We start from the raw sequence: 230,686 nt of genomic DNA, 5'->3' as shown, positions 1-230,686 counted from the left end.
GGCCTCGATGGGAGTGCCCTGATCGACGAGTTCCCGGGCGCGGGCGGCGATGCGCAGCTGGTAGCGGGAGTAGCGGCGGTGGCCGCCCTCGGAGCGGAGCGGGGTGATGAGACGGGCTTCACCGATGGCACGGAGGAAGCCCTGGGTGGTGCCGAGCATTTCGGCGGCCCGGCCCATCGTGTAGGCGGGGTAGTCCTCATCCTCGAGACGGTCGAACGAGTCGTCTGCTGTCATTTGCACCTCTCTGTGGAACACGCTTGAGGGGCCCTGGTGCCATATGGCACCAGGGCCCCGAAGGAACATCTACACCATCTGCCGGCCCTGGACCTGCGCCGGCCTTCTGTGTCCGCCGACCCGACCTGGGAGTTGCCGGGGGTGCGGGGATCGCGATTGCTTGACCGGAGACCACCTCACTATCGATGTCCTGCGGTACCCGGGCTCAACACTCCGCCCGGGCGATCCTGATGGCGCTCGTTCCTCCGTTCTTCCCTCGGTAATCAGCTACTTACTAAACGGGGGACTTGATACTGCTGGTACTGCGAACTGCTCAGTGACCTGCGGCAGCGCCACTGTTCGGCAGCCAGCCCCGTCGCCCATCGTGCGTCCGCTCTGGCTTAGAACCCCGCTGCCGAACCTCCCGGCGCGCGCGCCCGCAGCTGACGCCTTCACCGAGGTACTGCTCACCGATTTCACTGCTGGGTACTGCGAACTGCACTGACGGGAACCGCCACTGCTGACCGCGGTCCCGCCGGTGGCGGCCCCTGATCACTGCGGGCCACCCGGTCCGATCGCCAGCCCCGTCGCCGTCCTGCAACAACCCTGGCTTCGGAACTCCACCACCGCACCGTCCTACGCACTGCAACTTCCGTAATGCTGCCCGGCAGTTCGTTTCTGCCGGGCCCTGCCGACTTCTGGCTACGAGAGAAACCATAACCACGCCGCCCTCCAATGTCTACTCCGGCCAACATAGATTTCCGCGTGTTCGACGGTGAGGTAATCGGCCTCGAACAGTGAGGGCAGACCCAAGGGCTGTCATCGCCGAGTGTCGAGTAGGGACCGCAGACTGGGGCGCAAACACCGGGGCGCAAACAACCGGGCAGCCAGGGTCCGGCATCGCGGATCCAGAAGGCCGCGGGGCCGACCTGAGGTGTCAGCCGGCCCGGTTCTTCGGATCTGGACACGCGTTCAGCCGCAAGATCGTGGGCTGGTCGATCGACTCCAGACAGGACTCCACCCTCGTGGTCAACGCGTTGGACATGGCCATCCGCAACCGCCGCCCCGAACCAGGCGGGATAGTGCACGCCGATCACGGCGCCCAGGGCGGATTCAACTGATCGTCGCAACACCTCGTAGTCAGAGGTGGAGTGATGGGTGTTGGTCCGCAGCAACGCAAGGCTCGTGAGTATCGGGGGCAGATGCCATCGCCGGGCCGGCCGACGGTCGCATGGCGGGAGGACCGCATGCGGTTCTGGGCTGCGATCGCCCGGGGGCTCCGATCGGAGGAAGCGGGAGTCGAGGCCGGGGTGTCGCCCGCGGTCGGGACGCGGTGGTTTCGCCACGCTGGCGGCGTGGGACCGAATCTCTCCCCGACGGTGTCGGGACGCTATCTGTCGTTCGCGGAGCGTGAGGACATCGCCGTGTGGCGGGCTCAGGACATCGGGGTCCGCGAGATCGCGCGTCGGCTGTGCCGCTCACCTTCGACCATCTCCCGGGAGCTGCGCCGGAATGCGTCCACGCGTACCTACCGTTTGGAGTATCGGGCGACCACCGCGCAGTGGCATGCCGAGCGCAGAGCACAGCGGCCGAGGACCGCGAAGCTGGCCGGCAACGAGCGGCTGTGTGAATACGTGCAGGACAGGCTCGCCGGGGTGATCCGGGCGGCAGACGGAATGCCAGTGACGGGGCCCAAGACGCCCCAGTGGAAGGGCCGCAACAAGCCCCGGCGGCAGGACCGACGGTGGGCGACGTCGTGGAGTCCGCAGCAGATCTCGAACCGACTCAAGGCCGACTTCCCCGATGATGAGTCCATGCGCATCTCGCACGAGGCGATCTACCAGGCCCTCTATGTCCAGGGCCGCGGCGCGCTCAAGCGCGAACTGGTCGCCTGTCTGCGTACCGGTCGTGCGTTGCGCGTCCCGCGCGCTCGAGCGCAGCGCAGGCCCGGTGGCCACGTCACGTCCGAGGTGATGATCAGTGAACGGCCGGCTGAGGCCGAGGACCGAGCGGTCCCGGGCCACTGGGAAGGCGACCTCATCATCGGCCTGAACCGCTCGGCGATCGGCACGCTCGTCGAGCGCACGAGCAGGTTCACGATGCTGCTGCACCTGCCCCGAATGGACGGCTACGGCCTCGAACCACGGGTGAAGAACGGCCCGGCACTGGCCGGCCGTGGCGCCGAGGCCGTGAAGGACGCGATCGCCGACACGATCACCGCGCTGCCCGAACACCTGCGTCGGTCACTGACCTGGGACCGCGGCACGGAGCTGGCCCAGCATGCTCAACTCCGCATCGACACCGGCCTGAAGGTCTACTTCGCCGACCCGCACAGTCCCTGGCAGCGGGGCACCAACGAGAACACGAACGGACTCCTTCGCCAGTACTTCCCGAAAGGCACGGACCTGTCGCGATGGGACGCCAACGAGCTCGAGGCTGTTGCCCTCGCACTCAATAACAGGCCCCGCAAAACCCTCGACTGGAAGACACCCGCCGAAGTCCTCAACCAGCACCTACTCTTGATCTAAAAGACCGGTGTTGCGACGACCGATTGAGTCAGGGCAGTTCACCTCCTGGGTCTTCGGTGAAAAGATCCGCTCCGCCGGGCTCCTGCCCTCGTTCGGCACCGTCGGAGACGGCCTGGACAACGCGATGATGGAGTCGTTCTGGTCCTCGATGCAGATCGAGCTGTTGAACCGCAAACGGTGGAAGACCCGGGTCGAATTGGCAAACGCGATCTTCGAGTACATCGAGGTCTTCCACAACCGACAGCGGCGCCACTCAGCACTGGGCTACCGCACCCCGATCGAATACGAACTACGCTTCGAGCAAGACACCATCCCCGCCGCCAGTTAGCCACCACAGCTGGAACCCAAACCGTGGGGCAGGTCAAGATGTCACCCGATCGTGCAGCAGACCCGGACTCCTGTCACTGAGCTCATTCTGACTTGGCTGACAGGCGGGCGGCAGGGGTGGCATGTGCGGGAAGAGGCGAGCCTGTCCGCCTGGAGTTTCGTGTGGTTGTCTGTCCAGGGGAGATGGCCGGTGACACCATCGGGCGGATGACTGATGATGGAAAGCGTCCCTCGATCTTGCGTCATCGCGAGTTCCTGCTGTTATGGGGTGGCCAGACGGTCAGCGAGATGGGGTCGCAGATCACCGTTCTCGCTCTGCCGTTGGTCGCCGTCGTGTTGTTGGATGCCTCCGCGTTCCAGGTCGGCCTGTTGGCTGCGGCGGAGACGAGTGCGTATCTCCTGGTGGCGCTGCCGGCCGGGGCCATAGTGGACCGGGTCGCCAAGCGCCGGCTGATGATCTGGTGCGACCTCGCGCTGTTCCTGGTGATCGGCTCGGTGCCGTTTGCCCACGCCGTCGGGGCACTGACGCTCGCCCAGCTCTACGTCGTCGCGTTGGTCTCCAGTGTGTTCTCCGTGTTCTTCTCGGTGGCCTACCAGGCATATCTGCCGGTGCTCCTCGATCGCGACCAGCTCATGGACGGCAACGGCAAGCTCGCCGCCTCTCGGTCGGTCGCGCAGATCGCCGGGCCCAGTACGGGCGCTGGGCTGGTGACGCTGGTCGGTGCCGCGGGGGCGATGGCCGCCGACGCGCTCTCCTTCGCGTTGTCGGCGTGCTCGCTGACGGCGATCCGTACCCGCGAGCCCCGTCGGCCCCGGGCCGAAACCGGCCGGAGACCCACGCTGCGGTCGCAGATCCGTGAGGGCCTCGACTATGTCGTCCGCGATCCCATCCTGCGCAACTCGGTGGCGTTCAACGGCACCGCGAACTTCTTCGTCATCATGGTGGAGACTCTCGGCCCGGTGTTCCTGATCCGCACGCTGCACCTGCGTCCCGGCCTGGTCGGGCTGCTGCTGGCGCTGGGGGCCGTCGGCGGGGTAGCCGGCGGCGTGGCGGCACGGTACCTCGCGCAGAAGTTCGGCTCGGCGCGCATCAGCTGGATCGCGATGACCGTGCTGTCGCTGCCCGGCCTGCTCATCCCGCTTGCCGGGTCCGGCTGGTGGGTCCTGCTGTTCGGCATCGGCTGGATCTCGTGGACCTTCTCTTCCACCGTCGCGAGCATCTCGCTGACCAGTTACCGCCAGGCCGCCTGCCCTGCGGACATGCTCGGCCGGGTCAGCGCCGCCGCTCGTTGGATCACCTGGGGCACGCTGCCGCTCGGCGGTCTGGCCGGCGGCGCGCTCGCCACCGCCCTCGGCGTCCAGACCACGTTGTGGATCGCCGTCGTCGGCGGCTGCTGCGCTGGACTGTGGCTGTTCTTCTCGCCGTTGCGCGGCCTGCGCGACATCCCTCTCGGAAACCTTGAGCCCGAACCTGTCGGTGGAACTGTTGAGCAGCGGTGAGGGCCCAGCCTCGCCGCGAGTGTGCAAGAAGAATGACCGTACTGCTGTTCGCCGGTGGCGGTTTGGCTGACTGGTCCACCGGGATCGTTGCCCGAGGCAAGGTCGCCAGCCCATCGCAGTCCTGTGTCAACGGCGGGACGTTCACGGATCAGTAAGCCGCGTCGGGGCCGTTTTCTTCCTTTCTGCGCTTCCTGCAAGAATCACGTGTGTGGAGCAAGGAAGTGTGCTGGTCTCCCCACCCGACGAGCTGGAGCCATTGGTTGTCGTAGCGGCCGCGATCGTTCAGGAAGAGCGTCTTCTGGTGGTGAGCAAGCAGGCGGCTCCAGAGGTGTTCTACCTCCCCGGCGGCAAGCCTGATGCTGATGAAGAGCCGATGGAAGCGCTGACGCGGGAGCTGGATGAAGAGCTCGGGGTCCAGCCCTTGGAGCCGCGTTTCCTGACTGACGTCGAAGCCCTGGCAGCCCTTGAGGGTGTGCCCATGAAGATGACGGTCTTTGAAGCGCGCATCAGCCGGACACCCCAGCCTGCCGCTGAGCTGGCGGACTTGAAGTGGGTTTCTGGCTATGAAAGTGATCTGCGGCTTGCTCCTGCCGTACGGGACCATGTTCTGCCGTTGCTCAGGCAGCGTGGCGTGCTGCCTTCAAAGGCGACATGAGACGGTCGGAGCCCGGATGTGTTGACCGAGCGGTGAACCCGTCAGGAACTCTCCGTCCTCCGGTCGTCCCATGACACGCCCCGGGCACATAGTCGGCGGCGCCACGAAGGATCACAGGGCTCGGTCGATCCATCGGCGGAGCGCGACGTGGGTGGTGTTGTCCAGCGCGCACAGGGCCTCGATGGCGTCGAGGTCGCCCGGCGCAGGCGCGATCCCCGCCGCAGTGAGAGTGGCATGCAGCTCCAGCCGGCGGCGGTCGGCCGGTACCAGAGGATCGGACAGGTGCCTCGCCGGCTCCGGCGCGGGCAGAAGGTAGTCACCGAACTCCATGACGCCACGCCTCATGGACGACTCCTCGGGTCGGCTGTCGAGGGGCGCGGCGGGGAAGCGGTACGGGTCGAGATCCGGCAGCGCAGTGGTGCCTGTGGTGAAACTCTGGAACCCATTCATAAGTGCCTCCTCAGTCGTCACGCAACTGAAGGAGACGACCGCAAAAGGACCGGGGGCAGTTGCGGCGCACGCGGTACTCCACCCGAATGTCCCCTACCCCATCTCGTCACAAGAGAGATGAACCGACGGACGCGGTCGCGCAACAGCCGGCCATCATCTGGAAGTTCCGGTGACATGCGCCGGCACCACTGAACGACTCCGGCGAGTGCGGGATCAGCCGTCGCAAGGGCCACCGTGCGGTCGCCATCCGATGCAGGAAACTCACGGTCCGCTACGAAGCGACCGTCCTCAGCGCAGCCATCGACGACTGGTTGTGCCCCCTTCATCTCGCCTGGGCGGGGTGTTGGATGCCACGAGCCGCGGCCGGCTGTCCCGCGGAAGATCACCGATGCGGATGTCGAGCGGGTGAGCGTCAAACTTGTCTCCCCGATCGCTGTCGGGGAGCTTGTTTCTACCTCCTGATCAACAGCTGAGAGCAGAGGGCGTCGTACGTCCATCGCTCCCACTTGTCTGCGGGCCATGCGCGGTCACGGGTCAGGACCAGGAAGAGCTCAGGACTGAGCATTGCGTAGATGATGTCCGCCGCATCTCCTGCGGAGAGGGCGGGGCTGGCGCCGGGCTTCACTGTCAGAGCCTTCGCGGCTGTCGAGATGACCGTGTATCGCGGGTCGGTCTCGTCCGGCCACAGATCCCGGATCTCCGGGTTGGTCGCTGCCGCGGCGCGGACCATCTCGTCGATGGCCGCGACGCGTTGGAGCGTCCTGAGGGTGCCGGCGACGAGTGCGGCGATGGCGGACTCGGCGGTAGGTGCAGCCGTGACTTCCGTGAACCAGGGCCGGTCCATCGTGGGCACGGGCTCGTCGTCGCCTGCGATGGCGACGTCCACCAGTTCCTTGAGCAGCGAGGGCTTGTTCCGGAAGACGAAGTAGATCGTCTGCACCGCCACGCCCGCCCGGTCGGCGATCTCCTGCAGCTTGGTCGCCCCATAGCCATGCTCGACGAAGAGTTCGGCGGCTGCGTCGATGATCCGCCGCCGTGTCTCCCGAGCCTTGTCGCCCCGTTTTCCCTTGACCTCAGTCACGACTGGAGTCTATATCTAGAGTTGGACTCTAGAGTTCGACTCTAGTCAATTGAGGGGTGAGCCATGCGCGTCATCGCCAACCGTCAGCAGGCACAGGCATGGAACGACTGGGAGGGCATCCACTGGGCCGAACACTCCGAGCGCTACGACGCGATGATGGGCTCGTTCAACGCGCCCCTGTTCGCCGCCGCGGGCATCGCGGCCGGTGACCGGGTCCTCGACGTCGGCTGCGGCACTGGCCAGACGACGCGCATCGCCGCGCGGCAGGCGTACGACGGAGACGTCGTCGGAATTGACCTGTCCGCGCCCATGCTGGACCGCGCCCGCCGTGACGCCGCCGCGGAAGGGCTCGGCAATGTCACCTTCGAACAGGGCGACGCCCAAGTGCATCCATTGCCCGGCCGAGGCTTCGACGTCGTCCTGAGCCGCGGCGGTGTCATGTTCTTCGCCGACCACATCGCGGCCTTCACTCATCTCAGGCACTCGCTCGTGCCCGCCGGGCGACTTGCGTTCCTCGGCCCACAGCCTGCGGGCCCGGACAGCGCCTACGCCCGTGCGACCGCTGCACTCGCCCCGTTCCTGCGCGAGGCATCCCCCGCCGCCAGGGGCATGGGGTCCCTCCTCGACCCCGCGCGCATCCGTCAGATGCTCACCGCCGCCGGGTTCACCGACATCGACGTAGCCCCTGCCGAGGCTCCCATGACCTTTGGCGCCGATGCGGGCGACGCGACCGACTTCATCCTCGCCATGGGCCCGGTGCGCTACAACCTGCGCGATGTCGACCCGGAGACCACCGCCCGTATCCGCTCCGAAGTGCGCGACGCCCTCGCGGAGTTCGAGACCATCGACGGTGTCTGCATTCCCGGGCACGTCTGGATCGTCACCGCATCGCCCGGGTCGACGCCGAGGGCGGCATCGGCTGAGACGCCTCGGTCGACTGAAGCGTGATGCGCACCCCCGCCGTTGGTGGGTTGTGGGCTATCGAGCGGACCATGTCCTGCCTGACTGGGTACCGCCGGCTCAACCACCGCTTCGAGCGCAATCCTTGCCACTACCTGGCCTAATCCGGAGTTAAGAGCGGTCCGGCAGGCCAAGTGGCTCGGTGGATTGTTCGAGTGGTGGTGGCTGCGTGGGAATGCAAGTGGGCGGCTTGGCCTACGAGGCCTTGGGGCAGACGGGGCACGTCCCGACGTTTCGGCTGCCACCACCACAGCGCGGGTGTTGGTACTCGTCGGTGCTGGGCGAACGCCTGTACCTGGCCGGGCCTTGATGCCTGGAGAAAGATCGGCGCCGTCCAGCGCCGTCGAGCGTCAACACTCGCGCCTTGTTCACTCGTTGGTGTTGGTGGGGCGAGCCCACCCCGCGGTGATCTCTCCTTAGGCCCGAGCTGACCGAGCTCCCGAAGAGACCGAGGCCCGCGGGGCGAGCTGGTGCCGCGAACAGCTACTGAGGTGGTGGACCGGCCGCAGGGCTGAGTCCTGGGATTAGGTCGCTGCGTGGCCCGCATGAGCTCGTGACCAGCAGGAACGGCACGGCGGAAGGGGAAGACCATGTTCTACTGCGGTATCGACTGGGCCGAACGCACGCACGACGTCGCCTTGGTCGACGACAGCGGCCAGTTACTGGCCAAACGGCACATCACCGACGACGCGGTCGGCTACAAGATCCTGCTGGACCTGCTCGCCGAGTACGGCGACACCGAGGAGAACCCGATCCCGGTCGCGATCGAGACCTCCCGTGGCCTGCTCGTCGCAGTGCTGCGCACGGGCAAGCGGCAGGTCTTCGCCATCAACCCGATGGCTGCCGCCCGCTACCGCGACCGGCACAGCGTCTCGCGCAAGAAGTCCGATCCCGGAGACGCCCTGGTCCTGGCCAATATCCTGCGCACCGACATGCACGCCCACCAGCCGCTGCCCCAGGACAGCGACCTGGCCCGCGCCCTCGCCGTGCTCGCCCGGGCCCAGCAGGACGCCACGTGGAACCGGCAGCAGATCTCCAACCAGCTCCGCTCCCTGTTGCGCGAGTACTACCCATCCGCACTGACCGCCTTCGAGCCCTGGAAGAACGGCCTTTGCCGTCGGGAAGCGCACGAGCTCCTCAAGGCGGCTCCCACACCAACTCGGGCATCGCGGCTGACGCGCACGCAACTGCAGGCCGCGCTCAAGCGCGCCGGCCGCCAACGCGGCATCGAAGCCGAGGCCGAACGACTCCGGGACGTCTTCCGCGCCGACTGGGCCCACCAGCCACCGCTGGTCGAGGACGCGCTCGGCAAGCAGATGATCGCGCTCCTGGTCCAGCTGGAGGCCGCCTGCACCGCGGCCGACAATCTGTCCGACGCGGTGGAGGAAGCCTTCCCTCAACACCCGGACGCTGCGATCATCCTCAGCTTCCCCGGACTCGGCATCCAGCTCGGCGCCCGGGTGCTCGCCGAGATCGGAGACGACCGCAACCGCTTCGCCGACGCTCGCGGCCTGAAGGCATACGCCGGGGCTTCCCCCATCACCAGAGCCTCCGGCAAGAAGTCGAGCATCACTCGCCGGTGGGTGAAGAACGACCGCCTCAACCACGCCGGCTACCTCTGGACCTTCTCCGCGATCACCGCCTCACCAGGCGCCAAGACCCACTACCGCAGGCGCCGCGACGAGCACGGAGACTGGCACGCAGCCGCCCAGAGGAACCTCTTCAACCGCATGCTCGGCCAGCTCTACCACTGCCTCCAGCACCGCAAACCGTTCGACGAACGCACCGCTTTCCCCGTCGACCTCGCCGCCGCAGCTTGACACGTTGAGCGCCTGAGGTGTCTTTCTCGGCTTCGCTCAGCCTTGTGCCGCTCCAAGCGGCTCACTCCGACTCACCGCGTAGGGCACGGTTTTATGCCGTGGCTTACTGGATTCGGGAGTGCAGGGTCTGTTCGAGGGTCTGTCTGCTCCGGAAGCGGAGAGCGGTCCAGCCTGCGGCGCGTGCTGCGTCGGTGTTGGCCGCGCTGTCATCGATGAAGAGGATGTTGTCAGGGCGAGCGCCCAATTGTTTCGCGGCGGCGTCGAAGGCTGCCGGGTCGGGCTTTCGATGTCCGAGGCGGTGGCTGAACAGCAGGTGGTCGAAGCCGTCGAACATCGTGGGGTACAGCCGTATCAGCGCCTCCTGTTCCAGCGGGCCGTTGTTGGTGAACAGCGCCAGGGGCAGGGGGCCGCGGTGGCGTTCCAGTGCTTCCCGGACGGCATGGTCGGGCCGGAAGGCACTGCACCACGCGGCGTCGAGGTCATCGTCACTGCCGGCGAAGCCGGTGGCAGCCCGGATACGGTCCCGGATCTCCGCCGCGTGCGGGTACTTGCCCGAATCGCAGTCGGCGCTGAAGCCGGACCGCCACAGCAACATGTCGATTCGGTCTGTGGGGAGCCCGAAGACATCGGCCAGGCGTTGCAGGCGATGGGCGTGGTCGAAATGGAACAACACGCCGCCGAGGTCGATGACCAGGTGCTGAGGGCTCATGAGGTGACCTCCCCTGCAGCGGCTCGGATTTCGTCGAGCAGGACGGTCAGGTCGTCCTTCGTGGTGCCCGGGTGGAGGACACAGGCCCGCAGGGCCGCGGCACCCGAGATCCGCGTGCCAGTGAGGAAGGCCTGCCCACGGCGCTGCACGGCGGCCGGGATCGCCTCGTTCAGTGCTTCCGTGCGGTCTGTGTCGAGGGCTGGAGGGCAGTGGCGGAATGTGGTGACGGAGGTGACCACCGGGGCGAGCAGCTCGAAGTCGTCAGAAGCTTCGATCAGTTCGGCGAGCGTGCGCGCGAGCCTGGTGGTGTGCTGCACCAGGTCAACGATGCCGTCCCGTCCGAGGTGGGCGATCGTGGCCCATACCCGCAGCGCGCGAAACGGGCGGGTCTGTTCGGTGCCGTACTCGGAGAACCAGCCCAGCTCCCCTGCGTTCTCGTCGCGCAGGTAGGGGGGAACGAGGCTGAAGGCGTCGCGCGGGCCGGCCGGGTCACGGAAGAGGATGCAGCCGGCATCAACGGGGACGCCAAGCCACTTGTGCGGGTCCAGAGCCAGCGAGTCCGCCCGTTCCAGTCCGGCATAGCCAGGTGCGGCGTCGTCGGCGAGGACGCCGAGCGCGCCATAGGCGCCGTCGATGTGGAACCACAGTCCGTACTCCAGGGCGATCGCGGCGATGTCCTCCAGGGGGTCGACTGCTCCGGTGTTGACCGTTCCCGCGCTGGCCGCGACGAAGAACGGCCGCACCCCGGCTCGTTGGTCGGCCGCGATCAGACGGCGCAGCTCGCCGGTGTCCATACGAAAAGCCGCGTCTACCGGGACGGCGCGGAGATACCGGGTGCCCAGGCCGAGAAGTTCTGCCGCCTTGCGCAGACAGCTGTGCGCCTCGGCGGACACGTAGAGTGCCAGCGGACGATGCCCGTACAGGCCGGTCTCGCGCACGTCGTGGCCCTGGTCGCGGAAGGCATGGTGGCGGGCGGTAGCCAGCGCCACGATGGTGGCCATGGAGGCTCCGCTGGTCAGCAGCCCGGCCCCCGGTGGGTGGGGGAATCCCACCAGCTCTGCCAGCCACCGCACGGCGGTGCGCTCCAGCAGAACGCCGGCGTGGTCTCCGCCCGCGCAGCTGGGGTTCATGGCCGCAGCCAGGGGGGCCATCAGGACGCCGGCGGGGGACGGCGGGGAGTTGACCCAGCCGAAGAACCGGGGATGCCCGTTGCCCATGGGATACGGCAGGATCCGGTCGCGCACCTCATCCAGTAGTTCCGCCAGCGGGCGGCTGCCGTCGGGCAGTTGCTGCCGGGTGAGCCATGTGCGGTCCGCCTCGGGCACCGGCCGCCACACCAGGTTCTCGGCCACTCCCGCCAGGTGATCGGCTGCCAGGTCTGCTGCCGACCGGGCTGCTTTCCGCAGGTCATGCATCGTGCCCTCCCGGGGTGAGGTGGAGGTGGGAGCCGGCTGCCGGGGCCAGCGTCATAGCCAGGTAGTACACACACGCGTTGGCGGAGTCATTGGCGAAGGCGTGCCGGCGGTTGCCAGGGAAATAGGCCGCGTCCCCGGCCTCGAGCCGGTAGGCCACGCCGTCGACGGTCAGCTGCAGACACCCGTGTTCCACCGCCACGTACTCGTGGGACCCCGGCGCGTGCGGGGAGAATTCTCCCGCGTCCACGCCAGGCTCCAGGGTGGTGCGCATGAACTCGAACTCGATGTCCGGCAGGACAGGGGAAATGATCCGACGTTCCCACCCGGCGGGGTCCCGCACCACGTGCTGCCGGTCAGCAGCCAGCAACACGACGTCGGGGCGCACCGGTTCGTCCAGGAGTCGAGCGATCGAGGTGCCCAGTGCGGTCGCCAGGCGATCGAGGACCAGCACGCTCGGTGTCTTCGCGCCGCGTTCCACCTCGGACACCATGCTCCGGCTCACGCCGCTGAGCTCGGCGAGCCGCTCCAGACTGATACCACGGGCCCGTCGCTCGCCCCGGATCCTGGCCCCCAGCTCGGACATGGACAAACCGCTGGACAAGGTGATGCCATCACTCATCCCTCCACGATAGCGAAGGTGATCCACTATTGAGAAGGGGTGGGATCCACGACGCTCTGCCTTGTGCCGCTCGGAAATACGAATTGGCGCTGTGAGCTGTGGTGATGGGGTTCGGCCAGGCGGCGCGGGGGTACTCACCACCCATCACCCGCGTTAACAACGCTTCAGGGCCATACACCTAGCGGCTGTCCTTGGGAGCGTTGTCCTGAGGGAGCCGGGGATTGAACGCTGCGAGATCCTTCTTGGGCAGGCCGAGTTTGTCCCACCGGAAGACCAAAGTCTCGGGGGTGTAGGTGCCTTCGATCTGGAAGAGGAGATAGAGGCCCGCTCCGCGCACGTACTCGTCCTCGTCGTCGGCTGCCGCAGCCACGACGCGGTGGTGCGGGTGGAGTGTGTCGGGTTCCAGTTGGGTGAGTGCGTTGAGGGCCTCAATGCGAACCGGCCCCGGGTGGCCGGGACCCGCCAGCCGGGCGAGTTCCTCGGTGGCATCGGTGTCGGCCGAGTAGCGGGCGAGTGCTTCGGCGCAGGGGATGGTGACGAAGGCGTCGGTCTCGGTTTCGAGTATCGCGCGCAGGAGGCCTTCGGTGCGGGCTGCCGCCGCCGTGCCGAGTGTGAGCACGCCGATGGCTCCCCAGCGTCGGACCGTCACGTCCGAGTCGTTCAGTGCGGCGACGAAGCGCGGCAGTTCAGCGAAGTCCTGGCGGGGCACGGCGTCTGCGACGTCAAGGATCCGGGTCAGCGGGTAGGTGCCGGGTGCTCGGCTGGCGTCGTAGCCCTGCGTGGGTGAGCCTTCCGGAAGGAACCCGTTGTCGTGCACGTCGAGCATGTGGGTGCGCAGCGCCTGCGCCAGCCGTTCTTCGACGTCTGAGTAGGCGGGATCGCCGGCAAGGTTGCGGACCTGGTCGGGGTCGTCGACGGTGTCGTAGAGCTCGACTCCCGGCTTGGTGTGCCAGAACGCCGACTGCACGTCGATGAGTTGGCCCGCTCGGTGTTCCGTCTCCCACGACCGGTATCCGGCGGCGAGCCAGGCGAAGCCTTGGTGCTGTCCATAGGGGCGGTGCGGGTGATAGTTCCTGATGTAGCGGTAGCGCGCGTCCCGGACCGTTCGTGTCATGTCGTAGCGCTCGTCCATCCGGTTGCGCATGGCGAAGGCGAGTTCGCCGGCCGGGTCGAACTCGGCTCGGGCAAGGCTGCGTCCCTGCATGTAGCGGGGTATCTCGCCGCCGGCGAGGTCGACCAGGGTCGCGGGGATGCGGATGGTGCTCACGGCGGCGTCGATCCGTGTGCCGGGCCGGGGGAACAGTTCGGCGTACCGTGCGGGCGCGGAGATGATCAACGGCACGTGCAGGCCTTCGTCGTAGCAGTACCGCTTGGAGCGGGGGTTGACCCCGCCGTGGTCGGAGGTATGGATGACGATCGTGCGGTCGAGCAGGCCATCCTCCTCCAGTTGCGCGAGCAGTGTCCCGACGAAGGCGTCCATTTCGGCGACGTTCTTGTAGTACTGGGCGTAGTCCTCGCGGATCGGGCGGGTGTCGGGCAGGTAGGCGGGCAGGCGGATGTCGTCGGGGTCGACGAGGAAGGGGTCCCGGGCGAACACGGCGCTTTCGTGGGTGCCGTCGTAGTTGAAGACGGCGAGGAACGGTGTGCCGTCCGGGCGGTTGCTCCAGTGCGCCTGCCGGGAGGACTCGTCCCAGATGTCGTCCGGGACGATGGCGGCGTTGTAGTCGGTCTTGGCGTTGTTGGTGCAGTAGTAACCCAGGTCGCGCAGGATCTCGGGGTACGTGCGCATCCATGCCGGCTTCGCGGCGACCGCCCTCATGTGGTTGGCCGGTGCGTTGCTTTCGGGGGCGACCCCGGTGATGAGCGCGAACCGGGACGGTGCGCACACGGGCGCGGCGCTGTAAGCGTGGTCGAAGACCACCCCGCGTTCAGCCAGTGCGTCGAGGTTCGGGGTTGTCGCGTGAGGATCTCCGTAGCATCCGAACCGGGGCGGGCAGTCCTCGCTCACGATCCACAAGATGTTGGGGCGCTCGTCGTGCGCGGTCACGGGCCATCATTCCTTCGCTGCTCTTGCGTGTACGGGCGGCCGGTCCGCCGGGGGACGGGCCGCGGTGTCGTCGGGCTGTCTCGTGGGTTCAGCGCACCGAGCGGACGCGCTGAATGCACAGCGCACCGGCGATACCCATGACCGCTCCGGCCAGGAAGAACGCCGGGTAGTTCTCGCCGTGGCCGCCGATCGCCAGGAACAGCGGGGCCACCGCCGGTACGAGGGTCTGCGGCAGCACGTTCGCCAGGTGGAACACGCCCATGTCCTTGCCGGTCTCGTCCCGTGAGGGCAGGACCTCGGTCACCAGGGCCATGTCCACCGACAGGTAGCAGCCCGTGGCGATGCCGCCGATGGCGGTGGCGACGAGGTAGGTCGGCATGCTGTGGGAGTAGGCGGCCAGGACGTGGGCCAGTGCCAGGATGCTCGCCGAGATCATCACGAACGGCTTACGCCGGCGGAGTCGGTCCGATATCGCGCCGAAGAGGACACTGGTCAGCACCACGGCCACCGTGTTGATGAGGAGGACTTTGAACACGGCTTCACCGACCGTGCTTTGGGTGTAGCCGAACCGGCTCATCAGGAAGTACGTCTGGTAGCCGGCCAGTGTGGCGCTGCCGCAGAAGATGAGGAACCGCGACAGCCAGGCCCAGGCGAAGTCGGGCGCCGTCCGTGGGTTGACCCAGTACGCGAGGACGAGAGTCTTCAGCCGCAGCGGCCGGCGGTCGGCAGGATCCAGACGCCGGTCACGCAGCACGAACATGAAGATCCCGACACCGGCGAGGCAGACCAGGCCCGGCAGGAGGATCGCCAGGGTCAGGTCGGGCAGGAACAGCTGGGCCAGGAACGCCCCGCCCACGACACCGAGCTGGCTGGTCAGTTGGGTGATCGCCGAGACCCTGCCCATCTGCGCCGAGGGAACGTGGTCCGGGATCACCGGGTTGAGGCCGGCGAGCAGGATGTTGAACGCCAGCTGGACCAGGGCCCAGGCCAGCACCATCATGGGCACGCTGGAGGCGGTGGCCAGCAGGCCGAGGCTGAGGACGCCCAGCAGGGCTCCGGCGGTGATCCATGGCCGCCGCATGCCGAACCGGCTCGTGGTGCGGTCGGACAGGGCACCGAAGATGTTCTGGGCGAGCAGTGCGACGACGGCGCCCGTCGTGAGGACCAGTGACAGTGCCGATGCCTTGTGGTGCGGAGCGATCTGCTGCACCCGCAGGGCCAACGTCACCGTGGTGGCCGGCAACAAGGCCAGCCAGGTGCCGAAATAGGCGCCCGTGATCGCCCTGATGAAACCCGGCCCGACATGCGCACCCTCGGGCGCCAAGGCCGTGCCCGCTCCCTGCGGGCGCGCCGCGCCATCGTCGGCGACGGCTGCGGCTCTGGTGGGTTCGATCGTGCCCATGCGGACACCTCCTGCGTTGTTGTGACGTCGTCCGGGGAGAGCGGAGACCGGCGACGACCTGAGCGACCCGATGGCGGATCCGTCTACGTGACACGTGTCAGATCCGCTGGTCGGGTATCCTGACACGAGTCAGTAAGCTTGGGAAGCCCGAGAGGGAACTTCCGTGGACCCAAGGAGCCGATCGGCCATGCCCCCTGTCCCCCCGACCGGACGCCCCACCAGCGCTGACGTCGCGCGCCGGGCAGGGGTGTCACGAACGACGGTGTCCTACGTCCTCAACGGCCGGACCGACCAGGGCATCAGCGAGGAGACACGACGTCGTGTCCTGTCGGCGGTGCGGGACCTCGGCTACGCGCCGAACGCCAGCGCGCGGATGCTGCGCGCCGGGCGCAGCAACATCGTGTTGATGCCCATGTGGCAACTCCCGGCCAGCCCGGCAACGGACACTTTCGTCGAGCACCTGAGCCAGGAGCTGGAAGCCCGCGATCTGTGTCTGTTGATCCACGGAGACCGCACCGCAGCCGGCGACGAAGGCGCGCGCGCCTGGGCCGAACTGCGCCCGGCCGCGGTGCTGGCGAACGCCCAGCGCTGTCCGGCCTCCGCCGTGCGCCTCCTGCGTCGCGCAGGCGTCGACGCGATCCTGCTGATCGGTGACGTACCCGACGGCAGGGCGCCCGCGGTGCCCGAAGACCGTACCGCGGTGGCACGTTGCGCGGCCGAGTACCTGCTCAGCCGCGGGCACGACCGACTGGCCTGTCTGGTGCCCAGCGGTCCGCTCGCCGAACTCGGGCAGCCGCGCTTCGCCGCCGTCCAGACGGTCGCCGCCGCTGCTGGCGTACCGGTAGAGCGTGTTGACTGCGAACTGTCCACCGACAGCCTCGCCGCGACGGCCGCCGCATGGAGTGACCCCGCCCGCCGCCCCAGCGGCGTGTACGCATACAACGACGAGTTCGCACTCACCCTCATTCAGGTGCTGCGTGACACCGGCCTGCGGGTACCGGAGGACATCGCCGTCGTCGGCTCGGGCAATTTCCCTCTCGGCAAGGTCTTGCGTCCGCGGCTGACCTCCACACACGTGCCCGCCCCCGCCATTGCCCGCGTGGTAGCAGCGTCAATCCGTTGCCTGATCGACGGCCAGGACATCGACCATGACGAGATCGCCGTCGCCGTGCGCCCTCATCTGGTCGCCGGAGAGTCGGCCTGAGGCCCGCCGCACTGGCTCGGCCCCCGACTCGGCCGAGTGGAGCCTGCGGGTGCCGTGCTCAAGGAACGCCTCTGCTCGCGCAGGATGTCCGCGTGACCAGCGTGCCGGGCGGTCTCCTCGATCATGTGGACCAGCACTCAGCGCATCGACGGCGGCGAGGTCTCGCGCAGTGAGCGGGCGCCGGGGCGGTCCAGGTCGGTGCAGGCGAGGGCGACCTCGTTGGCCCGGGCGATCGCCTCGCGATAGGCGTCTGCCAAGTCCGACGCGGTGTCGTCGGCGGACACCGCGCCCTCGTCATCCCAGCGCTCGCGGCCGGCGCCGGTGTAGGCCCAGACGAACCAGTTGAGCTCGACGGCCGTCAGGTGCTTGAGCAGCTGGAGCAGGCTGGTCCCGGAAGGGACGCCGGCCGTGCGGACCGCCGGCTCCGGGACGCCGGCCGCCTTCGCGAGGACGGACTCGCGCAGGTAGTCCAGGAAGGTCAGCAGGGTCGTCTTCTCGTCGGCGTTCAGGCCCGGGGGCCGAAGATCGGGGCGGGGCTCCATGGTCGTCATGGCGGAACCGTAGATGATCGCTTCAAGCCGTCAGTGGTCGCATGCAGTAAGCGATCGTATGACGGGTTGCCCGGTGTGCTCGTTGTGCCAGATAGCGGCGGTCAACGCGAGTACTCGCTGGAGCACACGGACGGTCGGGGGTTCGGCCACGATGCCGTTCGAGGTCGAGCTGGCCTTTGAAGGTCCCGTTGATCGACTCGATGACTTGCCACAACGGCTTGAACAGCCGTGATCCGGCCCTGGGCTCCTATCTCTGACTCACGGTCCAAAGTAGCGGTCAAGGCTTCGTGACCGCAGTCTTCTTCGGCTGGCGGGGGACGATTTTGGTCTTGTCGAGGTGGCCGTACACCGTCGACCTCGGCACGCCGAGCATGTCAGCGATCTGCTGGACGGTCTTGTCTCGCTCGTCGTAGAGCCGCTGGGCGAGCACGGCCTGATCCGGCGTGAGCCTGGGACGGCGTCCTCCGACACGGCCGCGGGCGCGCGCGGCGGCCAGGCCGTCGTTGGTATTGGCCACGATCAGCTCGCGCTGGAGCTCGGCGAGCACGGAGAGCATCCCGAACATGGCCCGGCCTTCCACGGTGGAGGTGTCGATGCCCTGCTCGATGACGTGCAGGCCGATCCCGCGCTCGCGCAGGTCGGCCCCGAGGGTCACGAGGTGCAGCACCGAGCGGGAGAGCCGGTCGAGCCGGGTGACTTTCAAGGTGTCGCCCTCGCGCAGCAGCTGCAGGACGAGGTCGAGCTTCGGACGGGACGCCTTCGCTCCGCTCGCCGTGTCGAGGTGGATGTTCTCGCGGTCGACGCCGGCCAGCAGCAGGGCGTCGATCTGATGGTCGGGGTTCTGGTCGGCGGTCGAGATCCGCGCGTAGCCGATGAGCATGTGTCGGAATCTACTGGCCGGACCGTTCGCCGACGTTGATTTCCGACGCGAGTTGCCGACACCGCCCACCTGCAGGTTCGTGATCACGCACGCGAGTGTCGGCAGACGGTTGTTTGCCGACACTCCGCCCCAGCTGGATCCATCGGGGTCGGAATTCAGGTCGGCGGAGTACCCGGCAGCATGCTCGGCTGAGTCGTGCGCAGTCCGTCGAGAATGATTTGGAGATTGCGCTCCCACTGCTGACTGCCCGCTCGCATGCCCAGGGTGCGCTCACCAGTCGCAGCGGCAGCGAGTAGGAAGGGGACATCCTGCCAGGCGACGTCCGTTCGCATGGCGCCGGCTGCTTGGGTGCGCTCCACGAGACGCCGAATCCGCCCTCGCAGGTCCTCCAGGCGCTGGGCGAGAGTGACCCCGCAGGCCCCGCCGAGTGCCTCGCTGACGCCGCAGCTCTCTGTCCGGAGGCGCACGTAAGTCGCGGCGAACATGTAGAGCCCGTTCCAGGCGTCCGGGTCCTCTAGAGCTTGATCGGCCACGTCTGAGATCTCGTCAAGGATCTCCACGAGCACTACCTCTAGGAGCGCCTCAAGGGAGGGGATGCGCCGATAGAAGGTGCCGACACCCACGCCTGCCCGGCGCGCGATCTCGTGTGCGGATACATCAACGCCAATTTCGGCAACCGCAACTCGGGCGGCCTCCACCAGGCGCTCGACGTTGCGCCGCGCGTCGGCGCGGGGGCGACGGCCCGACTCGTCGACGAGCAGGCGGTCCACTGTGCTGCGCGGTTGGTCCATGCGCTAATCCTAACGATAACTGGACCAACCTTGTCCGCTTGGCTAGAGTCTCCAACCGGACAAGATCTGTCCGCTTAGTTGGGGGTCTGCTATGGAAGCGAAGAAGATCCGAGTCGGCATCATCGGGGCAAGCCCCGACCGAGGCTGGGCCGCCCGGGCACACGTCCCGGCCTTGCTGGCGCTGCCGGAGTACAGCATCACTGCGGTCGGCACCAGCCGCCCTGAAAGTGCACAGGCCGCAGCGCGGGAGTTCGGGGCTGCGCACGCTTTCACCGACACCAGGCAACTTGCCGAGCACCCTGAGGTGGACCTGGTCGTCATCACCGTGAAGGTTCCCGCGCACGCCGAACTGGTCGAGGCGGCGCTGGCGGCCGGCAAGCACGTGTACTGCGAGTGGCCGCTGGCTCGAACCACTCAGGAGGCTGCAGCCCTCGCGAAGTCAGCCCACGGCACGGGTGTGCACCACGTGATCGGGCTGCAGGCCCGGTATGCCCCGGCCATCGCCTACGCCCGCGAGTTGGTCGCCGACGGCCGTGTAGGACGTGTGACGTCGGTGACCGTTTACGCCGCCCGCGGGAAGGGGCCCGGGGAGCAGATTCCTGCCTGGGCGGCTTACACGCTCGATCGCAACAACGGTGCCGGGACACTTGAGGTCGCTGGCGGGCACACACTCGACGCGGTGCAGTACATGCTCGGTGGCATCAGCGACCTCTCGGCGACGTTGTCTGTGCAGCGCCCGGTCTACACCATCGCCGGAACCCGTGACACGGTCGAGGCAACGAGCCCCGACCACCTCCTTCTCAACGCGACCCTCACCAGCGGTGCCGTCATGTCGGCCCACGTCCACGACGCCAAGGTCACCGGCGCCGGGACCCGACTGGAAATCTCCGGCACCAAGGGAGACCTGGCCATCGTCTCCACCGGGGCTGCTGGCCCGGCAGGCATCCAGATCGGTGAACTGCGCATGCAAGGGCCAGGTGATCCGGACGGCACCTATCAAGAGCTGCCCATTCCCAGCCGGTACCGCTGGACCTCCGGGCTCGATCCCGCCGCCGAGAGCTTCAACGTGGCCCAGATGTATGCCCGGCTGGCCCTCGACCTCCACACCGGCTCACACACCGTCCCAGACTTCGATGCTGGCCTGCGGCTGCACCGCCTACTTGACGCGATCAGGCTCTCCGCAGATACAGGCACCCGGCAACGCTTGGGCTGACAAGCCGGACTGATCAGGGACTGACTGCCGTCGCGAGGTCGAGCCGTTTCTCCATGTCGAGGCGGAAGGTTCCGTACGGGTTGATGTTCGACCAGAAGAGCGCGGTCAGGCCGCGCCGGTCCTCGTTCGAGAGCTTCTTCGCCCAGACCGGTTCGGCGAGCACCCGTTGGACGCCGCAGCAGGCCCTCGATCATCGCCGCGACCTCGGACGATGAACAGCTCTTGAGCTGGGAGTAGATGCAGACGTTCTTCCGCTCGACGTGCCAGTAGATCATCACGCCGTTGCCGCCGTAGCGGGCGTGGTACTCGGTCATGAAGTTCGAGGACCAGGACCCGAACTTCTTCGAGTCCGACGCGCACGCGGTGCCCTGGCCCCACCATGCGGTGTCCCGGGTCGCGAAGGTGGCGTTCACCAGCTTCCGCACGGCGGCCCGCAGGTTGTCGACGGTGATGAAGTGCCGGCGCACGTGCCGCAGCGCCGCCTCACTCTCGCCGGTCGCCACGATGGCACGGATGCCCATGTTCGTGCCCAGGGCGAACAGGGCCAACAGGAGGCGTCGTTGGAGGACAGCGCGGTCGATGCGCTCGTACGCGGCGATGGAGGCGAACTCGTCGGTGAAGCCGGCGCGCAGGCCAGCGCAGCGGCGTACTCGGACACTTCCTCAGCCTTGCCATAGGACATGAGAAGGTACACGATCGGGCCCGATGCCTCGTCGATGACCGGTGTCGACGCCCATACGACACTGCGGACGTCGTCGTCCGGGTATCGCGCGGTGAGCGCTTTCACGTAGGTCGCGATGCGCGGCACCGGAGGCACGACAACGTCGTTCGACTCCAGGTAGCGCTCGTAGAGCTCGTCGTAGGTCGAGCCCGCTTGGTCGTCGTCGAGTGGGCGGTCACCGTCCCACACCGCAAGTTCATAGCTCACAAGCGGATCGTCGCAGGCAACTGTTCTGTCGGAGCTAGCAGGCCCTGAGATCAAACCACCACCAAGTGATTCGAAAGAGAGCTCCTGGATCGTTCCAAACCGACGCCAATGCGCGTGGTGGTTGGGTAGGAGCCCGATGGCCCTCTTGCGCGAGCTCGTATCGACCCGCTATTCCGGGTCGGGGGTGGGTTCTGATGAGTCCGGGTCGGTGGCGCGAGAGTCGGCTGTTGCTGATCGTGGCTGGGTTGGCGCTGTTGGCGACCGCCCCGGCCGTGCTGGCGACGTTTAAGGTCACCAACCGGTGGGCGGTAGGCGCCGCCGTGGGGGGCGCGGCCGTGCTGGTGGCGGTGGCCGGGGTGTGGCAGGAGCGCTACAAACGCGCCGCGCAGCAGCGGGACGAGCAGGCCCTCAAGATCGAGAGCGGTTGCCTGGTGCTGTCGAGCGGCCGACTGCCAACGGTGGCGCAGACGACCGACCCGCTCCGGCTGGGCGTGCATCCTGCCCCGATCAGCGCCGTCGAGCCGGCACAGCAGCCCGCTGCCGCGGCGGCAGAGCGGGTGCCGGTTTACGTACCGCGCGACATCGATGCGGATCTGCGCGAGCGATTGGCGCGCGGCGGCTTCGTGCTGCTGGTGGGGGATTCCACCGCGGGTAAGTCCCGCGCGGCCTATGAGGCAATGCGCACCACCTTGCCTGATCATCTGCTGATCGCGCCGCAGAATCGTGCGGCCCTGCCGGCGGCGCTGGCCCAAGCGGTTAGCACTCGGCGGTGCGTGCTGTGGCTGAGCGACCTGGAACACTATCTGGGCGCCGACGGGTTGACCCGAACCGGCATCGCGCGGGTGCTGAGTGGAAACGGCCACCACCGCATCATCCTGGCGACTCTGCGCGCAGCCGAGCAGGCCCGCCTCACCGGCGGCCCGACCACCCAGGATGAAGCCGGTCGTACGGCCCACCACGAGGCCCGCGAGGCCCTGGAACAAGCCCACCTGCTGCGCATGCAGCGGGTGTTCAGCGCGGCCGAGCAGCAGCGGGCCCGAGCCCGCGAGTGGGATCCGAGGATCGCGGACGCACTCGCCCATGCCGACGTCTACGGCCTCGCTGAATACCTGGCCGCCGGGCCCGAGCTGCTGCGTGACTGGCACGATGCCTGGAGCCCGAACACCGATCCTGCCGCGCCAACGTATCCACGCGCCGCTGCCCTGATCGCGGCCGCCACCGACATCCGCCGGGCCGGCCACACTGCGCCCCTGTCGCGTCACCTGCTGGAGGCCACCCACGAGCACTACCTCGCCCAGCGCGGCGGCCGCCGACTGCAGCCAGAACCGTTGCCGACTGCGTGGGAATGGGTCACCAAGCCGCGGCGGGCCACCACCGCGCTGCTCCAGCCGGAAGACGACGAGCACGTCCAAGTCTTCGATTACCTGACCGACACCGTCCAACGGCACAGCGCCCCCGGCGAGCATGTCCCCGCGGGCGTCATCCAAACCGTGCTGGCTGACTGTGCCCCGCAAGATGCCACCAACGTCGCCGCGACCGCGTACGCCCAAGGCCGATACCAACTCGCGGAGATCGGTTGGCGCGCAGCCTTTGGGGCCAGAGATGCGACCCTGGGCCCGGAGCACCCAGACACCCTGACCAGCCGCCACAACCTCGCCGTCGCACTCCGGGATCTGGGGCGGCTGGAGGAGGCGGAGGCGGAGCACCGTGCGGTGCTGGACGCCCGCACTCGGGTGCTAGGCCCCGAACACCCGAAGACCCTGAGCAGCCGCAGCAACCTCTCCGTCATGCTCCGGGATCTGGGGCGTCTGGAGGAGGCGGAGGCGGAGCACCGTGCGGTGTTGGATGCCCGCATCCGGGTGCTGGGCCCTGAACACCCGCACGCCTTGATCAGCCGCAGCAGCCTTGCCAGCGTGTTCCGGGATCTGGGGCGTCTGGAGGAGGCGGAGGCGGAGCACCGTGCGGTGTTGGATGCCCGCACTCGGGTGCTGGGCCCTGAACACCCGCACACCCTGACCAGCCGCCACAACTTCTCCGTCGTGCTCGGGGATCTGGGGCGTCTGGAGGAGGCGGAGGCGGAGCACCGTGCGGTGTTGGATGCCCGCACTCGGGTGCTAGGCCCCGAACACCCGCACACCCTGATCAGCCGCAGCAGCCTTGCCAGCCTGCTGGCTGACCTGGAACGTTCAAACGATCTCTAGCCGGCGCCGAACACCGCAATGTCGGGTCATGCATCAAGTGAAGCCACTGCGTTAAGCATTAGCCGAGTCAGGACACCGATCAAAACCCGGTGGCGCGGACAGAGTTTCCCTACTCAATCAAGGCCCGCGCACAGCGCGGGCGCGGGCGGGTCGTTCTCCGCGGGCACAAGATGTTGCCTCCGGCGGGGGATCGGCCGGCACCGGGATGGTGGGGGCGCCGTTCCCGACTGCGGGCCGTGGGTGGCGAGGGTTGTGGGCTCCCATCCCGTCCACCGTCGACCCAGGCAGAGCCGAGCAGACGCGGCCCATGGCGTCCAGGAAGCTCCTATAGATCGTCAAGCGGCCTGTAGGAGGTGTAGCCGTGGGATATTCATGCTGGTCAGATACTTGTAGACCTCTCGCGCGATGAAGCGTTTGAGGCAGCGAAAGATGTCCTTCTTGGACATGCCTTCGGCAGTGCGTCGCGCGGCGTAGAGGCGGGTGCGGGGGTCGTAGCGCATCCGCACGAGGGCGATCGTGTGGAGGGCATGGTTGGCCTGGCGGTCGCCGCCGCGGTTGAGGCGGTGGCGGTTGGTCCGGCCGGAACTGGCGGAGATGGGGGCTGCCCCGCAAAGGTGGGCGAAGGAAGCTTCGGACTTCAGCCGGTCGGGATTGTCGCCTGCGGTGATCAGGAGTTGGGCGGCCGTTTCGGTGCCCACACCGATCAAATCCACAAGCCCGGGAGCTGCTTGCGCGACCAGGGGGTTGAGTTCGGCGTCGGCCTCGGCTATCTCCTGGGTGAGGTGCTGGTGGCGGCGGGCCAGACGCCGCAGCGCGGTTCGCACGGCGCACGTTGGGTCGGCGAGGTCCGCGCCGGGGCGAGAGCGGGCTAGCTGCGCAATCAGTTGGTAGGTGGGCAGGCTGCGCAGTCGTTCTCGGACCTCGGCGGGGGCGGAGACGATGAGCGTGCGGATCTGGTTGATCGTCTGGGTGCGGGACTTGATGGCGGAGCGGCGGACCACCCTCAGGGACCGGATGGCTTCCACGATGCCGTCGCGGGTCTTGGGCCGGCCGTGAGCGCGGCCGGACAGGACGGCGGTCGCGGCGGCATAGGCATCGACGGGGTCGGACTTGCCGTTGGCCCGGCGGGCCTTGCGGTCAGGACGGTCGACGTCGACCACGCTCACCTCGTTCACCCGAAGGAACCGGGCGAGTTCGGAACCGTAGGCGCCGGTCCCCTCAACCCCGACGGCGAGCACGTCACCGTGCAAGCGCATCCACTCCAGCAGGCGGCGGTAGCCGTCGGGGGTGGTGGGGAACGAAGCGGTGGCCAGGTGTCGGCCAATGGTGTCAATCACGGCTGCCTGGTGGAAGTCAGTGTGGGTGTCCACGCCGCCGACCACCGCGATCTGATCTGCCATGCTGGGTGCTGCTGTCCTTCCGTGCGATACGCGAGGGATTGCACGGGCCGGTCGGGCGTCAGGACAAGACTGTGATGGGACCTTTGGCCGGGCTCCTATGAGGTCACAGGCGCTCGACCGGCCGCGTGCATAGCGGCACCGCCCAGACCGCCGACGATTCCTGGAAAGGACAGCCCGAAGCGTCAATCGTTCGGTGGGTCAGGCCGCCGAGCGGTGCCATGACCAATCCTCACAGTCGTTCGTACAGTGGCGCGCTCCACCTGGACGCCATGAACCACGCCCGCTCCACGGTGTGTGGGTCGACGGCGTACGGGACGGGAGCTAGGGAGGGTGGTGGGTTGAGGAGATGATCAGCCGGTGCCCGAGTCTTCTACCGGTACAACCACGATCTGGTTCTCGTCCTCATAGATGACCCGGCCAGGATTCGAGGACTCCAGTCGGCGGCATTCGAGACCATGCGTGGCGAGGAGTTCCCGGTATCCGTCCACACGCTCGATGAGGTGTTGGGCAGAAGCCTTGAACCAGGCCACGGCGCCCGGGTGCACGGCAGGGTCGTAGATCTTTGGGTCGACGGTGGTGGGATTGGTGTAGTTGGCGTCGTACCAGTCATTGTTGCTCCGCCAGAACCGGTACTGATCGTCAGTCAACTTGCCCTGTGCAGCCAGTTCATTGGCCAGCACGAAGATCCCAGGGAAGTGTCCCCGTGAATGCCTCATTGTCCCCTCAAAGCGGATGTACTTCGCATGCTCCATGAGTGCCCCTCCATGCTGCCGACTACGGAGGCAGATCTTAGACATGGCGCGTGGTTGCCTTGGAGGCCCTTCGTTCAGGGCGGGGTGCCCTCAGCAAGCGATGGGCGACGCTCCGCCAGCTTGCCTCCGGCCAGACTCCGCTCACTGCGGCCAATTAAGCCTTGCGTCAGAGGTTTTCGCGCATTACGGCCTGGAGGTCCTTGCGGGCTTCGTGGAACTGATCAAGAGCTTCGATGTATTCCGCTGAGGTCAGGGAGAGGTCCGGCTTCGTGTCAAGCAGGTCTCGCCACTGACGCAGCAGTCGGTACGCGCGATCTGACTTCTGCTTGACTGCCTGTGGTGCTTGGAGATTGATCTCAAAGCGTCGTGTGAGCACCGAGGAGTCTCGAAAGGCATCCAAAGCGGCCTGGTACCGAACAGTTGGGTCGGTCTCCCTCAGGATGATCAGTCGCAAGGAGGACGAACTCTCGGTCAAGGCCGTGAGGTACCTGGTGTAGAGATCTCGTCGTACATCCTGAGCACGGCTCGCCTGTTCACGGCGGTACCGCACGCGATCGACGAGCAAGGTGGCGCCGATGCCCAGCATGGCGCCGATGACTGTGCTGATCTGTGTCCCCCAGTTCACGAGCGGCACCGTAGTGCTACTGGGATCGCTCAGGAAACCCCGCACGCTAAAGCGGGTATCAGGAGGTTTCCCAGGCGGTGGAGCCGCTTGCCGAAGATGCGGCACCGCAGCCATCGGCAAGCCCTTCCGCGAAGGCCACTGAACACGCGAGTCCGACCGCAAGTTTCGCGTTTGCGGCTCACCGTGCCCTAACGCGGCCGGGACGTTGTTACAAGATTTACTACCGTTTGACGCGACCACGAGCGGCCAGGACCGCGAGGGCGAGGTCACGTCCGCTGGAGTGGTGTATTGACGGCCACTCGGTGATCTCGTTTGAGGCTATGCGGTGAGTTCGGTCGGGATGGTGGTCTCGTCGGTTTCTGACTCGATCGGGTGGAGGCGGGCCTTGGCGAGGAGTTCGATGCCCATGTAGCGGCGGGCTTCGGTCCATTCGTCGTTCTGCTCGGCCAGGACCCCGCCGACCAGGCGGATGACCGCGGTGCGGTCGGGGAAGATGCCGACCACGTCGGTGCGGCGGCGGATCTCCTTGTTCAGTCGCTCCTGCGGATTGTTGGACCAGATCTGCCGCCAGATCTCGCGCGGGAACGCGGTGAACGCCAGCAGATCGTGCTGGGCGGCGTCCAAGTGGGCTGCGGCCTTGGGGAACTTCGCCTCCAGTGCGTCCAGGACGTGCCGCATCTGGTGTCCCGCTCGAAAATACGATTCGCGGCTATGGCCTGCACGTTTGCTGATCCTGGCGAAGCGGGCTCGACTGCTCTGGGACGATCTGCGGATGTCGCTGTCGGTTGTCACCGCGCTGGTCCGGAATCTGATCACGGTGCCTGCCGCGGTGCTGCGCAGCCGCATGGCCAAGGACGCGGAAGTGCTGGCACTGCGGCACGAGAACGCGGTGCTGCGCCGTCAGATCGCCCGGGTCCGCTACGAGCCCGCCGACCGGATCTGACTGGCGGTCCTGTCCGGGCTGGTCCCGCGGGAGCGCTGGCGCCAGGTCTTCGCGGTCACCCCGACCACGTTGCTGGGACACCGCCAACTCGTCGCCCGGAAGTGGACGTTCACCTCTCGTCGCCGTCCGGGCCGACCCCGCACCGCGCCCACCATCAGGCAATTGATCCTGCGGTTGGCCCGAGAGAACAGCAGCTGGGGCCACCGCCGGATCCAGGGCGAGCTCGCGCGCCTCGGCCACCCGATCGCCCCGTCCACGGTCTGGCAGATCCTGCAGGCCGCCGGCATTGACCCGGCCCCGCAGCGCTCCGGCCCGACCTGGCGCCAGTTCCTGAAGGCCCAGGCCCACGGCATCCTCGCCGCCGACTTCCTGCACCTCGACACCATCTCGCTCCAGCGCCTGTACGCCCTGGGCTTCATCGAGCACGGCGCCCGCCGCGTCCACCTCGCCGGCTCACTGCCCACCCCACCGCCGGACCGCCCGGCAGGCCAGGAACCTCACCATGACGCTGGGGTGCCGGACAGACGCGCTGCGCTTCCTGCTTCGGGATCGGGATACGAAGTACACCCGCACCTTCGACGCCGTCTTCCAGGCCGACGACGTGGAGATCCTGCTCAGTCCGCCCCGGGCACCGAGGGCCAACGCGATCTGCGAGAGAGTCGTGGATACCCTCCGCCGCGAGATACTCGACCGGATCCTGATCTACAACGAGGCCCACGCCGTGGCAGTAATGACCGAGTACATCCGGCACTACAACCGGCACCGCCCCCACCAATCCCGGCAGCAACTAGCCCCGGACAGCCCCGAGTCACCCGCCCCGGCCACCGTGACCGACCTCCAGACCCACGGGATCCGGCGACGCTTCGTCCTTGGGGGGCTTGATTAACGAGTACCACCACGCCGCCTGATCCAACGGCATCGCCGCAGCGTGCACCACTGAATCGCATTTTCGAGCGGCACAAGGCCGAGGGCAGCGAGGAAGAGCCGGGTACGGGCCGAGGCGAGCGCCGGATCCATCCACGGAGCCGACAGCTCCCTCGCTTCCATCGCCGCCCGGTCGTCCGGCCCGGCCAGCCACTCCTCTCCCGGGAACGCCGCCCCCCAATGTTCGCGCGCCCGCTCCAGCTCTTGCCGCTCCGCGTCGAGCCGCGTCAACCGTGCGCGAACCTGCTGCTCACCAACGGCCATGTCCGCCCCGGCCTGCTCCAGTTGCCCGGAGGCCTGACGGGCTGCCCGCAGAAGTCTGTCGGTGTCAGCGGCGAGCTGCTGGCTTTCCTCGAGCACGGCACGAGGCAGCGGCACATCACCGGAGTCCCCGCCCACCCCACCCGAGATTGGGCCGAGGAATGCCTGGTCTTCCGCAGTGAACTTCACCCGGTCCGCGCCGAGCTGCCGCTCCAAGACGGCGAGTTGGTGGCGTAAGGCGAGGATCTCCGCGTGCTTGTCGCGGTCGCTCATCGGCTGTAGCCGCAATGCAGCGAACAGGTTGGTGACGGTCAGGTAGGCGAGGCGCAGCAGCACGAGTGCTTATCCTGCCGCGCTGTCGAAGACGCTCCTGAGCTGCATGGATGACATTTTCGGCAGGGGTAGACGCACCGTTCGATCGGCTGGCCGATCGCCTGGTGGAGTGGTGCCGGGTGCATCTGGAGCCGCGCTCATCGGTTAGCCCGCTTGTCGCGGCAGTCGTGTGTGGAGCCACACCCGGCTGCCGCCGGAACCGCTACTCGTTGTCGTCGACCAACCGGTCGATCACGGCTTGCACGACATCCGCGCGACGTCGGTCGTCGTGCTGGTCGCGCACGGCACGCTGGAGTGCGAGCAGGTCGCGCCATGCGTCCGCGTCCTGCTCCATGACGGAGTCGACGACGGGCGCGGAGACAAGACGCAGGCACTCGGCGAGATGGCGGCGAGTAGCCGGGGAGGGCGGGGAATCGGTGTCCGGCGTGCTGAAGCCGCTGGTGAGACAGCGGGCAGGGTCGATGAGACGCCAGCCGGTCAATGCGCCGTCGTGGACCAGCAGTTCCACGTCGGGGGCGATGCCGATCCGGGCGTCCGGCTGCCTGGCGAGCAGGTCGGGGGCGCGCAGGCACACCAACTCGGCGCCGTCCGGGGCGCAGCTGAACACGGTCGCCTGCGGTAGTTCGAACTCCGACGGCTCGTTTGCCCGCAGCCCGGCCGGCTCGCTCGGCGGCAGTGCTGCCGCACCGTGTCCTGCCTCGTAAGGAGCGGACCGGAGCGGGAGGAAGAACGTAGCGCTGCAGAGCCCCCGACTGTCCCTGTCGAACCGGAGGAAGTCGTTCTCCGACCACAGCCACTGCATGCTGCCGAAGGTGGCGGCCAACTGCTTCTCACGCTCACGCGCGTCCGCGTATCCGGCGACGATCAGTTGTTGGCCGGGAAGGTCGAAACGCGGGGTGAACCGCAACGGACGCCCCGTCGTCTCGACACTGACCGGGCCGCCGACCGAGAAACTCACCATGGTTGTCGCCTATCGGATCTGCTGGGCGGGCGGCATGGTGCCGCCCCTGGAACTCGGGACGTTCCCGTTCACGATGTCGTCGTGGGTCACCGGACTTCCGGGGTCGTCGGCCGAGCCCCCCAATGCCTTGGCGCCGGATTCTCCCTTGACCCCGGAGGGACCGTAACCCGTGATGACATCTCCCGCTCCGGCGCCTGGCCCCTTGGTGACCACGATGTCCTCGCCCTGGCGGAAGATGAGGTTGCCACGGCCGCCTTCGGAGAGGTACACGGCGTCCGGCTTCTTCAAGATCTCCAGCACACGCTCGTCGCCGAAGTGCGGATGGTAGCCGCTGTCCTTTCTCATCTTGCCTTCCGCGGCCCGTTCGATGATCTTGTCGGTGGCCTTGTTCGCCTTCTCCACCGGGCACTTCGGGGCGAGACCGAGCGGGTCGCTCCAGGTGAGCGGGTTGTGGACATAGCCACCGGGATTGGGCGACGGCGCGAGGCCCAGGGGGTCCGCGGTGAGGTAGCGGGCGGTCTCCGGGTCGTAGTGGCGGAAGTAGTTGTAGTGGAGGCCGGTCTCCGGGTCGTAGTACTGACCCGGAAAGCGCAAGGGTGTGTAGGCGGGGCTGTCGGTCGGCCAGGCGGTCGTGCCCCAGAGCGTCGAGCGGGCCCGCCAGGCGATGGTGCCCTGTTCGTCGACGAGCTCCGTCGGCGTCCCGACGAGGTCGGTGACGATGGCGAAGAAGCGGGAGTCGATCTCTTCCTGCGGAGCGTCGGCGGCGGTGATGCGTTCGTTCTGGGCGACCGGACGCTGATCGCGGTGGTCCCAGGTCAGGGTTACCGGATGTGGCAACTTCCGTGACACGGAGGTTTGTTCGCACACCGTCGTGCCGTCCCACGTGAAGGTCACGCGCTCGACGACAGTGTCGCCGTCTGCGTCGAGACGCAGCTTCGCGGTGCGACGCCCGATGGGGTCGTAGGTGTAGCGCCAGCGTGTTCCGTCCGGAGTGAGCACCGAGGTCAACCGGTCCTCCGCGTCCCACTCGTAACGCCAGGTGTCCGGGCGGCGGGAGAGCCGTGTTTTCTGGCGCAGCACGATACGTCCGAGTGCGTCGTGCTCGTAGCGGACCTGACCCGCCCGGACCAGCCGGGTGCCTGCGTACGCGCGGGGGCCGGTGGCCTCGTGGCCCGGGTGGGTTGCCGGCCAGGCTGCCTGGGTCTGATTGCCGACGGCGTCGTAGGCGTAGCTTTCCGTCCAGTCCTCGGCGGTCACGGCGGTCACCCGGCCCACCGCGTCGAGCTCGAACCGGCGCCTTCCGGACAGGCGGTCGTTCACGGCAGTGAGATGACCGTCCGCGCGGTAGGTGTAGGCGCGCTCTTGAAGCGTGCGGTCACTGCTCATGGCGGTCTGGGAGGTGAGCCTGCCGACCGGGTCGTACGCCTGCGCCAGGGTGCAGGCATCGGCGATGGTGCGCCGTACTTCTCGCGCGTCAGCGTCGTAAGTGAACGTGATCGGGCGGCCGGCGGCGATCATCTGCGCCACGTTGCCCACCGGATCGTAGGTCCAGGTCGTGGTGGCGCCGCCTGGCGTGGTCCGGCTCGTGCGGCGGCCCAGGTCGTCGTGGGTGAAGCGGAGGGTGCGACCGTCGACGGTCTCCGTGCGCACGTTGCCGTGCCGGTCCCGCAGAAGGGTCAACGTGCTGCCGTCCGGTCCGGCGGCCTGGGCGAGCTGGTCGGTCAGGTCGTAGGCGTACGTCGTGACCTGTCCCGCGGCATCCTTGCTGACGATCCGGCCCAGGCAGTCGCGCTCGTAGCGGATGGTCTGGCCCAGCATATTCGTACGCGAGGTGAGCCGGCCCCCGGCGTCGTGGGTGTAGACGATCTCTCTTCCGTCGAAGTCCCGCTCACCGACCAGCCGGCCTGCCGGATCGTAGGAGTAGCTCCAGCTCATTCCTTGGGGGTTGGTGACTTCTGTGAGCCGGAGTTCCTCGTCGTACGTGAACTCGTGACGGCCGCCATCCGGTCCCGTGCGGGCGACGAGCACGTCGAAGTGGGTGTACTCGTAGCGGGTCATGCCGCCGAGACGGTCCGTGTGGCTGGTCCGGTTGCCCTCCCCGTCATAGGTCCACGACTCGACCGTGCCGTCGGCGGCCGTACGGCGGGTCAGCAGCCCCTCGACCGTCCATTCCAGGAGTGTGGTGGCGCCGCTCGGCTCGGTGACCTCCACCGGGTTGCCGAGGGGGTCGCGGCGGTAGCAGGTCACGGCGCCGCGGGGGTCGGTTATCCGGATGGGCAGCCCGGTGCGGTCGCACTCGACCGCGCTGGAGTGGCCGAAAGGGTCGACGACCGACGTGAGGTGGCCTGCTTTGTCGTAGGTGAAGGTGGTGGTCTTCCCTGCGGAGTTGGTGAAGCCCGTGCGGTTGCCCCGCTCGTCGTAGAAGTAGCGGTGGGCCGATCCATCGGGGCCAGTGACCTTCACCGGTAGGTTGAGCGCGTTGTACTCGGCGGAAATCTCGCGGCCGTCGGCGCGCATGGCCAGGACCAGGTTGCCCTGCTCGTCGTACGCGTAGCGGGACGTGTGCCCCAGCGGATCGGTCCGGGAGAGCAGCCGCCCGCGGAGGTCACGTTCAAAGCGGGTGACGGCACCGAGCGGATCGATCTCGGCGGTGACGTGACACGCGTCGTCGATCAGGTACCGCCGGGTGTGACCCGCGCCGTTCGTGACCGTGGTGACACGATGCCCCGTGACGGGGTCCGTGTCGTCGTAGGCGAGGCGCAGCACTAGGTGGCCCTCGGCGCCGCCCTCCGCGACACAGCGGTCCTGGTCGTCGTACTCGTAGGTGTAGGAACGGTCATTGGAGTCGGTCCAGGAGGTGACCCGGCCGCGCTCGTCGTATGTGAACCGCAGTGGCAGACCGGAGGAGTTGACGACCTCGGTGAGATGGCCGTCGTCGTAGCCGTAGCGCTTGAGCTCCAGGTCGCCACCGTCGGGGGCGCCGCCGGTCAGGTGCAGGGCCGTGATGCGCCCGTCCCGTGTGGTGATCCTCAGATGGTGGCCCGAGGAGGAGACGATCGCGAGCGGGGTGCCGTCCGGGGCGTGCTCGAAGGTGATCCAGTTGCCGTTGCGGTCGTCGATCTGCTCCAGGATCGCCGCCTGCTCACCGCGATCGGCGAAGTGCCGGACTCGCCCGGTGTCCGGCTCCGTGATCGTGTAGCCGTCGTCCGTACGGTCGAGGTACAGCGGTGTGCCGTGACTGGGCAGTGTGGGGACGCCGGGCGCCGGGTGCGGGTAGGCGAGGATCCGGCCGTCGGCGTCGACGTGCACCACACCCTCGGCGTCGATCTCCAGCTGTTCGTCCACGGTCGAGGACCACGAAGGGCCGAACCAGCGGCCGAGCGTGTATCCGGACTCTACGCGCCGCGTGAACTCCAGGGGCAGGGAGCCGGGCAGGCTGATGTCGGTCTGCGGCAGGTACATCCTGCCGGTGGTCAGGTCGACCGGGTCGGTCGGATCGTGCTCGACCTTGTCCCGAGGCTTTTCCCCGCGGCCCTCCGGGCCGTCCCGGACTGTGCGCCGCGCCGCGCTCTCGGCACCTTCCTCAAGGCCTTCCTTCGCCGCCGTCTTGAGCCCGAGCCGCAGTCCGCTGCGGGCGAGTCCGGCGCCCTTGGTGCCGACGAGTTCGGGGATCATCCGGCCGAAGAATTCGGAGGGATCCTTCTTGAATCCGTCGACGGCGGCGGTGACGATGCGCTCGGGATGCGCGGCGGTGGAGACGAGCCCGGAGAGCGTCATGGAGACGTTCTGCATGTACGCGGCCGGGTGCGTGAGGTTGTAGGGGTCAGTGGGGTTGAGGCCGCGGACGAAGTTGAGCAGGCCCGCGGTGCCCTTGAGGGCGCCGCCGACGACGTGGGTGAGCTCGGTGTTGTAGGCCTGGTAGCCATCGACGATGGAATTGCCGAGCCGGTCGAGCGGCGGGGGTTCGGCGGGGGCGTGCGCGAGGGCGGCCTTGACCTTGCCCTGGGCGTCGGAAGCGGCGGTATTGCGCTGCTTGCGGGCCTCGGTGAGCGTCTCGTGGGCCTTCTTGATGTCGGCTTTGCCGGGGTCCTGGAAGGGTTCGGGGCGGGGCCCGGGGTCCTCGTTCGCCTTCAGCTTGGCGTTGTAGGCGTCGGCCTTCTTGTTGTACGCGTCGACCGCGTCGGCGGAGGCCTTCGTGCCCTTCTTATAAAGGTCGATGGCCTCCTTTGCCTTGCCCTGCGCCCACTTGACGGTGTCGGCGTACGCGTCCAGGGCGCCGGCCGCCTTGTCGCACGCGTCGGACGCCTGGGCCCACTTGGTGGGGTGGACGCCGAACTTCTTGCGGAAGGCGTCGCCGCCCTCACCTGCCCAGCCGGAGGAGTCGACCTTCTTCATGCCCGTGCTGACGTGGTCGAACGCGGTGTGGAAGTCCTTGAGGTGCTTGGCGGACTCGCGGATCTTGTCGGGCTTGCCGTGGACGAGCTCGTTGGCCTCCTCGGTCTCGCCGAGCTGCTGCTCGCCCGGCGTGGCACCGAGATCCGAGGCGACATCGTCGCCCCAGTCCTCCACCGCGTCGGCGGCGTCGTGCAGGCCGACGTAGTCCAGGCCGTCGCCGACCTTGTTCGTGGCGTAGTCGACGCCCTCGCCGACCTTCTTCTTGCCCTCGTCGATGAGGTCCTCACCGACGCTCAGGCCTTTGTTGATGCCGCCCTTGACGCCATCGACGATGTCCCCGAGTCCCATCAGCCCTCACCCCCGCCCTGAGCGCCCTGTTGCTGTTCGGCGGCCTTGGCGCGGGCCTCGGGGGAGGGGCCGAAGGTGTCGTCGAGCCACTTGTTGTACTCAGCGTCGGAGACCCCGGCAGCGTTGTGCATGTTCTCGGGATTGAGGCCCAATGGGCCCGCAGTATGGGACGTCGCGATGTCGCGGCCGGCGTCCTTCCAGCCCTGCGTGCTGTTGGCCATGGCCTGGTCGAAGGACTCCTTGCTGTAGTCGGGGGCGGAGAGCACGCCCGACGTGGCGATGTCGCCCCAGCCCTGCTGGGTGACCTCCTCCTCGGTGGCGTAAGGGTTTCCGATCGCGGCGTTCGTGACGACCTTGAACGATCCTTCGACGTACTGCTCGGTCTCGTAGTACGTGCCGGCGGACAGGCCAGTCTTCACCGCGAAGGCGTTGCCCTCGTTCACCAGCGAGCGCACGCCCCATTCCCAGCGCTCGCAGAAGCTCTTGAACTCGCCCGTCAGCCCCTCGTGCCCCAACTCCAGGCCGGACAGGGCGATGTCGCCGAAACCGCGCCCGGCCCCGGCCATGCCGACCATGCCCAGTTCCTTCAGCTCGGCCAGGGCCTCGGTCAGCCCTTTGGCGATCAGGTCCAGGCCACCGGCCTTGAGGTCCTTGCCACCGCCACCACCGCCCGTCATGCACTGTCCCCCTCATCCGCCTGGTCCTCGTCACGGTCGACCGCCGCCTTGTCCGGCACGATGCCCCGCACCGGCGGGAACACCATCCCGTCCGGCCCGTCCGCACAGTCCAGGGCCACCCCGCAGGGCACTCCGGCCGCCGGCACCGCGACATCGAGCAGTTTCGCGCCCAGGACCGTCCGGTAGGTCCACTCGCGGCTGTACTCGTGGCGCGCCTGCGTATACCGGGCCAGCGCCTGTTCGTCGGAGAACGCCAGGATGAACCGGGTGCCGTTGAAGTCGGCGGTCAGCAGGCCGCGCTCCTCGGCAGGGCCGGGCCCGTCGCCCAGCGGCACCAGCACAGCCGTCCGCCGGAACTCGCCCAGCAGCTCGGCGAACGCCCTTCTGCGCCCAGCAGCTTCAGGATTCTGGGCGAGCGGCACCTGGCGATCCGGCTGCATTTTGGGCTGGACGCTCAGGGGCGGCTCCGAATGATCCTGCGAAGGTGTCGCTGGCGCGTCAGGAGTCGGCGACTCGTCCATCTCTGCGTAATCGGCGATACGCGATCTCGGTATACGTGGCGGCTCCCCCGCCGCACCCCCGTGCTCAGACATGCCGACCATCATCACAACTGCACGTTGCGCACCGCAACGTGCCTGCGTCACACCCATGTCACAGGCGTGCGTCGGCCTGCCGGGGCTTCCGAGGTGGTGTCAGGTTTCGGCTACCTCACGACTTAGAGGATGTCTTGCACCGCATTCGCATAGTTCAGACTGATATCTGCTTAAGGTTGGACGGGACTGTTGGGGCTGTTGCGTTCTGTGATGCAGAAGCGGTGATCGCATGGGCGTCTCGGTCTGGCTGCTCCTGTTTCATCTCAAGGCGTTGTGTTGTGCGCCCTGCGCTTCGAGCGCCGGTGACCGCGCCTGGGCCCGCCGGGTCGTGGGTGGGTAGCTCCAGATCGTGCCCGAACGTCGCCATTATCCCAGCGATCTGTCCGATGCCCGGTGGGAGTTGGTCAAGCCGGCCCTGACCGCCTGGCGGGCCGAACGCCGCGGCCGCGGACTGGAGATCGGCCGCCCACCGGACCACGACCTGCGCAGCGTCCTGGGCGCGGTCCTCTGCGTGAATCGGACCGGGATCCCCTGGCGCTATCTGCCGCACGACTACCCGCACTTCTGTGGAATTAGATTTGTCAAGAACCTCCCGTCTAGCCCTGCCGAACGTCGACGATCGGCAGCAACGTTGCAGTCGCGGGAACACCGATCTGGCGAGGTGTCGGCCCGGCGGGGGTGGGGACGTCGGTGAGTCGATCCAAGAGTTGGTCCAGGGTGGCTTGTCCGTCGTCGACCGCAGCGCGTTCGTTGTCCTTCAGCGGGATGCTGGCCAGCACTTGGCACCGGCCCGTCATGGACCACCGCCGCAGTGGATTCGCCACCTGGATGACGCGGTCGTGCAGGGGAACGTGCCGGCAGAGCGGGCCCCCGGTGGTAAGCCAGGCGCGGCACCTGTTCCTGCGTCATCGCGTGTTGCTCGCCGCGTCATGATGCTCCGTCACCACTGAAATCGAGACTGAGCCCGCGTGGCGGGGAAAGCCGCGTCCAGCCCCGTGTCCTGACCTGCGGGCCGCCGGATGGGGCGCAGGTGCGTCGTAGGGTTCGAAACATTCGCTGCTGGCGGCATACGTGTGGTGGCGACTTGCAAGGGACGGCGAGATGCTAATTCCCGTTCGACAGCCTTGGTCTGGGGCAGGAGAATTGGTGGCGAGCGGTGTGCGCTTACGGCCCGTAGCAAAGTTGATCCTCCGTTAATAGCATCCGAACTGCTCACTGAGGGCGCGTAGTTCTGCGTATTTTGCGACACGCCCTGTCAGTAGTCCGCCAACGGCGCGCTGCGGGGTTCGAGAGCTTGAGTGGGGAGTGACAGCGCCGCTGGGGGTCAAGGGGTCGCAGGTTCAAATCCTGTCGTCCCGACTGTTCGAACGTATCGAACGTCGCAGGTGAAGGGCCGTTTTCGAACGGCCCTTTTTCTGTTCCCGGGGCCCGCTCCCTGGGAGCAATGGGAGGGAGCACGCTCCCTCCCAGTCCCCTTAACGAATTGCTCCCACTCGGGCCGCTGGCCACATATTCGATTTCTTGCCCGCGCGTTCACATTCGTGCCCGTTTTATGACCGCTGGCTCGCCGTCGTTCGGGGGGCCTTATGGGTATGGGCTTGCGCTCTTCTTGCAGGTCACGCTCGCTCCCGCTGGGAGCGGGGCTGGGAGCGGCGTCCCCATAATCGGAACCAGCGGTATGGGGCCATGCGAAATCTTGGCCCCATGTCCGATTTCGGGGACCCCATATGCCGGATTCCTGTCCGGGCCGTTGTGCGCGGCATCGAGAAGTTGAACGCGGGTGGGGGTGGTTCGGAGATGTGAGAGTGGGCTGGGAGCGGTTGGCCGGAGGAAGAGGGGTGTTGGGGGAGGTTCCGCGCGATAGGCGGAAAGTTGTGGCCTGTCCGGCGGGCCGACGAGGGCGCGGTGTGCGGTGCTGGGCCCGGGGTGATGTGGTCGTGGCGGTGACCCACGGCACCCACGACACTTTCACGCAGGAGGTGGTGGGCGCCCTGATGTCCGGTGGCGATCCGATGGCGTGATGAAATGCGCCCTGCGTGAGAATCGCCGTGGCATCGAGTTCCAGTTCAACCAGAAGGCAGCCCTCGCCGAAGCAGGCATGTAGCTGACCCTGCTGTGGAAGCGCGGTGACACCCTCGCCGCAGCCCTGGACCGGCTGGCGGCCCTCGCCTCGGATGCCACGTGGAGTTCGAGGAGCCTGGCCCGGACCGGCGGAGGATCCAGCGGTCCAGGCCTTCGAACTGCTCGAGCATGTCGTCACGTTGGGCGCGTCCGGCCCTCCGCTACTGGTCCGCACCGTGCCCAGCTCCCCTGCCGGTGGGGCGACCGGGCGCGACCCTGCAGGCACACGGCAGCCGCCGCGTGCCCCTCGTGTTCGGTGTGGTGCCTCGCAGCCGGACGACACCGCCGACCGCATCGGCCCCAGGGTGTAAATCCGTGGGCCGATGCCCGCGCGAGTGATCAATCGATGGGCCGATGCTGCGCGGGAGGGGCGCGTGACAGCGTTCCCCTGTGCCCACGGACTGGCCGTCGCGGCACGGTTGACGATCCGTCACCACAGGAGGACCCATGACCACCACGCCGTTCATCAACCGGAAGAGCATGACGCGCCGCCGCATGCTGGGAGCCGCGCTGGCAGCCGGGGCTGCTGTTCCGCTTGCCGCCGTCACCGGCCCCGCGTGGGCGGACCCGGCCGCGGCCGCCCCCGCCTCGACGCGGCTCATGCTGCCCGTGCCGACCGGGCCGCACCCGGTGGGCACGGTCCAGCTGCACCTCGTCGACCGGTCGCGTCCGGACGGCATCGCGGGCCCCGGGCACTTCCGCGAGCTGATGGCCACCGTCTGGTACCCCGCCCGGGACGTCGAGCGGTACCAGGTGGCGCCCTGGATGCCGGCCGGCGCACTTCAGGCGTTCCTTGCCGACGCGGGGTTCAGCGATCTGGCCCCCCTGGGGCCGCTCACTGCCGGCCACGTGGGCGCTCCGGTCCGGCGGTCGGACCGGCGGCTGCCCGTCGTCGTGTTCTCGCACGGCGCGCACAGCCACCAGGGCGACCACACCGTCATGGTCCAGGAGCTCGCCAGCCACGGATACGCAGCTGTGACGGTGGCTCACCAGTACGACACGTACACCGAGTTCCCCGACGGTCGGGTCGCCGTCCCGCTCCACGACAGGCAGGCACCGACGCTGCCCGGGGACTTCGCCGCTGACCTGCGCTTCGTCCTCGACTGCGTCGAGCAGCTCGCCGCCGGGCGCAATCCGGACGTCGACCAGAGGAAGCTGCCGGCCGGGCTGCTCGGCTCCCTCGACCCGCGGCGCATGGGCGCGTTCGGCTGGTCGAAGGGCGGGACGGCCACCGCCTGCGCCACGCTCGCGGACGAGCGCATCCGGGCCGGGCTGAGCCTCGACGGCCCGATGCAGATGAACCCGCCACTGGCCGGCTACCTGGACCGGCCGTTCATGATGATGTCCGCCGTCTTCACCCGGGCCACGGATCCCGAGGCCGCCGCATTCTGGTCGCACCTGCGGGGCTGGCGGCTGAACATCCAGGCCCAGGGCGCCGTCCACGTCTCGTACGGTGACAACGAGGCGCTGTTCCCACAGGTGGCAAAGCTGTACGGATGGAGCGGGCAGCAGCTCCAGGACGTGATCGGCACCCTCGATCCCGATCAGGCGGTGAAGGTCCAGCAGGCGTACCCGCTCGCGTTCTTCGACGAGCACCTGCGCCACCGTCGGGGGCACCTGCTCGACGGTCCGTCCCCAGCCTTCCCGGCAGTGACGTTCCTCCCCTGAGTACCCGGGACCGCAGCACCGCGGCCCCTCGCAGGCGCTTGAGGGAGCAGGACGACTGGGCCGAGTTCTACCCGAACCGCCTCGGTTTGAGCGCGCCGTGGGACGGCTCGTACGACACGTAGGGATCCGCAGTCAAAGTCGTTTGGCAAACGGCCAAGATCACCTGTCACAGGACACCGGCCCCTCCCCACCAACGATTCCCGCGTTGCCATGAACGCCGCGCCGCCCCTCGTGCGGGGGAATCCCGCGCCCGCTCATCCCTGTAGCTACTTGTGCCGCTCGAAAATACGAATTGCTGCGGTGAGCTGTGGTGATGGGGTCCGGTCAGGCGGCGCGGTGGTACTCGTTGATCAGGCCGCCCAGGACGTGTCGTCGTCGGATCCGGTGCGCCTGGAGGTCGGTGACGGTGGCCGCCTTGGCGGTTCGTGTCTGGCTGGGGGTAGCTGCGCCTGGGATTGGTGGGGCGGTGCCCGTTGTAGTGCTGGATGTAGTCGGTGAGCACTGCTTGGGCGTGGGCTTCGTTATAGATCAGCATGTGGTCGAGGGCCTTGGGGCGCAGGGTACCTACGACTCTCTCGCAGATTGCGTTCGCTTTGGGCGCCTGGGGTGGGCTGAGCAGGATCTCCACGTTGTCGGCCTCGAAGACGGCGTCGAAGGTGCGGGTGTACTTGCTGTCCCGGTCCCGGGGGAGGAAGCGCAGCGAGTCCAATCGGCGCCCCTGCGTCATGGCAGGGTTCCTGGCCTGCTGGACGGTCCGCGCGGTGGTGGGGTGGGCGGTGACGCCGGCGAGGTGGACGCGGCGGGTGCTGTGTTCGATGAAGATCAGGGCGTATAGGCGCTTGAGCGAGATGGTGTCCAGGTGCAGGAAGTCGGCGGCGATGGTGCCGTGGGCCTGGGCGGTCAGGAACTGCCGCCAGGTCGGGCCGGAGCGCTGCGGGGCGGGGTTGATGCCGGCTGCGTGGAGGATCTCCCAGAGTGTGGACGGGGCGATCGGGTAGCCGAGACGGGCGAGTTCGCCCTGTATCCGGCGGTGTCCCCAGCTGCTGTTCTCTCGGGCCAGGCGCAGGTTGAGTTGCTTGACGGTGGGTGTGGTGGACGGTCTGCCGGGGCGGCTTCTCGGTGCGAACGCCCATTTCCTGGCGATGAGTTCACGGTGCCAGCGCAGCAGTGTGGTGGGGGTGACCTCGAAGACCTGGAGCCAGCGGTTGTGAGGGATCAGCCGCGAGAGTGCGGCGAGCCAGACTCGGTCGGTGGGCTCGTAGCGGACCCGGGCGATCTGGCGGCGCAGCACGGCGTTCTCGTGTCGCAACGCCAACACCTCCGCGTCCTTGGCCACGCGGCTGCGGAGCACGGCAGCGGGCACGGTGATCAGATTCCGGACCAGCGTGGTGACGATCGACAGCAGCATCGAAGGATCATCCCAGGCGCCGCGGAGGCCGTTGCCGCGCGCGGAGAAGCAGCAGGCCAGACCCGGAATCGTATTTCCGAGCGGGACACTGCGGGTGCCGACAAATCATCCGCCCAGGTGAAGGCATTGATCGCCGATCTTGGGCCGTATTCGCCGCCCGCCCCGCTGTCTTCACCTGTACACGGCAGGACGGCAGGATGACGTGTCATGCTGCTGCGCCTGGCCTACCTCACCGCGACGGCCACCGTCGCGCTCCTGCGCCTGGTGCCTATGAGTGACCGGGAGAAGGACATCGAAATACTGGCGCTGCGGCACCAGTTGCTGGTCCTGCAGCGCCAGGTCGGCAAGCCCGCGTTCGACGACGCCGACCGCGTCGTCCTCGCTGGCCTGCTCCACCGCCTCCCGGGGGAGAAGTTGCGGCATGTCCTGCTGCTGGTGCGCCCGGACACGCTTTTGCGCTGGCACCGTAATCTGCTCAAACGGCGCCACGCCGCGACCTGCGTGCCGAGGCGACGCGGTCGCCCGCCGACCATCCGTTCGATCCGCGCCCTCGTCCTGCGCATGGCCCGCGAAAACAGCTCGTGGGGGTACCGCCGGATCCATGGTGAACTCGCGGCGCTGGGTATCAAGGTCGCCGCCTCCACCGTTTGGGAGATCCTTCGTGAGCACGGCATCCCTCCCGACTCGGAGAGGGAAGGCACGTCCTGAGCCGACTTCCTGCGCAGCCAGGCCGACGCGCTGCTGGCCTGCGACTTCTTCGAGGCCCGCATCCTGGCCGGGGCGCGGTTGTACGTCTTTGCAGTGATCGAGCACTCCACCCGCCGTATCCGGGTTCTCGGCGCCACCGCGCACAGTGGGTGGTGCAGCTCGGGCGTAACCTCGTTATGGACCTGGAGGATGCGAGGAGCGGGGCCAGGTTCCTGATCCGTGACCGTGACTCGAAGTTCACGCAGGATTCGACGGGGTGCTGGCCGACGCCGGGCTGAAGGTCGTCACCAGCGGTATCCGGATGCCGCGGATGGACTCCGTCATGGAGCGCTGGATACAAACCTGCCGGCGCGAGCTGCTGGACCGCACGTTGATCTGGAACCACAGCCACCTGCTCCACGCGCTGCGCGAGTTCGAGTCCTTCTACAACGGGCACCGGCCACACCGGGCCTTGGATCAGGCCTCCCCGCTCCGCTCACTACCCGAACGGACTATCGAACCAGGGGGGATCGAGAACCTACAGGTCTATCGACGAGAGTGACTCGGCGGAACGCTGCATCAGTACCAACGTGCGGCTTGACCAGGCCGGATGATTAATCGGCACCCGCAGTGTCGGGGCCTGTTTCGCTGGTGTGGCCCGCTCTTCCTCATCACCCAAGGAGTGATCATGGGCGCTGCAGGTGAGTCCGGTCGTGCCCAGCAGATGCGTGCCAAGGCGCAGGACCTGGAACAGGCCGCGGAACGCGCCACTGACCCGCAGGAGCGTCAGCGTCTGAAGGACAAGGCCCGCCAGTTCAAGGAGCAGAGCGAGCATGCAGGCGGTACGGGCAAGCCGGACATCGACCCGACGATGTAGTTCCGGTAGTCCCGGTAGTTCCGGGTACAGACGCCGGCCGGTGGCCGGCCCTCCGTGGCTTTCTGGCATGCGGGAGGCCCCCGGCCGGTCGCTGCTGTCTCCGCTCAGTCGCCCGCGGCCCGGCAGCGGTCCTCATGCGGTTCGCCCCCGGCGGCTGGGCCCTGACCAGCCGCCGGATGACACCCGAAAGTCCTGTCGTTCGTGACTGACCTGACAGATGGCTGGCATGGGGCATGGTGGGCCTCCAGGCCCCCTGGCAGACAGACTCCAGCCCAGGACGCACCCCGACGGCCGGCACGCGCAAGAGCGCCCGCGATCGCCGACGGACGGGGAACGCTCCACCTCACCTGTGATGACATCGCGTGATCTGGTGGTTGAGGTGCGGTAGCCGCTGGGCTGCCAGGACACTGGGACATGCGCGGGCAGCGGAGATGACGAAGTCGCACGCGGCTACGCACTGGATGAGGACGCGCAAACTGCCTGAGCCGCTGCTTAGTTGAGGGGCAGACCAGACGAAACGGCCGGTCATCTCCGGCGCGGAGCGAGCAGAGCACGTACGCCGTGGCTGGCGAGGATCAAGCCGTCGTGGTGGCCGAGGTCGATGGCGAGTGCCAGTTCTTCGTCGGTGGGCCAGTTGGCTGCCAGAAGGCCCAGTTGCACCTGATGACTGACGTACACATCGGGAAGTGTATGGACCATCCGCTCCGCCGATGTGAAGACGGGAACGGTGCGGGGCTGTGGTGGATTATCGATCACGGGGAGGCTCAGCCGGCCTTCTTCCGGTGTGTTGTCGGCGGCGGTGAAGTCGGCCGGCTCGGGAACCAGAATGTCGCAGCCGGCGAGTGCGTCCAGGGCCGCCTGGTCGTCAGGCGCGGTGTTGAGGTCGCGCAGCGCGTCCTGGGCGGCCGCCACAAACAATTCCTTGGGGATGTCGTCGTCGCGCATCGCTCCGTCCCCTCGTGGCTCCGGTGGAACCGCCCGGTGCGGGATGGCCGGGCGGGGGCTTTCCCTCACGTTGACCGGTACCCGGGGGTGATCCGGCCATTCGATATCTCGGGGCACGGCATTATGCGGGCGGATGCGGATGCGGATGCGGATTACGGGGGGTGCGGGGCCTGTGGGCAGGCATCACTGCCGACTGTGGGGGAACGGGGAAAGCGTAAGCCGATCACCCGCGAAGCCGAGCGGGCACCTTGGGAACCCGAGAGCGTCGACCGCGCGGTCCAGGTGATACGCCACTGGCCGACGCCCAGAGAGGTCGCATCATGAGCGGCAAACACTCCTCACAGGCGGAGGAGCCCGTGCCTCGTTCGCCTTCCGGACTCATCGGCAAACCCGCACCCCGGACCGGCACCGAACCGAGCACCGCGCAGAGCGCTCTTCGCCTGCGCCTCGTGCTGGCAGCCGCCTTCTTGCCGCTGCTCATCGCGGCGGCCGTCGTCTCCGCCGTGTGGGCCGCGACCGCTGGCCCCGGCGATGCACTCAGCCGAGCTGTCGTGGCGACACTTGCCGCCGTCTGCGCCGCGCTCGCCGTGTCGGCGGCGCTGGACCTGCTGGCCGTTGCCCGCCGCCTGAAGCGGGAACGCGGCAGAACGCCGCGACAGAAGCCGCCGCCGACGGCAGGCAGCGGGTGAGGCGTCAGGCCGACCGGACAGGAGACTTGAAACCGCGTGTCGACGCGGGTGAGAACGCTGGTGGAGATCGAGGACGTGACCAGTGGTGTGTGGGGGCGGATCGTGCAGACGACTGTACGCAACGTAGTCGGCGGCTCGGTGCCCGATCAGGTGCTCACCGATACGGACGGGTGCTTACCGACCGTGCCCGCCTCGCGCCCTCTGGCCCGAGCGCGCGAGGCGGGGACACCGTGTGAGCGGCGGACCGCCAAGGCTCCTGCGGAAGCCTCTGTGTGAAGCGGCACGCAGAGTCCGACGGCATCAACACGGCCTGAGGTGGCAGCGATGAGTGAGCGGATTCCGGCGACGATGCGGGGCTGGGTGGCCGACGGCGGTGGGGAACTTGCCCTGACCGAATTGCCCGTTCCGGTTCCGGCCGCGGACGAACTGCTGGTCCGGGTGAAGATGTGCGGGGTGTGCCGGACGGATCTCCACGTGCGGGACGGCGACCTGACACCGCACCGGGAGAGGGTGGTGCCCGGCCACCAGGCGGTCGGAGAAGTCGTCGCGGCGGGCCCTCAAGTCGGTGCGCCCGTGATGGGGTCGCGCGTCGGTATTGCCTGGCTACGGCGAACCTGCGGAACCTGCCGCTTCTGCGTGCGGGATCAGGAAAACCTGTGCCCGTCATCCCGATACACCGGGTGGGACTCGCACGGTGGGTACGCCGAGTACGCCACCGTACCCGCGGCCTACGCCTACCAACTGCCCACCGGCTACAGCGACGAGGAGCTTGCGCCGCTGCTGTGCGCCGGCATCATCGGCTACCGGGCCCTGCGCCGCGCCGACCTGCCCCAAGGCGGCCGCCTCGGCATCTACGGCTTCGGCGCCTCCGCCCACCTCACGCTGCAGGTCGCCGTGGGCCTGGGCGCCGAAGTCCACGTCCTCACCCGCTCCCCGGACGCGCAGGCCCTCGCCCGCGAACTCGGCGCCGCCTCGGCCGGTGACGCCGCCACAGGGCCGCCCGCGCCGCTGGACGCCGCGATCCTCTTCGCACCGGTGGGCGACCTGGTGCCCACGGCCCTTGAGGCACTGGACTCGGGCGGCACACTCGCCGTCGCCGGGATCCACCTTTCCGACATCCCGCCCCTCCGCTATCAGCGCCACCTCTTCCGCGAACGCGGCGTGCGCTCCGTCACAGCCAACACCCGCCAGGACGGCCGGGAGTTCCTCGCCATTGCCGCCTCACAGCGGCTCCACGCCACGGTGGTGCACTACGACTTCGCACATGCGGACCAGGCGCTGGACGACCTCGCCGCGGACCGGATCAACGGAGTGGCCGTACTCCGTTGGCCGACGTGACGGCCCGCCTACGCGGGGTGCCCACCCACGAGTGTCCAAGGCATCGTTGAGCCGGTACAGCACGGTGGTGATGTGTGCCGACTTCTCTTGAGGTTGTTGAAAGCCTCGGTACAGGCGTGGATGCAGCGTGGGCGGTCGGCCTGTCCTCATTGCGTTTCCTCAGGTACTGGTAGCGGTTGGCGCCAAGGAGTAGATGTGTCGATCTTCGGCGCAGCCCCGCGCATCGATTCCGCTGTGGCCTCGGCTTCTGGTTCGGTCCGTACGGAGACGGCGAGGAGGCAGAAAGGCGCGGAGGGCCAGAGTTCGACGCACACCACGGGGCCGCGAGGCCTCACGGCCACGAAATCCTCCCCGCCCTGATGGCCCCGCGTGCCGAGGCAGACGGCTCCGGGGATGCAAGTGCCACGCCGGGGGGTGCCGCGTAGCGGCCGCCACCAAGCGGGTTCGAGCGTGACCCTGCGCACTGCCGACAGAGGCACACGCACGTTGCCCCGCCGCGCGGCGATCTTTTCCCATCACGTCAGGCGGACGACCAGTTGATCATCGGCGACGCGTATGCGCGCCATCGTCACACCTCTCGTCCGTCCCCGCCTGTGCTTCTCTCGTCCGTCCCCGCCTGTGCCCTTCGGCCGTGTCAGTTGTGCCGGCGCTTGAGGGAGTCCCGTGCGCCGCGCGCACGGTCGTGGATCTCGCGCATGGCCTTCTTGGCATCGCCCTTGACCTGGTTGCCCTTACCCTCGACCTCCTTGCGGCGATCGCCAGTGATCTTGCCCGTCATCTCCTTGGCCTTGCCTTTGATCTTGTCCATGCCGCCCCTGCCGGTCATGACGACACCTTCCTCCTGCGCAATTCCTGCGTCTCCAGCGCACGCCGACCCTCACCTGAGTGCTCGCGGCCGGCTGTGATCGTCTGGTCCTGCGCGGGGATGACTGGGCAGTTCGCTGTCCCTCTCGCCGATGTCGGGGCGTTCCGCCCCGTCGTGGTTCCGCTCGGGTCGAGGCCCGGTGACTTCCACGTAGGCGGCACGCAACAGGCGGTCACCGAGCCGGTATCCGGGGGAGAGGATCTGGGTACAGCTGAGCCGGTCGGCGTCCGGGGAGACGTGATGGGTCACGGCCTCGTGGCACGCGGGGTCGAACTCGTCTCCCTCCTCTCCGAACGACTGAAGGCCCAGCGAACCGAGTTGAGTGCGCAGGAGGTCGGTGACTGCCTTGAGGCCCGGTGTCGTCGACTCGTACTCGTACGCGCGATCCACAGAGTCCAGCACGGGCAGCAGGGCGCGCAGCACGTTGGCAACGGCGACCTCGCGCACGGCCATGCGGTCGCGCCGCACCTGCTTGCGGTAGTTGTCGTACTCGGCCTTCACCCGCTGCAGGTCGGCGGTGCGCTCCTCGAGCAGTCGCCTCAGCGAGGGGTCGGTGAGCTGCAGCTGTTCCTTCTCCATGGTCACCCCGCCTCCGGCTTGTCGTCGTCGACGATCTCGGCGTCGACCACATCATCGTCGGATGCGTCGGCGGCCTTGTGCCCGTCACCCGGGGCACCGGCCTCGGGGCCGCCCGCGGCCTGCGCGCGCTGGGCGTCGGCGTACATGGCCTGGCCCAGCTTCTGCGAGACGGCGGCGACCTTCTCGGTGGCGGTGCGGATCTCGGCCGTGTTGTCGCCCTCGGCGGACTCGCCCTTGAGCTTCTCCTTCAGCTCGGTGAGCGACTCCTCGACCTCGGTCTTCACGTCACCCGGAACCTTGTCCTCGTTGTCCTTGAGGAACTTCTCCGTCTGGTAGACGAGCTGCTCGCCCTGGTTGCGGGTCTCGGCGGCCTCGCGGCGTCGGCGGTCCTCCTCGGCGTGCTGTTCGGCCTCGTGGACCATGCGGTTGATGTCGTCCTTGGGCAGTGCGGAGCCGCCGGTGACGGTCATCTTCTGCTCCTTGCCCGTGCCGAGGTCCTTCGCGGTCACGTGCATGATGCCGTTGGCGTCGATGTCGAAGGCGACCTCGATCTGCGGGACACCACGCGGGGCCGGCGGCAGACCGGTGAGCTCGAACATCCCGAGCTTCTTGTTGTACGCCGCGATCTCGCGCTCGCCCTGGAAGACCTGGATCTGCACGGACGGCTGGTTGTCCTCGGCCGTCGTGAAGATCTCCGAGCGTCTGGTCGGGATCGTGGTGTTGCGCTCGATGAGCTTCGTCATGATCCCTCCCTTGGTCTCGATACCGAGGGACAGCGGGGTCACGTCGAGGAGCAGGACGTCCTTGACCTCACCCTTGAGGACACCGGCCTGCAGGGCGGCGCCGATGGCGACGACCTCGTCCGGGTTCACACCCTTGTTGGGGTCTTTGCCCGTGAGTTCGCGGACCAGTTCGGTCACGGCCGGCATCCGCGTGGAGCCGCCCACGAGGATCACGTGATGGATGTCAGACACCTTGATGCCCGCGTCTTTGATCGCGTTGTGGAACGGCGTCTTGCAGCGCTCCAGAAGGTCGGACGTGAGCTGCTGGAACTGGGCGCGCGTGAGCTTCTCGTCCAGGTGCAGCGGGCCCTCGGCGGACGCCGTGATGTAGGGCAGGTTGATCGTGGTCTCGGTCGAGGACGAGAGCTCGATCTTCGCCTTCTCCGCGGTCTCCCGCAGGCGCTGCACCGCCATCTTGTCCTTGGACAGGTCCACACCGTGGCCGTTCTTGAACTGCTTGACCAGGTGGTCGACGACGCGCTGGTCCCAGTCGTCGCCACCGAGGTTGGTGTCGCCGTTGGTGGCCTTCACCTCGATGACGCCCTCGCCCATCTCCAGCAGCGACACATCGAAGGTGCCACCACCCAGGTCGAAGACCAGCACGGTCTGTTCGTTCTCTTTGTCCAATCCGTACGCCAGCGCCGCGGCCGTGGGCTCGTTCACGATACGCAGGACGTTCAGACCGGCGATCTCGCCGGCCTCCTTCGTCGCCTGCCTCTGGGAGTCGTCGAAGTACGCCGGGACGGTGACCACGGCGTCGGTGACGTCCTCTCCGAGGTAAGCCTCCGCGTCCCGCTTCAGCTTCTGCAGCACGCGCGCGGAGATCTCCTGTGCGCTGTACTGCTTGCCGTCGATGTCCCCGGCTTCCGGGAACCGCCAGCCGTGGTCCCCCATGTGCCGTTTCACCGAGCGCGCGGTGCGCTCCACGTTCGTCACTGCCTGCCTTTTGGCGACCTCGCCGACGAGTACTTCGCCACTCTTGGCGAAGGCCACGACCGACGGGGTGGTCCTGGCCCCCTCCGTGTTGGTGATCACGGTGGGCTCACCGCCCTCGAGCACCGAGACCACCGAGTTCGTCGTGCCGAGGTCGATACCGACCGAGCGAGCCATCTCCATTCCCTCCTCGGTTGACGGAAACCGCGGGACGCGCCGCCTCCCGCAGCAGCACCGGCGGCCTCGAACACCGGCGACTACCCGGACAGCCACCATGTGGCGCATCGAGCGGACCGCACCCAGGGAAGGCACGGTGTCGCGCCAACGGCTGTGGGTAGGCGGCGAGCAGCCTTAGGTCACGAAGAGTGGTCGTATGCTCCCCGCAGCCACCCGAACCGCTCAGCGGTGACGGCATCGACGTTGATGTCGGGGCGCAGTCCCCGCAGCCGGGCACGGAAAGGTGCAGTGTTCAACCCAGCAGTCGCCGAGGGTTTCGCTCCCAGGACCGCATACAGATCCGGTTCCCCGTTCCGGCCACTTCAAGCCACCTCTTCACCTCCCCCCACGAGGTGCGCGTCCGGACCTGACTTGCCTCTCCGACCAGGGTCTCGGATCAGGAAGGCGGACGTCGACCTGCTGGTCGCCGAGAGCCACACGGTGTCGGCAAAGCGCAATTGCCCACAGCGCACACGTGGGCCGCGACCAGACCGAGCTGGTTGCTGGACATCCCCGTGGGGTAACGCCCACGGCGCGGGTTGACGCACCCCCGACTACGTGGGCCGGCTGCCAGACCCGACGAGATCCTGATGGGGACCACCACCTTCCTCGGTGTGTCGCGACATCCGGGAGGGGTGCACGCTATTCGGGGGACGGTGGGGTCACTGACCTGGAGGCCCAGGCGGAGCAGCGGCGGCAGAATACGCTTACTGCATTCTCGCTTCATGAGGCGCACTGTCAGAGCGTCATTGGCGAGTGCACAGCGTGTTCCGCTAGTGTTGCTTCCCTGATTGCTCTTGCGACGGCGCACGTATATCGGCGCGCCGGGGTGGGTGCCTGGGTTCATCCGGAAGTGAGGCGGGGCGCGAGCGCGGGGTGCGAAGGTGGCGGTTCGCCGTAATGGTGGCGTTCGGCGCGGGAGGCCGCGTCCCCGGGCGAGATGTCTCCTTGCCGCCCTCCGGTGAGCGGGGCCTGGTAGTCCGGCACTTGCTCGCGCGTCCGATGTGTCGCGCACAGGCATGCCACTCATTCTGAGGGGTGCCGCGGCGGCGTTCTGCGGGGGCTTCGGTTGAGCAGCGTGCTCCAGAGTGCACGCGACGGCATGGCGGATTAGGGGGGAGTCAGGCGGAGCCGCAGGCTACCAACATATTTGCTTTTGCGATGCGATCGCCTTCGAGTGGCTCGAATCTGTGTGCCCTGGAGGGGGTTCTGGGCTGGCCGGCGCATCTCGCTCCGAGGGGCAAATCTGGGACGATGCCCGGGTGATCGTCTCGCTCGTCTATCAGGTGACACGGAAACTGCTCTCGGTCCCAGCAGTGCTCCTGCGCCGACAGGCGACCAAGGACGCCGAGTTGCTGGTGCTCCGGCGCGAGAACGCGGTGCTGCGCAGGCAACTCACGGCCCCGGTGCGGTACGAGCCGGTGGACCGGCTGTGGTTTGCGGCGCTGTCCGCGCTGATACCCCGGCTGCGCTGGGCGCACGTGTTCCCAGTGACGCCGGGGACCTTGCTCGCCTGGCACCGAAGGCTTGTCGCGGACAGGTGGGACTACAGCACGCGCCGGAGCAAGCCGGGCAGGCCGCCGACCGCCAAGGCGATGAAGGAGCTCGTGGTACGGCTGGCTCAGGAGAATCCGCGGTGGGGGTGCCGCAGGATCCAGGGCGAGCTCGCACGGCTGGGGCATCAGATCGGCGCCTCCAAGGTCTGGGAGATCTTGACCGCTGCCGGCATCGGACCGGCGCCCCGCTGCAGCGGCCCCACGTGGCGCGAGTTCGTGACGGCGCAAGCCGACGGCATCATCGCCTGCGATTTCCTGCATATCGACCTGGTGGACCTGCGCCGGGTGTATGCGCTGGTCTTCCTCGAGCACGGCACGCGCCGCCTGCACGTTGCCGGCGTGACCGCGCATCCAACCGCGGAGTGGACGGTACAGCAGGCCCGTAACCTCGCCGTCGAGTTGGGCGTGCGCTTCGAGTCGCTGCGCTACTTAGTACGCGACCGGGACGGCAAATACACGGAGTCCTTCGACGCGGTCTTCGAGGCCGAGGGCATTGAGCCCGTGCAGACAGCGCCGCGTGCTCCGCGGATGAACGCGCACTGCGAGAGGGTCATCGGGACCCTGCGACGCGAGGTCCTCGATCACGTCCTGTTCTGGAACGAGACCCACGCCCTACGAGTACTCGATGCCTACGCCCGGCACTACAACCAGCATCGCCCGCACCAGGCTCGAGGGCAGCTACCTCCCCTTGTCTCGGAGCACCCGGTGCTCCTGAGCGCCCCGGCCGTTGACCGACTCCTACGCAGACGGGCGCTCGGCGGCATCGTCAACGAGTACAGATACGTGGCATGAACTGCAGCGATGCGTTTCTGAACGGCACAGGCCAGGGTCAGCAGGCGTTGCTCCACCCGGTTGTGCTGGAATACGAGTCCAGCAGGTCCACCACGAAGACCAGGGTCGAGCCCGCCGGGATCAACGGCGAGGGCGACTGATTGCCGTAGCCGAGACGCGGGGGAACGATGATCTCGCGCCGACCGCCGACCTTCATCCCCCTCACCCCCCGGTCCCAGCCCTTGATGACCTTGCCACTGCCCAGGGCGAACTTGAACGGCTGGCCCCAGTCCCAGGAGGCATCGAACTCCTTCCCGGACTCGAAGGTCACCCCGACATAGTGGACCCTGACCACCATGCCCGGCTTCACCTCAGCCCCGTCCCCGACGACCAGGTCCCGGATGGTCAGCTCGGTAGGAGCGTCACCCTCCGGGACGTCGACCTCGGGCTTCGTCAGTTCACTCATTGCAGCCTCATCACTCTCCGTCGGAAGCCGTCGCACGGATCAGCCGGACACATGGACACTCCATGCAGCAGATGGTCACGCTACCGAGAATGCCGGTCCCCGGAGCACACCAGATCCAGCGGCCACACGTGATGATCTTTTGCACTGCCGATGAACGCGACCGGCTCGCACAGGTCACGCAGTAATCGCCAGAACGAGACGAGGTGCAGTCGGCTGTCGGCACATTGCGATACATGTCGACCGAGCATGGGACTTCGCAGGCACAACTCTCTGCAACAAGCAGTCCGAGCGCCCCCGCACCGTCCGCTCCATCCGAGCCCTCGTCCTGCGCCTGGCCCGAGAGAACAGCAGCTGGGGCCACCGCCGGATACAGGGCGAACTCGCCCGCCTCGGCTACCCGATCGCCCGTTCCAAAGTCTGGGAGATCCTCCACGCAGCCGGCATCGACCCCGCCACGCAACGCTCCGGCCCGACCTGGCAGCAGCGCGAGGAGGAGTGAAGGCACCGGGAGCTGGAGGGCGGCCTATAGTCGATCTCATGAGTCGTTGGCAGGAACTGACCGGTGGCACATCCGGACACGAGTACGCCGCGCGCTTCGCCGCGCTGGCCCGCAACGGCAAGGATGTGCATGGTGAGGCGCGCTTCTGTGCGGCCCTGGTGCCCGCCGGGGCGCGGGTGCTTGACGCCGGGTGCGGTACCGGACGGGTGGCGATCCGGCTGGCGGAGCTGGGGTACAACTGCGTCGGGATTGACCTCGACGACTCGATGCTGGACGTGGCGCGGACTCACGCGCCGGAGCTGCCGTGGTTCCGGGCCGATCTCGCCGAGTTCGATCCGGCCCTGCTCGGCATCGCGGCGGACTTTGACCTGGTCCTCGCTGCCGGTAATGTCTTCCCGCTGCTGGCCGCCGGTACCGAGGCCGCGGTGGTCAAGCGCCTGGCCGGGGCTTTGCGTCCGGGCGGGCTGTTGGTCGCGGGCTTCGGTCTGGAAGCCGCTCACCTGCCCGTGCCGCCCGGTATCACGCTGCCGGAGTACGACGCGAGTTGCACTGCGGCGGGCCTCGCCCTCGTTGACCGCTTTGCCACCTGGGACGCCGACGCCTACGACGGCGGTGGCTACGCCGTCAGTATCCATCGCACCAGCCCCTGACCCGGCCGCTCAGGTCCATGACCACCGGGGTGAGCGCCAGGCCCGCTGCGGCGGAGTTCTGACAGCCGAGAAGAGGCCAGCGCCCGCTACGAGAGCGTGACTGCCACGAGCGACACGCGAGGGTGGCTGAGGTTGCGCTTGCCGAATACCTCATCCACGCTGGTCAGGCCGCATGTTGGTACTCGTGGAGGGTGCCCCCAAGCCGCGCTCGTCGTCGTATGTTCAGATGGGCGATCTGGTCCGGGTCCTCGATAGGGGCGGGCAGCGAGTGGAGGGGGCGGGCATTCGCAAGGCCCTGGTGCGGCCTGTGCTCGTTGTAGAACGTCTCGAACTCGCGCAGAGCGTGAAGGAGATGGCGCTGGTTCCAGATCAACGTGCGGTCCAGCATCTCTCGCCTGCAGGTTTGCACCCACCGCTCCGTGATCGAGTTCATGCGCGGCATCTGGATGCCGCTGAGCACCACTTCAATACCCGCGTCGTTGAGCACGTCGTCGAACAGCTGCGGGAACATTCCGTCCCGGTCCCGGATCAGGTAGCGAGCTCGGCAGCCGGCGTCTTCGAGGTCCATGACGAGATTCTTCGCGGCCTGGACTACCCAGGACGCGGTTGGATGCGCGGTTGCGCCCAGGATCCGGATCCGGCGGTTTGCGTGCTCGATCGCGGCGAACACGTACAAGCGAGTCCCGGCCAGGGTGACGGTTTCGAAGAAGTCGCACGCCAGGAGCGCGTCGGCCTGGGAGCGCAGGAAGTCCGCCCAGGTGGTCGAGGCCCGCTCGGGAGCCGGGTCGATGCCAGCCTCCTTCAAGATTTCCCAGACCGTGGATGCTGCCACCGTCACGCCGAGTACGAGCAGCTCTCCGTGCAGGCGCCGGTAGCCCCAGCTTGGATTTTCCCTGGCCGGACGCAGCACCAGCACCCGGATCGAGTGCACGGTGCGGGGTCGGCCTCCGCGTTTCGGCTGGGACTGAGCGGCGTGTCGGCGGGCGATGACGTTGCGGTGCCAGCGAAGTACCGTGTCTGGCCTCACCAGCAGGCGCATCTGACGCAGCACCTCTCGTGGCAGGTCATGGAGTAGCGACGCCAGGAACGCCCGGTCGCTCGCGTGGAACCGAAGTTGCTGCCCGTTCAGCTGCCGTTCGAGAACGCCGATCTGGTGGCGCAAGGCCAGGATCTCGGCATCTCTCTCACGGTCGCTCATCGGTAGCAGTCGCAGCATCGCGAACGCGTTCGTTACACCCAGGTACGCCAGTCTCAGCAGCACGACTGATCGTCATGCTGCGCCCACCGCCGCCAAGCGATAGCGGCGACTTGAGCGGCCTCGGCTAGCGCCGAAACCCGCTCCACCTGGATGGATGAGGTATTCGGCAAGGGCAGGTGCATCGCATGGCGGCCGAATAGCCTGGTGGTCCTGGTACCGGGCCGTATTCGGCTGATGGCCAACGAAGCGAGGTGCTGTGCCGGGCGTCGCGAGCATGGGAGGTCTTCGACCTGTGATGATGGAGCGTTCGTTGAAGGTGATCGACGAGGAGCTCCAGGTCGCGGGGCCGATGTGTCGCCGCCGTGTGACGCTCGTGGGAACGCTGTAGGTGATGTGGTGAACTGGTTGACCTCGCTGCCGGCGGTGGTGCTGGTTGTGGGCTGGCTCTTCCTTGCCCTACTGGTCGCGGCCGTGGCACGGGTCGGCGTCCGGGCGCTCGTACCGGTCGGGGAACAGGGCAGGGTGCCGCAGATCGCTACACCCCTGATGCCTACACTCGGCGCTGCCTTCGCGATCTTTGCGGCACTCACACTGGCCAGCGAGGCCAGTTACCTGCGCGCAGCAGAGGGGTTGGTGAGTGACGAGGCGGCCGCAGCTTCCCGCCTGGGGTGGGCGGCGACAAGTCCGCGAGTCCAGTCGGAGCCGATCCATGCGGCACTGCTAGACTACCTGCAGACCGCGCGTGTCAGAGAATGGGAGGGTGCGGCAGCGGCGTCCGGTGACGACCCGGCCACCGCTCACGCGATCGCACGACTGGAGCGGAGCGTGCGCGCCGAGGCGGCCCGGCCAGAGCTGGGAACCCCGGCGAGCACGGAGCTGCTGGTGTCCCTGGACAGCGTCACCAGTAGTCGTCGCGCCCGCATTGCGGCCGCCTCGCGCGACGTTCCCGCGCTCTACGTCGTCACGCTTGTGGTCAGCGGACTGGCCTTGATCGTGAACGCCGGCGCACTGATCTTCCGCAGCAGCCTGCGAACGTCACTGCTCGTCGTGGGCGTTGCGAGTGTGGTTGGGCTGAGCCTGGCACTGCTCTTCGCACTCAGCGCGCCCTGGAGTGGACCGTTCATCGTGAGTGGGCATCCACTCGACGCCGTCATCGGTGACCTGAAGTCCGGCTTCTTCGGCCGCGGGCCGTAGGAGATGGGCGCGATCAATACGCCGACGGCGGAGCTCGTTCGCGGCCGGCTAATGGTGCGCCTGCCGAAAACCCCATCCGTGCAGTTCAGGCGGCATGTTGGTATTCGTGGTGGACTCCGCCGAGGCGGTCTTTTCGGCGTACGTCGAGGTGGGAGATCTGTGCAGGGGCGCGGCATGGATCTCCCGCAGCCGGACTTGGTGCTCCTCGGTTGCCGAGAACAGCTTCACGGGCAGCACGACCAGCCCGAACTGGATCACGCCGGACCACAGGGCCCTCATGCTTCCAGCGTCCATCGCCACCGCTCCGGATGCCACCTCGGCCAAGGGGGACCGGCCCACTGAGCCTGCCCACCTGACGGGTGACACCGAGCTCTGTCGTTCGTTGATCCCACATGCCTGTACTGCCGTCACCGGAAGAGATCGCCGCCGCCCGTACCCCCAAGGGCGCATGGACACGTGCCCAACTCGCGGAATGGGGCGTCCCCTGGCCTCCGCAGAAGGGCTGGAAGGACGAGCTGATCGCCCGCTGGGAGGCCGCCGAGCAGGGCCACACACCCCCGGGCCCGCCGACTCCACCCCCAGGCACGCTCGACTTCGGCTGACCACACAGCCACGGACCCGGACGGGACCCACCCCGACTGATCCGGCCACCACGGCAGCCGCGCGCACGGAGACTGCCCCGCGCCAACACCAAGTGTGATCACCTGGACCACAGGCACAGGACCGAGCCGTTGTGACTGAGCGCTTCAGTTGGCCATGTAGCGCCCGAGTTGGCCCGCTGAGCGTGATGGTTGGCCCGTGGAGCGGGGCACGCAACGAGCAGCCTGGCGGCCATGATGTGGATCACAAGGGCTTGACCTCAACTTTGGTTGAGGGACCAGTGTTCTGAGCACCGAGGGGAGCCGCTTAAGGCTGTCCTTGCCGAAAATGTCATCCGTGCACGTCATGCGGCATGTTCGTACTCGTGGAGGATGCCGCCGAGACGCTTGCGTCGTCGTATGTCGAGGCGGGTGATCTGCCCCGGATCGTTGATCGTTTGGGGGAGTGGGCGCATCGGGCGGGCATTGGCGATGCCCTGATGCGGCCTGTGCCCGTTGTAGAACTGTTCGAACTCCCGTAGGGCATAGGAGAGATGGCGTTGGTTCCAGATCAGCGTGCGGTCCAGCAGTTCGCGCCGGCAGGTCTGCACCCACCTCTCCATGATGGAGTTCATTCTCGGCATCTGAATGCCGCTGAGTACGACCTCGATGCCGGCGTCGTGGAGGATGGCGTCGAACAGGGCGGGGAACTTCCCGTCACGGTCCCGGAGTAGGAACCGAGCCCGGCAGCCGGCGTCTTCGAGGTCCATGACGAGATTCTTCGCCGTCTGTGTCACCCAGGATGCCGTCGGGTGGGCGGTGGCTCCCAGGATCCGGATACGCCGGTTGGCGTGCTCGATCACCGCGAACACGTACATCCGCGTCCCCGACAACGTGACGGTTTCCAAGAAGTCGCAGGCCAGCAGCGCGTCGGCCTGGGAGCGCAGGAAGTTCGGCCACGTGCTGGAGCCGCGCTCGGGTGCAGGGTCGATCCTGGCGTCCTTCAAGATCTCCCACACCGTGGACGCAGCTACCTTCACGCCCAGGACGAGCAGCTCGCCGTGAATCCTGCGATACCCCCAGCAGGGGTTCTCCCTCGCCAAGCGCACCACCAGCGCCCGAACGGAGTGGACCGTCCGTGGGCGCCCCGGGCGTTTCGGCCGGGAGGCGACAGCATGGCGGCGAGCGACCAGATCGCGGTGCCAGCGCAGCACCGTGTCCGGTCGCACCAGCAGCCGCAGACTGCGCAGCACGTCGAAGGGCAGACGGTGCAGCAGTGAAGCCAGGAACGCCCTGTCGCTCGCAGTGAACCGCGCTCTGTTGTTGCCGAGTTGACGTTCCAGCACAGTGATCTGATGGCGCAGGGCGAGGATCTCCGCGTCTTTGTCCCGATCGCTCATCGGCAGCAGGCGCAGTACCGCGAACGCGTTCGTCACACCCAGGTAAGCCAGTCGAAGCAGCACGGTTGATCATCATGCCGCGGCGACCTCCAACTGCGCGAGAGTGCCGACTCGAGCAACCGAGGTCGACATCGGCGAAACCGGGCACACTCGCTCTCACCAGGGCGGATGAGATATTCGGCAAGCGCACGGCGCAGCCGGGGCCTTCGCATGCTTTGATCCGGCCGCGGTCGGGGCCTCCGAGTACGTGGATGGCGTCGGCGGCAAGCACGCCGAGCGCGTCCGGTACCGGTGCTTCCTCGCTGAGGTGCCAGACTGCGAGCCCGTTCTCGAGCGCGAGCCTTGACTGTCCTGCGGCCGCGGCCCCGTTCAGGATCGCCGCGTCACCCGGATCCGGTCGCTGGGTGACAGTGACGGCCAGCCCGGCACGGTAGATCGCTTCCCTCAGTTCGAGCGCATCCTGGAGCTCGGCGGGTGAGACGTCGGGCACGCCGAGCCCCGCGGCATGCGACCAGAGCTTGAATCGGCCGTGGTCGGACACAATGGAGCCGTCTTAGACGGTTCGTATTTGGAGGTTGCGCGATGGGCGAGGTTGCAGTCATCGGTCTGGGCGGGATGGGGCGGGCGATCGCGCGCAATCTGGTGCGGGCAGGCCATGAGACTGTGGTGTGGAACCGTTCAGCGGGGCCTGCGGAAGAGCTCGCGGAGGCCGGTGCTCTCCGCGCCGCATCCGTCGCGGAGGCCCTCCAGTGTTCGGTGGTGTTCTCGGTCCTGTCCGACGACACGGCCTTCGCGGAGGCATTCCTCGACTCCGGGGTCCTCGGCGAGGCCCGGCCTGGGGCGGTCCACGTCAACGTGGCCACGGTGAGCGTCGGGCTGGCCCGCCGTGCCGCAGAGGCGCACGCTGCGCACGGGATCGGCTACGTCGCGGCCCCGGTGTTCGGCCGGGTCAGCGTCGCGGAGGCCGGTGCGCTGAACATCCTCGCCGCAGGAGAGCCCGAACTCATCGACCGGGTCCATCCGTTCTTCGACGTGATCGGATCGCGCACCTGGCGCCTGGGCGAGCTGCCCGAGCAGGCCAACATAGCCAAGGTCCTGGGCAACTACCTGATCGCCTGCGCGATCCAGTCTCTTGGGGAGGCGGTCAGCGTCGCCGACGCTGCCGGCGCCGACCCGGGTCAGTTCGTCGAACTGCTGACCTCGACGCTCTTTCCCGGACCCGTCTACTCCGGATACGGGTCGATGATCGCGCAGCGGAGATACCAGCCGGCCGCGTTCACCACGGCACTGGGACGCAAGGACCTCCACCTCGCCCTCGAGGCAGCAGCCGGCCAAGCGGTCTCCCTGCCGTTCGGCGAACTGCTCAGAGGCGTGTTCGACCAGGCGATCGCCGACGGCCGCGCAGCGGACGACTGGGCCGTGATTGCCGAGCAGCAGCCGCGATGAACACCACTGCTCGTACGGTCGTTGACGCGCGGTGCCCAGCGCCGGGCAGGGCGGTCCGCATGCTGCCCGTGCCGCACCGCAACGCCCCGCTGACCGTCGAAGGACGCCGCCGCCTCATCGAACGCTGCAAGACCCGCCCTATCGCACACGTCGCCGCGGAGATGGGCATCTCGCGCGCGTGTGCCTCCAAATGGGTCAACCGGTACCGGCGGTACGGGGAACTGGGCCTGCTCGACCGCTCCAGCGCACCGCACCGCCAACCGACAGCGCCCCCTTGCGAGGTCGTGGCGAGGATCGGGGCGCTGCGGCGGGAGCACAAGTGGTCCCCGGCCCGGATCGCGTTCGAGCTCGCCGCTGACGGCATGCCAATCTCCCGCCGGACGGTCACCCGCCACCTCGCCGCGCTGGGGCTGAACCGGCGGAAGTTCATCGACCCCATCGGCGAGACGAACCGCGAACCGCGGAAGATCCACGCCCGCAGGCCCGGGCACATGGTCCACGTGGACGTGAAAAAGGTCGGCCGCATCCCCGACGGCGGCGGCTGGCGCGCCCACGGCCGCGGCAGCAATCAGGCGAAGGCCGCGGACCGGGCCAAGGCCAGGGGCGCCAAAGCCGGGTACGTGTACCTGCACTCGGCCGTGGACGGGCACACCCGCCTCGCCTACACCGAGGCCCTCCCCGACGAGAAGGCCAAGACAGCAATCGGGTTCGTCAACCGGGCCAAGGCGTTCTTCGCCGCCCACGGGATCACCAAGATCGAGCGGATCGTCACCGACAACGGCGCCTGCTACCGGGCCCACGACTTCGCCCACGTCCTCCAGGGCGCCCGCCACCAACGGATCACCCCCTACGCGCCCCGCCACAACGGCAAGGTCGAGAGGTACAACCGGATCCTCTCCGAAGAGTTCCTCTACGCCCGCCTGTGGACCTCAGAAGCCCAACGCGCTGAAGCCCTTTCGGTCTGGAACGTCCACTACAACTACCATCGGCCACACACCGCCGTCGGAAACCAGCCCCCAGCCGCGCGAGCCTGCAGCAGCGTCACCAACGTCATGGCTTCATACACCTAGGTCTTGGCACCTCCCGTGTCCCGCGATGTGAGCCGGGCACGGGGCGGAGTTGGTGCTCGGTGACCGTTCTTCAGGGGCCCTGGAGCAGATCCGCGGTGGGGGCCTCCCAGTCGATCTCAGCGAGCTCTCGACCGGCGGGAACGAGCTTGTAGGTGTACTCCAGCCACTCCTCCAGCGGGGTCACGGGCAGCTCGAACAGGGCCGCCATGTCCTGGGAGGCCAGCTGAAGCCACGCGGTGGCCCGGTCCTTGGAGTGCGTCGGCCACATCTGGACGTCGCCGAGGCCGCTCACCGAGTACAGCCCCTGCTGGAGGAGGTCGCGGCCGATCCGCCACAGGGCACGCGGGCCGCCTTCGATGAGAAGATCCACGGACACAACCAGGGGAGCCCCCGGGTCGAACCGGAACTCCGCCCTGATGGTCTGCCGGGTGGCGACATCCAGCACCCGCTCGATGTCCAGGATCAGTTCAGGGCGGACGTGCGGCGCCAAGCGGGCCCGTACTCCTGGTTGGTTGCTGCTCATGGCGGGTGGATCCTTCCCCGTGGTGAAAGCTGGCCCGACCTACCCTCGTCGCTGCGGGAGCGTCGTACATAAGTCACTTGACCGTCCAATGTCGCCGACTTCGACGGTGAGTCGTGCTGACGGACGCCCGCCAGACCGACAACGGTCCGTATCGGGGCGCCCCTTCCGGGGTGAACTTCCCGGGGCGCTCGGACCCTGGGGGAGCTCGGGATCGTGAACATTAAGTCATTCGACTGTCGCCCCTGACCTGCGCCTGAACGATCCTGAAAATGTCGCCCGCATGCCAGAGCCGGGTGATCGTCATGCTCGGAGGGGCCAGCCGTGAACCACACTCCCGTCGTCTTCATCCATGGCACCTGGCTGCACGCGCTGTCCTGGGAGTCATGGGCGGAGCGCTTCGCGAGCCGGGGGTTTCTCGCCTTCACGCCCGGATGGCCGGGAGAGGCGGCCGCCGTCCGGGAGATGCCCAAGTCTTCCGAGACGCTCGCCGGCACTGGCCTGGACATGCTGACGGACCACTACGCGGAGATCGTACGTTCATTCGAAACCGCGCCGGTGATCGTCGGCCACTCGGTCGGCGGCCTCATCGCGCAGCATCTCATCGGCGCCAACATCGGCCGGGCCGCGGTGGCCATCGCACCCGCCCCGATCAACGACGTTCTGCTGCCGGACGCCCCGGCCCGGTTGTGGACCCCCGCCCGTGCCGACGACGCCGAAACCGAACGGTTGGTGTCCCTGTCTCCGGAGCAGTTTCAGCATGCCTTCGCGAACACCGTCGCGGCGGAGGAGTCCGACCGGCTCTTCGAGCGCTACGTGATGCCGACGCCCCGCCGTCTGCTCGCCGACCTCGGGTACGTGGGCGCGGTACGCAGCCCGCGTACCGCGGCGGATATCGGCAACGCGGACCGCGGCCCGCTCCTGCTGATCTCCGGGCAGGAGGACCTGCTGGTGCCCGACTCCATCACGCGCGCGGTGTACAAGCAGTACGGCGACTCCACGGCCGTGACCGACCTCAAGCAGTTCGCGGATCGCGCGCACTCCCTGGTCATCGACAGTGGGTGGAGAGTCGTCGCCGACTACGTCCTCGGCTGGCTGGACGAACACGACCTCCGCGCCTACCCCGCGTGACGGCTCTGCGTGCCGCCGTCCTACGCGTTCCGGTCGCCGGGGATCTTGCTCAGTGCGTCGCGGAGGGCGGCGCGTGAGGTGATGCCGAGTTTGGGGAAGACGCGGTAGAGGTGTGAGCTGACGGTGCGGGGGGAGAGGTGCATGCGTTCGCCGATTTCCTTGTTGGTCAGGCCGCCGGCGGCGAGGTCGGCTATTCGGCGTTCTTGCCAGGTCAGCGCCTCCAGGTGTGCCGAGGAGGTGAGGGCGGACGCACCAGCGGCACGGAGCTCGGCCCGGGCGCGCTCTGCCCAGGTGGTTGCTCCGAGTCGTTCGAAGGTTTCTGCGGCCAGGGCCAGCGAGGGGCGTGCGGCTTTGCGTCCTTGGGTGTGGCGTTGGCGGATGCCGTGGGCGAGTTGGATGCGGGCGTGTTCGTAGGGGAAGTGGGGGGCGGCGGGGTGAGTTTTGGCTTGGTGGTAGAGGTGGTCGGCTTCGGTGGGGTCGGTGGTGGTCATGGCGAGGGCGCCGCAGGTGATGAGGGCGAGGCGGGGGGAGATGTCGGGGAGGCCGGCGTTGTGGGCGGCAAGGGCGTGGGTGCGGGCTTGTTGGGTGCGGCCGGTGTGGAGGGCTGCTTCGACGAGGTCGAGGAGGGTGCGGGGGGCTTGATAGGCGTAGGGGGTGAAGGTGCCGGGGGGCGTGATGCCGATGGCGTGGAGGTAGGCGGCTTCGTAGTCGCCTTCGGCGAGGGCGGCGGTGGTGCCGATGGCGTCGGCGGTCTGGGTGAGGAATCCGATGCCGCGGGGGCGGGCCCAGGCATCGACGGTGGCCTGCAACTCCCGGGCCCGCTCGACCTGACCGCGCATCGCGGCCAGCAGACCCAGCTGTGCCTGCGCGTGATGAACGAACAGAGTGTGCCGGTGTGTTGTCGTCAGCTCCAGGCAACGCTGTCCCGTGCGCCCGGCCTCGTCCCACTCGCCGACCGCCATCTGGTCCATCATGATCATGTGCAGCAAGGACATGACGTTGACCAGGGCCCCCGTCTCCGCCTCGCGGTCCACGGTGCGCTGCAGATGCGGCCGGTATCGGCTGAGGGTGTCCACGCGGTGGGCGGCGACCGCCAGCCGGGCAACATCCCACGGCTCCAGGTCGGAGAGACCGGCGAAGGCGCGTTCCACCCGGTCCTGTACACCGGCGCCGCGACGCACCACGTCGCCCCAGGCGTCCTGGTAGACGCGCGAATACGAGGACACCAGGTCGCCCAGCGAGTCCAGGAGCTCATGAGTCCGCTCCCACCCGTCCTCGTCACCCGTGTACAGGTTGATCCCCAGCAGCAGGTCGACCAAGTGCGTGAGCACCTCGTCCGGCTCCCGCACCCCGCCGTCGCGCATGCTCCCGATCGCCGCGAAGACCTGGCGCCGTGAGGACAGCAGGTCCCCGTCCTCGAGGGACGCGACATAGCCCGATGCGACCACCGAGGCCGGGGAATCGCTGTTGCCGGACCCGGTGTCCGAGCGGACCAACTGCCGGACCTGGTCCAGCTGGCCGGCGTGCGCGGCGACGTGCGCCGCGCTGCCCAGCCGCCTGGACCGTTCTTCGCGGCTCTCGCTGAGCTCCGCGGCACGGGTCAGCCAGGCCATGGCGGCAAGGGCACCGCCCCGCCGGGTGGCGGAGTCCGCGGCTGCCTCCAGCGCGGCCGCGACCTCCTCGTCGGGGTCGACCGTCGACGCTGCCAGATGCGTGGCCCGCCGCTCGACGTCGTCGCGGTGCACCTGGGCGAGGGCCGCGTGAGCCGCGCGTCGCTCGTTGGGTGTTGCCTTCTGCACGACGGTCGAGCGCACCAGGGGGTGCCGGAAGACGAAGTCGCCGCTGAGCGGGTCGACGTCCAACAGACCGCAGGCCGCGGCCTCGTCGGCGTCGAGCATGCGGAAGCGCGTGCTCCTGGTGCGGTCGGCCGCCGTACCTGCACCGACGCCGTCCAGTGCGCCGCGCAGCAGCTCCGCGCGCACGGCATCGCCGAGGGCCTCGATACGGGCGCCGTACACGTGCTGCAGACGCAGAGGGAGCGGGATGCCGGTGTACCCGAACAGTTCCTCGGGACTGCGTCCCGCCCGGCCGCCGCGCACATAGGGCGGCAGTTCCAGCAGGGCCAACGGATTGCCCTGGGCCTCGTCCAGCACCAGACGGCGGATCTGAGGATCGAGGCCAGGATGGTGCATGTCCAGGAGTTGTCCGGAGACCTTCTCCGGCAGCGTCGTCACCGCCAGTTCGGGGAGCGCGGCCGTGTCGAAGCCCGAGGGCACCTCGGAGCGCAACCCGACGACGAGCTTCACCGAGCTGCCGGTCAGCCGGCGGCCCACGAAACCGCACACCTCGGTGCTGGAGGTGTCGAGCCACTGGCCGTCGTCGAGCACCAGCAGGAGGGGTTGCTGCGACGCCGCGAGGGAAAGCAGGTCGAGAACGGCGATCCCGAGCATCATGACTGAGGGAGGTGTGCCCTCACCCTTGCCGAAGACGACGTCGAAGACCCCCCGGTGGGGGTCGTCCAGTCCGTCGATGTAGGTGAGCAGCGGATACAGGAACTGATGCAGACCGGCGTACGGCAGCTCCGACTCGGCCTCGACGCCGGCCGCCCTGATCACCCTGTGTTTCTCGGCCGTCGCGAGTTCGACGACGTGGTCCAGCAGGGCGCTCTTGCCCACACCTGCGTCACCGCGCAGAACGAGAGCCTGCCCTCCGGAGGCCGCCACGAACGCCGACAGCACCTTCTGCTCGTTTTCCCGGCCGACCATGGCCCCGACGATCGACTCCATCGCCCCCCACTCCCCTTCACCGCTGAACCGGCTGCCCCGAACGCTCTCGCGTCCGTGCGTACGGAACACGCCAGGCGCAATGGTGAGGGTACGTCGTCCCTCGCAGCCACATGCCGCTTGATCGAGGCCTGTTCACCGATACTTGAAGCAGGTGCGGTACGCGACGGAGCTTCTGCTGCCCCACGACAGGACCTCCCCGAGGAAGGCTGAACACGGTGACGACCGCCGCATAGCAGGGTGAACCCGGATCCAACTCGGCAACCACTGCGCGTGCCCTGTACCCCGAGGGCGACGAGCTGGCCTGCACGAGCTTCGAACAGGCCCTGGACGCCGTGACGCTCGGCGCCGCCGACGTCGCCGTGATCCCGGTGGACAACTCCGCCGCTGGACGCGTCGCTGACGTGCACCACCTGCTGCCGGAGTCGGGGCTGTTCATCGTCGCCGAGTACTTCCTCGCCATCCGCTTCGACCTGATGGGGGTGCCCGGCGCGACCCTGGACCAAGTGGAGTGCGTACGCAGCCACGTGCACGCACTGGGACAGTGCCGCAAGGCGCTGCGGGAGGGCGGCTGGCGCACCCTCGTCAGCGACGACACGGCCGGAGCGGCGCGCGAGGTGGCCGAACTGGGCGACCCGCGGCACGCGGCGCTCGCCCCGCCCGCCGCGGCTGCCCTGTACGGCCTTGACGTGCTGCGGCCCGAGGTCGAGGACGACCCGGACAACACCACTCGGTTCGTCGTCCTCTCGCGGGACGCCGGCCCGACCCCGCACACCGGGGAGCCGTCGATGACAAGCCTGTTCTTCAGCGTCCGCAACATCCCCAGCGCGCTCTACAAGGCTCTGGGCGGGTTCGCCAGCAGCGGTGTGAACCTCACCAAGATCGAGAGCTACCAGATCGGCGCCGGGCTCAACGCCAGCCGCTTCTACGTTGAGATCGAGGGACACCCCGACGACGAGCGCGTCGCCCTGGCCCTGCACGAGCTCCGCTTCTTCTCCTCCGAGGTGCGCATCCTGGGGGTGTACCCCGCGCATCCGCACCGGCTGAAGAACTGACCGAGAGGGGCCCCGGGCGCTCCGCCACCGTCGCCGGGGCGGTGGAGAGCCCGTCACTGGGACAACATAGGGCCCGCCCCGGGAGTCCACACGCGTGAGCCGCGCGCACATGTGACTGACCGGCGACAAACATATCGACCTGATGGAAGACCGGCCGCGGCAGCCTTTTCGGGTGTGCGTATGACTCAGCACCGCAATGGCCCCGCCCTTGACTTCGGTGGTGTGCTGACCACACCTCTGCTGCCCGTGCGCTCGCCTTCGGGCGCCGTGAGGGACTGGCCGAGGGGACTCTGATCACGCCGTCGGCCCCGCCCGGACGGTCGCCACTCTGGAAACCCGCTCGGATTATGGGCAGTGCCCCGGACCGGGGCACTGCCTGAGGAGACACGTATGCGTCCGGGCCCGGCCCTGCCTACCTGCGGCCCCGACGCCCTCGCCGAGCGCGTCGACCTGGTCGGCCGCTTCCTCGAAGGAGTCCGCCTCGGCTGACGGCGATCGCTTCGTCAGGCCGTCGGTGTGTCAGGACGTCCCGAGGCCGTTCAGCAGCGTGTCGACGACGACGTCCGCCGCCTGGCCGGGACTCAGATCGGGCAGCTGCCGGGACACGAGGTGCATGAGCTGGGGCAACAGCTCGCTCGCCCATCCCGACGGAAGACCAGGGCGCAGGAGGCCTTCGTCGGTGGCGCGCCGGAGGAAGGCGTCGACCTCGTGGACGGACGCGTCGCGGCGAGCGTGGACGCTGTCGTCGGCGAGCATGCGGGTGAGGTCGACGGGCCAGGTGCGGTTGACGGTGATGATGTTCTCGACGTAGCGGTGCAGGGCGACGGCGACGGGCGCCTCCCGCAGTCGTGCGTCCTCGATGGCGTCCTCGATGGCCGTCAAGCGGGCTTCGTAGATGGCCGCGAGGAGCTCCTCCCGGGAGGCGAAGCGGCGGTAGACGGTGCGCCGGTCCACACCTGCCTCGGCGGCGATGCTCGCGATGCTCGCGCCGGGGTCTGCGGCGAGCATGCGTGCTCCGGTGGTCAGAACGGCTTCCAGATTGCGCGCTGCATCGGCTCTCACCGCACCGAGTCTAGTGGCGGAATGTGAAGCCTGAGACATCTAGCGCTTCTCTGGCGTAGACCCTTAGCGCGTAAGTGCTACAGTAATGAGACAGATAGATCGAGTAATGCCATCTCAATGAGTCTTCTAGAAGGGCACCTTCCCATGTCGAAGGCAGACAAGTCCTCATCACCCAAGGCCGGTGGTGTACCCGCCGCGATGAGCGCGCTGATCCTTGCGGTCCTCCTGGCGGCCCTGGACCAGACGATCGTCTCGACCGCCTTGCCCCGCATAGCGGAGGACCTGAACGGGTTCGACGACATCGCGTGGGTCAGCGCCGCGTATCTCCTCGCGTCGACGGCGGTGACACCCCTGTGGGGCAAGCTCGGCGACATGTTCGGCCGCAAGCGGCTGTACCTGGGCTCGACCTCGATCTTCCTGATCGCTTCGGTGGCCTGTGGGCTGGCGCAGAACCTGCCCGAGCTGATCGGCGCGCGCGTGCTGCAGGGGGTGGGCGGCGGCGGCATGATCGTGCTGACCTTCGCCCTCGTCGGTGACATCGTCGCCCCGAGCGAACGCGGCCGCTACCAGGGCCTGTTCGGTTCGGTCTACGGCGTCGCCAGCATCGTCGGCCCCCTGTTGGGCGGCATCTTCACCGACCAGTTGTCCTGGCGGTGGGCCTTCCTGGTCAACCTGCCTGTCGGCATCGTCGCCCTGACCATCGCCGCGCGGGCGCTGCCCGCGGCCGCCCGGGGCGCCAAGGCCCGTATCGACTACCTCGGCTCCACCCTCCTGGCCGCCATTGCCACCGGCCTGGTTCTGATCGCCTCCTTCGGTGAGCGCTGGGGCTGGGGTTCGCCGGCCATCGTCGGCCTGATGGTCGTCACCGTCGCGCTGGCCGTGCTGCTGGTGCCGGTCGAACGCCGCGCCGCCGCCCCGGTCCTGCCGCCGGCCATGCTCGCCTCCCGGACCGTGGTCTTCTCCTCTCTGATCGGGTTCTTTGCCAACGCCGCGATGTTCGCCGTGCTGGTCTACCTGCCGACCTACCTCCAGATCGTCCACGGGGTCTCGGCCACCCTCTCCGGCATCCACATGCTGCCCCTGGTAGCCGGTCTGGTCGTCAGCCAGTCCCTGGCCGGACGCTGGTCCGCACGCGTCGACCGGCTGCGCGCGATCCTCTTGGCGGGCCTGCTCGCCAACCTCGCCGGACTGCTCCTGCTGGGCACCATCGGGGCGGCCACCGACACCCCCTTGCTGAGCGTCTACTTCCTGATCAGCGGTGTCGGCATCGGCATGGTGCCCATGGTCGTGCTGACCACCGTCCAGAACAGCGTGCCCGCCGCCGACCTCGGCGCCGCCAGCGCCGTGGTCACCTTCGCCCGCTCCATCGGCGCGGCCTTCGGTGTCGCCGTCTTCGGCACCCTCCTCAACACCGGCTTCGCCGGCCGCACCCACGGCCTGCCGACCGCCGGCGGCTTCGACGCCACCCGCCCCGACACCATCGGCCGGCTGCCCGCCGCCCTGCGCGACACCGCGCTGGACGCCTTCGCCCACGCCACGGCCACCGGCTACCTCTGGATCGCCCCCACCCTCGCCGTCGGCATCCTCCTCGCCCTCTTCCTCAAGCCGACGCGGAAGACCGCCGAGACGCCCGGTACCCCCGAGCCCGCCCCCGCCAAGGACGCCGTCCCGGCCGCCTGACCCCCGGACAACACTCCCTCGACCGGCCGACACCCTCACCGGGTGCCGGCCGGCGGCGTTGTGGGACACCCGCGGTGCATGCCTCGGTGTCCGCTACGCGCTGCCGTCTCCCGGGGCACTATCCGAGAGCCTCTTGAGCTGGGCGACCCCCAGGGGTTCAAGCGCCGTCGGTCGCCGGCTCCACCACCGCGGAACCGGTCAGCGGATGCCGGGAGGGCAGCCGGCGGTTGTCGGCCGAGACCGTCACCAGGCGGTTCCGCTCGGCGGGAAAGTCGTCGACGGAAGCTCGGCCGACCGCGGCCGCCTCGATGGAGCCAGGTCACCGGTTCGGCTTGAGCCGGTGCTCGGACAGGTCACTCGACTCGAAGAAGCTGTCGGAGCCCTCACGGGAGGCCGCGAGGAAGCTGATACGGCTGCCAACGAACCGTCGGGCCACGAAGCCGAGCACGGCGTTGGTCACCCGGTCCAGCCAGGGCAGGTAGTCGACGAACAGGAGCGGTGTCCGGGGGCGGAGATCAGTCGGAGCAGCAGGAGGGCCGCGGTGGTGGTCAGGAGACGGTCGGGAGCAGGGCCGCAGCGGATGCCGACCGCGGCCCGCGGGGCGTCGCGGTGGACGTAGACATGGTTTCCTCCAGGCGATACGGGCGATGTTCAGTGCGCTGCCCTGTTGACCGAGCAGTACCCGGGTGGGGGGCGTGCGGGTTCACCTGTCCGGGACGTGGCCGGGCCGCGGGTGCGCCGGCCGGACGCGCGAGGGTCGAGTGCGCTGGGTCCTTCCGGCGCTCAGGTGGTCACGGTGTCCTGTCCTTCGCCCGGCCGGGTTCCGCCCGCTCCGCGGTCCAGGAGGTGAGGATGCGCAGGGCGTCGTGGGAGGGGCTGTCGGGTTGGGCGGTCAGGACCATCAGGCGTTGTCCGGTGCCGTCGGGGCTGGCCCAGGTGTCGCAGTCGAGGGTGAGGTCGCCCACCGAAGGGTGGCGGTAGTGCTTGGTGCCGTAGGTCGCGCTGTTGACGCGGTGCTCGGCCCACCAGGTGCGGAAGTCCGCGTTTTGGATCGTCAGTTCACCCACGAGGCGGGCGAGGTCGGGGTCGGCCGCGGCCTCCATGCGCAAAGCGGCGACGGCGTCGCGGGCGTCATGTGCCCAATCCTGGTGCATGCCGCGGATCGCGGGGTCGGTGAACATCAGGTGCAGGTAGTTGCACCGGTCGGCCGGGACGGCGGTGAAGTCGGTGTACAGCGCGACGGCGGCGGGGTTCCAGGCGAGGATGTCCAGACGTTTGCCGAGGACGAGGGCGGGTGTGTAGGTGAGTTGGTCGAGGAGGCGGCGCATGGCGGGCCGTGTGCGTTGGGCGGGTCGGCGGTGGCGTGGGCGTGCGTCGGTTCGGCCGGCGAGTTCGTAGAGGTATCGCTGCTGGTCGTCGTTGAGGCGCAGGGCGCGGGCCAGGGTGGTGAGGACGGGGGCGGAGGCGCGGACGCGGCCCTGTTCGAGGCGGGTGTAGTAGTCCACGCTGATCGCGGCGAGTTGGGCGACCTCCTCGCGGCGCAGTCCCGCGACCCTGCGCGCGGATTCCGTCTCCGGCAGGCCGCACTCTCGCGGGTCCAGCTGCGCCCGACGGGCCCTGAGAAAGGCACCGAACGCCCGGGGATCGGCGTGTGAGGTCATAGCGTCCATTCTTCTGCGGGCCGCACACCTGTGTGGTGTGCCGTTGATGTCCCGAGGACGGCGGGACCTGGAGTCCCGCCGCCCTTCGAGGGAGTCAGCGGACGGTGGCGCGGGCGGCCCGCTCGATCACGTCGGCCACCAGGCGGGGGTGGGAGACGGCGACCGAGTGGGAGGCGGCGACCTCGGTGGTGTGCGCATGGGCGCGCTCGGCCATGAAGCGCTGGACGGCCGCGGGGATGTTGAGGTCGCGGGTGGTGACGATGTCCCAGCTGGGCTTGGTCTTCCAGGCCGCGGTGGTGGCCTTCTCCTCCAGGGCGGCCTGGGCAATGGGACGCTGCTCGGCGGCCATCAGGGCGGCCTGCTGGGCGGGCACGTCGGCGGCGAACTGGTGAGGGAACTTGTCCTGCTGGATGTACAGGTCGGTGGCGGTGGAGCCGTCGGCCTGCTGGTAGGTGACCGGGTCGAGAGCGTCGGGGAGCGTGGAGCCCGGGTACTTGTTGGTGAGCTCCAGGGCGCTCTCGCCGGAGGCGGGCAGGAAGGCGGCGACGTAGACCAGGGCCTTGACCTCGGGGTCGTCGGTGGCGGCCTGGCTGATGACGTTGCCGCCGTAGGAGTGGCCGACGAGGATCTTCGGGCCCTTGACATGGTCGAGGACCGTGCGCAGGGCCGCGGCGTCGGCGGCCGGGCCGCGCAGCGGGTTGGCGGCGGCGACGACCGGGTAGCCGTCGGCGCGCAGGTCCGCGATGACGCCGTTCCAGCTGGAGCCGTCGGCGAAGGCGCCGTGCTCCAGGACGATGGTCGGCTTGGCGTTTCGGTCGGCGTCGGCGTCGGCGGTCTCGGTCGCGCTGTTCGCGGTGCCGCCGAAGGCGAACGCGCCGAGCGCGAGACCTGCCGTGACCGTCGCGACCGCACCCGTTACCAGCTGCTTGCGTCCACCCTTGATACTCACCACGACAAACCCCTCTCAGACATGTTTCTCGGTACATGGAGCGGGTCGGCGTCGCCGACCTTCGTCACTTCCCTGACCGGTGATGAACATTGGGGCGTGCCGGTCGGTGGACCCGATGGGCAGCAGCACCACCGCGTCCCGCACCGCGAAGGCACGCAGCTCGGCTGCGGGTGCGGATCTTAGAGATGGTCCGCGTCGACCACGGCCTGGGCGAAGACGGTGGGCGCCTCCTGCGGCAGGTTGTGACCGATGTTCGCGATCGTGCGGTGCAGGTAGGGCCCGTTGAAGTGGCTGCGGTAGCTGGACCCGTCGCCCGGTGCGGTGAAGGGGTCGAGGGCGGGGTCGAGAGTGACGGTGGGGACGCCGATGGGAGGCTGGGCGGCCAGCTCCGTCTCGTAGCGGTCGTAGCGTCGGTCGCCCTCGATCAGGCCGATGCGCCAGCGGTAGTTGTAGAGGACGATGGCGGCGTAGTCGGGGTTCTTGAAGGCCTCGGCGGTACGCGCGAACGTGGCGTCGTCGAAGTTCCAGTTGGGGGAGACGAGGGTCCACACGTAGCGGCACAGCGCGATGCGCTTGTCGACGTTCTCCATGGTCTTCTTGCCGCGCTCGGTGGCGAAGTACCACTGGTACCACCAGTTGTGCTCGACGGCCGGAGCGGCGGGCTCCAGCTGCATCTTGCGGTCGGTGATGACGTAGCCGCTGGTGGACAGGAGAGCCTTGACGCGCTCGGGCCACAGGGCGGCAATGATGTCGGCCGTCCGCGAGCCCCAGTCGAAGCCGGCGAGGACGGCCTTCTCGATCTTCAGGGCGTCCATGAACGCGATGATGTCCAGGGCGATGGCGGACTGCTCGGCGGTGCGCGGGGTGTGGCTGGACAGGAAGCGGGTGCTGCCGTGGCCGCGCAGGTAGGGAACGAGGACGCGGTAGCCGAGGTCGGCGAGGAGCGGGGCGACGTCGACGAAGCTGTGGATGTCGTAGGGCCAGCCGTGCAGGAGAACGACGACCGGACCGTGGGCCGGGCCGGCTTCGGCGTAACCGATGTCCAGGACACCCGCCTTGACGTGCTTGAGCGTGCCGAACTCGGTGTGGGTGCCGGGGGTGAGGGTGGGCACCGTGGGAGCGGAAGCGTCGCCCGGCGTGTCCGAGGCGGCCGCGGCGGATGCGTTGGTCCGCAGGCCGGACAGTGAGACCGCGGCCGCTCCGGTGCCCAGGCCGACGGCCTTGCTGAAGGTACGCCTGTTGATCATGAGAAGCCCTCCGTTGTGCGTTTCCGGTGACCGGCCCGAGCCCTGGAAACCCTGGCATGCCATTCGTCACCTGTCAAACAGGTGATGAATGAAGGTTTCGGTGAGGGCGGGGTCGGCGTCACATACTCTCGTCCGCAGCGAAACCGGACACATCAGTCATGTGACGGTCAGATGAGGAGAGCGACATCGGGTGCGCAGCACGCCCCGTGCGTCAGTCATTCGACTGAGGGAACGCTTCTCGACTGTGCGCGCTCACGCCCTCTGTTCGCCCTCCAGCCCTTCCAGTGCGTCGCGGAGGGCGGCGCGTGAGGTGATGCCGAGTTTGGGGAAGACGCGGTAGAGGTGTGAGCTGACGGCGCGGGGAGAGGTGCATGCGTTCGCCGTCCCGGCCGATCATCGTCACGAGCGACTCCACGGCGCCCCACTCCTCTCACCACGGAACCAGCCACATGTGTGCACTCCCCCTGAGCCTAGGTGTGCGGAGCTCTGCTTTCGCGGCGAACCGAACTGTGGGCCGCAAGTTCCGCTCCTGCGGGCCTCCCGGCCGCCGCCGGATCGGGGGCACGGTGGCGCGGAATGCCGATGCCGTGCAGATATGTGTCGACCACCACGTCGGACGCCCGCCAGGGGCTCAGGTGTGCCGGCTGAAGCGACGCCAGACTCACGAGCCCGGGCCGCAGCGGCCCCGACCACCCGACCCAGTGGTCAGGAAGGCTTCCGGATTGCGCACTGCGTTGGCTTTCATCCCTTAAGGGTACCTCTGGCGTAGAGAATCATTGCTGTTCAGTCACTCTTACGTGGAGCTAACAAGCTCAAGTGCTACATTGAAGTGACAGTTAAGGGTCGCGTTCAAGCAAGCTGAACCGGAAGCACAGGAAGAGAGAAAGCACATGATCACCTACGACCGGCTTTTCATCGGAGGTACCTGGGCCGAGCCGAGCAACCCGGAGCTGCTCGACATCGCCTCGCCGCACGACCAGTCGGTGGTGGGCCGTGCTGCGCAGGCGCAGCCGGCGGACATTGACCGCGCACTTGCCGCGGCACGCGCGTCCTTCGAGGCGGGCGAGTGGCGTCTGACCCCGCCGGCGGAGCGCATCGCAGTCGTGCGGCGGTTCAACGCACTGCGCGAGGAGAACGCGGAGAAGATCGCGCACCTGATCTCGCTGGAGAACGGTTCGGCCGGATGGTTCACCCGCGCCGGACAGCCCGGCCTGACCCGGCAGGCGAACGCCTACCTCAAGGCTGCGGAGGAGTTCGGCTGGGAGGAGACGCTGCAGCCCTCCGACCCGGCGTCCCCGGTGCGCAGCGTGGTGCGCCGCGAGGCGATCGGTGTCGTGGCCGCGGTGATCCCGTGGAACTCGCCCTTCTCCTCGGCCACTTCGAAGATCATCCCGGCCCTCGCCGCCGGCAACTCCGTGGTCCTGAAGGTGTCCCCGGAGAACTCGCTGAGCATGGGCTTCCTGGCCGAGCTGCTCGAGCAGGTGGGCCTGCCCGAGGGTGTGATCAGCGTCCTGCCCGCGGACCGGGAGACCAGTGAGTACCTGGTGTCGCACGAGGAGGTCGACAAGATCGCCTTCACCGGGTCGACCCGGGCGGGCCGCCGTATCGCCTCGATCGCGGGCGAGCAGCTCAAGCGGGTCAGCCTGGAGCTGGGCGGCAAGTCCGCCGCGATCATCCTTCCCGACGCCGACATCGAGAAAGCCGTTGCGGGCGTGAAGTTCGGCTCTCTGCTCAACAACGGTGAGTCGTGCATCGCCCAGACCAGGATCCTGGCCCCGCGCAGCCGGTACGAGGAGGTCGTGGCCGGGTTGAAGGACCTGGTGGAGTCGCTGAAGGTCGGCGACCCGAGCGACCCCGACACGTTCATCGGCCCGATGATCCGCCCCGACCAGCAGGAGCGGGTACGCGCCTACATCCAGGTCGGCATCGAGGAGGGTGCCCGCCTGGTCGCCGGCGGCCCGCAGATCCCCGAGGGCCTGGAGAAGGGCAACTACGTCACGCCCACCGTCTTCGCCGACGTCGACAACTCCATGCGGATCGCGCAGGAGGAGATCTTCGGCCCGGTCCTGGTGGTCATCCCATACGACGACGAGGACGACGCCGTCCGCATCGCCAACGACTCCGAGTACGGCCTCTCGGGCGGCGTCTGGTCCTCCGACGAGGCCCACGCCCTGGCGGTCGCCCGCCGCATCCGGACCGGCACCATCACCATCAACGGCGCCTCCGTCGCTTTCGACGGCCCGTTCGGCGGTTTCAAGGCCAGCGGCATCGGCCGCGAGTACGGCGCGGTCGGCCTCGGGACCTACACCGAGTACAAGACCATCACCGTCTGACCGCCAGCCGGACGAGCACCCCGGCCCGCGTGCAGCACAGAGCGACCGCTGACGGCGCCAGGTGGCCCGGCCACCCGCCGCCGTCACGGCCGTTTCGGCTGCCGACCGAGGCCCGGACTCAGTAGCCCAGACCACCGCGTTGTCGGCGGCCCCGGGAAGTCCGTGCTGAACGCCGGCTCCCTGCCTGCCTCGCACTCGGCCCGCAGCTCGTTGAGCTCGATGCCGATGCGTCGCCGGGCGTCGCGGCCCAGCGCGACCCGATGGGCCAACTCCCCGGCGCTGACGGCCTGATGGATCGCCTCGGCGGCGCGCGCCTGGAGCGGGCCGTCGCCGTCGGCCCCGCCGGTCAGCAAGAAGGCCCCGCCGTGGATCGCGGGGCCTTCGAAGTCTGGGACCGTACGAAGTCGAGGTCTCTGTCCCGCCTGATCCGCCGTGCTGGGGCAGGACAAGCCGGGCGGGACAGGTTGTTTTTTCATTTGGGGGGTGCCCATGTGTGCCGCGTGTCTACAGTCCCAGGTCGAGGGCGAGGCACGAGTAGAACTTCCATGAACCCTCGGGGTCGTACGACGATGCGTTCACCCCGCCGGCCTGCGCGGCCTCGACCTCTGTGGTCATGTCCTCGAAGCGTATGCGCTCGGGGAGGCTACCGAATCGCGCGTGTCGTACCGCCGCCTCGGCGGCTTCCGTGGTGAGCCCCTTGTTCATGACCGTGCTCCACTTCGTCGATCGTGGATGGCGTCCTGGTTGCTGCCTTGGACGACTAGCAGCATGCCCGCGCATTCGTCACCTGTCAAGGCGGTGACGGGAGTCGCGTGCGGGCCGGTCACCCCATGGCGTCGACTTCGAAGATCGCCGCGGTGAAGGTGTCGGGGCGAGTTGCGGTGTCAGGCGACCCGCGCCAGGTCCTTCCGGTTGCGCTGGAGTCCCTTCCGTCCGCGCTCGGTGAGGAAGTAGAACAAGTGCCAGGTGCCCTCCTCGATCGCGGGTGTCAGCGGCTCCTGGGTGTCAGCGGCTCCTGGGTGACGGTGAGGTTCTGGACGGGGTTGCCGTTCACGGAAACCACGCCGGTGCAGCGCTCCGGCCGCAGTGCCGTGGTGACGTCACCGGCACGTCCGCCCCAGTCGTATCCGGCGAACGGGGCCTGGGGGAGGCGCGGGGCGTCCATGAAGGCGATCGGGTCCGCGCCTCTCCCGGCGCGCTGCGCGCCGTTCATCTGCGCGACAGGCTCCGACGGCCGTGAGGCAGGTGTCACTCGATAGCGGTTGCACGGCTGGGACATGTCGCAAGGGCGACAGGAGGCATGTGAACCCCGCTACGTCGCCCATCACCTGCTTGACGGGTGACGATGCGACTGCCATGATTGCGTCACCGCCTCAACCAGTGACACGGAAGTGTCCTGGTCATTCGGCACCCGAAGGCCTTTCGACCCAGATGGGGAGCACCAGTCATGGCTGTCAGCTACACCGCCGTTGTCGATGTCGACGGAGAGGGCCGCAACGGCGGTCACGTTCGCTCCTCCGACGGTCTTCTGGAGACCGGCCTCGCCCTCCCCAAGGAGTTCGGCGGCGCCGGCACCGCGACCAACCCCGAGCAACTCCTGGCCGCAGGCTGGGCCGCCTGCTTCCTCGGCGCCCTGCGCCGCGCAGCCACACTCCGCAAGATCCGCCTCACCGGCACCACCATCACCGCCGAGATAACCCTCGCGCACGGCGATGACGGCGAGTTCTCCCTCTCCGCGGTCCTCACCCCCGTGCTCGGAGGTGTCGACCAGTCCACCGCCGAGGAGCTCGCGCAGGCCGCCCACCAGATCTGCCCGTACTCCAAGGCCACGCGCGACAACATCCCGGTCACCATCAACGCCAGCGCCGCCGCCTGATCCGTCCCTCCCCTGGACCGCGGGTCCCGTGTACCCCCACACGGGGCCCGCCTCCCACTCAGCCGCACCCACACCTCCGATCGAAGAGCGAGGGCAGGAAATGGCCGCCATGACGCACACATACGTACGGATCGCCCCGCAACCTCGCTCGGATCGCGACTGCGGCTCTGGCGAGCGGCCGTCCCGAGACACGGCAAGCCTCGAGGACCGTGGCTGGCCGACGGACACGCAGGTGTGGAACTGGGCGGAGAGCTCGGCGCTGTCGGGGTACGGCCCGTCGGCCGCGAGCTTCCTCTGACGGCCTTGATGACGCGAATGGACCGTGCCGGCACCGGATCGTGCCGGAACGGTCGCCTCCTACGAAGGGGAACGTCAGTGGCACATGTCGATCGCGGCCGACACTGGTTGCGGTCCGCGCGGACCGTCCTGGCCGACTCGCAGGCCCGCCGCAGTGCGGAGGAACGCAGGGCGTCCCGCGAGCCCGTCCTCGCCGCTCCACGTGTTGCCGTAGGGATCTGGGAGAACCCGGCCGAGGCCCGCAAGGGCCTCACCGGGGCGCCGCGGTCACGATGTGCCGGCCGCCGTCGGCGACGCGGTGAGGTGACGCAGCTGGAGGCGGTACGACTGCGGCGGGACGTCGAGAACGCGGCGTTCGACAACGTGTTGCGGGGATAAGGCCGCTCAAGCGGGCGCGCCGACGGGCGTGGTCACACCCGTGAGTGGGGCCTTCACGCCTGCCTCATGGGAGAGGGCGGCGACAGCCTGACCGTCGACGAGTCATGGCTGGCGGATGTGGCTCCGTAGAGAGGAACCCTTGGTACACGCCCTGAAGTGCCGCACCCGTTCCGCGTGGGCGTCAGTCGGGGCGGTCCGCCTCGCCCGCTACACCAGGGTGTACATGACGGAACGCTGTTGCTTATGACGCCTGATACGTCCCTTGGCGACCAGGGATTCGAGGGTGTTCCGTACCACCTGCGGTGTGGGGTTGCGGTCCGGGTGTTTCTCGACAAGCTCGTCCCGCAGCTCCTTCGCCAGACGCGGCTCGTCGTACTGGCCGAGTAGGTCCGCAAGCAGGTCACCGAGCAGAGGCTGGTGCGACTTCGCCTTCGCGCCGGCCCCCACAGTCTTGGCGGCCGGAGTGGTCTTGGTCGACGTGGAGCGTCGTGAAGCGGTTTTGGCAGGGGCCTGCTTCGCCTTTTCGACGACGGGCTCTTCCTGCAACTGCTCGGGCAGACGGGACGCGTCCGCGAAACCCTCATACTGCTCGGCGAGTTTGATGATGTCCGTCAGGAGGGCCTCCTCCTGCTTCAACCTCTGGACCTTCTCCGTCAGCTCCTGCTGTCGCCGACGGTTCTCCGCCAGGTCCGACGCGGCTTGTGCAACGTACCGCGATCGGAGCGTGGCGGCTGATTGGCTGGTCACACCGTTCACTCCCTCGATTTGGATGACGTTGCGCATGGTACCCACACCGAGGTCCCGCGCAGACAAGTGTCGACGCCAGGTGGTTCGTCTGGCACACCCATCTTCACGATAGGCGCTGATGTGCCTGCGCAGAGAAGAAGTGTGGACCCTTCGACCTCTCGAGGGTTCGACGACGTCACTCACACCGCCGATCCGTAGTACACGGGTCCCGCGACGTGGGGTGTGCGCACTCAAGGACCTCGCCGCCGACTGAGCTCCGCGCTCGCCGGGGCCATGCGCCGCCCAGGTCGGGAGGTCAGTGCGCGGTCACGGCGGACGCGTCCTTCTTGCGTGCGCGGTATGCGGCGGCCTTGATCTTGTTGCCGCAGGACTCCATGCCGCACCACTGGCGCCGCATACCCCGGGAGCGGTCGATGTAGACCCGGGTGCACTCGGGGTTGCCGCACTCCTTGATCAAGGGGACGTCCGGGCCGCTCAGCAGTTCCACGGCCTGCCGGGCGACGGTCGCCAGCGCCTGCTCCGGCGTCGCCTCGGCGTGCCGTCCGGCCAGGGTGAGCTGCGGCGTCACGGGAGGCTTGCGGGCGGCGGAGTTGACCACGGCGAGCGCCTCCCGGTCGAAGTCCTCGCCGAGACGGCGGTTCGTGACGAGCCGGTAGATGGCCTCGCGCACGGTCGTCGCCGCCCGGACGTCGTCCTCCTCGCCGGGAGTGATCGTGTCCACAAGGCCGGACTCCAGGTACCAGGCATTCAGCCGCTCCGGCGTCACGAACATCTCGAACCGGGTCGAGCGCCGGGCCCGGAGGGTGGCCGCGAAGTCGAGAGCCGGGTGTCCGCATACGAATACATGGTCGAGATTCACATCACCATCTTGACAGGTGACTTATGTCGAACGCAAGGAGCGTCACCGTTCCAGACGGTTCTCCCTGGTCGCAGCGTGCCCGAGATCGTACGACACCTCCTCCGTTCGGCCACGTCCCGGTTCCAGGCGGAGTTCGCGGCCCTGCCAGCGTCGGCGCAGCCAGCGGTCGTGGCTCGCCACGACGATCGCTCCGGGGCCCGGGCCCAGAGCGGTCTCCAGCTCGTCGCACAGGCGGGGGGAAAGGTGGTTGGTGGGCTCGTCGAGCAGGAGCAGCTGCGGCGGGCGGGCCACCAGGAGGGCCAGCGCCAGGCGGCGGCGCTGCCCCACGGACAGCTGCGCGACAGGTTTGCCCAGGTCCGCCTCGTGCATCAGACCGAGCGAGCCCAGCGGCACCTTCTCGGCCCGCTCCATGCCGAGCGCCAGCTCGTAGGTGTCCCGGACCGTGCGGTCGGGCCTGTCGAAGGCGGTGTCCTGCGTGAGCAGCCCGACCGTCAGCCCGTGCCGCCGGTGCACCTCGCCGTCGGCCGGGAGACGTCCGGTGAGTACGGAGAGCAGTGTCGACTTGCCCGCGCCGTTGCTGCCCGTGATCAGCAGCCTGTCCGTCGCCGACACCTCCAGACCGTCCAGTGCGAGCCGGCCGGGCACCCGCACGTCGCGCAGGGACACCAGGGGCTGGGGGTCCTCCTCGGCACGCGAGGCCAGGTCCCCGGCCGCGAACCGCAGCGGCCGGGGCGGCTCGGCGACCTGGGTGCGCTCCAGTTCCTCCAGCCGCCGGGTGGCGTTGCGGACCCGGCGGGCGATCTGGCTCTGCACCCGGCCGGCCCGGTGGCCGTAGCCCATCTTCTCGTTGTCGGTGCGGCCCCGGTCCGGCGCGACCCGGTGCGCGGTCACGCCCGCCGACTCTCGTAGCTCCTCCAGTTCCTCCTGCTCCTCGGCGTACCGATGCTCCCAGCGTTCCCGCTCGGCGTGCTTCTCCGTCAGGTAGGTGCTGTAGTTGCCGCCGTAGCGGACCGCGCCGTCCACCGCCGGGTCGAGGTCGATCAGGTCGGTGCACACGGCGTCCAGGAACGCCCGGTCGTGGCTGGCGACGATCACGGTTCCGGGCAGGCCGCGCAGCTGCTCCTCCATGAACGCCGCGGCTTCGTCGTCGAGGTGGTTGGTCGGCTCGTCGAGCACCAGCGCCGACGGCCGCCGGACGAGCAGAGCGGCCAGCGCCAGCCGGCCGCGCTGCCCGCCGGAGAGCGAACCGAGCGTGCGGTCGTGCCCGAACGCGCCGAGGCCCAGACCGTCAAGGACCAGGGCCGCGCGGCGGTCGGCGTCCCAGGACTCGCGGTCCTGGGCCTGCTCAAGACGCCGTCCGTAGGTGTCGAGGAGCTCCTGGTGGCCGGGGTCGCGCTCGGGGACGCGGGCGAGTTCCTCGCCGAGCCGGTCCAGCTCGGCGAGGTCCTCGCGCGCCTCGCGCAGCGCCTCGTCCAGCACGTCGGCGATGGCCGAGTCGGCGTCGTACGGCATCTCCTGGTGGAGGAAGCCCAGGTCGGCGGGGCGGGTGACGCTTCCTGCGTCGGGTTCGTCCACGCCGGCGAGCACGCGCAGCAGGGTGGACTTGCCGACGCCGTTCTCCCCGATCAGGCCGATGCGATGGCCGGGGGAGGCGGTCAGGGAGATGCCGTCGAGGACGCGTCGGCCGCCCAGGTTGCGGACGAGGTCGTGGGCGAGCAGAGCGGGCTGGGGCATGGGGAACCGTCCGACGTGATCGGTGTTCGGCCCGCGGGGCGTACCGCCTCGGACGCGGGCCACTGCACACACCGACGTCTCACACCGTGGGGGCTCCCGTCTCCGTGAGCGCTCCGTCGGCCAGTCGCAACGAGCGGTTCACACCGATCTCGGTGAGGAACCGCTCGTCGTGGCTGACCACCATGAAGGCGCCCTGGTAGGAGTTGAGCGCGCTCTCCAGCTGGCCCGCGCTGACCAGGTCGAGGTTGTTGGTCGGCTCGTCAAGGAGCAACAGCTGGGGGGCCGGTTCGGCGCACAGCACGCAGGCCAGGGTGGCGCGCAGTCGTTCGCCACCGGAGAGCACCCCGACGGGCAGGTGTGCCCGCGCGCCCCGGAACAGGAAGCGGGCGAGCAGGTTCATCCGCTCCGCCTCGGGCCGCTCGGGAGCGAACGCGGCGAAGTTCTCCGCCACGGTTCGGTCCAGGTCCAGCAGGTCCAGGCGCTGCGAGAGATAGGCGATCCGGCCGTCGTTGCGCTTGATCTCCCCGCTGTCCAGGGCGAGTTCGCCGGTGATGAGTCGCATCAGGGTGGTCTTTCCGGCGCCGTTGGGGCCGGTCAGTGCGATGCGCTCGGGGCCTCGGACGGACAGGTCGACACCGCCCGCGGCGAACACCGCCTTGTCCCCGAGGCGGACCTGCATCCCCTTGCCGAGGAAGAGGTTGCGGCCGGCCGGCACCTGGGTGTCGGGCAGGTCCAGGGTGATGCGCTGCTCGTCGCGCAGCGCGCGTCCGGCCTCGTCGAGCCGGGTCTTGGCCTCGCTGACCCGGGAGGCGTGCATCTGACCGGCCCGGCCCGCGGACTCCTGCGCGCCACGCTTCATGTTGCCGGCGAAAATCTTGGGCAGACCGGCGTTCTTGAGGTTGCGGGAGGCGTTGCTCATGCGCCGCTCGGCGCGCTCACGGGCCTGCTGCAGCTCCCGCTTCTCCCGCTTCAGCTCCTGTTCGGCGTTGCGGACGTTCTTCTCGGCGACCTCCTGCTCGGCGCGCACGGCCTCCTCGTACTCGGTGAAGTTGCCGCCGTAGAAGCGCAGTTCGTCGCTGCCGAGTTCGGCGATGCGTTCCATGCGGTCGAGCAGTGCGCGGTCGTGGCTGACCAACAGCAGGCAGCCGGTGAAGTCCGTGAGTACGTCGTAGAGCTTGTGCCGGGCCTGGAGGTCGAGGTTGTTGGTGGGCTCGTCGAGCAGCAGTACGTCGGGGCGCCTGAGCAGCTGGGCGGCGAGGCCGAGCGAGACGACCTGGCCGCCGCTGAGCGTGCTCAGGCTGCGGTCCAGGGTGAGGTCGGCGAGACCCAGGCGGTCGAGCTGGGCGCGGGTGCGCTCCTCGATGTCCCAGTCGTCGCCGATGGTAGCGAAGTGCTCCTCAGCGACGTCACCGGACTCCACGGCGTCCAGGGCCCGGATCACCGCGGCGACGCCGAGCAGCTCGGCGACCGTGAGGTTGCCGGTCAGCGGCAGGCTCTGCGGGAGGTAACCCAGGGTCCCGCCGACGGACAACGAGCCGGTGGCGGGCTTCAGTTCACAGGCGATCAGCTTGAGCAGGGTGCTCTTGCCGGCGCCGTTGGGGGCGACCAGGCCCGTGCGGCCAGGGGCCACCGTGAAGGACAGGTCATGGAAGACCGGCGTGTCGTCGGGCCAGGCGAAGGAGAGGTTCGAGCAGACGATGGCGGCGTTGGACATGGAGGCGACCTCGAGCGGTTTGAGGGCGGAGAACAGAGCTCTGCCCCGGGCAGACGTGGAGAAAGGGGTACGACGAGACGGGCCACCTCGGCAGCGCTCCTCAGCGCCGGCCGGTGGCCGTCAGATCCGGGTCTCACCCGGAGATGTCGTCTTCACCCACCACGTCTGCGACTCCTCGATACACGGTCAACGTCGCTCGCAGCTTAACAGTCGTGACCTTCGGCCGTTGGTGGTCTGCCTCATACGTGTGGCGTCGCGCCGCAGACGTCTTCTTGTTGACAGCTCTGAGGCCCCATGCCAGCATCGTCACCAGTTGAATCGGTGACGATGCTCTGCGAGGCAGAGCTCACACGTGTCCGAAGGGGTACACGCCATGGCAGAAGATCCGAAACCGAGGGCCGGGGGCGCACCGGTGGGGCGGCGGGCGATGCTGAGCATGCTCGGCGCGGGCGCCGCGGGGCTCGCCGCCGCACCGTATCTCCAGCGGGGCTGGCAGGCGTTCCTCGCCACCGCCTCGCAGGTCGATGCCACGGGGCTGACGGGTCTGCTGCCCAACCCGGGCGGCTTCCGGTACTACAGCGTCGTCGGCTCGGTGCCGCACAAGGACGAGACGAACTACGAACTCACGGTCGGCGGACTGGTGGAGAAGCCGAAGACCTACACGCTCGACGCGTTGCGCGCGATGCCGCAGACCCGGGTCATCCACGATGTCGTGTGCACTGACGGATGGCGGGTGGAGAAGACACCCTTCGATGGCGTGAAGGTGGCGGACATCCTCGACGACGCCGGCGTGCGTTCCGCGGGCGCGGCGATCCGGTTCACCTGCTTCGACGGCGCCTACAGCGAGAGCCTGACGCTGGAACAGGCACGCCGCTCGGACGTCCTGGTGGCGCTGAACATGCAGGAGCAGCCCATCACTCACGCGCACGGCGGACCGGTCCGCCTCTACGTGGCCCCCATGTACTTCTACAAGTCGGCCAAGTGGCTGTCCGGCATCTCGGTCACCGACGAGGTCGTCCCCGGCTACTGGGAGGAGCGCGGTTATGCGGTCGACGGCTGGCTCGACGGAGCCGATCGGCACAGCGACGCGGCCTGAACGCGACGGCCGGGTCCGCCGCTTCAGCACCGCCGAGTGCATGGTCCACCGGGCCACGGGTTACCTGATGCTGCTGTGTCTGGTCTCCGCCGCCTGCCTCTACCTCGGGCCGCTGGCCCAACTCGTGGGACGGCGGCACCTGATGGTCACGGTCCACGAGTGGTCCGGCATCTCGCTTCCCCTTCCCTCCCTGCTCGGACTCTTGTCTCCGGCCTTCCGCGCGGACCTGCGCAGGCTGAACCGCTTCGCGGTGTACGACCGGCAGTGGCTGCGCGCCGTCCGCAGGCGCCGGACCTCGCCCGAGGCCCGCCCGGCCGGCAAGTTCAACGCGGGCCAGAAGCTGTACGCGGGCGGGATCGCCGGCGCCGTGCTGGTGATGATGTTCACCGGCCTGGTGATGTGGTTCGTGGGGCTGCTGCCCTTCATCTCCCGCACCAGCGCGATCTTCGTCCACGACATCCTGGCCTGGGCGATCACGTTTGTCGTGCTCGGGCACATGCGCAAGGCGTTCGAGGACCCCGAGGCGAGGCTGGGGATGCGCACCGGATACGTCAGCCGGTCGTGGGCGCAGCGGCACCACTCACGGTGGCTGAAGGAGGAGTAGGCGAGCGACGTGTCCGAGCGGCGGACCGTCGAATGACCTAACACGTCCGTTGCGGCGGACGGTCGGTCCTCCTGGGTATGGACCGTCAACTGACTGTGGTCAGGGTGTGTGGTGAGCGGTCAGAGTGGGTCTCGGTCGGGGTCCTCGTTCACCGACGTTCGACCCACCTCTCTCGTCACCTGTTTAACCGGTGATACTGTCCGAATCGGTCTTCGGCCCGCCTCATGTACGTGCATATGTGTCGCCGTGGCCAAAGACACCTTCTTCTTCGATGGGAAACCAATGAGACGACTTCTGACTGTCCTCGCGGCCGGTGTGCCGCTGGCTGCGGCGGTGTACCTGCCGACCGCCTCGGCGGAGCCCCAGGACGGTTCCGGCTCCACGACGTTCGCCTGCGTGGCGCCGTCCGTGAAGGCGCCGACCGGGGCCAAGGTGGAATCCGTGACGGCGGTCAGCCAGGCGGGCGGCACCATCGCCGGTACCGGTGCTCTGGGCGGCTCGGTCTCCGGCGTCCCGGCCTTCTGCGAGGTGACGGTCACTCTCACCCACCCGGGCGACGGAGACCATGCCAAGGTGCGGACCTGGCTGCCCGTCAGCGGCTGGAACGGCCGTTTCCAGGGGCTCGGCGGCGCCGCCTACCTGGCCGGCGACAACGGCGTCGGCCTGGGCACCGCGGTCAAGAACGGCTACGCCGCCGTCAGCACCGACGCCGGTGTCCGTGACGCCCTGGACACCACCTGGGCGCTGAACAGCGAGGGACAGGTCAACACCGCGCTGCTGAAGAACTTCGCCTCCCGCTCCCAGCACGAGGCGGCCGTCGTCGGCAAGGAGGTCGTCGACGGGGTCTACGGCAAGGGTCCCGCCTACTCCTACTTCACCGGCTGCTCCACCGGCGGACGCCAGGGCTACATGGAGGCCCAGCGTCACCCCGACGACTACGACGGCATTCTCGCCGACGCTCCCGCCGTCAACTGGGACGAGTTCGAGGTCGCCACCCTGTGGCCGCAGGTCGTCATGAACAACGAGAAGACCTACCCGTCGGACTGTGAGTTCGACGCCTTCACCAACGCCGCCGTCAAGGCCTGCGACTCGCTCGACGGCGTCGAGGACGGCCTGGTCAACGACCCGTCCCGCTGCGACTTCGATCCGCGCCGGCTGATCGGCACCAAGGTCGTGTGCGAGGGCGAGGAACTGACCATCACGGCGGCCGACGCGACCGTCGTGCGCAAGATCTGGGACGGTCCGCGCACCGCTTCCGGAGAGAAGCTGTGGTCCGGAGTTCCGGTCGGTGCCGAAATCTCGGCCCTGGCCGGCCTCACCGAGCCCGATGCTGACGGCAACGTCGCGGGCGCGCCGTTCAAGGTGCCCGCCGACTGGGTCAAGCTCTGGGTGGCGAAGGATCCCTCCCTCGACATCTCGCAGATCACCTACAGCCAGTTCACGCAGCTGTTCGAGCAGTCCCAGGCCGAGTACGACAAGGTCATCGGTACGGACGACCCTGACCTGTCCGGCTTCCGCGAGTCCGGCGGCAAGCTGCTGACCTGGCACGGCCTGGCCGACGAGTACATCCCCGCCCAGGGCACCGTGCAGTACCGCGAGCAGGTCGAGCGGGAGATGGGCGGAACCAAGCGGGTCGACGACTTCTACCGCCTCTTCCTCGCCCCGGGTACCAGCCACTGCGGTCTCAACGGCGGTGACGGCTCGGCCGACGGCCTCGCCGCGCTGACCGCCTGGGTCGAGCACGGCAAGGCGCCCGGCGCCCTGCCCGCCACCCTGATCAACGACTCCCAGCAGAGCGTCACCCGTGACCTGTGCAGCTACCCGCAGGTCTCCCGCTACGACGGCCACGGCGACCCGGCCGTTGCCTCCAGCTTCACGTGCGTCTCTCCCTCCCGGTACTGACTGAGGCGACGACTACCCCCTGACCTGAGAAAGGCCGAACCCACATGAGCACGCAGACATCGACGCCGGCGGATCCGGCGGCCGCCACGGACGGACGCTCCTCCCTGCTGAGGCTGTACCTGGGCCGCGGTGTCCTGGCCGTGGCGTGGGCCCTGGCGTTCGCCGGAGCCCACGAGGAGATAGACGCCGTGGCGATCACGCTGCTGGTCTTCTACCCGCTGATCGACGCGGTGTCCTCACTGATCGACCACCGGGCCCTCCCCGACGGATCCGAGCGCCAGGTCACGGCGTTCAACGGGGTGCTGAGCACCCTGGCAGCCGTCGCGGTCGGTGTCGCCGGGGCCGGTGGCGTGGCGCCGGTGTTGCATGTGTTCGGTGCCTGGGCCGTCATGTCCGGTGCCGCCCAGGTGGCCGTCGGGCTCAAGCGGCGCGGCCCCGAGCTGGGCAAGCAGTGGCCGATGCTGATCGCGGGCGGGCTGTCCTTCGTGGTCGGCATCTTCTACAACATCCAGGCCGCGGGCGACTCTCCGTCGCTCGACGTGCTGTCGGTCTACGCCACGGGCGGCGGGGTGTTCTTCATCGCCCAGGCGGGCCTGCTGGGCTGGAAGGCGCGCCAGCTGCGCACCCGGACCGTCTGACCTGCTGGCACACCGCATTTCGACCCGCGGCCCCTGGGGCCGCGGGTCGAAGCATTCTTGGGGCAGCATGATGTCCTGCTCGTGCATCCACGCGTCCGAGAATGTGTGGACGCTGCCACGGACCAGTCGAGTGTGCGTCCGAGCGCGCCCGGCGTCGATTCCTCGGGGTTCGCCTCCGCCTTGGCCCGCAGGAGACGCTCCTTCGATAGGGGAGTGGGGAGTTCGGCCCGCCATGGTGTGTGCCGCGATCCTGTCTTCTGCGGTACGGGTCGGGCGCTTCGTCAGACCATGGTGGGCGCGTGATGCTCTGCGGCATGGCGGTTCCACTGATCAGGATCGCCGAGCGGGACCCCGCGCTGTGGCGCCGGCACGGCGAACTGACGCTTTAGGCGTTGCGCCCCTGAGTGCCCGGCCCTTGACGCAGGAACACGTGTGCCAACCCGTCACAAACATGTGCCCTCGGATCCATGAGGTCCGACATTCCGCGGCGGCCGGTGGCCGCAGGACGGGAGTCCGCCGGGGTGGCGAGTTCGAGTTCGGGGACGCGGGCGAGGGTGAAGGCGGCCGAGGCCAGTCGACGCAGACGGGTGTGCTCGGGCGGGTCGGCCTCCGTCATCTGCGCGCCGAGCCCGACCGAGGTTTTGTGCAGGACGTAGCCGGCGGCGGCCAGGGCATCGGCGGCGGGCGTGGCGTCCTTGAGCAGGTCGGGGTGGGTCAGCGCCTCCCAGGCGAGGTCGTGGCCGACGATCACCCAGCCCTTCAGGCCGAGGTGGAACTCGGTCTGAAGGAGGGGCCCGGACTCCCGCAGCCGGGCGTACCGCGCGGGCGCGTCCGTCTTGAAGGCGGGATCGATGACCACCCGGCAGTCCTGGAAGGGGCACTGCTCGTGCGGGCTCATGGTGTGTCTCTTCCCTTCTGACGGCCCTGAATTGAATGTCCGGACATGCGTGAGGGGCATGCGCGGTGCGCATGCCCCTCAAACATCGGAGAACTCAGTTGTCACTGTTGAAGATTGTCAGCACCCGCAGCACCTCCAGGTAGATCCACACCAACGTCATGGTGAGACCGAAGGCGGCCAGCCATGCCTCCTCCCGCGGGGCGCCGTAGGCGACGGCGTCCTCGACCTGCTTGAAGTCCATGGCGAGGAAGGCCGCGCCGAGCAGAATGCCGATGACGCCGAAGAGGATGCCGAGGCCGCCGCTGTGGAAGCCGAGGCCGTTGCCCGCGCCGAAGGCGGAGAAGAGGAGGTCGGCGACCAGCAGCAGGAGGAAGCCGGTCGCAGCGGCGGCGACGAACCCGGTGAACCGTCGGGTCACACGGATCCAGCGCATTCGGTAGGCAAGGAGCACACCCGCGGACACCGCGAAGGTGCCGAGCACCGCCTGTACGACCACACCTGGTGCGACGTAGGTCGAGATCGTGCTGGAGAGCACGCCGAGGAAGACACCTTCGAGTGCCGCGTACCCGAGGATCAGCTTCGGGGATGGCGTCCGCCTGAAGGACTGCACCAGCGACAGGACGAAGGCGACGAGAGCCGCGCCCATGGCGATGCCGTAGGACCGCCCGAGGTTAGCCTCGTCGACGGGCAGCAGGAGCCAGGACAGTACGGCTGTCAGGACCACGGTGCCGAGCGTTGTCCCGGCGCGGACGATGACGTCGTCCATCGTCACCGCGGTCCCGTCGGTCCGGGGCGATGTGTCGGCACCGGGGGTGTAGGGGTTGGTCGCGTAGTCGTCCGTCGGCCGGCCACCGACCGCGGCGCCCACCGGCCGGTGCGCGTAGGCGTCGGCCGGGCCGGCGTCACGGGCGGCACCCCAGCGGGAAAAGATAGGGTTGCTGGTCCTCACGTCATTCCTCCTCGTCTGCCGCACGCTCGCGGCCTGCGGCAAAGCGTTGTCATCATCGGGTGCCCGAGGCGGCATACGTGTGCCGCTGACCACGCGCCGGGTCGATGACGGCAGCCCTATGCGTCACCACTCTGGCAGGTGATGCAAGGGGAAGCAAGTCATTCGTGCGTGCCCCCGGTGACGGTCACTCGGACGGTACGTCCGGGCCGTCGAGCAGCTCCGTGAGGAAGTCGTCCCAGTTCAGGCCCTCCATCTCCGCCTCGGCCGAGGTGATCCGGTAGGTCGCGTCGAGCCACTCCGCCAGTGGCGCGGCGGGCACTTCGAACAGGGCCTCCACCTCCTGCGATTCGAGAAGCAGCCAGGACGAGGGCAGCTCCCTCGGCAGCGTCGGACACATCCGTACGTCGCCGCAGCCGCTCATCGACGTCAGGCCCCGATGCAGGAGCTCGCGTCCGATGCGCCAGATGAGGCTCGGTCCGCGTTCCGGCATGAACTCGACCGTGATCACTGCGGGCATGTCCGGGTCGAAACGGAACTCCGCACGTATCGGCAGTGGGGTGAACTCGTCGAGCATCTGGTCGAGGTCCAGGAACAGCGAAGGCGCAAGCTCGGGCGCCGAACGCGCCTGCAGGGGTGACTGATCGCGGTGCATGACAAGAGTTCCCCTCCGTCGGACGAAGTCTGCGCCCACTACTCTTCGCCCGGAACAGAACCTGCACATCGGTCACTTGACGGTCAAACGACGTCGCCCGTGAGGGGCGCGGAAGCACCCCGGCGCCCAAGGAGCGGCTCCGTGAGGCGTCGAACGCGCCGCGCGGGAGGTGACGTAAGTCAATTGGCTGCGGAGGCCGAAAGCCGAGGGGCGGAAACACATTTCTCGAAGACGCGCCCCCAACCTGTGACCTGGGGCGGGTCGGCCGCAGGCGACGCGTCGTACTCCCGTGGATTCAGCTGCGCCCGACGGACACCAGATACCAACATCCTCTTCGGGTGGTGTATGTGGCGGACGACTCGCAGTGGCCGCTGAGGGTGTTGGCGGATTGGGCAGCTCGGCTTGAGTGAGGGGAGGCGCTGGCGCGCTGTGCGCGTGTACGGGCGGGAGCGGTCATGAAATTCTGTCAACAACTCCACAACTACCTGCTTCAGGGCCAGAGTTCCGGGTACTGCGTTGCGCCAGCGTTGACGGACCGTCAACGGCGTGCTGCGGCGTTCGAGAGCTTGAATACGGAGCGCGCACCCAACTGGGGGTCAAGGGGTCGCAGGTTCAAATCCTACCGTCCCGACAGTTCGAGCGTATCGAACGTCGCAGGTGAAGGGCCGTTTTCATAACGGCCCTTTTTCTGTTTCCGGGCTTGCTCCCTGGGAGCGGTGGGAGGGAGCGTGCTCCCTCCCAGTCCCCTTACTGATGGTTTCAGAATGAAGTTCATTGTGGGGCTTGGCGGTTGGGTGGTGTGTCGGCAGGATTTGGTAGGTGTCTGCTGACCTTGTGCCTGATGATCTGTGGGATCGCGTCGTGCCGCTGTTGCCGGCTCGTCCGGCTCGGCGGCACCGGTATCCCGGGCGGTTGCCGGTGGATGACCGGTCTGCGTTGCGGGGCATCGTTTACGTGCTGTGCAAGGGCGTGAGCTGGCGGGACGTTCCCGCGGAGCAGGTCGGCTGCAGCGGGGTGACGGCCTGGCGGCGTCTGCGGGACTGGACCGAGGCGGGTGTCTGGCCCCGGCTGCACGAGGTGCTGCTGGCCGAGTTACGGGCTGCCGGGTTGCTCGAGATGGACGACGCGGCGATCGACGGATCGCACGTGCGTGCCCTCAAAGGGGGGCTCACACCGGACCTTCGCCGGTCGACCGGGCCCGGCCCGGAAGCAAGCACCACCTGATCGTCGACCGGCAGGGCACCCCGCTCGCCGTCTCTTTGACCAGTGGAAACCGTCACGATGTCACCCAGCTCATGCCGCTGCTGGACGCCGTACCCCGCATCCGTGGCCTACGTGGCCGACCCCGCCACCGGCCCCGGCGGCTCTTCGCCGACCGCGGCTACGACTACGACAAGTACCGGCGTCTCGTCCGCGCCCGTGGGATCACACCCAAGATCGCCCGCCGCGGAGTCCCGCACGGTTCCGGCCTGGGCAAGACCCGCTGGGTCGTCGAGCGCACCTTTGCCTGGCTCCACCAGTTCAAGCGGCTTCGGATTCGCTACGAGATACGTGCCGACCTCCACCTGGGCCTGCTTCAGTTCGCCTGCAGCATCATCTGCTTGAGACGACTCCGAACCTCATTCTGAAACCATCAGTAAGGGCACTGTGAGTAATCTGTGCTGGTCAACGTGGAGGTAGGGGCTTCCTTCGATGGAGTCACAGCCGGCGCGGGAAGGTAGCTGGCCGGCGGTGTGAGTGCTGTGCGCAAGTGTGCCGGGCCGGAGATCCCTTGTATTTCCACCACCTCACGGCTGTTCAAACCTCAACCAGCCAGAGGCGTTGGGCCGACCTGGCCCCATTCGGTGGGGTCTACGGCCCTGCCGCTGGGAGGTATGGCCCCTCTTGTTGTGCGCACAGTGCGGGGGAGAATGGAAAAGGAAGGGAATAGCCCCTTCCTCTCAAGGACGGCGAGGGGCACGGCGCGGCGAGGGTCCCGTTGCGCCGCCGTGCGGGGCCCTTGTCGGGGACCACGAAGGAGTCGCCTTGCCGTTGAGGCTGCGGCCTGGGTTCGGTTGTCACTCCAGCCCCCGGACCGGAGCCGACCAGCAGCCACCAGGCTCAGCGAGGACGGACGTGAGATGACCACACCATCACGTGGACCCGAAGAAAGGAATTTCAGCGACCCGCTGAGGGCCACGCAGGCCGCCACCGTCATGCTGGACGAACAAGGACGAGTGACCGGATGGAGCCGGGAGGCCGAAGCACTGCTCGGCTACCGCGCGCAGGAGGTGCTCGGACAATCGATCGACACGCTCTCGGCACGGACGGATGGGGACCGGACTGGAGAGTGGCTCACGCAACTGTCCAATTCCGAGCATTTTCACCACGTCACTTTGCGTCATCGTTCGGGTCGCCGACTGCGAGTGGCGGCAGCTTTCTGTCGGCTCCCCGACACGGTGGAGGGACCGACCGTGTTGCTGTCCCTTGAGGATGCCGAGGAGTTCAAGGATCGGCAGATGCAGCAGGCCATGGTGCACGGCATTGCCACTCAAGCGACCGTGGCGCTAACGATCTACGGCACCGACCTGCGCGTGGCGTGGGCGAACACCGCCGCCCGGCAAGAACTCCCCGGGCCGTTCGCCCAGTACCTGGGGCGCAGTAAGGATGAGCTGTATCCGGGAAGCCAGATGCTCTCAGCGCAACACCCGTCCTCGGTCACGCAACTCATGAGTAGTGTGCTCGATACCGGACAGAGCGTGAGGGGCCTGCATTACCGGGGCCGCCCCCCTGCCGATCCCGGCCGAGAGCATGTGTGGTCGCTGTCCTACTACCGGCTACAGGACGCGGAGGGTCGGCCTCTGGGGGTGTGCGAGGAGTCGGTGGACGTCACCGACCTACACCAGGCGCAACGCCGCCTGGCCCTGCTGAACGAGGCCAGCGTGCTGATCGGCAGCACTCTCGGCCTCAGCCGCACGGTCGAGGAGCTCGCGGAGGTCCTTGTGCCCCAAGTCGCCGACTTCACCGCCGTAGACCTTCTCGGCGACGTGCTGGGCAGCGGGGAACTCGCCGCGCCGTCCTCCGACCGGACCGGCGACATGCGCCGGGTCGTCCACCGCTCAGTCAGGGAAGGACTGCCCGAGGCTGTAGTCGCGCCTGGCCAGACGGTCGGCTACCCGGCAGGCTCCCCGCAGTGGCAGTCCCTCGCGACCGGCCGTCCCATCCTGAACGCCGTCCTGGACCTGTCCAGCCCGTGGCTGCTCCAGGACCCAGTGCGCGAGTCACGCATGCGCAGGGTGGGTATTCATTCCCACCTGGTGGTTCCACTCCGCGCCCGGGGAATCACCCTGGGGGTGGCCACCCTCATGCGCTGGCGCACTCCAGATCCCTTCACCGGCGAAGACCTGCTCCTCGTCGAGGAACTCACCGCCCGCGCCGCAGTCTGCATCGACAACGCACGCCGCTACAACCGCGAGCACCGCTCTGCACTCACCCTGCAGCGAAGCCTACTGCCGCACGAGCTGCCCGCTGATACAGCCGTAGAGGCTGCCTACCGCTATCTTCCCGCCGACATCGAGGCGGGGGTGGGCGGTGACTGGTTCGACGTGCTGCCCCTGGCCTGTGCCCGGGTGGGACTGGTCGTCGGAGACGTCGTCGGCCACGGCATCCGTGCCGCAGCGACCATGGGGCGGCTTCGCACCGCCGTCCACACCCTGGCCGACCTCGACTTGTCGCCCGAAGAGCTACTCGTCCACCTCGACGACCTCGTCAGCCGCCTGGCCGACGAAGCCGAAGCGGCGCACCCCACCGGCGTTGAGGGCGTCGTCGGCGCCACCTGCCTGTACGGGATTTACGATCCCGTCACGCGCCGCGCCACCTTCGCCCGTGCCGGCCATCCGCCTCCCGCCCTCGCCCATCTTGAGAAGGCAATGGAGTTCCCCGACATCCCGGCGGGTCCTCCGCTGGGGATCGGTGGGCTGCCGTTCGAGTCGGCCGAGATAGAAATACCGGAAGGTGCCCTCTTCGCCCTCTACACCGATGGACTGATCACGGCCTCGGACGGCGACGTGGACACCGGCCTCGAACGCCTCACCTTCGCGCTCGCCCATCCGGACCGTCCCCTGGAGGAAATCTGCGGCACCATCGAGCGGGTCTTGCTGCCCGACCATCCTGCGGACGACGTCGCCTTCCTCGTCGCCCGACCCCGCCCGCTCACTGCCGAGAGCGTCGCCACCTGGAACCTTCCCTTCGAACTGAGCTCAGTGGGACTGGCCCGCAAAATGGCCAGCGATCGCCTGACACAGTGGCGACTTGAGGAACTGTCGTTCTCCGCAGAGCTGATTGTCAGCGAACTGGTCACCAACGCCATCCGGCACGCCCACGGCCCCATCGCGCTCCGCCTCATTCGCACCCGCAACAGACTCATCTGCACCGCCTCTGACACCAGCAGCACCTCTCCACACCTGCGACGGGCCAGGCTGAGCGACGAAGGAGGCCGAGGGCTATTCCTCGTAGCCCAGTTCGCACAGCGTTGGGGCACCCGGCACACCGCGGAAGGCAAGGTCATCTGGGCCGAACTGGCCATCCCCCAGGCCGAGTACGGGGGCGAAGCCAGCAGCGAATCCAACATGACACCGTAAGGCGGGGACGGGGTTGCCTCGAAGTGGGCGACCGCTGGTGATCTTTCCCCGACGAGGAAAGGCTTGCCGGGAAACAGGGCGCGCTTGAAGCGCTCCGGGTCTGATGGAGGCTCGAGCCTCTGAGCGGATCGAGTCATGCCGTGTCCCGATTTGCTGGTTTGAGTGTGGTTCATGCTCCGCGCCATGTGGGAGTGGATTCGGCGGTGAGTCTGCGGGTCATGACATTGATCATCGCGAGGCGGATCATGGCTTCGGAGTGGTGTGGGTGGGTCTTGTGGTCGCGGGCCAGGCGGCGGTGCAGCATGAGCCAGCCGTAGGTCCGCTCGACCGCCCAGCGTTTCGGGATGGGGGTGAATCCCTTCCGGTGTGCCCGTCCCCGTCGTGGGTGCCTGGTTGTCGGGGGACAGGGCGGTGCCGGGGGTGGTGCCGCAGCGGCGGATAATCGGGCGGTCTCCTGCGCCGGGGGCTTTTGGGTGGTGGTGTCGGCGACCACGAGGAACTGGTCGCTGCCGAGGTCCATGACGACCCGGGCTTCGGTGCCCTGGTCGCGCTGGGCGGCGTATTCATGGGTGGTTCGGTAGTGACCTCGGTGACACGGTTGGTGAGGCGGTTCATGAACGTGATCACCTGCGAGTCTTCCCCTGCGGGGCTGCCAACTCCGCTGCCGACGCCGAGTCCTGGACCTGGACCACCACCGACGAGGAGACCCGTGCGTGAGTGACCTTGGCACCCCGCATGGACGCGGCCACCGCTAGCGTCATCGCCGAGACCAGCCGCACCGACGCCACACGGTGCGAGACCGAGGCGGGCCGCAGTCTCGCCGTGCTTCTTCGTCAGGCGCTTGTTGGCGGCAGCGCGGCGCATCAGATCAGCGATCGGTGCGGCCTGGCCGGAGTCGATGTACCGCTCGGCCTCGCCAGCGCTTTCCAGGAGCTCGGTGAGGGGCCGGTGGGCCTCGGCATGACCACGATGGTCCTTCCAGCGGCACGTGGTGTGCCACCCGTCCAGGTCTTTCAGGCCGCTCGGCTCCGCCGCAAGACGCCGAGGTGGCCTCAGGTCACGACAACCCGTTCATGTCACACAACGCCGTGCAGGCCCTGAAGCCGTCGGAGCTCCCGCGGTTCGGGTCTCTAAAATGGGGCATCAGGGAGCCTGACGATCGAGACATCATGGATGTCAGCCCGTTGCCGCAGGCCGGGTTGAACGGCATCTGCGATGACGGCCCCTCCGTCAAGGCCCCCGAAGAGCAGACCACCAGCACGTACCACGGCAAGGGTGACGCGGTGGCCCGTTCTTGGATCGGGGCACTTCATGCCTGAGGCGCTCAGGATGCTCGAAGGGGTGGCTCCCGTCCGCGAATCCGGTCCCTCGACTGCTGCTTCGACGGCCCTTGGTGATCGTGGGATGGAGCCCCTCATCGGAGTCCCAGCTGCTTGGTCATGAACTGTGCCATCTGTTCGGCGGGCGGCCGGATCACCCCGAGTTGAGCTGCGATCTCTTGCAGGCACGCCGGTTCCAGGGCGGCCAGTGGGGCGATGACGTCCTCGGCGAAGCCGTGGGCCAGGGAGCGCTTGACCAGGTCGAGTGGCGGCGGGGAGGTGACGGCCGCGGCGAGGGCTAGGCAGAAGGCCTCGTCGTCCTGGAGGTCGTCGATGAGAGGGAGGGCCTCGGTCAGGAGGCCTGCGTCGAGCATTGCTTTGACCATGTCGGTGAGGACGACCTCGGCCAGCACTTCGCTCAGTCGGCGGGCTTCGGCGTGGTAGCGATCCCAGAGGCGTAGGCGGACGACTGCTTTCAGCGGCACGGTTTGGGTCCCGTAGCCGGCGCCCGTGACCAGGGCGGCGTGCTGCAGCGTATCCCGAAGGCGAGTGAATTCCTCGGTGAGGCCGGTGGCCCGGCAGGCCGCGGTGAGCCAGGGACGGGCCCAGAGGCCGCTGTCCAGCGTCACGCCCGGGTCTGCGGTTCTGGCGAGTTGAGCCGTGACGTCGCGGCACAGGGCCTGGTGGCCGGCGTCGCACATCTCGACAATCATCGCGGCGGCCTGCTCCTGCCTGCGGACGAGGTCCTGCGGGGAACTCGCGGGCGCGGCCAGGGCCGTTTCGCGGATCAGGGAGATCGCCGCGGGGATGTGGTCCGACAGCAGGTGCGCGCGCAACTCGAGTATGCGGCCCGGGAGGTCGGCCTTGGCGAGCCGGCGGCCCAGATTGAGGGCCACGTCGGCGTGCCCGGCCCGGAGGTGGAGGGAGATGAGCTCGTGGGTGACGCGGGTGAGCCGGAGGGTGGTCAGGCCGGTGCGGTTCGGGGGCGTCGGGGCGGTCCGTGGGTACCTCGACGGTGTGGCATGGCGCCCCGAACGGGAGACCAGGAAGCTGAAGTTGACGCACGATCATGGAGAGCGGGGGCCGGGTTCCGAACTGCCAAAAACGGTGGGTGAACCGGGCATGGAACCCGGCCGTCCCCCCGGCCCACGACTCGACTTGCTCCATCCGACACAGCAGATGCGGTCGCTGCATCAAGCGGCATGGACCACCCTTGGCCGCCGTGCCGAGTTCTTGTCATTTCCCACGACGGCCAGGGCTTGGGTCTCTGTGGTCTGCGCGCTGGAGAGGGCGTGAGCGGGTCAGGAGAGCCAGTCGGTGTAGCGGGTGGGAGTGAGGTGGGCGTCCTTGTCGGTGAGGACGTCGCCCTTGACGACGGCGAACATGCCCGCGGTGGGGTCGGTGACGACGGTGCGGTTGTCGCCCTTGTGGGACAGGGTGATCCGGCCCAGCTCGTCCAGGGTGAAGATGTCGGGGCCGGCGATGTTGCGGATGCCGTTCAGCGGGGCGCCCGCGGCGACCTCAGCCACCGCATTGGCCACCTCTTTGGAGGCGATCGGCTGGATGGGGGTGGCGGGGAGCCGGACGGTGTCGCCGTCGGTGGTCCAGGACAGAACGGCGTCCATGAACTCCATGAACTGCGTGGCCCGGACGATCGAGTAGGGGATCGGCCCGGCCGCGAGGATGGTCTCCTGGAGTTCCTTGGCCCGGTAGTAGTCCAGCTCCGGCACCTGGTCCGTGCCGACGATCGAGAGGATGACGAAGTGGCCGACGCCGCCTTTGCGGGCCGCGGCCAGAAGGTTGTCCATCGAGGTCTGGAAGAAGGCCGGGGAGGCTTCGTCGAAGGTGGGGGAGTTCGTCAGGTTGACGACGACGTCGGCTCCTGCCACTGCCTCGTCCAGTCCCTGGCCGGTGATGACGTCGATGCCGGTGGACTTCGAGTGCGGTACCGCCTCGTGCCCGGCGGCGGTCAGGTTCTTGACGACCTGCGACCCGATGAGTCCGGTACCACCGATGACTGCGATCTTCATGGCATGCCTTTCATGGAGGTTATGTGCGGAATATGGCATATGAACAGCTACGTGGATGGGGCAAGAGACGGCGCTTCGATCAGTCGCGGAGGGGCGCCGTCACAAGCCGTCGGCGAACGTGACGGTCTCATCGAGCGGCGCCCGGCCTATACGGGCGTCACGTGCGGTGACGTCCTCGAACCCGATCGACATGCCACAGAAGAGGACGAGCTCTTCCGGTGGTGACAGGACCTCCGCGACGGTCTTGTGAAACTTCGCCCATGCCATCTGCGGACAACTGTGCAGCCCTTCGGCACGGAGCAGCAGCATGACGGTCTGCAGATACATGCCGACATCGGACCATTGGGGCCGTCCCTGGGTGCGGTCTATGTAGCAGAACAGGGCGGCTGGCGCGCCGAAACAATCCCAGTTTGCGGAAGAGGCCCTTTGACGCGCCGCTATGTCCTCGCGCGGAATGCCGAGTGCGCCGTAGCGCTGCTCACCGAAGGCGGACCGGCGTTCGCGGTAGGGGGACTTCATTGAGGGCGGGTACATCTCATACTCCGGCTCGTCCCAGGTGTCACCTGCGGCCAAGCGCTCGCCGGCACGCTTCTTGAGCTCGGCCAGAGGTGCACCGGTCAGCACGTAGGCGCGCCACGGCTGGATGTTCGATCCGGACGGCGCCCAGGCTGCGGCGGACAGTACGCGCTCCAGTACCTCCCTCGGAACAGGTTGGTCGGTGAATCCGCGCACTGCTCGTCGGCTCGTGACCGCCTCGTAGACGTCCATGATCGCCTGACTCCGGTTCTGCTCGACGTGGCCATCTTCGTTTCACACACGATAGTATCAGTCGATACCATCTTGAGTGAAACGACTCCCTGGCATGAACCCGCCGCACGCGGCTCCCTGCCCCGCGCACCGCACATTGGAGAAAACCCATGGCCACACTGCTGCACATCGACTCGTCCGTGCTCCCCGGCGAGGCGTCCTCGTCCCGTTCGGTCACGGCCGCCTTCCGCAAGGCCTGGGAGGAGCAGCACCCGCAGGGCGCGGTGGTCTACCGCGACCTCGCCGCCGACCCGGTCCCGCACATCACCGCCGACGCCTGGTCCGCCGGTTACGCCGCCCCGTCCGAGCGCACCCCGGAGCAGTCCACCGCGTTCGCCGCGCGCGTGCAGCTCATCGAGGAGCTGGAGCAGGCGGACGCCGTCCTGATCGGTGCCCCCATGTACAACTTCTCGATCCCCTCGACCCTCAAGGCGTGGCTGGACAGCGTGCTCCTGCTCGGCCGCACCGCCGGCGAGACCCCCTCCGCCCAGGGCACCCCCGTCATCGTCGTCGCCAGCCGCGGCGGCTCCTACGCGCCGGGCACCCCGCGCGAGGGCTACGACTTCGTACAGAACTACCTGGAGGCCGTCCTCAAGGGAACCCTCGGCCTGGACCTCGACTTCATCGTCCCGGAACTCACCATGGCCCCCCGCAACCCGGCCATGTCCGAACTGATACCCCTCTACGAGGCGTCCCGCCGGAGCGCCTTCGAGGAGGCGACCACCAAGGCCAAGGAACTCGCGGAGCGCCTCGCGGCGTAACGCCCGGGCCATGGACGCCGCGTGACGCCTCGACCCAGGACGTCACACGGCGTCCATGTCGATAGCGCCCTTTCCACATTGGCGCTCTGTCCCTGATGGCCGGGCGGCTGAGGGCGGCCGGGGCGTTCGGCCTGCCGGCGGGCCGCACATCGAGACGACGGCGGGCGAGGGTGAAGAGCACGCCGTCGGCCAGGTATGCCGCGCGGACAGCTCGGTCCCCGTCGGCGACGAAGCCCAGACCGCCCCCCGTAGCCAGGGTCGGCACGCACCAGCGATGGCCGCAGTTCAGGGCTGGGTTCGCCGCGAAAGCCGCATGAGGCGAAGCGTGCCCACACGGCAGGCAACTGGTGCGCGGGTGCGCTTACGCGTCTCCATCTGCGGGATAGGCAAACCGGGTCAGCAGATCCGTCAGCTGCTCGGGCTCGCCGGATCGCAATTCGGCAACCAGACGCTCGGCCAGCGGCTCCGCCGCAACATGGGCTGCATCGAAAAGCTCGAGCCCCTGATGCGTGATCTCCACCGCCCGCACCCGCCGGTCCCCCGGAACGGTCTTGCGTACGGCCAGCCCCCGACGCTCCAGGTCGTCCACGACCCGCATGATTCCCGCCTTGTCCGACCCCGTCGCCGCCACCAAGTCCCGCTGCACCGTGGCCCCGCGGTCGACGAGCACGATCAGCACGGCAAAATGCCGCAACTCGATACCGAGCGGCCGAAGCGCCTCCTCCATCACCGCGGCCGCTCGCCAGTGCGCCCGGCGCAGCAACAGGCCGAGAGCGAAAGGCGAGGCATCCCCAGGGCGGTCGGTCACACGCAAGGGGGCGGTCCTGTGAGGAACGTCAGCGGCCATGAGGCCACATTACAGCCATCTATTCGTCCGATACGGTCTCATTTGAAACTAAGAGTGCTACGCCAGCTGTGGCCCTGTTACCTCACGCCTGTAGGACCTCGCCAAGACCACAGGGGCGCGGTGGAGGTGTGCTTCCAGATCGCCAAGGGCGAGTGAGGCCGACACCATTGCCAGGTGATGCGCTCAACCGAGCCTGGCACCGGCACATGACCCTCGCCATGGTGGCCTGACCTACCTGACCGCCGTCCGTGCCCAAGCAGCCGGAAAGAGGGCAGCGGGAGCGGGGAACACGACGGCATCCATCCCAGCGTTCCGGAGATCCGCCGGTTGAACGGGAACGTCATCGCCCCCTTCCCCAGCAACGAGCACCGCCTGCATTGATCACGCTTCCGACGTGACGGTGGCCGGCCTCATCGACCACCAGGACGCCGTGCCGCTGGTGTTCGGCTGGGTGTTGGTTTTTGCTTGGTGGGTGTTGGTTCTTGCGTGCGGTCAGGTTGTTGTCTTGTGGGTCGGTGAAGGCGTGTCTGCTGTGCGGAGGACTATGAGTGCGTTCTCCAGCGTGGCCACGATGGCGAAGGGGAACCGGTCGAGTTCAAGGCAGAGTGCGATGTCATCGGGGTGGACTCCTTGACGTACACCCTCTGCCAGCTCGGTGGCGGCGCGTGACTCGCGGGCGCGGCGGAGGAACTCGCCTGCATTCGTGCCGGCCTGGGCGGTTTTCCGGGCGATGTATTGGGCGCACGCGAGGTCTTCATCGGCCTGGCCGTTCTCGCCGGTGATCACGAACGTGACGTTGTCACTGTTGTTTGTCTGCAGGAGCCGGGCAGTTGCCTCCGCCACCACGAAGCTGGCACACAGCACCAGTGACGCCTCCTTGACCGCGAAGACGCCGACCGTCCCTGCCGTGGTTTTCTGCACAACGGTCCGTCCGGCAAGGTCGAGAGAGCGCATCAGGCCCGGTGAGTTGAGGGTGTCGAACCCGGGCGCGGGCGGACCGTCTTTGAGCGCCACCCAGTCCGGGTGGCGGGCTTTGAGGGCGAGGGCTTCGTCCAGCGACTCGGCAAGAACGATCTTTTCCGCTCCCTGGGCGAAGGCCCAGGCAGCCACTGTGAAGGCACGCATGACGTCGACTACGACTGCCACGGACGGGGTTTCGACCAGATCGGTGATGCCAAGGAAGCGGGCGTTCATTCGGTCATGATCGCGTATGCCGGACCCGAAGCCCCCGGGCAGTGATACGCATCACGTCACCGGCAGGCCGAAGCCAGAGCCTGTTTGTGGGAACTGCGCGAGTTGTGGCGGTTGGGGATTGGTGAGTGGGTGGTTCGGGCGGGGCTCGGTTCCCGTGCGGTGGTGAGCGGTTCGAGGATGGCGAGTCCGCGCTCACGTGTTCCGTGCCGGTGGTGGTGGCTGCTCATTTCCTATGGGTCGGGTCTCGATGAGCGTGACGCGGATATGGCACCGACCGGGCCGGGGGAGGGAGTTGTGGCTGGGGTTGGTGGGCCGGGTTTCGGATTATTCGGCTGTGTCGAGTTTTACGTCGAGGTTGTGTGCCGTGTTCCAGAATTCGGGGTCTGCTTTTTGGAGCCGGGTGGCGGCGTGTTCGAGGTGGCGGCGGGCGGCTGTGCGGGCTGCTTTGGCGTTGCCCTGCTCGATGGCGGTCAGGATGGCGTGGTGTTCCTCGCGGACGGCGTCGTAGAAGTCGTTTCGGCGGGCTTCGTTGGCGCGGGTGACGCGGATGCCGCTGCGGGAGACCTCGCCGAGGTAGCGGAGGGTGGAGACCATGACCGCGTTGCCGGTCGACTCCGCGATGGAGCGGTGGAAGGCCAGGTCCTGGTCGGCGCCGTCGCCGCCTGCCGCGACGGCCGTGTCGATCGCGGCCAGGGCTTGGCGCATCCGGGCGTGGTCGTCGGGGGTGGCGCGGGTGGCGGCGAGTTCGGCCGCCTCGCCCTCCATGGCGCGGCGGACCTCGACGATCTGCAGCACCTTGGCCTTGGTGTCGGTGGTGTGGGTGGTGTCGGCTTCGAGGTCGAGTGGTCGGGTGCGCGGGGGCAGGACGAAGACGCCCCGCCCCTGGCGCGCCTCGACCAGGCCGGCGTTGCTCAGCCGGGACACGGCCTCGCGGATCACGGTGCGGCTGACGCCGAGCTGCTTGACCAGTTCCACCTCGGTCGGCAGCTTGTCGCCCGTGGTCAGCCGTCCGGACTCGATCTCGTCCGCGAGCATCGCGGCGACGCGGTCCGCGAGCCGGACGGGCCCGTCCACCTTGGTAAACATGGTTGTCAGTCTATCGGTGTGGGCTTGGCCGCCCAGGCGGTGACCGCCTGCGCGTGGTCGGCGGTGTACTGGTGCAGCACGGCTGCGAAGTCCGCGTCGGGCTCAAGGCCGAGCCGGGCGGCGCGGGTGTTGTCGAAGACGGCCGGCCAGGAGCCGACGATGGCCTCGACGGCCGGGTCCGGGGCGATGTTCACCAGGTCGGCGACGCTGTCCCCGGCGACCTGACGCAGCGTGTCGAGGATGTCGGCGACTGTGACCGTGAGGGCCGGGAGGTTGACCGGGAGGCTGCCGGACAGCTGCCCGGGGCCCTCGCCGCGCTCGGCCTGGGCCACGCGCAGGATGCCCTCGACGGTGCGGCGCGGGGAGGCGAGGGCGACGTGCAGGTCCGGGCTGACCGGGCAGGTCGCCTCGAGGCCGGCGAGTGGCTCGCGGACGATGCCGGACAGGAATCCGGAGGCTGCCGCGTTCGGCTTGCCGGGGCGCACCGAGACTGTCATCAGGCGGGTGACGCGGCCGTCGAGGAAGCCGCGGCGGGTGTACTCGGCGATCAGCTGCTCGCAGATCCGCTTCTGGACGCCGTAGCTGGACTGTGGCGTGGGCAGCGTCGACTCGCTGACGACCTCCGGAAGCGGCAGCGCGGCGTCCGAGCCGTAGACGGCGACGCTACTGGCGAAGACCACCCGTACGGTCACACCGCCGGCGGCCGACTGGGCGCGCGCGGCCTCAAGGAGGGCGCGGGTCGTGTCCAGGTTGGCGCCCATGCCGAGGTCGAAGTCCGCCTCGCACTCGGCGGAGACCGCGGCCGCGAGGTGGATGACCACGTCCACGGGCTGCGCGAACAGGTCGCCGAGGCGCTCGGTCAGGTCGCCCTGGACCACGTCCACGAGCGGGTCGGCGGCCAGCGGCGATCCCTGCGGTACGAAGAGGTCGGCGAGCACGAGGCGGGTGATGGGGGCGCCGTCGAAGGTGCGCTGCTCCAGCAGGGCCTCGGCGACCTGACGGCCCAGGAAGCCGAAGCCACCCGTGATGACGATCCTCATGCTTTGTCTCCTTGGAACTTGTTCAGCCAGCCGAGACCTTCGCTCGTGCCGGCCTTGGGGAAGTACTCGCAGCCGATCCAGCCGTCGAAGCCCAGCTCGTCGACGACGGACATGAGATGACGCAGGTTCAGTTCCCCGGCATCGGGCTCGTGGCGGTCGGGCACGCCTGCGATCTGGAGGTGGCCGACGCGGCCGGTGGGCAGGTCGCGGCGGAGTGTGGCGGTGAGGTCGCCCTCGACGATCTGGCAGTGGTACAGGTCGAGTTGGACCTTCAGGTTGGGGGCGCCCACCTCCTTCACGACCGTGTGGGCGTCGGCCTGGCGGTGCAGGAAGTAGCCCGGCATGTCGCGGCCGTTGATCGGCTCGATCAGGATGTCGACGCCGACGGTCGCTGCCTGGTCGGCGGCGTACGCGAGGTTCGACAGGTATGTCGCGCGGTACGGCGCCGGGTCGGCGCCCGGCGGTACCAGGCCCGCCATCATGTGCACGCGCGGGCAGCCGAGCGCGGCGGCGTACTCCAGGGCTCGGTCGACGCCGTCGCGCACCTGCGCCTCGCGTCCGGGCAGCGCCGCGATCCCGCGCTCACCGGCGTCCCAGTTGCCGGGCGGTGCGTTGAACAGGACCTGCTGCAGGCCGTGCGCGTCGAGACGGCGCCGCAGTTCGGTCGCCTCGTATGCGTACGGGAAGAGGTACTCGACGGCCTCGAAGCCGTCGGCTGCGGCCGCGGCGAAGCGGTCGGGGAAGTCGTGTTCGGGATACAGGGTGGACAGGTTCGCGGCGAACCTCGGCATGGTGACTCCGTAAGGTGTGAGGCAGGCTCGGTCAGCGGTTGACGACGCTCTTCTTGGTGGCGAGGACGGCCGCGGCGCCGATGACCAGGCCCAGCGCCAGGACGTACATCGGGATCGCCGTCGAGTCGGTGGCGTCCTTGATCGAGCCGATCATGTACGGGCTGACGAAGCCGGCCAGGTTGCCCACCGAGTTGATGACGGCGAGTCCGGCGGCGGCCGCGGTGCCGCTGAGGAAGGCGGTCGGCAGCGACCAGAACAGCGGAGCGCAGGTCAGCACGCCCGCGGCGGCGATCGAGAGCGCGAGAAGGGACAGGGCGGTCGACCCGGTCCAGCTCGCGGCCAGCGAGAAGCCGACGGCGCCCATCAGGCTCGGGAAGACCAGGTGCCAGCGGCGTTCGCGCCGCTTGTCGGCGGAGCGGCCGAAGAGGTTCATCGCGACGAGCGCGGCCAGGTACGGCACGGCGCTCAGCGCGCCGATCGCGAAGCCGCCCGTGACGCCGGTGGACTCGACGAAGGTCGGCATCCAGAAGGTGAGCGCGTACTGGCCCATCACGAAGAAGAAGTAGATGAGGCACATCAGCCACACCTTGGGGTCGCGGAACGCGTCCCACGTCTTGCCGTGCTTGCTGTGGTGCTGGGTGTCCTGCGCGAGTGCGCGCTCGATCACGCTCTTGTCGTCGTCGCTCAGCCACTTCGCGTCGCGCACGCTGTTGTCCAGGTAGAACAGCGTCATCACCCCCACCGCGATGGCGGGCAGCGCCTCGATGAGGAACAGCCACTGCCAGCCGTTCCAGCCGCCGGTGCCCTCGAAGACGTCCATGATCCAGCCCGAGAGCGGGTTGCCGAAGATGCCCGCCACGGGGATGGCCGACATGAACAGCGCGATCACCCGGGCCCGCCGCGCGGAGGGGAACCAGTACGTGCAGTAGAGGATGACGCCCGGGTAGAACCCGGCCTCGGCGGCGCCGAGCAGGAACCGGAGCACGTAGAACGTCGCTTCGTTGTTGACGAAGACGAACAGTGCCGAGACCACGCCCCAGCTGATCATGATCCGGGCGATCCAGGTGCGGGCACCGACCTTTTGCAGCATCAGGTTCGAGGGGACTTCGAACAGGAAGTAGCCGATGAAGAACAGGCCGGCGCCGAGGCCGTACGCCGCCTCGCTGAAGCCGAGGTCCTGGGACATCTGCAGCTTGGCGAAGCCGACGTTGACCCGGTCCAGGTAGGAGACGACGTAACACAGGATCAGGAAGGGGACGATGCGCCGGATGACCTTGCGGAACACGGCGTTCTCGCGGGTCAGTTCGGGGCTTTCGGCCGTGGGGACGGTCGTAGGCATGAGGGGCACTTCCTTGTGCGTCTCAGGGGTTTTCGAGCGGATGGGGACGGGAGCGGGGTTTTACCAGGAGGCGCCGAAGACGGTCCTCAGTTCGGCGATGGCGTCGTCGGGGAGCGGCTCCGGCCTGCGGTCGGTCGTCAGCCAGAGGCGTGCGGTCTCCTCCAGCTCCTCCAGTACGGCCAGTGCGGACGCGGCGTCCGGGCCCCAGACGACGGGGCCGAGCCGGTCGAGGAGCACAGCCCGGATCGGAGTGCCGTTCACCGCACGGGAGTTGATGCGGTCCGTGACCAGGTCGGCGACGCGCGGGTCGCCGGGACGGTGGTACGGGACCAGCGGGACGTGGCCCACCTTCATCACGTAGTACGGGGTGAGGGGCGGGAGCACGTCGTCCTGCTGCCACACGCCGGCCAGCGTCAGCGCGACCAGGTGCGTGGAGTGGGTGTGGATGACGAACCTGGCGGTGGGGTCGGCCGCGTAGATGCGCCGGTGCAGCGTGAGCGTCTTGCTGGCGCGGTCGCCCGCGATCTGCTCGCCGGCAGCGTCGACCTGCGCGAGCCGGTCGGCGTCGAGGAAGCCGAGGGCCGCATCGGTCGGCGTGATCAGGTGGCCGTGGCCGTCGTCGAGCTTCGCGCTGATGTTGCCGGCGCTGGCGTGGACGTAGCCGCGGCCGAACAGGCTGGTGCCGACGCGGACGATCTCGGCGCGGGCGGCAGCCGCCTTGAGGTCCTGTGTCTTGAGGCCCTGAGTCACTTGGACTCCTCGTTCAGGAGGGTGAAGGCTGCGGTGAAGAAGTCCGGGCCGCCGAAGTTGCCCGACTTGAGCGTGATGTGGAGGGTGTCGCCGCCGGGCAGCGGCGCCGCGCACCACGGCACGCCCGGGTCGATCTGGCCACCGATGCGCAGGCCCGTGAGGCCGAGCGCCTGCACGACGGCGCCGGAGGTCTCGCCGCCCGCGACCACGAGCTGCCGTACGCCGCGCTGGATGAGTCCCTTGGCGACGCGGGCGAGCGTTTGCTCGACCAGCTCACCGGCCTCGGCGGCGCCGAGCTGCCCCTGCACCGAGCGGACCGCGTCCGGCGACTCGGTCGAGTAGACGAGCACGGGCCCGTCGGCGAGGTGCTTGTCGGCGAAGGCGAGCGCCTGGGCGGCGATGTCCTCGCCGGCGGCGATCCGCAGGGGGTCGACGCTGAACGCGGGGCGGCCGGTGCTGAGGAACTCCCGTACCTGGCCGTTCGTGGCGGCGGACACCGAACCGGCGACGACGGCCTGCCGGCCGCAGGCAGGCGGCAACTGGGCGGCGGCCGCGGACGGTTCGAAACCCCAGTTCGCGGGCAGCCCGATCGCCAGCCCCGAACCGGCGGTCACCAGCGCCAGCTCCTTGACCGCCGCACCGAGCCGTACGAGATCGTCATTGGACACGGCGTCGACGATCGCGGCGCCGACCCCCTCGGCCCGCAGCTGCGCGATCCGGGCCCGGACGGCACCTGCGTCTTGTGCCACCACCGTGTGGTCGATGAGGCCGACGGGCCGCGTCGTCTGCGCGTCGAGCACGGACACCAGGTTGGAGTCGGTCATCGGTGTGAGCGGGTGGTGGCGCATGCCGGACTCGCCGAGCAGGACGTCGCCGACGAACAGGTGCCCCTTGAAGACGGTGCGCCCGTTGTCGGGGAACGCGGGCGTCGCGACGGTGAAGTCGGTGCCGAGCGCGTCCATCAGGGCCTCGGTGACCGGGCCGATGTTGCCGGCCGGCGTCGAGTCGAAGGTGGAGCAGTACTTGAAGTAGATCTGCTCGGCGCCCGCGGCGCGCAGCCACTCAAGGGCGCGCAGGGACGCCTCGACGGCCTCGGCCGCAGGGACCGTACGCGACTTGAGGGCGATGACCACCGCGTCCGCGTCGGCCGCGGGATCAGTCGTGGGGTCCGTGCCCTCGGCCGGTACGTCGATCAGCTGGACCACGCGCATGCCCGCGCGCACCAGGTTGTTGGCCAGGTCGGTGGCGCCGGTGAAGTCGTCGGCGATGCACCCGAGGCGGACGCTCACGTCAGTCCTCCTTCTTGGGCTGGTGGGTCGGCTGGGGCTGGTTCACGGGCTGTGGCAGGTCGATGCCGGGGAAGATCTTGATGACCGCGCTGTCGTCCTCACCGCCGAGCCCGCAGGCCGACGCCTGCAGGAACATCTGGTGGGCGGTGGCGGACAGCGGCAGCGGGAACTTCTGCGGCCGGGCCGAATCCAGTACGAGCCCCAGGTCCTTGACGAAGATGTCGACGGCGGACAGCGGCGTGTAGTCGCCCGCCAGCACATGGGCCATACGGTTCTCGAACATCCATGAGTTGCCGGCGCTGTGCGTGATGACCTCGTAGAGGGCCTCGGCCGGAACGCCGGCCTTGATCCCCAGAGCCATCGCCTCGGCCGCAGCGGCGATGTGGACGCCCGCGAGCAGCTGATTCACGATCTTGACCTTCGAGCCAAGACCGGCGTGGTCGCCGAGACGGTACACGGTGGCGCTCATGGCCTCGAGTACCGGGTCGGCGACGGCGTACGCCGCGGCGCAGCCCGACGTCATCATCGTCAGCTCACCGGCGGCCGCGCGCACAGCGCCGCCGGAGATGGGCGCGTCCAGGTAGAGCACGCCCAGCTCGCCCAGACGGCCCTCCAGCCCGGCGGACCAGTCCGGGTCGACCGTCGAGCACATCACGTAGACGGAACCGGGGCGCAGCTGCTCGGCTGCCCCGCCGTCGCCGAAGAGGACCGACTCGACCTGCGCCGCGTTGACCACGACGCCGATCAGGACGTCCACCCCGGCCGCCAGCTCGGCGGGGGAGGCGAACGCCGTCCCGCCGCCGCGGGCGAAGTCGGCGGCCACTTCCGGCCGCAGGTCGTGGACTCCCACGTCGTATCCGGCGGTGCGCAGGCTGCGGGCCATGCCCAGGCCCATGGCCCCGAGCCCCACCACGCCCACACGCGGCCGCGCCGGCCGCTGCTGGTCGTTCATGTCCGCCCTCGTCATCGTTGACTCGTCGACTCGTACGTGTCGTTGTGCTGCTCCCGTTACAAGCAGCGATCGGGTCATATGATGACCTGCGGACGTCGCGGAGTACAGAGTGATGCCCGTCACGCTCCCAAGTGCCGCCCCTGCCGGTGCCGGCTCCGCCACCCAAGGCCGGCATCGCGGCGGCCGTCGCTTTCCTCGCTTCCCCCGACGGCGGCTGGGTCACGGCCCGTGCCCTCGACGCCGACGGCACCCACCCCGGGCCGAAGCAGCTCGGCTGACCGTGGCCCCGGGCACATCAGTGTCGGCGCGGTTGACGGTGAACATGGCCCGGGTGCGGGCGGCGGGGGAGTGGGTGCGGGAGTGGGCGAGTGCGAGGATGTCGACGGCCTCGCTGGGGAAGGCCCGCCATGTCGCCTGGTAGACGAGGTCGGCGAGGATGCCGGCGCCGGGGTCGCGGTGCCCGTGAGGTGGGCGGCGTGCACGGTGGTGTGCCGGCGTTCTGGGGCCCACCTGCAGGCCGCCGGTGGTGCGGTCGGGTGCAGGCGGAAGACCTCGGAGCAGTCCGGGGTCTTCCGTATCGTGCGCAAGGTGGTACGTGCTTCAGGCTGCCACCCGTACCGTCCCCTCCGACGCAACGTGGTCGGCCACCACCCGCCGCCGTCGTACCGGAATGCCCAGCGTCGGGTTGGCAACACCCCAGACCGCGCCCTTGCAGACCAACTCCTTGTAGCGGACCGCGAAGCGGCCGGCCAGGGTACGGTCCACGGAGCGGTCGTCGGCGGTGACGAACTGGATCAGCCCCTCCTTGCGGCCGAGCGAGATGCACTGGTTGAAGTAGCGCAGCGGGGCGCTCGCCGCCTTGCCGCCACTGAGTCGAGCCGCGATGGAGTCCGCGGCCCGCCATGCCATGGGGGCGCCCGAGGCGCAGGACATACGCAGTGGCTTGTCGCCGGCGCCCAGGGCGTGACCGGCGTCGCCGATCGCGTACACGTCCGGGTGCGAGAGCGAGCGCATCGTCGCGTCGACCACGATTCGGCCGGTGTCCGCGAGCTCGAGGCTGGTGGACTTCGCCGGCAGGTGGACCGCGAAGCCCGTGGTCCAGACGGTGACGGCGGCCGGAATGGTCCGGCCGTCCGCGGTCGTGACCCGGTCCGCCTCGACCGTGGTCACCGGCGCGTTCTCGTACACCGTGATGCCGAGCCCGTCGGTGACCTTGCGCAGGTGCGTGCGGCCCTTCGGGGAGAGCCAGTCGCCCAGTTCGCCGCGCGAGGCGAGCGCGACGTCGAGGTCTGGGCGGGCCTCGGCCACCTCCGTGGCGAACTCCAGTCCGGTCAGGCCGCCACCCACGACGACCACCGTCTCGCCCTCGGCGAGCTGGGCCAGGCGCTCGCGCAGCCGGAGCGCGCCGGGGCGGCCCGCGATCTGGTGGCCGTGCTCGGCGACGCCCGGGACGCCGCCTGCGTTCCATCCGCTGCCGAGGGCGTAGACGAGGGTGTCGTACGACAGTTGTTCCGAGCCGTCGGCGCTCTCCACGGCGACCGTCTTGCGGTCCACGTCGATCGACGTGACCTTCGCGAGCTTCAGCTCGACCCCCGTGCCCGCGAACATCTCGCGCAGCGGGCGCGACTTCAGCTCCTGGCCCACGGCCAGCTGGTGCATCCGGACCCGCTCGACGAAGTCGGGTTCGGCGTTGACGAGGGTGATGGCGACGTCCTCGCGGCGCAGCCGCTTGGCGAGCCGGCCGGCCGCGATCGCTCCGGAGTAGCCGGCGCCGAGGACGATGATGCGGTGCTGCATTTTCCTGCTCCTGTCTGCGCGGTTCCGGCGCCTTCTGGCCCGGTCACGCCCCTTGAACCGGGCAGCCCGCGGATTCCTGACAGGAGAGGAGTGTGACCTGAGTCACATAGCGGCTCAGAGGGCTTCGGCCAGGACCGGAGTACCGAAATCGCCCGCGGCCCAGCGCTCCGTCGCGCGCTCCAGCTTGTCCGGGTTGACCTGGCTGCGGACCGCGACGATGCCCTCCCGCGTCCGCTCCAGGCACATGATGCCGAAGACCCGCCCGTCGATCACCGCGACGATCGCGGGGCTGCCGTTGGCGGTGGTGGCGTAGAGGTCGGGCGAACCGCCGACCAGATCCCGCTTGGCCTGGGCCGGCTTGAACATCCCCCGCAGGAACTTCGCCACCGCGAGTGCGCCCTCGAAGGCGCTGGCCCGGGCCGGCACCTTCCCGCCACCGTCGCCGACCGCGATGGCGTCCGAGGTGAGCAGCCTGATCAGCGGCCCGGTCTCACCACTGGTCGCCGCAGCGAGGAACTCCTCGACGATACGGCGCGCGGCCGCCTCGTCGATCTCGATCAGCGCCCCGCCGGCAGCCCTGCCCAAAGCCGCCCCATCAGCAGCACCCCCGCCCGAAGCCGCCTGCGCCCTGCCCTGCGCCACATGCTTCTTCGCGCGATGGAAGATCTGCTGGCTGGCCGCCTCGCTGAGGTCGAGGATCGCGGCAATCTCCCGGTGGGAGTAGGCGAACGCCTCGCGCAGCACGTACACCGCACGCTCGTTGGGCGAGAGCCGCTCCAGAAGGACCAGCACGGCGTACGACACCGACTCGCGCTGCTCGGCCGTCTCCGCCGGGCCCAGCATCGGGTCCCCTTCGAGCAGCGGTTCGGGCAGCCACTGGCCGACGTATGTCTCGCGGCGCGCACGGGCCGAAGTGAGCTGGTTGAGGCAGAGGTTGGTGAGCACCTTGGTCAGCCAGGCCTCGGGCACCTCGATGCGCTCGGCATCGGCGGCCTGCCAGCGCAGATAGGTCTCCTGTACGGTGTCCTCCGCCTCGCTCGCCGAGCCGAGCATGCGGTAGGCGATGGCCTCGAGACGGGGCCTGGCCGCCTCGAACCGGTCCACGTCACTCAGGGTCAGGGCCATGCCAGGATCCTAACCGGCGGGATGCGCGGTTCCACGGCCGTCCTGGCCTTGACCGTCCTCGCCGTCCGAGGCCGCCGTCGAGGGCGCGACAAGACCAGCCAACTCCTTCGCCGCATCTCCATCCAGCTCGAACGGGTGCTGCAACGGATCCACTTCTGCCCAGGTCAGGGCATGCGCCCACAAGTCAGTCACCGCACCACTCTGCCGTGAGCAGCGGCTCGAACACCAACCTGATATCGAGCGGCAGCGCTACACACTGGGAAACGATCACCATCGCTTCTGGAATGCCTTTGCCAGGGGCTCGTCCCAGGCGGCGACGACGCGGGGATTTCGGCAAGGTGGTCGCCGTCCTCCGGGCTTGGGAGGCTAAGCCTTGACCTTGACCTTGACCTTGACCTTGACCTTGAGGTCAAGGTCAAGGGTGCAGCTGGACTCCCTGCGGGTGCTGGGCGGTCTGCGGGTGACCGGTGTGGAACGCCGGAGCAAGGGTTCGCGAGGATGCGTCGGCGTTCTTGCTCTCGTGCAGCCGGTGCGCGGCGTACGCGGCCAGAGCCAGGCCAGGCAGGCGAACGCCGCCGTGTGCAGGAGTGCGCGGACGGCAGCAGCGGCAGTCACCGGACGAGGGAATCCGCGAGGTCCGTGGCCGTTCGTTCGTCGAGCGGGGCGTGGCCCAGTAGGAAGCGGTACCAGAACACGCCGTAGACCTGATCGACCATGAGGTCGAGGTCACGGCCCTCCGGGAGCTCACCGCGTTCACGGCCCCGTTCGAGGACCTCCCGCAGCGCGGCGCGGCGCGCCCCTGTGAACTCCCGCATCAGGTCGGCCAGATGAGGGTCGCGGGCCGCCTCCCGCGCCAGCGTGCGCAGGGCGGGCGCGGTCGGCGGGGTGCTCGCCCCCTCGTGATCCGGTCGGCTTCCTCGGGGTGGACCTGGGGATCGTGAACATCGCGGTCACCTCTGACGGGGCCCGACACTGCGGTCGCCGCGTCTACCGCAAGCGGGAACAGGATCGCAAGCTGCGTTCCAAGCTGCAGAAGAAGAACACCAAGTCCGCCAAGCGGCGGGCGAAGAAGTACGCGGGCAAGGAAGCCCGGCGCGCCAAGGACATCAACCACAAGATTTCGAAGCGGATCGTGGCGGAGGCTGAACGCACCGGTCGCGGGATCGCCCTGGAAGACCTGAAGGGCATTCGCGAGCGGGCACGGCTGAGAAAGCCCCAACGCGTCAAGATCCACTCCTGGCCGTTCGCCCAGCTCGGATCGTTCATCGCCTACAAGGCGAAGCGGGCCGGGGTGCCGGTGGTCTACGTCGATCCGGCCTACACCAGCCAGGATGCTCGAAGTGTCATCACACCGCACGCGGCAACCGGCCCTCCCAGGCCTGTTTCTCGTGCCGGGTCTGCGGATTCGTTGATCACGCAGACCACAACGCGTCCCACAACATCGCCCACCGTGGGTGGTACGTGTGGGTCTGCGGGGGCCGGTCAACGGCCCCCGAACTCACCCTCATCGTGTGAGAACTGGACGCAGCCGAACCCATCACAGCCAGTGATGACTCGAGCAGCAAACCCGGTCGTTCACGACCGGGTAGTTGATTGCGAGCGGCACCAGGCCCGGCGCCCACGAGGCGCTCGCGCGCGGCGGCCGGCTCATGCACGTCTACGTCTTCGGCCATCTCCCGGTCCAGCTGGGACTCGCGGTCACGGGCGGCGCGGTGGGCGCGGCCGTCGCCGGGTCGGGGAGCCATATCGCCGCGCCCCTGGCAGGCTGCGTCCTGGGCGGCGTAGCCCTGTTCCTCATGGCGACGGCCATGGTCCGTGCCGCGTTCACCGGCCCTTGCGACCGCGTCGTACTCATCCGGCTGGTGACCGCGGGCGCGGCGCTGTGCCTGCTGCCCCTCGCCGGTCACGCCCCCGTGGCCGGTGTCCTCGCCGCGCTCGCGGCCCTGCTCGCCGCGTCGGTCGTGGCCGAGACCCCGGCCCACCGCCGCTGCCTCGGCCTCTAGGGCAGCGCCCCGGGTACGGCGGAGGCCCCCGGTGCGCACATGCGCACCGGGGGCCTCCTGGAAAAGCCACCGGGACGACCCGCTCAGACGGTCTCTGCGATCGTCCTGCCGGCACCATGTTCTCCGGCCGTGTACCGGGACCGTCACCGGTGCACGGCATGGAGGCCCGGCCTGCCCGCCGACACCCTGCCTGGGTTCGCAGCACATACATCACGTCGGCCAGCGCTGCCCGGTCGGGAACGCGCAACCGTCCCGGACGGCGTCGGCTTGCCGCTCGGGAGCAGGTGGCAACAGCGGAGCAACCCCGCGAGGGACGCGCTCCACGGCACTAGGCCGTGGGGCGCGCCGCCGCGGTCCTCAGGACGTCACGTCGGTGACCTTCCACCGTTGATTGGAACCGGAGTTGGGCTGCCAGGTCCCGACGGGCGCGCCCTCGTGCGTGGCCTGTCCGCCGACCTCGAGGAGGCGGCCCGTACCGGCGTTGACGAGCGTGTACGTGCCGTCGCCCGTCGTCGACATGATCCATTGCGCGGCCGCGTCCCGCTCGTCCGTGTCGGGTTCGACGATCGGCGCACCGTCGCGGATGGCGAGCCGCCTGCCGTCGGCGGCGCTGGTGAAGACGTGCCGCCTGCGGTTCGCCGGTCCTTCGCCGTTGATCTGCGCGAGCCGCCACCGTTGACCGGCCGTGCCCGTCCCCGACTCGATGACGAGTGTGCTGGCGCCGTCGGCGACGGTGAGGTCTTTGCCGCTCTGCACGCCGGTCAGCTCGTACGCGCGTCCCTTGCGAAGCGTCGCGGCGTCCTTCGTGACCCCGGACACGCCCTTGATCACGAACGTGGTCACCGACTGCGCGGGCACCGTGAAGGTGGCCGTACGGCCCGTCACCGCGATCGGCGTCTGCTCGGCCAGCTTGCCGTCCGTGCTGGTCACGACCGGGGTGACGGTCGCGCCCTGGCGTACGGTCGCGAACTTCGACAGGTCGAGCGTCACCGTGCGGGAGGACGTGGTGCTGTTGACGTGGACGACGGTGGCGCCGTTGCCGCCACGGGTGACGGCTGCGGTGCTGCTCGTGTCGTCGGTCTTGATGAGGTGGTCGCCGGGACGGATGTAGTGGGTGAAGTTCCGGGCGGTGTCGAACTTCGTGTTCGTGTGGACCGGGCAGGTCTCCAGGGTGTCGTCGGGGCCGGCGCTGAAGGAGACCTGGATCTCGCCCCAGTTGCCTCCCTTGGCGGATTCCCCGCCGGGCTTCATGTTGTCCCAGTCCTCGACGGGCTGCCAGAACACCCAGGCGCTGGGCTCCAGTTCGCGCAGGTCGTCGACGATGTGCTGGGCGAGCCCGAGTCCGGGCCGCATGTCGGTGAAGGACTGGCCGTCGCCCCAGTCGCCCTCGACCTCGCTCATCCACAGCGGCTTGCCGTCGGCCTTGGCGAGGTCGCGGACGGAGGTCCGGCCGCCGGTGCCGTACGTGTGGACGTTCATCTGGGCGACGTGGCTCTTCACGTCGGCCGGGTAGCTGGTCCAGTTCGTGGCGAAGGTCGTCGGGTTGGTCTCGTCCATCGCTGAGACGACCGCCGTCGTCCGCGCTTTCTTGAGCGCGGCGTCGAGCGCGGGCACGATCTTCTGCTGGAGGGCGGGGCCGATGTGACACCCCTCCTGACGGCCACTGGTCGGATTCCCGTCGGCGCCCAACTTCGTACCCCAGTAACTGGTGTTGGGCTCGTTGCACGGGTCGACGGTCTTCACCTTGATGCCGTGCGCCTTCTCCAGGCGCCGCGTCGCCCCGGCCAGATAGGTGGCGAAGTCGTCGACGGACGCCTCCTTCAACTGGTCTCTCGACGCGTCGAAGCCGCCGGAGACATAGCCGCTGACCGTCATGAAGTACGGCGGCGAGTTGGAGAACGTCTCCCAGTGGGTGATGTCCTTCTTGATCCGGTCCACCCACCAGCGCTGGGTGGCGTCGGCGTCCCCGTTCCAGTGCTCCCCGTTGTCGGGGTCCCACCAGTCGGTGTCGGTGCGGGTGGTGCCCTCGGGCGCCTTCCACCAGCCCTCGACGGCGCCGCCCGCCCTCAAGTAGTCCGGTACGTCGGGGGCGTTGCCGCCGCCTATGTTGTAGCGGGCGATGTTCAGGGCGAGGCCGTCACGGCCGAAGACGAGGTCGGCTATCCGCTCGCGGATCTCGTCCGGGTAGTGCCCGGTCGCGTTCGCGAACCAGACCAGGCTGGTGCCCCACCCCTCGAACCGCTCGTGCCGGTACGAGGGGTCGGGGGTGACCGTGACCGTCGCGCCGGCGGCCGCGGCGACGAGCGGTGCGGCTGAGAGCTGGGTTCCTGCGGCCGCGGCCGTGGCCGCGGCGATGCCGATGAACCGTCTGCGGGTCAAGCGCGCCAACGTGTGCTCCCAATGTCGTTGTGTGGGCGGGGTGTCGGTGGTGCGAGAGCGGGTGGATTCAGGAGGCGGACTGCCGCAGGACGGCGACCTGGCGGGGCGCCAGGACGAGGCCGTCGCCCTCGGTCCGCGGCGCGACGAGCACGTCACCGGTCAGACCCGGCAGCGCCACCTGCTCGTCGCTCCGGTTGACCAGGAACAGATAGCGGTACTCCGTGTCGCGCCGCACGACGTGCTCCACCAACCCCCGTGCGTCTTCCGGGAGTTCGCTGGCCACCTTGGCAGGCGCGAGCAGCTCGGGCAGCAGCACGGTCAGCCCGTCGACGCCGAGCCGGGTGGACACGTACGTGGCCGAGCCACGGCCCGTGCCGCGCCGGGTGACGGCAGGGCGCGACGCGTACGTGCCGGTGCGGTAGCCCGCCAGGACCTCGACGTCCGTGCCGGTGACGGAGATCCGGTCGGTCCACAGGCTGCCGGTGGTGCCGTTGTCCAGCTCGACGGTGTCGCCGTCGAGCAGTGGCCCGAACTCCTCGATGCGGATGCCGAGGACGTCGCGCAGCGCGCCCGGGTAGCCGCCGAGCCAGACGTGGTCGTTCTCGTCGACGATCGCGGAGAAGTACGTGGTGACGAGGTGGCCGCCGCCCTCGACGTACCGGGTGAGTTCCTTGGCGAGCGGTTGTGGCACCACGTGCAGGACGGGCGCGATGACGACGTCGTACGCGGACAGGTCGGTGCGGTGGGCGGGCACCACGTCGGCGCGGTGGCCGAGACGAAGCAGCGCCGAGTACCAGTCGAGGGCCTCGCGGTGGTAGTCGAGGCGGGAGGTGGGGTGGGAGTCCTGCTCGCCGGCCCACCAGGAGTCCCAGTCGAAGAGGATCGCCACACGGGCGGGTTCGCGCTCGCTGCCCGCGATGGGGGCGAGCGCGTCGAGGGTGCGGCCCAGCTCGACGACGGAGCGGAAGAGTTCACTGTCGGCTCCGGCGTGCGGGACCATCGCCGAGTGGTATTTCTCGGCTCCGGCTGCCGACTGGCGCCACTGGAAGAAGCAGACGGCGTCGGCGCCGTGTGCGACGTGCAGCAGCGAGTCGCGGGCCAGCTCTCCAGGCGTCTTGGGTGGGTTGACGGGCTGCCAGTTCACGGCGCTGGTGGAGTGCTCCATCAGGAACCAGGGGCGGTGTCCCGCGATGCCGCTGCTGAGGTTGGCGGAGAAGGAGAGTTCGTCGCGGTCCTGCGGTCCGGGGGTGACGTAGTGGTCGTTGGCTACGAAGTCCACCTCGTCCGCCCAGTCCGCGTAGTCCATGCCCTTGGTGCCCGGCATCACCATGAAGTTGGTGGTGACCGGCGTGTCCGGGGTGAGCTCGCGCAGGATCTCTCGCTCGGCGAGCAGGTGGTCCTTGAGCGAGTCCGACGAGAAGCGCTTGAAGTCGAGCTGCTGGGTCGGGTTCGGGTGCGAGGCGGCGAGCCGCGGCGGCAGTAGCTGCTCCCAGTCGCTGTAGCGCTGGGACCAGAAGGCCGTCCCCCAGGCGTTGTTGAGGGCGTCGAGCGTGGTGTAGCGGCGGCGCAGCCAGGTCCGGAAGGTGCGGGCGGCGTCGTCGGAGTAGTCGTAGACGTTGTGGCAGCCCAGCTCGTTGTTGACGTGCCAAGCGACCAGGGCCGGGTGGTCGGCGTAGCGGGACGCGAGGCGGCGGACGAGGTTCAGGGCGTGCTCGCGGAAGACGGGCGAGGTGGGCCGCCAGTGCTGCCGGGCGCCCGGCCACAGTGTCTCGCCGCTCGCGGTCACCGGCAGGATCTCCGGGTGCGCGGTGGTGAGCCACGGCGGCGGCGACGCGGTGGCGGTGGCCAGGTCGACGCCGATGCCGCCCGCGTGCAGCAGGTCCATGATCTCGTCGAGCCAGCCGAAGTCCCAGGTGTCGGCGGTGGGTTGGAGCCGCGCCCAGGAGAAGATGGCGAGGGAGACGACGTTCACCCCGGCCTCACGCATCAGCCGGATGTCGTCCGCCCACACCTCCCGTGACCACTGCTCGGGGTTGTAGTCGGCTCCGTAGCCGAGGCGCCGGGTGCCGTCCGAGCCCTTCGCGTACGGGAAACGGGAGGTGAGGGGGGCGGTCATGCGCGTCCTTTCGGGGAGCGGTCTTCCACAGGTACGGTCGCGGGAGGCGGCGGGCTACTTCTCGACGGTGAAGCCCTGCTCGGTGCCGTACTTGACGGACGCGTCCTGCCAGGACTTCAGCCCGGCGGTGAGCTTGGTCGAAGAGACGTACGCCTTGCCGACGGTGTCGTTGAAGATCGAGTTGGAGTACACCTGGTACGGCAGGTACTTCCAGTCGGTGGGCACACTCTTCGCGGACTCGGCGAAGACCTTGTTGGCCTTCTGGCCGCCGAAGTACGGGAACTCGGTGTTCTGGAACGACGAGGAGTTCAGGTCCTTCGTCGTCGCGGGGAACGCGCCGTTCTTGATACGGGTCTGCACGCCCGCACCGGAGTTGGTGTACTCGACGAACGCGTAGGCGAGTTCCTTGTTCTTGCCGAGCTCGGGCAGCGCGAGCGAGCTGCCGCCGTTCTCGGAGCTGGTGTTCGCGCCCTTCTCCCACTGCGGCATGGGGGCGACGCGCCAATCACCGGAGGCGCCCTTCACGCCGGAGGCGAAGTTGGCGGGCATCCAGGCGCCGGTGGGCAGCGTGGCGATGGTTCCGTCGCCGAGGCCCTTGTACCAGTCATCGGTCCAGCCGGTGACGGGCGCGATGAGCTTCTCGTCGATCAGCTTCTGCCAGGTGTCGGTGTACTTCTTCGCGCCCGCGTCGGTGAAGTCGATGCCGACCTTGGTGCCGTCGACCTTGTACGGGTGCGAACCGGCCTGCCACAGCAGGCTGGTGGTCAGGCCCGCGTCGCCGACGTCGCTGGTGATGTACGCCTTCGGGTCGGCCTTGTGCAGCTTGCGGGCGGCCTCGACGTACTCGTCCCAGGTCGTCGGGACGGCGATCTTGTACTTGTCGAAGACCTTCTTGTTGTAGAAGAGCGCCATCGGGCCGGAGTCCATGGGCAGGCCGTAGACGCCGGCGCCGGACTTCACCGAGTTCCACGGCCCGGGCGAGTACGAGTCCGCCAGGTTCTCGGCGCCGTACGCCTTGAGGTCGGTGATCTGCTTCGTCAGGGCGTACTGGCCGAGCGCGTAGTACTCGATCTGCGCGACGTCCGGGACGCCCTTCTTCGCCGAGATCGCGTTCGACAGAGCCTTGTACTGGTCGTTGTTGGTGCCCGCGTTGACCAGCTTGATGTCGACCTTCGGGTACTTCTTCTCGAAGTCGGCGGCGACCTGCTTCAGGGTGGGCTCCCACGCCCACACCGTGACGGTGCCGCCCTTCTTGAGGGCCGACTGGATGTCGGCCGAACTGACCTGCTTGTCACTCGAGGTGTCGTTGTCGGAGCCGCCGCAGGCGGTGGCCCCGAGGGCGAGGGCGCAGAGGAGACCTATGCCGCGCAGCAGGCGGCGGGAGTTCTTGGGCATGGGCATGCTTCCACTTCTTCGTGGTCCTACAGAGGGTGTACGGGGCGTGAACTGCGGTGCTGCGCCTACTCCTTGACACTTCCGGCGGAGAGACCGGACTGCCAGTACTTCTGGAGCAGCAGGAAGGCGGCGATCAGCGGCACGATGGTGAGCAGTGAGCCGGTGAGCACCAGGTGGGGTATGGCCTCGCCGCCGGCCGTCTGCGCCTGCTTGTTCCAGGAGTCCAGGCCGAGCGTGAGCGGATACCAGTCGGGGTCCTTCAGCATGATCAACGGCAGGAAGTAGTTGTTCCAGGTCGCGACCGTGGTGAAGAGCAGGACGGTGACGGTGCCGGGCGCGAGCAGCGGCAGGGCGACCTGGAAGAAGGTGCGCAGCTCGCTCGCGCCGTCGATGCGGGCGGCCTCCATCAGCTCGGTGGGGATCGCCTCGGTGGCGAACACCCACATCAGATACAGGCCGAACGGCGAGATCAGCGACGGGATGATGACGGCCCACGGGGTGTCGGTGAGCCCCATCTTGCTGAACATCAGGAACGTGGGGACGGCAAGGGCCGTGCCCGGCACCGCGACCGCCCCGATGACGACGGCGAACACGGCGCGCTTGCCGGGGAAGGCGAACTTGGCGAGCGCGTATCCGCCGAGGACCGCGAGGAAGGTGGCGCCGCCCGCGCCCACCACCACGTACAGGAGGGTGTTGAGGAGCCAGCGGCCGAAGACACCGTCCTGGTACGTGAAGGTCTCGCCGATGTTGTGCCAGAGGTCGAAGTTCCCGTCGAACCACAGGCCGAACGAACGGGCCAGGCCCTGCTGGGACTTGGTGGCACTGATCAGGAGCCACACGAGCGGCAGCAGACTGTAGACGAGGACGGCGCCGGTGAGCACGGTCAGCAGGACGCTGCGCCGGGGGCGCCTGGGTGTGCGGCGCCGCACGGTGCGCAGGCGCGGGGCGGCGGACTCGAGCGGTGCCGTCGGCCGCACGGAGCCGGTGGTGGTGGTCATCGCGCTCACGCTCCCTTGCGCATGCCGCGCAGCTGGACCACATAGGCGACGATCATCGTGATCATGCCCATGACGATGGCGACCGTCGCGGAGTAGTTCTGCTGCTGGCCCGCGAAGGACAGCGAGTACGTGTAGAAGTTCGGGGTGTAGTCGGTGGTGATCGCGTTCGGCGCGAGCTTCTGGAGGATGGCGGGCTCGTTGAAGAGCTGGAAGCTGCCGATGATCGAGAAGATCGTGGCGATGACGAGGGCGCCGCGGATCGCGGGGAGCTTGATGGCCGTGATGACGCGCCACTGTCCGGCGCCGTCGATCTCGGCCGCCTCGTACAGCGAGTGCGGTACGACGCGCAGCGCGGCGAAGAAGATCAGCATGTTGTAGCCGACGAACTCCCAGGTCACGATGTTGCCGATGGACGCGAGGACCAGGTCGGCGGACAGCGGGTCGGGCAGCTTCACGCCGAACGCGTCGTTGACGTCGCCGACCAAGCCGTAGCGGGTGCCGTACATGAAGCCCCACATGAGGGTCGCGACGACGGCGGGTACCGCGTAGGGCAGGAAGACGGTGATCCGGAAGAAGTCCTTGCCGTAGAGGCGGCCGCTGTCGATCGCGAGGGCGACGAGCAAGGCGATGCCGAGCATGATCGGCACCTGGATCAGCAGAAACAGTCCGACGCGGACGACCCCGTCCCAGAACTGGCCGTCCTGCAGGGCCTGTTGGTAGTTGTCCAGGCCCACGAAGGTGGTGCCGCCGATGAGCTGTGTGCGGAACAGGCTCAGATAGACCGAGTACGCAAGCGGCGCCAGGAAGACCAGGGCGAAGACGAGCACGAAGGGGCCGATGAACCCCCACCCCGTCCACGAGCGGCGCGCCCTGCGTACCGGTGGCCCGGCCGGTCGTGGCCTTGCGGCGGCCGGCGGTTGAAGCGTCGTCATCTCGCGTCCCTCGCTCGTACGTGCCTCGCGGATGGTGCTCGGATGTTTGCGTAAACATTCCGGCGCGCAAGCGACCGACTGGTGTTATGTTTGCGTAAACATTCGGTGGCGGCATGTCTACACTGCCCCGCAGAGGACGGTCAAGAGTCGCCCGTGAACGATCAACTCGACTGGTGAGGCCAACGGTGGGAGCAACGCACAGCGCCCCGGAGCGCGGCAGGACCGACGCCCGGCGCCGCACACAGAACGCGTCGATGGCCGACGTCGCCCGGGTTGCGGGTGTCTCGTCCCAGACCGTCTCCCGCGTCTCGAACGGCTTTCCCGGCGTCAACGAGGAGACGCGCGAGCGGGTCCTCGACGCGATGAAGGAGCTCGGCTACCGCCCCAACAGCGCGGCGCGGGCGCTGAAGCGGGGCGACTTCCGCACCATCGGCGTGATCACGTTCACGCTCTCCACGACGGGCAACATGCGCACGCTGGAGGCCATCGCGACCTCGGCCGCGCAGGAGGGCTACGCGGTCACGCTCCTCCCGGTCGCGGTGCCCACCCAGGACGAGGTGCGCGGCGCGTTCTCGCGCCTCGGCGAACTGGCGGTGGACGCGGTCATCGTCATCATGGAGGTCCATCTGCTCGACTCGGCGAGTCTCACGCTGCCGCCGCACGTGAAGGTCGTGGTCGCGGACTCGGACGCCGGTGACCGTTACGCGGTGGTGGACACGGATCAGGCGGGCGGCACCGGCGACGCGGTACGCCACCTCCTCGGCCTCGGCCACCGCACGGTCTGGCATCTGGCGGGCCCCTCCGAGTCATTCGCGGCGCAGCGCCGAACGGAAGCGTGGCGCAAGGCACTTGAGGCCGCGGGCCGCGCGGTCCCCCCGCTGGTGCGCGGCGACTGGTCGGCCGATTCGGGCTACCGCGCGGGCCTGCGCCTGGCTGAACAGGGCGACTGCACCGCGGTGTTCGCGGCGAACGACCAGATGGCGCTCGGCCTGCTGCGGGCTCTGGCAGATCGAGGCCGCAAGGTCCCCGAGGACGTCTCGGTCATCGGCTTCGACGACATCCCCGACGCTGGCTCGTTCCAGCCGCCGCTCACCACAGTCCACCAAGACTTCGCCGAGGTCGGCCGCCGCTGCGTGGAGAGCGCACTGCGTCAGGTCAGGCAGGGCGACGCGGAACGGGGCACCACGCTGGTGCCGACGCGGCTGATGGTGCGGGAGAGCACGGGGCGACCGCCGTCGCGAGAAGGCGGCCGGGGCTAGGCAGTTTCGTTTGGATCAGCTGGTCGTTGGTCCGGGTGTGCCGTTGACTGACGTGCAATGGACGCGGATTGAGCCGTTGCTCCCGGTCCGGTCCGGACGCCGAAGCGGGGTGGTCGCTGGCGGGATCACCGTGAGGTGATCGATGCGATCGCCTTCAGGTTCCAGACCCCGGAACGCAGTGAATTCATCTGCCCGAGAAATACGGCAACTGGCGGAGCGTCTACAACGAGATGGCGCCATCCGGGTGTGCTGCGGCTGTGTCGGGCCGCGATCGCCGGACTGATTGATCATGCTGAGCCCCGGACCAGCACCATGCCCAGCGAAGGGTGTTTAGCATGCCGAACGACTCAGTCTCACGCTTCCTGGCGGCACTGGCGCCTGAGGACAGAGAGACAGTCGTGGCCAGGCCCGGGGAGGAGCAGGAGCAGCTCGCCGCAGCCTGGGAACGGGAGTTGGAGGGGGACGACGAGCTTGATGTCCTCGACGAGCTGTCCCCGCCGGCAGCCGAGGCTGAGGCGGCTCGCCGCATCCTTCGACAGGAGTCAGACTGACCCTCTGATGGGCCGTCGAACGGTAGTAAGACCGTGTCCTACATTGTGAGGTTGAGGAGCCGTTTCTCGCAGCAGAGGCGGATGCGAGTCCGAGACCCAGGTAGTTGCCTGATTTCCGCGCAGTCGCGTTCTGGGCGGAGGCGTTGGACGTGGTCGCCACCGAGGAAGAGCGAGACGTGGCAGGCGCTCAATCACGCCGATAGCACCGGCAGGGCCCTCGGTCTGATGTACAGCACCTCGCAGGCGGAGCCACGTCCTCGTCTTCACCTGGACCTCTTCACCGCTACCACGGAGGAACAGGAGGCAGAGGTCCAGCGGCGCTTGTCTCACATGGTGCACGGGCCGTCGAATGGAATCTTTACCCGCCGGATCCTGACTTCGTTGTTCTCGCCGATCCGGACGGCAACCTCTTCTGTGTATTCGATCTATGAGGGCGTTTAACCCACATTTAGGCCGTTATTAGCGAGTTTGGGAGTCGACTTGTCTGTGGCTACTGAGGCTGGTCTGAACGGTGGTGTAGGAGTCGCGACTTCGGCGCCGTGTTGGCATGGCTGCTCCTGTTTCATCCCAAGGCGCCGGGCTATGTGCCGTGTGCTTCGGGCGTCGGTGTCTGCGCCCGGGCCTGCCGGGTGGTCAGTGGGTAGCTCGGATTCATGCCTGAACGTCGCCGCTATCCCAGTGACTTGTCCGATGCCCGGTGGGAGTTGGTCGAGCCGGTCTTGACAGCGTGGCGGTCCGAGCGCGGCGGCCGCGGCCTGGACATCGGCCGGCCGCCGGACCACGACCTGCGGAGCCTGCTGGACGCGGTCCTCTACGTGAACCGGACCGGGATTCCCTGGCGCTACCTGCCGCACGACTATCCGCACTGGAACACGGTCTATGCCTACTTCGCGCGCTGGCAGGAAGAGGGTGTCTTCGACCAGCTCAACAGTCTCCTCCGCCGGCAAGTCCGCAGGCAGGAAGGCCGGGAGGAGGAGCCGACCGCGTGTGTCATCGACTCCCAGAGCATCAAGACCTCCACTAACGTGCCTGCCTTTGAGCAGGGCATCGACGCCGGCAAGAAGATCGTCGGGCGCAAGCGCAGCATCGTCATCGACACCGTCGGGCTCCTCCTCGGAGTCCTCGTCACCGCGGCCAGCGTGCAGGACTCCATCGCCGGCCAGACGCTCATCGAACGGATCGCCACCGAGCATCCCGCCGTCCGCAAGACCTGGGTCGACGGCGGCTACCGCCAGCACCTCGTCGAACACGCCGCCACCCTGGGCATCGACATGCACATCGTCCGCCGCGACCACGCCACCAAGGGATTTGCCGTCCTGCCCCGCCGTTGGACCGTCGAGAGAACCTTGGGCTGGCTCATGAACCACCGACGCCTTGCCCGCGACTACGAAGCCCACCCACACCGCTCCGAAGCCATAATCCGCCTCGCGATGATCAACCTCATGACCCGCAGACTCACCGCCGAATCCACTCCCACATGGCGCGGAGCATGAACCACACTCAACCCAGCAAATCGGGATGAAACAATGGGACGAAACGCCCTCTCAGTGCGCGAGGAGCCCAGGTGCGGGCCCGGTGCGGCGTCATCGAGACAGCGGCCTCGTCCTCGAAGACGATCCATGCCCCGAGCGCCGCCGCGGTGGCTTTGCCGCGGGCCAGGTCTCCTTCACCCATCCGGCCACCGCCGCCCGGTCCTGCTCGGCCGCCCGCCGGGCCGGCTGCTGGCAGGAGCAGCCGTGCCGCCGCAGCAGTTCCCACACCCCACGCACCGACAACCACACGCCGAGTTCCTGCTCGATCAGGACCGCCACCCTGGCCAGGGTCCATCTCTCGTCCGGCCATCCGTGGGCCACGGTCCCCTTCAGTAACTCGGCTTCCAGAAGGGAGAATTGTTCCGCAGAGACCTTCAGCCGCTTGGCCGGACCGGAGGAACACAGGGCCACAGTGCCCTGTTCGCGCCAGGCCCGCTTCCAGCGTTCCACCGAACGGACGCTGACCCGGAGCTCTTTCGCGATCACCCTGTTCTTCTCACCCCTGTCGAACCCCTGAGCTGCGAGCATCCGGATCCGCTCTCGCGCAACCTGGTCCCTGGGACCGAGCCCACCACCTTGCGCGTATCGCATATCTACGGCATACCGCGGGGATCAACCCCCGTCACCACCCACGACAACCCAACGAAAAACTCAGTAAGTGCCTTCGCTGGCGAAGACGGCGTCGAAGGTGGCGGCGAACTTCGCGTCGCGACCCCGGATGAGATGGGTGAACTGCGCGGCACGGTCTCCGAGCTGCCACAGCAGATGACGGAACTGTTGAGTGGCCCAGTCCGCGGTCGGATGGGCGGTCACGCCGAGAATGTGGACGGTGCGGGTGCGGACCTCCATGACGAACAGGGCGTAGAGCCGCTGCGGGCCGATGATGTCGAGGTGGAAGAAGTCGGTGGCGAGCAGACCGCTGGCCTGTGTCTTGAGGAAGGCGGCCCATTCCCGGTGCGCCGTGCGCCGTGCGCCGTGCGCCGTGCGCCGTGCGCCGTGCGCCGTGCGCCGTGCGCCGTGCGCCGTCGTGGCGCGGCGCCGAGCCCGGCAGCGCGCAGGGTGCGGCGGACGGTGGCTGCGCTGACCTTGTGTCCGAGGCGCCGTAGCTCCCCGTGCACGCGGCGGGCGCCCCATCGGGGGTTCTCGGTGCCGAGCCGGATGGTCAGCTCACGGAGCTGATCGGATATGGGCGGACGGCCTGGGGAAGACGGCTGGGTCCACTTTCGTCTGATCAGACGCTGGTGCCAGGCGAGGAGCGTGCGTGGGGAGACGATCCGGTGGCCGCGGAGCGGCCGGGGCAGGAGCCGGGCGAGCGTGGCCAGCAGCGCCCGGTCTGGCCAGCTGGGCTTTGGAGTGGCGACCTGTCGGCGCAGCACCGTGACCTCGTGCCGCAGGACGAGCATCTCGGCGTTCTTGGTCGCGGTAGATCGGCAGAGCAGGGCCAGCCATGCGAAGACTCGGGTGGCGAGTAGGTAGATCATCCGTACGGGCACGAGTCTGATCATGCCCAGCCCGTGGCTTGGCGCATCGCTCAAGGTCAGCCGCGGTGACGTAGTTTTGGCGCCCTACGGGGAGTCGGCTTGTCGTCACCCCTGCTGATCACGAGAGGCCCGGGCGTGCCCCGAGGCTGTCAGCCGACGCGGGCCTGTCCGTACGGCACCAAGCGGACCGGGCCGGTCAGGCCGTACTGCTGGCGAGCGAGCCCGCCGTAGACATCGGGGTCGCTCACCCGCAGCCGGTTGGCGAGGGTGGATGCCACCTCCACCTCGATCGTGTTGTCACCTCGCTTCAGCCACGGGCCGACGTCCACCACTGGGTTGATCTGGTCGACGGGGTCGAGCTGTCTGCCGTTGACGGTCACGCGGCAGGTGCCGCTCGGCGTGCCCAGTTCCAGGTAGGCGCCGTATCCGCCGGTCCACGGCCGTTCCAGGGTGACGGTGGTGCGATAGCGGCCCACCCCAGAGACGTCCTCCAGGCCCTCCAGCTGCGACCAGGGCGCAAGAGTGTCGAGCTTCAGGTCGTGCCCCGTCACGGTGGTCGTGGTCGGAGCACCTCCCGGTCGCCAGTCCTCCACGTGCAACTGCCAGGCCGACAGCACCCTGGGATCCGGCACCTCACCGATCGTGGTGCTGACGGTCGTTGTGGAAGTGTCCTGGGACAGTACGGTGTCGAAGGTGCCGGCGGCTGAGTGGCGGACCGTCAGCTCACCGTGCACGAACTGCACGGATTCGGCCTGGCTGCTCACGGCGTGCGGCTGTTTGCCGCCGCGGTCGCCGAACAGGCCCGGCCGGCCGATGGCCACGAGTAGCGTCTCGGCTGGGTGGAGGGCCACGCGCAGCCGGATGGAGTCGCCGTCCTCCGCGTACCGGCCGATGCGCCGAGCCTCCCCGGTCCACAGGTCGAGCAGATAGGGGACGCCGTCGTGTCCGGTCCGGCGCAGAGTCACCTCGTGGTCGATGGGGGCGACCGGTGGCTTCACGTTCTCGGCGTGCTTGCCGTTGCACAGGTAGTAGTAGTCGATGCCGTCGGCGACCCGATGGGCATTGAGCAGAGTGGAAGCAGTCGCGTACCGGACGTCCGGCTGTACACCCAGGTCGGCCAAGGCCGCCGGGACGTCGGCCTTGGCCGACACCCTGTGCACCCGGGGCTGGGTGAGCAGCTCGCCGATGACCGTCCGCAGTCGCTCGTTCTCGCCGTCGGCGGGCAGGCCGGGCACCGTCGCGGTGTCCCAGGCGCCCAGCATGACGATGGGAAGGCCGGCTTTGGTGAAGTCCAGCAGCCGTTCAGCGTCCCGCACCCGGAGTGTGCAGGCGGAACCGGAGAAGAAGTCACCCTCGATGAACAGCGCCTTGTAGGCGGGGCCTTGGGGAGCGAGCCGGCCGCCCGAAACCTTCGCGCCCGGCAGTTCCAGCAGTGGGGCGCTGATGAACTGGTGGGTCCAGCCGAGCGGAACGCCGCTCGCGGTGAACCACGAGGCGCCGATCCCGGTCGCGGTGTACCCGGTCTGGCGAAACACCGCGACGTCGGCTCGGGCGGTGCCGGACTGCAGAACCTGGTGGATGCGGCTGAGGTAGCCGGAGATGTCCGGGACATGCTGCCAGGTCGGCTGCCGAGGTCCCCAGGATTCCCCGTAACCGACCTTGCCGTGGTAGGGGGTGAACGCCGCGTAGCCCGGCCACTTGACGCCGGGCGCCGTGGCGTACGAGAAACCGTGCACCACGGTCTGGTTGACCCCGGCCGCGTAGGCCCCGCCCATCGTGGTCAGGAACTTCTGCCATGTCGTGTTGTAGGCGCCTCCCGTGTAGGCGCCCGACTCGCAGGACAGGATGGTCCGGTCGGCCATGTCGCGTCCGCCCGCCAGACAACGGTAGTCGTCGAGGTTCTTGAATCCGAGTGATTCGCCTTCGGGTATGTCCAGGATCGAAGCGGTGGCGATCGCGTCGGTCTGCAGTCCGTACGGCTGCATCCGCAGCTTCAGGCCGAGGGAGTGCGCCCACTTCTTCAGCACCGCGACATGGTGGTCGTCGAAGAGCCTGGAGACGGTCTCCCAGAAGTCGTGCCGGACCTGGCGGGTGAGTGCGGCGTCGAAGGCGAAGACCTGGTTGCTCTTGCTGAGGATCACCGCGGGCAGATACGGCTCCAACGCGTAGCCGCAGTACTTCTCGAAGGCGGCGGGCAGGCCGGGGGTCCACTGGAGTGCGGCGGTCTCGATCTCGAGCGAGTCCTCGAAGAGGGCGCCTCCGGCCTTCTTGAGCAGCCTCCGTACCGGGGCGGTCAAGATGTGCGCTTCCCAGAAGTCGATCACTGCCTGGGCGCCGGCCTCGCTGAAGTGGTCCACGACGTACGCGGTGGGGGAGGTGTGGGGACCGGACTCCGGGGTCTGGCCGGAGCCGCGCAGCCAGTAGGCGATGAGGACCCATTCGCCGTCCGGCGGCGCGGTCCAGCTGATGGATCCGTCGGCGACCTGGCCGGTCAGATCGCGCACGGAGGAGAAGCTGAGTCCGGTCTCCTTGCGCGTGGAGTTGGCGGTGTCGACCCGCGCCGCCTGTACGAGGACCAGCTGCTGGCGTGTGACGCCCGACGCGGCGGCGACAAGGGGCGCCGGGACCGGTCCCGTGTAGGTCGCTCCGCCCGCCACCTGCACCGAACCATGGGCGAGTTCCTTGACGGCGGCCTCGCTGTCCGCAGTGATGGAGGGGACTGCCGTCGGCCAGCTCGGACCCGCTGTGAGGTCGATGGTGATCCCGCGTTTGGCGGCCTGGTCCAGGGCGGCCTCGACGCGGGCCGTCCACACCGGAGTGGCCCAGCCGTTCTCGGCCACGTTGAGCACCGTCTTGTCGTCCAGACTGTGGGTGACCGCGGCGATCTCCACGCCGCCGAACCCGGCGTCGGCGATCTGGTCCACCTCGCGTCTGATCTCGCGCGGGTCCACCAGACCGTCCGGCCACCACCAGCGGAACCTCGGCTGCACCGGCCGTCCGGGGTGCGCGAGCCAGCCTGGGCGGTCGACCTGGGACGCCGCGGACGCTGGGGAGGCCGCGGACCCGGGGGAGGCGGCCAGCGCGGTGCCGGCTGGGGTGCTCCAGGCCAGCGCGGTGCCCGCTCCCGCGACGGCCGCGGTCCGCAGCAGTCGTCGGCGGGTAAAGCCGTGGTCGTCCTGGGCGTCGGCGTCACTCATCGTGGTGTCTCTCCTTGCTGCACGTGCCACGCCGACGAACCAACCGGGCGCACGCATGAGCGAAGCCGCTACGGATGGACCGTCGACGCTTTCTGAGGAAGATTTGAATCGTTTTAACGCATCGGGACGTTAGGGCGCTACGGCTTGGGAAGCAAGGGGTCTGCACTCAGCCAGCGAAATTGAGCGGTTACTTGCAGGTAGTGAGCTCATGTCTCGGTAATCACGACAGCACTCCCCGTTGACGGTTTCGATGGAGGGTGCTGAGAATGACGCCGCGAGTGAAACATTTCATCTCCGTCCGTCAGGTCGCCGTCACGCGCGTCGCGTCGCGTGGGCGGTCACCTCCATGCCCGGACGGTGACCTGTACCTGTGTGCGGAAACGAGAGGCCAGATGACGCACGGTCATGTTCCCAGACGTCAATTTCTCAGGACGGTGGGCGCCACCGGACTCGGCGCATCGACGGCCGCCCTGGCCGCCGGCTCCGGCATTGCTCAGGCCGCCCCGCCGGGCTCGGCGTCCGGGGGGCGCCCCGCTCAAGGCCACGGGACGGCCCTGCCGTATCCAACGGTGCAACGACCGTTCGCGATGCCTGGCATCAAGGACCAGGACTGGACAGGCGCGCTCTTCGTCGGGGAGGGCGAGTCCAGATTCGCGCTCCGCATAGGCCTGCTCACCGAGACGGGCAAGGTCATCCGCGAGAAGATGACGAACAACCTCTGGCGGATGGGGCCGATGGCACCCGACGGCGCCTACAAAGAGGTCCAGGTCAGCACCGACGAACGCAAGGTCACACCGGCGCATCTTGAAGCCCTGCGCGAGGTGATCGCACACCCGGAGCAGTGGTCCGCCGCCGAAGTCTCCGACGCCACCGCGAAACTGCCGTCACTGCAGAAGCAGTACGACGACACGCAGAGCCAGAAGCACACCATCCGGGTCCGCTACGCCCGTGCCGACGACGGCAGTTCCGTGGTCGGATCCGTCACCGCACTCGACGACGACACGACGGTTTTCCTTGAGGTCGCGACGCCCTGGGGCGAGGACGCGGCCTTCGCGCTGGACGGCCAGAACGTGACCGGCAGCGCGCCGGGACTGCTGCAGACGTCCTGCACCGGCCACTTCCGGCTGGCGCCCGCCGAACCCGCCGACAGCAGCGGCTGCTACGCGTCGATCGCCGACATGATCGCCGACATGACCGGCGCCACCACCGGTGCCCCCGGCACCGCGGCAGCCGCCCTGCGGTACCGGCTGAGCAAGGGGCAGGCCCTCACCTTCGCCGCCACCGTCGGTGGACGGCCGCCGCGGCTCGACCCGCCGGAGCCACATGAGGTGGAGCGGGTACTCGCCACCGCCGAGGCATCGGTTCGCAGGGACAACCTCACCGGCTCGGGTCCGGCGGGCCGGGCGGCGGACGCCGTGCGCGACGCGCTGTCCCTCAACACCAACTACGACAAGAACCATCAACGCGCCTTCGTGATGTGGGGATGGGGCGGCGGGGGCGGCCTCTTCACGGGGTGGGACTCGGCCTTCGACGCCATCGACGCCGCACTCGTGAGCCGGCCACTGGCCACCCAGCACGAGACGGACATCTTCGACGCGGACGCACCGCCCAACCAGGTCCCGCTGAAGGGGCCGCGCTACGACCAGCAGAACTCCGGCCCGATGCACGCGTACGCCGCCTGGCGGCTGTACACCAAGTTCGGCGAGGTGGCGGTCCTGAAGAAGGCGTACCCCACGCTCGTCGCTTACTACGACCTTCTGCCGGAGTGGGACGCGGACGGCGACGGGCTGCTGGAAACTCCCTACTTCGGAGACCGGGTCGGCGGCCGGGGCAACCACCTCGGGCTGGACGACAGCCCCGTCTACGCCGACTACCAGCGCATCCCCAAAATGGGCGGCAGCGGGGACCGCCGCGACAACACCAACCTCACCGACGTGGCGCTCAACTCGTACTACGCACTGCTCGCCGAGACGCTGGCGAAGATGGCCGAAGTGCTGGGCAGAACAGCGGATGCGGCACGGTTCGCCGCGCAACACGAGACGATCCGGCGGCTGCTCAACGACAGGCTGTGGCACCCGCAGCGGCGCCTCTACCTGAGCCGCTACCTGGACGGAACCTGGAACGAGGTGGTCACGCCGACCGTCTTCTACCCGCTGTTCGCCGGCATCGCGACGCAGGACCGGGCGAAGATCCTGGTGCAGGAGCACCTGCTCGACCCGGAGGAGTTCTGGGGCGAGTACGCCGTCCCCAGCGTCGCGCGCAACGACCCGGCCTACTGCAGCGGCGGCCCGGTGCACCCACGCTCCGAACACTTCAAGTTCTTCGACCGATACGGCGAGGACACCGCCCCCGAGCAGTGGAAGGGCGCGGTGTGGCCCCCCATGAATGCCACCGTGTACGACGCTGTCAAGCGGTACGGCTTCGACGACGTCGCCGGCGAATTCGCCGCCCGGAGTACCGCGATGTACCTCGATGCCTGGGACAAGGACAACTGGTTCCCCGAGTCCTTCGACCCCGTTCCCGAACAGTCGATCATGGACTCCGCCGTCGACTCCGCCTGGCGGACCTACTCCTGGTCCAACGCCATGGCCGTGCAGAGCCTGCACGAACTGATCTCCGACAACCCCTGGGAAGGCGACCCGTCGGGCATCATGTTCGGCACCCTCTCGCTGCCCGGCACCAACAGCATCGCGAACGTGCGACTACGTGGGCACACGTATGCCGTCTCCGCCGGGCCGAACCGGACCACACTCGTCCGGGACGGCAGCGTCGTGTTCCGGGCCACCGGTGCGCGCATCGCGGTACGCAACTTCCTGCTCCGCGCGTCCGGGGCCTCCTTCGACGTCAACGCGGACGGCCGGGCTGACATCGAGGTGTCCCCGGAGCGCGGCCGGCCGAGCCGGACACAGGTGCGTGCGGGACGGACCCATGTCGAGCTGTGACACCCGTACCCCTCGGAACGAGAAGAGAGGTCCCATGTCCAGCACCAGAACACCGTCTTCCGGCCGATGGTGGCGGCCGGCCTGCCGTTCCCTATGGGCGGTGGGCGCCCTGCTCATCGCCTGCGTGGCGGCGCTCGTCACACCCACGGCCAGGGCCGGCACCGGCACGGTCCAGTCGATCAGCGTCGACAGCCGCGGCACAGGACGGGTCTTCGACGGAATCGGGGCTATCAGCGGGGGCGGCGGCACATCCCGGCTGCTCGTCGACTACCCGAAGCGGCAGCGCGACCAGATCCTCGACTACCTCTTCAAACCCGGATACGGTGCCTCGCTGCAGATTCTGAAGGTGGAGATCGGCTCCGACACCAACTCCAGCAACGGAGCCGAACCCAGCCACATGCGCACGCCGACCGACGTCAACTGCGGGCGCGGGTACGAGTGGTGGCTGATGGACCAGGCGAAGAAACGCAACCCGCAGATCCAGTTCTACGGACTCGAGTGGGGCGCGCCCGGGTGGTTCGACGGTGGATTCTGGTCGACGGACAACATCAACTACCTGATGCAGTGGCTGGGCTGCGCGAAGGAGCACCACCTGGACGTCAACTATCTCGGCGGCTGGAACGAGAAGGGCTGGGACGCAGCCTGGTACGGGAAGCTGAAGGCCGCGCTCGTGAAGAACGGCTACCCCGACGTCAAGGTGGTCGCCGCCGACAACGCGGGCTGGAAGGTGGCCACCGACATGAAGAACGACCCGGCCTTCGCCAAGGCCGTGGATGTCGTCGGCATCCACTACCCCTGCTCGGAGATCCACTGCTCGAGCTCATCGGACGCCCTCGGTCTGGACAAGCCGCTGTTCGCCAGCGAATCGGGCTGGAACAACTACCTCACCGGAGCGCCCCGGCTCGCCGCGGAGATGAACCACGAGTACGTCGATTCCCGCATCACGGGGTTCATCAACTGGCCCGCCGCGTACGCCTGGTACCCCACCGTCCAGATGCAGGGCAGCGGCCTGCTGCGCGCCAACGAACCATGGAGCGGCCACTACGAACTCGGCCCGACGCTGTGGACCATGGCCCAGACCGCGCAGTTCACGCGTCCCGGCTGGCGCTACGTCGACTCGGCCAGCGGCTACCTCGACGGCGGCGGCACCTACGTGACGCTGCAGTCGCCGGGCAAGCCGCCGGCCTACACGACGGTGTTCGAGACGACCGCTGCGACGGCCCCGCAGACCGTCGCGGTCACACCGGCCGGGCACCTTCCCCGCGGCGCGCTGCACCGATGGTCGACCACACTGCGATCCACCGACCCGGCGGACTGGTTCGTCCGCGGCGCCGACGTGTCCCCGGACGCCCGGGGCAGTAACACCGTCACCCTGCAGCCCGGCACTGTCACGACGCTCACCACGATGCCCGGCGGGAAGGGCCGGGCCGCGAAGACGGCGCCTGCGTCGAAGACGATGCCGCTGCCCTACCGCGACACCTTCGACGGATACCGCGACGGTGCCACACCCCGATACCTCTCCGACATGGAGGGCGCGTTCCAGGTGGCGCCCTGCTCCGCCGCACCGCAGGCCGCCCCCGGCAGCGGGGGCACCGGTGGTTGTCTGCAGCAGGCCATCACGACCCAGCCCATCAGGTGGTCGAAGGTCCCCAGCCCGCTCACCCTCGTCGGGGACAGCCAGTGGACCGACTACACCGTGTCCGCCAAGGTGATGATCCACCGGTCCGGCACGGCATCGCTGCTCGGCCGGGTGGTGAACCAGCTCAACTCGGTCGGGCCCGACCACTCCAACGTGTGGGAGGGCTACCACCTGAAGCTGTCGGACACCGGCTCCTGGGCTCTGGAGGCCGTCATGCCGGACAAGACCAAGCGGACCCTGGCCCAGGGCGGCCTGCCGACCGCCGGCGCGGACACCTGGCACCGGCTCGCACTCGACTTCTCCGGGGAGCGGATCACCGCGACTATCGACGGCACCCCGGTCGCCGAGGTCACCGACACCACGTACGACCACGGCCAGGCCGGTCTGGGGCTCGACTCCTACCAGTCCTCCCAGTTCGACGACGTGGCGGTCGCACCGGAGCCGAACCGATAGGCCGGAACCGCACGCCGGTCCGCATCCCGCGGTGAGACACCAAGGGGTAACGCCACACCTGGGCGGCACCCGCAGTCAGGTATGCGGAGGTGGGCGCTGCCTGGTGCCTGCCGACCGCTCATGGCGTCGGAGCGGCCCGCCTCGGGCCGCCGCGCCCGTTCCACCCACTCGTTCTCCGCGTTCATCCAGCTTTGCGAGGCATGTATGACCACTTGGAAGAGAAGACACCGGACCGCCCTCACCACCGCGACCTCGGCAGCGCTTGTGGCGATGGCCCTGCTCGCACCACAGGCGGCGGATGGGGCCACCGCCCCCGGCGCCGCTTTCTCCGGGGCCCTGCCTTCAGCCGCCGGGCATCCCTGGGATGCCTACAACTACTCACCGCAGTCCCGGACACTGAAGCCCGTGGCGATCCACAGCACCGTGGGTTCGGTGACGGACGCCTCCGGAGTGCTCTCGGGCAAGTCCACCCGACTGAGCGGCACCGGATCCGCCGTCACCTTCGACTTCGGCAAGGACGTCAGCGGTCTGGTCACGCTCCACTTCGCGGCTTCAGACGGCCCGCAACGCGTGGGTCTCGCGTTCAACGAGTCCTCGCAGTACGTGGGCACCACAAGCGACGCCTCCACCGGTGGTCCGCGAAGCCGGGACGGAGCGCTCTACGCCGACGTCGACGGGGCGACCACTTACACCATGCCGGCGAAGAACCTGCGCGGTGGGTTCCGGTACCTGACCGTCTTCATGGACTCCGCCGGCAGTGCCGATCTCGACGGCATCACCGCGCACTTCACGGCCGCACCGAAGATGCAGGTCCCGCGCGCCTACGCGAACTACTTCTACTCCAGCGACGACCTGCTCAACAGGATCTGGTACGCCGGGGCCTACACGATCCAGCTCAACACCATCGCCCCGAAGACCGGACGGGTCTGGGAGGCTCCCGCCCAGACATGGGACAACACCGGCGACGTGGGCGTGGGCGACACCATCCTGGTGGACGGCGCGAAGCGGGACCGCACGGTCTGGCCGGGTGACCTCGGGGTCGAGATCCCCTCCGCCTACGCGGCCTTCGACGACACCGAGTCGGCCCGCAACGCCCTCACGACGCTCTACCAGCACCAGAAGATCACGGGCGAACTGCCGTACTCCGGGCCCATGATGAACAAGTACGGGTCCGACACGTACCACATGTGGACCCTGGCGGCGTCCTGGGACTACTACCAGTACACCGGCGACCGGAAGTGGGTCGACGGCATCTGGGACCAGTACAAGCGGGGCGTCGACTACATCGGCGCGAAGACGGACGACCAGGGGTTGCTGTCGATCACCGAGACCGCCGACTCGGTGCGGAGCCTGCCGAAGGGCGAGAACCTGATCGCCAACGTCCTGATGTGGCGCGTGCTCACGACCGGCTCGCAGCTGGCGAAGGTCGAGGGCGACACCACGCTCGCCCAGTCCTTCGCGCACCGGGCGGCGGCGCTGCGCACCGCGATCGACAGCCGTCTGTGGGACGAGAAGAAGGGGGCGTACCGGTTCTACCCCGACTCGAACGTCTACGCCCAGGACGGCAACGCGCTCGCGGTGTGGTACGGCCTGGCCGACCGGAGCAAGGCACGCCGCATCAGCTCGTACCTCACGACCAACTGGAACGACCGCGGGTCGACCTCCCCGGAGAACAAGGGGAACCTGGGCGTCTTCGCCGGGTCCATGGAGGTCAACGCCCACTTTGCCGCGGGCGGAACGGCCGCCGACCAGGCGGGAGTCGATCTGATCCGGCGGCAGTGGGGCGCCATGCTCGGCGACCCGCTCGGCACCAGGAGCACGTTCTGGGAGTCGTCGCGTCCGGACGGCTGCATCTGCAGCACCTACGTCAGCCTCGCCCACGCCTGGGCGACCGGGCCGACCACCGCGCTCACGTTCTCCGTGCTGGGACTCCAGCCGACCAGCGCGGGCGGCCGCGCCTTCGACTTTGTCCCGCACACCGCCGACCTCACCTTCGCCCAGGGGCGGATCACCACCACGCTGGGCCCGGTCGACGCCTCGTGGCGCGTCAACCGGAAGGAGGGGAAGTACCACGCGGAGCTCACCGCCCCCAAGGACAGTGAGGGGCGAGTCGCGGTGCCCACCTTCGGAAAGCACATCTCGGTCTTCGTCGACGGCAAGTTGGCCTGGAACGGCAGGACGGCCAAGGCCTACGACGCGCACACCGACGGCGAGTACGTCTACCTGGAAGCGCTCTCCGGACACCACGTGATCGACAGCCACCAGCACGACAGCTGAGACGATCACGCCGCGCACGCCTCTCGCCGGCCCGCGTGAGGCGTGCGCGGCCTTCCGGGCAGCCCGCGCTCCACTCCCCGTCGCACAGAGCGCGCCGCGGCTGTCCGCTGCACGTCGCCGACCGGATCGCGGCGATCGGGCCACCGCGGCCGGCCACCGCGCGGCCGTTCGCGCCTGCCGCCGCCGAGCCACACCCCGCGCCCCTCGCTCGGCGGATTCCCCGCATCCACCAGGAGCCCTGCCGTCATGAACGCATCGCACCATCAGGCACGCCCCAACCGCCGCCACTTCATCGCCGCCGCCGGAGCCGCCGCCATCGCGCTGAGCCTCGGCGCCCCCGCCTGGGCCACGGCCCGCCCCGCCGACCGGGGCCGCCCGGTCCCCGCCGGCACGGTCCCGCCGCGGCTCACCCCGCTCCCCCTGTCATCCATCGCGCTCCTGAACAGCCCCTTCCGCGAGAACATGCGGCGCACCTGCGCGTATCTGCTGTTCGTCGATCCGGACCGGCTGCTGCACACCTTCCGTCTCAACGCCGGCCTGCCGTCGTCCGCCGAACCCTGCGGCGGGTGGGAGGACCCGGCGGTCCAACTGCGCGGTCACAGCACCGGCCATCTGCTCTCCGGGCTGGCCCAGGCCCACGCCAACACCGGGGACGACGCCTACGCCGCCAAGGGGCGGGTCATCGTCGACGCCCTCGCGGCCTGCCAGGCCGCCGCCCGCTACACGCCTGGCTACCTCTCCGCCTTCCCCGAGCAGGTCTTCGACCAGCTGGAGGCCGGCGGCCGACCCTGGGCTCCGTACTACACGATCCACAAGATCATGGCCGGTCTGCTCGATCAGTATCTGCTGAGCGGCAACGACCAGGCCCTGGACGTGGTGCGTTCGATGGCCGCCTGGGTGGAGATCCGCACCTCGCGTCTGACGGTGGACCAGATGCAGACGCTGGTCCTCCGGGTGGAGTTCGGCGGCATGAACGAGGTCCTGTCGAACCTGTACCTGGTCACCGGCGACCCGGCGCATCTGCGCACCGCCCGTCGGTTCGACCACGAGGACCTGTACGGGCCGCTGGCCGCGGGCCGCGACGAACTGGACGGCCGCCACGCCAACACCGAGATCGCCAAGATCGTCGGCGCCGCGCGCGAGTACGAGGCCACCGGTGAGCAGCGCTACCGCGACATCGCCGCCTACTTCTGGGACACGGTCGTACATCACCACTCGTACGCCATCGGCGGCAACTCCAATCAGGAGTTCTTCGGTCCACCCGGCGAGATCGTCAGCCGGCTCTCCGAGGTGAGCTGCGAGAACTGCAACTCCTACAACATGCTCAAGCTGGGCCGGCAGCTCTTCCTTCACGACCCGGGCAATGCCGCGTACATGGACCACTACGAGTGGACCCTGTACAACCAGATGCTCGGCGAGCAGGACCCCGACTCCGAGCACGGCTTCGTGACGTACTACACGGGTCTGTGGGCGGGCTCGCAGCGCCAGGTCAAGGGCGGGCTCGGGACCGCGCCCGGCAGTTACAGCAGCGACTACGACAACTTCTCCTGCGATCACGGCACGGGCATGGAGACCCACACCAAGTTCGCCGACAGCATCTACTTCCGCTCCGCGGACGCACTGTGGGTCAACCTGTTCATCCCGTCCCAGGTGACATGGGCCGAGCGAGGGGTGACGCTGCGCCAGGAGACCCGCTACCCCGACGCGGACACCACCAGGCTCACGGTCACCTCCGGAGGCGGCCGGTTCACCCTGAAGGTACGAATCCCCGGCTGGCTGGCCGACCATCGCTCTCACGCCCGGGTCCGGGTCAACGGGCGCCCGGCCGGCGCCCACTCCGAACCGGGTACGTACCTTGCGCTGACCAGGAACTGGCGCTCCGGAGACGTGGTCGAGGTGACGCTGCCGATGGAGCCGGTCTGGCGTCCGGCGCCGGACAACCCGCAGGTGCGCTCCCTGTCCCACGGCCCGGTGGTCCTGGCAGGCGCGTACGGCAGCACCGTGTCCCCGACCATCCCTCACGTCGATCCCGTCTCAGTGGTTCGGCTGCCGCGGTCTTCGACGGCCTTCACCGCCACCGTTGATGGCGCCGCGGTGTCGCTGCTGCCCTTCCACCGGATCCAGCACCAGCACTACAACGTGTACTGGGCCGTCTCGCCCGAGGCCGGCCGCGAGCGCGAGATCGCCCACTACGCCTTCGACGAGGGCCACGGAAGCACCACCGCGGACTCCCTGCGTTCCTTCCCAGACGGAGAGTTGGCCGCGGGCGCCGACTGGACGGCGGGCCGCACCGGCGCCGCCGTCGCCCTGGACAGCGCCGCCGGCGGCCACGTGGTCCTGCCGCCCGGTCTGCTCACCGGTCTGGAGGAGCTGACCGTCAGCGCCTGGGTGCGTGTCGACTCGCTCAGCAACTCCGCCCGGGTGTTCGACCTCGGCTACCACAAGGACACCTACCTCTTCCTCGCCGTGCGCACCGGCACCGGGAAGGCCCGCGCTGCCCTGAAGATCGCGGGTATGGAGGCCGAGGACTTCATCGACGCCTCCGACGCCCTGCCGCAGGGCCGTTGGACGCATGTCGCCCTGACCGTCGGCGGCGGCACCGGCGTGCTGTACGTCGATGGCGTGGAGTCCGGGCGCAACGACGCGATGGTGAGCAGTCCGCTGCTGCTGGGCACTACCACGCACAACTACCTCGGCCGCTCGCAGAACTCCAAGCACCCGTATCTGCAGGGCGCCATCGACGGCTTCCGTGTCCACAACCGGGCGCTGTCCGCCACGGACGTCGCCGCGCTGTTCCGCGCGGACGCCTGATCCCGCGCCTCCACACCCCACCCCGTCCATCGCACCCGATCCAGGAGACCCCGTGTCCGCAGCCTTCCCCCGACGTGTCCGGCGCCGCCCGGCCCTCGTCACCGCCTCCGTCCTGACCGCACTGGTCACGATCCTGCCCCCGGCTGTGACCGCCCAGGCGGCACCCGCCGGCGTCACCGCCGTCACGCTGCGCACCCAGCACCTGAGCCAGGCACTCGGCATCGACGACACCACTCCTGACCTGAGCTGGCAGCTCAGCGGCGGCGGCACGGACGTCATCCAGCAGGCGTACCGCGTCCAGGCGGCCACCAGCCGCGCTCTGCTCACCAGCGGCCGTCCCGACCTGTGGGACTCGGGCCGGGTCGACTCCGACGCGCCGCGCACGACCTACGCCGGCAAGAAGCTCGGATCGCGCGCCCGTGTCTACTGGCGCGTGACGGTGTGGTCGAACACCACCCCGTCCCGCTGGAGCGACACCGCCGTCTTCGAGACCGGACTGACGAACCCGCAGGACTGGTCCGCGCAGTGGATCACCAACCCCGACTGGAAGCTGAGCACCCGAAAGGTGGAGCCGGTCGTCGTCCGGCTGCCGAAGACCACCGCCCGCTACGTCCGGCTCGACGTCACCAAGCTCGGCCTGCCGCTGGCCGACGACTTCCCGAACCGGTCCTGGCGGCTGCAGCTGGGGGAGATCGAGGTGCGCGACTCCGCCGTGCCGGACACGGACCTCGCCCAGGGCGCGGCCGTCATCGCCTCGGAGTCCAACACCCTGCGCAAGACCTGGGAACCCGGTCTCGCCGTCGACGGGATGACCAACAGCGCCCTGCAGACCGCGGCCGGGTACTCCAGCCAGGCCCACTCCGGCGCCGACGTGTCGTCCTCGCCGATCACCCTCACCCTCGACCTCAAGTCCGCCCGGACCTTCGACCAGGTCGTGCTCTATCCGCGCTCCGACGTCCTCACCGACGACGGCCGCGTGCCGAACTTCCCCGTCGACTACACCCTCTCCACCGGGGACGCGGCCACCGGACCGTTCGCCCCGGCCGCGAAGGTCACGGGCCAGCAGCCTCCGAAGCCGTACCTGCCCTCCGGCCTCCCGCTGTTCACCAAGGACTTCGCGCTTGGCAAGAAGGTGCGCAGCGCCCGCCTCCACGTGGCCGGCCTGGGCATCTACACGGCCGACGTCAACGGCCGGCCGGTCGGCGACGCCGTGCTGGAGCCCGCGAACACCACGTTCGCGGACCGTGTGCAGTACGCCACGTACGACGTCACCGACCTGCTGCGGCACGGCGACAACACCATCGGCGTCGCCCTCGGCAACGGCATGTCCAACGTGGTCAGCACCGCCGACCGGTACCGCAAGCTCTACGGGAACCTCAGCGACCCCAAGCTGATCGCCCAGCTGGAGGTGACCCTCGCCGACGGCACCGTCAAGCACATCGCCAGTGGCGCGGACTGGCGTACGGTACTGGGGCCGACCACGTCCTCGAACTGGTACGGCGGCGAGGACTACGACGCCCGCCACGAGATATCGGACTGGAACCAGCCGCATCAGGACCGCTCGGCCTGGTCGCCCGCGGTCACCGTGGACGGGCCCGGCACGCCCGGCCACCCGGCACAGCTCAGTGCCCGCGAGACCGAGCCGATCCGCGTCGAGGAGAACCTTGAGGGCACCGAGGTCTCCGGCGCCGCCCCGGGCAGCCGCATCTTCGACCTCGGCCGCAACATCGCCGGCTGGCCTGAGATCACACTGGCCGCACCGGCCGGGACGACCGTACGCGTCTACCCCGCGGAAAGCCTCAAGGACGGCCACGCCTTTCAGTCCATCAGCAACGTGGGCGCCCCCCTGTGGGACAACTACACCGCACGCGGCGCAAAGAGCGAGACCTGGCACCCGCAGTTCTCCTACCACGGCTTCCGCTACCTGGAGATCAAGGGCCTCCCGGCCGGAGCCACCATCTCCGTGCGCGGAAAGGCACTGCACACCGACAACGCTTCCGCGGGTGACTTCAAGAGCTCCGACGACCTGGTCAACGGCATCCACTCGATCATCCGCAGCGCCATCAAGAACAACATGATGAGCGTGCTCACCGACTGCCCGAGCCGGGAGAAGCTCGGCTGGCTGGAGCAGGACCAGCTCGTCTTCCCGGCCCTGGCCGCCAACTACGACATGGAGGCCTACCTGCGCAAGATCGTGCGGGACATGGCCGACGCACAGACCACCGAGGGCCTGGTCCCGAGCACCGTGCCGGAGTACACCAGCCTGCCGGGCGCTTACCGCAACGACTCCAACTGGGGCGGCGCCTTCGTCCTCGTGCCCTGGCAGCTCTACACCACGTACGGCGACGCCGACACGCTGCGCACCTACTACCCGGCCATGAAGAGGTACGTGGCGTTCCTGAAGACCCAGGTCTCCGACGGCGTCCTCGACTACGGGCTCGGCGACTGGTTCACCCCCGACAAGTCCTTCCCGCGTGCGGTCGCGGGCACCTACGGCTACTGGCGGGTGGTGGACGCACTCAGCCGGATCGCCGGCGTGCTCGGTAACGACGCCGACGCGGCGTCCTACCGCAGCGAGGCCGACGCGAGCGCCAAGGCGCTCACCCGGAAGTACTACGACACGGCGACGGGGACCTTCGGCGGTGGCGGCCAGGGCGCCGAGGTCCTCGCCCTCGACATGGGCGCGGTCCCCGACGACCAGCGGCAGCGGCTCCTCGACCACCTCGTCGGCAGCATCCGGGACGCGGGCTACCACCTGAACCTCGGTGAGATCTCACTGCCGGCGGCGTTCCGGGTGCTGTCCGGGGCGGGCCACGACGACATCGTGTACAAGATCGCCACGCAGACCACCAGCCCCAGCTACGGCTACCAGGTGGTGCACGGCAACACGGCGCTCGGCGAGTCCTGGGACGGCGGCCCCGGCCAGTCGCAGGACCACTTCATGCTCGGCGCGATCGACTCGTGGTTCACCAGCCGCCTCGCCGGGATCCAGCAGGCGCCCGGCGCGGCCGGCTACCAGAAGCTGCTCGTCGCGCCGGCCGTCGTGGGGGACCTGGCCTCCGCATCCGGCTCCTACACCACGCCGTACGGCAAGGTCTCCACCTCCTGGCACCGCGACGGCTCGGCCTACCGCCTGCGGGTGACCGTGCCGGCGGGGGCCACGGCGGAGGTCCACGTGCCGGTCACCTCAGGGGCCGTCCGGGCCGACCGGGGCGCCCGCATGCTGCGCACCGAGGGCGGCACGGCGGTGTACGAGGTCGGCTCCGGTGACTGGTCCTTCGCCTCCGTCTACACCCCGGCCGGGGACTGATCCCGGCACCGCCGGGTGGTGTCCTGAGAGACCTCCGCCCGCGCGGACGCCGACCTGGTCCTCACCACGCTCGAGTACGCCCTCGCCTCCCGCGAGGTTGAGCCCGGCACGCTCGTGCATCATGCAGACGATGAACTCGGCCCTTGCGCCCGGGTCGAGAGGCTGGGCAGCTGACGCTACCGAGCGCGGCGTCAGCTCGGCCCCGCCTACAGTACGCGGGTGCGCAGCAGTCGGCGTTTCTGGATGCTGACGGCGGGTGACGCCTGCTGTGTCGCGTCGGGCGGCAGTTGCCTTCGGCATCGGTGGCGTCTGTGCTGGTTGGCCGGCCTGGCATGCCGCACGGATCGAGCTGCACCTCCTGCCGTCCTACGCCCCGAGTTGGACCCCGACGGGCTGGTCAGCGCTGATACCTCGAGCGCAGCCTTCCGATGCACAGCCGAGTCTGAGAACGGGCCGAACTCGCTGCCGAAACCAGCCGGTTCCTCCACCGCCGCCAGCGCCAACCCCGCATCGTCCGCAACTACTCCCAAGGCTCTCACGTGTGTTACGCCCTGGAATAGAGAGATTTGAGCTTCGTGTCGTTGCCGGAGTCCAGGCAGTCGGTGCGGGCGGTACTTCTGCCACTCCTGTGCACACCCATTGACACTGTCCTCGGCCCCTTCATAGGGTCCGAGGTAGAGGGTATTGATACGTTTCAATTCGGCAAGCCAGGCCTGTGACTCCCGAGTTGACGCTCTTGTTGCACTTCACATCGCTCCAACTGCGCTTCCTGTCTTTCGCGGAAGTGGCAGCAGTCGTGTCCGGTTGAATCATTCAAATCCCTTCCTGGGAGCATGTGCATGAGCCTTCAGTGGCCGTTCCCGTTCCCGTTCCGGTCCAGTCTTCGGTCCGGTGTTGTCGCGACGGCCTTCGGGCTGACGCTTGCCCTTGCCCCGCCCGCGGTTGCGGACCGCGCAGGGCCCGATCACAGCCCCCAGGCGCCGGCCGGTCTCACGGTCGGTGACCGGGTCGACCCGTCGGCCGTCGACGGGGCACCCCCGTTCGGCTGGCTGCCGCGCGACGTCGACAGCGACGAGGTGCAGTCGGCGTACGAGCTGGTCGTGCGCGACAGCGCGGGGCGCACGGTCTGGGACAGCGGCAAGGTGCCCGGCGCGCGGCAGTCCTGGGTTTCCTACGCCGGTCCCGGCCTCGCGCCGGGCACGGAGTACCGCTGGACGGTGCGGACCTGGGACCGCGAGGGCGCGGTGTCGCCGTACGCGCGCCCCACGACGTTCGTCACCGGCCTCGGTGACGCGGACTGGTCGGGCGCGCAGTGGATCCGCAGGCCCGCCACCGGCAACGACGCGGACAACCAGTGGATCGCCGCCCGCAAGGTGATGCGGGTGTCCGGGGGCAGTCCGGTGACCGGTGCCCGCGTCTACACCGCCGCCGTGGGGGACTGGCAGGTCCAGGCGAACGGGCGCACGGTGCAGCGCGGCTCGTCGTACGAGTACGCGGGCGAGGGCTTCTACGACGTCGCGGAACTCAAGGGTGTCGAGGCGGGAGAGGAGCTGCCGGTCGGCGTCGTCACGCACTACTGGAACTGCAAGTGCCAGGGGCGCGCCAATGGTCCTGCCGGCCCGGAGGGTCCCGACGGTCTGCTCGTGAAGGTCGTGGTCGACCACGAGGACGGCACCCGGGACGTGATGGTGTCCGACGGCTCCTGGAAGGTGCGCCGCTACGACCCGCAGACCGTCGACACCGTGGCGTTCCGGAACAAGGACGCGGGCGACCGGGTCGAGTACTACGACGCCCGGGCGGAGTTGACGGGCTGGGACAAGGCCGGTTACGACGACGGCAGTTGGTCCGGCGCCACGGTGGTCGGCCCGCACCCGCGACCGAACCCGGCCGACTGCTCCTCGTACGCGTCCGGTTCATCACCCTGTGCCTTCACCCACCTGTCCGCGACGAACGCCCACCTGACCCGCACGGTGGTCCACCCGAAGTCCCTGCTCCGCCTCCCGGACGGCACCGTCTTCGCCGACTTCGGCAAGGTCAACTCCGCCGTTCCCTCGGTGCGCTTCCAACACGGCGTGGCAGGGTGGCAGTTGACTTTCACCACCAGCTACCGGCGCAGCAACTCCACGCTGACAGCGGCCGTACGCGCCGGGGACACCACGGTGACCCTCGCCAGTACGGGCAACCTGCACGTCGGCGACCGTGTCACCGTCGACGCCCCCGCGACCGGATACGGCGCGGGCGACCCGGAAACCCGCACTGTGACGGCGGTGGACGGGAAGACCGCCACCCTCGACCGGGCGCTTGGCAAGGACCACGCCGCCGGGAGCTGGGTGGAGAACTCCCGCGCCGGCACGTCGGCCCTCGACACCCAGGGCAGCAACATGCGCTTCTTCCACACCCAGCGGGACGGCGCCCAGGTCGCGCAGCCGTTCACGTACTGGGGCTGGCGCTATCTGCAGATCAGCGACCCCGGCGAGAAGCTGACCACCGACGACATCACGGCCGTCGTGCAGTACACCGACGCCGCCCACCCGGCCACCTTCTCCAGCAGCGACGACACCCTCGATGACGTCTTCGCGCTCATGCAGCACTCGGCGCTGCAGTCGGCGCAGAACGTCTTCCTCGACACCCCGACCCGGGAGAAGGGCCAGTTCCTCGGCGACGCCATCGACGAGTCGTACGCGACCATGGCGGCCTCCGGGGAGCGGAGCCTGACCCGGCAGGCGATCGTCTCCTTCATGAACTCCCAGGCGCGGTACTGGAAGAACGGCGCCATGAACGCCGTCTACCCCAACGGCGACGGCAAACGGGACATCCCCGACTACACCGAGATGTTCCCCGAGTGGGTGCTGCGCTACTACCGGACCACCGGCGACCGGGAGTTGCTGGCGCAGGCCCTGCCCGTGATGAAGAACATTTCCGACTACATATCGTCCGCCGTCGACAGCCGCGGTCTGGTGGCCGACCTGCCCGGCGGCAGTGGCGCGTACAAGTACGGAATCATCGACTGGCCCGCCCCCATGCGCTACGGCTACGTCACGGACGGCAACGTCAACCGCACCGTCGTCAACGCCCTCGGTGTGGGCGCGCTGCGCTCGACGGCCGAGGCCGCCGACGCCCTCGGTGACGCGGACGCCCACACCCTGTACGACGGCCGGGCGGAGCGTCTGACCGCCGCGATGCGCGCCCAGCTGCGCGACCCCGGGAGCGGCGCCTGGTCCGACGGCCTGACCGCCACCGGCAGCCGCATCGACCACGCCGGCCAGCACGCGCAGACCTTCCCTGTCGCCTACGGGGCCGCAACTGCCGCCGAATACCCGGAACTCGGCGAGCGCATCTCCGCACTCGGCATGCAGCAGGGGCCGATGACCCTGCGCACGCTGCTCGAAGCCCTGCGCGTCACCGACCGCCCGGACACCGTGGTGGATCTCCTCACCGACCCGCGCCACGACGGCCCGGCCCAGGTGCTTGCCGAGGGCGGCACCTTCCTGTGGGAGCAGTGGACCCCCGGCTGCGAGACCTCCGACTGCACCGGTGCCCAGGTGTCCCAGAGCAGCAGCGAAAGCCTCTCCCACGGGTGGGGCGGAGCAGGGATCAACGGTGTCATCGAGAGCGTCCTCGGCCTGACCGTCACCTCGCCGGGCGCCGCCACGGTCCGTATCGCCCCGGCGGACAAGGGCCTCGACCACGCCTCCGGCACGCAGTGGACCGAGCGCGGCACCGTCGGCGTGGACTGGCGCAGGAACCGCTACGGCGTGGACACCGACGTCACCGTCCCGGTCAACGTGACGGCGACCGTCGCCCTGCCGGTGGTTCCCGGCGGCGCCTACCGCGTCACGGGCCAGGTCGTTCGCTACGTCGGCATCGAGGACGGCCGGGCCGTCTACCGCGTCGGGTCCGGACACGTGTCGTTCCACGCCCGGTCCACCGACTGAACGCGGAGGCCTCGCCATGAAGCAGCACAGAAGGCAGCACAGAGAGCATCGGCGCGGCGCGCGAGCACTGGCCCGGGCCGTCCTCGGCCTGTGCACCGCCGTGGCCCTTACGGGCCTGGCGCCGGCCGGCAACTCCGCTGCCGCGACCGTGAGTTCAGGGCGTCACGCCCACGCCGTCGCGTCCACAGGCACGGTCGTGGTGGCGAAGCCCGACTCCACGCGCGTGATCCACAACGTCGGCACGTCCACCGTCACCGTGCGCCCCGGCGCGACCGTACGCCAGACACTCGGCCGCCTGACCGCATCCGACCGCTCCCGCCAGAGCCGCGCGATCGTCGACGCGTCCGGTGCCGTCCGGCGCGACGGTCCGGTCGTGGCGGGTGACCGGCTCACGGTCCGCGCCGAGGACGGCCGCTCCGAGGGGAGTTACGCGCTGGCCGTGCACGACCCGGGCGCCGCGGGGCGCGACGGCGCCTACTGGAACCAGCCGCTCTACGAGCGGATCGACTCCACCGTCAACGCCCACGTCCCGGTCTTCCCCGACCGCCGCTGCGACATCACCGACCCCGCCTACCGGTCCCAGGTCCGCCAGGTCACGGAGCGGTACGCCGTCGGGAACGAGGCCGGTGACCCCGCGGCCAAGACCTCGCCCCTGGTGTACGACTCCCAGCGGGTGTGGTTCTACGGCGACGCCGTCAACGCTGCGATCAAGGACTGCCACGACGCGGGCGGCGGCACCGTCGTCGTCCCGCCGCGAGGCTCCCTGAACGAGAACGGGGCCTACTACTCAGGCGCCATCAACCTGCTCAGCGGCGTCAACCTGCGCGTCGAGACCGGCGCCGTCGTGAAGTTCATGCGGGACAGGACCAACGAGTTCTACCCGGTCGTGCGCACCAGCTACGAAGGAACCGACCTCTACAGCTACTCGCCGCTCATCTACGCCCTGCACCAGCACGACATCGCGGTGAGCGGCGGAGGGACGCTCGACGGCCAGGAGGACATGTGGAACTGGCGCCCCTGGAAGAAGGGTTACTGGGGCGAGCTCTCGGTGGAGGACAAGGACCCGGACGGCTCCTACGGGCAGAACGGTGTTCTCAACCGCATGAACTTCGAGGACACCCCGGTCGAACAGCGCCTCTTCAGCGACGACGGCCACCTGCCGAAGACGATTCCCGTCGTCGAGGACGGCCAGGTCCGCCACGTCGCACCGCCCGCCGGGGCCAAGGCCATGAAGTCGACGTTCCGCCCCTCCTTCATCCAGCCCAACGAATCGACGAACGTACTGATCGAGGACGTGAAGATTCGCAACACGCCGTTCTGGATCGTCCATCCCCTCAGCTCGGCCGACGTCCTGATCCGCGGCCTCGACATCTACAGCGACAAGACGAAGGACTTCGAGGTCAAGGGCTGGAACAACGACGACGGCATCGACCCCGAGTCGAGCCGCGACGTGGTCATGGAGCACAACCACGTCACCGTCAGCGACGACGGTGCCGCCGTCAAGGCCGGCCGCAACGTCAACGGGCGCGAGCACCGGGCGCCGAGCGAACGCATCATCATCCGCGACTCCGACTATCGCAACGAGGCCGGGAACTCCGCCGCCATCTCCATGGGAAGCGAGATGTCGGGCGGAATCCGCGACGTCTTCATCCACGACAACGTCTTCGACGGCCACGGCATGGCCATGGCCCTGAAGATCAAGACGAATTCCACCCGCGGCGGCGCTGTGGAGAGCATCTATCTGCGCGACAGCCTGCTGCAGTACGCCGTCCGGTCCCTGGTCGAACTCGACAGCAACTACAACGAGACCGTGCCGTTCCCGAACGCGGACGCCTTCGACCCCCAGGTCCGCAACATCTATGTGGACCGTGTCGACACAGGCCCCGACATGCCGCCCGCCACGACCAGCTTCTCCTTCCGCAGCGCCGCGTCCCGCTCCCCGGTGGAGAACGTCCGCTACCGCGACTCCGTCTACCACTCGACCAGCACCCTCGCGGCGGGCTTCGCGGACAACAAGAACATCAAGGACCTCGTCGTCGACAACGTCACCTACATCAACCCGCAGACCGGCGCCACCACCCGCTACGACACCACACCGCTGCGCCTCCTCGACGCGACGCGGGCGGTCCCGGACACCGGTGACGCGACCGGCCTGACCGCGGCCGATGCCGGCCGCCCCGACACCGTCACACCGGTTCCCGGGCGCACGTTCCGGATCGCCGGCGCGATGGACCTCTCCACGGCACCCGACTTCCCGCGCACCGGCACACTGCGCATCCTCGTCGACCGCGACGACACACCCGTCCCGGTACACGTCCGGGCCGACGGCACCTTTCTCAGCGACCCCGTCGCCCTGGACGACGACCAGAGCTGGTACCGCGACCGGCACTACGTGTCCGTGAACTTCTGGGCGGACAACGGCATCGACATCAACACGAGCGTCTACCAGGTGGCCGTGTCCACCCAGCGAGGAAGGAACGGTTCATGACCGACCAGCCGCAAGTCTCCCGCAGAGCCTTCGTCGGGGGAGTCGTCGCCCTGACCTCCGCGACGCTGATGTCCCGCGTCCTGCAAGCGGAGTCGGCGGTGGCCGCCGAACCCGGTACGGACGGCACCGGCACCCGCATCGACCGGCACGCGCTGGTGTCCCGGCACCGCGTCGTCCGGCACAGCAGCGACCTCGATCTGCCCGTCCAGGTCGGCAACGGCCGGTTCGCCTTCGGCGCCGACGTGACCGGACTGCAGACCTTCGTACCGTTCAACACCCTCTCCGACTGGGGCTGGCACGCAGACGCCCTGCCGGCGGGCAAGGAGATCGCGGACTACCGGGGCACCGTCTGGGGCACGTACGGCCGCGACATCTCCTACTGGACGGACGACGACAACGAGCCCGAACTCCACAACTGGCTGCGCGAGAACCCCCACCGGGCGAACCTCGGCCGCATCGGCATGCGGCTGCTCAAGGCGGATGGGACCGAGGCGGCCGAGTCCGACCTCACGGACACCGTGCAGGAACTCGACCCGTGGACGGGCGTCCTGCGCAGCGCGTTCCGCCTCGAAGGACACCGGGTCACCGTCGAGACCGCCTGTCACCCCGGCCAGGACGCCATGGGCGTACGCATCGAGTCCGCACTCGTCCGGCTCGGGCGCCTCTCGGTCTTCCTGGACTTCCCGTACGCCACCGCGGCCGGACGCAACAAGTTCGAGGCGCCGTACGTCGGCCTCTGGGACCGCCCCGAGCTGCACACCACCGTGCTGCACCGCCGAGGCCGCACACCGGTCGTCACCCACACCATGGACGCCACCCGCTACGAGGTCGGCCTGGCGCTGTCTCCGGGCGCCCGCGTCAGCCGCAGTGATCCGGGTCGGCACCGCTACGAAGTCGTAGGCGAAGGTGACCAGTTGGACGTAGCCGCCCTCTTCGCGCCCGAGGTGCGAGGCGCCGTGCCGAGGGCCGGCGAGGTGGTGCGCCAGAGCGGGACCTGGTGGCCGCGGTTCTGGCGGACCGGCGGGGCGGTCGACCTCTCGGCGAGCGAGGACCCGCGCTGGCGCGAGCTGGAGCGCCGCATCGTCCTGAGCCAGTACCACCTGGCCGTGAACGACGCCGGCAACGACCCCGCCCAGGAGTCAGGACTCGTCAACAACGGCTGGTACGGCAAGTTCCACATGGAGATGTACTGGTGGCACGCCTTCCAGTACGCGCTCTGGAACCGTTGGCCGCTCCTGGACCGCGGCACCGACATCTACGAGCGGTTCCTGCCTACGGCGCGACGCCTCGCCACGTCCCAGGGCTTCCGCGGCGCCCGCTGGCCGAAGATGACGACGACATACGGCGACGCGATCGGCCGCGAGTCGCCCGGCACCCCGACCTGTCTGCTGATCTGGCAGCAGCCCCACCCTCTCTTCCTCGCGGAACTCGACCATCAGGCCCACCCGGGACGCAGCACCCTGCTCAAGTGGCGCGAAGTCGTCCACGAGAGTGCGGAGTTCATCGCCTCGTTCGCCCACCGCGAGGAGAGCGGCCGCTATGTCATCGGCCCGCCGATCATGTGCTGCAACGAACGCAACCCACCCGCCCAGACCCTGAACCCGGCCTTCGAACTGTCCTACTGGCGCTTCGGTCTGCGCATCGCCCAGGAGTGGCGCGAGCGCCTCGGCATGGCGCGTGAGCCGTACTGGGACGAGGTCCTCGACGGCCTGGCGCCGCTGCCCGTCGAGGACGGCGTGTATGTGCTGTACGAGGGCGTGCCCGACATGTGGACCGAGTACAACACCAACCACCCCGATCCCGTCGCGCCGTTCGGGATGCTGCCCGGTGACGGAGTCGACGTGGAGACCATGCGGGCGACGACCCAAAAGGTCCGCGAGACCTGGCCGGTCACCGACCTGTACAGCTGGGACTTCCCGCTCCTGGCGCTGAACGCCGCCCGCCTCGGCGACCCGGACTCGGCCGTGGAGTACCTGCTCCATGAGCGGTTCGGGTTCACCGGCACCGGCCTGCCCGCCAGCGGGAAGAGCGGGGTGCCGTCCCCGTACTTCCCGGCCGCCGGAGGCCTGCTCTACGCCGTCGCGATGATGTGCGCCGGCTGGCGCGACTCTCCTGGCGGCCCCGCGGGCGAGCGGGGGCGTCCCGGCCCGCGGGGCCTGGCCCCGGGATTCCCGGACCAGGGTTGGACGGTCTGTTGGGAGGGACTCACGCCCGCCTTGTGACCGCCGCCAGAACCGGTCGTCGTCCACGTCCGTAGCGGCGACAGGCCGGACGCGTCGCCTGCGGTGCCTTCGCCGCCGAGACGAGCTCCACGCCTGGGCGGCCGACCCCGACGGCACCTCGGCGGCGGTTGCCACCGAGGTGTCTGCATGGTGCTCAGCCACCTTGCCGCAATGATGTTTCTGGAGCGGTGCGACGGCGCAGCCACCGCTGGCGGAACATCAGATGCATGCGGGGCGTCGGATGTCAGGATCACCGCACAATATCGGCGGAGTCGAGGAGCTCCTCGGGATCGCCGCTGTCGTGGCGGTACTTGAAGTCGCACCCGCGGCCGCACGCGTGGTCCATGGCCATCGCATGAACAGGCCATACGCACGATGAGAGTCGTCGAGCGCGTGACTGGCCCTCGGCCAGAGGGGGCGCCAGGCAGGACCCGGCCGAAGGGGCTCAGGATGATCGAGATGGCGGATATCCGTGAGTGGCGTACACAGGACGTGATGGACGTCGGAGGGCACAAGATCGGAGTGCTTGAGGCCGTCTATGTGGACACCAGCACGGACGAGCCGTGCGCCTGCCGAAAATCTCGTCCGTGCTGGTCAAGCAGCATGTCGGTACTCGTGGAGGGTGCCGCCGAGCCGGTCGTGTCGGCGTATGTCGAGACGGGTGATTTCGTTGGGGTCGGTGATGGGTTGGGGCACTGGGCGGAGTGGAGCTGCCTGTCCCATGGCCTGGTGGGGACGGTGGGTGTTGTGATGGGTTTCGAATTCGCGCAGGACGTGGCGGAGGTGACGCTCGTTCCAGATGAGGGTGCGATCCAAGAGTTCGTGGCGGCAGGTCTGCACCCACCGCTCCAGGATCGCGTTCATGCGCGGGGTGCGGATGCCGCTGAAGGCGACCTCGATGCCGGAGTCGGCGAGGATCCGGTCGAACAAGGCGGGGAACTTCGCGTCGCGGTCTCGGATCAGGTACCGCGCCTGGGCGCCGGCATCCTCGAGGTCCATGACCAGCTTCTTCGCGGCTTGGGCGACCCAGGCCGCGTTCGGGTGCGTGGTGGTGCCGAGGACGCGGACGCGACGGGTGGCGTGTTCGATGACGGCCAGGATGTAGTGGCGTTGGCCGGTCAGGGTGACGCTTTCGATGAAGTCGCAGGCCAGCAGGGCGTCGGCCTGAGAGCGCAGGAACGCTGCCCAGGTGGTGGCGGTCCGGTCGGGGGCGGGGTCGATGCCTTGTTGTTTGAGGATTTCTCAGACGGTGGGGGCGGCGATCTTGATGCCGAGGGTGGGGAGTTCGCCGTGAACTCTGCGGTATGCCCAGTGTGGGTTCTCGCGGACCAGACGCAGGATCAGCAGGCGGATCGAGCGGACGGTGCGTGGCCGTCCGGGCCGTTTGGGGCGGGAGGTCTTGGCGTGGTGTCGCTTGACGAGGTCGCGGTGCCAGCGGAGCACGGTGTCCGGGTGGACGAGGAGCCGCGGCCGGCGCGGGACCGCGCGGGGCGGTGGTGTCAGCAGCGCGGCGAGGAAGGCTCGGTCCTCGGATCGGAACGCGGTCTTGGCGGGGCTGAGTTGTCGCTGCAGGACGGTTATCTGGTGGCGGAGCGCGAGGATCTCGATGTCTTTGTCGCGGGCGTTCATCGGCAGTAAGCGCAGCGCGGCGAAGGCGTGGGTGACGGCGAGATAGGCGAAGCGGATCAGCACAATTGGTGATCACGCCGTGTCCAGGGAGCGTGGCCGGGGAACGGGGTTGTGACCTGCACGGACGATATTTCCGTCAGGCGCAGGGCGCCGATGTGGTGATGGTCGTCGCCCCGTACTACGAGACGCTGCGCTACCTGCGTACCGTCGCCGACTCCGTGGCCATCCCGGTGATGCTCTACAACATCCCGGACGCCACCAGCGTCAACCTCGACCCCGACACCGTCGGCAAGCTCGCCCGCGAGCAGGAGAACATCCGCTACATCAAGGACACCAGCGCCGACATGGCGCAGGCCGGGCAGCTCATCCACCGCCACGGCGACGTCATCGACACGTTCCTCGGCTGGGACAGCCTGCTGCTCGCCTCGGTCGCCGAAGGCGCCGCCGGTGTCATGGCGGGCACGGCCAACGTGATGGCCGCCGACCTCGTCGGCGTCCACCAGGCGCTCACCGACAGCGACTTGGCCCTCGCGCGCGAGCGCTGGGCGCGCATCTACCCGCTGATGGACACCCTGATGACTGGCGGCCCTTTCATCCAGGGCGTGCGCGCCGCAATGGAGGAGATCGGCCTGCCGGTCGGCCCACCGCGCGAGCCGCTGCTGCCGGTCGACGACGCCCACCGCCGCCGTATCGCTGCCGCTGTCGCGGACCTGCCGCACCTGACCGTCCGCGACTGACGTACCAGAAGGAGCGTCAGGGGAGCGGTCGGGGTGGGTCTGCTTCCAAAGCAGTCGGTCCTCGAGATGGATCAGGACCGGGGCACCGGTCGCGTCCGCCAGGGCGGGGGCGGCGTCGATGTGGTCGTCGTGTCCGTGCGTGCAGACGATGGCCTTGAGCCGCCGGTCCCCGATGGCCTCGGCGATGGCTCCGGCATCGTGTGCCGCGTCTATGACGATCACTTCTTCGTCATCGCCCACGATCCAGACATTGTTGTCCACCTCCCATGTGCCGCCGTCCAGACTGAAGGTGCCGGACGTGACGAGGTGCTCGACGCGCGGGCCGCCGCCCGTCACAGGGTCACCACCGAGCGCAGCACGTCGCCCTTGTGCATCCGGGCGAAGGCGTCCTCGACGTCCTCCAGGGCGATGGTCTCCGATACGAACGCGTCGAGATCCAGGCGGCCTTGAAGGTAGAGGTCGATGAGCAGAGGGAAGTCGCGCGACGGCAGGCAGTCGCCGTACCAGCTCGACTTCAGTGACCCGCCGCGGCCGAAGACGTCAAGGAGGGACAGCTCCAGTGTCATCTCGGGGGTCGGTACTCCGACGAGCACGACCGTTCCGGCCAAGTCGCGGGCGTACAAGGCCTGTTGATACGTCTCCGGTCGGCCGACGGCGTCGATGACCACGTCCGCGCCGAAGCCGCCGGTCAGTTCGCGGATCGCCTCGATCGCGTCGGTCTCCCGCGAGTTGACCGTGTGCGTGGCGCCCAGGGTGGTGGCCGTCGCAAGCTTACGGTCGTCGAGATCCACGGCGATGATCTTCGCAGCGCCCGCGAGGCGGGCGCCTGCCACGGCCGCGTCACCGACCCCGCCGCAGCCGATGACGGCCACAGAGTCGCCTCGGGTGACCCCTCCGGTGTTGATCGCGGCGCCGAGCCCCGCCATGACGCCGCAACCCAACAGGCCCGCGGCCGCGGGTGACGCGGCCGGGTCGACCTTGGTGCACTGTCCGGCGGCGACGAGGGTCTTCTCCGCGAACGCACCGATACCCAGGGCGGGGGTGAGCTCGGTGCCGTCGGCCAGCGTCATCTTCTGTCGCGCGTTGTGCGTGTCGAAGCAGTACTGGGGGCGCCCACGCCGGCAGGCCCGGCAACGCCCGCACACCGCACGCCAGTTGAGGATGACAAAGTCACCCGGAGCCACGTCGGTGACGTCGGCGCCCACCGACTCCACCACGCCCGCCGCCTCGTGTCCCAGGAGGAATGGGAACTCGTCGTTGATCCCGCCCTCGCGGTAGTGCAGGTCGGTGTGGCACACCCCGCAGGACTGGATCCGTACCACCGCCTCGCCCGGGCCCGGATCGGGGATCAGGATGGTCTCGATGGCGACGGGCTCGCCCTTCGCCCGTGCGACAACTCCACGTACGTGCTGAGGCATTGCGCAGTCCTCTCGAGTGGTGCAGGTGAGTAGTTCTGTGGGTACAGACAGGGATGGTCAGGCGGCCGGACGGACGCGTACCGGCAGGGACTCCCACGCGCGCAAAGTGTTGTTGGCGTGCCGGCGCGGTGCGCCCGTCAGCTCGAACGACTCGACTCGGCGGGCCAGGGCGGTCAGCAACGCCTCCGCCTCCAGGCGGGCTACGTGCTGTCCGATGCACTGGTGGATGCCCATGCCGAAGCCGACCTGACCGGACGGGTCACGTGTGAGGTCGAAGCGGTCGGGCTCGCTCCAGCGGTCCGGGTCGCGGTTGGCGGCGCCGAGGAACATGAGGATCTTCGTGCCCTCCGGGATGGTGGTGCCGGCGATCGTGACATCGGTGGTGGCGGTACGGAAGAACGTCTGCACCGGAGACTGCCACCGCACTGCCTCGTCGAAGGCGACCCGCGCCAACTCCGGACGCTCGCGAAGCCGTTGCCATTCCTGTGGGTGTGTGGCGAACGCGTAGAGGCAGGCGGCCAGGCCGTGCACGGTCGTGTCCACTCCCGCGCTGAGCAGTGACCGCACGACCAACGGAGCCTGCACGTAGGTGAGTTCACCACGGTCGGCGGCTGCCCAGATCTCGGCGCCGAATCCGTCCGCCGTCAGGGCCTCGCGTGCGCACTGGGCATTGACCCATGCTCCCAGCGCGGCAGCGCGGTGCGCGTCGGCGGCAACGAGGTCGTTGCGCGGGCCGAACGCGTTGAAGGCCATGTTGCCGTACGGCAGGAGGTTCTCCCGGCCGTCGGGCCCCAGGCCCACGGCATCTGGGAAGGCCCGCAGCGGGAACGCCTCCGCCAGTGCCGTGAAGGCGTCGAACTCCGGCCCGCCCTCGAGGACTTGGTCCACCAGTTCATCCGCCGTCGCGGCCCAGGTGTCGCGCAGGCGGCGCAGTGCGGGCGGGGCGAGGATCTCGCGCAGGACCCGGCGTGGCGCGTCGTGCAGGGGAGGGTCGGCTTCGAGGAGCAGGCTCGGTACGCGCCAGGGTTCCTCGTGGCGGAAGTTCGCCAGGCCCACGCCCGACCCCGACTCGAAGTGCTGCCAGTCCACCAGCGCGGCGTGCACCTGCTCGTAGCGGGCGAGCGCGTGGACGTCATAGCGGGAGAGACGCACGACGGGGCCGGCCTCGCGCAGCGCCTGATGCAGGGGATCGGGGTTCAGCAGGTGCTCGTGGGCGAACGGGTCGGCGTCGCTGACGGGCGTCGCCACGGCACGTGCGGGTGCCTCGGTCATCGCGGCTCCAAGAGGATGAGTGGGAAGGGGGGTGCGGCTCGGACGGGCCTCGCGGCCCTCACAGATCGAGGACGAGACGATCCCCGCACGACCGCGACACGCACACGAACATGCAGTCGTTCGCGGCCCGTTGGTGATCCGTGAGGATCGAGTCCCGGTGGTCCGGCTGCCCTGCGGCGACCGGTGTCAGACAGGTTCCGCAAGTGCCCTGCTCGCAGGACGACAGGACGTCCACGCAGGCCTCCCGGATCGCCTGCAGCACGGAGACGTCGCGGGGAACGGTGACGGTGCGCCCGCTACGCCGCAGTTCGACCTCGAAGGCCGCGTCCCGCACCGGCGCTGCTTGATCGGCGGCGGTGAAGCGTTCGGTGTGCAGGGCGTACGGAGCCCATGACGCGCAGGCACTTTCCACCGCGGCAAGCAGCGGGGCAGGACCGCAGCAGTACCCCTTTGTGCCCGGGAGCTCAGTGCCGAGCCAGGCTTCGAGGTCCAGAAGTCCGAGCTCGTCCTGCGGAACAATGTGCACCCGCGAGCCGTAAGCCGCCGCGAGCTCATCACGGAAGGCCATCGAGGCGCGGGTTCGCCCGCCGTACAACAACTGCCAATCCAGGCCGAGGAGTTCGGCCTGGCGCACCATCGGCAGCAGGGGAGTGATCCCGATGCCGCCCGCGACGAAGAGGTACCTCTCCGACGGCACCAGGGGGAAGTGATTGCGCGGCCCGCCGACGCCGACCCGGTCACCCGGCCGCAGCCGGTCGTGCACGTACGCGGATCCCCCGCGCCCGTCAGGTTCCCTAAGGACGGCGACCCGGTACGTGTACGCGTCCCACCGGTCACCGCACAACGAGTACTGCCGGGTCGTCCCCTCCGGCAGTACTAGATCGATATGGGAGCCCGGCGTCCAGTCCGGCAGCCGTCCGCCGTCCGGATGCGTGAGGGTGAGGGACACGACGCCCTCGGCCACCCGCTCCTTCGCGGCGACGGTCAACGACACCGCGTTCCTTGTTCCCGGCCGACTCTTGTCGGGGCCGGGAACGGCATTCACAACCACGCTGGTTCCGACCACGTTGTCGCCTTCCGTCGTTGGGTTTCAGGAAGGATGCGTGGGCCGCGGTGGAGGGCGCGACGCCATTCTCAATGAGTGAGAGAAGAATTCTCCGCTCGCTCAAGCGGCGCTCACCCCGATGTCGGTGCCCCCAGGGCACGGGAGATACCGCGTGCGGCGGTGCGGACCACGGGGACGACGGATGTGGCTCCGGTCTCGTTCGGGACGATCACCGACAGTGTGGCCAGCACCTTCCCCCGGCTGTTCCGCACCGGAGCCGCGATGCCCAGGGCGTCCGGGTGTACGTATCCGGGACAGCACGCGTATCCCTGCTGCCGGACGTCCGCGAGCACGGCGCGCAGTTGCGGCGCGGTGGCGGGCGTGGCCTCGGTATAGCGGTGGAGGGGTTCGGCGAGGACCCGATCGCGCAAGTCTGCAGATCCGTGGGCGAGCAGGACCAGACCGCTGGACGAGGCGTGCAACGGCAGACGGCCCGCGATGCGGGTGTAGTTGATGACCGCGCCAGGCGCGCTCAGCCGCTCCACGAACAGCACATCGTCGCCGTCGAGGACGCCCAACTGCACGTGGTGGCCCACCACGTCGTGGACGCCCTCCATGAAGGGCATGGCGGTGTCGCGCAGAGACAGTGCGGGCGAGGCGCGCGTCACCAGCTCCCACATGCGCATGCCGATGCGTACCCGCCGGTCCGCGTCGCGTGCGAGAAAACCGTGCGAGACCAATTCGGCGACCAGCCGCGATGCGGTCGCCATGTGCAGGCCCGTACGCCGGGAGATCTCCGAGACGGTCAGGGCCGGCTCCTCGGGCGTGAACGCCTCGAAGATCCGCACGGCCCGGGCCAGTACCGACTCGCCGTTCTGTGACTTCACGTGGCCATCATCGGATTCCTGCCGGGAGCGTCAAGATCCCGACGCGATTTCGGTTCACGTGGAGGACGCGTCTCGGCGTCACATCGCAGCCCACCCGTCGTCCACGGGGAGCACCGCGCCGTTGACGCGGCCTCGTCCGAGGCGAGGAAGACGATGGGGGCCGCCTGCTGCTCGGCCTCGAGCATGTGCGGAAGCGCGGCCCGGGTTAGTTGGAAGGGAACGGTCAGGTTGATCCGCATGACGAGCACCCACTCGGTGTCGTCGTTTTGGCGGGCCCACGCGATGCGTCGGCCGCTGGGCAGCGTGAACAGGGACGGTGCCAACGTCTCGCGGGTCCTCACCGACCAGAGCACGTACGACCGCACCGTCCTCTACGACACCTTCGACGTGACCAGGCTGGTGCGGTCGGGAGGGTAGTGGCGCCGGGATGTCGGGCGCGGTGTTCACCTGTGCCAGGTGACTTCGGAGTGGCGCAGGCGTATGTACGGGAGGATCGGGATGGGGGTGACGGTTCCCTGCAACACGGAGACGGAGATGTGGGTGCCCGCGCAGGGCAAAGAGGCCGCGCGTCCCAGGGCGTCGCGTACGCACGGGACGATGCCTCGGGGAGCGCGCAGTGCCGCCTGTATCGGGCGACGACGCGTGTCTGCCGCTTCAACGCTGCCTCGGGCTACGGCAGTTGGGCCCGCCCGCAGTCGGTGCGAACGGGCACTCCACGTGGCTCTTACGAGGTCAGGCGGTTGTCGCAGGGCCGGGCGGCAGGTGGACCGTCATGATCAGGTGGCAGGTTTTGGTGCCCGCACCGCGGTAGGTGTGGGTGGCGTCGCCGTCGAAGGTGGCGGTCTGTCCGGCTTCCACGGGGTGCTCGGTGCCGTCGACGGTCAGAATCATCTGCCCTGAGGTGACGCTGACGGTTTCGACGACCCCGGCCTGGTGGGGGTGGCTGGGGTATTCCTCGCCGGGTTCCAGTCGCCAGCGCCAGACCTCGACCGGGGCCGGTCCTGAGGTCGTCAGCATGAGCCGGGCCTCGCTGCCCCGTTCTCCGGCCCACAGCGGCATCACGGCGTCGGCGTCCACGACGCGGACGCGTCCTTCGGCCGGTCCTTCCATCAGGGCGGATACCGAGACGCCGAGTGTGTCGGCCAGCCGGACCAGGGTGGCGAAGTTCGGGTTGCCCTGTGCCTTCTCCAGTCCGACCAGGGCCCCCTTGCTGACCTTGGCGCGCCGGCCGAGTTCGTCCAGGGACAGGCCCGCACGGGTGCGGGCCGCCCTGACGTTGTGGGCGAGTGTCCGCAGGGCTGCCTCTGTCTCGGCCATCCCCTCACCATCCTCACAGTGGTCCACTGGAATGCACCGCACGGTCGTTTGGTTGACCGGATCGGTCGTTTCATCGTACGGTTTAGTCGTTCCACTGAATAGTAAGGGATGTACCCGTGATCGCTCTGCTGCTGGCTCTGGGCAGCTCACTCGCCTACGGATGCGCCGACTTCCTCGGCGGCCTCGGTGCCCGAAAGGCGCACGTTCTGCGCACCGTGATGGTCGCCGCCCCGGCCAGCCTCGCGGTCGAGCTGCTGCTGTGGCCGGTCCTCGGCGCGTCGTTCAGCCCGGCCGCGCTCGGCTGGGGTGCCGCCTCCGGTGTCGCCTCGGCCGCCGCGTTCGCCCTGCTCTACAAGACCCTGGCCATCGGCCCCATGAACGTGCTGTCCCCGGTCACCGCGCTGGTGTCCGCCGCACTGCCCGTCGGCGTGGGCCTGATGCAGGGCGAGCGCCTGGGTATGGCCGGACTTCTGGGCCTGCCGCTCGCGCTGGTGGCGGTGGTGCTGGTCAGCGCCGGGCGTGGCGCGGGCTCCGCGCGACCTTCCCGAACGGCGCTGCTGCTGGCCTTGGGTGCGGGCGCCGCGATCGCCCTCCAGCTGATCTTCCTGCACCAGGCGCCGTCGGACAGCGGGGTGGCCCCGCTGGTCATCGGCAGGGCGGTCTCCTCCGCGGTCACCCTGGCCGCGGCCGGGATCATGCACCGCAGGCTCGGCCCCGAGAAGCCCGCCTACGCCATGTCGGCCGGCGCGGGCGTGCTGGACTCGCTGGCGAACCTGCTGTTCCTCCTCGCCGCCCGCAGCGGAGACCTCACCGTCGTCGCCGTGATCACCGCCCTCTACCCGGCCGGCACCGTCCTGCTCGCCCGCAAGGTGCTCGCCGAACGCATCCACCGCGGTCAGCTCGTCGGCCTGGGCACCGCCGCCGTCGCCGTCAGCCTCCTCGCCCTCACCTGAGCGATCCCACAGTCAAGGAGAGACACATGTTCATCCAGCCCTGGGACGCCGGCCTGGACGACGCCGAATGGCAGACCTGGATCGCCGATGGCCACGAATTCGGACAGCTCAGCGTCAACGGCCTGCCCGGCCAGCCGCCCACCGTCGTCCCCACCCACTTCACTTCCGACGGCAACCAGCTCCTTATCCACCTTGCCCGGCCCAACCCGGTCTGGAAGGCGATCGAGCACGATCCGAACGTCACCTTCACTGTCATCGGCGACTACGCCTTCATTCCCGGCCCCTGGCGCGCCAAGCCCGACACCCCGCCCACCGACGGCGTGCCCACCAGCTACTACGCCGCCGTCCAGTTCACCTGCCACGCCCACATCGTCGACGACCTCGAGGCCAAGGCCGAGCTGCTGCGCCGCCAGCTCGCCCACTTCCAGCCCGACGGCGACCACGGCCCCGTCGCCGTCGACCAGCCGCCTTACGGCCGGATGCTGCCCGGCATCCGCGGCCTGCGCATGGAAGTCACCGACGTGCGGGCCAAGTTCAAGTACGACGACCACAAGCCCGTCGAGCACCGCACCGCCGTCGCCGACCGCCTTACCGGACGTGGCCAGGGCCTGGATGCGCCCACCGCGCGCCAGCAGCTCCGACGCCTGGACCGCATCGGCCCCTGGAAGCCCTGACCACCACCCCACGCCATAGGAAACGGAACCCCGCCCATGACCGCCTTCGGCATCAGCCCCGCCGTCGCAGACGCCTTCCCCGACACCCTCATCGCCCTGGTCACCGCCACCGGCGTGCACGGCCACGAACCCTGGCCCCACACGGCCGCCGCTCTGGAGAACCTGGAGCAGCAGCTCGCCGACGGCTCCTGGCAGCCCACCGACGAGACTGACCCGCGCATCGAGGCGTGGCACGCCGCCTACCGCTCCTTCGGCACCAATCCCCGCCGCATCCGCCCCAGCGTCGACGCGCTCGGCCGCCGCTTCGTCAAGAAGGGCACCCTGCCGCGCATCAATCCGGCCGTCGACTCCTACAACGCCGTCTCCGTCCGCCACGGCCTGCCCGCCGGCGCCTTCGACCTGGACCATGTCACCGGCGACGTCGACATTCGCCATGCAGACGGCAGCGAGGAGTTCACCCCGCTCGGCGAACCCGACACCATCGAGAACCCCAAGCCCGGCGAGATCATCTACACCGACACCACCGGCGTCCTGACCCGCCACTGGAACCACCGCGACGCTCACCGCACCCGCGTCACCGAGGACTCCACCCACGTCGCCTTCGTCCTCGAAACCCTCCGGGCCGACCGCGACGGCCACCTCCTCAAGACCGCCGCGCACGAGCTGCAGGGCCTGCTCCTTCCGCACGCCGAGCAAACCCGGGTGTACTACCTCAGCCCGGATCAGCCCCAGGCAGGAGCCTGAGTCCCGACGGCCAGCTCCAGCACGGTCGCCGGCGTCCCGGTCGGCATGGAGGCCCGGGGCGAAACCATCTCCGGGCCTCGGGGGAGCCACCCGTCTGCGCTGCCGAGGCACCTTCCTCGCGGCGCCGGTCTTCCTCGTCCCATTTCCTCGGCAACCCGCTTGATCGACTCGTTTCCGGCGTCGACGTCATAGGTGCCAAGAACCACGTACGGGCTGGTCACGCCGTATGTTGGTACTCGTGCTGGATGCCGCCCAGGCGGTCGTGTCGATGCCCAGTCACCGTTTGAAGACGGCGACGCTGCGGGCGGGAACCGTGAAGGTCCCCGAACCGGCCTTGTAGGAGGAGGCCGACTTCACCGCCGTCGGCCTGTACCGGGTGCAGGCAGTACGCCGTCCCCGTGGCGTCCTTGAGGACCTGGGACCGGACCGGGTGACACGGGCCGAATGGGCCCGCACCATCGCGGACGCACTCAGTGCCCCACCCCAACTGGTGATCCCCGTGCCCAAGGACGGGACCCGCTATGCCTCCCGGCCGGAGAACGCCTGCCTCTCCAGCGACCTCCTGCCGTTCATGCCGTGCATGCGCGGCATCCGGATCCAAGGCGTCCAAGACGGCGCGCGTTCTTTGGCTGCCGCCTTCCGGGCGGCGTCATAGCCGACGCTCGCACCCGGACCGCAAGGCCGCGCTTCGGTCCCGCCCGGCCTGCTCGGCATGGTTCGGCAGGCGGAGCAGGCCAGGCCGGACGCTGCCCATGGACGGCCGAGCAGAACAGGACGGCCGCCCGCCCTGGACGGACTCCTCGGCCGGCCGGGCCGGACACGGGGTCACCCCGGTTCGCCTTGGGCACGCCAAGGTCCGGATGCTGCCAGGCCCGACCATCCCGAATCCGCCGTGCTGTTGTCGACGTGCGCCAGGGAGCGCGTGACACCCACCAGCCAGAAAGAATTGCTGAAAGTTTCTGCAAGTGATTGCCGGAGTGGGAAGCGACTGTTTGACTCGCCTGGCGACAGGCAACAACGGCCCGGGCGCTGGGCAGCTCTCAGCGATCAGGCAGAAGCCGCCCTGGATCAGGCACCACCATCCGCACCGCGAACTGCGGGGCGGACCACTGCGCGCCCCCGTTCCGTGACCGGCCTGGCAACCCCTTTCAGCCCGAGAGGAACACCATGAGCATCGAGATCGACGTCCTCGTCCTGGGGGGCGCCGGCGTGGACACGATCGTGCACGTCCCCGAACTGCCCCTATCGTTCGCCGACAGCTACATGATCCAGCCAGGTATCCGGACACGCGCGGGACAGAGCGGCGACTTCGTCGCCCTGGGGGTGAGCAGCCTGGGACTGCGTACGCACCACCTCGACCTGATCGGCGACGACCACGAGGGCGAACTCGTCCGCGCTTTCCACCGGGACCAGGGCATCGCGTTCACCACGAGCCTCCAGCCCGAGGGCACTAAACGAGCGGTCAACCTCGTCGGCCCCGACGGGCGAAGGCTGTCCCTGTACGACGACACCCGCTCGCAGGAGACAGACCGGCTCCCCGAAGCGACGGTCCGGGAACTGGCCGCCGCGAGTCGTCACGCGCACGTCGTCATCACCCACCCGTGCGCGTTCACACTGCCCACGCTGCGCGAAGCCGGCGTGACCATCTCCACCGACCTGCACAACTGGGACGGTATGAACCCCTATCACGAGGTATTCGCCTACGAGGCCGACCTCGTCTTCCTGTCCACCACCGCCCTGGCCGACCCCGAGCGGACCATGCGCCGGATCGTCGAGCGAGGCCGTGCCCGGGCGGTCATCGCCACGGACGGGGCGGACGGGGCGTATCTCCTGGTCGATGGCGAGCTGTCACACATCCCCGCCGTCACACCCCCGGCACCGGTCGTGGACTCCAACGGCGCAGGCGACGCATTCGCGTCCGCCTTCCTCTACGGCTGGCTGAACGGCGAGCCTGCTGAGCGCTGCGGCCTGTACGGCGCGGTGGCCGGAGCCCATGCCTGCACCGTGCCGTCGATGCGTACCGACAGCATCACACGCGACGAACTCCACTCCCGCCTCGCGGAGTTGCCATGTGATGCGGCGCCCGCCGAGCACCGCGCCGAAGAAGCGGGACGGCACGGATGAGCGCCGCCACGCGAACATCCGGTTACGACGTCGTCGTCCTGGGCGGAGGAGTCGCCGGCTGCGTGTTGGCCGCACGCTGGTCATACCGGCCAGCCTCGCGAGCACATGGCATTACGGTCAGTTAGCCCTCCACGGAAATTGAGCCAGAACCGGTTCTCGCGAACAAAGCCAGAGGATGGACTGGTTCCTGCTGCTCCCGTGATTCCTACGGTGCCACCGCCGTCCCCAAGGAGGTGCCCAGGGGACGGCCCACTCGGCACCCACCCCGCGTGTTCGCCTGACCCCGAAGGCCGCACCCACGAAAACACGAGCCTGGATACGTCAGCTCACGCCGGGGCAGGGCTGCGGTGGCGGGCGTCCAGCGTGCCCGGCCGCCTCCGCGAGCAGGGACGCGGGGAGCGACGCCTGGCGGCCCGGGGCGGCGGGCTGCCGCGCCCGGTCGCCGACACACGACCTGAACCGCTGGCCGCCACGCGGCTCTCCTTCATCCCCGGGATTCCCGCCCTGACCCGCGCCGACCTGTACGAGCTGAAGGACGCCCTGCTATTGGGTCTGCTCGCCGAGGGCCTGCTCAACAGCTGCTCGCGCGGGATGTGAGCCGGTTTTCAGGCCCGATGTTTTCCTTTCGCACTTCTTGACAGCGCCCTCTCGCTACCCGCAGGATCACTCCCCGAACCTGTCAGACAGCCAGACAGGTGGACCGACACTGCGGCGCGTCAGCGCCATGGAAGCGGTGCTGACCCACCTCCGCGGCGCCATCGAGCGCGGCGAATACGCCATCGGCGACAAGCTCCCTTCCGAGGCGGAGCTGTGCCGCACCCTGGAGATCAGCCGGCCTGTGCTGCGGGAGGCCCTCCGAGCCCTGCAGACCATGGGCCTGACTGTCTCCAAGACCGGTAAGGGCACCTTCGTCGTCGCCAACACCGTCGAGGACCCCACGTTCGGCGACTACGCGGCCAGCGACCTGCTCGAAGTGCGCCGCCACATCGAGATCCCCGTCGCCGGGTACGCGGCGACACGCCGTACCCCGGAGAACCTCAACCACCTCGCCCACCTCCTGGACCGGATGGAGCGGGAGACCGACACCACCACGTGGGTCGCCATGGACACGATCTTCCACATCGCGGTCGCCGAGGCGTCCCAGAACCCGGTCTTCCGCCGGGTCATCGAGGAGATCCGGGACGCACTTGCCCGCCAGTCGGCCTTCCTGAACGAACTCGGCGGTAGGCGCGAGCAGTCCAACCGCGAGCACCGGGCGATCGTCGAGGCGCTGATCGACGGCAGCGAACACGACGCGGTCGAGGCGATGTCCCATCACCTCGACCGCGTGGAGACCACCCTCACCGACATCGTGCGCTCCGCGAGCGCACGGACACCCCCACGGAAGGCGGACTCGAGGCGTGAGCGAGCAGTCCCTCCAGCAGGAGGCCATACCCACCGCGAAATCGGCCGCGCACGTCGACGCCGGAGACGCCGGCTACAGCAAGTCGCTGAAGTCCCGGCACGTCAACATGATCGAAGCCTGATCGCCTCGGACTGGAGTCCGGTCTCGGTCAGCCTCACCCACAGCGCCCCCGCGGACCCGACAACCCATCACCGCGTCCTTGGCACCACCATCGCCTACGACCAGGACTACGCGGGCATCGTCCTGTACGCCGCCGATCTCAACGCGAGCAACACCCTGGCCGACCCCCTGCTTCGGACCTATGCACGCCAGTTCCTCCAGAGCCTCCCCGCGCACCGGGAAAGCCCGCTACCGCAGCATGTCCGCGGGATCATCGAAGTGCTCCTGCCCACCGGACGCTGCACGATCCAGCAGGTCGCACGCACCCTCGACGTCGATGTCCGCACCGTTCAACGTCATCTCGCCCGAACCGGCGACACATATTCCCCGCTCCTCGAGGCGGTACGAGCCGACCTCGCACAGCGCTATGTCACAAGGCTGGACCGCCCCCTCACCGAGGTCGCCGAACTCCTCGGATTCTCGGCCCTCGGCACCTTCTCCCGCTGGTTCCACACACGGTTCGGAAGCAGCCCCACCGCCTGGCGTGCCGCGGTGCGGACCGATTCCGTCGGGTCCATTACGGCGCACTACTGAGCTTTTCGATGGGTTGTCGGGTGGGTTGGTCAGGTTGGTGTGAGGCTGAGTGTGGTGCCTTGGAGGCATCCGTCGATGAGGTGGGGGTGGTGCTGGATTCTGCGTAGGCCACGCCTGATGGCCTGCTCCAGTTGGTCGCGGTCCCCGAAGAACACGTTGGCGGTGGCACTGCGCCGCAGCAGCGACCAGATTCCCTCGACCGGATTCAACTGGGGTGAATAGCTGGGCAGTTGAATGATGGTGAGCCAGTCGTGGGCGGCGGCGTACTGACGGATCGGGGCAGATCGGTGGACGTTGAGATTGTCCCAGATCAAGACGATCGGGCCGCCGAGCTGGATGTGTGCCCGTACCAGCAGGTCGCGGTAGTCCTTCCAGGTGAAGGCCCGGCGGGCACCCTTGAGGCGGCTCTGGATGCGGGGCCGGTAGATCAGTCTGCTGGTGTGGCCGGGCTTGTAGCAGGCCAGTGCCGCCAGAGAGAGCCGGCCGCGGGAGGCACCACGGACCCGCACGGTCGGCGTGGATGCGCGAGGAGCCCAGGTGCGGGCCCGGTGCGGCGTCATCGAGACAGCGGCCTCGTCCTCGAAGACGATCCATGCCCCGAGCGCCGCCGCGGTGGCTTTGCCGCGGGCCAGGTCTCCTTCACCCATCCGGCCACCGCCGCCCGGTCCTGCTCGGCCGCCCGCCGGGCCGGCTGCTGGCAGGACCAGCCGTGCCGCCGCAGCAGTTCCCACACCGCTCGCACCGACAGCCACAGGCCGAGTTCCTGCTCGATCAGCATCGCCACCCTGGCCAGGGTCCATCTCTCGTCCGGCCATCCGTGGGCCACCGTCCCCTTCAGCAACTCGGCTTCCAGAAGGGAGAATTGTTCCGCAGAGACCTTCGGCCGCTTGGCCGGACCGGAGGAACACAGGGCCACAGTGCCCTGTTCGCGCCAGGCCCGCTTCCAGCGTTCCACCGAACGGACGCCGACCCGGAGCTCTTTCGCGATCACCCTGTTCTTCTCACCCCTGTCGAACCCCTGGGCCGCGAGCATCCGGATCCGCTCTCGCGCAGCCTGGTCCCTGGGACCGAGCCCACCACCTTGCGCGTATCGCATATCTACGGCATACCGCGGGGATCAACCCCCGTCACCACCCACGACAACCCATCGAAAAGCTCAGTAGCTAGTCGTACCTCTTCGCGGAGACCCACCTGTCGCACCCGTGATCAAAGTCCGATTGTGTCTGCGACATGCCCGAACCTGTTTACTTTCTGGAAATCTAGCCGTAGCCTCAGATCGAAACCACAGACTCGGGCACAGCCGGGCGAGACGTCGGAGGCAGACGGACATGTACGCACCGGAGCGGCAGCAGGAGATCCTCCGCCTTGCGCGTGACGGCGGACGCGTGGACGTGCTGTCACTCGCCGAGGAGTTCCAGGTCACCGCGGAGACCATCCGCCGTGACCTGAAGACCCTGGACCGGGCCGGTCTCGTACGGCGTGTGCACGGCGGTGCCATACCGGCCGGGCGGCTCGACTTCGAGCCCGACGTCGCCGAGCGCGAGGGCACCGCGGCCGACGAGAAGGACCGCATCGCCCGCCTCGCGCTCGCCGAACTTCCCGAGGACGGCACCGTGATCCTCGACGCGGGCACCACCGTCGCCCGCCTCGCCGCGGCTCTGCCCCTGGAGTCGACGCTCACCGTCGTCACCCACGGCCTGCCCGTCGCGGCCCGCCTCGCCGACCACCCCGGCATCCAGCTGCACCTCGTCGGAGGCCGCGTCCGCCACCGCACCCGCGCCGCCGTCGACGCCTGGGCCCTGCGGGCGTACGGGGAGATCCGCGCCGATGTCCTCTTCCTCGCGGCCAACGGGTTCTCCGCCGAACACGGCCTGACCACCCCCGACCTCGCCGAGGCCGCCGTGAAGCGCGCGGCCGTCTCCGCCGCCCGCCGGGTCGTGCTGCTCGCCGACTCCGCCAAGTACGGGCAGGAGCACTTCGCCCGCTTCGGCGACCTGGGCGACGTGGACGTGCTGATCACCGACAGCGGCCTCAGTGACGCGGACGCCGCCGCCATCGAGAAGGGCGGCACGGAGGTGGTCCGCGCATGAGCCCGCCGACTCCGAAACCGGCTCCAGACACCGGGGGCTCGGCCCCGACACCGACACCGACACCGACATCGGCCCCGACACCGGCATCGGCTCCGGCACCCCCACGCAAGCCCCCACGCAAGCCATCACGGAAGACACACGCGGCATGATCCTCACCGTCACCCCCAACCCGTCCCTGGACCGCACCTACGAGGTCCCCGCACTCGACCGGGGCGAGGTCCTGCGCGCCACCGGCGAGCGCATGGACCCGGGCGGCAAGGGCGTCAACGTCTCGCGGGCCGTCGCCGCCGCCGGCGCCCCCACACTCGCCGTGCTCCCGCTGGGCGGCGCGCCTGGTGCCCTGGTCGCCGAACTCCTCGACGCCCAGGGGATCAGCGTCGCCCCCGTACCCGTAGCCGGACAGACCCGGTCCAACATCGCGCTCGCCGAGCCGGACGGAACCCTGACGAAGATCAACGCGCCGGGCCCCGAACTCACCCCGCAAGAAGCCGAGTCACTGCTCACCGTCGTCGGCGAGCGCTCCGCGGGCGCCGACTGGATCGCCTGCTGCGGCAGCCTCCCGCGCGGCCTCACCCCGCCCTGGTACGCCGAGCTGGTCGCCCGCGCCCACGCGGCCGGCGCCCGTATCGCCCTCGACACCTCGGGCCCGGCCCTCCTCGCGGCCCTGCGCGAACGGCCCGACGTCGTCAAGCCGAACGCGGAGGAGCTCGCCGAGGCGGTCGGCCGTCCGCTCGCCACCGTCGGCGACGCCCTCAAGGCGGCCGAGGAGCTGCGGGACCTCGGAGCGCGCGCCGTACTCGCCTCCCTCGGCTCGGACGGGCAGCTGCTCGTGGACGGCTCGGGCGCCTGGTTCGCCACCGCCCCGGTCGACACCGTCCGCAGCAACGTCGGCGCGGGCGACTCCTCCCTGGCCGGCTTCCTCATCGCGGGCGGCACCGGCCCGCGGGCGCTGGCCTCGGCCGTCGCCCACGGCGCCGCGGCGGTCCAGCTCCCGGGCAGCGCGATGCCGACCCCGGCCGACCTGGACCCGGACGCGGTGACCCTCACGTCGGACGTCCCGCTGGACCGCGCACTGAAGGAGCCCGCGCCATGACGGCCTGCGCCCCGCCCCTGAATACGCCCCATCCGGTCGCTTCCGGCCTGATCACTCCCCACGCTCCCTTCCGGAGCCGCCGTTCCCGCGGCGAAACCCCCGTTCCCACCCCCGCCGCCAAGGCGATACGCGTACGAAGGAGCCCGCGATGAGCGAGATGATCACCGCGGACCTGGTCGATCTCGACCTGTCCGCCGACACCAAAGAGGCGGCGGCCCGCGCCCTCGCCGAACGGATGGTCGCCCGGGGCCGGGTGACCGACCTGGACGGCTTCCTGTCCGACGTCGCGGCCCGCGAGGCGCAGATGCCGACCGGCCTCGACGGCGGCATCGGCATCCCGCACTGCCGTAGCGAGCACGTCACCGAGCCGACCCTCGCCTTCGGCCGCAGCGCCGACGGGATCGACTTCGGGGCGCCGGACGGCCCGGCCGACCTGATCTTCCTCATCGCCGCGCCCGCTGGGGCGGACGACGCCCACCTCACCATCCTGTCGTCGCTGGCACGGCAGTTGATGGACGAGGACTTCAAGGCGGCGCTGCGCACGGCGACCGACGCGGGGGCCACGGCGGCGCTGATCCGCGGGGACGAACCCGAGCCCGCTCCCGAGCCGGAGTCCACTCCCGAGCCCACTACCGAGCCGGAGTCCACTCCCGAGCTCACTACCGAGCCGGAGTCCACTCCCGAGCCCGAGACCGCTCCCGCGGCCCCCGCCGCGAAGTTCAAGATCGTGGCAGTCACCTCCTGCCCCACGGGCATCGCCCACACCTACATGGCGGCCGAGTCCCTGGAGAAGGCGGGCCGGGACGCGGGGGGCGTGGAGGTGGTGGTCGAGACGCAGGGCTCGGCCGGGTTCACCCGTCTCGCCCCCGACGTGATCGCCGCCGCGGATGGCGTGATCTTCGCGCATGACGTGCCCGTACGGGAGAAGGACCGCTTCGCCGGGAAGCCCACCGTCGACGTCGGCGTGAAGGCCGGCATCAACCGGCCCGCCGCACTCATCGGCGAGGTACGCGAGAAGGCCGCGCGCGGCGAGACGACCTCGGGCGCCCCGTCCGCGACCCCCGTGGACCGGGCCGGTGACGCCGGCGACGGCTACGGCACCAAGCTGCGCAAGTGGCTGATGAGCGGCGTCAGTTACATGGTCCCCTTCGTCGCGGCAGGCGGTCTCCTCATCGCCCTCGGCTTCGCGATCGGCGGCTACACCATCAACAAGGCGCCGTCCGTTGCCGAGCACTTCGTGTGGACCCAGACCGACAGCTGGGCCGCGCTGCTCTTCCAGGTCGGCTCCGTCGCCTTCGCGTTCCTCGTCCCGGTCCTCGCGGGCTTCATCGCGTACGGGATGGCCGACCGGCCGGGGCTCGTGCCCGGGTTCGTCGGCGGTTCGATCGCGCTCACCATCAACGCCGGCTTCCTCGGCGGCCTCGCCGCCGGTCTCATCGCGGGCGGCGTCGTGATGGCGATCCAGAAGGTGAACGTGCCTCCCGTGCTGCGCGGGATCATGCCGGTGGTCGTCATCCCGCTGATCTCCTCCGCGGTGGTCGGCTTCCTGATGTTCCTCGTCATCGGCAAGCCCATCGCCTCCCTCCAGCGCGCCCTGACGGACTGGCTGAACTCCCTGTCCGGCGCCAACGCGATCATCCTCGGCGTCATCCTCGGCCTGATGATGTGCTTCGACCTGGGTGGCCCGCTGAACAAGGTCGCGTACGCCTTCGCGGTCGGCGGCCTCGCGAACCCCACCGAGGGCTCGCTCAAGGTCATGGCCGCGGTGATGGCCGCCGGCATGGTCCCGCCGCTGGCCATGGCCCTCGCGACGACCGTGCGCGGCCGGCTCTTCACCAGGACCGAGCGCGAGAACGGCAAGGCGGCCTGGGTGCTCGGCGCCTCGTTCATCACGGAGGGTGCGATCCCGTTCGCCGCGGCGGACCCGCTGCGCGTCATCCCCGCCTCGATGGCGGGTGGCGCGGTCACCGGCGCCCTGTCGATGGCCTTCGGCTGCACCCTGCGCGCCCCGCACGGCGGCATCTTCGTGGTCCCGCTGATCGGCAACCCGTTCCTCTACCTCATCGCGATCGCCGCCGGTGTCTGTGTGTCGACGGCCTTGGTCGTGATCCTGAAGGGTATGCGGAAGTCCGCGCCCGAGGGCGGGGCGGACGGGGCGGGCGACGCGACGGCGCAAAAGGGAGAGGAGCCGAAGATACCGGTGGCCGCCTGACAGCAGATACCGGTAACCACCTGACAGTTCGGAACTGTCCGCTCATGCGAGATACACCACGGTCCGGGACCAAAGTCCCGGACCGTGGTGTTGACTGGCGCCCTACCTGAGCACGTGTCGATCTTTGAGCAGATGGGTGTGGCGTTCCTCGCGGTCGCCACCGTGGGGTGGGTGGGTGGTCGGTCTCGTCCGGCTGGTCCGCCATGTGGGCTGGGGCACCGAGCGGCCCGCGCCTCGCTGCCGGGTCAGGGCGGACCGCCCGCCCTGGAGGCCGTGCCGCTGACACCGGACGAGCGGGACGCATTCGCGGGCCCGGTAAGGCAGTTCAGCCGCCGTTAGTCGCCGGCCGTCAGCGGCCAGCTGCTGGTCGCCGGCCGGTTCTCCGCCCAGTTCCAGGAGCTGGTGCGCAACGCGTACCCGCCTCTCGGTGGCAGCAGCGGCGGCGACACCCAGGCACCCTCCGTGCCGACCGGCCTGACAGTCACCGGGAAGACGAGTGGCAGTGTCTCGCTGTCCTGGTCGGCCTCGACCGACAACACCGGCGTGACCGCCTACGACGTGTACCGCGCAGGTGTGCAGGTGGGCTCCTCGGCGACGACCACCTTCACGGACACGGGGCTCACCGCCTCGACCGCGTACAGCTACACGGTCAAGGCCCGGGACGCGGCGGGGAACGTCTCGGCGGCGTCCGCGGCGATCTCGGCAACCACGTCCGCGGGTGGCGGAACCGGCACCGGCACTCTCAAGGTCCAGTACAAGAACAATGACTCGTCGGCCACCGACAACCAGATCCGGATGGGCGTGCAACTGGTCAACACCGGGACCACCACGGTGAACCTGTCCACCGTGAAGGTGCGCTACTGGTTCACCCCCGAAGCCGGCGCGAGCACCTTCGGCACCGCTTGCGACTACGCAGTGCTGGGTTGCGGCAATGTGACCCACGGCGTGACGGCCTCCGGCAGTTCGGCCGCCGGCGCCAGCCACTACCTGGAGGTCGGCTTCGGCAGCGGCAGCCTCGCGGCAGGAGCCTCCACCGGTGAGATCCAGCTGCGCCTGAACAAGACCGACTGGTCGAACTTCAACGAGGCCGACGACTACAGCCGCGGCACCAACACGGCTTATGCCGACGCGGCGATGCTCGGGGTCTACGTGGACGGCACCCTCGCCTGGGGCACCGCTCCCTGACCTGTCCGGCACCCTTTTCCCACCGATTCCACCGCTCCCGTTGCCGCGCCCGCCGAGGCGGCGGGCGCGGCCGGGAGTGTCTTGTATGTTCATGTAAGCCGTGGTGCTGACGCTTCTGCTGTGTCGTGTGGTGGGTGCTACTGGTTGTCGGTGACGCGGTCGCCTGGACGCTACGGCTGCAGAGCGAGCGCCTGCGGTCGATTCAACAAGTCGGACACTCCCGCAGGGGACGAAGGCGGGTGCGCCGGGTCGAGCGCGTTGAGCACCACGGCCAGGGGGCCGGTCGATGTGTCCGGTCAGATCGATGGGACAGTTCGTCGGTCGGCTGCCGGTCAGTCAGCGGGCAGACCGAACCAGCGGAGGAGTACGGGTCGTGCGTCGTCGGGGGCATCCTCGGGGCCGCGGGCATAGCGCGCGAGCAAGGCCAGATAGTCGTCATGGAACGCGTCCAGCTCACTCTTCGTGAGGTGGATGAGGCTGCGTGAACCCCGCATCCAGCCTTCGGACTCCGCCTGTCCGGCGGTGAACTGCCGGGCGAGCTCGACGTCCTCCTCCATCCTCATCCGGTCCAGCTCGGCCGACATGGCGCGCTCGGCCTCCGTCAGCTCACCCTGCGGCGGTCGGCGGATGTCGAGGCCGCGCACCCCGCGCCACCAGCGCTCACGCCCGGTGGAGCGCTCGGGGATGTCCTCGATGAGGCCGCTGCGCTCCAGCATGCGCAGGTGGTAGCTGAGCGTCCCGGTGTTCTCGCCGAGGGCGGCGGCCAGCGTGGTCGAGGTGGCCGGGCCCGCCGCGCCGAGGTGGCGCAGGATGCGCAGGCGCAGGGGATGCGAGAGGGCCTTGAGCACCTCTGGGCTGTCGACCGTGCGCCGCCCTGCGCCTTCCGCTCTCTGCTCTTTCGTCATGGCGGCAGTCTATCCAGAGCGCAGCGATTTCTCTGCAGAACTTCCTCTGCAGAGGAAGTTCTGCAATGCTGGGGCGTATGACGCCGAACCGAGTGACCTTGAATCGCACAGTCCGCCGCTTCACAAGTGCTGCTGCGGGGGCACTACTTGCCGGACTCGCCCTGGGCGCCGCACCCGCGCATGGAGCTGAACGGGCCGCGGACCTGCCCGAGTTCGACTTCTCCGCCTGCCCGACCGTCGACGAGCTGCCCGCGGGTGCAGACCCCGGGACCTGGCGCTGCGAGGTCATGCACGCCACGGGGTATCTGCGCATGGGCGCCTTCGACGAGCCGCTCACCGAACCTATGAAGATCACCTTTGCGGAAGGCCGTGTGGACGGTGAATTCCGCCAGGTCTTCGGGGAGATGACCGCTGCGCCAATCCAGGTGGGAGGCACCCCGTTGGCCCTGACTCCGCAGTACGGCGGCTACTCGGACTTCCTGTCCGACGACACCCGGCGCGGCGAGTTCGACATCAAGTTCGCCATAGGCTCGGCGCACGGGCTGCTGGCCCTGCCGTCGTCGGGCTGCTCGGTGGGCAGCGATGAGAACGCGGTCCACCTGGTGCTCAAGGACACCGATCCCACCCGGGTGATATCCAAGGACCCCCTGGTCGTCGCCTTCGGTGCCCAGGACACGGAGTTCGCCGCCCCGGGCACTAGTGGCTGCGGCCCCCTGAGCCACGCGCTCGACCGGGCCCTGGGCCTGCCGTCCGCGGCGGGGGCGAACGCCTTCGACATGGATGTCACGGTGGCCATCCGGCCCTATGCGTAGGCCGGTTCGGTTGAGTAATTGTCAATACCTGCACGGCGGCCTTCGGCGACGCCTATGCCGCCGCCCGCGCGCCCGTCATCACTGTCCGCCCAGCATGTGAGCCCCGCATCGGCGAGGGCTTCAGTGATCCTCATGGTGCTGGTCACTCTCTACGAACTCAGCCCTCTGTCGTCGCCCCGCCCCTACTCGCCTGCGCGGACAAGCATTTTCCCCGTGTTCTCCCCCCGCAGTGTTCCCAGGAACGCTGTCACGATGTTCTCGAATCCCTCCACCACCGTCTCCTGGGGCACCAGCGCGCCGGAGCGGATGTGTGGGACCGCGAAATCCTCCAGAAGTGGCTGCGCGTCGCGGTGGTCGCGGACGAGGACACCTTCCAGCCGGAGGGACTTGCCGACCACGTCGAAGAGGTTGCGCGGGGCGGGCGGGGGAGAGGTGAGGGAGTTGTACTGGGCGACCGCGCCGACCCAGGCGATGCGGCCGAAGTCGCGCAGCGAGCCGATGGCAGCCTCCAGGTGGTCACCGCCGACGTTCTCCACCGCTGCGTCGACGCCGTCGGGGGCCGCGCCGGCGAGCAGGTCGGAGACCGGGCCGTCGTGGTAGTCGAAGGCCGCGTCGAAGCCGAGTTCCTCCACCAGCCGCTTGACCTTCGTCGCCGATCCCGCGCTGCCGACGATCCGCCCCGCTCCCAGGAGCCGTGCGAACTGGCCCGTCGCCGTGCCCACGCCACCGGCCGCGGCGGAGACGAAGAGGTCCTCGCCCGGCTGGAGTCGCAGGATGCGGGTCAGCGCCACGTATGCCGTCAGGCCGGTGCCGCCGAGGACGGAGAGGTGCGCGGTGAGAGGCACCCCGTCGTAACGCGGGAGTATCCGAACCTCCGAGGCCGGCAGCAGCGCGTGGGTCCGCCAGCCCTTGCGGTGCAGGACGAGGTCCCCTGGGGCGAGGGACGGGTCGGCGGAGGAGAGGACGCGGCCGATGGTGCGGCCTTCGAGGGGTGAGTTCAGGTTCCACAAGGCCGAGCCATCGGGAAGGCCTGCCACGTCCATCAGCTCGCGCATGTACGGGTCGACGGAGAACAGGACGTTCTCCAGGAGTATCTGACCGGGCGCCGGTGCTGTCAGTACCTCCTGCGTGAAGGTGAAGTCGGACGCGGACGGGAAACCGGAGGGGCGTGCAATCTGGTGCACGACCTGTGCTGTGATCGTCATGACCACGACGCTACGGAGGAATCCCAGGCCCGGGCAGACCGCTTCGTCGATGGTTCCCTTGCTGAACATGAAAGGCGCTCATGGCTGAACTCACCCCTCCCGAGCTGCGCGTACTCCTGGCCGTGGGCGACGAGGGCGGTTTCACCGCCGCCGCGACGGCGCTGGGGATGACGCAGTCCGCTGTCTCTCACGCCGTTCGGGGGATGGAACGCAAGCTCGGCGTGGTCCTCTTCGAACGGGGCCGTAGGGGCGCCACGCCCACCCCGGCCGGCGAGCGCGCCGTCGGCCATGCCCGCCGGATCCTGCGGCTGTACGAGGTGATGGCCGCCGAGGTCCGCGGCGGCGGCGCCGAGGACACTCTCACCGGCCCGCTGCGTGTCGCCGTCTTCCGCAGCGCGGCGCTGCACCTACTGCCGCAAGCCTTGGAACGGCTGGCCCGGCGCCATCCCGGTCTCAGCCCAGAAGTCCGGGTAGTTCGGGATGTGGGACGCGGGACCAGTGGCGAGGTGGCCGACGGGCGCGCGGACCTGGCGATCGCGACACTCGGCGGGTCGACACCGCTGCCGCATGGACTGATCACGGGAGACCTCGTGGCGGAGTCGTACGCCTTCGTCCATCCGGCCGGTCACCCGGACCCGCGCGGCCTGCCGTTCATTGACTGGGAGGAGAACTGCTCCTCCTACACCGCCGACTGGTGGTCCAGCCAGGACTGGCTGCCGCGCGCCACGATCACCGCCGAGGACGACGGAACGGTGCTGGCGCTGGTCTCTCAGGGACGGGGGATGGCCGTCATGCCCGAGCTCTCGCTGCGCGACGCACCGCCGACAGTCGAGATCGCCGACCTCGGCCCCGGCCGCCCGACCCGGCGTATCGGCTACGCCACGACGCCGGAGCTGGCCCGTACGGCGGGAGTCCGAGCGCTGATAAGGGAACTGAGGGCAGGACGCGCAGTTGGCACCCCTGGTGAATGACCTCCACGTGAGACGGAGGGCAACGCGTGCGAATCCGCGCTGGAATGAGGTGAGTTCCCGCCTGCTGTCAAAGACGGGGGCTCACCTACCCCGAGCGGCCCCGGTTCACCCGGCGGCGCCCGGCGGCCCCCGACCTGTTCGCGCTGGACCAGCTGGCGACCGACGCAGCCGCCCGCGCCCACGCACTGCTCAGCACCGGCCGCGATCCGGTGGCGGAGCTGACGCTGTGGCAGGACGCGGACAACTCGCCGCCGCCCGCCCCGGTTCCGGCCTCACCGTCGGCTCCCGCTCGCTCTACGCCTCGCTCGCCTCCGCCGCCGAACGCACCCCCGCCGAACTGGCCCGCGCAGTCGCGGCCTGGCGGCAGGGCGGCATCGAAGGGCTCGCCGTTCTCGAGGAGCCCTGGGCCCCCCGGCCGGACGCTTCGACCGCGCCCGCCCGCTCCTCCTCGCCGCCGACCTGTCGACCTTCCGCCCTTGGCGCAACCACCTCACCCACCCCCGCGGCCATGTCCAACTCCGCCTGGGCCGGGGCGGGTTGTGGTATGCGTACGAGTCGGAACCGGGCCACGACGACTGGTCGCTCCGCGGCACCCCCGACCTCGATCCGGTCGGCGCCCTGACCGGCCTCGGCGCTTCGCCGGAGCGCTGACGGGTATGCACGTATGTGGCGCGACGGGCAAGGCGGCGCGACCGGCAACGAGCGCGGCCTCTGTCACTCGATGTGCTACTACACTGCGCCGTGGCACCACAGGACACACACAGCAACTGGCCGAGAGCGAACGGGGAGAGGCATGGCTACGGGGGGATGGGGGCCGGGAAACGGCCCGGGTCAGCCTGGCGGCAACGGACCGGGAGGCCAGGGCGGCTGGGGCGCTCCCTACGGACCACCGCAGGGCGGCCCGTACGGTCCGCCACCACCGAATCCGGGCCCGTACCCGATCCCGAACCAGCCTCCGCACCCGAACCCGTACCCGTACCCCTACGGTCCCCAGCCCACGAGGCCCGCCGCCCGGCGCCGCCGCGGCTGCCTGTCGTTCGGCGCTCCCTTCGGGCTCATCGGCGCGATCCTGCGCTCCGCGCACCGCGTGGCCACCAGGCTCTTCGCGCAGGAGCGCGACGGCCGGATCGTGGACCGCACCGTGGACCGCGTCCAGCTGGCCCGCACGGTGCTCGGTGCCGCCGCCACCATCGCCCTGATCCTCGCCTACAACGTGGATCCGAACCGCTGGGAGGACGCGGCGTACGGGGGTGCCGCCCAACTCATCCTCGCCCCGTTCGTGCTGATCATCGCCGCGCCCCTGGTCATCATCGGATTCATCTACTACGCGCCCCCGCACCTGCGGCCACATCTGCGCTCCCGGCTGCGCGCTCCGCTCAAGGCGGTCGGCTGGTACGTGCTGACGTTGGTCGTGATGGGCGGAATCCTCGTCCCGACGGGCCTGACCGTCAACGCCGACGACGGGAAAAGCTGGTGGGAGTACGTACTGGCCGTCGCCTCGCTGATCGTGATCGTGTGGGGTTTTCCCTTCTTCTTCATGGCGTCGCTGTACTCGGCCCGCAGTACCTTCAACAGCGGCCAGGTCCACCCGATGCTGCCGCCCGTCCTCACCCTGACGCTGGTGTGGGTGTTCGCGGTCTTGAACATGACCGAAGGCATGCCGGGAGGCCCGCCCATCGTCCAGATCGGCTCCACGCTGGGCGGGCCACTGTCGGTGACCGCCGTCTCGCTGTGGGAACTGCGGCGGATGAGAACCCGTTTCGGCGTCACCCTGCGCGCCTGATCCGGCGTCGGCGGGCCCCGCTCCCAGGGAAGAGCGGACCCTCGGCGAAGGGGTGTGAGGGTTCGCCGATGATCCGCGGGAGTCAGGTGTAAGGGCGCAGGGCCCTGCATCCGGAAGGCCGGAATGGGCGGTTGGCGTGGGTGCGTCGATGGTGTTCGTGACTCGCCGGTGACAGAAGAGCGTTGCAGAAACCCGGCTGGCCTGACTGACGCGACTAGGCCCCGCCCATTGTGGATGCGCGTTTGGCCCGGCTCGTGGAGTGTCATGCCTCGCAGCTGCTCGAGCTGCCTCAGGCGAAGTCTGCTGCGGTGATGCCGTCGGGATGTCCGGACGGCCACTCCACCAACTCGATCCGGTAACCGTCCGGGTCCGTGAGCCACGATGTCTTCGGGCCGTGAGGGCCGCCCGGGTACTGGAGGGGTTCGGGCCTCAGGCCGGCTTCGGTCAGCGTCTCCAGGGTCGTGGCGAGCGTTTCCACCTGGATCGCGAGGTGGTCGAAACCGCTGCCTACGTCGACCGGTTTCTCGCCGGGGCGGTGGACCAGTTCGAGCGAGGCCGCCGCTTCGTCGGGGAACTTGAGGATCACGAGGCGAGCCCCGTCGCCGCCCTCGACCCTGCCCAGTTCGGCGTAGCCCAAGGTGGTGTAGAAACCGAGCGAGCGGTCCAGGTCGGTGACGCGGTAGGAGACGAAGAGCGTCTTCACGCGGCCGCCTCGGGTCGATGCACCCGGTAGCGGAGGTGCGTAACGTCTCGATCTTCGAGCCGCCGGACGAGGTCGAGTTCGATGTGATCGCTACCCAGGTGGTCGAACAGCCGCCGGCCCTCCCCGAGGAGGACCGGAACCAGGTGGATCTCCATCTCGTCCACCTGCCCGGCTCGGAGAAGTGCTTGGGCCGTCCCCGCCCCATGGACCATGACCGGCCGGTCCCCTGCGGCTGCGCGAGCCTGGCGGGCGCAGTCCTCGACATCGGTGACGAAACGCGCGTGGCCGGGTGGCACGTCCCCGTCATCCACCTGGTGGGTGAGGACGAAGATCGGTACGCCGTCGTGGTGGTCGCCCTGCCAGCGCCCGGCGAGTTCGAAGGTCCGACGGCCGGAGATCACCGCGCCGGTCGCCAGCGCTTCGCGGTAGACCTGGCCGCTCGGACCGTCGGGCTCCCGGTCGTCGAGCCAGTTGAAGAGCCGCCCACCGTCGCGTCCGAGCTCCTGCCCTGGCCGATCGTCCGGGCCGGCGATATAGCCGTCGAGCGACATCGACATGTACAGCCGAATCGGATTGTTCATCCTGGCCTCCATCTCTCCTCCATGACCGAGATCCGGCGTTTCCTGATCCGCCGACGGGGCGGGAGTGGCACAAGGAAGACTTCAGGCAACCGGCAAACTCATCGGCCCGACGTGCCGGCTTGCTGCCGGGCCTCTGGGGGGGCAGGAGTCATGGCCCGTGGATCAATTGCGGTCGTTGAGGCCGCGTGGCTCTCGGAGCGTTCGACGAGGTGGCCGCGCTCGAAGCGGGCTCCGGCACGGACCACGGTGACGAGGTGGGGTGCGTTCGCGGCCCGCCACCGCTGCCGGGCGGACTCGACGAGCTTGAAGACCATGGCCAGGGTGGCGGCCGCGCTGCCAGCGCCCGGGTTGACCTTGGTCCGCAGCCGGGCAGTGGCGAAAGTCGACTCAATCGGGTTCGTGGTGCGCAAGTGGATCCAGTGCTCGGCGGGGAAGTCGTAGAAGGCCGGCAGCTCGTCCACGTCGTCGGTGGTCTGCTTGACGGCCTTGGGGAACTTCCCGCCGTAGGCCTTGGCGAACGCGGCCACAGCCCTTTGTGCATGGTCGCGGTCCTCGGCGTTGTTATCTCCTGCAGGGCCTTCTTCGCGCCGGGCTGGGCGGATTTCGGCAGGGCGTTCGTAACGTTGGCGATTTTATGAACCCAGCACCTTTGATGGCGGGTTTCGGGGAACACCTCGGCCAGGGCCTTCCAGAAGCAGTGTGCCGTCGCCGACCGCAAGGACGAGAGCGCGCAGGCTGCGGCGAGCGGAGTCGCGCAGGAGATCCGCCCATGAATCGGCGGATTCGCGGTAGCCGTCGCTCATGGCGATCAGCTCCTTGGTGCCGTCGGCGCGCACGCCCATCAGGACCAGTACGCACGACTTCGTCTCGCGCAGGCGGATGCGGTCGACCCAGACGTAGACGTAGTCGGCCCGCCCGCATCCAAGCCCCGCCACGAACTCCTGTTGGAACAAAGTCGTCCAAGGAGTGAAGACCTTGCCAGAACGTCCTGCCCGTGTCGTACGTGAAGATCACGGCCGCGTTGCGACCGTCCGCGGGCTGTGCAGGGCATCGAGTGGCGGCGGCATACAGGTGGCACGTCGAACACATGGCGGCTGGTTGGGCGGCTCCGGCCAGCGCCTGTTTCGACCGGGCCTGTTGAGACACCGTTATGGAGTGCGGGTGCGCTGGAGCGTGACGACTTCGTGGGCCATGGCCAGGACGATGACATCGCCGTGCGCCGAGACGGTTTGCGCCGGCAGGGGGAGCGCGAGCGCCGCCACCACGCGGGTCGTGAGCAGGTCCCATACCCGCACCGAACCGTCCTCGCTGGTGGTGATGGCATGAGGGCGTTGGTCGATCTCCGTCACCGCCACCGCCTTCACCTCGTCGGTGTGGCCGGTGAGGACGGCACGTTCCGTGCCGGAGACCAGATCCCACAACCGCACCGTCCGGTCCTTGCCCGTGGTGACGGCGAGGGGAAGGCCGTGGAGCTGTGTCACCGCCACCGCGTTCACGCGACCGAGGTGGCCGGTAAGGGCAGGGCGTTCGGTGTGGGAAGACACATCCCACACCCGCACCGTCTCGCCGTCGGCGAAGAGGGCGTAGGGACGGTGGCCGATCTCCGCCACCGCGACCGAACCCACCCAACCCGATTGACTGCTGAGGGTGGCGCGTTCGGTGCCTGAAGCCAGATCCCACACCCGCACCGTCCCGTCATGGACGGCGGTGACGGCGTGGGGACGGTTGTCGATCTCCGTCACCACCAGCGCGGTCGCCAAGTCGCCGCGGTCGGTGAGGGCGGCCCGTTCCGTGCCGGTGGCCAGGTCCCACACCTGCACCATCTCGTCGCCGCCGATGAGCACGTTGGGACGGTTGTCGGTCTCCGTCACCACCAATGCGCTCACCCAGCCGCCGTGGTCGGTGAGGGCGGCCCGTTCCGTGCCGGTGGCCAGTTCGCGCACCCGCACCGTCCCGCCGTCGCCGCTGAGGACGTAGGGGGTGTCGTAGATCTCCGCCGTCGCCAGCGCGCTCACCCAACGGGTGTGGTTGCTGAGTGCGTCATGTTCGGTGCCTGAGGCCAGATCCCACACCCGCACCGTCTCGTCATCGCTGGAGGTGACGGCGTGGGGGCGGTTGTCGAGCACGGTCACCGCCACCGCCGTCACACGGTCTGTGTGGCCGGTGAGGACAGTACGTTCAGAGCCGGAGGCCAGATCCCATACCCGGACCGTCCTGTCCTCGCTTGCGGTGACAGCGTGGGGGCGGTTGTCGATCTCCACCACCGCCACCGCGTTCACGCCGGCGAAGTGGCCGATGAGGACGGCGCGTTCGGAGCCAGAGACCAGATCCCACACGCGTACCGTCCCGTCGCCACCGGCGGTGAGAGCGTGCGGACGGTTGTCGATCTCCGTCACCACTACCGCGTTCACGCCGTGGATGTGGCCGGTGAGGGCAATGCGTTCAAAGCCGGAGACCAGATCCCACACCCGCACCGTCCCGTCATCCTGACCGACGAGAGCGTGAGGACGGTCGTCGAGCTCGACCATCGCCACTGCTGTCACCCTGCCGGTGTGACCGGAGAGGAAAGCACGTTCGGTGTCGGAGGCCAGGTCACGCACCCGCACCGTCCCGTCCCTGCTGGCCGTGAGGACGTGGGAACGGCCCCCGACCTTCGACACCGCCAGCGCATCGACCCACTCGGTGTGGCCGGTGAACGCGGCGTGTTCGGAACCGGAGACCAGATCCCACACCCGCACCGTCCCGTCGCCGTGGGTGGTGAGGAAATGCGGACGGTTGTCGATCTCGGACTCCGCCACCGCGATCACGCTGCCGGTGTGACCGGCGAGGACGGCACGTTCGGTGCCGGAGGCCACATCCCACACGCGCACCGTCCCGTCCTCGCCGGCGGTGACGGCGTGGGGGCGGGTGTCGATCTCCACCACTGCTACAGCGCCGACCCTGCCTGTGTGGCCGGTGAGAGTGGCCCGGTGCGCAGGGTGAACAAGGCTGCCCGTAGCCCAGCGTGGTGCCCATGGGCGGGTCCGAGCGAGCTTGGCGGCGAGCTGAGGGTACTCGTAGCGGGCCGCATCGATCGCCAGGATGTCGCGGCGGGCGTCCGCGGGGAGCGGGGCGTGAGCGGCGGCCGAGGCGCGGTAGATGTCGGCGACGATGCGGTGCGCCGGGGCAGTCACTGTGTCCAGGGCGCGCAGCAACGGGGCAGGGGCGGCGTGGACGAGGTACTCGGGGTCGAACAGCAACCCGACCAGGACGCCACCCGCCGCCGCATGCGTAGCCGCGTGGTGGCGGATGTACGGGTGGGCCAGGTGCCAGTCGTTCACGCCGGTGGCAGGGTCTTTGTGGACCAGGGCGGTGAGGGTGTGGGCGATGGTGGCGTGGTCGTCGTGTTCGTGGCCGGTGCGGCGCAGGTGTTCGGCCAGGGTCTCGTGGAAGAGGCGGTAGGCGGATCCCTCGGGGGTGGGGGTCTCGATGATGTAGGCGCCTGCGTGCCGGTGGAGCCAGTCGAGGTCGGCCTGGGAGCAGGGCAGGCCGGACAGGGCCTCGGCGAGGGGGGCCCAGAGGGTGGACCAGGGCAGGCCGGCGCCCTGGGCGTAGGCGAGGGGGCGCAGGAGGCGTTCGGCCTTGGGGCGGTCGGGGCCGAAGCGGTCGAGGTAGGTGGCGAAGGCTTCCTTCGCGTCGCTGGGGAGGTGCTGGTGCCAGTCGGGGCGGCCGGTGTCGACGGTGATCTGGCCGTGGACGAGGGCGCGTGCCGTCATGCGGGCGACGAGGTAGGAGAAGCGGGCTCGTTCGGCGATGCCGTCGGCGATCGTGGCGGCGAGGGCGGGGTCGTGGCGGTAGGGGGAGCGGCTGTCGGGGTCCTGGGCGTCTTCGAGGACGCCGCGGGCGTACGCGGTGATGTCGGCGCGGGTGATGTGTTCCGGCGCGTCGAGGTCGAGGACGTGTACGGCGTGGCCGAGGGCGGGGATCTGGGGGCGACGGGTGCCGACGACGAGCCGTACCGAGGGGAGGGTGGAGAGGGGCTGGAGGAGTTCGCCGGCGATGCGTCGGCTCTCTCGGGTGTCGCCCGCGGTTCCGGCCTCGTCGAGGGAGTCCACCACGACGGCGACGGGTGTGGTGCGGGCGGACAGTGCGGTCAGCACGGTGTCGCGGTCGGCGGGGGAGGGCAGGTGCAGGGCTGCGGCGAGGTCGGTCACCAGGTCGGCCAGGGAGGCCCGGCGGGCGTGCAGGGCGATCACGGAGGGATATGCCGGCAGTGGCAGCTGTTCGCCGCCGGAGGCACCCGGGACCGCCCGCGTCCTCGGAGTGTCGGGGTCGGTCAGGGTCAGGAGGCGTCCCAGTAGTGCCGACTTGCCCGAGCCGGGGTCGCCGGTGACGACGCGGGCCTTGCGGTCGTGGTCCGCGTCCGGGGCGGTGAGGAACGCGGTGAGGTCGGCCAGGGCGCGGGCGCGGCCGGTGAAGTAGTCGCCGCGTTCCCCGGCGTGTTCGAGCCCGCGGCTACGGGGATCGAAGTGCCCGGCGTGGCGGCGGCGCAGCAGGGCGAGGCCGACCAGGTCGATGCCGTCGGCGGGCAGTCCGGGCAGGTAGAGGGGGCTGGGGAAGAAGGGGTCCTGGCCGTCGGTCTCGGTGGTGGTCAACCGGGCCTGCTGGCTGGGGCGGTGGGCCCTGAAGTGGTTGTTGACGCGTTCGGTGACCTCGCGCACGCTCACGTACTGCTGGGTGGCGCCGTGGCGGGGGTGGGCGAAGACGTCGGCGAGGGCGTCGACGAACACGTTCTCCCGCGCCCGGTCCCTGGCGCGGGCGGCCGCCAGGTGCCAGCGGTTGGCCCGCCCGCGGTGGAGGTCCGCCAGGTCGGCGGCGAGCCGGCTGATGTCCGCTGTGCCGGCCCCGGCATAGCAGGTGTCGAGCATGACCAGCAGATGCCCGACCGGGCTCTTCACCAGCGGCCGGGCCAGGTCCTCCGCGGCCAGTGCCCGGGTCCAGCGGCCGGGCCTGGTGTCGCTGCACAGCAGGTAGTGGCGGTCCTCCTCGTGGACGCCGTGTCCGGCGAAGTACACCACCACCACGTCGTCCGAACCCAGGGCCGTTTCCAGGGTCCAGTCCTCGATGCCCTCGGCGAGCGCGTCCCGGGTCGGATCGGCGGCCAGATCGGTGAGGACGGGTGTGTATCCCATCGGCTCGAGCAGTTCCCGTACGCGGCGCACGTCCGCCGGGACGCCGGGCAGGCCGTCGATGCCCGACTCCCGGAACGTGCCGACACCGGCCGCGATCAGGAACCGGCGCCCCGCCACGGCGAGTTCGGCGTCTTCTGCGGCTGCGGGGGGTGTCATGCGTGCGGCGCCCGGAGGCCGGCGGCGACGGCGGTCCCGGTCTTGGGGGCGGTCAGATAGCGCTCGAAGTCGTGCATCCGCACCCCGTTGGTGATCGTCCGGTCGGCCACGCCGTCGCCGGGTCCGGACGCGAACCGCGGGGCCAGCTCGCCCACCAGCGCGACGATGTCACCCGGATCGGCGACGTTCGTCCACCGCGCCACCCCGCCGGGCCACGCCCCACGGCCCTCCACCGGCAGCGGGCTCAGCCTCCGGTGGATCACCGGCAGACCCAGCGGAGAGCCCACCGTCACCAGATCGGTCACCGGCCAGTCGGGGTTCTCGCACAGCGCCTCGTACGCTACGACCGAACCCAGCGAATGTGCCACCACCACCCGTGTGTCCGCACCGATCTCGGCCGCGACCGCCGCGCGGGCGGCCTGCCACACCGGCGGCTCGTCCAGATACCGGCGCACCTGCTTCAGCTCACCGATCAGTATCCGCTCCGACACCGGCCGGAAGAACCGGGCCTCCGTCAGAGCGTTCAGCCGCTCACGCACCCACCGGGAGAGCAGCAGCCGGGACGCGGCGTACCCGGCCGGCCCTCGCGTCCCCTCCTCGTCGGCAGGCGGCACCGCGTCGTCGATCTCCTCCGCCCGGCGGCACCACGCGTCGAGGAGTTCGGCCTCCAGGCCGTCCTCCACATCGCGCTCGTTCCACGCCGGGAGGCCGTCCGACCGCGTCCCTGGCTCGACGAAGCAGTTCCCGTAGAACGCGCACGCCACGGCCTCCGGCTGCAGTGCCTTCCCCGTGGCCAGCTTCACCCCGTCACGGAGCGCGGCGCCCAGACGCAACGACAACAGCTCCGGCCCCTCGAACTGCTGAGCCACTCCGTGCACCAGCACCACCTGCGCCACAACAGCCCTTCCCCGAGTCCCTGCCCAACTACTCCTTCAGAGTAGGGGGCACGACCGCACCGTTCGCCGGTTGATCGCGAATCCGACTGCGAACAGCCTTCAAAAGACGTCCTGCGTAACGGCGTACGGACTGATCGCGACGCTCGCCCTGACTGCCCCCGACCGGACGAACAGGGCGAGCGTGGCGGTGTGTCGGGCCTCGGCTCGGCCCCCGGTCAGAACCCCATCGGGCGGGGGTGGGGCTCAGCGGTGGGGTCGGTCGACCATACGAGGCGGAGTTCGACGCTCTCCGCTCCGGCGAGGGTCTGGATCAGGCGTGCCGCCCGGCCGTTCCAGTAGACGAACGTCTGGTTGTCCGTCAGACGGAAGCACGGGGCGTCGGAGGGGATCCGGTTCGGGACGAACACGGCGCGCCAGATCTCACCGGCCTCGTCCGGCGCCGACGACGCCTCGTGGTCGAGGCAGTCGGCCACGACATCGGGGAGGTGTGTTGGTGGGCCCGACAGACCGTGGAGTCGACGTTCACGTTCCAGGTGATCAGGCCCCTGGTGTCGGCCTGCGCTTGGAGTTGGGCGACGATCCGGGCCCAGGTGCCATTCCGCTGCCAGCGCCGGAACAAGTCGTACACCCGGTCCCACGGGCCGTACCGTTCGGGCACATCCCGCCACGGGGTGCCCGTCCGCGTCCGTGACCGTATGCCGTCTATCAGCTGCCGCCGGGGCCAAGCCGGAGGCCGCCCAGGCTTCTTGCCTTGTGGCAGCAACGGCTCGAGCTCGGCCCACTGGCGGTTTGTCAGATCACCACGCTCCACGGGCGTGATCATCTGCCACCAAGATCGATGTTCACAGACCCCAGCGCGTCCCTGCCTCGCAAGGACGCGCTGGGCTACCGACACGGCATAGTCGGCGAGCCGCTCGTAGTAGCGGCCGACCCAAGTGACGTCGACGGCCGACTCGACGCCGTGCTTCCAACGGCCGCCGCGCAGAGCCGCTTCCGCGCTCGTGTCCCAACCATCTCTACTGCACTACATCGGCGGTCCCGTCGAAGGCCAGGCCGCGCAGTGCGAGCTGCTGCGTCTCGAAACGACCCTCGGTGGTGGCCTCCACGTCAAATGAATGAGCCACTGTCGCTGGGTAACCGATCAGCTCAAGCGCCCGGCTGGGCAGCGGCTGCTGCGCTGCCTCCCTGGATTCCCACAGCAGGACGGCGCCCCACCTGTTTGCGTCGGCATCGGAGACCCACATCTTCAAGCGGAGCCCGGGCACTTCGGAGAACGCGGAAACGGACTCCTCACGCAGGTAGGTGCGCCTGGACTCGATGGTCCGACCGGAAGCGGACAGGTCCCACCGGACGATGACAGCGTGCACAGCGGTTGTCTCTTCCTTGGAGCGAGCGGACGCGGACGGGTGGCTTTGACTGACTACGGCTCGACCGCCAGTCGCAGCCCCAGGCCGACGAGGACGGCACCGGAGATCTGCTCCATCCGGCGTCGAACCGACTGCCGCTGGAACGCACTGCGCACCCGCCCGGCCAGCCAGACCAGTGGCAGGTACCACATCAGGTCCACCACCGCCCAGATCACCGAGAAGGCGACCAGCGTCGGCAGCACCGAGGCTCCCTGCGGCACGAACTGCGGCAGGAAAGACACGGCGAACACGCCCGCTTTGGGATTGGCGAAGTTGGTGACCAATCCCTGCCAGTACGCCCGCCGATGCCCCACCGCTGCCGTCTCCACCGGTTCCTCACCCGGCCCGCCGACCCGCCGCGCCTGCCATAGCGCGCGGGCCCCCATCCACACCAGTACCGTGGCGCCGAAGATCCGCATCGCTTCATAGGCGATCTGCGAGGCCAGCAGCAGGGCGGAGAGCCCGAACGCCGCCGCGAGACCCCACAGCAGCACCCCGCACTCATTGCCCAGGACCGTGGCCATACCGGTTCTACGGCCATTCATCACCGCTCGGCGCAGGATCACAGCCGTACTCGGCCCGGGGACCATCGCAATCAGAAAAGCCGCACCGACGAACGGAACGATAGAAGCCAACATCGGGTCAGCATGCCGAGTGTTCGAGTGCCTCACAAGGCCCTTGTCGGCCTGACGGATCGCGGGAACCGGAGGGCAGGCGTGGCCGACGCTCGGCACGGACGGAGCCGACACCTTCCTGCTCGGACAGCCCACGGACCCGCAAGTTCGCCGCCGGCTACGAGGCCGTGCTGATCGCTGCGATCAACGAGTGGCTGTAACCAGCACTTTCGCAACAGGCCCTATAACTTGATCTTTAACGTGCGGCGTCGAATGGTCCGTCGAACTTGATCACTCGGTTTGGTATCTGCCGGACATGAAGGCGGCCTTCGTCTGAACATGCGCTCCGACCAAGGAACACACACATTCAGCACGAAGGCCGTGAGGATGAGTCTGCTGCATCACGACGCCCGGCGAGAGTCGCTCGCACAACTGTCATGCTTCCGGGGCGAGTTCTATGCCTGCCTGACCTCCCGTTCGGACGTGTTGTTCGAGCTGGCTGATGCTGTTCTGTGCGGCGACGGGCCGGTGAGGTCGCTGGCCGAACTGTCGTTGGTGGGTGAACACCGCCGCGGCCATGGAGGGCTCTACGCAGCCATGGCCCGTGGACGCATCGATGACGGCCAGCTGCGGCGGGCACTGGCAGAGGTGCCACTGCCGCGGTCTGCCGACGGCCGGCTGGTCCTGGCGATCGATGTCACCTGCTGGCTGCGGCCCGACGCCCACACCTCACCCGAGCGGATTTTGTGTCACACCTATGGCCGGGGCAAGGACCAGCACATCCCGGTCCCCGGCTGGCCCTACTCGATCGTCTGCGCGCTCGAGCCGGGCCGTAGCTCATGGACGGCGCCGCTGGACGCGCTGCGTCTGAAGCCTGGCGACGACACCGCAACCGTCACCGCCCGGCAACTGCGCGATCTGCTGCAGCGACTCATCGCAGCAGGGCAGTGGCAGGCGGGCGACCCCGACATCCTCATCGTCGCGGACGCCGGATACGACGCGCCCCGCCTCGGCTTCCTCCTGGGTGACCTGCCGGTCCAGGTGCTGGCCAGGATGCGATCCGACCGCGTCCTGCGCAGAGCGGTCCCACTACGGCTGCCACACACTCAGGGCCGACCGCCCCGGCACGGCGGCGAGTTCGTCTTCGGACAGCCCAACACCTGGAGCCTCCCGGACACCGAAACCATCACCGACACCCGCCTCTACGGCACTGCCAGGGCCCGGTCCTGGAACCGGCTGCACCCCAAGCTGACCCACCGTTCTTCCTGGGCAGCCGCAGACGGCACCCTCCCGATCGTGGAAGGAACGGTGATCCGCCTGGACATCGGCCATCTGCCCAGCGGAGCAACACCCAAGCCGGTCTGGCTGTGGTGGTCAGACACCGATGCCACCCCGGACGACGCCGACCGCCTCTGGCAGGCATATCTCCGGCGCTTCGACATCGAGCACACCTTCCGCCTGTTCAAACAGACCCTCGGCTGGACCTCCCCAAAGCTCCGCACCCCCGAGGCAGCCGACCGATGGACCTGGCTGATCCTCGCTGCCTACACCCAACTGCGGCTCGCCCGCCCACTCGCAGCCGACCGGCGCCGTCCCTGGGAGAAACCCACCCCGCCGGACAGACTCACCCCCGCCCGAGTCCGCCGCGACTTCCGGCACATCCGCCCGCAATCGGCCTGTCCAGCCCAAGCACCGAAACCTTCGCGCCCTGGCCCCGGACGGCCGCCGGGCCAAAAGAACACACGACCCACACCCCGCCACGACGTGCATACACCCCGCAAAACAGCGGCAGCGAAAAAGAGAACGACGAAGTCAACCACCCCACGACCACGCCGCACAGGTTAAAGATCAAGCTATAAGGGCTGTCCCGAAACCATGCTTCGGCTGACGGTGACAGGGCGCAGGTGGACAAGTCGGTGGCAGGCTGACCGTCGGTAAGAGACGATCCCGACGTGCACGGCCCTGTTCTTACCGGACGCTCCCGAACGCGTTGAGCGGTGTGGTGCCGTGCTGTCGACGGATCGATGCTCGGCCTGGCCTTTCGACGCCGGACCGGAGAGGACGCGTGTGGCGCTCGCTCTTGAAGATCGCTTGGCCATCACCGAACTGGTCTCGTTGCACGGTCACCTCGTTGACGACGGAAGCCTTGACCGGTTGGAGGAGTTGTTCACCTCCGATGTGGTCTACGACCTCACCGACTTCGGCCAGGCGCCGTTGTCCGGGGTGGCGGCCATCCGAGAAGCGGCCTGGGCGCTGGGAGCCGCCAACCCCGTCGCGCATCACGTCACCAACGTCGTCGTAATGGCGTCGGCAGACGGCCGGGTGCAGGTCCGATCCAAAGGTCTGGGCATCAGGGCGGACGGCTCTTGCGGTTCCGTCTCCTACGACGACATCGTGGCGCGCACCGCTGACGGCTGGCGGATCAGCCATCGCAAGGTGTCGCCGCGCCGTACTCCCTTGGGCGGGATGACAAAGCCAGGCTGACCAAGCACGTCTCGCCTGCTGCGTGGTGGACAACGTCGCCTTTGAGGCGGCGGTCGCGGCGGATCTTCCAGGTCTTCATGCGGGCGAAGACGTGCTCGACACGGGCTCGGACTTTGCGGTGGGAGGCGTTGTGCTCCTCCTTCCAAGTGGGAAGTTCGTCCTGGCCGCGCTCGCGGCGGTGCGGGATGACCGGGCCTGTGCCCCGGTATCCATCGTCGGCGATGACAACGGCCTTCCCGACAGCGGCCTTGGCTCCGGACAGTTCCCATGCCTTGCAGTCGTTCCGGTTGCCGGGCAGGGGCCGGCCAACGGCGACGACGAGTCGGGTGTCGGTGTCGATGACGACCTGGTGGTTGGTGGAGTACCGATAGTTCTTCGACTGCTCGGCGACCGTGTGCTCGCGGTGGGGACCACGGGGCCGTCCACGATCGGCACGGTCTCCTTGCAGAACCGCTTGCGCTGGTTGGCGAGGAACATGCCCAGCGCCACTGGCACGCCCTCGGACACTGCACCGATCGCGCCTCGCCCAGCCTCTTCCACGGCAACCTGAGCGCCGCACGCCGCTTCCACGCCCGTGAAGGGCACCTGAACGTACCCAGGCAGCACAGCGAGTTGGTGCCCAGCATCCACTTGTCATCCTGGGTGCGGCGTACCGGCCGCTCGTCCTCCCCGGCCTCTTCGATCCCGAACACGCTCTCCAGCAGCCACTGCTGCGCCACCCCGAGCTTGTCCCACTCTGAGTTCCCCTCCGACCTGGACCGACCATCCCGGCCCCGGCATCCACGAACCGGCACTGCCCGGTTCTGCCGACACGATCCCGCCCGCTCTGGAGAACACCCGTCTCACGGGTCACCGCCGACATCTGGCAGTGGCTCGCCCCGACAGCCGGCCCGGCCTCGAAGGCCAGCGCGCACCCGGCCGCGTCCACGTCGTCCAGCACAGCACCGCCCACCAGACTCAGGTGCTACTCATGACCGACGCTGAAGCCGCCGACTGGATCGCCGCCACGGCGGCCGAAGAGAACTGACTTCGAGCCAGGCACACACCACACGCCTTGGGGAGTCAGCCATGACATCCCCGGGGCCGGCCTGACTCGTTGATGACGGACGCCATGGCCGCGTCCACCCCCATCAGGTGGCTGGTCGGCACTCCCCGGGCTGTGCCGTCGTTCCGCGAGGGCTCTTCCAGCTGCGTAGATAGCAGTGGGTGACCGCTCGACATGCAGGGGGTGACGAGGCCTGTTTCTCTGGTGTGGCCCGCTCTTCCTCATCACCTAAGGAGTGATCATGAGCGCTGCAGGCGAGACCGGTCGTGCCCAGCAGATGCGTGCTAAGGCTCAGGACCTGGAACAGGCCGCGGAACGCGCCACTGACCCGCAGGAGCGTCAGCGTCTGAAGGACAAGGCCCGCCAGCTCAAGGAGCAGAGCGAGCATGTAGGCGGTACGGGCAAGCCGGACATCGACCCGACGCTGTAGTCCCGGCAGTTCCGAGCACAGACACCGGCCGGTGGCCGGCCTCCGTGGCTTTCTGGCACGCGAGAGGCCGCCGGCCGGTCACTGCTGTCTCCGCTCAGCCGCCCACGGCCCCGGCAGGCACGCCGACGTGGCACCTCTGGCACAGATCCGCGACTACGAGCGTCTGCCGCAACTCTCAGAAGCCCATTTGACCTGGGCACTCAGCACGCTCATGACCCGAAGGCTCACCCGCAGGGGGCGCGCTCAGACTGGGCGAAGAAGTACTGAACGGCGTCAGGTTCCGCATGCTTCGTATGTCTGCCACCGGTGCGAGTACCCCTCTCGCAATGGCCCGCCGATCAGATCCAGGAGCTCCTTAACCGTGGCTGCCAATCGGGTTGGGTCAGCCCGTTCTGCCACAGCCTGGTATCCGTCCAGCAGGGCCGTTCCCAGATCTGGGTTCGCCGCCACGAGCCGGCGGGGCAGCCACTTGCCGATTCCTGTCCACGCACCATGGTGGGCAGTGAGTAGTTCGGCAGCTTCCCGAAGCACGTGGTCAGCGATGACAAGCTGCTCGTGGCGGCTTGAGGGCGGGGTGTCAACGAGGTCGTCGAAGTAGCAGGTCAGCACATAGCGGCCGTGGCGCCACTGCTCTGCCGTCAAGGGCGGTGGCCCCAGGGCAACAATCTCTTGTGCCAGCTGACATGTGCGGGCCACTTGGCCATCGGGGTCAGTCAGCGTTACCCCTTGGGCATAGACGAAGACCACCGTCCCCCGGCGGCGAGCACGGTCCCACTCGAAGAACTTGGGCAAATCCCCTACGGAGTTGAGGAACAGTTCCACAAGGCGTCCTTCGTGGCGGATCACTTCCCGGCCGCTTCCTGCGGAGTCAGGGAGGAGGACACCGATGTCGAGGTCGCTGGTCGGAGTGGAACGGCCCTGGGCAGCTGACCCGCCGAGAACGGCCCCGAGCGCGTGTGGGAACAGTTCTCCTACCAGGCGACCAGCCTGGGCCAGCGCAGCTTCTTGATCATTCATCGGGTTCCTCCGTGGATACCCCTGCCTTCAGGCAGGGAGGAAGCGGACTCCTGCGGAGCAGGGCAAGGTGCGGGCTTTCGCCCCAGGGCGAAAGCCCGTGCTCTGACCCGCAGGTTTTGTCTTGTGCGGCGGTCACACTAGTTTGTGGGCGTGTCCACGACGTGTGTGAAGCGGGCGTTCAAGTACCGCTTCTATCCGACCGATGCGCAGGCGGCCGAGCTGTCGCGCACGTTCGGGTGCGTGCGCAAGGTCTACAACCTTGCGCTTGCCGCCCGCACCGGGGCGTGGGCGCGGCAGGAGCGGGTCAACTACAACGCCACGTCGGCCATGCTGACCGCATGGAAGAAGACCGGGGAACTGGCGTTCCTCAACGAGGTTTCCGCCGTGCCGCTCCAGCAGTGTCTGCGGCACTTGCAGACGGCGTTCAGTAACTTCTTCGCCAAGCGGGCCAAGTACCCTCGCTTCAAGTTGAAGAAGAAGTCGCGGAAATCTGCCGAGTACACCAGCAGCGGTTTCCGGTTCCGTGCTGGGGAGCTGGCTCTGGCGAAGATGGCCCAGCCGCTGGATATCGTGTGGTCGCGCCCGCTGCCCGAGGGCGTGTCCCCGTCCACGGTGACCGTGTCGCAGGACGCCGCGGGGCGCTGGTTCGTCTCCCTGCTGTGCGAGGACCCGGCCGTCGAGCCACTTGCCGCTACCGATTCGGCCGTGGGAATCGACGTCGGTCTGGACCACCTGGTGACCCTGTCCACCGGGGAGAAGATCGCCAATCCCCGGCACGAACGCAAGGACCGTGCCGCCCTCGCCCAGGCTCAGCGCCGCATGTCGAAGAAGGAGCGGGGCAGTGCGAACCGGGCCAAGGCCCGGCGCAAGGTCGCCAAGATCTGCGCGAGGATCGCCGACCGTCGCCGCGACCACCTGCACAAACTGACCACTCGTCTCGTTCGTGAAACCCAAACGCTCGTGATCGAGGACCTGACCGTGCGCAACATGGTCAAGAATCGGAAACTGGCCCGCGCCATCTCGGATGCGGCGTGGTCGGACTTCCGGGGCCTGCTGGAGTACAAGGCCGCCTGGTACGGGCGGGAAGTGATCGCGGTCGACCGCTTTTTCCCCTCGTCCAAGCTGTGCTCCCACTGCGGCACCTTGCAGGGCAAGATGCCGCTCAACGTCCGCACCTGGACGTGTGACTGCGGCACGACCCACGACCGGGACGTGAACGCAGCACGCAACCTTCTGGCCGCCGGGCTGGCGGTGACAGTCTGCGGAGCTGGTGTAAGACCTCAACGGAGTTCTCCGGGCGGGCAGTCGGCGACGAAGCAGAAAACCCCACGGCGCAAGCCGTAGGAATCCCCCTCCTCAGGAGGGGGAGCATGTCAACGGAATCGCTCAACGTGCAGCCAGCCAGGGAAAGGGCACCGATCCCCGGTGTGAAGAGGGCAGTCCGAGCACGGAGGCACCGCCTCGCCTCACGCTGTTGCCGCGGTCCACTCCAGCCCGAGCTTGGCGAGTGCGGCCAACTTGTCCGCGGTGAGTTTGGCGCGGCGGGTCTTGGTGTTGGAGAGGAATACTCCGAGTCGTACTTCGGTGCCGTCTTCCAGCCGCTCCACATGGGCTCTGGGGACCACCAGGGAGCCGGTGCGGGCTTTGGTACTGCGCGCCAGGGCTGCTACGCCCGTCTCGAAGGCGCTCACGGGCGCCGTGGACGGCGCCGCGGGCACCTCCGCCTCCGGAGCCGGGGCCAGCGGCGTGATGCCGGGCTGCTCCAGGCGCTGGCGCTGTCCGTCCATCAGCCCAGTCCAGACGGTGTGCTGACGTTGTTTCTGGAGCCAACGGCCGATGTCCATGCCGTGGACGGTGACACCGGGTTCCACGTATGCGAGGACGCTCTCTTCCACGAGCATCTCGCGCACCGCTGCGAAGTGCCGCTGCCAGTCCGCCGGCCAGGCCGGGTTCCAGTGTGGGTTCTCACCTCGTCCAGGGGGCACCGTACGCAACGGAGCCGCTCCGGCGCAGGCGGTCCGAGCATCCCGGCACGCCCGCCCCCCGCAGCCTCACCCCAGCACGACCACCATCACCAACGCCCCCACTAGCGAATCGATTCGGTCCAGCAACCCCCCGGACCCGGCCAGCCACTGCCCCGAGTCCTTGGCACCGGCGCCCCGTTTGACCAGGGACTCCACCAGGTCGCCCGTCGGCCCGCCCACAGCCACCGCGACTGCTGCTGGCCAGCTCCACTCCGAGAGCAGCGCGAGCACGCCCAGCCCCGCCGCCGCGCCGCACAGCGTCCCACTCCACCGCTTCGCCGGGGACAGCGGCGACAGCCGGGGCCCGCCCAGCCGTTGCCCGGAGAAGAACGCCACCACGTCGGCCACCGACACCGCCGCGAACAGCGCCAGCGCCACGGTCCCGAGCGGCGCCAGTGCGGCCAGCGTGCCGAGCCAGACCAGCCCGAGCAGGCTGGTGCCGAGCCGGCGCAGGCCCTGTTCGGCGTCGCCGGTCACCAGCGGTACGGCGGCCAGCGCGAGCGCACCTACGGCGCCCACCCGCCAGGCCTGATCCGGCACCCAGGCGGCTGCGACGATCAGGCCCGGCACGGCCGTGGCGAGCACTGCCCGGTCGGCGCGGGGCAGCCGGGTCAGCGCACCGAACTCCAGCACCGCGATCACCGCGACGACCCCGGCGAGCAGGGCGACACCAGGCTGCCCCCACCAGAACGCGGCGGTCACCACGGGCACGCCGACCGCCCATGCACACCACCGGACTATGAATTCGCGCCGCCGGGACACCCCCACCGCCACGCCGCTCACCAGCAGCGCACCGCCCAGCCACGGTGCCAGCGAGTCCACACCGGTCACCTGGCGACTCCGGCGGCGGGGGCAGACCCGGCCGGGGCGGCGGAGGCGGTGCGCAGGGCGGTGAGGGCGGCCCGGTACGCGGCGACGATGCGCGCGTTCTCCGCGGTCTCGCGGACCGCGACGCGCACGGTGCGGCCCTCGTAGGCGGCGGAGAGCGGCGACAGGTCGCGTAGATACACGTCGTGGCGCCGGCACTCGGCGACCAGTGCGGCGGCGCTCGGTCCGCCCGGCGGCAGGGTCAGCGAAAGGAAGTTCGCCACCGACTCCTCGACCAGGACGGACGTGTCCACCCCGGCCAGATCCGAGGCGAGCTGTTGGCGCAGCCCGTGGGTGTGCCGCAGCCGGTCGGCGTAGTAGGCCGGGTCGCGCAGGGCCGCCACGGCGGCGAGCTGGGCCGGCAGCCCGACTGCCCACGGCGGCGTCCACCGGCGTACCTCCGCCGCTGTCTCCGGCTCGGCAACCAGGTAGGCGGCCCGGACGCCGGACAGGGCGTACGTCTTCGACATCGAGGTGCAGACCACTGCCCGCGGGTCGGTCGCGGCGAACGGGGCGAGCGACTCGGCGGGATCGACGTATCCGAGGTACGCCTCGTCGATCCACCAGCGGGTCGGGGCCGGCGCGGCGGCGATCACCGCGCGCAGCTCGGCGGCCGGCGCGTGGCGGCCGGTGGGGTTGTTCGGGTTGACCACGACCACGAGGTCGTACTCCCCGGCCGCGACGACCGCCGACAGCCGCTCCGGATCGATCCGCCAGCCCTCCTCGCGCCGCAGCCGGAACCGGTCCACGCGGCAGCCGATCACCCGCTCGGTGACATGGGCGTACTCGCCGTACCCCGGGTCCATCAGCAAGACCCGGCTCGCCGGTGTCAGCCACCGGCCGAAGGCCCGGAAGATCAGGTCGGAGGAGCCGGCGCCGACGGCGAGCGTCTCCGCGGGCAGGCCGCGGGCGGCGGCGATCTCCGCGAGCAGGCCCTCCGCGCTGGTCGGTGGGGAGGTACGGGCGACCCACCCGGCGTCCTCCGCGAGCGCCGCGCGCGCACCGGGGGCCGGCGCGAACCAGGCGTCGAGCACGTCGGCCGCGACCACCTCGAGACGCCGATCCAGGCTGCGGAAGTCCGTGCCGATCGCGGTGAACGAGGCCCCGCCGTGCTCGCAGCCGTCCGGGCGGGGCGCGAACGACGAGTCCAGGCGCCAGTCCACGCCGGCCGCCAGCCGGGTCAGGGTCGCGGCGTGCCGGCCCGTCGTGCCCCGCGTCAGCTCCGCCACCTCCCCGGTGAGCACCTCGAATTCGACCGCGCCGCTGCGGACGGTACGGCCGACGGGTCGCAGGCCCGCCGCCCGGTACATGCCGACCAGGTCGGCGCGGCCCATCGCCACCAACCGCCGCCCGCCCCGGGACGCGGTCCAGCGCAGCGCCGCGTACATCAGAAGGGCACCCGCCGCACCGGCCCGCGCGTCGGGCTCGACGGTGAGCAGGCGCACCTCGAAGACGTCGGCCTCGTCGAGGAGCGGCAGTTCCGCGCGGGTCAGGTACTTGTCGAGCCCGTACCGGCCCACCCAGGGCGGCGTCACGCTGACGAACCCGACACGGACCGGGCCACGAGCCGCGACCAGATAGACGTTGTCGCCGTCGAGCCCGTCGACCAGCCGCCCCTCGGCATTGGGCGCGTGCTGGCCCAGCTCCTCCGCGTAGACCCGGTGCCGCAGTTCGTGGATCCAGGGAAGGTCGTCCGCGGTGGCGGGACGCAGGCTCAGGGGACGGCTCATCAGGACCTCTTCGTAGGGGAGTGCGGAAGGTCAGTGTGTCGAGGGCCGGCCGGCGTCAGCAGGGGCGAGCACCTCAGGGGAGGTGAGTACGCGTACTCAGGCGATCCCGTCCGTCGTGCCGCCGGCACCCGCGACGTCCGGCTCCAGCAACGTCGCCACAATGCGCCGGGCATCGCGCAGTTACCCGGCGCGGCGGGTCGCCGGATCCGTGTCCGTGACCGTATGGACCGCCGCCCACCGGCACCTCGGAACACCGCTCCTCCTCGTCCGGGACAACCGGAACGTCCACCTCGACGCCTGGATACGCGCCTTCATCACCGCCCAGCACTGGGTCGTCTCCTTCCAACTCCCCTCCTCACAGGTAGAGGCGACGCCGGCCCGCATCACTCGCCATTCCAAAATTCCGGAATGGCCGATCACTGCCCGCAGCGCGGGCACCGGTCGCCGTGGCGGCCCCGGGTCTCCACCACCAGGCCCCGTTCCCGGAGCCGCCGCAGGTGATACGCGACGCTGGACGTGCTGGTCAGCTCCATGGCCGCTCCCAGCTCGCGCACGGATGGCGCCTCGCCATGCTCAGCGATCCACTCACGCGCGCACACGACGATGCGGCGCTGCCGGTCGGTCAGGGCGTGCGAGGCGATGGTGCTCATACTTTTGAATAGAGCGTGCGTTCGATCTTCTGCCCGGCCGCAGACCGAGGCCCGGCACGTTGCTGACTGTCCTGTGCCACCGAACCTTGGCTTTTGCCGGGCGAAGATCAGTGAACGGTGGGTTCGTGCCATCGAAAGTTGAGCGGCACAGGGGGCTGGGCGTCACAAACGCCGGATCACCGTTCGACTAGCGTGGCTCTGGATGCCCCATACCGAGATCGAGATCACCGCAGACCTGGTCCGGGATCTGCTGCGCGACCAGCACCCTGATCTGGCCGACCGCCCGTTGAGGCTTGGCGCGCGCGGCTGGGACAACCAGCTGTGGCGGCTCGGCGACGACCTCGCCGTGCGGCTGCCCTGGGCGACGCTGTCCGCGGACGAGCTGCTGCGCAAGGAGCACACGTGGCTGCCCGCACTTGCCCCGCACCTCCCGCTGCCGGTCCCCATACCGCAGCGCCTCGGCGAGCCCTCCGAGCGTTTTCCGCGGCCCTGGATCGTCACCACCTGGGTGCCGGGAGCGCCTGCGGACCGATCTCCCGCCACGCGCGCCGCAGAGGCGGCCGATGCCCTGGCCGCCTTCCTCACCGCTCTGCACTGGCCAGCTCCCAGCGGGGCTCCCGTCGGCCGTTACCACGGAGGGCTGCTGGCCGATGGTGCTGAGGGGTTCGCCGGGCAGCTCGCCTCGGTCACCGAGATGGGGCTGGTCCCCGACCCGGATGCCGTCCGCGCCGTTTGGGAGGACGCCGCAGCTGCGCCCGGCTGGGCGGGCCCGCCGCTGTGGCTCCACGGGGACCTGCATCCGGCCAATGTCCTCACCGCGGACGGCACCTTCTGCGGTGTGATCGACTTCGGCGATCTCTGCGCGGGCGATCCTGCCTGCGACCTCGCTGCCGCGTGGATCCTGCTGCCGGACGGCGCCGCCGACCGTTTCTATGCCGCATACGAGCCGGCCCCAGACGCGGCGACCCTGCGCCGCGCCCGTGGCTGGGCGGTGCTGAAAGCCCTTACCTGCATCCTCGTCGGAGATGCCGGCGTCCACGGCCGCCCCGGCGGCAAGCCCACGTGGGGCCCGCCCGGCCATGCCGCGCTAGGACGCCTGACCGTAACGGCCCACCGCTGATCACACGCTCGGTCTTCGATGACAAACCGCGATGTCCGTCGTCATCGACACCCCGATCCCCTGCACCGCAGTCGCCGTGAACCTCCAGCAACTACGTGCCGTCCGCTTCGCCGAGGCGACCCACCGCGGCACCGTCGACCCCGCCACCATGGCCCGCGTCAACCAGGCCCTACGCGCTGTCCTCGACCTCTGACCGGCAGCCGTTCTGTACGCCCTGGAAGACCCCTCTAGAGTGGCCTCAGGCATGGAAAAGCCCCCTCCGGAGAGGGGGCCGTTCGTGCGGTGTTCCCTGGTCAGAGCACCGTACACGCGACTGCCGCTACTCTCTTAGGCTACGCCTTCTTCCTCTGGGGCGAGTGGTACGCGCCGATCTGGTCCACGGTGTAGACCTCTCGGCCGTTCACTTCGGTGCCCTTGGGGAAGTCGTCGCGGCGGGCCTTGTGCCGGCGCATGGTGTCGGCGCTGGAGGCATCGAACTCTTCGCCGGGCGACCTCGGCCAGGGGCAGCAGCTCCGGGGGTGCGGTGAGGTCGGGAGTGGCCTCCAGGGCGCCCTCCTGGCCTTCGTGGCTGGCCTGGCCGGGGATGGAGCCGCAGTCTGTCGATGCGCGCTGTGCAGCGCAAGTACGGGTGACCTGGCAGACGGTCCGAAAGGCACTCGACCTGGTCTGGCCCGAGCCGCGCACGGAGCTGCCCCGCGTCCGACCAGGCTGGATCCGTACAAGCCGTTGATCGACGAGACGCTCCGCAGGGATCACGATGCTCCGCCGAAGCAGCGGCACACCGCCAAGCGGGTCTTCGACTGGCTGCCCGAGCCGCGGGCTAAGCGTCCACGTTCCCGACCTGTCCCACGAGCGTGGATACCCTCACATGCTCGGTGAACCGCTCGTCCGCGGGGAGCGCTTGCCGGATACGTTCGGCGAAGTCGGCGTGGTCATCCGGTCCGGGCAACTGATCCGCGGGGATTGCCGAGCAGACTCCGCCAAACAGCTGATCGAAGCTCAGCTCACCCCTGTATTCGACCACCATTTCCCGCACATCGACGAAACCCGCGGACTCCAGCGCCTGCGCATACCTCAGCCGGTCGCGGCTGCTGGTGCCGCAGGACGCTTCCAGCGTGGTGCCCAACCACCCTTCCAGACACCCGCGCAGGGCACGAGACCATGCGCTGTCCTGCAGCCACAGCGGCGTTCCGTTCGAAATCACCGCGATGCCTCCACCCCTACGGAGCAGCGGCGACACGGCGCGGAAGAGTTCATCGTGCTGCATCCAATGAAGCGCCTGTCCGACGACCGTCAGCGCCAGCGACCGCTCTCCCATCAACGACCTCAGCGCTGGAACATCGGTGTCGGCACCGAGCATCCAGGTCGCGTTCCGAATCCCCTGGCTATCGGCTGCGTCCCGGGCCAGCCGCAGCATGTCCGGCTCAGGGTCCACGCCCACCACGGAACGAACCCGGGAAGCGAAGGGAAGAGCAAGCTGGCCAGTGCCACACCCCACATCGAGCACGACATCGGCTTCCGACAGCTCGAAGGCTTCCTGCAACGCATCGAAAACCTGGGAAGGGTATCCACGTCGGAACTTTGCGTAGTACTCGGCCACAGCGCCACTGAATCCCACTGTCATACCCCCACCTTGCCGGGCATCCGTCACACCGGGAACCGATCGCGCCCAATGATCGCTTTCCGCTGAACCTGAGACAGATCCTCCGACGACCCGGTGAAGATGCTCTCCTTACGCACCCGAGTGACATCGAATCCCGCCGACATTCAGAGGCTCACAGGTCCTCGGCCGACATCCGAACTCATCTGTCCGGTGACATCGAACTTGGACGGATTGTCAGCGAAGTTGGATCGGCGGGGCGCTGCCCCCGTCGACGGCGTTTCGCCCGCCGCACCTGGCAGCGGGGCCCCGCCGTCGGCGCGGGCCGCTGCCAGGTGCGGAGCGGTGTTAGGCCAGTGCGTACACGACGCACCGCATCCCCAAGGAGCCCGCAGGCGCATCGGCGCCGCGCTCCAGGGCTGCCGGGCCGGTGCCACCGTGGTGGGGCTCCGCCGCTCCGGCAGCCCCACCAGTGCACCACCTCGGCCTCCGCAGGGAACACCGCCCGCAGCGCGAAGCCCTGACCATGCCCCCGAAGGGCAGAGGCCAGGGCTGTCGGTCATGCGGTCCGGGAAGGGGAACCGGAGGCCGCTGTCGCGCACCGTCTCAACGTCCCCGCTGTCCGCTGCCCGCAAGGACACGCGCCGCGTCAACACAAAGCTCCTCCGTCTCCCTCCTGGGGAGATGCCTCTCATGCAGCCGCTGCCGACCCCCTGCCCCGCCGACCGGATCCCGGACGCGACCGGCCTGGACGCCTTCCACGCCGCGCGCCAGGCGGCCAAAGATCAGCGCGTCGTGTTCATCGCAGTCGAGCCCCAACGTCCCGGTGGACGGTCAAGACCGACGCGCTCACCGCGCCCCAGCACACCATCGACACTGCGGTGTACGACGCCGTGCGCGAGGCCGTCATCCGCCTCATCCGCTCCCAGGAGATCCGCCCCGACTCCTCCGCCGGCCCCGTCTACTTCGTCCTGCACGACGTGGACAACGATCCCCGGGCCCGCGAACTGGCCGCAGCCCTCCACGCCGCCCGCTACGGCGACCTCGAACCCCTCACCCGCGCAGTGCCCCACGCGTCCTGACGCCCCCAGGCAGCAAGACCAATCGCAGCGCTACCCCCTGGACCGCAACTGCATCTCGCCGGCACGGGGTTCACATCCGATGTGAACGGGCCGCGGTCGAAGCAGGCTGATTGCCTGACGGGCGGTCGCAGGGTGCGCGATGATCGCCGTTCGGACAGTGAAGGAGAGGTCATGGACAAGGGCAAGCGGATCACCGGTGCGGCACGCGACAAGCTCGCCGCCGAGCTGAAGGCCGCATACGAAAGCGGCGCCTCGATCCGGAGCATCGCCGACAGCACCGGACGTTCGTACGGCTTCGTCCACCTCATCCTCACCGAGGCGGGCGTCACCCTGCGCGGGCGTGGCGGGGCCACCCGCAGCAAGCCCAGTTCCTGACGGTCTGCCGTGAGGCGGCGCCCACGACCGGGCCGGCCGTAAGCGCACAGTTCGCCACGGCCGGGGCGCCTTGATCTGCGTCGAGCTCCGCACCGTGCCGAGCACCGTGCCCGGCAGCGCACCACCGGGTTTGCATGCCGCGCCTTCGCGGAGGCGGAGCCTTGGACACGCGCGTGCTCGTGGGTGAGGTCACGGCGAATCGTTCGTGCATATGCGGAACGGGCGTGCGGCAGGCACAGCCCGAAACCTCTCTCCAGGGCATCGCCGTTAGGCGAACCATGCACCCCGAATTTGTCATCAGCCACCGTGACGAGAAGGGCTGGACCGTCGTCGAGGTCCACGGCGAGGTCGACGCTTACACCGTGCCCCGGATCAGGGAGTACGTGGTCGCCTGTATCGAAGGGGGGCGGCGTCACCTCATCGTGGACCTGGTGGGGGTTTCGTTCATGGACTCGACGGGCCTTGGGCTCTTCGTCGCCATCAGCAAGCGGTTCCGTGCGCACGCCGGTGACCTGAGACTGGTGATCACGCATCCGGGTGTTCTCCAGATCTTCCGCATCACGAGCTTGCACCGGTCCTTGCAGATCTATGACTCGGTTGAAGCCGCGATGGAGTGACATGAGAGGCGACGACGACAGACGCTCGCTGGGCAGTTCCGAGAGCGACTGCCCATGGTGCCGACAGCTCTTTCTGCCAGGTGCTGAGCGACCCCAACGGGGCGGGAAGATCCGGCCACCGGGAAGGAGCGATCCTTCTTGCCAGCCATGCCAGCCATGCCAGCCATGCCAGCCATGCCAGCCATGCCAGCCATGCCAGCCATGCCGGCCATGCCGGACAGTCCGCCTCGCCGAGCGCATGCGGACTGTGATGGTGTCGCTCGCGGCACTCACCACGATGGTGGCCGCGGTGGTAACCGTGTGGCGGACCTGACGGCGTACTACCCCAGGACGCTGTCCTTGCTGCGAAACAAACGGGCCACTCACGACGGAGAATCGCCGCTCCGCTGCTCGGAGCTTCACGGAGTCGGTTAAGCGAACGGCTTCTCTGAACCGCAGTGTCGACCGTTCATGCTGTGACCTGCGAATTCGAGGTTCGCCGCGTTGCCGCGGCTTGGCGTGCACGCTGTCGGCGCCGCGAAAACACGAGCGGATCGCGAGCCCCGGATGCTCAGCCCTGGCGGAGCTGACTCCGACAACGGCCAAGAGGCGGCGCCGCATGGTCGATCGGGTGACTCCGGCCGTCGGGCAACATGGACGATCGGTGTGAGGGCTAAGGGGTGTCCCGTAATCCCTGGTGGATCAGCGCGTGGCGTCAGATGCGGTGCTGGGCGTCGAAACGCTCGCCTGACTGCCGTAACCGGCGCGCGCAGGGCATCTCCGCCCGCGAAGCTGTTGGGCGTACGTGCTCCATCCGTCATGTCGGGGAGACAAAGAAGGTATTCCTGTGCGTCTGCATCGAGTAGCACTGTGGGTCGCGGTCCCTATGGCAGTTCCTCTCGTGGTGGCACCGGGCGGAACGACGAAGGCCGCCGTCATCAGTGGGACAAAGTCGGAATCCCTTCCGTCGGCGTGGCGGGCCGAAGCGGCTACGGAGCCGGCTGTCGCTTTCGCTCAGACCTTCCCGTCCCTCGGAGCGGCGCCCGTGCTGTTCCCTCACACAGCGCATCGACCCGTCATCGTGTCGCGTTCGCAGTGGCGGGCCGACGAGACCAAGCGCGACCCCCATGCCCACTACGCGCAAGGGGTTGCGGCGATCTTCATCCACCACACCGACACCCCCAACGACTACACGTGCGCGGACGTCCCGCGTACCTTGCGCAATCTGTACACGGGCCAGACCCGTGACCAGAAGTGGGGAGACCTCGGCTACAACTTCCTCGTCGACAAATGCGGCAACATCTACGAAGGCCGCGCCGGCGGTACCGACCGCCCCGTCATCGGCTCCCACACCATCGGGTTCAATCAGAGCACCACGGGGATCGCGGCGATCGGCACCTTCGGACTGGGGACGCCGGTGCCGGCGGCCATGGAACGCGGGATCGCGGCCCTCGCCGCCTGGAAACTCGGCTTGCGCGGCGTCGACCCCACCAGCAAGGTGCGGCTGACATCCACGAATGACAAGAGCCGTTACACCAAGGGAACTTCGGCCACATTCAACGCGATCTCCGGCCACCGCGACGGCTTTGCCACCGACTGCCCCGGGGAGGCGTTGTTCGCCCGACTCCCCGCGATCCGCCAGCTCGCCGCTGATCTCCAGGGCAGGTCTGCACGGACCCCCTTCGGTGCCGACCTCCCGGTGACCTTGCGGACCCTCCATCAGGGCAGTAGTTGACCGCCGGGCGCATCCTGTGCCGGGGCGGTGCCATGTCCCCTACCCCCGGCCACACCACAAAAGGGTCCGGCATCGAGCTGCCGGACCCTTGAGTGGGGTTGCTATAAAGGCTGTCCTACCTTCTTGACGTGGGCCTGCTCTGGTCGTTCGTAGGATCGGAGGGCCCGGGGGCTTCGGGTATGGCTGTAAAGGCTGAGCCGCTGGATGGCTTACGGGACTTGGCCGCCCGAGGCCCCACGACGACCCGACCGCCAATTGGGATACGCGACTTGATCGCTGCTGTAGGACAACGCCGGCGAGGTCGTCTGCGGGCTCCATGTGCGACGAGCTGGCGGAGGGGAACGTGCCCGACATCTGGGCCGGTGTGGACATCGGCAAGACACATCACCACGCCGTGGCGATCAACGCGGAGGGCAAGCGGCTGCTGTCCCGCCGGATCCGCAATGACGAGACCGAACTACTGACACTGATCGGCGACGTGTTGGCGATATCCGATGACGTGTTGTGGGCCGTCGACCTGAGAGGTTGTCTCACGTGGTGAGTTTCGGAGGAGGGCCATCACCTCCTTTGCCAGGGTGTGCACCATCTGCGCGGTCAGCTTTTCCCCGGGTAGGCTGGTGTGCTGACGTTCGGCGGCCTCGACCGCGGTCTTGGCGAGCCGGTCGGAGTTGCGGACGCTGCGGTTGCGGAGCCAGGTCTCCAGGCGCTTGGTGCCGAGGCGGCGCAGTGCGGCCGGGGTCTGGTAGCCAGTCAGCAGGGTGAGCGGGCCGGTGTTGGTGAGGTCCAGGGCCCGCTCCAGGCTGGGGAAGATGCCGGTCAGTTGGGCCCGGAGCCGGTTGACGGTGCGGGTGCGGTCGGCGACCAGGTCCATGCGACGGCCGGTGAGGATCTTGAGATCGGTCACGGTCTCGTCGCCGGGGCGTAAGGGGTGCAGGTCACGGCGAATGCGGACCTGGTCGGCGATGACGGCGGCGTCCTTGGCGTCGGTCTTGCCTTCGCCGCGGTAGCTCTCGGAGGCGCGGTGGATGACCCGGCCGGAGATGTAGTGGACCTGCTGGTCGTGGTTGAGGAGGATCGTGATGGCCAGGGCGGCGCCGCCGTCGGCCAGATCGATGCCCCAGAACACCTCTTCGCCCAGGGCCAGGACGTCAGCGAGGAGTTCAAGAAGTTCGGGCTCATCGTTGGCGACGCGTCGGGACAGCAGCCGACGGCCGCCCTCGTCGATCGCGACGCAGTGGTGATGGGTCTTGCCTGCGTCGATGCCGGCCCAGATCGCGGCCATGTGGTGCCTCCGTGCGGTGGGGTGTGCTGGTGCCTCCCGACGGACGACCTCGCTGTCGATTCCCTACAGAGCGATCATTCGCAATTCCTAATTGGCAGCCGAGTCGTCGCGGGGCGTCGGGCGGCCAATCGCTGGAAGCCACAAGCGGCAGAACCTTGAAAGCCACACCCGACGCCCCTGGGTGGGCCAACCATACGAAGGGCTCGCCCGGTCCCGCAGACAACGTAGGGAACCCTTGACCGGGAGGTTGTGGACGACCGGGAGGTTGTGGACCGAGGACCGACTCGATCTGCCGGCAGCCCTTGAGGCGGCCCGGTGTGAGGCCTGGGGCGTCGCTCATGCCCGGCGTCCGGCGCAGCCGACCGCGGACAGGCCGGATGGCGCCATCGTCGCGACGACGCCACCGACGTAGTGGAATGCCGGCCATGTCCGGACCGTGGACCCGTTATGCCTGACCCGGCGTACTGGCTACCGCCGTTGCATCCACTGTCGCAGGGTATCCAGCAGTCCGCCGTTGCACTGTGGTTCGGTGCAACGGCGGCTGTGTCGGCAGGGGCGTATTACAGCTCCCGCTCGATCTGGTTCTCGCTGACCTTGTCTTCGCGCAGGGTCGCCTCGTTCTGGACGGCGTAGCGGGCCTGCGCCCCGCTGCCCTCGGTGCTTCGGATCTCGCCGCGCTGAAGCTCGTCCTGCTGGTCGCGGTATTCCACGTGCTGTCCCTTGCGGTAGGGCATGGGGATCTCCAAGTCTCGTGTGGGTCGGCGGGGGCCGGCCCTGCTCTTGGGCAGGGCGCCCCGCCTTCTTGGCGCCCGCGAATGTCACCGGGCGCACTGACAGCCCACCCCCAACTCCGCGCTACGGCAATCACTGCGGGCCAAATGGAGGACGCCGCGCCCGCCACTCAGGGACCGGACGAGCTGCTCCCGCTCCCCTGCAACGAGATACAGGCTCTGTTCTTCGCCCCTCGTAGTGCCCGCGTCATGAAGATCACGTTCTGCAGCTGGAGTCAACACCGTTGCGTTTACGTTCGGCGCCGGGATGCAAGTCCGGTCTCGAAGAATGTGATGTTCGTGGTGAGGGTGTAGTTCTGGCTTGTTGTGGGGTGTTGGCCCGTGTTCGCCGTGTATTTGCTTGCCGGCCGCTTGCGGCTGCGTGCCTTGACGCGCAGGCGGCGCCGGGCGGGATGGAGCGCGTCCGGCACAGCTGTGCCGATGACGCCGACGAGATCGACGGGACCGGTGGCGGGAAGGATGCCCGCGCCGAGGACCACTTGATCACGGGCGGTCTGCAGCAGGGTGAAGCTGACGCGTTCCAGGTCGAGGCCGGGACGGTGATGCACGGCGTCGGCGCTGGCACGGATCAGGGCCTGGCGTATGCGCGAGGCCGCGCTACTGGACCGGGTCGTCGACCTCCAGCGGAGCGCCGGTGCCGGAGACGGAGCAACGGTGGCTATCTCAGTCAGTCTTCGGTGACGCGGATGATCGTCTTGCCGGGGGTGCGCTTGTCGGGGGCGAATGCGGCGGCCGCCTCGGCGAGCGCCCGAACCGCGCCGACGATCGGCTTGAGCCGCCCGTCCCGCAGCCGCCTGGCGAGGTCGGCGAGGCGCACGCGGTCGGGTTCGACGACGAAGAAGATCGCCCGCCCGTTTGCGGGTTGGACGGTCACCGGCTGGGCGATGGTGACCAGCGTGCCACCGGGACGGACCAGCGCGGCGGAGCGATCAAGGATCTCGCCGCCGATCACGTCGAAGACCACGTCGACGTCGCCGATGTCCTCGAGATGCTCGGCTTGGAGGTCAACGAAGGCATCCACCCCCAGCCCGAGGGCGGTCTCACGGTCATCGGCCCGGCCGGTGCCGATGACCTGGGCGCCGACCTCACGGGCGAGCTGCACGGCGATGGAACCGACGCCGCCTGCGACGCCGTGGATGAGCACGGTCTGCCCGGTGGTGAGGCGGGCGTGATCGAAGAGGGCCTGCCAGGCGGTGAGCCCGGAAATCGGCAGGGCGGCGGCCGTGGTGTGGTCGACATCCGCCGGGAGCGGGGCGAGGTTGCGGGCCTCGACGGCGGCGTATTCGGCCAGTGAACCGTTGCGGGTCCAGTCCGTCAGACCAAAGACCCGCTGCCCGACAGTGAGTCCGGTGGTGCCGTAGCCCAGCTCGGCGACCACGCCGGACAGCTCGTGGCCGGGCACGCTCGGGGTACGGTCATGCCCGGCCCGGTCGGTCCAGGTTCCGGGCCAGGCCAGCTCGCCCGGGGTGAACCCGGCGGCGTGGACCCGCACGATCACGTCGTTCTCGGCGGCGTGGGGATAGGGCAGGTCGGTAATGGTCAGACCGTGGACGCCTGCGTCACGGTCGCTGACAGTGATGGCTTGCATGAAGAGTTCCTCGTGGGACGGGGACTTTCGGTGGCGGCTCGGCAACCCGCGAACGGTGTCCGATTCGTCGCATCCCGAGCCTAGGTGTGAAGTGACCCGGACGGCTGGGCCAATCGCCACTGTCTTGAGTGGGCCATCGTGGCAGAGCTGCCGAAGGGCTGGATGACGCCAAGCCCTGATCCGTGCCCAGCGCCGACGCCGTGCACGCGTCAGGCCTCGCAGCAGCAAGAGGCCGGCAAGCAAGTACACGGCGAACACGAGCCGGACTTGCATCCCGTCGCCGAAGCTTGTTGCTCGTGACGATCACGGACGCGCGTTCGTATCTGCCCGAGATGAACTGGAAGAACAGGTTCGCGGCCTCGGGTTCGAAGCGGGAAGGGGATCGAGCCGCGCGGACGCGTCCCTCGGCGCCGTGGGAGTCGCGGCCGGCAACTTCCCGCTGCAGGCAGGCGGCCAGATACTCCTCGTGGCGCTCCACTCTTCCGAGCGGGCCCGATCGGCAAGCCGGGCGGCTGCATCTCGCAGAGCCGGAGCCTTCAACGCCTTGGTGAGATAGACGAGTTCGGAGGTGACGTCGCGATTGCTGCCTGTCTGTTTAGTGTTGTGCGAGCTCATCACGCTGCCTCTTCACCGGTGGTCAGTCCGCCGTCGATGACACCGAAGATGCGGGCATAGGAGTCGAGCGACCGCTCTTCGACCTCGGTGAGATCCGTGGGCGCGTGCTTCACCGCGGCAGTCCTGCGGCCGGCCGCGGCAGCGGCCGCATGGTCCGGATCGGTGATCGTCTGATGACGAGCCCAACTACGGGCACGCCGGGGCGACTTCGACGCCGTCGCAGGTCACCAGGACCTGTTCGAGATCCGCGGCCACTTCGACACGACGGCCGATGGCCAACCGGCGCCTTCGGCGTCGATCGACTCTTCGGCGAACGCACGGCCGGGACGCCGCGCCGGTCACCGAGCAGACCCCGATAGCGGCCCGAGTCCCGGGAGCGGCTCACTGCGAGGATGATCGGTTGCCACCTCGGCGGTGGTCTGTGGCCCAAGGTGCGCGGGCCTGCGCTGCCACCCTTCGCGGCGCGGTCGGAGGTCGATCCGGCGCCGCCTCGCGCTCCTGGCCTTGAACGACGCCAGGTCTCCCTCGTGCTTCGCCGGTGTGGTGCTTCAGCGTCTTCGTGCCGTGAACGGCAGAAGTGTGGCGTTCGGGCGGCCTTGGGAAAACACTCGACGCGCAGGTCCACTCCCGCCATGTCCTCGGCCTTGTCCTTTACACTTTCGCCGTCACATAGCGTGAGGAACGATGTGAGAAGAGTGATTGAAGTGCTGCGTAGTCCGCGGCGCCCCCTCGTGCTCGGCACGGTGCTGACCGTCGCGCTCGCCGCACAGTCAGCTCTGATCGTCGCCCAGCAAGTGCAGATCGACGACCTGCGGATGCAGCCCGTCGACGTCCAGGCGAACGTTGAGCCCGGCCCTTCAGGGCCGTCCGGCCCCGCCGGTCCCTCTGGTCCCGGTGGCCCTATCGGCCCGGCAGGCAAGGCCGGCACGGACGGGAAGGACGGCAAGGACGGCACGAACGGGAAGGACGGCACGAGCGGGAAGGACGGGAAGGATGCTGTCGTTCCGCCGGCGCCGGCTTCAAGTTAGACACGCGGCCGCACCGGCCGGCTCCTTTGGCGTGCACGGGAGGGTATTGCGCCCTTGCGCGGGGCCGGATAGTGCCCTCGCAGTGGTGGACAGTGCCCGGACGGGGTGCAGCGCCGCCGAGAGCGTGGGACACGCCGACGGCACGGCGCGGGATCGTCAACCGGCCGTCAGGGGCCGTTCCCGGTCCGTCGCATGCATAGCGGTTGTGGCCTGAAAGCAGACACCGAAGCCCGCGACACCCCTTGGGCTTCTCCGCGCACCGAAAGGGGCGCCCGAAGCAGGTGAACATGGCTCCGCACACCCGCCTGCGCTGGGCCCGTGACGTGCTTTGGCCCCTTCCCGCAGTGATCGGCGCAAGTGGGGTGTCCGCTCGCCCCGGGAAGGGCGCCCGACGTGGAGGTCCGCCTCTGCCGCGCCCTTGCCCTTTGCCCCTTGTCGTCACATAACGTGAGGAATGATGTGGGAAGTATGAAAGAGTCGTGGCGTAGCCCGCAACGCCGCCGTGCACTCGGCGCAGCGCTGACCGTAGTGCTCGTCGCGCAGGCAGTTGTGCTCGTCGCCCACCAGCAGCAGCTCGACGAACTCCAAGCACGGCGGATCGCCCTCCAGGGGAACAGCATCCGGCAGGGTCTGCCCGGCCCGCCCGGCCCCTCCGGTCCCTCCGGCCCGGCTGGCCCTACCGGCCCGACAGGCGTGCCGGGGTGGCATGGGCGAGACGGTCATCACGGCGTGCCGGGGCACGACGGAAGGACAGGCAGGCATGGCAGGAACGGGAGGGTTATCTACCTCAGGCCGTGCCGCCATACGGCCGCCTGTACCCACTGCTCTTCAGCGCTGTCACCGGTCACTACGCGTCCCTTTCACCAGCCGCCCAGGTCAGCTCGAGGTCCGCGAGCTGCTGGACCTTGCCGACGGTGAGTTTGGCGCGCCTGCTCTTGGTGCTGGTTCAGCCACACTCCGACCTCCGTGCCGTCCTCGAGCCGTTCGACGTGACCCCTGGGGAGATTCAAAGGCGCCATCATCGTGGGGCGTAGGGCATGGGCTGATTCCCCAGCAGGCCACCGCAGTCTCCTGACCACACCCGGGTGACCCTGCTGCCCCCTGGCTACCACTGATCGAAGGACAGTCGGGATGACAGGCACTCAGGTAGGGGCGGTGCGTGTCCCATTCACCGGGTGCCAATGCACGCACAGGCCGAGGGGTGATCCGGCCGGTGTCGTCGATGTCGAACCCCCAGGAGAAGCCGGTCAACGGCGCGACGTGCCGTTCGGTCTCCTCTAATGGAGTCCAGGCCAGGAAGCTGTGGGCGAGCCACGCGAGCGGCTTACGCTCATCTCGTGACGGTGCGTCGAACAGCGTGGGCCTGACACCGAAGAAGGCATAGGGGGAAGGCGCGTCCTCGAACAGGAAGAACGGGTCCACCTCGAAGGCCGTTCCGTTCGAGGGGCTGTCCGTTGACTGGACCAGTTGGACCCAGCCGAACATTGCACGATAGCCCTGGGCAGGGTGCTCGATACTGGCGCTGCAGCACGGGAACCCGCGCGCACCCGGCGGCATACCAACCATTTCGGGCTCATCAACGAGCTCGACGGCCACCGTCACGGATCCCGCTGCACCCGTCATGGATAAAGGGGAAGATCACATCCTCACCCTCGCGGTGATCCGCTTCAGCGGCAAGGGGCAAACCTGGGGGCCGTCATAGTTGAGGCTGAGTTGCTTGAGGACTCGGGCCGCGTCGACGAAGCAATCGAGATCACCCGGTCCGGATGGAGACCGGGCACCCGATGGCGCTGCACTCCTGCTTGCCCGGCACGGACGTCGTCGTCCTCGCCAAACTCGTATCCCGGCGACCGGGCTGGCCCTGACGTTTGCTCTCCATCGGTGGCCGGAGGCCAGATGTCCGTGGTACGTACAGCAGGCCCGCGCCGGCTACTTCGGCTTGGCCGTGTTCTTGTCCGTCTTGGGAAGCTCGATCGGCTCCCGCTTCTCCGGGTCAAGGTCCGAGTCGTACCAGGCGTACGACCACTCGTGACGGACGTTCATCTTGTCGGCCCACCGAAACGCCTGGTCGGCCAGGGTTCGCACGGCGATGGTGAACGCCGTAGCGGCTGCGCGCATGCGGTCGCCGTGAATGTTCGTGCGCAGGCTGACGGGCACGTGGAACTCGAACGTGAGCCGCAGGACGCGAGGTGACTCCTCGGATGCCCGAGGACCGGGTAGTAGTGGCCTGCTCTCACGCCGGTTCATGACTGCTCCCTGGGTGCCCGCCTCGCTTGGGGCGCGCGAGGGTGGCGGCTGTGATGACGCATGGTCCGAACCGAGTGCGAGCGGCGTCTGCGACGGCTTCGATGCGGCGGGCTTTGTCGTCGACGCCGTCGTCGAGCAGCAGTTGATGGTGCGCAGTCTCATCTGGCCCGAGCCGGTCGGCTCGCATGGCGAGGTGGCGCACTCGGACCCGCTCGAGCCCCAGCGAGGTGTAGAGGCTGTAGGCGAGGGCACTGAGGGCGGGGGAGTGGGCGCTTGGTTCGGCAGTGCTCGCCCGGGCTCTCCCCGCTGCAGTTCGATCACCATCCGCGGCAAGCGCGGACGACCCCGTCAGCGCCCCGACGTCCTCTACGCCGACCGCGGTTACGACCACAACGTCTACCGCCGCCAGGTCCGTGAGCTGGGCATCCGCCCGCTCATCGCCCGGCGCGGCACCGAGCACGGAAGCGGCCTGGGCAAGAACCGCTGGGTCGTCGAAGCGGCCTTCGCACTTCTGCGCTGGTTCCGCCGACTGCGTATCCGCTGGGAAATCCGCGCCGACATCCACCAGGCCTTCCTCACCCTCGGCTGCGCAATCATCTGCTGGCGACGCCTCAAAAAAACGGTGCTGATCTGAGCCCTCAGCCCGAACCGCCGACCAGTGCCTCGCCGAGCGGGGTGCGCCGGTAGAGCACCGACCGTCCGGACCGGGCGCGGACGAGCAGCCCCGCGCCTCGCAGGATGGCGAGGTGGTCTCCTACCGCGCCGGGTGCCATGGCGAGGCTTCGGGCGAGGTGGCTGGTACTGGCCGGGGCGTCCAGCGCCACCAGCAGCCGGGCTCGGGCCCGGCCGACCAGAGCGGTCAGCGCGTCCGGTTGGGGGACGGTCTCCTGTTCGCCCCAAAGGGCGGCGGTGCCGCGGGCAGGATAGACCAAGGTCCTGGGCCAGGGGTCTTCCAGGTGGGCGGCGATATTCCCGACGAAGACCGAAGGGATCAGCAGTAGCCCGTCGCCGGCGAGGCGGACTGTTCCGCCTCGGAAGAAGCCGAGCTCGATACCGCCGGCGCGCCAGGCGATGCCCGGGTGCAGGCTCTCGATGGTCGTGGCCCATCCGTGTTCGCCGATCACACCCACCCGGTGCACGACATCGCGCTCACAAATCGTGCGCAGTTGCGGCCAGTCCGTGGCGAGCAGCTCGTGCCACGCCTGGTCCATCGCCTCGGCGATCCTGGAGACGGCGTCCGTCGAGTCCAGCACTGCGCGTACGCGGGGATCACGGGCGGACGGGCCGGTCGCAGTGGTGGCGAATTCGTGGCGGGCCGCTTCCAGCGGTGTGGCCCGGATCATGGCCAGGTCGTCTGCCCAGGTCTGGTTGAGGCCGCGCGGGGGCGGGGCGACGAAGTTCGGTCCGGATTGCGGGGTGTGCAGGGCGAGGGCGGCGTTCAGTTCGGTCTCGCGGCGAAGCCGTTCAAAGGCCGGCAGGAGCCGGGTGGCCCAGGCTCGCGGCAGCGGCCGGTCTTGGCCGGCGAGCGAGCGTAGCAGTAAGCAGAGGTCCATCGCGGGCGACAGTGCGAAGCGGCTGCGCAGCAGGTCCTCGACGGAGACTTCGAAGCGGAGCACCCTGCCATGCTACCGCGGGACGTCTGTTCCGATTCGTCCAGCGACGAATCATTGGTGAGTGGCGTGGGCGCACAGCGAGGGTGGGCGTCATGACCCCAACCGCCGGACCCGCGCAGGGCAACCACCGTGCCACCTACCGGGAGGTGCTGGCCGAGCCGCGATTCCGGCTGCTCTTCTCGACCCGCACCGTCGCGATCACTGCGGGCTCGCTGCGGATCACCACGTTCTCGGTGCTGGTCTTTGCGGCCACCGGCTCCGCGCTGTTGAGCGCACTGGCCTTCGGCATCGGCTTTCTCCCGCAGTTGTTCGGCTCGCTGCTGCTGGGCTCACTGGCTGACCAACTGCCGCCCCGCGCGCTCATCGCCGGCGGCTACGCCTTGGAGTGCGCCGCCGCCCTGCTGCTCGCCCTGGTGCGGATGCCGATCGCGGCTAGCCTCGGTGTCGTGGCGCTGGTCGCCCTCGCCACACCGGTGTTCAGCGGCGCGTCGAGTCGGCTGGTCGCGCAGTGGCTGGAGGGCGACGCCTATGTACTGGGCCGTTCACTGAACAACATCGCTGGCTCCGGCGCGCAATTGTTCGGTCTGGCGCTGGGAGGTGCGGCCGTCGCGGTACTCGGCCCGCACCGGGCGCTCGCGGTGAGCGCCGCCCTCTACCTCGGCTGCGCGCTCGCTATCCGCATCCGGCTACCTCGGCTGCAGCTGGGAGAGTTCGGCGGCACACCCGGCAGCGCTCGGGGCGATGGCGGGGCCGTCCGGGCAAGCCTGCACGGTGCCGGCCTGCTGCTGCGCGGACACACGGTGCGACGACTGATGCTGGCCCAGTGGCTACCGTCCGCGTTCGTAGCGGGCGCGGAAGGCCTGATCGTCGCCTACGCGGGAGGACGCCACTTCGCGCCCGGCTGGTACGCGGTGCTGATGGGCTGTCTGCCGGTCGGCATGCTTGTCGGTGACCTGCTGGTGGGTCGACTCCTACGGCCACCCACCCGGGAGCGACTGGTAGTCCCGTTGATTGCGCTGATGGGACTGCCGCTGGTCGGCTTCGCTGCCGAGCCCGGAGTGGGCGTCTCGTCCTGTCTGCTGCTGCTCTGCGGCTTCGGATTCGCCTACGGTCTCGGCCTGCAACGGCCGTTCCTGGACGCCCTGCCGCAGGATGGCCAAGGCCAGGCCTTCGGTCTGCTCGGCTCCGGCAGCATGACGCTGCAGGGCGTTGGGCCGGCCTGCTTCGGCTCGGTGGCCGCAGGCATCGGAACAGGCGGCGCAATCGCCGTGGCAGGCGGCGCGGTGGCGCTTACCGCCGGCTGGATTCTCACCTGGCACCCGCCCACCTCCCCGGTCCCCGTCCCGAACTGCTCAACGGGATCAGAGAACGGCACCGAACAGCATGCGTGTAGTTTTCTTGCGCAGTAACCGTCGCAGGTCGGGTCGGCCGCGAGCCGTCACGCACCCCACCCCCACCCCCACGTCTCTCTGACAGACAGTCAATCCCGGTAGCTCATTGTGTGAGGAGTCCTAAGCCTCGGATCTGCCAGCCGTTGCGGACCACGCACGGGATCTTGGGACCACGAACATGGAAGGTTCATGCCGCATGATCGATAAATTCGCGAAGGACAACCTGCACGGGAGACTGCGGCGGGACCGCGAGGCGCTGCTCTGGAAACTCGACGGCTTGTCCGAATACGACGCCCGCCGGCCTTTGACCGTGACCGGGACCAATCTCCTCGGCCTGGTCAAACACGTGGCCACTGTCGAGGCCAGGTACTTCGGCGAGGTCTTCGGCCGCCCTTCCCCGGAACCGCTGCCCCGGTGGCAGGACTCCGACGGCAGCGATCGGTGGGCGACCGAGGACGAGACCCGCGATGAGATCATCGGGTTCTACCGGCGCACGTGGGAACACTCGGACGCGACGATCGACGAGCTTCCCCTCGACGCCTCCGGCCACGTGCCGTGGTGGCCGGAGCCCTATCCCAACACGAACCTGTTCGCCGTCATGACCCATGTCCTCAGCGAGACCATCCGGCATACCGGGCACGCCGACATCCTGCGCGAGGGCCTCGACGGCCGGACCGGGGTACGCGCCGAACACGAGCAGCAGATCGACGAGGAAGCCCGTGCCGCCTACCGCGCGAAGATCGAGCAGGCCGCCAGGTCGGCCGCATCAATCAAGGCTTAGTTAGAAGCCGTTGTCGTTCCGATCTTGAGGGGTGTGCGTCGAACGGGAGCCTCGATCGGGTGATCGCCGCTGGCCGCGGGCATAAAGGCAGGGCCTCTTGGTAGCTCGGGGTTGCGAAGCCAACCTAGGGCTAACCTAGGTGTATTGCCCTGAAGCGTTGTTTGCGCGGCTGATGGGGGGCTTGCCTGCGAGTGCGGTGTGGCATCGGTGGTGGTTGTAGGTGTGGAGGAAGTCTGTCAGGGCTGCGCTTCGTTCGCTGTTGCTGGTGTAGGGGCGTAGGTAGGCCCATTCATCGAGCAGGGTGCGGTTGAAGCGTTCGACCTTGCCGTTGGTCTGTGGTCGGTAGGGGCGGGTGAGCTTGCCCGTGGCGCCGAGTTCGTCCAGGGCCTGACGCCAGGCGAAGCTCTTGCGGTAGGACCAGGCATTGTCGGTAGCACGCGTTCGATCCTGGTGATGCCGAGGGTGGTGAAGAAGGCCGCTGCCCGGCGTAGGAAGTCGGCGCAGGTGGCGTCCTTTTCGTCGGCGTGGATCTCGCTGTAGGCAAGGCGGGTGTGGTCGTCGACGGCGGAGTGCACGTAGTCGAAACCCATGCTCTTGCGGGTAGTCCGGCCGGCCTGGCGGCCCAGGACCCGGTGGCCGCCGCCGTCCGGGATCCGGCCCGGGTGCCGCTCAGCCGCCTTACCGCCTCCTACACCGGACGCGCCATCACCTTCGCCCCGCTCACCCAAGGAAGGCCCGCCCAGTGATCACGCTGACGCTCAAAGAGATCGCCGACGCCACCGGCGGCACCCTCCACGACGCTCCCGACCCACAGATGCGGGTCACGGGCCGCAGCGCCAGCGATTCCCGCGAGGTCGGCCCCGGCGGCATGTTCGTCGCGGTGGCAGGCGCCCGCGTCGACGGACACGACTTCGTCGACCAGGCGGTGACCACCGGCGCCACCTGCGTGCTGGCCACCCGCCCGGTCGGCGTACCCGCCGTCGTCGTCCCCGACGTCACCGCGGCGCTGGGCCGCCTCGCGCAGCATGTCCTGACCCGCACCGGGGCGCAGGTCATCGCGCTGACCGGCTCGGCCGGGAAGACCAGCACCAAAGATCTTCTGGCGCAGGTCCTCGCCCATCACGGGGACACCGTCGCCACACCGGGATCGTTCAACACCGAGATCGGTCTGCCGCTGACCGTGATGCGCGCCGCGGAGTCCACCCGCCACCTGGTGTTGGAGATGGGCGCCCGCCACCTGGGCGACATCGCCTACCTGGCATCGCTGACCCCGCCGCAGATCGGCGTCGTCCTCAACGTCGGCTCCGCCCACGTCGGAGAATTCGGCAGCCGGGAGGCGATCGCGACGGCCAAGGGTGAGCTCGTCGAATCCCTTCCGCCGGCGGACCAGGGCGGGGTCGCGGTCCTCAACGCCGACGACGAACTCGTGGCCGCGATGGCCACCCGGACCACGGCCGCGGTCGTGACGTACGGAACCGGTGAGAGCGCCGATATCCGCGCCACCGGCATCCAGGTGACTGCGGGCCGCGCCTCCTTCACCCTGCACACCCCGCACGGCACCGCTCCCGTTGCCTTGCGGCTCCTCGGTGCCCACCAGGTCCACAACGCGCTCGCCGTCGCCGCGGCCGTCCACGCTCTGGGCATGGACACCGACGGAATCGCCCAAGCGCTGTCTGCCGCCGAACCGGTGTCGGCCGGGCGGCTCCAGATCCTGGAGCGTGCGGACGGGGTGACGATCATCAACGACGCGTTCAACGCCAACTCCGAGTCCATGCGCGCCGGCCTCGAAACCCTCACCTCCGTCGCCGGGGACCGGCGCACGGTCGCGGTACTGGGAGAGATGAAGGAACTCGGAGACACCGCCAAAGCGGCTCACGCGGACGTCGGCCGGCTCGTGGGCGAGCTCGGCATTGACGTCCTGGTCACCGTGGGCACCACCGACGAGATGACCGCGCTCGCCGACGCTGCCCGCCCCGCCTCGCCGCTGCGCATCGAATCGGCCGATGACCCCGACGTACTGCTACCGCTCCTGAACCGCCTGCTCAAGAGCGGAGACGTGGTCCTGGTCAAGGCGTCCAAATCCGTCGGCCTGGAGAAGTTCGCGAACATCCTGCACGCCGAGGTACCGGCGTAGGACGACGGTGGAATGACCACGCCACGCGGCTGACCCAGACCGAGTCACGGTGGTGGCGCTGACGTACGTGGCTGTTCGGCTAGGACAGTTCCGGTCGCGTGGTGCCCGCCGCGGCGATGGTCAGGCCCCACCGCTCGGCGGCCGCGGTAAAGACCGAGGCCGCTGAGGCTGGGGCCCCCAGCGAGGACACTGCCCAGACGGCGCCATCCGCGACGAAGCCGGCTTCCCGAAGTCCCGGAGCCAAGGGCTCACGGGCAGAGGGAACATGGCACGGAAAGCCGCAACGTCGACGGCAAGCCGTTCCCCTACGACAGAGGAGTTCTGAGCGCGAACCTCCTGATCAGGAAGATGCAATCGGACGAGGAGTTCTTCAAGTTGGTCGACATCCTCGTCGCGACCGAGAAGCGGAAGCGGCCTACGACCTGAGCCCAGCGTTGCACCGGCCCCGCTCCCGCCATCGGCGGGAGCGGGGCCGGTGCAACGCTGGCCACCCTGCGCGCAGTATCCGAGGCCAAGTTACTTCAAGGCGGAAGCCGACCGCGTGAGCCGCGCCCACGAGCGGGTGAGCCAACGACGCAGGGGAGTCGGCGACGTATGGTGCAGGCAGGCATGACACGAACGCTGCCCACCGCCGTCGCAACGCCCACGGCGCTTGCGACCCAGTTCGGCCAGGATCCCCCAGCTTCTGCCGGCACGGGCCCGTGCAGATTCCCCAGTCGCTGACTCGTTCTGCTGACCCAGGAGAAGCGTGGGTAGCCCTCTGGAGAAGCACATGACGAAGAACGGCTAACGCCCGCAAGACCCGAATCCGGACTCACGCCTCCAAGACCGGTGCCACCTACCGTCAGCCCGGCAGGGGCTGACGGCGGGTCTGGCCTGGTCACACCGCCTCCTACACTCAGGGGATGAACAGTCACACATGCACCCAGTGCAGCACCGTCGGTCTGGTGGAGGGTTTCGTCGAGGACGCCGGCGAGCACTCACGCGGGTACGCACGCTGGATCGAGGGCGCGTTGGAGCGGGGAATTCTCGGGGGCGCCAAGCGGATGGGCCGACGACGGCGGCAGATAGAGGCGTTCCGCTGCCCCAAGTGCGGGCACCTTGAGCTGTTCGCCACGGGCGAGGTGTAGTTGGTCCGCACCCTCCCAGACTCCACTACAGGCGGCCGCGCGCGTCGCGCGCCGCCATCTGGCTTTCTCCACGAGTTTCGGTTCTGGCTCACTTTTCGGAGCCAGAACGTTCGTGATCGACAGTGGGATTGAGAGCCAACCCGATGGAGTGAACTGCCCGTTCGCGCTGGGGGAAGTGAGCCGCGGGGCAAGTTTGATGGCCCCGGGCCTTCTCGGATCGTGTCCCTGACAGGGAGGCCCGGCGCTGTGCGTGGTCTGGGTGAGGCTGACAATCGTCCCGTAGTTCGCAGGGGACGGGTGGTGCGGTGTCCGGTGAGGCGCGTGGACCACGCCTCCACGCGCCTCACCGGACACCGCACCACCCCCGGACATGACTGTCCCTGCGGCTGGCTCCGCACGCCGACCCCTTCCAGGCCATCGCACGCCTCGCGCAGGAAGCACTGCCACATGCCCGGGACGCGGTGGGCACGGAGCGGCTGCCGACGGAGGTCCGGCTCCGGGTAACCGCACACCGCGCGAATCGCGTCTCCGGACACGGGTTTTCCACCTCCCGCCACACCACACCCTGGTAGAGGAGTGCATCTCGCTGCGCGTCACCGACCAGGCGCCGGAGGACACGCGAGGTCCCGAAGTATCAGATGCTGTGGGTTGCGCCGCCGTCGATGGCCTGAGGTAGGAGGCGGCGGGGGAGGAATGCAATGGTCCAGCCCTTGCCGAGGCCGCGGTGAGCGCCGCAGGCACCAACATGGCCGCTACCACTGGCCCTAGGCAAGCCTTGGAGGCGGCCCCGGCGCTGGTCGGCTGGCCCATGTGGGTGCCGTCCAGTCGCAGATACCCAGCTCCGCGGGTGTGATGGGGGTGCGGTCCGTCGACCGCCTCGACGGCCGGCACTGCCGCTGGAGTGCAGGCGAGGCAGAGCGCGCCGACTGTCGTGGGTGTCGGCGCTCGACGAAGGAGTGAATGTGGCAACGCCCTCCTCGGATGGCCCCCAGGCACACAAGGGCGGTAACGGTGGTGGCGCAGATAGCCCTGCGCACGGCGGCGAGGAGGGCCACGGCGGCGATGCCGGCCGTGCATCCCGGAAAGGTGCCGCGGAAGGTAGTTCGTCCAGAGGCGCCGTGAAGCGCACGATGCGCGAGTTCAAAGAGGACAATCTCACGGACTGGGCAGCTGCCCTGACCTACTACGGAGTCTTGGCGATCTTCCCTGCCCTGCTGGCTCTTGTGTCCATTCTGGGCCTGCTGAGTCCTTCTACCATCGACTCGCTGATCAAGAACCTCTCCAGCATTGCGCCCGGGTCCGTGCGCAACATCCTCACCACCATGCTGGAGCAGCTCAAGGGCGGCCAGGGCAAAGCCCTGATCGCGCTGATCATCGGTGTCGTCCTGGCGCTGTGGTCGGCCTCCGGTTACGTCGCCGCCTTCATGCGCGCCTCCAACATCGTCTATGACATCGGTGAGGGCCGGCCGGTATGGAAGACCCTGCCGGTCCGCCTCGCCATCACCGCGGCGGTGGTGATCCTCCTGGCCCTTACCGCGGTCGGCGTCGTCTTCACCGGCACCCTGGCCAAGAAGATGGGGCCGGTCCTGGGGCTCGGCGACACGGCGGTGACCGTGTGGAACATCGCCAAATGGCCCGTCATGCTCATCCTGGTCGTGCTGATCGTCATGCTGCTGTACTGGGCCGCACCCAACGTCAAACGCCGAGTCCGGCGAGTGATGCCCGGCGCAGCCCTGGCGGTAGTCATCTGGCTCATCGCCTGCGCGCTGTTCGCTCTCTACGTCGCCAACCTCAGCAGCTACAACAAGACCTACGGCACGTTCGCCACCCCCATCGTCGCGCTGATCTGGCTGTGGCTCACGAACATCGCGATCCTGCTCGGGCTGGAGTTCAACGCCGAACTCGAACGCGGACGTGCCATCGAAGGCGGCCTCCCACCGGGCGACGAGCCGTACGCCGAGCCCCGCGACACCCGCAAGCTCTGATGACGGCCGGCACGTCAGCGGTTCCCTCGCGCGGTAGCGACTTCGCCCGGCTGTCACTCTGAGCCGACCTGAAGCACCGCTGCCCTTGGGCACCCTCGCCGATCTCCTGTCCTAGCTGCTGCTGCGAGCAGCAGCCCGCCGCAGCACGCGTGGAGCCCCCTCATGCACCGAGGAGGCTCCACGCGTCGCGGGCCGCCGACGCAGCCGCGCCCCGTTGGTGGGTGGGGCATCCTCACCCTCGGCGTCGACGGGTCGGCCGTCCCAAACGGCGCCCGGCCGGCGTAAGCCCGTAAGGGACGACGGCGTCCGGCTCACCGTGCGGCCCAGCGTGGCCGCGGCCCGGGCGAACCTCGTGGCGTCGACGACGGCCGCACCGCCCAGGTCGTTGTTGAAGTACACGTACACGTCGTCCCGGTCCGGCCAGGCGTCGGCGATGCGTCCGTGCAGCCGCGTAGACCTCGTCCGCCTCTTCGGGCGGGTGGAACTCCTCGAACCTGGCAACGTCTCGTGCTCGCGCTGGCGCCCCCGAGGCTGCGGACGAGGAGATCGTCGACGGCGCCCACTTCGGGGGCGTGGCCGGAAGCCGTGGGACGACAACTCCGATGGACCCGTGACGTGCCCCCTGGTGAAAATGCCGGGGATCATATGCTTTAGGTGCAAAGGTTGGGGAATCCTTCCATCCGCTCCATGGCGGGAGGGCACGGTCAGGCGTAAGACAGGGGTAAGGGGTCCGCCCCGGGCCCCCTCACCCCCAGGAGGAGCCATGACCCAGGCCGGATCCATGACCGCGATGAGCAAGGAGATGCAGGACTGCGTCGCAGCGTGCATGTCGTGCCACAGCGCCTGCGAGGAGACCATGAGCTCCTGCATGCAGATGGGCGGCCAGCCCCAGATGCAGATCATGCGCGCGCTCATTGACTGCTCCGAGATGACCCGCATGTGCGCGGACATGATGATGCGCCGCTCGCCGATGTCGCCCGAGATGTGCGCGATGTGCGCCAAGGCGTGCGACATGTGCGCCGAGGCGTGTATGTCCATGCCGGACGATCAGCAGATGATGCGCTGTGCCGAGGCGTGTCGCCGCAGCGCGGAGATGTGCCGCGCGATGGCGGGCGCCACGATGTGATCCCTGCCTGATCGGCTTCGACGGCGCCCGGGCCCGGGCGCCGTCGAAGCCCACGGCGGCGCCAGATCGGACTGGGGGTCCTCCAACTGTCTCCACGGGTCGCCCAGTGGATGTGATTTTAGAGCGCGCCGTCCGCGATCAGTAGTGCTCGCGCCGCCGTGATCAGCTCCTCGCGTGCATCAGCGATGTTCTCGATGTGCTCCATGCGGTCCTCCCAGCCGGGAGCGCCCTGCTCGGCGTCCCGGATCAGCCGTCGAGCGTCCGCTTCGGGAACGTTCAGAGCTGCGAGCGCGGCCTCGGCCAACTCGCGATGCGTTGCACGGTCCGCCGCTCTTTCGGGATGGGCGCATGCCCGCTGCAGCGAGTCCAGTTCGGTTTCAAGCTCACGGATCCGCCGACGAGCAGCCCGCAACTCAGCAGACTCGCTCGACGGCGTTCCCGGGCCGCCCGTTGTCTATGTCGTCTTGCCGCAACCACTTCGACAACGTGACGGGATGCATGCCGAGCTCGACCGCGGTCTGCTTGGCCTGCTTGCCGGCGCGGACCAGCGCGACGGCACGCGCCCGGAACTCCGGCGGATAGGGACGAGGCATGACTGACAGCCTTTCCTGAAGGGCTGTCAGTTAGCCACCAGAGCTGGAACCCAGGACGTGGGGCAGGTCAAGATGTCACCCGATCGTGCAGCAGACCCACCTGTCCAGCCAACGAGGGGGCGGTCGCGGGCCTGCAACAGATCGGGAGTTGTCCGTGCCACGGTTGCTGGTATGGCGTGCGGCAGGTTACGCGCGCCAGCGCCCCCTGGCACCGCGACGCCGACCGCTACCCCTACCTACGCGCGACGCGGTGGCCGCCTGGCTGAACGCCCCCACACCGGGCTGGCGCACCGACACAGGCCGAGGCTGCGGCCGCATGGCCGGATACTTTTTTGGCGGCTCGCCGAGAGCTTTCTTCGGATGTCCTCGACCGCTACGAACTGACCGCGCCGGCCTTCTCGCGCTTGCTGCTGTCCTGCTCGGTTTGGGGCAGCACGGGAGCCGGGGCCTTCTCAGTCGCGGCCTGCACGGCAGCTGACGTGTAGAGGACCGAGCCGCCCTGCTTCGACCGGTGAGCCTGGCTCTTGGCGACAAGATTCTCGAGCGTGGTGCGCACGACGGTCGACTTGATTGTGCGCTGGGGGTGGGCCTGGGCCAGCGCCGAGGTGACCTCCGCCGCGGAACGGGGTTCTTTCTGCTGGTCGAGGTGGGTGCGGATGAGCGCGATCAGCGTGGGCTGCGCCGATGCCGTAGCCGCCTTCGGCTCCGCGCTCTGGGCTTTCTCCTTCTTGGCCTGCGCAGTGGTCTTTTTTGCGCTGGGGGCCTTGGCTGCAGTCTTGGACGGGGCACGCCGGGTAGTGGTGTTCTTGCCGGATGCCTGCTGCGGGAGGGACGTCGAAGGCTCCGGGGTGCTCGGCGCAGTTGCCGGTCGGCTGCCGAGCGTCTTTTGGATGCTGTGCAGCACGTTCTGGTCGTCCTGCAGGATGCGCAACTGCGCCTGCAGGGCGGAGAGCTCCGCGCCGATACGTTCCTGCTCTTTGGTATTGAGCTCGAGGTCCTGTGCGACCTGAGTGGCGTACTGAGATGTCACGCTGGTGATGGTGACGGGGTTGTCAGTCATGGTGTGGTCCTCTTTTCAATGCGGCAGCAATGGCGCACCACCGTGAGTGCTACCGAGGTAGGTGTGCCCGCCTGTTCATGTACTCCCGCGGTGAACGGTGGTGTGGCGGCGTAGCGATAGTACGCATGGGTGATGGCTCATGTTCTCATCGAGTGATGGTTCCACCCTGCATTCAGGGTTGAACCTTTGTGCAGGGCGGCCCTTTGGGGGCTGGGGCCGATGCGGGTGGACCCGGCAGGTTGGTGGTTGTTGGCAGGCGCCAGCAGACGGCGCTGCGGGTGTTCCCCCGTGAAGGTGGGCACGCGGTTATTGATCACGCGGCGAGCGTGAGTTTCGCGGTGAAGTTCCCCCTTGGTGATGGACAGCGGGTGGCCAAGCCTGGCGCCCTGGACGGCTCCACCGCCCTGGACGCGGCCCGCAAGTGCGGGGCGTTCACCGGGGTCCACGAGGCGTTCTGGGCCGCGGGGCGGGCGGCCCACGGAGATGCCGCAGTCACCCGGGTCCTGATTGAGGTATTGCTGCTGCATCGCCGGATGGACGCTGCCGCCATTCAGCTGGGCATGGCCGCCGCTCTGCGGGCCGGGGAAAACACCGCGGACGTCGTCTCCGTCGAGGCCCGCCGGGCCGCCCAGAACGTATCCGGGACCGACCTCGACGTGATCTTGCGAGAGCGGTTGAATACCTGTGTGGCACGGAACGTGGTGGGATTCGGCGAGGACGAGTTGCGGACGTTGGCCGGGGCTCGGTCCTTCGAGCGGGGTGTGGGGTATCTGGATGCGGTCAGCTGCCTGGAGGTGGGTGACGGTGCGGTCATCGCCAGGGTGCACGGTACCGACGTCTATGAGGTGGAGCTCACCTTCGGTGAGGGCACCGGGACCGGGGTCTTGGGGTGGTGTGACTGCCCGTACGGGCAGGAGGGCAACTTCTGCAAGCACTGCGTAGCGGTGGGATTGACCGTGCTGCGGCAGGCGGCGATTCCACGTCAGCGGGCCGCCGCCCGGGCACGGGCCTTGGGCCTGGAGGCGTGGCTCACGGAACTGTCTCGCGACGAGCTTGTGGCGTTGGTGCGGGAACAGGTCGCCGGGGACCGAGAGTTGCGCCGACGGCTGGAGCTGCGGGCTGCGGCCGCGCACTCTGATGTGGATACGCTCCGGGAGCGGGTTCCGGCGCTGGTCGACCCGCGGCCGTTCGAGCGGTTCGGGTACGTGGAGTATTCGGACGCCCGTGGGTATGCACGGCAGGTCGAGGAGGCGGCGGACGCGCTGCGCGCCCTGACCGTCGGGGGGCAGGCGGCGCAGGCGGTCGCATTGGCTGAGGAGACGATCCGTATGCTCGGCGAGGTGTATGGGGAGATCGACGACTCCGACGGCGTGGTCGGGCAGGCCGCCCATGCGGTGGTTGACGCCCACATGCAGGCGTGCCGGGGAGCGGCCGCCGACCCGGAGCGGCTGGCCGAGTGGCTGGTCGCTCACGTGCTCGGGGACGGGAACGACGTGATGGACCTGGATCCGCTCGACTATGCCGATGTGCTGGGGCCGGCCGGACTGGCCCGCATGCGGCAGCTGGCGGCCGAGGCGCTCCAGCGCAGCCCGCGCGGCTGGGCGGAGCAGTACCTGATGGAGCGCCTGATCAAGGCGGAGGGCGACGTGGATGCGCTCATCGCCCTGTATGCAAAGGACTTGCTCCCCTCCGGTGCCACGCATCTGCGCATCGCCGAAGAACTCGACGCGGCGGGCCGCGAAAGCGAGGCGCTTGCCTGGGCGGAGCGCGGGCTGCGAGACACCTCCTCCAAGGCGCATGTCGACGGCCGGCTGGTCGATTACGTGTGCGCCCGATACACACGGGCGGACCGGACGGCCGAGGCGGTCTCGGTCCGACGGGACCGGTTGCGGGCGGAGCGCTCCCTGACTGCCTACCAGCAGCTGCGCACCGCTGCTGGGGCCGTGGGCGGCTGGGAGAGTGAGCGTGAGGCTGCGCTTGGGGTCCTGCGGGAGGACGCCCGCCAGGGGCGCGGCGGCCGGTTCGGCGGGTCTGTGCTGATGGACGCGCTGCTGGATGACGGAGATCTGGACGCCGCCTGGCGGGAGGCGTCCGGTGGCGCCGACGACCGGCAGTGGCAGCAGCTCGCCGACCTCTCGCGCACGACGCGGCCGGCCGACGCGCTTGCGGTGTACCTGCGGATGGTCGAACAGTTGAAGGAGCCGACCGGGGACCGTGTCTATGAGCGTATGGCCCTGCTGCTGCGGGGCGCCCGTGACTGCCACCGGGCGCTGGACACCGTGGGTGAGTTCACCGCGTACGTCTGTGCACTGCGGGCGGAACTGAAGCGCAGGCGTAAGCTGATGACCATTCTCGACCGGCACGGGCTGTGACTCAGCCCGGGCACGGGGCGCTGGTCGACGATGGGTGACGCGGTCGATTCCAAGGTGCGGGTCCGGTGCGGCGGGCAGCAGTAGATCCGCAAAGGTGACCGTGCAGCGCACATCCCACGATCGCCACCTGCCTGACCGGCCTGATGCGGCTACCGAGGCAAGTGGGGGTGAGCATTTCCCTCGCACCGAGCTCGAAGCCCTCAGGTACCTCTGGCATGCCCGTCGTTCTGGCGGTGACATATAGCCCGTGCGACGTCACTGCTTTGGCCGAGTAAGACAGGTCAGGAGGCGTCGGTGTAGGCGAGGTGGTCGCCGCAGACGGTGCACTTGAAGAGCATGGCGGCAGCAGACCCTGGCAAACCAGCAGACGTCTCACAAAGACGATGTGCGAGCCCTTGCACCCGCCTTCCGGGGCGCCCCGGTCTGCGCGTGGTGGACCAGCGCCTACGTGTCGCCGTCCCGGTTGGCATCATGACGGCAGCTGGGCAGCGCCTGCAGCTGCTCGGCTGCGCATCCCGCCCGTGGATCTACCGGCTGCAGTAGACGGTGTAGTCGCCGGTGCTGGTATCCCGGACGAACTTCTCCGCGCCAGCGAGCAGCCGGAGCTGCTCGTCTGTGGCCTTGCGGGCCTGAAGGCCGGGCTGGGCGATGATCGTGTGGAAGCGGGACCGCAGCAGGCGGCCATGGTCACGGATGGCGAACAGATTCTTGGGCTCTCCGACTTCGTAGGGCGAGACGCCGCCGGTGCGCCGGGAGTACTGGACAGCGCGGCCTTGCAGATGACCGACAACACGTGCTGCGAGGCGGGTCGCGGGTGTCAGAGGGAGGTATACACGTACTGAAGACAATACGAGCGCCCGTTGACGATGTATGCCGGCGCCATGACGAACAGCACCGGCGCTCCCTCGTCACAGGAGGGCCATTGCTCCTGGCGTGCCGGATCGAGCGCAACGCCCGGCGTGCATTCCATGCCCCAGCTGTGGTGGAGGCCAGCACGCTGGATCTCCGTTGCTAGCTCGGAGCAGTGACCGCGGAGTGTGGTGAGGGCGTTCTCGATGTGGCCATCGCCTTCCGGGAGGTGGAGGCGACGCACGATCTCTCGGCTGGACTTGAGGTCGTCGGTGAACAGTTGCTGGCTGAGCAGCCCCATCAGGCGGTAGCTGCGCTCACGTTCAGGGTGGTCCATGACGCGGTCGCAGCGCTCGGAATAGCGGCGGGCGAAGTTCAGCAGACGCTGCTCGACCAGGGTGCGGTACCGGCGGGCGAGGGCCTGGTGCTCGCCGTGCTCCGCTCCAGGCAGATCATCGCGCTCTGCCGTTCGCGCGGCCATCAACGCGCCGAGCTGACGTTCCAGGCGGTCCAGTCGGCGCCGCAGCTGACCGTGTTCGTGTTCGCCGGCCTTGGCGGACTTCTCCAGCTGATCGATCCGCACCAACGCCTGGTCAAGCAGCTCCTGCAAGGGATCCTCTTCGTCTCCCCACTCGATACCTGCTGCAGGGCTGTCCTCGGGTACTTCACGACGAGGGCTCAGGAAAATCATCGCTGTCCCTGTCAGTAGTTGGAGTGGAAGCGGACGCTGGTTGCAATTGCGCCACCGCCCTGGACGAGTTCGGCACGTGCCTTGATCTCGGTCTCGCCGAAACGCATGAAGAGGCGCAGCGCGCGCTCCTCGAGGCTGAAGCGCATGACGGGCTTCAGGTCCACGGTGATCGTGGCCAGTGCGTCGCACCCCGGATCGGTGACGTAGCGGGGGTCGGGCTGGCTCGTGGCGTAGATCGTGAAGTCGACCTCGGTATGGGCCTCTTCGAGCGGCAGGTACTCGCGCATCACCTCGGCGTCGGTGGGCACGGACGCGCCGGCACGGGTGAAGACGGAGAAGCGCTCAGCGCAGGTGACCTTGCCCCGGGACGTCACGTAGCGCTTGGCCTCGGGGTCGACCCCTTCCTCGAAGTCGTCGTTTACCTCGGTGCCGTAGGTGAAGCGGCTGCGCCGCGCACGGGTCTGGGGGTCATAGCAGAAGTGCGCGGCACCGAACAGGACAGCGATGTCGGGGTTGGGGGGCACCATCACCTGGGCGCGGTCACCGAAACGCTCCTTGACCGCCTGCTGGAGGTAGGGGGAGTTGCTGAAGCCGCCGACCAGGAGGATGACGTCGGGGTTGCTCTTCTCTCCGCGGGAGGCATCCATCTCCTTGAGCTGGGCCTCGATGAGGTCGAGCGTGCCGGGGATGACTGTGTCGAACAACGCGTGGATCTGGGCGGGGGTGAGGACGATGGCATCGTTGATCTTGTTCTGGCGCCGGGCGAGGCGCTTGCGGACAGTGGCGCCCAGTCGGCGGTCGATGGCCGTGGGGATCAGCAGGTTGAGGTTCTCGTCCTGGTCGAGGGCGACGTGCAGTTTGCCGCGCTCCCACTGGTCAACGAGGTTGAGCAGGGCGTCCGGACAATTCTCCTGGATCTCGTCCAGGATGTCCTGATCGCCGAGGCAGTCCCTGAGATGCTCCTTCTCGAAGGCGCGGTTGAGGAAGTCCGACCCGAAGCGGTCGCCGATGGATCGGCCGATCTCGATCATCTTTCCGTCGGTGTCGTTCTCGTAGGCCGTGATGTCCACGGTGCCGCCCCCGCAGTCCACCACCATGAACCGGGCGCCAGGAGCCAGGAGATCGCTGCTGGGTCCATCGTGGTCTCCTACGACCCGCACCCCGGACACGCGCGCGTAGTGGGCCGCCGCCTCCGGTTCGAGGGACAGCAGCACCCTCCCGTCCTCACTGGGCAGTCCGGCGTCCCTCGCGATGCCGCGCAGCACGGACTTCTGGTAGTCGCTCCAGCAGGCGGGCGAAGTGAGACACCAGCGGATGTCGTCCTCGTCGTATCCGCTGGCAGCGATCTGCCGGAGTGTTACGGCGACGACCTCGCGCAGCAGCATCGTCAGCAAGTCAGGGGTCAACCGGTCGGTGGGGGTGCTCCGTTTCAGCACTTCCCGCTCCTTGTCAGCGGGTTCTGCTGACAGAGGGGCCGAGTCGAGGCTGCTGTCGTCGGTGGTCTGTGGGGCCGGGCGCACCCCGAGGTCCATCTTGAAACCATGGTGGTAGCGCGCCCCTTGGCCGCGGAGCGCGGCGCCCTGGGTGAGCCAGAGCCGTCGGGCGTCGTACCCCCAGGCGATCAGCTTTCCGTTGGCGTCGAGCAGGAGCGCCGACAGGTTCTTCGCGGTGGGTGCGGGCTGTGACTCCCACTGGTCACAGAAATGGATCTTCCGGCTGGAAGGTTCGGCGTTGGATTCCGAGATGACGCACCAGGCTGCGCCGATGCCGTGGGTGCCGATGTCGATGGCTGCTACGAGGCGAGGAGAAGACACGCGATTCCGTTCGTACAGACGAAAGGGTGAACCTCAAGGTCCGGAACATGGTGCCGGAACGTGAGGCTTGTGCAGTTCTGCACAACTAGCCCATTTCTGTGGTGAGTTGACACTCAAGATGTCGCAGACCAGCAGGTATTTCTCCGGCAGGGGAGCGGAGGCGCGGCGAAACAGACACACGTAGGGAGTAGTCGGGCTGTGCAATTTTGAACAGGAGGTGTGCAATGGTGCACAGCCGTGTTAGCGCCGTCACCGCCTACTGTGCAGCGTATGGAGAGCAGCATCGACTCCCGATCGCACCGCACATACAAGATCGAGAGGACAGGCGTCTCGTATGCACCGTCGACAGACAGCGCAGACGCTGCGAGGGAGAAACTTGAGAAGTACCGGCGTATGTGTGCCACTCGGGATGGCCTGGTTATCGCGGCGAAGAGATCGGGGTTGAGCGAGGTCGAAATCGCTCGACTCTCGGGCCACTCCCGCAACACAGTCCGCAGCATCTTCACGAAGCACGGCGAGAGCGCAGGCTGAGGGGTTCGGGTTAGCGGGATGGCCCCCTGCCGATGTCATCCTGCGCCTGGTGAGGAGCTTCCTGATGAAGCTGCATGCCAAAGGTGCGCCGCTCGTCGGGGGCACCTCGATGCTCCCACCGCAAGACCGGTCCTGGGGCCACGGGACTCGTTCCGCTGGGGCCAGAGAAGTCGTTCAGAGCCAGTGCCGTTCTCCTGGGCCGTGCGTGCTTGTCTCGCCAACCGGCGGCGGCAGGGATGTCTGTCGGTGTGGCTGACGAGACACCCAGGGCCTCGGCCCTCGGCTAAGAGTCGACCACCTGGGAGACCTGGAAGTCGGCGGCCGCGCTGAGGTAGGCGAGGGCAACCGGGCCGGGGACGGAGAAGCGCTCGTCGAGGAGGGTGAGGGCGTCGCGTACGGCATGGCGCATCGCCTCGTCGAGGTCGGTGTCCAGGCCCATGACGATGTGCTCGGTGTCGGTCTCGGCGAAGGGGGCGCGCAGGCGGGATGCGAGTCGGCGCAGGGCGGGGTCGCGGTGGACGGTGAGGTGGAGGGTCGCGCGCAGAGGGGCTTCGAAGGCGGTGAGGGCCACTTCGCCGTCGCCCTGGGAGAAGTGCGGGTCGCCGGCGTAGAAGAGGGCGCCCTCGACGGCAACGGGGAGGAAGAGGCGGGCGCCGACGCCGAGGTGGCGTACGTCGAGATTGCCTCCGTGCAGGCCGGGAGGCACCGAGTGGACCGGGGCTTCGGTAGCGGGGGCGGTGCCCATGATGCCGAGGAAGGGACGGAGCGGGAAGCGGATGTCGCGACCGTCGCCCACCGGGAGGCGGCCGCGGCCGTCGTCGTCGACGGTGGCGACCAGGCTGACCGGGTCGGGGCCGGGGCCCTGGGGGTATTCGCCGGGGAGTGCGCCCTTGCCGTGGCGGTTGCTGATCACGCCGTAGGGGGCGCGGCGGCGCAGGCGGAGGACTTCCACTTCGAGTACGTCGCCGGGCTCGGCCCCTTGGATGTGGACGGGTCCTGTGACCACGTGCGGGCCGTGGGCGGCGGGGTCGTGAAGGCGGGTGGAAGCGGCGAGTTCGGCCGTGTCGTGGAGGATGCCGTGGATGCCGGCCGCGGCGAAGAAGGCGGCCGGGTCTCGGCCCTGGTCGGCGAGGATGCCCTCGTGGCTGATGGTGTCGAGGCTGACGATCGCGCCGGAGGGGAGCGAAAGGGCCGGCTTGGAGTGGGCGTTGGGGAGCAGACCCTAGTGGACTGCGGCTGGGTCTGCGGGCAGGTAGTGGTCGCCGTCGACGGGGCCCCGGTGGGGTTGGAGGAGGGTCACAGGGCTTCCTGGAGGTCTGCGGCGGTGAGGGTGAAGCCGAAGCACTGGCGGACGTTGTAGACGGTGGCGTCCATGCAGTACGCGGGTGAGGTGGTGGCCACCGCGTCCTCGAGCATCAGCACGTCGTAGCCGAGGCTCGCTGCGTCCATGAGGGTGGCGAGGACGCACTGGTCGGCGTTGACTCCGGCGAACAGGAGCGTGTCGGTGCGGAGATTGCGCAGGACGCTGTCGAGTTCGGTGTCCTGGAAGCCGCTCA

Annotated in this window: 186 protein-coding genes and 29 pseudogenes (2 of these 215 cut by a window edge); 95 read left to right on the top strand and 120 right to left on the bottom strand. The window is 68.8% G+C overall.

What is annotated here, in order from left to right; translation table 11 throughout:
* Positions 1–234, bottom strand: the 5' portion of a protein-coding gene (locus OHA58_RS02645; protein ID WP_266675612.1) for a MerR family transcriptional regulator. The gene continues 102 nt to the left of window position 1, outside the view; the window shows 234 of its 336 coding nt (coding positions 1–234); its start codon is at positions 232–234; its stop codon lies off the left edge, out of view.
* 947 nt (positions 235–1,181) lie between these two features.
* Between OHA58_RS02645 and OHA58_RS02640 the strand changes: the two are divergent.
* The 5 genes and pseudogenes from OHA58_RS02640 to OHA58_RS02620 form a co-directional block, all read left to right on the top strand.
* Positions 1,182–1,319 (top strand): annotated as a pseudogene (locus OHA58_RS02640) (DDE-type integrase/transposase/recombinase); the annotation flags it as partial.
* Positions 1,320–1,367: 48 nt separating this feature from the next.
* Positions 1,368–2,741, top strand: a complete 1,374-nt coding sequence (locus OHA58_RS02635) for an IS30 family transposase (RefSeq protein ID WP_405475047.1) — start codon at positions 1,368–1,370, stop codon at positions 2,739–2,741.
* A 34-nt stretch (positions 2,742–2,775) separates the two neighbouring features.
* Positions 2,776–3,069 (top strand): annotated as a pseudogene (locus OHA58_RS02630) (transposase); the annotation flags it as partial.
* 182 nt (positions 3,070–3,251) lie between these two features.
* Entirely contained in the window at positions 3,252–4,568 is a 1,317-nt protein-coding gene (locus OHA58_RS02625; RefSeq protein ID WP_405475941.1) for an MFS transporter, read from the top strand.
* A 208-nt stretch (positions 4,569–4,776) separates the two neighbouring features.
* Positions 4,777–5,223 carry an NUDIX domain-containing protein gene (locus OHA58_RS02620; RefSeq protein WP_405475939.1) on the top strand — a complete coding sequence of 149 codons (447 nt, stop codon included), beginning with the start codon at positions 4,777–4,779 and terminating at the stop codon, positions 5,221–5,223.
* A gap of 111 nt (positions 5,224–5,334) precedes the next feature.
* Here OHA58_RS02620 and OHA58_RS02615 read toward each other — a convergent pair whose 3' ends face one another.
* Together OHA58_RS02615 and OHA58_RS02610 are read right to left on the bottom strand one after the other, a co-directional pair.
* Positions 5,335–5,673, bottom strand: a complete 339-nt coding sequence (locus OHA58_RS02615) for a hypothetical protein (RefSeq protein WP_405475936.1) — start codon at positions 5,671–5,673, stop codon at positions 5,335–5,337.
* Between the two features lie 451 nt (positions 5,674–6,124).
* The gene (locus tag OHA58_RS02610) at positions 6,125–6,754 is read right to left on the bottom strand and encodes a TetR/AcrR family transcriptional regulator (protein ID WP_405475934.1); all 630 of its coding nucleotides are present in this window, start codon (positions 6,752–6,754) and stop codon (positions 6,125–6,127) included.
* A 63-nt stretch (positions 6,755–6,817) separates the two neighbouring features.
* Here OHA58_RS02610 and OHA58_RS02605 point away from each other — a divergent pair, with 63 nt between their 5' ends.
* From OHA58_RS02605 to OHA58_RS02595, 3 genes and pseudogenes are all read left to right on the top strand, one after another.
* On the top strand, positions 6,818–7,702 hold the full coding sequence (locus tag OHA58_RS02605; RefSeq protein WP_405475931.1) for a class I SAM-dependent methyltransferase: 885 nt from the start codon (positions 6,818–6,820) through the stop codon (positions 7,700–7,702).
* 26 nt (positions 7,703–7,728) lie between these two features.
* A pseudogene (locus OHA58_RS02600) lies at positions 7,729–7,818 on the top strand (IS5/IS1182 family transposase); the annotation flags it as partial.
* 486 nt (positions 7,819–8,304) lie between these two features.
* On the top strand, positions 8,305–9,534 hold the full coding sequence (locus OHA58_RS02595; protein WP_405475928.1) for an IS110 family transposase: 1,230 nt from the start codon (positions 8,305–8,307) through the stop codon (positions 9,532–9,534).
* A gap of 103 nt (positions 9,535–9,637) precedes the next feature.
* On the opposite strand, the gene OHA58_RS02590 is transcribed toward OHA58_RS02595, so the two are convergent.
* The 5 genes from OHA58_RS02590 to OHA58_RS02570 form a co-directional block, all read right to left on the bottom strand.
* The gene (locus OHA58_RS02590; protein ID WP_405475926.1) at positions 9,638–10,243 is read right to left on the bottom strand and encodes an HAD-IA family hydrolase; all 606 of its coding nucleotides are present in this window, start codon (positions 10,241–10,243) and stop codon (positions 9,638–9,640) included.
* Positions 10,240–11,658 (bottom strand): pyridoxal phosphate-dependent decarboxylase family protein, encoded by a 1,419-nt coding sequence (locus OHA58_RS02585; protein ID WP_405475923.1) that lies wholly within the window; start codon positions 11,656–11,658, stop codon positions 10,240–10,242. The genes OHA58_RS02590 and OHA58_RS02585 overlap by 4 nt, the downstream gene beginning before the upstream one ends.
* Entirely contained in the window at positions 11,651–12,277 is a 627-nt protein-coding gene (locus OHA58_RS02580; RefSeq protein ID WP_405475920.1) for a helix-turn-helix domain-containing protein, read from the bottom strand. The genes OHA58_RS02585 and OHA58_RS02580 overlap by 8 nt, the downstream gene beginning before the upstream one ends.
* Before the next feature lie 178 nt (positions 12,278–12,455).
* Positions 12,456–14,324 (bottom strand): sulfatase-like hydrolase/transferase, encoded by a 1,869-nt coding sequence (locus tag OHA58_RS02575; RefSeq protein ID WP_405475917.1) that lies wholly within the window; start codon positions 14,322–14,324, stop codon positions 12,456–12,458.
* 88 nt (positions 14,325–14,412) lie between these two features.
* Positions 14,413–15,726: an MFS transporter gene (locus OHA58_RS02570; protein WP_405475914.1), complete on the bottom strand. Its 1,314-nt coding sequence runs from the start codon at positions 15,724–15,726 to the stop codon at positions 14,413–14,415.
* 187 nt (positions 15,727–15,913) lie between these two features.
* Between OHA58_RS02570 and OHA58_RS02565 the strand changes: the two genes are divergently transcribed.
* A complete protein-coding gene (locus tag OHA58_RS02565) occupies positions 15,914–16,930 on the top strand; it encodes a LacI family DNA-binding transcriptional regulator (protein WP_405484720.1) in 1,017 nt (338 codons plus the stop codon).
* On the opposite strand, the pseudogene OHA58_RS02560 reads toward OHA58_RS02565, so the two are convergent.
* From OHA58_RS02560 to OHA58_RS02545, 4 genes and pseudogenes are all read right to left on the bottom strand, one after another.
* A pseudogene (locus tag OHA58_RS02560) lies at positions 16,903–17,472 on the bottom strand (DinB family protein). The gene OHA58_RS02565 and the pseudogene OHA58_RS02560 sit on opposite strands and share 28 nt — an antisense overlap.
* Before the next feature lie 39 nt (positions 17,473–17,511).
* Positions 17,512–17,722 (bottom strand): annotated as a pseudogene (locus tag OHA58_RS02555) (IS982 family transposase); the annotation flags it as partial.
* A gap of 36 nt (positions 17,723–17,758) precedes the next feature.
* Entirely contained in the window at positions 17,759–18,361 is a 603-nt protein-coding gene (locus OHA58_RS02550) for a recombinase family protein (protein WP_405475911.1), read from the bottom strand.
* Positions 18,362–18,516: 155 nt separating this feature from the next.
* Entirely contained in the window at positions 18,517–19,152 is a 636-nt protein-coding gene (locus tag OHA58_RS02545; protein ID WP_405475908.1) for a TetR/AcrR family transcriptional regulator, read from the bottom strand.
* 91 nt (positions 19,153–19,243) lie between these two features.
* Here OHA58_RS02545 and OHA58_RS02540 point away from each other — a divergent pair, with 91 nt between their 5' ends.
* Complete coding sequence (locus tag OHA58_RS02540) at positions 19,244–20,365, top strand: Gfo/Idh/MocA family protein (protein WP_405475904.1); 1,122 nt, start codon at positions 19,244–19,246, stop codon at positions 20,363–20,365.
* A gap of 13 nt (positions 20,366–20,378) precedes the next feature.
* Here the strand turns inward: OHA58_RS02540 and OHA58_RS02535 are convergent, their stop codons facing one another.
* Together OHA58_RS02535 and OHA58_RS02530 are read right to left on the bottom strand one after the other, a co-directional pair.
* Entirely contained in the window at positions 20,379–20,528 is a 150-nt protein-coding gene (locus OHA58_RS02535) for a hypothetical protein (RefSeq protein ID WP_405475901.1), read from the bottom strand.
* A 58-nt stretch (positions 20,529–20,586) separates the two neighbouring features.
* Positions 20,587–20,946: pseudogene (locus OHA58_RS02530) on the bottom strand (Tn3 family transposase); the annotation flags it as partial.
* A 583-nt stretch (positions 20,947–21,529) separates the two neighbouring features.
* On the opposite strand from OHA58_RS02530, the gene OHA58_RS02525 reads away from it, so the two are divergent.
* A complete protein-coding gene (locus OHA58_RS02525) occupies positions 21,530–23,494 on the top strand; it encodes a tetratricopeptide repeat protein (RefSeq protein WP_405484718.1) in 1,965 nt (654 codons plus the stop codon).
* Positions 23,495–23,829: 335 nt separating this feature from the next.
* On the opposite strand, the gene OHA58_RS02520 is transcribed toward OHA58_RS02525, so the two are convergent.
* The 4 genes and pseudogenes from OHA58_RS02520 to OHA58_RS02505 form a co-directional block, all read right to left on the bottom strand.
* Positions 23,830–24,894, bottom strand: a complete 1,065-nt coding sequence (locus OHA58_RS02520) for an IS110 family transposase (protein WP_405475899.1) — start codon at positions 24,892–24,894, stop codon at positions 23,830–23,832.
* A gap of 350 nt (positions 24,895–25,244) precedes the next feature.
* Complete coding sequence (locus OHA58_RS02515; protein ID WP_405475897.1) at positions 25,245–25,646, bottom strand: hypothetical protein; 402 nt, start codon at positions 25,644–25,646, stop codon at positions 25,245–25,247.
* A 166-nt stretch (positions 25,647–25,812) separates the two neighbouring features.
* Positions 25,813–26,271 carry a hypothetical protein gene (locus OHA58_RS02510; RefSeq protein WP_405475894.1) on the bottom strand — a complete coding sequence of 153 codons (459 nt, stop codon included), beginning with the start codon at positions 26,269–26,271 and terminating at the stop codon, positions 25,813–25,815.
* Between the two features lie 318 nt (positions 26,272–26,589).
* Positions 26,590–26,952, bottom strand: a pseudogene (locus OHA58_RS02505) (transposase); the annotation flags it as partial.
* 43 nt (positions 26,953–26,995) lie between these two features.
* On the opposite strand from OHA58_RS02505, the gene OHA58_RS02500 reads away from it, so the two are divergent.
* Together OHA58_RS02500 and OHA58_RS02495 are read left to right on the top strand one after the other, a co-directional pair.
* Entirely contained in the window at positions 26,996–27,214 is a 219-nt protein-coding gene (locus OHA58_RS02500; RefSeq protein WP_405485417.1) for a hypothetical protein, read from the top strand.
* 502 nt (positions 27,215–27,716) lie between these two features.
* On the top strand, positions 27,717–28,100 hold the full coding sequence (locus OHA58_RS02495; RefSeq protein ID WP_405475891.1) for an integrase core domain-containing protein: 384 nt from the start codon (positions 27,717–27,719) through the stop codon (positions 28,098–28,100).
* Here OHA58_RS02495 and OHA58_RS02490 read toward each other — a convergent pair.
* The 5 genes from OHA58_RS02490 to OHA58_RS02470 all read right to left on the bottom strand — a co-directional run bounded on the left by OHA58_RS02490 (position 28,097) and on the right by OHA58_RS02470 (position 35,553).
* Positions 28,097–28,735, bottom strand: coding sequence for a hypothetical protein (locus tag OHA58_RS02490; protein ID WP_405475889.1), 639 nt, complete (start codon positions 28,733–28,735; stop codon positions 28,097–28,099). The two genes, OHA58_RS02495 and OHA58_RS02490, sit on opposite strands and share 4 nt — an antisense overlap.
* 199 nt (positions 28,736–28,934) lie before the next feature.
* Positions 28,935–29,693, bottom strand: a complete 759-nt coding sequence (locus tag OHA58_RS02485) for a hypothetical protein (protein WP_405475887.1) — start codon at positions 29,691–29,693, stop codon at positions 28,935–28,937.
* A gap of 9 nt (positions 29,694–29,702) precedes the next feature.
* The gene (locus tag OHA58_RS02480; RefSeq protein ID WP_405475884.1) at positions 29,703–34,436 is read right to left on the bottom strand and encodes a putative T7SS-secreted protein; all 4,734 of its coding nucleotides are present in this window, start codon (positions 34,434–34,436) and stop codon (positions 29,703–29,705) included.
* Positions 34,436–35,113: a hypothetical protein gene (locus OHA58_RS02475; RefSeq protein WP_405475882.1), complete on the bottom strand. Its 678-nt coding sequence runs from the start codon at positions 35,111–35,113 to the stop codon at positions 34,436–34,438. Before OHA58_RS02475 ends, OHA58_RS02480 begins: the two co-directional genes overlap by 1 nt.
* The gene (locus OHA58_RS02470) at positions 35,110–35,553 is read right to left on the bottom strand and encodes a hypothetical protein (RefSeq protein ID WP_405475880.1); all 444 of its coding nucleotides are present in this window, start codon (positions 35,551–35,553) and stop codon (positions 35,110–35,112) included. Before OHA58_RS02470 ends, OHA58_RS02475 begins: the two co-directional genes overlap by 4 nt.
* Positions 35,554–36,055: 502 nt before the next feature.
* On the opposite strand from OHA58_RS02470, the pseudogene OHA58_RS02465 reads away from it, so the two are divergent.
* Positions 36,056–36,265: pseudogene (locus tag OHA58_RS02465) on the top strand (transposase); the annotation flags it as partial.
* Between the two features lie 2,009 nt (positions 36,266–38,274).
* Positions 38,275–39,495, top strand: coding sequence for an alpha/beta hydrolase family protein (locus OHA58_RS02460; protein WP_405475877.1), 1,221 nt, complete (start codon positions 38,275–38,277; stop codon positions 39,493–39,495).
* Positions 39,496–39,661: 166 nt separating this feature from the next.
* Here OHA58_RS02460 and OHA58_RS02455 read toward each other — a convergent pair whose 3' ends face one another.
* Positions 39,662–40,903: an integrase core domain-containing protein gene (locus OHA58_RS02455; protein WP_405475874.1), complete on the bottom strand. Its 1,242-nt coding sequence runs from the start codon at positions 40,901–40,903 to the stop codon at positions 39,662–39,664.
* A 207-nt stretch (positions 40,904–41,110) separates the two neighbouring features.
* Here OHA58_RS02455 and OHA58_RS02450 point away from each other — a divergent pair.
* Positions 41,111–42,152 (top strand): annotated as a pseudogene (locus OHA58_RS02450) (integrase core domain-containing protein).
* A 126-nt stretch (positions 42,153–42,278) separates the two neighbouring features.
* On the top strand, positions 42,279–42,467 hold the full coding sequence (locus OHA58_RS02445) for a DUF6381 family protein (RefSeq protein WP_405475871.1): 189 nt from the start codon (positions 42,279–42,281) through the stop codon (positions 42,465–42,467).
* Positions 42,468–42,992: 525 nt separating this feature from the next.
* Here OHA58_RS02445 and OHA58_RS02440 read toward each other — a convergent pair.
* Positions 42,993–43,412 carry an SseB family protein gene (locus tag OHA58_RS02440; protein ID WP_405475868.1) on the bottom strand — a complete coding sequence of 140 codons (420 nt, stop codon included), beginning with the start codon at positions 43,410–43,412 and terminating at the stop codon, positions 42,993–42,995.
* 356 nt (positions 43,413–43,768) lie between these two features.
* Here OHA58_RS02440 and OHA58_RS02435 point away from each other — a divergent pair, with 356 nt between their 5' ends.
* Together OHA58_RS02435 and OHA58_RS02430 are read left to right on the top strand one after the other, a co-directional pair.
* Positions 43,769–44,101, top strand: coding sequence for a DUF6343 family protein (locus OHA58_RS02435; protein WP_405475865.1), 333 nt, complete (start codon positions 43,769–43,771; stop codon positions 44,099–44,101).
* Between the two features lie 324 nt (positions 44,102–44,425).
* Positions 44,426–45,439 (top strand): zinc-binding alcohol dehydrogenase family protein, encoded by a 1,014-nt coding sequence (locus OHA58_RS02430; protein ID WP_405475863.1) that lies wholly within the window; start codon positions 44,426–44,428, stop codon positions 45,437–45,439.
* 634 nt (positions 45,440–46,073) lie between these two features.
* On the opposite strand, the gene OHA58_RS02425 is transcribed toward OHA58_RS02430, so the two are convergent.
* From OHA58_RS02425 to dnaK, 3 genes are read right to left on the bottom strand one after another with little or no spacing between them, the layout of a single operon-like run.
* Positions 46,074–46,265 (bottom strand): CsbD family protein, encoded by a 192-nt coding sequence (locus OHA58_RS02425; RefSeq protein ID WP_405475861.1) that lies wholly within the window; start codon positions 46,263–46,265, stop codon positions 46,074–46,076.
* Between the two features lie 51 nt (positions 46,266–46,316).
* Positions 46,317–46,883 carry a nucleotide exchange factor GrpE gene (grpE, locus tag OHA58_RS02420; RefSeq protein WP_405475858.1) on the bottom strand — a complete coding sequence of 189 codons (567 nt, stop codon included), beginning with the start codon at positions 46,881–46,883 and terminating at the stop codon, positions 46,317–46,319.
* 2 nt (positions 46,884–46,885) lie between these two features.
* On the bottom strand, positions 46,886–48,775 hold the full coding sequence (gene dnaK / locus OHA58_RS02415) for a molecular chaperone DnaK (RefSeq protein WP_405475855.1): 1,890 nt from the start codon (positions 48,773–48,775) through the stop codon (positions 46,886–46,888).
* Between the two features lie 1,301 nt (positions 48,776–50,076).
* Here dnaK and OHA58_RS02410 point away from each other — a divergent pair.
* Positions 50,077–51,162 (top strand): integrase core domain-containing protein, encoded by a 1,086-nt coding sequence (locus OHA58_RS02410; RefSeq protein WP_405475853.1) that lies wholly within the window; start codon positions 50,077–50,079, stop codon positions 51,160–51,162.
* A 37-nt stretch (positions 51,163–51,199) separates the two neighbouring features.
* On the opposite strand, the gene OHA58_RS02405 is transcribed toward OHA58_RS02410, so the two are convergent.
* Positions 51,200–51,607 carry an FKBP-type peptidyl-prolyl cis-trans isomerase gene (locus tag OHA58_RS02405; RefSeq protein WP_405475850.1) on the bottom strand — a complete coding sequence of 136 codons (408 nt, stop codon included), beginning with the start codon at positions 51,605–51,607 and terminating at the stop codon, positions 51,200–51,202.
* A gap of 537 nt (positions 51,608–52,144) precedes the next feature.
* On the opposite strand from OHA58_RS02405, the gene OHA58_RS02400 reads away from it, so the two are divergent.
* Positions 52,145–52,756 (top strand): class I SAM-dependent methyltransferase, encoded by a 612-nt coding sequence (locus tag OHA58_RS02400; RefSeq protein ID WP_405475847.1) that lies wholly within the window; start codon positions 52,145–52,147, stop codon positions 52,754–52,756.
* A 163-nt stretch (positions 52,757–52,919) separates the two neighbouring features.
* Here OHA58_RS02400 and OHA58_RS02395 read toward each other — a convergent pair whose 3' ends face one another.
* On the bottom strand, positions 52,920–54,017 hold the full coding sequence (locus OHA58_RS02395; RefSeq protein WP_405475844.1) for an integrase core domain-containing protein: 1,098 nt from the start codon (positions 54,015–54,017) through the stop codon (positions 52,920–52,922).
* A gap of 333 nt (positions 54,018–54,350) precedes the next feature.
* Here OHA58_RS02395 and OHA58_RS02390 point away from each other — a divergent pair, with 333 nt between their 5' ends.
* Positions 54,351–55,148, top strand: coding sequence for a hypothetical protein (locus tag OHA58_RS02390; protein WP_405475841.1), 798 nt, complete (start codon positions 54,351–54,353; stop codon positions 55,146–55,148).
* Positions 55,149–55,196: 48 nt separating this feature from the next.
* On the opposite strand, the gene OHA58_RS02385 is transcribed toward OHA58_RS02390, so the two are convergent.
* Positions 55,197–55,427, bottom strand: a complete 231-nt coding sequence (locus OHA58_RS02385; protein WP_405475838.1) for a hypothetical protein — start codon at positions 55,425–55,427, stop codon at positions 55,197–55,199.
* Positions 55,428–55,540: 113 nt separating this feature from the next.
* Here OHA58_RS02385 and OHA58_RS02380 point away from each other — a divergent pair, with 113 nt between their 5' ends.
* Positions 55,541–55,750, top strand: coding sequence for a hypothetical protein (locus OHA58_RS02380; protein WP_405475836.1), 210 nt, complete (start codon positions 55,541–55,543; stop codon positions 55,748–55,750).
* A gap of 341 nt (positions 55,751–56,091) precedes the next feature.
* On the opposite strand, the gene OHA58_RS02375 is transcribed toward OHA58_RS02380, so the two are convergent.
* On the bottom strand, positions 56,092–57,189 hold the full coding sequence (locus OHA58_RS02375; RefSeq protein WP_405475834.1) for a helix-turn-helix domain-containing protein: 1,098 nt from the start codon (positions 57,187–57,189) through the stop codon (positions 56,092–56,094).
* 181 nt (positions 57,190–57,370) lie between these two features.
* Positions 57,371–57,667: pseudogene (locus OHA58_RS02370) on the bottom strand (ABATE domain-containing protein); the annotation flags it as partial.
* On the opposite strand from OHA58_RS02370, the gene OHA58_RS02365 reads away from it, so the two are divergent.
* Both OHA58_RS02365 and OHA58_RS02360 read left to right on the top strand, forming a co-directional pair.
* Entirely contained in the window at positions 57,649–58,572 is a 924-nt protein-coding gene (locus OHA58_RS02365) for an NAD(P)-dependent oxidoreductase (protein ID WP_405484716.1), read from the top strand. The pseudogene OHA58_RS02370 and the gene OHA58_RS02365 sit on opposite strands and share 19 nt — an antisense overlap.
* 68 nt (positions 58,573–58,640) lie before the next feature.
* A complete protein-coding gene (locus OHA58_RS02360) occupies positions 58,641–59,642 on the top strand; it encodes an IS481 family transposase (RefSeq protein ID WP_405484714.1) in 1,002 nt (333 codons plus the stop codon).
* Positions 59,643–59,712: 70 nt separating this feature from the next.
* Here the strand turns inward: OHA58_RS02360 and OHA58_RS02355 are convergent, their stop codons facing one another.
* Positions 59,713–60,165, bottom strand: a complete 453-nt coding sequence (locus OHA58_RS02355; protein WP_405475832.1) for an SsgA family sporulation/cell division regulator — start codon at positions 60,163–60,165, stop codon at positions 59,713–59,715.
* Between the two features lie 321 nt (positions 60,166–60,486).
* Between OHA58_RS02355 and OHA58_RS02350 the strand changes: the two genes are divergently transcribed.
* Entirely contained in the window at positions 60,487–61,293 is an 807-nt protein-coding gene (locus OHA58_RS02350; RefSeq protein ID WP_405475829.1) for an alpha/beta hydrolase, read from the top strand.
* Between the two features lie 20 nt (positions 61,294–61,313).
* Here the strand turns inward: OHA58_RS02350 and OHA58_RS02345 are convergent, their stop codons facing one another.
* Positions 61,314–64,079 carry an AAA family ATPase gene (locus OHA58_RS02345; RefSeq protein ID WP_405475827.1) on the bottom strand — a complete coding sequence of 922 codons (2,766 nt, stop codon included), beginning with the start codon at positions 64,077–64,079 and terminating at the stop codon, positions 61,314–61,316.
* 275 nt (positions 64,080–64,354) lie between these two features.
* On the opposite strand from OHA58_RS02345, the gene OHA58_RS02340 reads away from it, so the two are divergent.
* Positions 64,355–65,131 carry a prephenate dehydratase gene (locus OHA58_RS02340; RefSeq protein ID WP_405484712.1) on the top strand — a complete coding sequence of 259 codons (777 nt, stop codon included), beginning with the start codon at positions 64,355–64,357 and terminating at the stop codon, positions 65,129–65,131.
* 519 nt (positions 65,132–65,650) lie between these two features.
* On the opposite strand, the gene OHA58_RS02335 is transcribed toward OHA58_RS02340, so the two are convergent.
* Positions 65,651–66,139, bottom strand: coding sequence for a TetR/AcrR family transcriptional regulator (locus tag OHA58_RS02335; RefSeq protein WP_405484710.1), 489 nt, complete (start codon positions 66,137–66,139; stop codon positions 65,651–65,653).
* A 198-nt stretch (positions 66,140–66,337) separates the two neighbouring features.
* Between OHA58_RS02335 and OHA58_RS02330 the strand changes: the two genes are divergently transcribed.
* A complete protein-coding gene (locus OHA58_RS02330) occupies positions 66,338–67,873 on the top strand; it encodes an MDR family MFS transporter (protein WP_405475826.1) in 1,536 nt (511 codons plus the stop codon).
* Positions 67,874–68,192: 319 nt separating this feature from the next.
* On the opposite strand, the gene OHA58_RS02325 is transcribed toward OHA58_RS02330, so the two are convergent.
* From OHA58_RS02325 to OHA58_RS02305, 5 genes and pseudogenes are all read right to left on the bottom strand, one after another.
* Positions 68,193–68,333, bottom strand: coding sequence for a hypothetical protein (locus OHA58_RS02325; RefSeq protein WP_405475824.1), 141 nt, complete (start codon positions 68,331–68,333; stop codon positions 68,193–68,195).
* A gap of 331 nt (positions 68,334–68,664) precedes the next feature.
* Positions 68,665–69,534, bottom strand: coding sequence for a helix-turn-helix domain-containing protein (locus OHA58_RS02320; RefSeq protein WP_405475821.1), 870 nt, complete (start codon positions 69,532–69,534; stop codon positions 68,665–68,667).
* 94 nt (positions 69,535–69,628) lie between these two features.
* On the bottom strand, positions 69,629–70,486 hold the full coding sequence (locus tag OHA58_RS02315) for an alpha/beta fold hydrolase (RefSeq protein ID WP_405475819.1): 858 nt from the start codon (positions 70,484–70,486) through the stop codon (positions 69,629–69,631).
* Positions 70,487–70,662: 176 nt separating this feature from the next.
* On the bottom strand, positions 70,663–71,730 hold the full coding sequence (locus OHA58_RS02310) for an alpha/beta fold hydrolase (protein ID WP_405475816.1): 1,068 nt from the start codon (positions 71,728–71,730) through the stop codon (positions 70,663–70,665).
* A 252-nt stretch (positions 71,731–71,982) separates the two neighbouring features.
* Positions 71,983–72,112 (bottom strand): annotated as a pseudogene (locus OHA58_RS02305) (LuxR C-terminal-related transcriptional regulator); the annotation flags it as partial.
* A 508-nt stretch (positions 72,113–72,620) separates the two neighbouring features.
* On the opposite strand from OHA58_RS02305, the gene OHA58_RS02300 reads away from it, so the two are divergent.
* The gene (locus OHA58_RS02300; RefSeq protein WP_405475814.1) at positions 72,621–74,063 is read left to right on the top strand and encodes an aldehyde dehydrogenase; all 1,443 of its coding nucleotides are present in this window, start codon (positions 72,621–72,623) and stop codon (positions 74,061–74,063) included.
* Between the two features lie 83 nt (positions 74,064–74,146).
* Here OHA58_RS02300 and OHA58_RS02295 read toward each other — a convergent pair whose 3' ends face one another.
* From OHA58_RS02295 to OHA58_RS02285, 3 genes are all read right to left on the bottom strand, one after another.
* Positions 74,147–74,416, bottom strand: a complete 270-nt coding sequence (locus OHA58_RS02295) for a hypothetical protein (RefSeq protein WP_405475811.1) — start codon at positions 74,414–74,416, stop codon at positions 74,147–74,149.
* A 151-nt stretch (positions 74,417–74,567) separates the two neighbouring features.
* On the bottom strand, positions 74,568–74,768 hold the full coding sequence (locus OHA58_RS02290; RefSeq protein ID WP_405475809.1) for a hypothetical protein: 201 nt from the start codon (positions 74,766–74,768) through the stop codon (positions 74,568–74,570).
* Between the two features lie 283 nt (positions 74,769–75,051).
* Complete coding sequence (locus tag OHA58_RS02285) at positions 75,052–75,276, bottom strand: hypothetical protein (protein ID WP_405475806.1); 225 nt, start codon at positions 75,274–75,276, stop codon at positions 75,052–75,054.
* Positions 75,277–75,510: 234 nt separating this feature from the next.
* Here OHA58_RS02285 and OHA58_RS02280 point away from each other — a divergent pair, with 234 nt between their 5' ends.
* Positions 75,511–75,939: an Ohr family peroxiredoxin gene (locus OHA58_RS02280; protein ID WP_405475804.1), complete on the top strand. Its 429-nt coding sequence runs from the start codon at positions 75,511–75,513 to the stop codon at positions 75,937–75,939.
* Positions 75,940–76,314: 375 nt separating this feature from the next.
* Entirely contained in the window at positions 76,315–76,614 is a 300-nt protein-coding gene (locus OHA58_RS02275; protein WP_405475801.1) for a hypothetical protein, read from the top strand.
* Positions 76,615–76,821: 207 nt separating this feature from the next.
* Here OHA58_RS02275 and OHA58_RS02270 read toward each other — a convergent pair whose 3' ends face one another.
* The 4 genes from OHA58_RS02270 to abc-f all read right to left on the bottom strand — a co-directional run bounded on the left by OHA58_RS02270 (position 76,822) and on the right by abc-f (position 81,668).
* Positions 76,822–77,361, bottom strand: coding sequence for a hypothetical protein (locus OHA58_RS02270; protein ID WP_405484708.1), 540 nt, complete (start codon positions 77,359–77,361; stop codon positions 76,822–76,824).
* A 295-nt stretch (positions 77,362–77,656) separates the two neighbouring features.
* Complete coding sequence (locus tag OHA58_RS02265; RefSeq protein ID WP_405475798.1) at positions 77,657–78,220, bottom strand: CGNR zinc finger domain-containing protein; 564 nt, start codon at positions 78,218–78,220, stop codon at positions 77,657–77,659.
* Positions 78,221–78,262: 42 nt separating this feature from the next.
* Positions 78,263–79,954 carry an ABC-F family ATP-binding cassette domain-containing protein gene (locus OHA58_RS02260; RefSeq protein ID WP_405475795.1) on the bottom strand — a complete coding sequence of 564 codons (1,692 nt, stop codon included), beginning with the start codon at positions 79,952–79,954 and terminating at the stop codon, positions 78,263–78,265.
* Positions 79,955–80,033: 79 nt separating this feature from the next.
* A complete protein-coding gene (abc-f, locus tag OHA58_RS02255) occupies positions 80,034–81,668 on the bottom strand; it encodes a ribosomal protection-like ABC-F family protein (RefSeq protein ID WP_405475792.1) in 1,635 nt (544 codons plus the stop codon).
* A gap of 373 nt (positions 81,669–82,041) precedes the next feature.
* Here abc-f and OHA58_RS02250 point away from each other — a divergent pair, with 373 nt between their 5' ends.
* The 4 genes from OHA58_RS02250 to OHA58_RS02235 all read left to right on the top strand — a co-directional run bounded on the left by OHA58_RS02250 (position 82,042) and on the right by OHA58_RS02235 (position 85,908).
* Entirely contained in the window at positions 82,042–82,764 is a 723-nt protein-coding gene (locus OHA58_RS02250; protein WP_405475790.1) for a molybdopterin-dependent oxidoreductase, read from the top strand.
* Positions 82,712–83,368 (top strand): cytochrome b/b6 domain-containing protein, encoded by a 657-nt coding sequence (locus OHA58_RS02245; RefSeq protein WP_405475787.1) that lies wholly within the window; start codon positions 82,712–82,714, stop codon positions 83,366–83,368. Before OHA58_RS02250 ends, OHA58_RS02245 begins: the two co-directional genes overlap by 53 nt.
* Positions 83,369–83,650: 282 nt before the next feature.
* On the top strand, positions 83,651–85,270 hold the full coding sequence (locus tag OHA58_RS02240) for a tannase/feruloyl esterase family alpha/beta hydrolase (protein WP_405475784.1): 1,620 nt from the start codon (positions 83,651–83,653) through the stop codon (positions 85,268–85,270).
* Between the two features lie 44 nt (positions 85,271–85,314).
* A complete protein-coding gene (locus tag OHA58_RS02235) occupies positions 85,315–85,908 on the top strand; it encodes a DUF308 domain-containing protein (RefSeq protein WP_405475781.1) in 594 nt (197 codons plus the stop codon).
* Between the two features lie 385 nt (positions 85,909–86,293).
* Here the strand turns inward: OHA58_RS02235 and OHA58_RS02230 are convergent, their stop codons facing one another.
* The 3 genes from OHA58_RS02230 to OHA58_RS02220 all read right to left on the bottom strand — a co-directional run bounded on the left by OHA58_RS02230 (position 86,294) and on the right by OHA58_RS02220 (position 88,407).
* On the bottom strand, positions 86,294–86,806 hold the full coding sequence (locus tag OHA58_RS02230) for a hypothetical protein (RefSeq protein WP_405475779.1): 513 nt from the start codon (positions 86,804–86,806) through the stop codon (positions 86,294–86,296).
* 94 nt (positions 86,807–86,900) lie between these two features.
* On the bottom strand, positions 86,901–87,755 hold the full coding sequence (locus OHA58_RS02225; protein ID WP_405475776.1) for a Bax inhibitor-1/YccA family protein: 855 nt from the start codon (positions 87,753–87,755) through the stop codon (positions 86,901–86,903).
* 184 nt (positions 87,756–87,939) lie between these two features.
* Complete coding sequence (locus OHA58_RS02220; RefSeq protein ID WP_405475772.1) at positions 87,940–88,407, bottom strand: SsgA family sporulation/cell division regulator; 468 nt, start codon at positions 88,405–88,407, stop codon at positions 87,940–87,942.
* A gap of 819 nt (positions 88,408–89,226) precedes the next feature.
* On the opposite strand from OHA58_RS02220, the gene OHA58_RS02215 reads away from it, so the two are divergent.
* Both OHA58_RS02215 and OHA58_RS02210 read left to right on the top strand, forming a co-directional pair.
* A protein-coding gene (locus OHA58_RS02215; protein ID WP_405475107.1) for an IS5 family transposase occupies positions 89,227–90,035 on the top strand; the annotation gives its coding sequence in 2 pieces (ribosomal slippage) (positions 89,227–89,566 and positions 89,566–90,035; 810 coding nt in all).
* A 492-nt stretch (positions 90,036–90,527) separates the two neighbouring features.
* Entirely contained in the window at positions 90,528–93,026 is a 2,499-nt protein-coding gene (locus OHA58_RS02210; RefSeq protein WP_405475770.1) for a SpoIIE family protein phosphatase, read from the top strand.
* Positions 93,027–93,195: 169 nt separating this feature from the next.
* On the opposite strand, the pseudogene OHA58_RS02205 reads toward OHA58_RS02210, so the two are convergent.
* A pseudogene (locus tag OHA58_RS02205) lies at positions 93,196–93,390 on the bottom strand (IS5/IS1182 family transposase); the annotation flags it as partial.
* A gap of 709 nt (positions 93,391–94,099) precedes the next feature.
* Here OHA58_RS02205 and OHA58_RS02200 point away from each other — a divergent pair.
* Entirely contained in the window at positions 94,100–94,345 is a 246-nt protein-coding gene (locus OHA58_RS02200) for a hypothetical protein (RefSeq protein WP_405475767.1), read from the top strand.
* Positions 94,346–94,440: 95 nt separating this feature from the next.
* Here the strand turns inward: OHA58_RS02200 and OHA58_RS02195 are convergent, their stop codons facing one another.
* The 3 genes from OHA58_RS02195 to OHA58_RS02185 all read right to left on the bottom strand — a co-directional run bounded on the left by OHA58_RS02195 (position 94,441) and on the right by OHA58_RS02185 (position 97,143).
* On the bottom strand, positions 94,441–95,241 hold the full coding sequence (locus OHA58_RS02195) for a hypothetical protein (protein ID WP_405475764.1): 801 nt from the start codon (positions 95,239–95,241) through the stop codon (positions 94,441–94,443).
* A 405-nt stretch (positions 95,242–95,646) separates the two neighbouring features.
* The gene (locus OHA58_RS02190; RefSeq protein WP_405475761.1) at positions 95,647–96,375 is read right to left on the bottom strand and encodes an SDR family oxidoreductase; all 729 of its coding nucleotides are present in this window, start codon (positions 96,373–96,375) and stop codon (positions 95,647–95,649) included.
* Positions 96,376–96,474: 99 nt separating this feature from the next.
* On the bottom strand, positions 96,475–97,143 hold the full coding sequence (locus tag OHA58_RS02185) for a nitroreductase (protein WP_405475758.1): 669 nt from the start codon (positions 97,141–97,143) through the stop codon (positions 96,475–96,477).
* A gap of 149 nt (positions 97,144–97,292) precedes the next feature.
* Here OHA58_RS02185 and OHA58_RS02180 point away from each other — a divergent pair, with 149 nt between their 5' ends.
* Positions 97,293–97,943 carry an FMN-dependent NADH-azoreductase gene (locus tag OHA58_RS02180; protein ID WP_405475755.1) on the top strand — a complete coding sequence of 217 codons (651 nt, stop codon included), beginning with the start codon at positions 97,293–97,295 and terminating at the stop codon, positions 97,941–97,943.
* Between the two features lie 361 nt (positions 97,944–98,304).
* Here the strand turns inward: OHA58_RS02180 and OHA58_RS02175 are convergent, their stop codons facing one another.
* The 9 genes from OHA58_RS02175 to ltnD all read right to left on the bottom strand — a co-directional run bounded on the left by OHA58_RS02175 (position 98,305) and on the right by ltnD (position 107,231).
* Entirely contained in the window at positions 98,305–98,790 is a 486-nt protein-coding gene (locus tag OHA58_RS02175) for a MarR family winged helix-turn-helix transcriptional regulator (RefSeq protein ID WP_405475753.1), read from the bottom strand.
* Between the two features lie 492 nt (positions 98,791–99,282).
* On the bottom strand, positions 99,283–99,984 hold the full coding sequence (locus OHA58_RS02170) for a 2-phosphosulfolactate phosphatase (protein ID WP_405475751.1): 702 nt from the start codon (positions 99,982–99,984) through the stop codon (positions 99,283–99,285).
* A 324-nt stretch (positions 99,985–100,308) separates the two neighbouring features.
* Entirely contained in the window at positions 100,309–101,070 is a 762-nt protein-coding gene (locus OHA58_RS02165) for a FadR/GntR family transcriptional regulator (RefSeq protein ID WP_405475748.1), read from the bottom strand.
* Between the two features lie 5 nt (positions 101,071–101,075).
* A complete protein-coding gene (denD, locus tag OHA58_RS02160; RefSeq protein ID WP_405475746.1) occupies positions 101,076–102,110 on the bottom strand; it encodes a D-erythronate dehydrogenase in 1,035 nt (344 codons plus the stop codon).
* Entirely contained in the window at positions 102,107–102,901 is a 795-nt protein-coding gene (gene otnI / locus OHA58_RS02155; RefSeq protein WP_405475743.1) for a 2-oxo-tetronate isomerase, read from the bottom strand. Before otnI ends, denD begins: the two co-directional genes overlap by 4 nt.
* Positions 102,902–102,932: 31 nt before the next feature.
* On the bottom strand, positions 102,933–104,240 hold the full coding sequence (locus tag OHA58_RS02150) for an MFS transporter (RefSeq protein WP_405475741.1): 1,308 nt from the start codon (positions 104,238–104,240) through the stop codon (positions 102,933–102,935).
* A gap of 60 nt (positions 104,241–104,300) precedes the next feature.
* The gene (locus tag OHA58_RS02145; RefSeq protein WP_405475739.1) at positions 104,301–104,990 is read right to left on the bottom strand and encodes an aldolase; all 690 of its coding nucleotides are present in this window, start codon (positions 104,988–104,990) and stop codon (positions 104,301–104,303) included.
* Positions 104,987–106,279, bottom strand: coding sequence for a 3-oxo-tetronate kinase (otnK, locus tag OHA58_RS02140; RefSeq protein WP_405475736.1), 1,293 nt, complete (start codon positions 106,277–106,279; stop codon positions 104,987–104,989). Before otnK ends, OHA58_RS02145 begins: the two co-directional genes overlap by 4 nt.
* Position 106,280: 1 nt before the next feature.
* On the bottom strand, positions 106,281–107,231 hold the full coding sequence (ltnD, locus tag OHA58_RS02135) for an L-threonate dehydrogenase (RefSeq protein ID WP_405484706.1): 951 nt from the start codon (positions 107,229–107,231) through the stop codon (positions 106,281–106,283).
* A 146-nt stretch (positions 107,232–107,377) separates the two neighbouring features.
* Between ltnD and OHA58_RS02130 the strand changes: the two genes are divergently transcribed.
* Positions 107,378–107,509 (top strand): hypothetical protein, encoded by a 132-nt coding sequence (locus tag OHA58_RS02130; protein WP_405475733.1) that lies wholly within the window; start codon positions 107,378–107,380, stop codon positions 107,507–107,509.
* Between the two features lie 322 nt (positions 107,510–107,831).
* On the opposite strand, the gene OHA58_RS02125 is transcribed toward OHA58_RS02130, so the two are convergent.
* Both OHA58_RS02125 and OHA58_RS02120 read right to left on the bottom strand, forming a co-directional pair.
* The gene (locus OHA58_RS02125; RefSeq protein WP_405475730.1) at positions 107,832–109,028 is read right to left on the bottom strand and encodes an NAD(P)/FAD-dependent oxidoreductase; all 1,197 of its coding nucleotides are present in this window, start codon (positions 109,026–109,028) and stop codon (positions 107,832–107,834) included.
* Between the two features lie 114 nt (positions 109,029–109,142).
* Positions 109,143–110,153 (bottom strand): sigma-70 family RNA polymerase sigma factor, encoded by a 1,011-nt coding sequence (locus tag OHA58_RS02120; protein WP_405475728.1) that lies wholly within the window; start codon positions 110,151–110,153, stop codon positions 109,143–109,145.
* 21 nt (positions 110,154–110,174) lie between these two features.
* On the opposite strand from OHA58_RS02120, the gene OHA58_RS02115 reads away from it, so the two are divergent.
* Positions 110,175–110,363, top strand: coding sequence for a hypothetical protein (locus OHA58_RS02115; RefSeq protein ID WP_405475726.1), 189 nt, complete (start codon positions 110,175–110,177; stop codon positions 110,361–110,363).
* Between the two features lie 156 nt (positions 110,364–110,519).
* On the opposite strand, the gene OHA58_RS02110 is transcribed toward OHA58_RS02115, so the two are convergent.
* Entirely contained in the window at positions 110,520–110,768 is a 249-nt protein-coding gene (locus OHA58_RS02110; protein ID WP_405475724.1) for a hypothetical protein, read from the bottom strand.
* Positions 110,765–111,010 (bottom strand): TetR-like C-terminal domain-containing protein, encoded by a 246-nt coding sequence (locus tag OHA58_RS02105; RefSeq protein WP_405484704.1) that lies wholly within the window; start codon positions 111,008–111,010, stop codon positions 110,765–110,767. Before OHA58_RS02105 ends, OHA58_RS02110 begins: the two co-directional genes overlap by 4 nt.
* A 35-nt stretch (positions 111,011–111,045) precedes the next feature.
* On the opposite strand from OHA58_RS02105, the pseudogene OHA58_RS02100 reads away from it, so the two are divergent.
* Together OHA58_RS02100 and OHA58_RS02095 are read left to right on the top strand one after the other, a co-directional pair.
* A pseudogene (locus OHA58_RS02100) lies at positions 111,046–111,668 on the top strand (RNA-guided endonuclease InsQ/TnpB family protein); the annotation flags it as partial.
* A 74-nt stretch (positions 111,669–111,742) separates the two neighbouring features.
* The gene (locus OHA58_RS02095) at positions 111,743–112,156 is read left to right on the top strand and encodes a low temperature requirement protein A (RefSeq protein ID WP_405475721.1); all 414 of its coding nucleotides are present in this window, start codon (positions 111,743–111,745) and stop codon (positions 112,154–112,156) included.
* A 357-nt stretch (positions 112,157–112,513) separates the two neighbouring features.
* Here the strand turns inward: OHA58_RS02095 and OHA58_RS02090 are convergent, their stop codons facing one another.
* The 5 genes from OHA58_RS02090 to OHA58_RS02070 form a co-directional block, all read right to left on the bottom strand.
* Positions 112,514–114,544, bottom strand: a complete 2,031-nt coding sequence (locus OHA58_RS02090; protein ID WP_405475718.1) for an RICIN domain-containing protein — start codon at positions 114,542–114,544, stop codon at positions 112,514–112,516.
* Positions 114,545–114,602: 58 nt separating this feature from the next.
* Entirely contained in the window at positions 114,603–116,651 is a 2,049-nt protein-coding gene (locus tag OHA58_RS02085; protein ID WP_405475715.1) for a beta-galactosidase, read from the bottom strand.
* A 54-nt stretch (positions 116,652–116,705) separates the two neighbouring features.
* Positions 116,706–118,046, bottom strand: coding sequence for an ABC transporter substrate-binding protein (locus tag OHA58_RS02080; protein WP_405484702.1), 1,341 nt, complete (start codon positions 118,044–118,046; stop codon positions 116,706–116,708).
* A 65-nt stretch (positions 118,047–118,111) separates the two neighbouring features.
* Positions 118,112–119,044, bottom strand: a complete 933-nt coding sequence (locus OHA58_RS02075; RefSeq protein WP_405475712.1) for a carbohydrate ABC transporter permease — start codon at positions 119,042–119,044, stop codon at positions 118,112–118,114.
* A 5-nt stretch (positions 119,045–119,049) separates the two neighbouring features.
* The gene (locus tag OHA58_RS02070) at positions 119,050–119,976 is read right to left on the bottom strand and encodes a carbohydrate ABC transporter permease (protein ID WP_405475710.1); all 927 of its coding nucleotides are present in this window, start codon (positions 119,974–119,976) and stop codon (positions 119,050–119,052) included.
* A 254-nt stretch (positions 119,977–120,230) separates the two neighbouring features.
* On the opposite strand from OHA58_RS02070, the gene OHA58_RS02065 reads away from it, so the two are divergent.
* The 4 genes and pseudogenes from OHA58_RS02065 (at position 120,231) to OHA58_RS02050 (ending at position 123,279) form a co-directional block, all read left to right on the top strand.
* A complete protein-coding gene (locus OHA58_RS02065) occupies positions 120,231–121,235 on the top strand; it encodes a LacI family DNA-binding transcriptional regulator (RefSeq protein ID WP_405484700.1) in 1,005 nt (334 codons plus the stop codon).
* 335 nt (positions 121,236–121,570) lie between these two features.
* Complete coding sequence (locus tag OHA58_RS02060; protein WP_405475707.1) at positions 121,571–121,786, top strand: hypothetical protein; 216 nt, start codon at positions 121,571–121,573, stop codon at positions 121,784–121,786.
* 104 nt (positions 121,787–121,890) lie between these two features.
* Positions 121,891–122,217, top strand: a pseudogene (locus OHA58_RS02055) (VOC family protein).
* 222 nt (positions 122,218–122,439) lie between these two features.
* On the top strand, positions 122,440–123,279 hold the full coding sequence (locus tag OHA58_RS02050) for an IS5 family transposase (protein WP_405475704.1): 840 nt from the start codon (positions 122,440–122,442) through the stop codon (positions 123,277–123,279).
* A 90-nt stretch (positions 123,280–123,369) separates the two neighbouring features.
* Here OHA58_RS02050 and OHA58_RS02045 read toward each other — a convergent pair whose 3' ends face one another.
* From OHA58_RS02045 to OHA58_RS02030, 4 genes are all read right to left on the bottom strand, one after another.
* Positions 123,370–123,909, bottom strand: coding sequence for a winged helix-turn-helix domain-containing protein (locus tag OHA58_RS02045; protein ID WP_405475702.1), 540 nt, complete (start codon positions 123,907–123,909; stop codon positions 123,370–123,372).
* 60 nt (positions 123,910–123,969) lie between these two features.
* Entirely contained in the window at positions 123,970–124,131 is a 162-nt protein-coding gene (locus OHA58_RS02040) for a hypothetical protein (RefSeq protein WP_405475699.1), read from the bottom strand.
* Positions 124,128–124,721 carry an IS3 family transposase gene (locus OHA58_RS02035; RefSeq protein WP_405484698.1) on the bottom strand — a complete coding sequence of 198 codons (594 nt, stop codon included), beginning with the start codon at positions 124,719–124,721 and terminating at the stop codon, positions 124,128–124,130. The genes OHA58_RS02040 and OHA58_RS02035 overlap by 4 nt, the downstream gene beginning before the upstream one ends.
* Positions 124,722–124,948: 227 nt before the next feature.
* Positions 124,949–127,996 carry a glycosyl hydrolase gene (locus OHA58_RS02030; protein WP_405475696.1) on the bottom strand — a complete coding sequence of 1,016 codons (3,048 nt, stop codon included), beginning with the start codon at positions 127,994–127,996 and terminating at the stop codon, positions 124,949–124,951.
* Between the two features lie 587 nt (positions 127,997–128,583).
* Between OHA58_RS02030 and OHA58_RS02025 the strand changes: the two genes are divergently transcribed.
* The 9 genes and pseudogenes from OHA58_RS02025 to OHA58_RS01985 form a co-directional block, all read left to right on the top strand.
* Positions 128,584–130,938 carry an MGH1-like glycoside hydrolase domain-containing protein gene (locus tag OHA58_RS02025; protein ID WP_405475693.1) on the top strand — a complete coding sequence of 785 codons (2,355 nt, stop codon included), beginning with the start codon at positions 128,584–128,586 and terminating at the stop codon, positions 130,936–130,938.
* 100 nt (positions 130,939–131,038) lie between these two features.
* Positions 131,039–133,030 carry a galactosylceramidase gene (locus tag OHA58_RS02020; protein ID WP_405475690.1) on the top strand — a complete coding sequence of 664 codons (1,992 nt, stop codon included), beginning with the start codon at positions 131,039–131,041 and terminating at the stop codon, positions 133,028–133,030.
* A gap of 405 nt (positions 133,031–133,435) precedes the next feature.
* Entirely contained in the window at positions 133,436–135,307 is a 1,872-nt protein-coding gene (locus OHA58_RS02015; protein ID WP_405475687.1) for an alpha-L-rhamnosidase C-terminal domain-containing protein, read from the top strand.
* Positions 135,308–135,553: 246 nt separating this feature from the next.
* On the top strand, positions 135,554–138,118 hold the full coding sequence (locus OHA58_RS02010; RefSeq protein WP_405475684.1) for a beta-L-arabinofuranosidase domain-containing protein: 2,565 nt from the start codon (positions 135,554–135,556) through the stop codon (positions 138,116–138,118).
* 52 nt (positions 138,119–138,170) lie between these two features.
* The gene (locus tag OHA58_RS02005; protein WP_405475681.1) at positions 138,171–141,428 is read left to right on the top strand and encodes a family 78 glycoside hydrolase catalytic domain; all 3,258 of its coding nucleotides are present in this window, start codon (positions 138,171–138,173) and stop codon (positions 141,426–141,428) included.
* 839 nt (positions 141,429–142,267) lie between these two features.
* The gene (locus OHA58_RS02000; protein ID WP_405475678.1) at positions 142,268–145,363 is read left to right on the top strand and encodes an alpha-L-rhamnosidase N-terminal domain-containing protein; all 3,096 of its coding nucleotides are present in this window, start codon (positions 142,268–142,270) and stop codon (positions 145,361–145,363) included.
* A 16-nt stretch (positions 145,364–145,379) separates the two neighbouring features.
* Complete coding sequence (locus OHA58_RS01995; protein ID WP_405475675.1) at positions 145,380–147,851, top strand: glycoside hydrolase family 28 protein; 2,472 nt, start codon at positions 145,380–145,382, stop codon at positions 147,849–147,851.
* Positions 147,848–150,073: a hypothetical protein gene (locus OHA58_RS01990; RefSeq protein ID WP_405475672.1), complete on the top strand. Its 2,226-nt coding sequence runs from the start codon at positions 147,848–147,850 to the stop codon at positions 150,071–150,073. The genes OHA58_RS01995 and OHA58_RS01990 overlap by 4 nt, the downstream gene beginning before the upstream one ends.
* A gap of 450 nt (positions 150,074–150,523) precedes the next feature.
* Positions 150,524–150,637, top strand: a pseudogene (locus OHA58_RS01985) (PRC-barrel domain containing protein); the annotation flags it as partial.
* 30 nt (positions 150,638–150,667) lie between these two features.
* Here OHA58_RS01985 and OHA58_RS01980 read toward each other — a convergent pair.
* Positions 150,668–151,765: pseudogene (locus OHA58_RS01980) on the bottom strand (integrase core domain-containing protein).
* Positions 151,766–151,863: 98 nt separating this feature from the next.
* On the opposite strand from OHA58_RS01980, the gene OHA58_RS01975 reads away from it, so the two are divergent.
* On the top strand, positions 151,864–152,439 hold the full coding sequence (locus OHA58_RS01975; RefSeq protein ID WP_405475669.1) for a dihydrodipicolinate synthase family protein: 576 nt from the start codon (positions 151,864–151,866) through the stop codon (positions 152,437–152,439).
* On the opposite strand, the pseudogene OHA58_RS01970 reads toward OHA58_RS01975, so the two are convergent.
* From OHA58_RS01970 to OHA58_RS01950, 5 genes and pseudogenes are all read right to left on the bottom strand, one after another.
* A pseudogene (locus OHA58_RS01970) lies at positions 152,422–152,775 on the bottom strand (MBL fold metallo-hydrolase); the annotation flags it as partial. The gene OHA58_RS01975 and the pseudogene OHA58_RS01970 sit on opposite strands and share 18 nt — an antisense overlap.
* Positions 152,772–153,857, bottom strand: coding sequence for an S-(hydroxymethyl)mycothiol dehydrogenase (locus OHA58_RS01965; protein WP_405475666.1), 1,086 nt, complete (start codon positions 153,855–153,857; stop codon positions 152,772–152,774). The pseudogene OHA58_RS01970 and the gene OHA58_RS01965, both read right to left, overlap by 4 nt.
* A 57-nt stretch (positions 153,858–153,914) precedes the next feature.
* Complete coding sequence (locus OHA58_RS01960; protein WP_405475663.1) at positions 153,915–155,129, bottom strand: cytochrome P450; 1,215 nt, start codon at positions 155,127–155,129, stop codon at positions 153,915–153,917.
* Positions 155,130–155,187: 58 nt separating this feature from the next.
* Positions 155,188–156,123, bottom strand: coding sequence for a PDR/VanB family oxidoreductase (locus OHA58_RS01955; RefSeq protein WP_405475660.1), 936 nt, complete (start codon positions 156,121–156,123; stop codon positions 155,188–155,190).
* A 182-nt stretch (positions 156,124–156,305) separates the two neighbouring features.
* Positions 156,306–157,061, bottom strand: a complete 756-nt coding sequence (locus OHA58_RS01950) for an IclR family transcriptional regulator (protein WP_405475658.1) — start codon at positions 157,059–157,061, stop codon at positions 156,306–156,308.
* 237 nt (positions 157,062–157,298) lie between these two features.
* Here OHA58_RS01950 and OHA58_RS01945 point away from each other — a divergent pair, with 237 nt between their 5' ends.
* Positions 157,299–157,478, top strand: coding sequence for a hypothetical protein (locus OHA58_RS01945; RefSeq protein ID WP_405475655.1), 180 nt, complete (start codon positions 157,299–157,301; stop codon positions 157,476–157,478).
* Between the two features lie 315 nt (positions 157,479–157,793).
* Here OHA58_RS01945 and OHA58_RS01940 read toward each other — a convergent pair whose 3' ends face one another.
* Positions 157,794–158,378 carry a helix-turn-helix domain-containing protein gene (locus OHA58_RS01940; RefSeq protein WP_405475653.1) on the bottom strand — a complete coding sequence of 195 codons (585 nt, stop codon included), beginning with the start codon at positions 158,376–158,378 and terminating at the stop codon, positions 157,794–157,796.
* 116 nt (positions 158,379–158,494) lie between these two features.
* On the opposite strand from OHA58_RS01940, the gene OHA58_RS01935 reads away from it, so the two are divergent.
* The 8 genes and pseudogenes from OHA58_RS01935 to OHA58_RS01900 all read left to right on the top strand — a co-directional run bounded on the left by OHA58_RS01935 (position 158,495) and on the right by OHA58_RS01900 (position 164,971).
* Entirely contained in the window at positions 158,495–159,331 is an 837-nt protein-coding gene (locus OHA58_RS01935) for an EamA family transporter (protein ID WP_405475650.1), read from the top strand.
* A 26-nt stretch (positions 159,332–159,357) separates the two neighbouring features.
* The gene (locus OHA58_RS01930) at positions 159,358–160,005 is read left to right on the top strand and encodes an FMN-binding negative transcriptional regulator (RefSeq protein ID WP_405475647.1); all 648 of its coding nucleotides are present in this window, start codon (positions 159,358–159,360) and stop codon (positions 160,003–160,005) included.
* A 36-nt stretch (positions 160,006–160,041) separates the two neighbouring features.
* Positions 160,042–160,749, top strand: coding sequence for a B3/4 domain-containing protein (locus OHA58_RS01925; RefSeq protein WP_405475644.1), 708 nt, complete (start codon positions 160,042–160,044; stop codon positions 160,747–160,749).
* Positions 160,750–161,179: 430 nt separating this feature from the next.
* Entirely contained in the window at positions 161,180–161,404 is a 225-nt protein-coding gene (locus OHA58_RS01920) for a hypothetical protein (RefSeq protein WP_405475641.1), read from the top strand.
* Positions 161,405–161,916: 512 nt separating this feature from the next.
* Complete coding sequence (locus OHA58_RS01915; RefSeq protein WP_405475638.1) at positions 161,917–162,873, top strand: adenosine kinase; 957 nt, start codon at positions 161,917–161,919, stop codon at positions 162,871–162,873.
* 462 nt (positions 162,874–163,335) lie between these two features.
* Positions 163,336–163,428 (top strand): annotated as a pseudogene (locus OHA58_RS01910) (undecaprenyl-diphosphatase); the annotation flags it as partial.
* A gap of 169 nt (positions 163,429–163,597) precedes the next feature.
* Positions 163,598–164,277 (top strand): annotated as a pseudogene (locus tag OHA58_RS01905) (FadR/GntR family transcriptional regulator).
* A 118-nt stretch (positions 164,278–164,395) separates the two neighbouring features.
* The gene (locus OHA58_RS01900) at positions 164,396–164,971 is read left to right on the top strand and encodes a helix-turn-helix domain-containing protein (protein ID WP_405484696.1); all 576 of its coding nucleotides are present in this window, start codon (positions 164,396–164,398) and stop codon (positions 164,969–164,971) included.
* 29 nt (positions 164,972–165,000) lie between these two features.
* Here OHA58_RS01900 and OHA58_RS01895 read toward each other — a convergent pair whose 3' ends face one another.
* Positions 165,001–165,531 carry a transposase gene (locus OHA58_RS01895; protein WP_405484694.1) on the bottom strand — a complete coding sequence of 177 codons (531 nt, stop codon included), beginning with the start codon at positions 165,529–165,531 and terminating at the stop codon, positions 165,001–165,003.
* The gene (locus OHA58_RS01890; RefSeq protein WP_405475635.1) at positions 165,528–166,067 is read right to left on the bottom strand and encodes a winged helix-turn-helix domain-containing protein; all 540 of its coding nucleotides are present in this window, start codon (positions 166,065–166,067) and stop codon (positions 165,528–165,530) included. Before OHA58_RS01890 ends, OHA58_RS01895 begins: the two co-directional genes overlap by 4 nt.
* Positions 166,068–166,299: 232 nt before the next feature.
* On the opposite strand from OHA58_RS01890, the gene OHA58_RS01885 reads away from it, so the two are divergent.
* The 4 genes and pseudogenes from OHA58_RS01885 to OHA58_RS01870 all read left to right on the top strand — a co-directional run.
* Complete coding sequence (locus OHA58_RS01885; protein ID WP_399974080.1) at positions 166,300–167,061, top strand: DeoR/GlpR family DNA-binding transcription regulator; 762 nt, start codon at positions 166,300–166,302, stop codon at positions 167,059–167,061.
* Between the two features lie 145 nt (positions 167,062–167,206).
* Positions 167,207–168,154 carry a 1-phosphofructokinase gene (pfkB, locus tag OHA58_RS01880; RefSeq protein ID WP_405475631.1) on the top strand — a complete coding sequence of 316 codons (948 nt, stop codon included), beginning with the start codon at positions 167,207–167,209 and terminating at the stop codon, positions 168,152–168,154.
* 148 nt (positions 168,155–168,302) lie between these two features.
* On the top strand, positions 168,303–170,366 hold the full coding sequence (locus OHA58_RS01875; protein ID WP_405475628.1) for a fructose-specific PTS transporter subunit EIIC: 2,064 nt from the start codon (positions 168,303–168,305) through the stop codon (positions 170,364–170,366).
* Positions 170,367–170,732: 366 nt separating this feature from the next.
* Positions 170,733–171,551 (top strand): annotated as a pseudogene (locus OHA58_RS01870) (cellulose binding domain-containing protein); the annotation flags it as partial.
* A 332-nt stretch (positions 171,552–171,883) separates the two neighbouring features.
* Here the strand turns inward: OHA58_RS01870 and OHA58_RS01865 are convergent.
* Entirely contained in the window at positions 171,884–172,456 is a 573-nt protein-coding gene (locus OHA58_RS01865) for an ArsR/SmtB family transcription factor (protein WP_405475625.1), read from the bottom strand.
* A 92-nt stretch (positions 172,457–172,548) separates the two neighbouring features.
* Between OHA58_RS01865 and OHA58_RS01860 the strand changes: the two genes are divergently transcribed.
* Positions 172,549–173,268 carry a hypothetical protein gene (locus OHA58_RS01860; protein ID WP_405484692.1) on the top strand — a complete coding sequence of 240 codons (720 nt, stop codon included), beginning with the start codon at positions 172,549–172,551 and terminating at the stop codon, positions 173,266–173,268.
* A 182-nt stretch (positions 173,269–173,450) separates the two neighbouring features.
* Here OHA58_RS01860 and OHA58_RS01855 read toward each other — a convergent pair whose 3' ends face one another.
* Complete coding sequence (locus tag OHA58_RS01855) at positions 173,451–174,473, bottom strand: NADP-dependent oxidoreductase (protein WP_405475622.1); 1,023 nt, start codon at positions 174,471–174,473, stop codon at positions 173,451–173,453.
* 80 nt (positions 174,474–174,553) lie between these two features.
* Between OHA58_RS01855 and OHA58_RS01850 the strand changes: the two genes are divergently transcribed.
* The 3 genes and pseudogenes from OHA58_RS01850 (at position 174,554) to OHA58_RS01840 (ending at position 177,227) form a co-directional block, all read left to right on the top strand.
* Positions 174,554–175,444 (top strand): LysR family transcriptional regulator, encoded by an 891-nt coding sequence (locus OHA58_RS01850; RefSeq protein ID WP_405475619.1) that lies wholly within the window; start codon positions 174,554–174,556, stop codon positions 175,442–175,444.
* Positions 175,445–175,532: 88 nt separating this feature from the next.
* A pseudogene (locus OHA58_RS01845) lies at positions 175,533–176,095 on the top strand (hypothetical protein); the annotation flags it as partial.
* A 142-nt stretch (positions 176,096–176,237) separates the two neighbouring features.
* Positions 176,238–177,227, top strand: coding sequence for a hypothetical protein (locus OHA58_RS01840; RefSeq protein WP_405475616.1), 990 nt, complete (start codon positions 176,238–176,240; stop codon positions 177,225–177,227).
* A gap of 289 nt (positions 177,228–177,516) precedes the next feature.
* Here the strand turns inward: OHA58_RS01840 and OHA58_RS01835 are convergent, their stop codons facing one another.
* The 10 genes and pseudogenes from OHA58_RS01835 to OHA58_RS01790 all read right to left on the bottom strand — a co-directional run bounded on the left by OHA58_RS01835 (position 177,517) and on the right by OHA58_RS01790 (position 186,778).
* Positions 177,517–177,930, bottom strand: a complete 414-nt coding sequence (locus OHA58_RS01835) for a VOC family protein (RefSeq protein WP_405475613.1) — start codon at positions 177,928–177,930, stop codon at positions 177,517–177,519.
* Positions 177,927–178,511 (bottom strand): dihydrofolate reductase family protein, encoded by a 585-nt coding sequence (locus tag OHA58_RS01830; protein WP_405484690.1) that lies wholly within the window; start codon positions 178,509–178,511, stop codon positions 177,927–177,929. The genes OHA58_RS01835 and OHA58_RS01830 overlap by 4 nt, the downstream gene beginning before the upstream one ends.
* 98 nt (positions 178,512–178,609) lie before the next feature.
* A pseudogene (locus OHA58_RS01825) lies at positions 178,610–179,503 on the bottom strand (IS256 family transposase); the annotation flags it as partial.
* Positions 179,504–179,659: 156 nt separating this feature from the next.
* Positions 179,660–183,838 carry a caspase family protein gene (locus OHA58_RS01820; protein WP_405475610.1) on the bottom strand — a complete coding sequence of 1,393 codons (4,179 nt, stop codon included), beginning with the start codon at positions 183,836–183,838 and terminating at the stop codon, positions 179,660–179,662.
* Positions 183,835–184,734, bottom strand: a complete 900-nt coding sequence (locus OHA58_RS01815; RefSeq protein ID WP_405475607.1) for an antibiotic ABC transporter ATP-binding protein — start codon at positions 184,732–184,734, stop codon at positions 183,835–183,837. Before OHA58_RS01815 ends, OHA58_RS01820 begins: the two co-directional genes overlap by 4 nt.
* A 215-nt stretch (positions 184,735–184,949) precedes the next feature.
* Positions 184,950–185,207: a hypothetical protein gene (locus tag OHA58_RS01810; RefSeq protein WP_405485415.1), complete on the bottom strand. Its 258-nt coding sequence runs from the start codon at positions 185,205–185,207 to the stop codon at positions 184,950–184,952.
* Positions 185,093–185,557, bottom strand: a complete 465-nt coding sequence (locus OHA58_RS01805; RefSeq protein WP_405475604.1) for a transposase — start codon at positions 185,555–185,557, stop codon at positions 185,093–185,095. Before OHA58_RS01805 ends, OHA58_RS01810 begins: the two co-directional genes overlap by 115 nt.
* A 48-nt stretch (positions 185,558–185,605) precedes the next feature.
* Positions 185,606–185,719, bottom strand: a pseudogene (locus OHA58_RS01800) (phosphate transport system regulatory protein PhoU); the annotation flags it as partial.
* Between the two features lie 31 nt (positions 185,720–185,750).
* The gene (locus tag OHA58_RS01795) at positions 185,751–186,101 is read right to left on the bottom strand and encodes a hypothetical protein (protein ID WP_405475601.1); all 351 of its coding nucleotides are present in this window, start codon (positions 186,099–186,101) and stop codon (positions 185,751–185,753) included.
* A 53-nt stretch (positions 186,102–186,154) separates the two neighbouring features.
* Positions 186,155–186,778, bottom strand: coding sequence for a LysE family translocator (locus tag OHA58_RS01790; protein WP_405475598.1), 624 nt, complete (start codon positions 186,776–186,778; stop codon positions 186,155–186,157).
* A gap of 363 nt (positions 186,779–187,141) precedes the next feature.
* Between OHA58_RS01790 and OHA58_RS01785 the strand changes: the two genes are divergently transcribed.
* Positions 187,142–188,599, top strand: coding sequence for an NF041680 family putative transposase (locus tag OHA58_RS01785; protein WP_405475595.1), 1,458 nt, complete (start codon positions 187,142–187,144; stop codon positions 188,597–188,599).
* 222 nt (positions 188,600–188,821) lie between these two features.
* Entirely contained in the window at positions 188,822–189,238 is a 417-nt protein-coding gene (locus OHA58_RS01780) for a nuclear transport factor 2 family protein (RefSeq protein WP_405475592.1), read from the top strand.
* Here the strand turns inward: OHA58_RS01780 and OHA58_RS01775 are convergent.
* Positions 189,177–189,721, bottom strand: a pseudogene (locus OHA58_RS01775) (transposase); the annotation flags it as partial. The gene OHA58_RS01780 and the pseudogene OHA58_RS01775 sit on opposite strands and share 62 nt — an antisense overlap.
* A gap of 385 nt (positions 189,722–190,106) precedes the next feature.
* Here OHA58_RS01775 and OHA58_RS01770 point away from each other — a divergent pair.
* Both OHA58_RS01770 and OHA58_RS01765 read left to right on the top strand, forming a co-directional pair.
* Positions 190,107–190,265, top strand: coding sequence for a hypothetical protein (locus tag OHA58_RS01770; RefSeq protein WP_405475589.1), 159 nt, complete (start codon positions 190,107–190,109; stop codon positions 190,263–190,265).
* A gap of 259 nt (positions 190,266–190,524) precedes the next feature.
* Positions 190,525–190,713, top strand: coding sequence for a DUF6381 family protein (locus OHA58_RS01765; protein ID WP_405475586.1), 189 nt, complete (start codon positions 190,525–190,527; stop codon positions 190,711–190,713).
* A gap of 273 nt (positions 190,714–190,986) precedes the next feature.
* On the opposite strand, the gene OHA58_RS01760 is transcribed toward OHA58_RS01765, so the two are convergent.
* Positions 190,987–191,730, bottom strand: a complete 744-nt coding sequence (locus OHA58_RS01760) for a nucleotidyltransferase domain-containing protein (RefSeq protein ID WP_405475583.1) — start codon at positions 191,728–191,730, stop codon at positions 190,987–190,989.
* Positions 191,731–191,880: 150 nt separating this feature from the next.
* Between OHA58_RS01760 and OHA58_RS01755 the strand changes: the two genes are divergently transcribed.
* Positions 191,881–193,074 carry an RNA-guided endonuclease InsQ/TnpB family protein gene (locus OHA58_RS01755; protein WP_405475580.1) on the top strand — a complete coding sequence of 398 codons (1,194 nt, stop codon included), beginning with the start codon at positions 191,881–191,883 and terminating at the stop codon, positions 193,072–193,074.
* Positions 193,075–193,196: 122 nt separating this feature from the next.
* Here the strand turns inward: OHA58_RS01755 and OHA58_RS01750 are convergent, their stop codons facing one another.
* From OHA58_RS01750 to OHA58_RS01735, 4 genes are all read right to left on the bottom strand, one after another.
* Positions 193,197–193,715 carry a helicase associated domain-containing protein gene (locus OHA58_RS01750; RefSeq protein ID WP_405475578.1) on the bottom strand — a complete coding sequence of 173 codons (519 nt, stop codon included), beginning with the start codon at positions 193,713–193,715 and terminating at the stop codon, positions 193,197–193,199.
* 66 nt (positions 193,716–193,781) lie between these two features.
* On the bottom strand, positions 193,782–194,585 hold the full coding sequence (locus OHA58_RS01745) for a phosphatidate cytidylyltransferase (RefSeq protein ID WP_405475575.1): 804 nt from the start codon (positions 194,583–194,585) through the stop codon (positions 193,782–193,784).
* Positions 194,582–196,351, bottom strand: coding sequence for an aminotransferase class I/II-fold pyridoxal phosphate-dependent enzyme (locus OHA58_RS01740; protein ID WP_405475573.1), 1,770 nt, complete (start codon positions 196,349–196,351; stop codon positions 194,582–194,584). The genes OHA58_RS01745 and OHA58_RS01740 overlap by 4 nt, the downstream gene beginning before the upstream one ends.
* Before the next feature lie 416 nt (positions 196,352–196,767).
* A complete protein-coding gene (locus tag OHA58_RS01735; protein WP_405475572.1) occupies positions 196,768–197,001 on the bottom strand; it encodes a hypothetical protein in 234 nt (77 codons plus the stop codon).
* Positions 197,002–197,203: 202 nt separating this feature from the next.
* On the opposite strand from OHA58_RS01735, the gene OHA58_RS01730 reads away from it, so the two are divergent.
* Positions 197,204–198,121 (top strand): aminoglycoside phosphotransferase family protein, encoded by a 918-nt coding sequence (locus OHA58_RS01730; protein ID WP_405475570.1) that lies wholly within the window; start codon positions 197,204–197,206, stop codon positions 198,119–198,121.
* A gap of 31 nt (positions 198,122–198,152) precedes the next feature.
* On the top strand, positions 198,153–198,314 hold the full coding sequence (locus tag OHA58_RS01725) for a hypothetical protein (protein ID WP_405475568.1): 162 nt from the start codon (positions 198,153–198,155) through the stop codon (positions 198,312–198,314).
* 627 nt (positions 198,315–198,941) lie between these two features.
* Here OHA58_RS01725 and OHA58_RS01720 read toward each other — a convergent pair.
* Positions 198,942–199,745: a class I SAM-dependent methyltransferase gene (locus tag OHA58_RS01720; protein ID WP_405475565.1), complete on the bottom strand. Its 804-nt coding sequence runs from the start codon at positions 199,743–199,745 to the stop codon at positions 198,942–198,944.
* A gap of 857 nt (positions 199,746–200,602) precedes the next feature.
* On the opposite strand from OHA58_RS01720, the gene OHA58_RS01715 reads away from it, so the two are divergent.
* The 5 genes and pseudogenes from OHA58_RS01715 to OHA58_RS01695 all read left to right on the top strand — a co-directional run.
* On the top strand, positions 200,603–200,803 hold the full coding sequence (locus tag OHA58_RS01715; protein ID WP_405475564.1) for a hypothetical protein: 201 nt from the start codon (positions 200,603–200,605) through the stop codon (positions 200,801–200,803).
* Between the two features lie 171 nt (positions 200,804–200,974).
* Positions 200,975–201,178 (top strand): helix-turn-helix domain-containing protein, encoded by a 204-nt coding sequence (locus OHA58_RS01710; RefSeq protein ID WP_405475562.1) that lies wholly within the window; start codon positions 200,975–200,977, stop codon positions 201,176–201,178.
* Positions 201,179–201,456: 278 nt separating this feature from the next.
* Positions 201,457–201,795 (top strand): STAS domain-containing protein, encoded by a 339-nt coding sequence (locus OHA58_RS01705; protein WP_405484688.1) that lies wholly within the window; start codon positions 201,457–201,459, stop codon positions 201,793–201,795.
* 1,060 nt (positions 201,796–202,855) lie between these two features.
* Positions 202,856–203,509 (top strand): peptidoglycan recognition protein, encoded by a 654-nt coding sequence (locus OHA58_RS01700; RefSeq protein ID WP_405475559.1) that lies wholly within the window; start codon positions 202,856–202,858, stop codon positions 203,507–203,509.
* Positions 203,510–203,825: 316 nt separating this feature from the next.
* Positions 203,826–204,029, top strand: a pseudogene (locus OHA58_RS01695) (transposase); the annotation flags it as partial.
* 30 nt (positions 204,030–204,059) lie between these two features.
* Here OHA58_RS01695 and OHA58_RS01690 read toward each other — a convergent pair.
* The 4 genes and pseudogenes from OHA58_RS01690 to OHA58_RS01675 all read right to left on the bottom strand — a co-directional run.
* Positions 204,060–204,791: pseudogene (locus OHA58_RS01690) on the bottom strand (IS110 family transposase); the annotation flags it as partial.
* A gap of 560 nt (positions 204,792–205,351) precedes the next feature.
* Entirely contained in the window at positions 205,352–205,525 is a 174-nt protein-coding gene (locus tag OHA58_RS01685; RefSeq protein ID WP_399294526.1) for a hypothetical protein, read from the bottom strand.
* 287 nt (positions 205,526–205,812) lie between these two features.
* Positions 205,813–206,130 carry a hypothetical protein gene (locus tag OHA58_RS01680; RefSeq protein ID WP_405475557.1) on the bottom strand — a complete coding sequence of 106 codons (318 nt, stop codon included), beginning with the start codon at positions 206,128–206,130 and terminating at the stop codon, positions 205,813–205,815.
* 119 nt (positions 206,131–206,249) lie between these two features.
* Positions 206,250–207,170 carry an NADP-dependent oxidoreductase gene (locus tag OHA58_RS01675; RefSeq protein ID WP_405475555.1) on the bottom strand — a complete coding sequence of 307 codons (921 nt, stop codon included), beginning with the start codon at positions 207,168–207,170 and terminating at the stop codon, positions 206,250–206,252.
* 1,319 nt (positions 207,171–208,489) lie between these two features.
* Between OHA58_RS01675 and OHA58_RS01670 the strand changes: the two genes are divergently transcribed.
* Positions 208,490–208,813, top strand: coding sequence for a hypothetical protein (locus OHA58_RS01670; RefSeq protein ID WP_405475553.1), 324 nt, complete (start codon positions 208,490–208,492; stop codon positions 208,811–208,813).
* Between the two features lie 1,929 nt (positions 208,814–210,742).
* On the opposite strand, the gene OHA58_RS01665 is transcribed toward OHA58_RS01670, so the two are convergent.
* Positions 210,743–211,060: a hypothetical protein gene (locus OHA58_RS01665; protein WP_405475551.1), complete on the bottom strand. Its 318-nt coding sequence runs from the start codon at positions 211,058–211,060 to the stop codon at positions 210,743–210,745.
* 322 nt (positions 211,061–211,382) lie between these two features.
* Here OHA58_RS01665 and OHA58_RS01660 point away from each other — a divergent pair.
* Positions 211,383–211,694 (top strand): annotated as a pseudogene (locus OHA58_RS01660) (transposase); the annotation flags it as partial.
* 4 nt (positions 211,695–211,698) lie between these two features.
* Here the strand turns inward: OHA58_RS01660 and OHA58_RS01655 are convergent.
* Positions 211,699–212,676 (bottom strand): ArsR/SmtB family transcription factor, encoded by a 978-nt coding sequence (locus tag OHA58_RS01655; protein ID WP_405475548.1) that lies wholly within the window; start codon positions 212,674–212,676, stop codon positions 211,699–211,701.
* Between the two features lie 89 nt (positions 212,677–212,765).
* On the opposite strand from OHA58_RS01655, the gene OHA58_RS01650 reads away from it, so the two are divergent.
* Together OHA58_RS01650 and OHA58_RS01645 are read left to right on the top strand one after the other, a co-directional pair.
* Positions 212,766–214,082, top strand: coding sequence for an MFS transporter (locus OHA58_RS01650; protein ID WP_405475545.1), 1,317 nt, complete (start codon positions 212,766–212,768; stop codon positions 214,080–214,082).
* Positions 214,083–214,260: 178 nt separating this feature from the next.
* A complete protein-coding gene (locus OHA58_RS01645) occupies positions 214,261–214,845 on the top strand; it encodes a DinB family protein (protein WP_405475542.1) in 585 nt (194 codons plus the stop codon).
* Positions 214,846–214,980: 135 nt separating this feature from the next.
* Here the strand turns inward: OHA58_RS01645 and OHA58_RS01640 are convergent.
* Positions 214,981–215,504: pseudogene (locus OHA58_RS01640) on the bottom strand (integrase core domain-containing protein); the annotation flags it as partial.
* 83 nt (positions 215,505–215,587) lie between these two features.
* On the opposite strand from OHA58_RS01640, the gene murF reads away from it, so the two are divergent.
* The 4 genes from murF (at position 215,588) to OHA58_RS01620 (ending at position 221,220) form a co-directional block, all read left to right on the top strand.
* The gene (gene murF, locus OHA58_RS01635; RefSeq protein WP_405475540.1) at positions 215,588–216,979 is read left to right on the top strand and encodes a UDP-N-acetylmuramoyl-tripeptide--D-alanyl-D-alanine ligase; all 1,392 of its coding nucleotides are present in this window, start codon (positions 215,588–215,590) and stop codon (positions 216,977–216,979) included.
* A 905-nt stretch (positions 216,980–217,884) separates the two neighbouring features.
* Positions 217,885–218,109 (top strand): hypothetical protein, encoded by a 225-nt coding sequence (locus OHA58_RS01630; protein WP_383004929.1) that lies wholly within the window; start codon positions 217,885–217,887, stop codon positions 218,107–218,109.
* A 935-nt stretch (positions 218,110–219,044) separates the two neighbouring features.
* Positions 219,045–220,094, top strand: a complete 1,050-nt coding sequence (locus tag OHA58_RS01625) for a YihY/virulence factor BrkB family protein (protein WP_405475537.1) — start codon at positions 219,045–219,047, stop codon at positions 220,092–220,094.
* A 763-nt stretch (positions 220,095–220,857) separates the two neighbouring features.
* Entirely contained in the window at positions 220,858–221,220 is a 363-nt protein-coding gene (locus OHA58_RS01620; RefSeq protein WP_366124709.1) for a four-helix bundle copper-binding protein, read from the top strand.
* 118 nt (positions 221,221–221,338) lie between these two features.
* Here OHA58_RS01620 and OHA58_RS01615 read toward each other — a convergent pair whose 3' ends face one another.
* The 3 genes and pseudogenes from OHA58_RS01615 to OHA58_RS01605 all read right to left on the bottom strand — a co-directional run bounded on the left by OHA58_RS01615 (position 221,339) and on the right by OHA58_RS01605 (position 222,873).
* Positions 221,339–221,524, bottom strand: coding sequence for a hypothetical protein (locus OHA58_RS01615; RefSeq protein WP_405485413.1), 186 nt, complete (start codon positions 221,522–221,524; stop codon positions 221,339–221,341).
* Between the two features lie 45 nt (positions 221,525–221,569).
* Positions 221,570–221,813: pseudogene (locus OHA58_RS01610) on the bottom strand (transposase); the annotation flags it as partial.
* Between the two features lie 373 nt (positions 221,814–222,186).
* Entirely contained in the window at positions 222,187–222,873 is a 687-nt protein-coding gene (locus OHA58_RS01605) for a hypothetical protein (RefSeq protein WP_405475534.1), read from the bottom strand.
* A 698-nt stretch (positions 222,874–223,571) separates the two neighbouring features.
* On the opposite strand from OHA58_RS01605, the gene OHA58_RS01600 reads away from it, so the two are divergent.
* Positions 223,572–225,245, top strand: coding sequence for an SWIM zinc finger domain-containing protein (locus OHA58_RS01600; RefSeq protein ID WP_405484685.1), 1,674 nt, complete (start codon positions 223,572–223,574; stop codon positions 225,243–225,245).
* A 527-nt stretch (positions 225,246–225,772) separates the two neighbouring features.
* Here OHA58_RS01600 and OHA58_RS01595 read toward each other — a convergent pair.
* The 5 genes from OHA58_RS01595 to OHA58_RS01575 all read right to left on the bottom strand — a co-directional run.
* Positions 225,773–226,093, bottom strand: a complete 321-nt coding sequence (locus tag OHA58_RS01595) for a hypothetical protein (protein WP_405475532.1) — start codon at positions 226,091–226,093, stop codon at positions 225,773–225,775.
* On the bottom strand, positions 226,063–226,785 hold the full coding sequence (locus OHA58_RS01590; RefSeq protein ID WP_405475529.1) for a hypothetical protein: 723 nt from the start codon (positions 226,783–226,785) through the stop codon (positions 226,063–226,065). The genes OHA58_RS01595 and OHA58_RS01590 overlap by 31 nt, the downstream gene beginning before the upstream one ends.
* 11 nt (positions 226,786–226,796) lie before the next feature.
* Complete coding sequence (locus OHA58_RS01585) at positions 226,797–228,599, bottom strand: Hsp70 family protein (protein ID WP_405475526.1); 1,803 nt, start codon at positions 228,597–228,599, stop codon at positions 226,797–226,799.
* An 814-nt stretch (positions 228,600–229,413) separates the two neighbouring features.
* Positions 229,414–230,205, bottom strand: a complete 792-nt coding sequence (locus OHA58_RS01580; protein WP_405484683.1) for an acetamidase/formamidase family protein — start codon at positions 230,203–230,205, stop codon at positions 229,414–229,416.
* A gap of 221 nt (positions 230,206–230,426) precedes the next feature.
* Positions 230,427–230,686: the 3' end of a cysteine hydrolase family protein gene (locus OHA58_RS01575; RefSeq protein WP_405475523.1), read on the bottom strand. The gene runs 493 nt beyond the window's last position; the window shows 260 of its 753 coding nt (coding positions 494–753); its start codon lies off the right edge, out of view; the stop codon is at positions 230,427–230,429.

This window comes from Streptomyces sp. NBC_00009, assembly GCF_045040855.1.
GTDB classification, from domain to species: domain Bacteria; phylum Actinomycetota; class Actinomycetes; order Streptomycetales; family Streptomycetaceae; genus Streptomyces; species Streptomyces aureus.
The sequence above is the reverse complement of the archived record's forward strand: the minus strand, read 5'-3'. Positions and strand labels throughout refer to the sequence as shown.

Excerpts from the sequence above, each read along its gene's own strand:
- OHA58_RS02635 (WP_405475047.1), top strand. The coding sequence starts at position 1,368 with ATGGGTGTTGGTCCGCAGCAACGCAAGGCTCGTGAGTATCGGGGGCAG.
- OHA58_RS02625 (WP_405475941.1), top strand. The coding sequence starts at position 3,252 with ATGGCCGGTGACACCATCGGGCGGATGACTGATGATGGAAAGCGTCCC.
- OHA58_RS02615 (WP_405475936.1), bottom strand. The coding sequence starts at position 5,673 with ATGAATGGGTTCCAGAGTTTCACCACAGGCACCACTGCGCTGCCGGAT.
- OHA58_RS02605 (WP_405475931.1), top strand. The coding sequence starts at position 6,818 with ATGCGCGTCATCGCCAACCGTCAGCAGGCACAGGCATGGAACGACTGG.
- OHA58_RS02595 (WP_405475928.1), top strand. The coding sequence starts at position 8,305 with ATGTTCTACTGCGGTATCGACTGGGCCGAACGCACGCACGACGTCGCC.
- OHA58_RS02590 (WP_405475926.1), bottom strand. The coding sequence starts at position 10,243 with ATGAGCCCTCAGCACCTGGTCATCGACCTCGGCGGCGTGTTGTTCCAT.
- OHA58_RS02585 (WP_405475923.1), bottom strand. The coding sequence starts at position 11,658 with ATGCATGACCTGCGGAAAGCAGCCCGGTCGGCAGCAGACCTGGCAGCC.
- OHA58_RS02580 (WP_405475920.1), bottom strand. The coding sequence starts at position 12,277 with ATGAGTGATGGCATCACCTTGTCCAGCGGTTTGTCCATGTCCGAGCTG.
- OHA58_RS02570 (WP_405475914.1), bottom strand. The coding sequence starts at position 15,726 with ATGGGCACGATCGAACCCACCAGAGCCGCAGCCGTCGCCGACGATGGC.
- OHA58_RS02565 (WP_405484720.1), top strand. The coding sequence starts at position 15,914 with ATGCCCCCTGTCCCCCCGACCGGACGCCCCACCAGCGCTGACGTCGCG.
- OHA58_RS02550 (WP_405475911.1), bottom strand. The coding sequence starts at position 18,361 with ATGCTCATCGGCTACGCGCGGATCTCGACCGCCGACCAGAACCCCGAC.
- OHA58_RS02545 (WP_405475908.1), bottom strand. The coding sequence starts at position 19,152 with ATGGACCAACCGCGCAGCACAGTGGACCGCCTGCTCGTCGACGAGTCG.
- OHA58_RS02540 (WP_405475904.1), top strand. The coding sequence starts at position 19,244 with ATGGAAGCGAAGAAGATCCGAGTCGGCATCATCGGGGCAAGCCCCGAC.
- OHA58_RS02520 (WP_405475899.1), bottom strand. The coding sequence starts at position 24,894 with ATGGCAGATCAGATCGCGGTGGTCGGCGGCGTGGACACCCACACTGAC.
- OHA58_RS02515 (WP_405475897.1), bottom strand. The coding sequence starts at position 25,646 with ATGGAGCATGCGAAGTACATCCGCTTTGAGGGGACAATGAGGCATTCA.
- OHA58_RS02495 (WP_405475891.1), top strand. The coding sequence starts at position 27,717 with ATGACGCTGGGGTGCCGGACAGACGCGCTGCGCTTCCTGCTTCGGGAT.
- OHA58_RS02485 (WP_405475887.1), bottom strand. The coding sequence starts at position 29,693 with ATGGTGAGTTTCTCGGTCGGCGGCCCGGTCAGTGTCGAGACGACGGGG.
- OHA58_RS02480 (WP_405475884.1), bottom strand. The coding sequence starts at position 34,436 with ATGGGACTCGGGGACATCGTCGATGGCGTCAAGGGCGGCATCAACAAA.
- OHA58_RS02475 (WP_405475882.1), bottom strand. The coding sequence starts at position 35,113 with ATGACGGGCGGTGGTGGCGGTGGCAAGGACCTCAAGGCCGGTGGCCTG.
- OHA58_RS02470 (WP_405475880.1), bottom strand. The coding sequence starts at position 35,553 with ATGCAGCCGGATCGCCAGGTGCCGCTCGCCCAGAATCCTGAAGCTGCT.
- OHA58_RS02460 (WP_405475877.1), top strand. The coding sequence starts at position 38,275 with ATGACCACCACGCCGTTCATCAACCGGAAGAGCATGACGCGCCGCCGC.
- OHA58_RS02455 (WP_405475874.1), bottom strand. The coding sequence starts at position 40,903 with ATGCTGCTGTCGATCGTCACCACGCTGGTCCGGAATCTGATCACCGTG.
- OHA58_RS02445 (WP_405475871.1), top strand. The coding sequence starts at position 42,279 with ATGGGCGCTGCAGGTGAGTCCGGTCGTGCCCAGCAGATGCGTGCCAAG.
- OHA58_RS02440 (WP_405475868.1), bottom strand. The coding sequence starts at position 43,412 with ATGCGCGACGACGACATCCCCAAGGAATTGTTTGTGGCGGCCGCCCAG.
- OHA58_RS02430 (WP_405475863.1), top strand. The coding sequence starts at position 44,426 with ATGAGTGAGCGGATTCCGGCGACGATGCGGGGCTGGGTGGCCGACGGC.
- OHA58_RS02425 (WP_405475861.1), bottom strand. The coding sequence starts at position 46,265 with ATGACCGGCAGGGGCGGCATGGACAAGATCAAAGGCAAGGCCAAGGAG.
- grpE (WP_405475858.1), bottom strand. The coding sequence starts at position 46,883 with ATGGAGAAGGAACAGCTGCAGCTCACCGACCCCTCGCTGAGGCGACTG.
- dnaK (WP_405475855.1), bottom strand. The coding sequence starts at position 48,775 with ATGGCTCGCTCGGTCGGTATCGACCTCGGCACGACGAACTCGGTGGTC.
- OHA58_RS02405 (WP_405475850.1), bottom strand. The coding sequence starts at position 51,607 with ATGAGTGAACTGACGAAGCCCGAGGTCGACGTCCCGGAGGGTGACGCT.
- OHA58_RS02400 (WP_405475847.1), top strand. The coding sequence starts at position 52,145 with ATGAGTCGTTGGCAGGAACTGACCGGTGGCACATCCGGACACGAGTAC.
- OHA58_RS02385 (WP_405475838.1), bottom strand. The coding sequence starts at position 55,427 with ATGAGGGCCCTGTGGTCCGGCGTGATCCAGTTCGGGCTGGTCGTGCTG.
- OHA58_RS02380 (WP_405475836.1), top strand. The coding sequence starts at position 55,541 with ATGCCTGTACTGCCGTCACCGGAAGAGATCGCCGCCGCCCGTACCCCC.
- OHA58_RS02355 (WP_405475832.1), bottom strand. The coding sequence starts at position 60,165 with ATGAGCAGCAACCAACCAGGAGTACGGGCCCGCTTGGCGCCGCACGTC.
- OHA58_RS02345 (WP_405475827.1), bottom strand. The coding sequence starts at position 64,079 with ATGGAGTCGATCGTCGGGGCCATGGTCGGCCGGGAAAACGAGCAGAAG.
- OHA58_RS02335 (WP_405484710.1), bottom strand. The coding sequence starts at position 66,139 with ATGCTCGCCGCAGACCCCGGCGCGAGCATCGCGAGCATCGCCGCCGAG.
- OHA58_RS02330 (WP_405475826.1), top strand. The coding sequence starts at position 66,338 with ATGTCGAAGGCAGACAAGTCCTCATCACCCAAGGCCGGTGGTGTACCC.
- OHA58_RS02320 (WP_405475821.1), bottom strand. The coding sequence starts at position 69,534 with ATGACCTCACACGCCGATCCCCGGGCGTTCGGTGCCTTTCTCAGGGCC.
- OHA58_RS02310 (WP_405475816.1), bottom strand. The coding sequence starts at position 71,730 with ATGATCAACAGGCGTACCTTCAGCAAGGCCGTCGGCCTGGGCACCGGA.
- OHA58_RS02300 (WP_405475814.1), top strand. The coding sequence starts at position 72,621 with ATGATCACCTACGACCGGCTTTTCATCGGAGGTACCTGGGCCGAGCCG.
- OHA58_RS02290 (WP_405475809.1), bottom strand. The coding sequence starts at position 74,768 with ATGAACAAGGGGCTCACCACGGAAGCCGCCGAGGCGGCGGTACGACAC.
- OHA58_RS02285 (WP_405475806.1), bottom strand. The coding sequence starts at position 75,276 with ATGAACGGCGCGCAGCGCGCCGGGAGAGGCGCGGACCCGATCGCCTTC.
- OHA58_RS02280 (WP_405475804.1), top strand. The coding sequence starts at position 75,511 with ATGGCTGTCAGCTACACCGCCGTTGTCGATGTCGACGGAGAGGGCCGC.
- OHA58_RS02260 (WP_405475795.1), bottom strand. The coding sequence starts at position 79,954 with ATGCCCCAGCCCGCTCTGCTCGCCCACGACCTCGTCCGCAACCTGGGC.
- abc-f (WP_405475792.1), bottom strand. The coding sequence starts at position 81,668 with ATGTCCAACGCCGCCATCGTCTGCTCGAACCTCTCCTTCGCCTGGCCC.
- OHA58_RS02250 (WP_405475790.1), top strand. The coding sequence starts at position 82,042 with ATGGCAGAAGATCCGAAACCGAGGGCCGGGGGCGCACCGGTGGGGCGG.
- OHA58_RS02245 (WP_405475787.1), top strand. The coding sequence starts at position 82,712 with ATGCGGTCGACGGCTGGCTCGACGGAGCCGATCGGCACAGCGACGCGG.
- OHA58_RS02240 (WP_405475784.1), top strand. The coding sequence starts at position 83,651 with ATGAGACGACTTCTGACTGTCCTCGCGGCCGGTGTGCCGCTGGCTGCG.
- OHA58_RS02235 (WP_405475781.1), top strand. The coding sequence starts at position 85,315 with ATGAGCACGCAGACATCGACGCCGGCGGATCCGGCGGCCGCCACGGAC.
- OHA58_RS02230 (WP_405475779.1), bottom strand. The coding sequence starts at position 86,806 with ATGAGCCCGCACGAGCAGTGCCCCTTCCAGGACTGCCGGGTGGTCATC.
- OHA58_RS02220 (WP_405475772.1), bottom strand. The coding sequence starts at position 88,407 with ATGCACCGCGATCAGTCACCCCTGCAGGCGCGTTCGGCGCCCGAGCTT.
- OHA58_RS02210 (WP_405475770.1), top strand. The coding sequence starts at position 90,528 with ATGACCACACCATCACGTGGACCCGAAGAAAGGAATTTCAGCGACCCG.
- OHA58_RS02200 (WP_405475767.1), top strand. The coding sequence starts at position 94,100 with ATGTCACACAACGCCGTGCAGGCCCTGAAGCCGTCGGAGCTCCCGCGG.
- OHA58_RS02190 (WP_405475761.1), bottom strand. The coding sequence starts at position 96,375 with ATGAAGATCGCAGTCATCGGTGGTACCGGACTCATCGGGTCGCAGGTC.
- OHA58_RS02185 (WP_405475758.1), bottom strand. The coding sequence starts at position 97,143 with ATGGACGTCTACGAGGCGGTCACGAGCCGACGAGCAGTGCGCGGATTC.
- OHA58_RS02180 (WP_405475755.1), top strand. The coding sequence starts at position 97,293 with ATGGCCACACTGCTGCACATCGACTCGTCCGTGCTCCCCGGCGAGGCG.
- OHA58_RS02175 (WP_405475753.1), bottom strand. The coding sequence starts at position 98,790 with ATGGCCGCTGACGTTCCTCACAGGACCGCCCCCTTGCGTGTGACCGAC.
- OHA58_RS02170 (WP_405475751.1), bottom strand. The coding sequence starts at position 99,984 with ATGAACGCCCGCTTCCTTGGCATCACCGATCTGGTCGAAACCCCGTCC.
- OHA58_RS02165 (WP_405475748.1), bottom strand. The coding sequence starts at position 101,070 with ATGTTTACCAAGGTGGACGGGCCCGTCCGGCTCGCGGACCGCGTCGCC.
- denD (WP_405475746.1), bottom strand. The coding sequence starts at position 102,110 with ATGAGGATCGTCATCACGGGTGGCTTCGGCTTCCTGGGCCGTCAGGTC.
- otnI (WP_405475743.1), bottom strand. The coding sequence starts at position 102,901 with ATGCCGAGGTTCGCCGCGAACCTGTCCACCCTGTATCCCGAACACGAC.
- OHA58_RS02150 (WP_405475741.1), bottom strand. The coding sequence starts at position 104,240 with ATGCCTACGACCGTCCCCACGGCCGAAAGCCCCGAACTGACCCGCGAG.
- ltnD (WP_405484706.1), bottom strand. The coding sequence starts at position 107,231 with ATGAACGACCAGCAGCGGCCGGCGCGGCCGCGTGTGGGCGTGGTGGGG.
- OHA58_RS02125 (WP_405475730.1), bottom strand. The coding sequence starts at position 109,028 with ATGCAGCACCGCATCATCGTCCTCGGCGCCGGCTACTCCGGAGCGATC.
- OHA58_RS02120 (WP_405475728.1), bottom strand. The coding sequence starts at position 110,153 with ATGGCCCTGACCCTGAGTGACGTGGACCGGTTCGAGGCGGCCAGGCCC.
- OHA58_RS02115 (WP_405475726.1), top strand. The coding sequence starts at position 110,175 with ATGCGCGGTTCCACGGCCGTCCTGGCCTTGACCGTCCTCGCCGTCCGA.
- OHA58_RS02085 (WP_405475715.1), bottom strand. The coding sequence starts at position 116,651 with ATGACCGCCCCCCTCACCTCCCGTTTCCCGTACGCGAAGGGCTCGGAC.
- OHA58_RS02080 (WP_405484702.1), bottom strand. The coding sequence starts at position 118,046 with ATGCCCAAGAACTCCCGCCGCCTGCTGCGCGGCATAGGTCTCCTCTGC.
- OHA58_RS02075 (WP_405475712.1), bottom strand. The coding sequence starts at position 119,044 with ATGACCACCACCACCGGCTCCGTGCGGCCGACGGCACCGCTCGAGTCC.
- OHA58_RS02070 (WP_405475710.1), bottom strand. The coding sequence starts at position 119,976 with ATGACGACGCTTCAACCGCCGGCCGCCGCAAGGCCACGACCGGCCGGG.
- OHA58_RS02065 (WP_405484700.1), top strand. The coding sequence starts at position 120,231 with ATGGCCGACGTCGCCCGGGTTGCGGGTGTCTCGTCCCAGACCGTCTCC.
- OHA58_RS02060 (WP_405475707.1), top strand. The coding sequence starts at position 121,571 with ATGCCGAACGACTCAGTCTCACGCTTCCTGGCGGCACTGGCGCCTGAG.
- OHA58_RS02050 (WP_405475704.1), top strand. The coding sequence starts at position 122,440 with ATGCCTGAACGTCGCCGCTATCCCAGTGACTTGTCCGATGCCCGGTGG.
- OHA58_RS02045 (WP_405475702.1), bottom strand. The coding sequence starts at position 123,909 with ATGCGATACGCGCAAGGTGGTGGGCTCGGTCCCAGGGACCAGGTTGCG.
- OHA58_RS02035 (WP_405484698.1), bottom strand. The coding sequence starts at position 124,721 with ATGCTCGTCCTGCGGCACGAGGTCACGGTGCTGCGCCGACAGGTCGCC.
- OHA58_RS02030 (WP_405475696.1), bottom strand. The coding sequence starts at position 127,996 with ATGAGTGACGCCGACGCCCAGGACGACCACGGCTTTACCCGCCGACGA.
- OHA58_RS02025 (WP_405475693.1), top strand. The coding sequence starts at position 128,584 with ATGCCTGGCATCAAGGACCAGGACTGGACAGGCGCGCTCTTCGTCGGG.
- OHA58_RS02010 (WP_405475684.1), top strand. The coding sequence starts at position 135,554 with ATGAACGCATCGCACCATCAGGCACGCCCCAACCGCCGCCACTTCATC.
- OHA58_RS02000 (WP_405475678.1), top strand. The coding sequence starts at position 142,268 with ATGAGCCTTCAGTGGCCGTTCCCGTTCCCGTTCCGGTCCAGTCTTCGG.
- OHA58_RS01995 (WP_405475675.1), top strand. The coding sequence starts at position 145,380 with ATGAAGCAGCACAGAAGGCAGCACAGAGAGCATCGGCGCGGCGCGCGA.
- OHA58_RS01990 (WP_405475672.1), top strand. The coding sequence starts at position 147,848 with ATGACCGACCAGCCGCAAGTCTCCCGCAGAGCCTTCGTCGGGGGAGTC.
- OHA58_RS01975 (WP_405475669.1), top strand. The coding sequence starts at position 151,864 with ATGGTCGTCGCCCCGTACTACGAGACGCTGCGCTACCTGCGTACCGTC.
- OHA58_RS01965 (WP_405475666.1), bottom strand. The coding sequence starts at position 153,857 with ATGCCTCAGCACGTACGTGGAGTTGTCGCACGGGCGAAGGGCGAGCCC.
- OHA58_RS01960 (WP_405475663.1), bottom strand. The coding sequence starts at position 155,129 with ATGACCGAGGCACCCGCACGTGCCGTGGCGACGCCCGTCAGCGACGCC.
- OHA58_RS01945 (WP_405475655.1), top strand. The coding sequence starts at position 157,299 with ATGACGAGCACCCACTCGGTGTCGTCGTTTTGGCGGGCCCACGCGATG.
- OHA58_RS01940 (WP_405475653.1), bottom strand. The coding sequence starts at position 158,378 with ATGGCCGAGACAGAGGCAGCCCTGCGGACACTCGCCCACAACGTCAGG.
- OHA58_RS01930 (WP_405475647.1), top strand. The coding sequence starts at position 159,358 with ATGTTCATCCAGCCCTGGGACGCCGGCCTGGACGACGCCGAATGGCAG.
- OHA58_RS01925 (WP_405475644.1), top strand. The coding sequence starts at position 160,042 with ATGACCGCCTTCGGCATCAGCCCCGCCGTCGCAGACGCCTTCCCCGAC.
- OHA58_RS01915 (WP_405475638.1), top strand. The coding sequence starts at position 161,917 with ATGAGCATCGAGATCGACGTCCTCGTCCTGGGGGGCGCCGGCGTGGAC.
- OHA58_RS01895 (WP_405484694.1), bottom strand. The coding sequence starts at position 165,531 with ATGACGCCGCACCGGGCCCGCACCTGGGCTCCTCGCGCATCCACGCCG.
- OHA58_RS01890 (WP_405475635.1), bottom strand. The coding sequence starts at position 166,067 with ATGCGATACGCGCAAGGTGGTGGGCTCGGTCCCAGGGACCAGGCTGCG.
- OHA58_RS01885 (WP_399974080.1), top strand. The coding sequence starts at position 166,300 with ATGTACGCACCGGAGCGGCAGCAGGAGATCCTCCGCCTTGCGCGTGAC.
- pfkB (WP_405475631.1), top strand. The coding sequence starts at position 167,207 with ATGATCCTCACCGTCACCCCCAACCCGTCCCTGGACCGCACCTACGAG.
- OHA58_RS01875 (WP_405475628.1), top strand. The coding sequence starts at position 168,303 with ATGAGCGAGATGATCACCGCGGACCTGGTCGATCTCGACCTGTCCGCC.
- OHA58_RS01865 (WP_405475625.1), bottom strand. The coding sequence starts at position 172,456 with ATGACGAAAGAGCAGAGAGCGGAAGGCGCAGGGCGGCGCACGGTCGAC.
- OHA58_RS01855 (WP_405475622.1), bottom strand. The coding sequence starts at position 174,473 with ATGACGATCACAGCACAGGTCGTGCACCAGATTGCACGCCCCTCCGGT.
- OHA58_RS01850 (WP_405475619.1), top strand. The coding sequence starts at position 174,554 with ATGGCTGAACTCACCCCTCCCGAGCTGCGCGTACTCCTGGCCGTGGGC.
- OHA58_RS01840 (WP_405475616.1), top strand. The coding sequence starts at position 176,238 with ATGGCTACGGGGGGATGGGGGCCGGGAAACGGCCCGGGTCAGCCTGGC.
- OHA58_RS01830 (WP_405484690.1), bottom strand. The coding sequence starts at position 178,511 with ATGAACAATCCGATTCGGCTGTACATGTCGATGTCGCTCGACGGCTAT.
- OHA58_RS01820 (WP_405475610.1), bottom strand. The coding sequence starts at position 183,838 with ATGACACCCCCCGCAGCCGCAGAAGACGCCGAACTCGCCGTGGCGGGG.
- OHA58_RS01805 (WP_405475604.1), bottom strand. The coding sequence starts at position 185,557 with ATGATCACGCCCGTGGAGCGTGGTGATCTGACAAACCGCCAGTGGGCC.
- OHA58_RS01790 (WP_405475598.1), bottom strand. The coding sequence starts at position 186,778 with ATGTTGGCTTCTATCGTTCCGTTCGTCGGTGCGGCTTTTCTGATTGCG.
- OHA58_RS01785 (WP_405475595.1), top strand. The coding sequence starts at position 187,142 with ATGAGTCTGCTGCATCACGACGCCCGGCGAGAGTCGCTCGCACAACTG.
- OHA58_RS01765 (WP_405475586.1), top strand. The coding sequence starts at position 190,525 with ATGAGCGCTGCAGGCGAGACCGGTCGTGCCCAGCAGATGCGTGCTAAG.
- OHA58_RS01760 (WP_405475583.1), bottom strand. The coding sequence starts at position 191,730 with ATGAATGATCAAGAAGCTGCGCTGGCCCAGGCTGGTCGCCTGGTAGGA.
- OHA58_RS01740 (WP_405475573.1), bottom strand. The coding sequence starts at position 196,351 with ATGAGCCGTCCCCTGAGCCTGCGTCCCGCCACCGCGGACGACCTTCCC.
- OHA58_RS01735 (WP_405475572.1), bottom strand. The coding sequence starts at position 197,001 with ATGAGCACCATCGCCTCGCACGCCCTGACCGACCGGCAGCGCCGCATC.
- OHA58_RS01730 (WP_405475570.1), top strand. The coding sequence starts at position 197,204 with ATGCCCCATACCGAGATCGAGATCACCGCAGACCTGGTCCGGGATCTG.
- OHA58_RS01725 (WP_405475568.1), top strand. The coding sequence starts at position 198,153 with ATGTCCGTCGTCATCGACACCCCGATCCCCTGCACCGCAGTCGCCGTG.
- OHA58_RS01720 (WP_405475565.1), bottom strand. The coding sequence starts at position 199,745 with ATGACAGTGGGATTCAGTGGCGCTGTGGCCGAGTACTACGCAAAGTTC.
- OHA58_RS01710 (WP_405475562.1), top strand. The coding sequence starts at position 200,975 with ATGGACAAGGGCAAGCGGATCACCGGTGCGGCACGCGACAAGCTCGCC.
- OHA58_RS01705 (WP_405484688.1), top strand. The coding sequence starts at position 201,457 with ATGCACCCCGAATTTGTCATCAGCCACCGTGACGAGAAGGGCTGGACC.
- OHA58_RS01685 (WP_399294526.1), bottom strand. The coding sequence starts at position 205,525 with ATGCCCTACCGCAAGGGACAGCACGTGGAATACCGCGACCAGCAGGAC.
- OHA58_RS01675 (WP_405475555.1), bottom strand. The coding sequence starts at position 207,170 with ATGCAAGCCATCACTGTCAGCGACCGTGACGCAGGCGTCCACGGTCTG.
- OHA58_RS01665 (WP_405475551.1), bottom strand. The coding sequence starts at position 211,060 with ATGAACCGGCGTGAGAGCAGGCCACTACTACCCGGTCCTCGGGCATCC.
- OHA58_RS01650 (WP_405475545.1), top strand. The coding sequence starts at position 212,766 with ATGACCCCAACCGCCGGACCCGCGCAGGGCAACCACCGTGCCACCTAC.
- OHA58_RS01645 (WP_405475542.1), top strand. The coding sequence starts at position 214,261 with ATGATCGATAAATTCGCGAAGGACAACCTGCACGGGAGACTGCGGCGG.
- OHA58_RS01630 (WP_383004929.1), top strand. The coding sequence starts at position 217,885 with ATGAACAGTCACACATGCACCCAGTGCAGCACCGTCGGTCTGGTGGAG.
- OHA58_RS01620 (WP_366124709.1), top strand. The coding sequence starts at position 220,858 with ATGACCCAGGCCGGATCCATGACCGCGATGAGCAAGGAGATGCAGGAC.
- OHA58_RS01605 (WP_405475534.1), bottom strand. The coding sequence starts at position 222,873 with ATGACTGACAACCCCGTCACCATCACCAGCGTGACATCTCAGTACGCC.
- OHA58_RS01590 (WP_405475529.1), bottom strand. The coding sequence starts at position 226,785 with ATGATTTTCCTGAGCCCTCGTCGTGAAGTACCCGAGGACAGCCCTGCA.